This window comes from Actinomadura syzygii (assembly GCF_008085905.1).
GTDB classification, from domain to species: domain Bacteria; phylum Actinomycetota; class Actinomycetes; order Streptosporangiales; family Streptosporangiaceae; genus Spirillospora; species Spirillospora syzygii.
Genome location: NZ_VSFF01000010.1, coordinates 340,760 through 546,694, shown reverse-complemented (window position 1 = coordinate 546,694; position 205,935 = coordinate 340,760). Strand labels below are relative to the sequence as shown.

The 205,935-nt window shown below is 72.9% G+C and carries 188 protein-coding genes, 6 tRNA genes and 3 pseudogenes (1 of these 197 running past the window's edge); 136 read left to right on the top strand and 61 right to left on the bottom strand.

The annotated features are described in order from the left end of the window. Both FXF65_RS27915 and FXF65_RS27910 read right to left on the bottom strand, forming a co-directional pair. Positions 1 to 262, bottom strand: a 262-nt coding sequence (locus FXF65_RS27915; RefSeq protein WP_246199163.1) for an alpha-amylase family glycosyl hydrolase, incomplete at its 3' end; no start/stop codon positions are given. A 98-nt stretch (positions 263 to 360) separates the two neighbouring features. Beyond that, positions 361 to 2,367: an alpha-1,4-glucan--maltose-1-phosphate maltosyltransferase gene (locus FXF65_RS27910; RefSeq protein ID WP_148352973.1), complete on the bottom strand. Its 2,007-nt coding sequence runs from the start codon at positions 2,365 to 2,367 to the stop codon at positions 361 to 363. 152 nt (positions 2,368 to 2,519) lie between these two features. Between FXF65_RS27910 and glgP the strand changes: the two genes are divergently transcribed. Next, positions 2,520 to 5,114 carry an alpha-glucan family phosphorylase gene (gene glgP, locus FXF65_RS27905; protein ID WP_148352972.1) on the top strand — a complete coding sequence of 865 codons (2,595 nt, stop codon included), beginning with the start codon at positions 2,520 to 2,522 and terminating at the stop codon, positions 5,112 to 5,114. Positions 5,115 to 5,126: 12 nt separating this feature from the next. Here the strand turns inward: glgP and FXF65_RS27900 are convergent, their stop codons facing one another. From FXF65_RS27900 to FXF65_RS45485, 3 genes and pseudogenes are all read right to left on the bottom strand, one after another. Continuing rightward, entirely contained in the window at positions 5,127 to 5,918 is a 792-nt protein-coding gene (locus tag FXF65_RS27900; protein WP_148352971.1) for an SWIM zinc finger family protein, read from the bottom strand. Further along, positions 5,918 to 8,719, bottom strand: a pseudogene (locus tag FXF65_RS43975) (SNF2-related protein); the annotation flags it as partial. The pseudogene FXF65_RS43975 and the gene FXF65_RS27900, both read right to left, overlap by 1 nt. A gap of 165 nt (positions 8,720 to 8,884) precedes the next feature. After that, a pseudogene (locus FXF65_RS45485) lies at positions 8,885 to 9,304 on the bottom strand (SNF2 helicase-associated domain-containing protein); the annotation flags it as partial. Between the two features lie 1,141 nt (positions 9,305 to 10,445). Between FXF65_RS45485 and FXF65_RS27890 the strand changes: the two are divergent. Next, the gene (locus FXF65_RS27890; protein WP_148352970.1) at positions 10,446 to 11,228 is read left to right on the top strand and encodes an enoyl-CoA hydratase/isomerase family protein; all 783 of its coding nucleotides are present in this window, start codon (positions 10,446 to 10,448) and stop codon (positions 11,226 to 11,228) included. On the opposite strand, the gene FXF65_RS27885 is transcribed toward FXF65_RS27890, so the two are convergent. Beyond that, positions 11,215 to 11,577 (bottom strand): winged helix-turn-helix transcriptional regulator, encoded by a 363-nt coding sequence (locus FXF65_RS27885; RefSeq protein WP_148352969.1) that lies wholly within the window; start codon positions 11,575 to 11,577, stop codon positions 11,215 to 11,217. The genes FXF65_RS27890 and FXF65_RS27885 overlap by 14 nt on opposite strands. Positions 11,578 to 11,679: 102 nt before the next feature. Here FXF65_RS27885 and FXF65_RS27880 point away from each other — a divergent pair, with 102 nt between their 5' ends. The 8 genes from FXF65_RS27880 (at position 11,680) to FXF65_RS27845 (ending at position 20,607) form a co-directional block, all read left to right on the top strand. After that, positions 11,680 to 12,345 (top strand): NADPH-dependent F420 reductase, encoded by a 666-nt coding sequence (locus tag FXF65_RS27880; protein WP_148352968.1) that lies wholly within the window; start codon positions 11,680 to 11,682, stop codon positions 12,343 to 12,345. 65 nt (positions 12,346 to 12,410) lie between these two features. Further along, positions 12,411 to 13,178 carry an SDR family NAD(P)-dependent oxidoreductase gene (locus FXF65_RS27875; protein ID WP_148352967.1) on the top strand — a complete coding sequence of 256 codons (768 nt, stop codon included), beginning with the start codon at positions 12,411 to 12,413 and terminating at the stop codon, positions 13,176 to 13,178. A 211-nt stretch (positions 13,179 to 13,389) separates the two neighbouring features. Continuing rightward, positions 13,390 to 14,340: an acyl-ACP desaturase gene (locus FXF65_RS27870; protein WP_148352966.1), complete on the top strand. Its 951-nt coding sequence runs from the start codon at positions 13,390 to 13,392 to the stop codon at positions 14,338 to 14,340. An 89-nt stretch (positions 14,341 to 14,429) separates the two neighbouring features. Further along, entirely contained in the window at positions 14,430 to 15,236 is an 807-nt protein-coding gene (locus FXF65_RS27865) for a serine/threonine-protein kinase (RefSeq protein ID WP_148352965.1), read from the top strand. Between the two features lie 53 nt (positions 15,237 to 15,289). Beyond that, on the top strand, positions 15,290 to 17,281 hold the full coding sequence (locus tag FXF65_RS27860; RefSeq protein WP_148352964.1) for a serine/threonine-protein kinase: 1,992 nt from the start codon (positions 15,290 to 15,292) through the stop codon (positions 17,279 to 17,281). A 49-nt stretch (positions 17,282 to 17,330) separates the two neighbouring features. Continuing rightward, positions 17,331 to 18,662 (top strand): protein kinase family protein, encoded by a 1,332-nt coding sequence (locus FXF65_RS27855; protein WP_148352963.1) that lies wholly within the window; start codon positions 17,331 to 17,333, stop codon positions 18,660 to 18,662. A 191-nt stretch (positions 18,663 to 18,853) separates the two neighbouring features. Further along, the gene (locus FXF65_RS27850; RefSeq protein ID WP_148352962.1) at positions 18,854 to 19,633 is read left to right on the top strand and encodes an electron transfer flavoprotein subunit beta/FixA family protein; all 780 of its coding nucleotides are present in this window, start codon (positions 18,854 to 18,856) and stop codon (positions 19,631 to 19,633) included. A gap of 23 nt (positions 19,634 to 19,656) precedes the next feature. Continuing rightward, on the top strand, positions 19,657 to 20,607 hold the full coding sequence (locus tag FXF65_RS27845; protein ID WP_148352961.1) for an electron transfer flavoprotein subunit alpha/FixB family protein: 951 nt from the start codon (positions 19,657 to 19,659) through the stop codon (positions 20,605 to 20,607). Between the two features lie 20 nt (positions 20,608 to 20,627). Here FXF65_RS27845 and FXF65_RS27840 read toward each other — a convergent pair whose 3' ends face one another. The 3 genes from FXF65_RS27840 to FXF65_RS27830 form a co-directional block, all read right to left on the bottom strand. Then, positions 20,628 to 22,412 (bottom strand): serine/threonine-protein kinase, encoded by a 1,785-nt coding sequence (locus FXF65_RS27840; protein ID WP_148352960.1) that lies wholly within the window; start codon positions 22,410 to 22,412, stop codon positions 20,628 to 20,630. A 63-nt stretch (positions 22,413 to 22,475) separates the two neighbouring features. Further along, positions 22,476 to 23,681, bottom strand: a complete 1,206-nt coding sequence (locus tag FXF65_RS27835; protein WP_148352959.1) for an MFS transporter — start codon at positions 23,679 to 23,681, stop codon at positions 22,476 to 22,478. A 117-nt stretch (positions 23,682 to 23,798) separates the two neighbouring features. Further along, the gene (locus FXF65_RS27830; protein ID WP_148352958.1) at positions 23,799 to 24,332 is read right to left on the bottom strand and encodes a TetR/AcrR family transcriptional regulator; all 534 of its coding nucleotides are present in this window, start codon (positions 24,330 to 24,332) and stop codon (positions 23,799 to 23,801) included. A 137-nt stretch (positions 24,333 to 24,469) separates the two neighbouring features. On the opposite strand from FXF65_RS27830, the gene FXF65_RS27825 reads away from it, so the two are divergent. Next, on the top strand, positions 24,470 to 25,642 hold the full coding sequence (locus FXF65_RS27825; protein ID WP_148353029.1) for a cysteine desulfurase family protein: 1,173 nt from the start codon (positions 24,470 to 24,472) through the stop codon (positions 25,640 to 25,642). Between the two features lie 130 nt (positions 25,643 to 25,772). Beyond that, entirely contained in the window at positions 25,773 to 26,657 is an 885-nt protein-coding gene (locus FXF65_RS27820) for a DUF1206 domain-containing protein (protein WP_148352957.1), read from the top strand. On the opposite strand, the gene FXF65_RS27815 is transcribed toward FXF65_RS27820, so the two are convergent. Continuing rightward, on the bottom strand, positions 26,551 to 27,624 hold the full coding sequence (locus FXF65_RS27815; RefSeq protein ID WP_148352956.1) for a DUF695 domain-containing protein: 1,074 nt from the start codon (positions 27,622 to 27,624) through the stop codon (positions 26,551 to 26,553). The two genes, FXF65_RS27820 and FXF65_RS27815, sit on opposite strands and share 107 nt — an antisense overlap. A gap of 161 nt (positions 27,625 to 27,785) precedes the next feature. On the opposite strand from FXF65_RS27815, the gene mnmA reads away from it, so the two are divergent. From mnmA to FXF65_RS45480, 4 genes are all read left to right on the top strand, one after another. Next, a complete protein-coding gene (gene mnmA, locus FXF65_RS27810) occupies positions 27,786 to 28,862 on the top strand; it encodes a tRNA 2-thiouridine(34) synthase MnmA (protein ID WP_148352955.1) in 1,077 nt (358 codons plus the stop codon). Between the two features lie 95 nt (positions 28,863 to 28,957). Then, the gene (locus tag FXF65_RS27805) at positions 28,958 to 29,962 is read left to right on the top strand and encodes a methionine synthase (RefSeq protein WP_148352954.1); all 1,005 of its coding nucleotides are present in this window, start codon (positions 28,958 to 28,960) and stop codon (positions 29,960 to 29,962) included. A gap of 52 nt (positions 29,963 to 30,014) precedes the next feature. Further along, the gene (gene ligA / locus FXF65_RS27800) at positions 30,015 to 32,183 is read left to right on the top strand and encodes an NAD-dependent DNA ligase LigA (protein ID WP_148352953.1); all 2,169 of its coding nucleotides are present in this window, start codon (positions 30,015 to 30,017) and stop codon (positions 32,181 to 32,183) included. A gap of 259 nt (positions 32,184 to 32,442) precedes the next feature. Beyond that, the gene (locus FXF65_RS45480; RefSeq protein WP_246199139.1) at positions 32,443 to 34,650 is read left to right on the top strand and encodes a putative bifunctional diguanylate cyclase/phosphodiesterase; all 2,208 of its coding nucleotides are present in this window, start codon (positions 32,443 to 32,445) and stop codon (positions 34,648 to 34,650) included. A 24-nt stretch (positions 34,651 to 34,674) separates the two neighbouring features. On the opposite strand, the gene FXF65_RS27785 is transcribed toward FXF65_RS45480, so the two are convergent. Then, positions 34,675 to 34,920: a DUF6458 family protein gene (locus FXF65_RS27785; RefSeq protein WP_148352952.1), complete on the bottom strand. Its 246-nt coding sequence runs from the start codon at positions 34,918 to 34,920 to the stop codon at positions 34,675 to 34,677. Positions 34,921 to 35,084: 164 nt separating this feature from the next. Here FXF65_RS27785 and gatC point away from each other — a divergent pair, with 164 nt between their 5' ends. The 5 genes from gatC to gatB are packed head-to-tail and all read left to right on the top strand — an operon-like array spanning position 35,085 to position 40,156. Beyond that, entirely contained in the window at positions 35,085 to 35,384 is a 300-nt protein-coding gene (gatC, locus tag FXF65_RS27780) for an Asp-tRNA(Asn)/Glu-tRNA(Gln) amidotransferase subunit GatC (RefSeq protein WP_148352951.1), read from the top strand. 3 nt (positions 35,385 to 35,387) lie between these two features. Next, on the top strand, positions 35,388 to 36,869 hold the full coding sequence (gene gatA / locus FXF65_RS27775) for an Asp-tRNA(Asn)/Glu-tRNA(Gln) amidotransferase subunit GatA (protein ID WP_148352950.1): 1,482 nt from the start codon (positions 35,388 to 35,390) through the stop codon (positions 36,867 to 36,869). Positions 36,870 to 36,894: 25 nt separating this feature from the next. Beyond that, a complete protein-coding gene (locus tag FXF65_RS27770; protein WP_148352949.1) occupies positions 36,895 to 38,058 on the top strand; it encodes an AAA family ATPase in 1,164 nt (387 codons plus the stop codon). Further along, on the top strand, positions 38,055 to 38,657 hold the full coding sequence (locus FXF65_RS43965; protein WP_187412532.1) for a DUF4276 family protein: 603 nt from the start codon (positions 38,055 to 38,057) through the stop codon (positions 38,655 to 38,657). The genes FXF65_RS27770 and FXF65_RS43965 overlap by 4 nt, the downstream gene beginning before the upstream one ends. Positions 38,658 to 38,671: 14 nt before the next feature. Next, positions 38,672 to 40,156 carry an Asp-tRNA(Asn)/Glu-tRNA(Gln) amidotransferase subunit GatB gene (gene gatB / locus FXF65_RS27760; RefSeq protein ID WP_148352947.1) on the top strand — a complete coding sequence of 495 codons (1,485 nt, stop codon included), beginning with the start codon at positions 38,672 to 38,674 and terminating at the stop codon, positions 40,154 to 40,156. A gap of 32 nt (positions 40,157 to 40,188) precedes the next feature. Here gatB and FXF65_RS27755 read toward each other — a convergent pair whose 3' ends face one another. Beyond that, positions 40,189 to 41,289, bottom strand: coding sequence for a PQQ-dependent sugar dehydrogenase (locus FXF65_RS27755; protein ID WP_148352946.1), 1,101 nt, complete (start codon positions 41,287 to 41,289; stop codon positions 40,189 to 40,191). Between the two features lie 449 nt (positions 41,290 to 41,738). Between FXF65_RS27755 and FXF65_RS27750 the strand changes: the two genes are divergently transcribed. From FXF65_RS27750 to FXF65_RS27680, 15 genes are all read left to right on the top strand, one after another. Then, positions 41,739 to 44,618: a putative bifunctional diguanylate cyclase/phosphodiesterase gene (locus tag FXF65_RS27750; protein WP_148352945.1), complete on the top strand. Its 2,880-nt coding sequence runs from the start codon at positions 41,739 to 41,741 to the stop codon at positions 44,616 to 44,618. 246 nt (positions 44,619 to 44,864) lie between these two features. After that, on the top strand, positions 44,865 to 46,652 hold the full coding sequence (locus FXF65_RS27745) for an acetolactate synthase large subunit (RefSeq protein ID WP_281288951.1): 1,788 nt from the start codon (positions 44,865 to 44,867) through the stop codon (positions 46,650 to 46,652). Between the two features lie 5 nt (positions 46,653 to 46,657). Continuing rightward, a complete protein-coding gene (gene ilvN, locus FXF65_RS27740) occupies positions 46,658 to 47,182 on the top strand; it encodes an acetolactate synthase small subunit (RefSeq protein ID WP_148352943.1) in 525 nt (174 codons plus the stop codon). Positions 47,183 to 47,263: 81 nt separating this feature from the next. Beyond that, positions 47,264 to 48,247: a ketol-acid reductoisomerase gene (ilvC, locus tag FXF65_RS27735; RefSeq protein WP_148352942.1), complete on the top strand. Its 984-nt coding sequence runs from the start codon at positions 47,264 to 47,266 to the stop codon at positions 48,245 to 48,247. Between the two features lie 140 nt (positions 48,248 to 48,387). Then, complete coding sequence (locus FXF65_RS27730) at positions 48,388 to 48,993, top strand: PadR family transcriptional regulator (RefSeq protein ID WP_148352941.1); 606 nt, start codon at positions 48,388 to 48,390, stop codon at positions 48,991 to 48,993. Then, positions 48,990 to 49,706: an ABC transporter ATP-binding protein gene (locus tag FXF65_RS27725; protein ID WP_148352940.1), complete on the top strand. Its 717-nt coding sequence runs from the start codon at positions 48,990 to 48,992 to the stop codon at positions 49,704 to 49,706. The genes FXF65_RS27730 and FXF65_RS27725 overlap by 4 nt, the downstream gene beginning before the upstream one ends. Before the next feature lie 73 nt (positions 49,707 to 49,779). Beyond that, a complete protein-coding gene (locus FXF65_RS27720) occupies positions 49,780 to 51,771 on the top strand; it encodes an FtsX-like permease family protein (RefSeq protein WP_187412531.1) in 1,992 nt (663 codons plus the stop codon). A 101-nt stretch (positions 51,772 to 51,872) separates the two neighbouring features. Further along, positions 51,873 to 53,363 (top strand): DUF2079 domain-containing protein, encoded by a 1,491-nt coding sequence (locus FXF65_RS27715; RefSeq protein ID WP_148352938.1) that lies wholly within the window; start codon positions 51,873 to 51,875, stop codon positions 53,361 to 53,363. 330 nt (positions 53,364 to 53,693) lie between these two features. Beyond that, positions 53,694 to 54,362 (top strand): thymidylate synthase family protein, encoded by a 669-nt coding sequence (locus FXF65_RS27710; protein WP_148352937.1) that lies wholly within the window; start codon positions 53,694 to 53,696, stop codon positions 54,360 to 54,362. 168 nt (positions 54,363 to 54,530) lie between these two features. Beyond that, positions 54,531 to 56,120 (top strand): phosphoglycerate dehydrogenase, encoded by a 1,590-nt coding sequence (serA, locus tag FXF65_RS27705; RefSeq protein ID WP_148352936.1) that lies wholly within the window; start codon positions 54,531 to 54,533, stop codon positions 56,118 to 56,120. Between the two features lie 437 nt (positions 56,121 to 56,557). Continuing rightward, complete coding sequence (locus FXF65_RS27700) at positions 56,558 to 57,253, top strand: (2Fe-2S)-binding protein (protein WP_148352935.1); 696 nt, start codon at positions 56,558 to 56,560, stop codon at positions 57,251 to 57,253. A 43-nt stretch (positions 57,254 to 57,296) separates the two neighbouring features. Beyond that, the gene (locus FXF65_RS27695; RefSeq protein WP_148352934.1) at positions 57,297 to 58,346 is read left to right on the top strand and encodes a 3-isopropylmalate dehydrogenase; all 1,050 of its coding nucleotides are present in this window, start codon (positions 57,297 to 57,299) and stop codon (positions 58,344 to 58,346) included. A 178-nt stretch (positions 58,347 to 58,524) separates the two neighbouring features. Then, entirely contained in the window at positions 58,525 to 59,628 is a 1,104-nt protein-coding gene (locus FXF65_RS27690) for a branched-chain amino acid aminotransferase (protein WP_148352933.1), read from the top strand. 265 nt (positions 59,629 to 59,893) lie between these two features. Then, positions 59,894 to 61,486: a citramalate synthase gene (cimA, locus tag FXF65_RS27685; protein ID WP_148352932.1), complete on the top strand. Its 1,593-nt coding sequence runs from the start codon at positions 59,894 to 59,896 to the stop codon at positions 61,484 to 61,486. A gap of 81 nt (positions 61,487 to 61,567) precedes the next feature. Then, positions 61,568 to 61,852: a GNAT family N-acetyltransferase gene (locus tag FXF65_RS27680; RefSeq protein WP_148352931.1), complete on the top strand. Its 285-nt coding sequence runs from the start codon at positions 61,568 to 61,570 to the stop codon at positions 61,850 to 61,852. A gap of 91 nt (positions 61,853 to 61,943) precedes the next feature. Here FXF65_RS27680 and FXF65_RS27675 read toward each other — a convergent pair whose 3' ends face one another. Together FXF65_RS27675 and FXF65_RS27670 are read right to left on the bottom strand one after the other, a co-directional pair. Next, positions 61,944 to 62,345 (bottom strand): DUF6292 family protein, encoded by a 402-nt coding sequence (locus FXF65_RS27675; RefSeq protein WP_148352930.1) that lies wholly within the window; start codon positions 62,343 to 62,345, stop codon positions 61,944 to 61,946. A 51-nt stretch (positions 62,346 to 62,396) separates the two neighbouring features. Continuing rightward, the gene (locus tag FXF65_RS27670; protein ID WP_148352929.1) at positions 62,397 to 63,227 is read right to left on the bottom strand and encodes a GntR family transcriptional regulator; all 831 of its coding nucleotides are present in this window, start codon (positions 63,225 to 63,227) and stop codon (positions 62,397 to 62,399) included. 220 nt (positions 63,228 to 63,447) lie between these two features. Here FXF65_RS27670 and FXF65_RS27665 point away from each other — a divergent pair, with 220 nt between their 5' ends. The 9 genes from FXF65_RS27665 to FXF65_RS27625 all read left to right on the top strand — a co-directional run bounded on the left by FXF65_RS27665 (position 63,448) and on the right by FXF65_RS27625 (position 68,484). Next, on the top strand, positions 63,448 to 63,675 hold the full coding sequence (locus FXF65_RS27665; RefSeq protein ID WP_148352928.1) for a hypothetical protein: 228 nt from the start codon (positions 63,448 to 63,450) through the stop codon (positions 63,673 to 63,675). A gap of 198 nt (positions 63,676 to 63,873) precedes the next feature. Continuing rightward, complete coding sequence (locus FXF65_RS27660) at positions 63,874 to 64,245, top strand: tetratricopeptide repeat protein (protein WP_148352927.1); 372 nt, start codon at positions 63,874 to 63,876, stop codon at positions 64,243 to 64,245. A 94-nt stretch (positions 64,246 to 64,339) separates the two neighbouring features. Continuing rightward, positions 64,340 to 65,635 carry a cellulose binding domain-containing protein gene (locus tag FXF65_RS27655; protein ID WP_148352926.1) on the top strand — a complete coding sequence of 432 codons (1,296 nt, stop codon included), beginning with the start codon at positions 64,340 to 64,342 and terminating at the stop codon, positions 65,633 to 65,635. 75 nt (positions 65,636 to 65,710) lie between these two features. Continuing rightward, complete coding sequence (locus tag FXF65_RS27650; protein WP_148352925.1) at positions 65,711 to 66,478, top strand: fumarylacetoacetate hydrolase family protein; 768 nt, start codon at positions 65,711 to 65,713, stop codon at positions 66,476 to 66,478. A 36-nt stretch (positions 66,479 to 66,514) separates the two neighbouring features. After that, positions 66,515 to 67,150 (top strand): DUF2461 domain-containing protein, encoded by a 636-nt coding sequence (locus FXF65_RS27645; protein WP_148352924.1) that lies wholly within the window; start codon positions 66,515 to 66,517, stop codon positions 67,148 to 67,150. Positions 67,151 to 67,333: 183 nt separating this feature from the next. After that, positions 67,334 to 67,405, top strand: a tRNA-Gln gene (locus FXF65_RS27640). A gap of 25 nt (positions 67,406 to 67,430) precedes the next feature. Continuing rightward, positions 67,431 to 67,503, top strand: a tRNA-Glu gene (locus FXF65_RS27635). 89 nt (positions 67,504 to 67,592) lie between these two features. Continuing rightward, positions 67,593 to 67,665: transfer RNA gene (locus tag FXF65_RS27630), tRNA-Glu, on the top strand. 27 nt (positions 67,666 to 67,692) lie between these two features. Continuing rightward, the gene (locus FXF65_RS27625) at positions 67,693 to 68,484 is read left to right on the top strand and encodes a DUF1963 domain-containing protein (protein ID WP_222868755.1); all 792 of its coding nucleotides are present in this window, start codon (positions 67,693 to 67,695) and stop codon (positions 68,482 to 68,484) included. Here the strand turns inward: FXF65_RS27625 and FXF65_RS27620 are convergent. Further along, complete coding sequence (locus tag FXF65_RS27620) at positions 68,481 to 68,891, bottom strand: VOC family protein (protein WP_148352923.1); 411 nt, start codon at positions 68,889 to 68,891, stop codon at positions 68,481 to 68,483. The genes FXF65_RS27625 and FXF65_RS27620 overlap by 4 nt on opposite strands. Positions 68,892 to 69,010: 119 nt before the next feature. On the opposite strand from FXF65_RS27620, the pseudogene FXF65_RS45475 reads away from it, so the two are divergent. Then, positions 69,011 to 69,517 (top strand): annotated as a pseudogene (locus FXF65_RS45475) (phosphatase PAP2 family protein); the annotation flags it as partial. Positions 69,518 to 69,527: 10 nt separating this feature from the next. On the opposite strand, the gene FXF65_RS27610 reads toward FXF65_RS45475, so the two are convergent. The 3 genes from FXF65_RS27610 to FXF65_RS27600 form a co-directional block, all read right to left on the bottom strand. Further along, positions 69,528 to 71,630 (bottom strand): MMPL family transporter, encoded by a 2,103-nt coding sequence (locus FXF65_RS27610; protein WP_148352921.1) that lies wholly within the window; start codon positions 71,628 to 71,630, stop codon positions 69,528 to 69,530. A gap of 139 nt (positions 71,631 to 71,769) precedes the next feature. Beyond that, positions 71,770 to 72,330, bottom strand: coding sequence for an ArsR/SmtB family transcription factor (locus tag FXF65_RS27605; protein ID WP_148352920.1), 561 nt, complete (start codon positions 72,328 to 72,330; stop codon positions 71,770 to 71,772). Positions 72,331 to 72,449: 119 nt separating this feature from the next. Further along, the gene (locus FXF65_RS27600) at positions 72,450 to 73,124 is read right to left on the bottom strand and encodes an ABC transporter ATP-binding protein (protein WP_246199138.1); all 675 of its coding nucleotides are present in this window, start codon (positions 73,122 to 73,124) and stop codon (positions 72,450 to 72,452) included. Between the two features lie 181 nt (positions 73,125 to 73,305). On the opposite strand from FXF65_RS27600, the gene FXF65_RS27595 reads away from it, so the two are divergent. From FXF65_RS27595 to FXF65_RS27555, 9 genes are all read left to right on the top strand, one after another. Then, positions 73,306 to 73,761 (top strand): XRE family transcriptional regulator, encoded by a 456-nt coding sequence (locus FXF65_RS27595; protein ID WP_187412530.1) that lies wholly within the window; start codon positions 73,306 to 73,308, stop codon positions 73,759 to 73,761. 119 nt (positions 73,762 to 73,880) lie between these two features. Then, positions 73,881 to 74,240 (top strand): NADH-quinone oxidoreductase subunit A, encoded by a 360-nt coding sequence (locus FXF65_RS27590; protein WP_148352917.1) that lies wholly within the window; start codon positions 73,881 to 73,883, stop codon positions 74,238 to 74,240. Further along, complete coding sequence (locus FXF65_RS27585) at positions 74,231 to 75,112, top strand: hypothetical protein (RefSeq protein WP_148352916.1); 882 nt, start codon at positions 74,231 to 74,233, stop codon at positions 75,110 to 75,112. The genes FXF65_RS27590 and FXF65_RS27585 overlap by 10 nt, the downstream gene beginning before the upstream one ends. After that, positions 75,105 to 75,971, top strand: a complete 867-nt coding sequence (locus FXF65_RS27580; RefSeq protein WP_148352915.1) for a complex I subunit 1 family protein — start codon at positions 75,105 to 75,107, stop codon at positions 75,969 to 75,971. The genes FXF65_RS27585 and FXF65_RS27580 overlap by 8 nt, the downstream gene beginning before the upstream one ends. Positions 75,972 to 75,980: 9 nt before the next feature. After that, the gene (locus FXF65_RS27575) at positions 75,981 to 76,487 is read left to right on the top strand and encodes an NADH-quinone oxidoreductase subunit J (protein ID WP_246199137.1); all 507 of its coding nucleotides are present in this window, start codon (positions 75,981 to 75,983) and stop codon (positions 76,485 to 76,487) included. Beyond that, entirely contained in the window at positions 76,477 to 76,782 is a 306-nt protein-coding gene (nuoK, locus tag FXF65_RS27570) for an NADH-quinone oxidoreductase subunit NuoK (RefSeq protein ID WP_148352914.1), read from the top strand. The genes FXF65_RS27575 and nuoK overlap by 11 nt, the downstream gene beginning before the upstream one ends. Before the next feature lie 52 nt (positions 76,783 to 76,834). After that, positions 76,835 to 78,424, top strand: coding sequence for a proton-conducting transporter transmembrane domain-containing protein (locus tag FXF65_RS27565; protein WP_246199136.1), 1,590 nt, complete (start codon positions 76,835 to 76,837; stop codon positions 78,422 to 78,424). A 4-nt stretch (positions 78,425 to 78,428) separates the two neighbouring features. Next, positions 78,429 to 79,916 carry a complex I subunit 4 family protein gene (locus FXF65_RS27560; protein ID WP_148352912.1) on the top strand — a complete coding sequence of 496 codons (1,488 nt, stop codon included), beginning with the start codon at positions 78,429 to 78,431 and terminating at the stop codon, positions 79,914 to 79,916. Positions 79,917 to 79,924: 8 nt separating this feature from the next. Beyond that, positions 79,925 to 81,292 carry an NADH-quinone oxidoreductase subunit N gene (locus FXF65_RS27555; protein WP_148352911.1) on the top strand — a complete coding sequence of 456 codons (1,368 nt, stop codon included), beginning with the start codon at positions 79,925 to 79,927 and terminating at the stop codon, positions 81,290 to 81,292. Between the two features lie 15 nt (positions 81,293 to 81,307). On the opposite strand, the gene FXF65_RS27550 is transcribed toward FXF65_RS27555, so the two are convergent. The 3 genes from FXF65_RS27550 to FXF65_RS27540 all read right to left on the bottom strand — a co-directional run bounded on the left by FXF65_RS27550 (position 81,308) and on the right by FXF65_RS27540 (position 83,547). Next, positions 81,308 to 82,168 carry an MHYT domain-containing protein gene (locus FXF65_RS27550; protein ID WP_148352910.1) on the bottom strand — a complete coding sequence of 287 codons (861 nt, stop codon included), beginning with the start codon at positions 82,166 to 82,168 and terminating at the stop codon, positions 81,308 to 81,310. A 156-nt stretch (positions 82,169 to 82,324) separates the two neighbouring features. Next, a complete protein-coding gene (locus FXF65_RS27545) occupies positions 82,325 to 82,723 on the bottom strand; it encodes an NUDIX hydrolase (RefSeq protein WP_148352909.1) in 399 nt (132 codons plus the stop codon). Positions 82,724 to 82,728: 5 nt separating this feature from the next. Then, positions 82,729 to 83,547: an SAM hydrolase/SAM-dependent halogenase family protein gene (locus tag FXF65_RS27540; protein WP_148352908.1), complete on the bottom strand. Its 819-nt coding sequence runs from the start codon at positions 83,545 to 83,547 to the stop codon at positions 82,729 to 82,731. A gap of 60 nt (positions 83,548 to 83,607) precedes the next feature. Between FXF65_RS27540 and FXF65_RS27535 the strand changes: the two genes are divergently transcribed. Further along, positions 83,608 to 84,522, top strand: coding sequence for a LysR family transcriptional regulator (locus FXF65_RS27535; protein WP_148352907.1), 915 nt, complete (start codon positions 83,608 to 83,610; stop codon positions 84,520 to 84,522). Positions 84,523 to 84,531: 9 nt separating this feature from the next. Here the strand turns inward: FXF65_RS27535 and FXF65_RS27530 are convergent, their stop codons facing one another. From FXF65_RS27530 to FXF65_RS27510, 5 genes are all read right to left on the bottom strand, one after another. Beyond that, on the bottom strand, positions 84,532 to 85,764 hold the full coding sequence (locus tag FXF65_RS27530) for an NAD(P)-binding domain-containing protein (protein ID WP_148352906.1): 1,233 nt from the start codon (positions 85,762 to 85,764) through the stop codon (positions 84,532 to 84,534). Between the two features lie 93 nt (positions 85,765 to 85,857). Beyond that, a complete protein-coding gene (locus FXF65_RS27525) occupies positions 85,858 to 86,166 on the bottom strand; it encodes a DUF202 domain-containing protein (RefSeq protein ID WP_148352905.1) in 309 nt (102 codons plus the stop codon). Further along, positions 86,163 to 86,606, bottom strand: a complete 444-nt coding sequence (locus FXF65_RS27520) for a YidH family protein (protein ID WP_246199135.1) — start codon at positions 86,604 to 86,606, stop codon at positions 86,163 to 86,165. Before FXF65_RS27520 ends, FXF65_RS27525 begins: the two co-directional genes overlap by 4 nt. A 92-nt stretch (positions 86,607 to 86,698) precedes the next feature. Then, complete coding sequence (locus FXF65_RS27515) at positions 86,699 to 87,328, bottom strand: MerR family transcriptional regulator (RefSeq protein WP_148352904.1); 630 nt, start codon at positions 87,326 to 87,328, stop codon at positions 86,699 to 86,701. A 121-nt stretch (positions 87,329 to 87,449) separates the two neighbouring features. Next, a complete protein-coding gene (locus FXF65_RS27510) occupies positions 87,450 to 88,169 on the bottom strand; it encodes an IclR family transcriptional regulator (RefSeq protein WP_148352903.1) in 720 nt (239 codons plus the stop codon). A gap of 128 nt (positions 88,170 to 88,297) precedes the next feature. Between FXF65_RS27510 and leuC the strand changes: the two genes are divergently transcribed. From leuC to FXF65_RS27490, 4 genes are all read left to right on the top strand, one after another. Further along, a complete protein-coding gene (leuC, locus tag FXF65_RS27505) occupies positions 88,298 to 89,695 on the top strand; it encodes a 3-isopropylmalate dehydratase large subunit (protein WP_148353025.1) in 1,398 nt (465 codons plus the stop codon). Between the two features lie 12 nt (positions 89,696 to 89,707). Continuing rightward, complete coding sequence (leuD, locus tag FXF65_RS27500; protein ID WP_148352902.1) at positions 89,708 to 90,295, top strand: 3-isopropylmalate dehydratase small subunit; 588 nt, start codon at positions 89,708 to 89,710, stop codon at positions 90,293 to 90,295. Between the two features lie 160 nt (positions 90,296 to 90,455). Beyond that, positions 90,456 to 90,689, top strand: coding sequence for an SCO5555 family protein (locus FXF65_RS27495; protein WP_148352901.1), 234 nt, complete (start codon positions 90,456 to 90,458; stop codon positions 90,687 to 90,689). Between the two features lie 158 nt (positions 90,690 to 90,847). Then, positions 90,848 to 91,126 (top strand): HU family DNA-binding protein, encoded by a 279-nt coding sequence (locus FXF65_RS27490; protein ID WP_026403810.1) that lies wholly within the window; start codon positions 90,848 to 90,850, stop codon positions 91,124 to 91,126. Between the two features lie 79 nt (positions 91,127 to 91,205). On the opposite strand, the gene FXF65_RS27485 is transcribed toward FXF65_RS27490, so the two are convergent. Together FXF65_RS27485 and cofC are read right to left on the bottom strand one after the other, a co-directional pair. Further along, positions 91,206 to 91,412, bottom strand: coding sequence for a hypothetical protein (locus FXF65_RS27485; protein ID WP_148352900.1), 207 nt, complete (start codon positions 91,410 to 91,412; stop codon positions 91,206 to 91,208). 10 nt (positions 91,413 to 91,422) lie between these two features. Beyond that, a complete protein-coding gene (cofC, locus tag FXF65_RS27480) occupies positions 91,423 to 92,085 on the bottom strand; it encodes a 2-phospho-L-lactate guanylyltransferase (RefSeq protein WP_148352899.1) in 663 nt (220 codons plus the stop codon). 88 nt (positions 92,086 to 92,173) lie between these two features. On the opposite strand from cofC, the gene FXF65_RS27475 reads away from it, so the two are divergent. The 3 genes from FXF65_RS27475 to FXF65_RS27465 all read left to right on the top strand — a co-directional run bounded on the left by FXF65_RS27475 (position 92,174) and on the right by FXF65_RS27465 (position 95,221). Then, a complete protein-coding gene (locus tag FXF65_RS27475) occupies positions 92,174 to 93,016 on the top strand; it encodes a lysophospholipid acyltransferase family protein (RefSeq protein ID WP_148352898.1) in 843 nt (280 codons plus the stop codon). A 17-nt stretch (positions 93,017 to 93,033) separates the two neighbouring features. Then, positions 93,034 to 94,023, top strand: coding sequence for an NAD(P)H-dependent glycerol-3-phosphate dehydrogenase (locus FXF65_RS27470; protein WP_148353024.1), 990 nt, complete (start codon positions 93,034 to 93,036; stop codon positions 94,021 to 94,023). Positions 94,024 to 94,099: 76 nt separating this feature from the next. After that, on the top strand, positions 94,100 to 95,221 hold the full coding sequence (locus FXF65_RS27465; protein WP_148352897.1) for a D-alanine--D-alanine ligase family protein: 1,122 nt from the start codon (positions 94,100 to 94,102) through the stop codon (positions 95,219 to 95,221). 6 nt (positions 95,222 to 95,227) lie between these two features. On the opposite strand, the gene FXF65_RS27460 is transcribed toward FXF65_RS27465, so the two are convergent. Together FXF65_RS27460 and FXF65_RS27455 are read right to left on the bottom strand one after the other, a co-directional pair. Next, complete coding sequence (locus tag FXF65_RS27460; protein WP_222868754.1) at positions 95,228 to 97,135, bottom strand: beta-propeller domain-containing protein; 1,908 nt, start codon at positions 97,133 to 97,135, stop codon at positions 95,228 to 95,230. A 74-nt stretch (positions 97,136 to 97,209) separates the two neighbouring features. Further along, positions 97,210 to 98,046 (bottom strand): NAD(P)-dependent oxidoreductase, encoded by an 837-nt coding sequence (locus FXF65_RS27455; protein ID WP_148352895.1) that lies wholly within the window; start codon positions 98,044 to 98,046, stop codon positions 97,210 to 97,212. Between the two features lie 346 nt (positions 98,047 to 98,392). Here FXF65_RS27455 and FXF65_RS27450 point away from each other — a divergent pair. The 3 genes from FXF65_RS27450 to FXF65_RS27440 all read left to right on the top strand — a co-directional run bounded on the left by FXF65_RS27450 (position 98,393) and on the right by FXF65_RS27440 (position 98,656). Further along, positions 98,393 to 98,466 (top strand) — tRNA-Leu (locus tag FXF65_RS27450). Between the two features lie 5 nt (positions 98,467 to 98,471). Next, a tRNA-Leu gene (locus tag FXF65_RS27445) sits at positions 98,472 to 98,544 on the top strand. 29 nt (positions 98,545 to 98,573) lie between these two features. Beyond that, positions 98,574 to 98,656 (top strand) — tRNA-Tyr (locus tag FXF65_RS27440). A 298-nt stretch (positions 98,657 to 98,954) separates the two neighbouring features. Here the strand turns inward: FXF65_RS27440 and FXF65_RS27435 are convergent. Together FXF65_RS27435 and FXF65_RS27430 are read right to left on the bottom strand one after the other, a co-directional pair. Continuing rightward, the gene (locus FXF65_RS27435; protein WP_342787556.1) at positions 98,955 to 99,443 is read right to left on the bottom strand and encodes a DUF3515 domain-containing protein; all 489 of its coding nucleotides are present in this window, start codon (positions 99,441 to 99,443) and stop codon (positions 98,955 to 98,957) included. After that, positions 99,430 to 99,663, bottom strand: a complete 234-nt coding sequence (locus tag FXF65_RS27430) for an Lrp/AsnC family transcriptional regulator (RefSeq protein ID WP_148352893.1) — start codon at positions 99,661 to 99,663, stop codon at positions 99,430 to 99,432. Before FXF65_RS27430 ends, FXF65_RS27435 begins: the two co-directional genes overlap by 14 nt. Before the next feature lie 131 nt (positions 99,664 to 99,794). Here FXF65_RS27430 and FXF65_RS27425 point away from each other — a divergent pair, with 131 nt between their 5' ends. The 3 genes from FXF65_RS27425 to thiD all read left to right on the top strand — a co-directional run bounded on the left by FXF65_RS27425 (position 99,795) and on the right by thiD (position 102,524). Then, the gene (locus tag FXF65_RS27425; protein WP_148352892.1) at positions 99,795 to 100,715 is read left to right on the top strand and encodes a thiamine-phosphate kinase; all 921 of its coding nucleotides are present in this window, start codon (positions 99,795 to 99,797) and stop codon (positions 100,713 to 100,715) included. A gap of 101 nt (positions 100,716 to 100,816) precedes the next feature. Next, positions 100,817 to 101,647: a cellulose binding domain-containing protein gene (locus FXF65_RS27420; protein ID WP_148352891.1), complete on the top strand. Its 831-nt coding sequence runs from the start codon at positions 100,817 to 100,819 to the stop codon at positions 101,645 to 101,647. Between the two features lie 49 nt (positions 101,648 to 101,696). After that, the gene (gene thiD, locus FXF65_RS27415; protein ID WP_148352890.1) at positions 101,697 to 102,524 is read left to right on the top strand and encodes a bifunctional hydroxymethylpyrimidine kinase/phosphomethylpyrimidine kinase; all 828 of its coding nucleotides are present in this window, start codon (positions 101,697 to 101,699) and stop codon (positions 102,522 to 102,524) included. 147 nt (positions 102,525 to 102,671) lie between these two features. Here the strand turns inward: thiD and rpmB are convergent, their stop codons facing one another. Further along, the gene (gene rpmB / locus FXF65_RS27410) at positions 102,672 to 102,866 is read right to left on the bottom strand and encodes a 50S ribosomal protein L28 (RefSeq protein WP_067883900.1); all 195 of its coding nucleotides are present in this window, start codon (positions 102,864 to 102,866) and stop codon (positions 102,672 to 102,674) included. 206 nt (positions 102,867 to 103,072) lie between these two features. Here rpmB and FXF65_RS27405 point away from each other — a divergent pair, with 206 nt between their 5' ends. The 3 genes from FXF65_RS27405 to FXF65_RS27395 all read left to right on the top strand — a co-directional run bounded on the left by FXF65_RS27405 (position 103,073) and on the right by FXF65_RS27395 (position 108,816). Then, entirely contained in the window at positions 103,073 to 104,647 is a 1,575-nt protein-coding gene (locus FXF65_RS27405) for a DAK2 domain-containing protein (protein WP_246199160.1), read from the top strand. A 45-nt stretch (positions 104,648 to 104,692) separates the two neighbouring features. Continuing rightward, positions 104,693 to 106,882: an ATP-dependent DNA helicase RecG gene (recG, locus tag FXF65_RS27400; RefSeq protein WP_148352888.1), complete on the top strand. Its 2,190-nt coding sequence runs from the start codon at positions 104,693 to 104,695 to the stop codon at positions 106,880 to 106,882. A gap of 161 nt (positions 106,883 to 107,043) precedes the next feature. Continuing rightward, on the top strand, positions 107,044 to 108,816 hold the full coding sequence (locus tag FXF65_RS27395) for a serine/threonine protein kinase (RefSeq protein WP_148352887.1): 1,773 nt from the start codon (positions 107,044 to 107,046) through the stop codon (positions 108,814 to 108,816). An 85-nt stretch (positions 108,817 to 108,901) separates the two neighbouring features. On the opposite strand, the gene FXF65_RS27390 is transcribed toward FXF65_RS27395, so the two are convergent. After that, the gene (locus tag FXF65_RS27390) at positions 108,902 to 109,675 is read right to left on the bottom strand and encodes a hypothetical protein (RefSeq protein WP_148352886.1); all 774 of its coding nucleotides are present in this window, start codon (positions 109,673 to 109,675) and stop codon (positions 108,902 to 108,904) included. Positions 109,676 to 109,890: 215 nt separating this feature from the next. On the opposite strand from FXF65_RS27390, the gene rsmD reads away from it, so the two are divergent. The 10 genes from rsmD (at position 109,891) to smc (ending at position 120,442) form a co-directional block, all read left to right on the top strand. After that, on the top strand, positions 109,891 to 110,457 hold the full coding sequence (rsmD, locus tag FXF65_RS27385) for a 16S rRNA (guanine(966)-N(2))-methyltransferase RsmD (RefSeq protein ID WP_148352885.1): 567 nt from the start codon (positions 109,891 to 109,893) through the stop codon (positions 110,455 to 110,457). Positions 110,458 to 110,487: 30 nt separating this feature from the next. Further along, positions 110,488 to 111,939, top strand: a complete 1,452-nt coding sequence (locus FXF65_RS27380; protein WP_148352884.1) for a penicillin-binding transpeptidase domain-containing protein — start codon at positions 110,488 to 110,490, stop codon at positions 111,937 to 111,939. A 95-nt stretch (positions 111,940 to 112,034) separates the two neighbouring features. After that, positions 112,035 to 112,514, top strand: coding sequence for a pantetheine-phosphate adenylyltransferase (coaD, locus tag FXF65_RS27375; RefSeq protein WP_148352883.1), 480 nt, complete (start codon positions 112,035 to 112,037; stop codon positions 112,512 to 112,514). Positions 112,515 to 112,627: 113 nt separating this feature from the next. Then, positions 112,628 to 113,272 (top strand): YceD family protein, encoded by a 645-nt coding sequence (locus FXF65_RS27370; RefSeq protein ID WP_148352882.1) that lies wholly within the window; start codon positions 112,628 to 112,630, stop codon positions 113,270 to 113,272. A gap of 1 nt (position 113,273) precedes the next feature. After that, a complete protein-coding gene (gene rpmF / locus FXF65_RS27365) occupies positions 113,274 to 113,453 on the top strand; it encodes a 50S ribosomal protein L32 (RefSeq protein WP_148352881.1) in 180 nt (59 codons plus the stop codon). Between the two features lie 345 nt (positions 113,454 to 113,798). Next, positions 113,799 to 114,581, top strand: a complete 783-nt coding sequence (gene rnc, locus FXF65_RS27360; RefSeq protein WP_246199157.1) for a ribonuclease III — start codon at positions 113,799 to 113,801, stop codon at positions 114,579 to 114,581. Continuing rightward, positions 114,574 to 115,497: a bifunctional DNA-formamidopyrimidine glycosylase/DNA-(apurinic or apyrimidinic site) lyase gene (gene mutM, locus FXF65_RS27355; protein WP_148352879.1), complete on the top strand. Its 924-nt coding sequence runs from the start codon at positions 114,574 to 114,576 to the stop codon at positions 115,495 to 115,497. Before rnc ends, mutM begins: the two co-directional genes overlap by 8 nt. 26 nt (positions 115,498 to 115,523) lie before the next feature. Next, positions 115,524 to 115,868 (top strand): acylphosphatase, encoded by a 345-nt coding sequence (locus FXF65_RS27350; RefSeq protein ID WP_246199134.1) that lies wholly within the window; start codon positions 115,524 to 115,526, stop codon positions 115,866 to 115,868. Between the two features lie 178 nt (positions 115,869 to 116,046). Then, positions 116,047 to 116,244 carry a hypothetical protein gene (locus FXF65_RS27345; protein ID WP_148352878.1) on the top strand — a complete coding sequence of 66 codons (198 nt, stop codon included), beginning with the start codon at positions 116,047 to 116,049 and terminating at the stop codon, positions 116,242 to 116,244. A gap of 535 nt (positions 116,245 to 116,779) precedes the next feature. Further along, positions 116,780 to 120,442 carry a chromosome segregation protein SMC gene (gene smc / locus FXF65_RS27340; protein ID WP_148352877.1) on the top strand — a complete coding sequence of 1,221 codons (3,663 nt, stop codon included), beginning with the start codon at positions 116,780 to 116,782 and terminating at the stop codon, positions 120,440 to 120,442. Positions 120,443 to 120,458: 16 nt separating this feature from the next. Here the strand turns inward: smc and FXF65_RS27335 are convergent, their stop codons facing one another. Beyond that, positions 120,459 to 121,673 (bottom strand): ricin-type beta-trefoil lectin domain protein, encoded by a 1,215-nt coding sequence (locus FXF65_RS27335; RefSeq protein ID WP_148352876.1) that lies wholly within the window; start codon positions 121,671 to 121,673, stop codon positions 120,459 to 120,461. A 103-nt stretch (positions 121,674 to 121,776) separates the two neighbouring features. On the opposite strand from FXF65_RS27335, the gene FXF65_RS27330 reads away from it, so the two are divergent. The 3 genes from FXF65_RS27330 to FXF65_RS27320 all read left to right on the top strand — a co-directional run bounded on the left by FXF65_RS27330 (position 121,777) and on the right by FXF65_RS27320 (position 124,832). Next, complete coding sequence (locus FXF65_RS27330) at positions 121,777 to 123,072, top strand: sensor histidine kinase (protein ID WP_148352875.1); 1,296 nt, start codon at positions 121,777 to 121,779, stop codon at positions 123,070 to 123,072. Continuing rightward, positions 123,072 to 123,755, top strand: a complete 684-nt coding sequence (locus tag FXF65_RS27325) for a response regulator transcription factor (RefSeq protein ID WP_148352874.1) — start codon at positions 123,072 to 123,074, stop codon at positions 123,753 to 123,755. Before FXF65_RS27330 ends, FXF65_RS27325 begins: the two co-directional genes overlap by 1 nt. Positions 123,756 to 123,914: 159 nt before the next feature. Continuing rightward, on the top strand, positions 123,915 to 124,832 hold the full coding sequence (locus FXF65_RS27320; RefSeq protein ID WP_187412529.1) for a glycoside hydrolase family 16 protein: 918 nt from the start codon (positions 123,915 to 123,917) through the stop codon (positions 124,830 to 124,832). Positions 124,833 to 124,880: 48 nt separating this feature from the next. On the opposite strand, the gene FXF65_RS27315 is transcribed toward FXF65_RS27320, so the two are convergent. Beyond that, positions 124,881 to 125,462, bottom strand: coding sequence for a hypothetical protein (locus tag FXF65_RS27315; protein ID WP_148352872.1), 582 nt, complete (start codon positions 125,460 to 125,462; stop codon positions 124,881 to 124,883). Positions 125,463 to 126,208: 746 nt separating this feature from the next. Between FXF65_RS27315 and FXF65_RS27310 the strand changes: the two genes are divergently transcribed. The 16 genes from FXF65_RS27310 to FXF65_RS27230 all read left to right on the top strand — a co-directional run bounded on the left by FXF65_RS27310 (position 126,209) and on the right by FXF65_RS27230 (position 142,095). Then, entirely contained in the window at positions 126,209 to 126,616 is a 408-nt protein-coding gene (locus FXF65_RS27310) for a globin domain-containing protein (protein ID WP_187412528.1), read from the top strand. Between the two features lie 8 nt (positions 126,617 to 126,624). Then, positions 126,625 to 127,872: a globin domain-containing protein gene (locus FXF65_RS43960; protein WP_187412527.1), complete on the top strand. Its 1,248-nt coding sequence runs from the start codon at positions 126,625 to 126,627 to the stop codon at positions 127,870 to 127,872. A gap of 5 nt (positions 127,873 to 127,877) precedes the next feature. Continuing rightward, positions 127,878 to 128,561: a DivIVA domain-containing protein gene (locus tag FXF65_RS27295; RefSeq protein WP_187412526.1), complete on the top strand. Its 684-nt coding sequence runs from the start codon at positions 127,878 to 127,880 to the stop codon at positions 128,559 to 128,561. A 114-nt stretch (positions 128,562 to 128,675) separates the two neighbouring features. Continuing rightward, positions 128,676 to 129,827, top strand: coding sequence for a signal recognition particle-docking protein FtsY (ftsY, locus tag FXF65_RS27290; protein ID WP_148352869.1), 1,152 nt, complete (start codon positions 128,676 to 128,678; stop codon positions 129,825 to 129,827). Between the two features lie 169 nt (positions 129,828 to 129,996). Then, the gene (locus tag FXF65_RS27285) at positions 129,997 to 131,352 is read left to right on the top strand and encodes an ammonium transporter (protein WP_148352868.1); all 1,356 of its coding nucleotides are present in this window, start codon (positions 129,997 to 129,999) and stop codon (positions 131,350 to 131,352) included. Continuing rightward, positions 131,349 to 131,687: a P-II family nitrogen regulator gene (locus tag FXF65_RS27280; protein ID WP_067883948.1), complete on the top strand. Its 339-nt coding sequence runs from the start codon at positions 131,349 to 131,351 to the stop codon at positions 131,685 to 131,687. The genes FXF65_RS27285 and FXF65_RS27280 overlap by 4 nt, the downstream gene beginning before the upstream one ends. Positions 131,688 to 131,799: 112 nt before the next feature. Continuing rightward, entirely contained in the window at positions 131,800 to 134,391 is a 2,592-nt protein-coding gene (locus tag FXF65_RS45470) for an HD domain-containing protein (protein WP_246199156.1), read from the top strand. A gap of 365 nt (positions 134,392 to 134,756) precedes the next feature. Beyond that, entirely contained in the window at positions 134,757 to 136,349 is a 1,593-nt protein-coding gene (ffh, locus tag FXF65_RS27270; RefSeq protein WP_148352867.1) for a signal recognition particle protein, read from the top strand. A gap of 312 nt (positions 136,350 to 136,661) precedes the next feature. Further along, positions 136,662 to 137,111: a 30S ribosomal protein S16 gene (gene rpsP / locus FXF65_RS27265; RefSeq protein ID WP_148352866.1), complete on the top strand. Its 450-nt coding sequence runs from the start codon at positions 136,662 to 136,664 to the stop codon at positions 137,109 to 137,111. 1 nt (position 137,112) lies between these two features. After that, positions 137,113 to 137,355: an RNA-binding protein gene (locus tag FXF65_RS27260; RefSeq protein WP_021598307.1), complete on the top strand. Its 243-nt coding sequence runs from the start codon at positions 137,113 to 137,115 to the stop codon at positions 137,353 to 137,355. An 11-nt stretch (positions 137,356 to 137,366) separates the two neighbouring features. After that, positions 137,367 to 137,879 (top strand): ribosome maturation factor RimM, encoded by a 513-nt coding sequence (gene rimM / locus FXF65_RS27255; protein WP_148352865.1) that lies wholly within the window; start codon positions 137,367 to 137,369, stop codon positions 137,877 to 137,879. Further along, a complete protein-coding gene (gene trmD, locus FXF65_RS46290; RefSeq protein WP_148352864.1) occupies positions 137,876 to 138,883 on the top strand; it encodes a tRNA (guanine(37)-N(1))-methyltransferase in 1,008 nt (335 codons plus the stop codon). The genes rimM and trmD overlap by 4 nt, the downstream gene beginning before the upstream one ends. Before the next feature lie 118 nt (positions 138,884 to 139,001). Further along, entirely contained in the window at positions 139,002 to 139,352 is a 351-nt protein-coding gene (gene rplS, locus FXF65_RS27245; RefSeq protein WP_067883960.1) for a 50S ribosomal protein L19, read from the top strand. Positions 139,353 to 139,520: 168 nt separating this feature from the next. Further along, the gene (gene lepB, locus FXF65_RS27240) at positions 139,521 to 140,411 is read left to right on the top strand and encodes a signal peptidase I (RefSeq protein ID WP_246199132.1); all 891 of its coding nucleotides are present in this window, start codon (positions 139,521 to 139,523) and stop codon (positions 140,409 to 140,411) included. Between the two features lie 647 nt (positions 140,412 to 141,058). Beyond that, positions 141,059 to 141,784 carry a ribonuclease HII gene (locus tag FXF65_RS27235; protein ID WP_148352862.1) on the top strand — a complete coding sequence of 242 codons (726 nt, stop codon included), beginning with the start codon at positions 141,059 to 141,061 and terminating at the stop codon, positions 141,782 to 141,784. Beyond that, positions 141,781 to 142,095, top strand: coding sequence for a DUF2469 domain-containing protein (locus FXF65_RS27230; protein ID WP_148352861.1), 315 nt, complete (start codon positions 141,781 to 141,783; stop codon positions 142,093 to 142,095). The genes FXF65_RS27235 and FXF65_RS27230 overlap by 4 nt, the downstream gene beginning before the upstream one ends. Before the next feature lie 64 nt (positions 142,096 to 142,159). On the opposite strand, the gene dprA is transcribed toward FXF65_RS27230, so the two are convergent. The 3 genes from dprA to FXF65_RS27215 are packed head-to-tail and all read right to left on the bottom strand — an operon-like array spanning position 142,160 to position 145,236. Further along, positions 142,160 to 143,332, bottom strand: a complete 1,173-nt coding sequence (dprA, locus tag FXF65_RS27225; protein ID WP_148352860.1) for a DNA-processing protein DprA — start codon at positions 143,330 to 143,332, stop codon at positions 142,160 to 142,162. Next, on the bottom strand, positions 143,329 to 144,882 hold the full coding sequence (locus FXF65_RS27220) for a YifB family Mg chelatase-like AAA ATPase (RefSeq protein ID WP_148352859.1): 1,554 nt from the start codon (positions 144,880 to 144,882) through the stop codon (positions 143,329 to 143,331). The genes dprA and FXF65_RS27220 overlap by 4 nt, the downstream gene beginning before the upstream one ends. Continuing rightward, a complete protein-coding gene (locus FXF65_RS27215; protein WP_148352858.1) occupies positions 144,883 to 145,236 on the bottom strand; it encodes a YraN family protein in 354 nt (117 codons plus the stop codon). Between the two features lie 153 nt (positions 145,237 to 145,389). Here FXF65_RS27215 and FXF65_RS27210 point away from each other — a divergent pair, with 153 nt between their 5' ends. Beyond that, the gene (locus FXF65_RS27210; protein ID WP_246199131.1) at positions 145,390 to 146,301 is read left to right on the top strand and encodes a tyrosine recombinase XerC; all 912 of its coding nucleotides are present in this window, start codon (positions 145,390 to 145,392) and stop codon (positions 146,299 to 146,301) included. 70 nt (positions 146,302 to 146,371) lie between these two features. Here FXF65_RS27210 and FXF65_RS27205 read toward each other — a convergent pair whose 3' ends face one another. After that, the gene (locus FXF65_RS27205) at positions 146,372 to 147,064 is read right to left on the bottom strand and encodes a M23 family metallopeptidase (RefSeq protein WP_148352856.1); all 693 of its coding nucleotides are present in this window, start codon (positions 147,062 to 147,064) and stop codon (positions 146,372 to 146,374) included. Between the two features lie 388 nt (positions 147,065 to 147,452). Between FXF65_RS27205 and rpsB the strand changes: the two genes are divergently transcribed. The 5 genes from rpsB (at position 147,453) to FXF65_RS27180 (ending at position 151,928) form a co-directional block, all read left to right on the top strand. Further along, positions 147,453 to 148,463 carry a 30S ribosomal protein S2 gene (gene rpsB, locus FXF65_RS27200; RefSeq protein WP_148352855.1) on the top strand — a complete coding sequence of 337 codons (1,011 nt, stop codon included), beginning with the start codon at positions 147,453 to 147,455 and terminating at the stop codon, positions 148,461 to 148,463. An 88-nt stretch (positions 148,464 to 148,551) separates the two neighbouring features. Beyond that, positions 148,552 to 149,388: a translation elongation factor Ts gene (tsf, locus tag FXF65_RS27195; protein WP_148352854.1), complete on the top strand. Its 837-nt coding sequence runs from the start codon at positions 148,552 to 148,554 to the stop codon at positions 149,386 to 149,388. Positions 149,389 to 149,535: 147 nt separating this feature from the next. After that, complete coding sequence (gene pyrH / locus FXF65_RS27190; RefSeq protein ID WP_246199154.1) at positions 149,536 to 150,234, top strand: UMP kinase; 699 nt, start codon at positions 149,536 to 149,538, stop codon at positions 150,232 to 150,234. A gap of 102 nt (positions 150,235 to 150,336) precedes the next feature. Then, a complete protein-coding gene (gene frr / locus FXF65_RS27185) occupies positions 150,337 to 150,894 on the top strand; it encodes a ribosome recycling factor (RefSeq protein ID WP_148352852.1) in 558 nt (185 codons plus the stop codon). After that, positions 150,894 to 151,928, top strand: a complete 1,035-nt coding sequence (locus tag FXF65_RS27180; RefSeq protein WP_246199130.1) for a phosphatidate cytidylyltransferase — start codon at positions 150,894 to 150,896, stop codon at positions 151,926 to 151,928. The genes frr and FXF65_RS27180 overlap by 1 nt, the downstream gene beginning before the upstream one ends. A gap of 48 nt (positions 151,929 to 151,976) precedes the next feature. Here the strand turns inward: FXF65_RS27180 and FXF65_RS27175 are convergent, their stop codons facing one another. Continuing rightward, positions 151,977 to 153,122 carry a suppressor of fused domain protein gene (locus FXF65_RS27175; RefSeq protein ID WP_148352851.1) on the bottom strand — a complete coding sequence of 382 codons (1,146 nt, stop codon included), beginning with the start codon at positions 153,120 to 153,122 and terminating at the stop codon, positions 151,977 to 151,979. Positions 153,123 to 153,236: 114 nt separating this feature from the next. Here FXF65_RS27175 and rlmN point away from each other — a divergent pair, with 114 nt between their 5' ends. The 3 genes from rlmN to FXF65_RS27160 all read left to right on the top strand — a co-directional run bounded on the left by rlmN (position 153,237) and on the right by FXF65_RS27160 (position 155,844). After that, a complete protein-coding gene (rlmN, locus tag FXF65_RS27170) occupies positions 153,237 to 154,382 on the top strand; it encodes a dual-specificity RNA methyltransferase RlmN (RefSeq protein ID WP_148352850.1) in 1,146 nt (381 codons plus the stop codon). Positions 154,383 to 154,446: 64 nt separating this feature from the next. Continuing rightward, a complete protein-coding gene (locus tag FXF65_RS27165; RefSeq protein WP_148352849.1) occupies positions 154,447 to 154,953 on the top strand; it encodes a DivIVA domain-containing protein in 507 nt (168 codons plus the stop codon). A 63-nt stretch (positions 154,954 to 155,016) separates the two neighbouring features. Next, a complete protein-coding gene (locus FXF65_RS27160; RefSeq protein ID WP_148352848.1) occupies positions 155,017 to 155,844 on the top strand; it encodes a DUF1963 domain-containing protein in 828 nt (275 codons plus the stop codon). A gap of 136 nt (positions 155,845 to 155,980) precedes the next feature. Here the strand turns inward: FXF65_RS27160 and FXF65_RS27155 are convergent, their stop codons facing one another. Then, entirely contained in the window at positions 155,981 to 156,619 is a 639-nt protein-coding gene (locus FXF65_RS27155) for a hypothetical protein (RefSeq protein ID WP_148352847.1), read from the bottom strand. Positions 156,620 to 156,666: 47 nt separating this feature from the next. After that, a complete protein-coding gene (locus FXF65_RS27150; RefSeq protein ID WP_246199129.1) occupies positions 156,667 to 157,404 on the bottom strand; it encodes an ABC transporter ATP-binding protein in 738 nt (245 codons plus the stop codon). A gap of 254 nt (positions 157,405 to 157,658) precedes the next feature. Between FXF65_RS27150 and FXF65_RS27145 the strand changes: the two genes are divergently transcribed. Next, the gene (locus FXF65_RS27145) at positions 157,659 to 158,090 is read left to right on the top strand and encodes an HIT family protein (protein ID WP_148352846.1); all 432 of its coding nucleotides are present in this window, start codon (positions 157,659 to 157,661) and stop codon (positions 158,088 to 158,090) included. Positions 158,091 to 158,096: 6 nt separating this feature from the next. Here FXF65_RS27145 and FXF65_RS27140 read toward each other — a convergent pair whose 3' ends face one another. Beyond that, positions 158,097 to 158,348, bottom strand: coding sequence for a type II toxin -antitoxin system TacA 1-like antitoxin (locus FXF65_RS27140; protein WP_148352845.1), 252 nt, complete (start codon positions 158,346 to 158,348; stop codon positions 158,097 to 158,099). 95 nt (positions 158,349 to 158,443) lie between these two features. After that, the gene (locus tag FXF65_RS27135) at positions 158,444 to 158,905 is read right to left on the bottom strand and encodes an Lrp/AsnC family transcriptional regulator (RefSeq protein WP_148352844.1); all 462 of its coding nucleotides are present in this window, start codon (positions 158,903 to 158,905) and stop codon (positions 158,444 to 158,446) included. 167 nt (positions 158,906 to 159,072) lie between these two features. Here FXF65_RS27135 and FXF65_RS27130 point away from each other — a divergent pair, with 167 nt between their 5' ends. From FXF65_RS27130 to FXF65_RS27120, 3 genes are all read left to right on the top strand, one after another. Continuing rightward, positions 159,073 to 160,506: a gamma-aminobutyraldehyde dehydrogenase gene (locus FXF65_RS27130; protein WP_148352843.1), complete on the top strand. Its 1,434-nt coding sequence runs from the start codon at positions 159,073 to 159,075 to the stop codon at positions 160,504 to 160,506. A gap of 310 nt (positions 160,507 to 160,816) precedes the next feature. Beyond that, positions 160,817 to 161,335: a PH domain-containing protein gene (locus tag FXF65_RS27125; RefSeq protein WP_342787551.1), complete on the top strand. Its 519-nt coding sequence runs from the start codon at positions 160,817 to 160,819 to the stop codon at positions 161,333 to 161,335. Next, positions 161,336 to 161,971 carry a hypothetical protein gene (locus FXF65_RS27120; RefSeq protein ID WP_148352842.1) on the top strand — a complete coding sequence of 212 codons (636 nt, stop codon included), beginning with the start codon at positions 161,336 to 161,338 and terminating at the stop codon, positions 161,969 to 161,971. On the opposite strand, the gene FXF65_RS27115 is transcribed toward FXF65_RS27120, so the two are convergent. The 8 genes from FXF65_RS27115 to FXF65_RS27080 form a co-directional block, all read right to left on the bottom strand. Beyond that, a complete protein-coding gene (locus FXF65_RS27115) occupies positions 161,932 to 163,131 on the bottom strand; it encodes a hypothetical protein (RefSeq protein WP_148352841.1) in 1,200 nt (399 codons plus the stop codon). The genes FXF65_RS27120 and FXF65_RS27115 overlap by 40 nt on opposite strands. Before the next feature lie 174 nt (positions 163,132 to 163,305). Next, positions 163,306 to 164,154: a glutamate ABC transporter substrate-binding protein gene (locus FXF65_RS27110; protein ID WP_148352840.1), complete on the bottom strand. Its 849-nt coding sequence runs from the start codon at positions 164,152 to 164,154 to the stop codon at positions 163,306 to 163,308. Next, positions 164,142 to 165,653, bottom strand: coding sequence for a hypothetical protein (locus FXF65_RS27105; protein ID WP_148352839.1), 1,512 nt, complete (start codon positions 165,651 to 165,653; stop codon positions 164,142 to 164,144). The genes FXF65_RS27110 and FXF65_RS27105 overlap by 13 nt, the downstream gene beginning before the upstream one ends. 82 nt (positions 165,654 to 165,735) lie before the next feature. Beyond that, on the bottom strand, positions 165,736 to 166,581 hold the full coding sequence (locus FXF65_RS27100) for an FHA domain-containing protein (protein ID WP_148352838.1): 846 nt from the start codon (positions 166,579 to 166,581) through the stop codon (positions 165,736 to 165,738). Positions 166,582 to 166,583: 2 nt separating this feature from the next. After that, positions 166,584 to 167,987 (bottom strand): vWA domain-containing protein, encoded by a 1,404-nt coding sequence (locus FXF65_RS27095; protein WP_148352837.1) that lies wholly within the window; start codon positions 167,985 to 167,987, stop codon positions 166,584 to 166,586. Further along, on the bottom strand, positions 167,984 to 169,255 hold the full coding sequence (locus FXF65_RS27090) for a PP2C family protein-serine/threonine phosphatase (protein WP_222868753.1): 1,272 nt from the start codon (positions 169,253 to 169,255) through the stop codon (positions 167,984 to 167,986). Before FXF65_RS27090 ends, FXF65_RS27095 begins: the two co-directional genes overlap by 4 nt. Beyond that, on the bottom strand, positions 169,252 to 171,468 hold the full coding sequence (locus FXF65_RS27085) for a serine/threonine-protein kinase (RefSeq protein ID WP_246199152.1): 2,217 nt from the start codon (positions 171,466 to 171,468) through the stop codon (positions 169,252 to 169,254). Before FXF65_RS27085 ends, FXF65_RS27090 begins: the two co-directional genes overlap by 4 nt. Positions 171,469 to 171,812: 344 nt before the next feature. Beyond that, positions 171,813 to 173,018: a coiled-coil domain-containing protein gene (locus tag FXF65_RS27080; RefSeq protein WP_148352835.1), complete on the bottom strand. Its 1,206-nt coding sequence runs from the start codon at positions 173,016 to 173,018 to the stop codon at positions 171,813 to 171,815. A gap of 222 nt (positions 173,019 to 173,240) precedes the next feature. On the opposite strand from FXF65_RS27080, the gene FXF65_RS27075 reads away from it, so the two are divergent. Then, complete coding sequence (locus FXF65_RS27075; protein ID WP_148352834.1) at positions 173,241 to 173,744, top strand: helix-turn-helix transcriptional regulator; 504 nt, start codon at positions 173,241 to 173,243, stop codon at positions 173,742 to 173,744. 277 nt (positions 173,745 to 174,021) lie between these two features. Here FXF65_RS27075 and FXF65_RS27070 read toward each other — a convergent pair whose 3' ends face one another. Beyond that, complete coding sequence (locus FXF65_RS27070; RefSeq protein ID WP_281288947.1) at positions 174,022 to 175,152, bottom strand: carboxylate-amine ligase; 1,131 nt, start codon at positions 175,150 to 175,152, stop codon at positions 174,022 to 174,024. A 116-nt stretch (positions 175,153 to 175,268) separates the two neighbouring features. On the opposite strand from FXF65_RS27070, the gene FXF65_RS27065 reads away from it, so the two are divergent. Next, complete coding sequence (locus tag FXF65_RS27065; protein ID WP_148352832.1) at positions 175,269 to 176,324, top strand: NAD(P)H-dependent amine dehydrogenase family protein; 1,056 nt, start codon at positions 175,269 to 175,271, stop codon at positions 176,322 to 176,324. Here FXF65_RS27065 and FXF65_RS27060 read toward each other — a convergent pair. Continuing rightward, positions 176,287 to 177,024, bottom strand: coding sequence for an alpha/beta hydrolase (locus FXF65_RS27060; protein ID WP_222868752.1), 738 nt, complete (start codon positions 177,022 to 177,024; stop codon positions 176,287 to 176,289). The two genes, FXF65_RS27065 and FXF65_RS27060, sit on opposite strands and share 38 nt — an antisense overlap. An 87-nt stretch (positions 177,025 to 177,111) precedes the next feature. Then, the gene (locus tag FXF65_RS27055) at positions 177,112 to 178,728 is read right to left on the bottom strand and encodes a PucR family transcriptional regulator (protein ID WP_148352830.1); all 1,617 of its coding nucleotides are present in this window, start codon (positions 178,726 to 178,728) and stop codon (positions 177,112 to 177,114) included. A gap of 145 nt (positions 178,729 to 178,873) precedes the next feature. Here FXF65_RS27055 and FXF65_RS27050 point away from each other — a divergent pair, with 145 nt between their 5' ends. The 4 genes from FXF65_RS27050 (at position 178,874) to FXF65_RS27035 (ending at position 184,191) form a co-directional block, all read left to right on the top strand. Further along, positions 178,874 to 180,181 carry an aspartate aminotransferase family protein gene (locus tag FXF65_RS27050; RefSeq protein ID WP_148352829.1) on the top strand — a complete coding sequence of 436 codons (1,308 nt, stop codon included), beginning with the start codon at positions 178,874 to 178,876 and terminating at the stop codon, positions 180,179 to 180,181. 54 nt (positions 180,182 to 180,235) lie between these two features. Further along, the gene (locus FXF65_RS27045) at positions 180,236 to 181,741 is read left to right on the top strand and encodes a CoA-acylating methylmalonate-semialdehyde dehydrogenase (protein ID WP_148352828.1); all 1,506 of its coding nucleotides are present in this window, start codon (positions 180,236 to 180,238) and stop codon (positions 181,739 to 181,741) included. 396 nt (positions 181,742 to 182,137) lie between these two features. Then, positions 182,138 to 182,497, top strand: a complete 360-nt coding sequence (locus FXF65_RS27040) for a hypothetical protein (RefSeq protein WP_148352827.1) — start codon at positions 182,138 to 182,140, stop codon at positions 182,495 to 182,497. A gap of 479 nt (positions 182,498 to 182,976) precedes the next feature. Further along, positions 182,977 to 184,191 (top strand): ABC transporter substrate-binding protein, encoded by a 1,215-nt coding sequence (locus FXF65_RS27035; protein ID WP_148352826.1) that lies wholly within the window; start codon positions 182,977 to 182,979, stop codon positions 184,189 to 184,191. A 64-nt stretch (positions 184,192 to 184,255) separates the two neighbouring features. On the opposite strand, the gene FXF65_RS27030 is transcribed toward FXF65_RS27035, so the two are convergent. After that, positions 184,256 to 184,654 carry a hypothetical protein gene (locus FXF65_RS27030; protein WP_148352825.1) on the bottom strand — a complete coding sequence of 133 codons (399 nt, stop codon included), beginning with the start codon at positions 184,652 to 184,654 and terminating at the stop codon, positions 184,256 to 184,258. A 263-nt stretch (positions 184,655 to 184,917) separates the two neighbouring features. Between FXF65_RS27030 and FXF65_RS27025 the strand changes: the two genes are divergently transcribed. The 10 genes from FXF65_RS27025 to FXF65_RS26980 all read left to right on the top strand — a co-directional run bounded on the left by FXF65_RS27025 (position 184,918) and on the right by FXF65_RS26980 (position 198,864). Next, the gene (locus tag FXF65_RS27025; RefSeq protein ID WP_148352824.1) at positions 184,918 to 186,015 is read left to right on the top strand and encodes a sensor histidine kinase; all 1,098 of its coding nucleotides are present in this window, start codon (positions 184,918 to 184,920) and stop codon (positions 186,013 to 186,015) included. A 52-nt stretch (positions 186,016 to 186,067) separates the two neighbouring features. Further along, positions 186,068 to 187,297: a 1-deoxy-D-xylulose-5-phosphate reductoisomerase gene (dxr, locus tag FXF65_RS27020; protein ID WP_148353016.1), complete on the top strand. Its 1,230-nt coding sequence runs from the start codon at positions 186,068 to 186,070 to the stop codon at positions 187,295 to 187,297. 42 nt (positions 187,298 to 187,339) lie between these two features. Beyond that, positions 187,340 to 188,539: a M50 family metallopeptidase gene (locus tag FXF65_RS27015; protein WP_148352823.1), complete on the top strand. Its 1,200-nt coding sequence runs from the start codon at positions 187,340 to 187,342 to the stop codon at positions 188,537 to 188,539. 114 nt (positions 188,540 to 188,653) lie between these two features. Beyond that, on the top strand, positions 188,654 to 189,847 hold the full coding sequence (gene ispG / locus FXF65_RS27010; RefSeq protein ID WP_378232284.1) for a flavodoxin-dependent (E)-4-hydroxy-3-methylbut-2-enyl-diphosphate synthase: 1,194 nt from the start codon (positions 188,654 to 188,656) through the stop codon (positions 189,845 to 189,847). Positions 189,848 to 190,205: 358 nt separating this feature from the next. Continuing rightward, the gene (locus FXF65_RS27005; protein ID WP_222868751.1) at positions 190,206 to 191,843 is read left to right on the top strand and encodes an alpha/beta fold hydrolase; all 1,638 of its coding nucleotides are present in this window, start codon (positions 190,206 to 190,208) and stop codon (positions 191,841 to 191,843) included. 320 nt (positions 191,844 to 192,163) lie between these two features. After that, a complete protein-coding gene (locus tag FXF65_RS27000; RefSeq protein ID WP_246199127.1) occupies positions 192,164 to 193,768 on the top strand; it encodes an alpha/beta hydrolase in 1,605 nt (534 codons plus the stop codon). 147 nt (positions 193,769 to 193,915) lie between these two features. Next, positions 193,916 to 195,505, top strand: a complete 1,590-nt coding sequence (locus tag FXF65_RS26995) for an alpha/beta hydrolase (RefSeq protein WP_148352821.1) — start codon at positions 193,916 to 193,918, stop codon at positions 195,503 to 195,505. A gap of 169 nt (positions 195,506 to 195,674) precedes the next feature. Continuing rightward, positions 195,675 to 196,517 (top strand): GNAT family N-acetyltransferase, encoded by an 843-nt coding sequence (locus FXF65_RS26990; protein ID WP_148353013.1) that lies wholly within the window; start codon positions 195,675 to 195,677, stop codon positions 196,515 to 196,517. Positions 196,518 to 196,640: 123 nt separating this feature from the next. Beyond that, a complete protein-coding gene (locus FXF65_RS26985; protein ID WP_148352820.1) occupies positions 196,641 to 197,699 on the top strand; it encodes a helix-turn-helix domain-containing protein in 1,059 nt (352 codons plus the stop codon). Positions 197,700 to 197,955: 256 nt separating this feature from the next. Further along, on the top strand, positions 197,956 to 198,864 hold the full coding sequence (locus FXF65_RS26980; protein ID WP_148352819.1) for a hypothetical protein: 909 nt from the start codon (positions 197,956 to 197,958) through the stop codon (positions 198,862 to 198,864). An 11-nt stretch (positions 198,865 to 198,875) separates the two neighbouring features. On the opposite strand, the gene FXF65_RS26975 is transcribed toward FXF65_RS26980, so the two are convergent. Both FXF65_RS26975 and FXF65_RS26970 read right to left on the bottom strand, forming a co-directional pair. Then, positions 198,876 to 199,286, bottom strand: a complete 411-nt coding sequence (locus FXF65_RS26975) for a DUF3037 domain-containing protein (RefSeq protein ID WP_148352818.1) — start codon at positions 199,284 to 199,286, stop codon at positions 198,876 to 198,878. Further along, positions 199,283 to 200,113, bottom strand: coding sequence for a HipA family kinase (locus FXF65_RS26970; protein WP_148352817.1), 831 nt, complete (start codon positions 200,111 to 200,113; stop codon positions 199,283 to 199,285). Before FXF65_RS26970 ends, FXF65_RS26975 begins: the two co-directional genes overlap by 4 nt. 45 nt (positions 200,114 to 200,158) lie before the next feature. Between FXF65_RS26970 and FXF65_RS26965 the strand changes: the two genes are divergently transcribed. From FXF65_RS26965 to FXF65_RS26955, 3 genes are all read left to right on the top strand, one after another. Continuing rightward, positions 200,159 to 200,827, top strand: a complete 669-nt coding sequence (locus FXF65_RS26965; protein WP_148352816.1) for a cyclase family protein — start codon at positions 200,159 to 200,161, stop codon at positions 200,825 to 200,827. 37 nt (positions 200,828 to 200,864) lie between these two features. After that, on the top strand, positions 200,865 to 201,620 hold the full coding sequence (locus FXF65_RS26960; protein ID WP_246199126.1) for a protein phosphatase 2C domain-containing protein: 756 nt from the start codon (positions 200,865 to 200,867) through the stop codon (positions 201,618 to 201,620). Positions 201,621 to 201,703: 83 nt separating this feature from the next. Then, positions 201,704 to 202,528, top strand: a complete 825-nt coding sequence (locus FXF65_RS26955) for an LLM class F420-dependent oxidoreductase (RefSeq protein ID WP_148352815.1) — start codon at positions 201,704 to 201,706, stop codon at positions 202,526 to 202,528. Between the two features lie 26 nt (positions 202,529 to 202,554). On the opposite strand, the gene FXF65_RS26950 is transcribed toward FXF65_RS26955, so the two are convergent. Next, positions 202,555 to 203,025, bottom strand: coding sequence for a DUF4870 domain-containing protein (locus tag FXF65_RS26950; RefSeq protein ID WP_187412523.1), 471 nt, complete (start codon positions 203,023 to 203,025; stop codon positions 202,555 to 202,557). A 182-nt stretch (positions 203,026 to 203,207) separates the two neighbouring features. On the opposite strand from FXF65_RS26950, the gene FXF65_RS26945 reads away from it, so the two are divergent. Next, complete coding sequence (locus FXF65_RS26945) at positions 203,208 to 203,843, top strand: PaaI family thioesterase (RefSeq protein ID WP_148352813.1); 636 nt, start codon at positions 203,208 to 203,210, stop codon at positions 203,841 to 203,843. A 16-nt stretch (positions 203,844 to 203,859) separates the two neighbouring features. Here FXF65_RS26945 and FXF65_RS26940 read toward each other — a convergent pair whose 3' ends face one another. Beyond that, complete coding sequence (locus tag FXF65_RS26940; RefSeq protein WP_148352812.1) at positions 203,860 to 204,372, bottom strand: hypothetical protein; 513 nt, start codon at positions 204,370 to 204,372, stop codon at positions 203,860 to 203,862. 27 nt (positions 204,373 to 204,399) lie between these two features. Between FXF65_RS26940 and FXF65_RS26935 the strand changes: the two genes are divergently transcribed. Both FXF65_RS26935 and FXF65_RS26930 read left to right on the top strand, forming a co-directional pair. Beyond that, positions 204,400 to 205,086: a response regulator transcription factor gene (locus tag FXF65_RS26935; protein ID WP_187412522.1), complete on the top strand. Its 687-nt coding sequence runs from the start codon at positions 204,400 to 204,402 to the stop codon at positions 205,084 to 205,086. After that, on the top strand, positions 205,083 to 205,935 hold the 5' portion of the coding sequence (locus FXF65_RS26930; RefSeq protein WP_148352811.1) for a sensor histidine kinase. The gene runs 497 nt beyond the window's last position; the window shows 853 of its 1,350 coding nt (coding positions 1–853); its start codon is at positions 205,083 to 205,085; its stop codon lies beyond the right edge, outside the window. The genes FXF65_RS26935 and FXF65_RS26930 overlap by 4 nt, the downstream gene beginning before the upstream one ends.

The window sequence follows — 205,935 nt, the reverse complement described above, 5'->3', positions numbered from 1 at the left end:
TCTGGGTGTAGCCGGAGATGTCGTAGCCGCCGTCTTTGAGGGGTGATTGGTAGATCGGCAGCAGCCATAGGCAGTCGATCCCGAGCCATTGCAGGTGGTCGAGTTTGTTGATCAGGCCGCGGAGGTCGCCGTAGCCGTCGCCGTTGGAATCGGCGAACCCTCGGACCGACACTTCGTAGAACACCGCCGTCTTGAACCAATGCGGATCGCGCGGTGTTTCCGGACTGAACGCGTCCGGGACTGGCTCGGATGTGGTTGGAATCGCGTCGGGGGGAATTTCGGTGATTGGATCGTCCCTTGGCACCGCGCCCGGCACGGGGTCGTCCGGCGCGGAAGCGGGCCGTGGCTCATAAGGACCGCTCAACTCTCACTTCTCCCGATCGTCAGGATGTGTGCGGGTTTGGTATGTGGGTCGAGGTGGACGTAGTTGGCGGCGGTCCAGGTGTAGACGGCGCCGTCGAGTTGGTCGGTGACGGTGTAGGGGTGGTGGGGGTCGTCGGGGAGTCCGAGGGCGGGCAGGTCGAGGTGGACGGTCGCTTCACGCGCTTGGTGCGGGTTGAGGTTGATCACGGTGAGGACGACGTCGTCCAGGTGCCGTTTGGAGAAGGCCAGCAACTCCGGCTGGTCCACATCGTGGAAATGCAGATTCCGGAGCTGCTGCAGCGCGGGGTGGGTGTTGCGCAGGGTGTTCAGCGTGGTGAGGAGGGGGGCGAGGGTGGTCGGGTCGTCCCAGTCGCGGGGGCGGTATTGGTATTTCTCTGAGTTGCGGTATTCCTCGCTGCCGGGGCGGACGGGGGTGTTCTCGCACAGTTCGTATCCGGTGTAGACGCCCCAGGAGGGGGAGAGGAGGGCGGCGAGGATGGCGCGGATCTGGAACGCGGCGCGTCCGCCGTGCTGCAGGTATTCCGAGAGGATGTCGGGGGTGTTGGTGAAGCAGTTGGGCCGCATGTACGCCGCTGCCGGGCCTGCCAGTTCTTGGAAGTATTCGCGGAGTTCTTGGGGGGAGTTGCGCCAGGTGAAGTAGGTGTAGGACTGGTGGAACCCGGTTTTGGCGAGGGTGTGCATCATGGCGGGGCGGGTGAAGGCTTCGGCGAGGAAGAGGACGTCGGGGTCGGTGGTGTGGATGTCGGCCAGGAGTCGTTCCCAGAACGCGACGGGTTTGGTGTGGGGGTTGTCGACGCGGAAGATCCGCACCCCGTGGTCCATCCAGTGGTGAATGATCCGGCGGACCTCGGTGTAGAGCCCGTCGGGGTCGTGGTCGAAGTTGAGCGGGTAGATGTCCTGGTACTTCTTGGGCGGGTTCTCGGCGTAGGCGATCGTGCCGTCGGCGCGGGTGGTGAACCATTCGGGATGCTCGACCACCCAGGGATGGTCGGGCGAGCACTGCAACGCCAGATCGAGCGCGATTTCCAGGCCGTGGGAGCCCGCGTATTCGACGAAGGCGTCGAAGTCTTCCAACGTGCCAAGGTCGGGGTGGATGGCGTCGTGCCCGCCCTCCGCGGAACCGATGGCCCAGGGGGAGCCGGGGTCGTAGGGGCCGGCGTCCAGGGTGTTGTTGGGGCCTTTGCGGTGGGTGGTGCCGATGGGGTGGATGGGTGGCAGGTAGACCACGTCGAAACCCATGTCGGCGACCGCGGGGAGGCGTTTCATCGCGGTGCGGAAGGTCCCGGAGATGGGGCCGCGCCGCCCCATCGGATCCACCGTCGCACCCTCCGAGCGGGGGAAGAACTCATACCAGGCGCTGAACAGGGCCCGTTGCCGGTGCACGGCCAGGGGGTACCAGTCGCTGACGGTCAACAGGTCACGCAACGGATGACGGGTCAGCACGTCGGCCACGTCCGGGTCGTCGATCGCGTCCATCCGGTCGGTGACCGGGACGGTCTCGTCCCCGAGCCGCCGGGCCAGCCGCTCCACGGTCGGGCGGTCCTTGCCCGGCACCGCCTCGGCCGCCCGCGCGTACAGCAGGGATCCTTCGGTGAGCATGAGTTCGACGTCCTGCCCACGCGGCACCTTGATCCGCGCGTCATGCCGCCAATGCGCGATCGGATCGCCCCACGCCTCCACCCGAAACGACCACGAACCCACCCCGGTCGGCGTCACCCGCCCCGCCCACCGGTCCAACCCCGGCGCCACCTCCGCCATCACCTCACCCGGCAACTCCTCACCCTCCGGCGTCCGCAGCACCACCGCCGCGCCCAACCGCTCGTGCCCCTCCCGGAACACCGTCGCCGACACCTCGACCGTCTCCCCGACCACCGCCTTCGCAGGCCACCGCCCACACCCCACCACCGGCGCCACATCAAGGATCGGAACGCGACCGAGACTCGGAATGCCGGTTCCGCTGGACGTCCCGGACTCGTCGTGCATAAGGCCTCCTCTACCCGTGCGGGAATTCCGAAACGTCCATGCCCGCGAACCGGCAGATACCTCCTCCAAACCCCCGATAACTGTGTGCGACGCGCCGTTCACGCAACCCCGGCTGTCGCGTCCGCGCCGGGCACCGCATAGCGTGACGTTGCGTGAAGGCAATCCGACGATTCACGGTCCGCACCGTCCTCCCGGAGCCGCTCCGGCAGTTGGAGGAGCTGGTCCTCAACCTGCGCTGGTCCTGGCACCACGAGACGCTTGACCTGTTCCGCGCGGTGGACCCGGCGCTGTGGAAGGCCGTCCACCACGACCCGGTGCGGCTGCTCGGCGAGGTCGCGCCGGACCGGCTCGCGCGGCTGGCGGACGACCGTCGGTTCCTGCGCCGGCTCCAGGACACCGCCGAGGACCTGCACGAATACCTGACGGCGCCGCGCTGGTACCAGGCCAGGCGGGACACGCCGACGTCCATCGCCTACTTCTCACCCGAGTACGGGATCACCGCCGCGCTGCCGCAGTACTCCGGCGGCCTCGGCATCCTCGCCGGCGACCATCTGAAGACCGCGAGCGACATGGGCGTCCCGATCATCGGGGTAGGACTTCTCTATCGCCACGGTTACTTCTCGCAGTCGCTGTCGCCGGACGGGTGGCAGCTTGAGCGCTACCCGCCGATCGACCCGAACGGCCTGCCGCTGACGCTGCTCCGCGAGGCGGACGGCACGCCCGTCCGGGTGGCGGTCGGGCTCCCGAAGGGCAAGGGCCTGCACGCGCAGGTGTGGGTCGCGCGGGTCGGGCGCGTCCCGCAACTGCTCCTCGACTCCGACGTCGAGGAGAACGACCGGTCGGCGCGGGACGTCACCGACCGCCTGTACGGGGGCGGCGGCGACCACCGGCTGCTGCAGGAGATGCTGCTCGGCATCGGCGGCGTCCGCGCGATCCGCGCGTACTGCCGCGTCACCGGGCATCCGGCGCCGGAGGTGTTCCACACCAACGAGGGGCACGCCGGGTTCCTCGGCCTGGAGCGCATCCGCGAACTGGCGGACGAGGACGGCCTGAGCTTCGACGAGGCGCTGGAGGCGGTCCGCGCGGGCACGGTGTTCACGACGCACACGCCCGTCCCGGCCGGGATCGACCGGTTCCCGCGCGACCTGATCGGCCGGTACTTCGGCGGCTCGAACGAGGAGGAGCGGGTCCCCGTGGACCGGATCCTCGCGCTCGGCGCGGAGGACTACCCGGGCGGCGACCGCACCGTGTTCAACATGGCCGTGATGGGGATGCGGCTGGCGCAGCGCGTCAACGGCGTCAGTGAACTGCACGGCCGGGTCAGCCGCGAGATGTTCGGCGGGCTGTGGGGCGGCTTCGACACCGACGAGGTCCCGGTCGGGTCGATCACGAACGGCGTGCACGCGGGCACGTGGGTGGCCCGGGAGATGCTGGAGCTGGCCGCGCGGGAGCTGCCGTCGCTCGTCGAGTCCGGGCAGGGCTGGGAGGAGGTGCGGACCCGACCCGGCACCGAGCTGTGGCGGATCCGCGGCGTGCTGCGCCGCCGGCTCGTGCTGGAGGCGCGGCGGCGGCTGCGCGAGTCGTGGCGGCAGCGCGGCGCGAGCGAGGCCGAGGTGGCGTGGACCGACGGCGCGCTCGACCCGGACGTGCTGACGATCGGGTTCGCGCGGCGCGTCCCGTCCTACAAGCGGCTGACGCTGATGATGACCGACCCGGACCGGCTCCGCGCCCTCCTGCTGGACGAGGAGCGGCCGGTGCAGATCGTCGTCGCGGGCAAGGCGCACCCGGCGGACGAGGGCGGCAAGCGGCTGATCCAGGAGATCGTCCGGTTCACCGGGCGGGAGGACGTCCGGCACCGGATCGTGTTCCTGCCCGACTACGACATGGCGCTCGGGCAGCTCATGGTCCAGGGCTGCGACGTGTGGATGAACAACCCGCTGCGCCCGCTGGAGGCGTGCGGCACGTCCGGGATGAAGTCGGCGCTGAACGGCGGGCTGAACCTGTCGATCCTGGACGGCTGGTGGGACGAGTGGTACGACGGCCAGGACGGCTGGGCGATCCCGTCCGCCGACGGCCTCGCGAGCCCCGACCGGCGGGACGAGCTGGAGGCCGCCGCCCTCTACGAGCTGATCGAGGACCACGTCGCCGTCACCTTCTACGACCGTGACGCGAGCGGCCTGCCGCGGCGCTGGCTGGAGATGGTGAAGCACACGATCGCGACGCTCGGCCCGAAGGTGCTCGCGTCCCGGATGCTGCGCGACTACGTCGACGAGCTGTACACCCCGGCCGCCGCGGCGGCGCGGGCCATGACCGCCGACAAGTTCGCGGGCGCCCGCGCGCTCTCGGCGTGGAAGCAGCGGGTCCGCCGGGCGTGGCCGGACGTCGCCGTCGAGCACGTCGAGTCGGACGGGGCGGAGAGCCCGCAGGTCGGCGCCCGCCTCACCGTCCGGGCCGTCGTCGCGCTCGGCGGCCTCGACCCGGACGATGTCGCCGTCGAGGTCGTGTACGGCCGCGTCGACGACTCCGACGCCCTCGTCGCGCCGTCCTACCTGGAACTCGCGGACGGAGAGCCCGCCGAGGACGGACGCCACCGCTACACGGGCGAGGTCCCGCTAGGCCGCAGCGGCGCGTTCGGCTACAGCGTCCGCGTGGTGCCGAGCCACCCGCTCCTGTCGGGCCGCGCCGAACTGGGCCTGGTCGCGCTACCCCCGGACCCGCCCGGCATGACGAACGGCAATCTGCGCTAGCCCCGCCGTCGGCTAGTCGGTTTCGGCGGGGTCTCCGGCCAGGGCCTCGTAGGCCGGGGCGAGGACCTCCGCCAAGCCGCGGCGGCGGATCTTCACCGGCGGGGGCGGGACGACCTGGAGGACCAGGCCCGGCGGGGCGGGAGGGACGGCCGGGCGGTCGCGCAGCCCGGCGAGCCCGGACGGCGGCGTCCAGAACCCGGCGGCGGTGAGCGGCTCGTCGGCCATGTCGAGCGGGTCGGGCTCCACGGCGGAGTCGCGGCGCAGCGACGAGAGGAGGCTCTCGCGGCCCCGCCCGTTCCACAGCAGGATCAGGAACGGGTCGTCGTCGAACTTCTCCGCCAGCAGGTACAGGACGGCGGCGGCGTGCTTGCACGGATCGCCCCAGTCGGGGCAGTCGCACATCAGGTGCAGGTCGGACGCCTCGCCGGGGAACAGCGACAGGCCCAGCTCGGCGAACACCCACTCGATCTCGGGCGGCATCTCCCCGGCGAGCAGCCGCGCCTTGAACACCGCGCGGGACGCCAGCTCCCGCTCCACCGCGCGCCAGCCGTCCGGCTCGATCGCGTCGATGCCGAGCGCCACCTCGTACGGGTCGGGCGCGGTGCCCCGCACCCGCGCCGTCACCTCGTAGGGGGAGACCTTGAGGTCGAACACGTTGCCCTTGCGCGCGTACGTCCGGCCGCGCTGGAGGCGCCCGGTGTCGGCGAACGACTCGACCAGGTCGATGAAGCGGCGCGACCACCACCGCGCGCCGATCGAGCCGCGTTTGGTGCGGGCCTTGAGGCTCTCCGGCTCCTCGGACATCAGCCGCTCACCGCGTCCGGTGACAGCCGCAGGACGTCGCGCAGCTCGGCGACCGACAGCTCGGTCAGCCAGTCCTCGCCGGTGCCGACGATCGAGTCGGCGAGGGCCTTCTTGCGCTCGATCATCTCGTCGACGCGCTCCTCCATCGTCCCGACGCAGATGAACTTGCGGACCTGGACGTTGCGGGTCTGCCCGATGCGGAACGCGCGGTCGGTCGCCTGGTCCTCGACGGCGGGGTTCCACCAGCGGTCGACGTGGACGACGTGGTTCGCGGCCGTCAGCGTCAGGCCCGTCCCGGCCGCCTTGAGCGACAGCAGGAAGATGGACGGTTCGGCGTCGCTCTGGAAGCGCTCGACGAGGTCGTCGCGCCCCTGCTTGGACGTCCCGCCGTGCAGCCACAGCACCGGGCGTTCGAGCCGCCCCGCGAGATACGGCTGGAGCATCGAGCCGAACTCGGCGTACTGCGTGAAGACGAGCGCCTTCTCGCCCTGCCCGAGCACCTCGGCGCAGATCTCCTCCAGCCGTTCGAGCTTGCCGGACCGGCCGGGCAGCCGCGAGCCGTCCTTGAGGAGCTGCGCCGGATGGTTGCAGACCTGCTTGAGCTTCGCCATCGTCGCGAGGACGAGCCCGCGCCGCTGCGTCTCGTCGGCCTCCGCGATCTGCTGGAGCATGTCGTCGACGGTCGCCTGGTAGAGCGACGCCTGCTCGGCGGTCAGGTTGCAGTAGACTTTGATCTCCTGCTTCTCGGGCAGGTCGGAGATGATCGAGGTGTCGGTCTTCAGGCGGCGCAGGACGAACGGCTGGGTGGCCCGTTTCAGCGCCAGCGCGGCCTGCTCGTCGCCGTCCCGCTCGATCGGGATCGCGAACCGCCGCCGGAACGCGGCGCGCGGCCCGAGCAGCCCCGGGTTCGCGAACTCCATGATCGACCACAGCTCGGTGAGGTGGTTCTCGACCGGGGTGCCGGTGAGCGCGATGCGGTTGCGCGCCGGGATGCTGCGGACCGCCCTGGCCTGGCGCGTCCCGCTGTTCTTGAGCGCCTGCGCCTCGTCGCAGACGACCCGCTCCCAGCCGATCTGCGCGAGGGACTCGGCGTCGCGGGTCGCCGTCCCGTAGGTGGTGAGGACGAGGTCGGCGCCCGCCGCGGCCTGGACCAGGTCGTCGCCGCGGTGCCGTCCCGTCCCGTGGTGGACGTACACGCGCAGCTTCGGCGTGAACCGCGCCGCCTCCCGCTGCCAGTTCCCCACCAGCGACATCGGGCCAATCAGCAGCGTGGGGCCGGGGCGCGCGCCACCCTCGCGCTCGGACGCCATCAGGGCCAGCGTCTGGGCGGTGTTGTGGCAGATGATGCCCTCGGCGACGTAGTTATGGTGCTCGGCGACCTCGAAGTCGTAGACGTATCCCTCGTAATCGATGTCCTCCACCGAGACGACCGTGGCGTAGTGGACCTCGCGAGACGCCCGCTCCGCGAGCCCGTCGCGGATCCGCTGGAGGCCGACGCGGTCGAGATCGTCGTAGGCCGCCAGGGTCTGCGCCGTCCACTTGCTGCCTTTGCGGGCCGCGTACTCGACTCGTGCGTCACCGGAGAGGACGCGGTCCATGCCGTGTATCGCCTCCCATGCCGTCTTATTCGACAGCTCCTGGGTTCCGTAGAAATAGACGGTTTTTACTCCGAAATGGCGCATCGGGAGGCCGGTGAGGTCGTGGGCCCGGTAGAGGAGGTCGCTGCCGGGTATTCCCTCTACATTGGTGTTGGGCGGGAGTGAGCAGATCTCGTCCAGCCGAGCCTGTTTGGCCGGATCGGCGATTCCGATGAGCTCATTGAACGAGCGCAGGCTGGAGCCGCCGATCACGCCGACCTGATAAGGACGCCGAACGCGTTTCCCGTTGGTGGCGTACTTCCATTTGGTGGACACGCGCAGCCAGACGCCGAACCGGCGCAGCATCGTGCTGAGTTGGCGGATGATCCAGACGGAGGCCGAACTGATCTCCACCATTCGGCTCGATGCCGGTACTGAGCATTCGGCCGCGAAGTAGTTTCGCAGGAAGATCCGGACGGTGTCGTCGTCGGCGGAGACGATCGTGTCGGGAATGCGTTTGTGCGCGGAGTTTCCGCCCCAGCGGTACCTGTGCTCCTCCAGGAGGGCGCGGTAGGGCATTCCGCTGAACCTCAGATAGGCAGCCCTCGAGCCGGCCGCCGGAATGATCTTCGATTCGTTCATCCGGAGGCCGAATCGCTCGGTGACGCGCAGCAGTCGCGCGCGGAGGTCGTGCAGCACGCCGACGTCCTTCTGCGTGATGACCACGCTCGACCAGCGTCCCTCGGACCCCTCCGCGATCTGCCACGCGAGCAGGACGGTCAGATCCGGGTCGACCGGAGCGCCCCTGTGGTGCAGTCGCGCCGGGACACAGACGCGGGTGCCCGGCCGCAGGTCCCTCGTCCAGTCATCGAGGCCGAGAAGGCGATGACGGCGCGTGACCACGATCTGGCTTCCGTCGTCCAGGGAGACCCTTCGCACTTTCTCCCGGATGTGCTGGCGGTACAGACGGTCGACGTCGGCGGGCGCGATTCGGCCGTCGGCGGTGATGGAGTTCACCGTCAGTGCCTTCGCTGGCTCGGACCATTCGCCTTCCCCATGCCACTGTGGGATCGTCGCGTAGCGCGCCCAGACGTCCTTCGCCTTGGTCAGGGCGCCGTTGACATAGACGAATTCGTCCTTGCCGATACATTTTCCCAAGCCCATCGAGTCGGCCAGGATCCCGCCCAGGCCGATCCCGTCGAGGAATTTCAGCCAGGCCAGGCCGCGCTCCTGGAACGGGCGGAGCACTCCGTTGAATCCCTCGGGGGTGCGCATCGGGACGAGCCGCCGGTCGGCCTCCCCGGACAGCAGGTCGCCGAGCGCGCCGCCCGCGTCGACGCTGGTCAGCGGGAGCGCGTCGTCGCCCGCGTGGACGACGGCGCGGACCGCCTCCGCCGCCGTCATGCGGCCGCGCCGCGGATGGCGCAGGAAGTCGAGGGCGGCTTCGAGTTGGTGCTCGTCCAGCTCGACCCACTGGCCGCGCAGCCGGACGAGCGGCGTCTTCAACCGGGCCAGCTCCGCGAGCTCCTCCTCGTCGATGCTCTCGTCGCCGATGGCGAGTTCCCAGCGGAAGTCGACCATGGCCTTCAGGTCGAACCCCGACGATGCCGCCGACCCGGACGACGCCTCGGGGTCGTCGTTCCGCGTCGTCAGCTTCATGCCGAGCTTCGCCTTGCCCGCCCACTGCGGCAGCAGCACGCCGAACCCGGCGGCGGCCAGCATCGGCGCCGCCTGCCGCAGGAAGCGGAACGCGCCCGCCGTGTCGAGCGGCAGCCCGGCGGGGGACGGGCCGTCCAGCGCCGGGGACATCTCGGGGAACAGCCGCAGCGCGCGGCCGAGGCCGGTGAGCAGCGTCTCCTCGGCGCGCGGGATCGAGGCGGCCTCGCCCTCCCACACGGTCGCGGCGGGCACGTAGAGGCTCGGGTCGTCGGTGCCCTGGAGCGCGAACTCGACGCGCCACGCGGTCTTCTCGCCGTCCTTCCCCTCGTCGCCCGGGCCGGGCTCGGCGAGCCGGAAGCACACCCGCAGCGGGCCGGACGGGCGGCGCGCGGCGGCGGCCCAGGCGTCCAGCTCGGCGATCAGGTCGTCCGGGTCGTCGCGCGGCTCGCGGGCGACCGCCGCGGACGGCCCGGTGAGCGCGGCGGCCCAGCGCTCGGCGAGCGGCAGCCGCTCGGGGACCTTGCCGCGCCGGGGCGCCAGCAGCGGATGCGGCACCACCCCGCGGACCGCCGTGTCGACCAGCCCGGACAGCGCCTCGCGCAGCACCTCGGCGGCGGGCCGCCCGCCGCCCGCCGCGCGGCAGGCGGCGGGCATCGCGCGGGCCAGCGCCCGGAAGCGGGCCGGTTCGTCCAGCACCGGACGCCAGCGGGCGACGAGGTCGCCGTCCTCGCGTAGCAGCGCGGGCAGCACCTGCCCCCGCTCCGTCAGCCGGACGGCCTCGCCCGCGACCAGGCACAGGAAGCGCAGGTCGCCCCCGGGGACCACGTCGGCGCTCTGCTCGGCGGCCTGGAGCAGCGCCATCGCGGGGAACGGCTCCAGTACGAGCGCCGGGACGCGCCACAGGCGCAGCTCGGGCTCGTCCGCCACCGGCTCGGGCCCCAGTTCGGCGGACGGCAGCGGATGCCCGCCCGACGTCGGCAGCGCCATCGCCAACTCGACCCTGATCGCGCCCCGGACGAACGGCTCATACGACGTCCCCGCGAAATCACGCGAAGCGAAGGGGTGGACATCGTCGGAGGGAAGCCCATAGGGCCCGGTGCGCTCGGCCCACAAGCAGAGCGCACCGCCATGCCAGGTGGCGTGGGCGACGAGCATGGTCACCGAAGCTACCAGCAGCCTCTGACGTTCCGTTTCGTGCCTCACGTCGCGGGGCCGACCGCCGTCACGGTGGCCTCGGAGCGTCGCGTTAGGCTCGTGGCGTTTGCCGCCGTTTCACTCCAGGAGGGTCGCCGTGGGCGAGTTCGTACGGGTCGAGGTCGAGGACGGGGTCGCGACGATCAGGCTCGACCGTCCGAAGATGAACGCCCTGAACGCCCAGATGCAGCTTGAGCTGATCGACGCGGCGCGCCAGGTCACGCAGGACGACGCGGTCGCCGCCGTCGTCCTGTACGGCGGGGAGAGGGTGTTCGCGGCGGGCGCGGACATCAAGGAGATGGCCCCGATGTCGTACGCGCAGATGTCCGCCGGGCACTCGCGCCTGCTGCAGGACTTCGCGAAGGCGCTCGCCGGGATCCCGAAGCCGGTCATCGCCGCGATCACCGGGTACGCGCTCGGCGGCGGCCTCGAAACGGCGCTGACCGCCGACTTCCGCGTCGCGGGCGAGAGCGCCAAGGTGGGGCAGCCGGAGATCCAGCTCGGCATCATCCCGGGCGCGGGCGGGACGCAGCGGCTGTCCCGGCTGATCGGCCCGTCGCGGGCCAAGGACCTGGTGTTCTCCGGACGGCACGTCGGCGCCGCCGAGGCCCTCGCGCTCGGGCTGGTCGACCGGGTCGTCCCGGACGACCAGGTCTACGCGGCGGCGAAGGAGTGGGCGGCGACGTTCGTCGGCGGCCCGGCGATCGCGCTGCGCGCCGCCAAGCAGGCCATCGACGCGGGCCTTGAGGTCGACCTGGAGACCGGCCTGGAGATCGAGCGGACGCAGTTCGCCGCCCTGTTCGCCACCGAGGACCAGGCCGCCGGGATGAAGAGCTTCATGGAGGAGGGCCCCGGCAAGGCGACGTTCACCGGCCGCTGACCTCGGCCGCGAGGTCCCGCGCGTCGAGGACGTCGTCGGCGTAGCGCTCGGTCCACCGGCCGAGCGCGGAGAGCGGGACGAGCAGGCCGCGCCCCGGCGCGGTCAGCGCGTACTCGACGCGCGGCGGCGCCTCGGCGTAGCGGCGGCGGGTGACGAGGCCGTCGTGTTCGAGGCGGCGGAGCGTCCCGGTCAGGACCTTGTGGCTGATGCCGCCGATCCGGGCGCGCAGCTCGCCCGGACGCAGCGGGCCGTCGCGCAGCGCCCACAGCACGACGCCCGTCCAGGTGCCGGACAGCAGGTCGAGCGCGAGCCGCGTCTGGCAGTCGGCGGTGAACTCCCTGTCGCCCATGGTCTCCCCCCGGCGCGATTGTGCCGCGTCCGATACGCACCGGACGGTGCGGAACGGACCGCCTAGCGTCCCGTCCGACGGTAGTCGAGACGGGAGGACGTCATGCGGATCGGTGTGCTGGGCGCGGGGAACATGGCGGAGGCGCTCGCCGCGCAGTGGGCGGGCAAGGGGCACGAGGTGCGGATCGGCGCGCGGACGCCCGCGAAGGCGGTCGCGCTGGCGAAGCGCGTCGGAGCCGGGGCGACCGGCGGCACGTTGCGGGAGGCGGGGGAGTTCGGCGACGTCGTGCTGCTGGCCGTGTGGCACGAGGGCGTCCCGGACGTCCTGCGGCAGGCCGGGCCGCTGGCCGGGCGCGTCCTGATCGACTGCACCAACCCGATGGAGCCGCCGTTCGAGCGGTTGAAGACCGACGGCGGGCCGTCCGCCGCGCGGCGGATCGCGGACGCGACCGGGGCGCGGGTCGTGAAGGCGTTCAACCTGTGCCACGAGAGCGTGTGGCGGATGACGCCGCCGGTGTTCGAAGGGCGTCCGCTCGGCGTGCCGCTGTGCGGGGACGACGCCGAGGCGCTCGCGGCCGTCCGGACCCTGGTGTCCGATCTCGGCTGCGTCCCCATGGACGGCGGCGGCCTGGACCGGGCGGGCCTGCTGGAGGCGGCCACCGCGTTGTTCGTCGGGCTGTGGGTCGCGGGCGAGGACCCGCGGGCCATGCTGCCGCCGCCGGAGCGGGCCGTGGGCGAGCCGGTGCGCACGTCCGACATGACCGCCTAAACCGTTATTCGATTCTTCGGCGAGCCGCGTGGCCGCGCCAACACGGGCCGCTAGCATCGGCCGCCATGCGGCACGCGTATCGCACGGCGCTCGTGACGGGGGCGTCCAGCGGGATCGGGGAGAGCTTCGCCCGCGTCCTCGCCGCCCGGGGCACCGACCTCGTGATCGTGGCGCGCCGGACCGGCCTCCTCGACGACCTGGCCCGCGAGCTGGTCGAGCGGTACCGGGTCGCGGTCGAGGTGCTCGCGGCCGACCTCACCGACCTCGCCCAGCGCGCCGAGGTGGAGGGACGGCTCCGCGCCGACCCCGTCGAACTGCTCGTCAACAACGCGGGCCACGGCGCGTTTGGACCGTTCGCGGAGACGCCGCTGAACGACCACCTCGCGCAGGTGGAGTTGAACGTGACGGCGCTGGTGCGGCTCACCCACGCGGCCCTTCCGGGAATGGTCGAGCGGCGCCGGGGCGGGGTGCTGAACGTCGCCTCGATGTCGGGCTTCGCGCCTTCGCCGGGGAGCGCGACGTACGGGGCGACGAAGGCGTACGTGGCGTCGTTCTCCGAGAGCCTGCACTCCGAGGTGGCGGGCAAGGGCGTGCACGTCACGGCGCTGTGCCCCGGCTTCACCCGGACGGAGGACGACGTCCCGTCCAACATCCTGTGGCTGCGGCGCGACGACGTGGCGCGGGCCGGGCTGGACGCCGTGTCCGCCGGACGCGCCCTCTGCATCCCCGGCGTGCAGTACAAGGCGGCGTTCCCCGCGTTGCGGCTCGTCCCGAGGCCGCTGCTCCGCGCGGCGGTGAACCGCGTGTGGCAGCAGGCCGCCGACACGCGGTGACGAAACGCACACCCTCTCCTTCGCCCGGGTCTACAAAACTCGGCGCTCCCTGATTGTCGCGGAGGCGACTTGACGCGGGTCGCGCGCACTGGCGACGATCGAACCTACGGTTGAGTAGGTTCGCGAGTATGGCCTGCTGGCAGCCCCTGACACGTGCCGCGCGCTCGGCGGCACCGTCCGGTACGTCCACGTCGTCCAGTGAAGGAAACGCATGTCCGTGACCCCCGAAGAGAAGCTCCAGACCGGCCTTCTGCTCGACCTCGAGCCGGTGGTCGAGAAGGAGCTGAACCGGCACCTGTCGATGACCAAGGAATGGTTTCCGCACCAGTACGTGCCGTGGAGCGAGGGCCGCGACTTCGACGGTCCGCTGGACGGCGAGCCCTGGTCGATCGAGCAGTCGAAGCTGAGCGTCGAGGCGCGCGAGTCGCTCATCGTCAACCTCCTCACCGAGGACAACCTCCCCGGCTACCACCGGGCGATCGCCACGGTCTTCGGCCGCGACGGCGCCTGGGGGACCTGGGTCAACCGGTGGACGGCCGAGGAGAACCGGCACGGCATCGCCCTGCGCGACTACCTGACCGTGACCCGCGCCGTCGACCCGGTCGCGCTGGAGCGTGCCCGCATGCACCACATGGAGGCGGGCTACGAGGCCGACCACGGCGACTCGTTCCTGCACGGCGCGGCGTACGTGTCGTTCCAGGAGCTCGCCACCCGCGTCTCGCACCGCAACACGGGACGGGCGTCCGGCGACCCGCTCTGCGAGCAGATGATGACCCGGATCGCGGCCGACGAGAACCTGCACATGATCTTCTACCGGAACCTGATGGCCGCCGCGCTGGAGGCCGAGCCGAACGCGACGATGCGGGCGATCACCGACGTCGTCACCGGGTTCCAGATGCCCGGCCACAGCATCGACGGCTTCATGCGCAAGTCGGTGATCATCGCCAACGCCGGGATCTACGACCTGCGGCTCCACCACGACGACGTGCTCGTCCCGGTGCTGCGCAAGTGGAACGTGTTCGACCGCGCCGACCTGTCCGGGGACGGGGCGAAGGCGCTGGAGGAGCTCGGCGAGTTCCTGGGCGGCCTCGACGCCGCCGCCACCAGGTTCGAGACGCGCCGCGAGGAGCGCCGCGCCCGCCAGGCGGCCCGCCGCGGCTGACCGGCCCGACTGACCGGCCCTGGCCGCCGGTTCGGCCGATGGTCCGTTTTGTCCGGAACGTCGGCCCGGTTTCCGGCGTCTAAGGATTCATGGGGACGCATCGGCGACTGGGCGGCTATCGGTTGCTGGACGAGATCGGACGGGGCAGCACCGCCGTGGTGCACCTCGCCATGGATCCCCGCGGCCGCGAGGTCGCGGTGAAGGAGCTGAGGCCGGAGTTCAGGGGAGAGCCGGAGGCGATCGCGCGGCTGGCGCGGGAGCTGTCCGCGCAGGGGCGGGTGCGCAGCAGCTACGTCGCGCGCCTGCTCGACGGCGAGGTCACCGCCGAACGGCCGTACGTGGTCATGCAGTACGTGCCCGGCTGCCCGCTGAACGACCTGATCTCGGCGTACGGGCCGCTGCGCCGCGACCGGCTGGCCCGGTTCGCGCGGCGGCTCGCGCTCGGGCTCGCCGACGTCCACGACGCGGGCGTGCTGCACCGCGACGTGGCGCCCGGCAACGTGATCGTGATGGGCGACCGGCCCACGCTGATCGACTTCGGCATCGCGCACGAGGCGGGCGCCGAGCAGCTCACCAAGCGCGGCATGGTCGTCGGGACGCCCGCCTACCTCGCCCCCGAGCTGATCGAGGGCGAGCGCGCCACCCCCGCCTCCGACGTGTTCTCCTGGGCCGCGACGGTCGCCTGCGCCGCGACCGGGCGGCCGCCTTTCGGACGGGGCTCGCTGCACGGCGTGTGCTTCCGCATCCTGCGCGGCCAGGCCGATCTCGACGGCGTCCCCGAACCGCTCGCGGGGCTGCTGCGGAGCGCGTTCCGGCGCGATCCGGCCCGGCGGCCGACGGCGCGCCGGCTCGCGGGCGCCCTGGCCGAGGGACGCGGCGGCGCGTCCGCCGCGTGACGGGCGGCGGTTCCGCGGGGACGCGATCCACGGAAGGTAGGGTTTTCGAAACGATGAGGGGAGCTGTCACGTCCGGGGACCGAATCGGCCACTACAGCGTGCTCCAGACCCTGGGGGAAGGGGGCATGGGCGTCGTCTACCTCGGCGCCGACCCCGAGGGGCGCAACGTGGCCATCAAGGTGCTGCGGCCCGCGGTCGCGGGGGACGCCACGGCGCGCCGCCGCCTCGCCCGCGAGGTCGACTCGATGCGCCGGGTGCACAGCCCGCACGTCGCGGAGATCCTCGACGCCGACGTGACCGCCGACCAGCCCTACATCGTCACCCAGTACGTGCCCGGCCGCACCCTTGAGGAGATCGTCGAGGAGGCCGGGCCGATCTACGGGCCGGGGCTCCAGCGGCTCGGCGTCGGGCTGGCGTCGGCGCTGTCGGCGATCCACGGGGCCGGGATCGTCCACCGCGACATGAAGCCCGGCAACGTGATGCTCGTGGACGGCGAGCCCGTCGTGATCGACTTCGGCATCGCGCAGGCCGCCGACGCGACCCGGCTCACCGCGACCGGCATGGTCATCGGCACCCCCGGCTACCTCGCCCCGGAGATCATCGAGGGCGAGGACGCGGGGCCGCCGTCCGACGTGCACGCCTGGGCCGGGACCGTCGCCTACGCCGCGACCGGCCGCCCGCCGTTCGGCTCCGGCACCTTCGAGTCGATCTTCTACAAGATCATGCAGGGCACGCCCGACCTGGAGGGCGTGCCGGACGCGATGCTGCCCGTGCTGCGCTCGGCGATGGCCCGGCATCCGGCGGAGCGCCCGACCGCGGTGAACCTGGTCCAGCTCACCCGGCGCATCCACATCGAAGCGACCATCACCGACCAGACCCGGATCGACCGCCACTACCCGGCGCCGTCCGCGACGTCCTCACCCAGCACGTCCCAGCCGACGTCCCAGCCGAGCGCGTCGCAGCCGGTCGACGAGACCGCGCCCGACCACTCGCGGCAGTTCTCCATGCCGCTGGCCGCGCCGCCGCCGTCGGAGGTCCGGGCGCGTCCGACCACGCCCGGGTCGACCGCGATCCCGGCCGCCGCGACGCCGCCGCCCGCGCCCGCGCCGCCACCGGCCCAGCCGAAGGACTTCGTCGGCCAGCTGCCGCCCGCCGCGCCGCCGCCCGTCCCGCCGCCGGGGCCCGCCCCGACCCGGGCGGGGGAGCGGTACCAGCAGCACGGCTACGCCCGGGTGAACCCCCCGCCGAACCCCTACGACCAGGGCGGATACCCGCCGCAGTACGGGCCGCCTCCGCATCAGCCGCCCCATCAGCCGCCGCCCCACCAGCCGCCGGGCGAGTTGCAGCGCGGCGGCCCCTACGACGCGCGGACGCAGGACGCGCAGCGCCGCGTCGAGGACCGCGCCCGCACCGAGCGCGACCGCCCGAAGCCCTACGGCTGGTACCGGGTGCTGAGCTTCCTCGTCCTGGTGGCGCTGCTCGGGTTCGCCCACCTCGCGCCGCTGTTCGCGGTCGGCGTCACCGTCGCGGGCGTGCTCGTCCTGCGGATGGCCGACAAGGCCGCCAAGGGCATGGAGGGACGGCAGACCCGGCGCGGCCCGCGCTCGGGCGACGCCGTCGCCGCCGCGTTCCGGACGCCGCTGCACCTGCCGGGCGCGCTGATGTCCACGCTGCTGTGGACGTCGCTGAGCTTCGCCGCCGGGCTGATCATGCTCGGTGTGCTGATCTTCGCGAGGTCGGAGATGACGGCCTCGACCGCCATCGCCTACTCCGCCATGGCGGTGATCGGGCTGCTCTGCCTCGCGCCGGGCAGCGGCGCGCCGCGGCGGCAGCTCGCCCGGATCTGGGGTGCGGTGTTCCCGCGCGCCGAGGTCGCGCTCGCGGGCGCGCTGATCCTCGGGGTCCTCGCGACCGTGCTGGTCGTCGTCGCGCAGAACCAGGCGCCCGACACGGCGCCGCTGGACGGCATGAGCCAGGACCTGGAGGGCCTGCGCTCCGACGTCCACGACTTCGTCTCCGACATCCCCGGCATCCCCGGCATGTGATCGGACGTCCCCGGCGGGGTGCGCCGGGGTCGGTAGGGTGGCGACACATATGAGCGGCGAGACGAGCCACCAGGCGCACATCGGCCCCTACCGCCTGCTGTCCCCGCTGGGCGGCGACGCGGGGGCCGTCCACCGGGCGGCCGGGCCGGACGGGCGCGACGTGGCGATCCGGCTGCTGCCGCCGGGCGCCGTCCCCGACATCGCCCGCATGCGCGAGGTGCTCAGCCCCTACGTGGTGGACGTCCTGGACGGCGACCCGGCCGCGTCCCCGCCCTATGTCGTGTCGCGGTTCGTCCCCGGACGGCCGCTCGCCGAGACCGTCGCCGAGCACGGGCCGATGTCGGGGGACGCGCTGCGCCGCCTGGCGTCCGGGCTGGCCAAGGCGCTCGCGGCCGTCCACCGGGCGGGGCTCGCGCACGGCGCGCTGGGCCCGGAGACCGTCCTCGTCGTGGACGGCGCGCCCGTCGTCGTCGACTTCGCGCTCGGCCCGGAAGGCGCGGGCGGCGCGGGCGGCGGTCCGGCCGGGGACGTCCGGGCCTGGGCCGCGACCGTGATCTTCGCCGCCACCGGGACGCCGGACGCGCCCGCCGCCGTCCTGCCCGAGGCGCTGCGCCCGCTCGTCGAGGCGGCCATGGCCGCCGATCCGGGCGCCCGCCCGTCGGCGGCCGGGCTGGTGGAGGCCGCGGCCGGGCTGGTCCTGCCCGGCGGCCCGGAGACCAGGACCCCGCCGCCCCTCGCGCCGCCGCCGCGCCGGGCGCCCTCACCCGTCCAGCCCTCGCCCGTCTCGCACTCGCCCGTCCCGCGCCCGCCGATCCCCGCTCCGGCCGGGCCCGCGCCGGAGTTGGCGGTGGCGCGCGGGTGGGCGCGGCTCCTCACGGCCCTGGTGATGGTCATCGCGGTCGCCGTCGTGGTGATGGCGCCGATCGCCGGGCTCGTGCTGTCGCTCTGCGCGGTGACGCTGCTCCGCGTCGCCGGGACGACGGCCCGCGGCTGGGCGTGGGCGTTCGGCCGGACGCTGCTGACCGTCCCGTACGCGGCGGCGGTCGCGGTCGCCGTGCCGCTCGGGCTGGTCGCGGCGACGGCGGTCGGCGGCGAGATCGACTCGCTCGCCGCGTGCGCGTTCGGGGCCGGGGCCGGCGCCGCCGTGCTGTGGACGGCGCCCGGCGTCAGCGCCCCGAAGCGGCAGCTGGAGCGGATGTTCCTGTCGGTCGCGCGGCGCCCCCGGCGGATCGCCGCGGCGGTCGCGGTCCTCGGCGCGCTGGCCTTGCTGGCGGCGCTCGGCGCGCTGACCCTCACGCCGAGCTTCTCGCCGATGTACGGCCTCCAGCGGTCCCTGGAGAGCACGATGGACCGGTTGCAGAACGCCGTGAACAGGTTCTGATTCGCGAGTACACTACTGACGGGTAACATTATTCCGACACGGCCGAATCAGGGACCCGGGTCCGAAGCCCGTTCGGGTGTTTGGCAGGCTGTGACTTCGAAAGCGCACGTCCGCGTCGGCCCGCCAGGGCCGCGCACCTCTGCCGCTGACCTCAGCGGCCAACTGAGTGCAGGGGAGGTCGGCCACCGGCCATGAACATCGTCGTCCTGGTGAAGCAGGTTCCCGATACGGAGAGCCCGCGCAAGCTGAAGTCCGATGACAGCACGCTCGACCGTGCCGCAGCGGACGGTGTCATCAACGAGCTCGATGAGTACGCCATCGAAGAGGGGCTGCGCATCAAGGAGGCCCACGGCGGCGAGGTGACCGTTCTGAGCATGGGCCCCGACAAGGCCGCCGACTCGATCCGCAAGTCCCTCGCCATGGGCGCCGACAAGGCCGTGCACCTCCTCGACGACGGTCTCGCGGGCTCCGACGCGCTGCAGACCTCGTACGCGATCCAGCAGGCGCTCGGCCGGACCGAGTTCGACCTCGTGATCCTCGGCTCGGAGTCCACCGACGCGCGCACCGGCGTGCTCGCCGCGATGCTCGCCGAGCGGCTCGGCGTCCCGCAGCTCTCGCTCGCCAACAAGGTCGAGATCGACGGGACGTCCATCAAGATCCAGCGGCAGACCGACTACGGGTTCGACCGTGTCGAGGCGACGCTGCCCGCGGTGGTCAGCGTGGTCGAGAAGATCAACGAGCCGCGCTACCCCTCGTTCAAGGGGATCATGGCGGCCAAGAAGAAGCCGGTCGAGACGCTCGGCCTGGGCGACGCCGGCATCGACGCGGGCCAGGTGGGCCTCGCGAACGCGGCCACCGAGGTGGTCGACTTCGCCGAGGCGCCGCCCCGCGCGAAGGGTCAGATCGTCACCGACGAGGGCGACGGCGGCGCGAAGATCGCCGAGTTCCTCGCGTCGAAGAAGTTCGTCTGACCGAGGAAGGGGATTAGCGAACAATGGCGGAGATTCTCGTCCTCGTCGACCATGTCGACGGTGAGGTCAAGAAGGTCACGCTCGAACTGCTGACGCTGGCGAACCGGCTCGGCGAGGCCGCCGCGGTGTGGGTCGGCCCCGGCTACGAGAACGCGAGGGACCGGCTCGGCGAGTACGGCGCGGGCAAGGTCTACGTGGCCGCCGACGAGGAGCTGACCTCGTACGTCGTCGCGCCCAAGGCCGCGCTGCTCGCGCAGCTCGTGAACGAGAGGTCCCCGGCGGCGGTGCTGGTGGCCGCGACCGCCGAGGGCAAGGAGATCGCCGGACGCCTCGCGGTGAAGACCGGCTCCGGCGTCCTCACCGACGTCGTGGACGTCACCGACGGCTTCGTCGCCGAGCACTCCATCTTCGGCGGCGGGATCATCGCGCACGCGAAGGTGAAGACCGGCACGCCGATCATCGCCGTGCGGCCGAACTCGGTCGCGCCGGAGCCGAACGCCGCCGCCCCCGCCGAGGAGCAGGTGACGGTGGCGCTGTCGGACGCCGACAAGGCCGCGAGGATCGTGGAGAAGGTCGTCCAGGAGAAGGGCGAGCGCCCGGACCTCACCGAGGCCGCGATCGTCGTCTCCGGCGGGCGCGGCGTCGGCGGCGCCGACAACTTCTCGATCATCGAGGCCCTGGCCGACTCGCTCGGCGGGGCGGTCGGCGCCTCCCGGGCCGCGACGGACGCGGGCTGGTACCCGCACTCGTTCCAGGTCGGGCAGACCGGCAAGACCGTGTCGCCGCAGCTCTACATCGCGGTCGGCATCTCCGGCGCCATCCAGCACCGGGCCGGCATGCAGACCTCGAAGACCATCGTCGCCATCAACAAGGACCCCGAGGCGCCGATCTTCGAGCTGGTCGACTTCGGGATCGTGGGCGACCTGTTCCAGGTCGCGCCGCAGCTCACCGAGGAGATCACCAAGCGCAGGTGAGGGCCCCGTCGCCCGTTCGCTCAGGAGCGGGCGGGCGACGGGTACGGCACGGCCGCGAGCAGCGTCGGCTTGAGCATCGTGCCGATCTCCGCGTACGGGACGACCACGTCCAGCAGCCCGCACGCCGAGGCGTAGCCGAGGATCGACCCGTAGAACGCCACGCGGACGCCCTGCGGCGTGAGAGCCATCGTGACGTCGCCCGTCTTGACGAACCTGGACGGGTCGTCGGTCCCCTCCGGCTGGATCGGCCCGCCCGTGGACGTCCGGTCGCTGTAGCAGTAGACGCCGTCCGGCAGGTGCGTCTTGACCTTGCCGTCCAGCGGCCTGAGGCCCTGGTCGGACGGGACGCGGAACAGGTCGAGCGGCCGGTAGGACGCGCCGGTCCGCAGGTCGACGGTCGCGGCCTGCGACTGGTCCCAGCCCGTCCCGCGCTCGCCGCGCAATTCCACGCCGTACCAGACGGACAGCAGCCGGTCGTTGCGCATCAGGATCCGCGGCGTCACGACGTCGGTGTACCCGCCCCGGCCGATGCCGTCCAGGCCCTTGCGGACCTTGGCCCAGCGCTGTTCGAGCGGCGCCCGCAGCGCCTGGTTGATCTTGCGGTTGAGCGCCGCGTCGCCGCCCGCGACCTGGACGACGCGGCCCTGCGCCTGGAACGTCTTCCCGTCGCCGATGTCCCGCTGGGGCTCGCTCAGCGCGGCGAGCCGCGTCACGATCGGCTTCGGGGCCTCGTCGGCGGTCGCGACGTAGACGGCCGCGCCGCCGCCCACGGCGAGGGCGGCGGCCCCGCCCGCGATCGCCACCGTCCCCTTCGCGCCCAGCGCGCCGAGCGCCCCGGCCCCGGCGCCGCCGCCGCTGCTCCCGGCCGCGCCCGCCGCCCCGGCGGCCCCCGCGGCCCCGGCCGCGCCGGACGCCGCGCCGCCGGAGCCGAGGCCGAGCGCGGTCAGCGGGAACAGCACCGACAGCGCGGCGGCGGCCCCGGCGAGCGTCCGGACGCCGCGTCCCTCCCAGTCCGCGCCGTACGCGCCGGAGGCGACCGACTCCAGCTCGGCGACGAACGCCGCCGCGCCGAGCGGACGCTCCCACGGGTTCTTCGCCATGCCCCGCTGGATCAGCGGGCGGAGCGGCTCGGGGACGTCCTCCACCGGGACCGGCGCGGTCAGGTGGCGGCCCATCAGCCCGGCCTGGTCCTCGGCGGCGTACGGGCGGCGCCCGGTCACGCACTCGAAGAACACGCAGGCCGCCGCGTACACGTCGGTGGACGGGGACGCGGGCTCGTCCCGCCACTGCTCGGGCGCCATGTAGACGGGCGTCCCGGAGCGACCGGCGGCGCCCGCGTCCACGGCGATCCCGAAGTCGATCAGCTTGCTCAGCCCGTCGCCCCGGACGATCACGTTCGCGGGCTTGTAGTCGCGGTGCACGATGCCGACGTCGTGCGCGGACGCCAGCCCCAGCAGCGACCCCTTGAGCAGGGTCAGCGCCGCCTCGGGCGGCAGCGGGCCGCGCTCGGCGAGCACCGCCTTGAGGGACGCGCCGTCCACCGCCTCCATGACGATGGCGGCGCCGTCAGCCGTCTCGACCAGCCCGAACATCTGCGCGACGAACGGGTTGCGCAGCCGCCGCAGCAGGTCCGCCTCGCGGCGGAACCGCTCGCGGAAGCCGGCGTCCCCGGCCACCGCGTCCGCCAGGTACTTGATCGCGGCCGGACGCCCGGTCGCGTCGTGCCGGGCCAGCACGACCCGGCCCTGCGCGCCCTCGCCGAGCACCCGCAGCTCGCTGTACCCCGGGACCTGCCACCCGCCCATGCACCGCCCCCATCACCGTGATCCAGAACGGGTTATACCGGATCAGAGCGGCGGTGCGGCGGGTTAGGCGGCGATGGGCTCGGGCCGGGCGTCGGTCGGCGGGGCCTCGGCGGGGACGGCGGCGACGTCGCCCGGCGCGCGCAGCGGGACGAACCGGGCGCCCGCCGCGATGAGCAGCGCGAGCACGACGACCGTCGCGACGCCGACCCGCAGCGACGTGGCGTCCGACAGGAAGCCGACGACGACCGGGCCGAGCAGCAGCCCGCCGTAGCCCATCGCGCCGACCTGCGCCACGGCCGCGGCCGGACGGTCCGGCGCGACGGCCCCGGCCAGCGAGATCGTCGTCGGGACGACCGTGCACACCACGAGGCCGGTGAAGAAGAACCCGGCGATGGCGACGGGCGCCGCCGGGGCCAGCACGACGACCGTCATCCCGGCGGCGGTGCCGAGGCCCGCGCCGATCAGCAGCCGCCGGGTGCCGACCCGCATCCGGACGCGGTCGCCCACGAGCCGTCCGATCAGCATCGCCAGCTCGAACATCGGGTAGCCGAACGCGGCGACGGCCTCGGTCGCGCCCATCTCGTCGTGCAGCAGCAGCCCGCTCCAGTCGGCGATCGAGCCCTCGGTCATGAACGCGATGAACCCGAGGACGCCGATCAGGTACACGGCGGGCGGCAGGCGGCGGGCGCGGCGGCCCGTCCCGGACGCGGCGGGCGCGGGCGGGTCCGGCAGGTAGGTGCGGCCGAGCGCGAGGCCCGCGGGCAGCGTCAGCACCGCGGCGGCGAGCACGGTCTCGGTGAACCCGAGCCCGGCCGCGGCGGTGGCGACGCCGAACAGCCCGCCGCTCATCGCGCCGACGCACCAGCCCGCGTGCATGCCGCTCATGATCGACCGCCGGTACGCGCGCTCGACCACGCTGCCCTGCGCGTTCATCGCGATGTCGGTGATCCCGAACGTCATGCCGAACAGCACGACGGCGGCGAGCAGCACGCCGTAGGACGGGGCGAGCGCCACCGCCGCGTAGGACACCCCGGTCAGCGGCAGCGCCACCCGCAGCGCGGCGCGGCTGCCCGCGCGGGCCAGCACGCCGCGCAGCGCCTGCATGGCGGCGATCGCGCCGAGCCCCCAGACGAGGACGACGATGCCGATCTCGCCCTCGTTCGTCCCGAACTTGGCGGCCAGCGCGGGCATGCGCGCCACCCACACTCCGGTCAGCAGCCCTGCCAGCGCGAAGGTCAGGAACGTCCCCGTACGGGCGCGGAACAGCATGGTTCACCTCTTTCTCGGCTCGGCGGGGCCGCGGCCCCAGACGTGGTGGAACGCTCCAGACAGGTGGGTCCGGAGCGTTCGGGTGGTTCTTCGGACGGGGCGCGGGCGCGCCCGGGATCACCGCTCCAGCAGGCCCAGGAGCCGACGTTTCAGCGCGTCGAGGCGCCCGGCGTCGTACAGCTCGGGCTGATGGCTCACGACTTCCCAGAGCCCCTCGGCCGCCAGCCGGACGATCATCGCCGCGTCCGGGTCGGGGTCGTCCGCCGGGTCGCGGCCGTGCCAGCGGCGCATGGCCTCGTTCAGCGGCTCGGCCTGCTCGGGGTCGGCGGCGGCGGCCGTGATCGCCGACCAGCGCCGGTGGGCGCGGGCCTCGCCGGTGAGGATCTCGAACGTGGCCTCGACGTAGGCGCGGGTGTAGGCGCTCGGCGCGCCGTCCCCGTAGGAGTCGATGTAGGACGCGATCAGCTCGTCGAACTCCTCGATCACCCGCGCGACCATGGCGCGGACGAGCGCCTCCTTGGTCGGGAAGTGGTAGAGCAGTCCGCCCTTGCTGACGCCCGCGCGGTCCGCGACCGCGGTGAGCGTCAGCGCCTGCGTCCCCTGCTCGGAGAGGACGGCCTCGGCGGCGTCGAGGAGAGCTTCGCGTTTCATGACCATTTCACTGTACCGGCTGGACGGTACACACGCTAACCCGGCCCCGCGCGGCGCTATTCCCGGATGTTCCCCCGCGCTCTCCCGGCCCGCCCGCGCGGGGGAACATCCGGGACGCGGCTACTGTTGTCGGCGTGGTGACCTACCTCGACCATGCGGCGACCACCCCGATGCTCCCCGAGGCCGTCGAGGCGATGACGGCGGAGCTGCGCGAGCTCGGGAACCCGTCCTCGCTGCACGCCGTCGGCCGCCGCGCCCGCCGGGTGGTGGAGGAGTCCCGCGAGATCATCGCGGAGGCGTTCGACGCCCGGCCGAGCGAGGTCGTGTTCACCTCCGGCGGCACCGAGGCCGACAACCTCGCCGTGAAGGGCGTGTTCTGGGCCCGCCGCGCCGCCGCCCCCGCCCGCACGCGGGTGCTGGTCAGCGCTGTCGAGCACCACGCCGTCCTGGACGCGGCGCACTGGCTCGCCGGCCAGGAGGGCGCCCGGGTCGACTGGATCCCGGTCGACGGCGCGGGCCGCGTCCGCCCCGAGGCGCTGCGCGAGGCGCTCGGCTCCGGCGACGACGTGGCGCTCGCCAGCGTGATGTGGGCCAACAACGAGGTCGGCACGGTCCAGCCGGTGCCGGAGCTGGCGGCGGTCGCGCGCGAGCGCGGCGTGCCGCTGCACACCGACGCCGTCCAGGCCGCCGGGACGCTGCCCGTCGCGTTCGCGACGAGCGGCGCGCAGGCGCTGACCGTCACCGGCCACAAGCTCGGCGGCCCGATCGGCGTCGGCGCGCTGCTGCTGGCGAAGCCGAAGGAGCCCGTCTTCCTCGACCCGGTGCCGCTGCTGCACGGCGGCGGGCAGGAGCGCGACGTCCGGTCCGGGACGCTCGACGCCCCCGCGATCGCCGGGTTCGCCGCCGCCGTCCAGGTCACCGCCGCCCGCCGCGACTCCGAGGCGCGCCGCCTCGCCGAGCTGCGCGACCGGCTGGTCGAGGCCGTCCGCGCGGCCGTGCCGGACGCGATCCTGAACGGCGACCCGGTCGACCGGCTGCCCGGCAACGCGCACTTCTCCTTCCCCGGCTGCGAGGGCGACGCGCTGCTCATGCTGCTGGACGCGCGCGGCATCGCCTGCTCCACCGGCTCCGCCTGCTCGGCCGGGGTCTCGCAGCCGAGCCACGTCCTGACCGCGATGGGCTCGGCCGCCGACCTCGCACGCGGATCGCTGCGGTTCACGCTCGGCCACACTTCCACCGAGGCCGACGTCAAGGCCCTCGCCGACGCCCTGCCCGCCGCGGTGGAACGCGCCCGCCGGGCCAGCTCGTAGCGACCTACCGGGGCAGCTCGTAGGTATCTGTCCAGGTTTGACCATCTCTTGGGCGGGGATCGAACGGCCCGTGGCGACGGATGTGAGCTCGGGACTAGAACAGGCGGCCGGACACCCGTGGTTTCACGGCATGTCCCGCGTGGGACTGGCGGCGAGGGCGTTCCTCTACCTGCTGATCGGCTGGCTGGCCCTCCAGGTCGCGTTCGGCGAGGGCGGACGGGAGGCCGACAAGAAGGGCGCGCTGGAGGCAGTCGCGGGCAAGCCGGGCGGACCGGTCCTCCTCTGGCTGATCGTGGCCGGGTTCGCCGCGCTCGCACTCTGGCAGTACGCGGAGGCGCTGTACGGGCGTCCCGTCCCGGACGGCGACAAGGCCACCAAGCGGGTGGCGTCGGCCGTGCGCGGCGTCGTCTACACGACCGGGTTCGTGACGGGCGTCGCGTTCCTGCTCGGGCACCACGGCTCGTCCAGCGACCAGCAGTCCAAGACGGCCACCGCGCGGCTGATGGCCGAGCCGGGCGGCCGCTGGGCCGTCCTCGCGGCGGGGGCCGGGTTCGTCGGATGGGGGATCGCCGTGATCGTCGGCGCGGTCCGCCGCTCGTTCCTGGACGAGCTGGAGACGGGCCGGATGGGTCCCGCCGTCCGGCGGATCGTCCAGCCCCTCGCGATCGTCGGCAACACGGCGCGCGGCCTCGTGACCGCCGCCGTCGGGGTCTTCCTGGCGCACGCGGCCCTCGCCTTCCAGCCGGACAAGGCCCAGGGCCTGGACGGCGCGCTCCGCGAGTTCGCGGGCACGCCCGCCGGACCGTGGGGCCTCGCCGCGGTCGCCCTGGGCGTCGTGACGTTCGGCCTGTACTCGCTCTGCGAGACCCGCTACCGGAAGGTCGACCCGACCCGCCCGGCGGGCGGCGTCAAGGCTGGTAAGGGGACAGCGCCTTCCAGCCTGGGTCGCTGGTGGAGGCGACTTTCGCCTTCCCTTCCGACCAGGTCGCGGCGAGCTGGTCGAGCTCGGAGATGACGCCCGAGTCGGGGTCGGCGTACAGGTGGAAGACCCGCAGGCCGTCGCCCGTCTCGTGGACGGCCAGCACCGCGCGGGCGCCGAGCTTCGCCAGCTTCTTCTCGAAGGCGCGCAGCGCGCCCGAGGACGGCTCGACCGGCAGCCGGTCGGGGTTGCTGTTGGCGTACGGGACGCTGATCGCCACGTGCAGGTCGCAGAGCGGGTAGTCCTGCCGGTGGAGCGGGAACCGGGCGCCGAGGCGGCTCGGGTGGCCGCGCGGGGTGCGGCCCTCGCCGGTCAGCCACGCGGGCTCGGCGAACGGCTCGGCGACCTGCTCGACCACGGCGGGCAGCATCGACGGCGGCAGCGCGTCGATCGGCGCCTCCGTCGCGATCGAGACCCGGCCGATCCAGCGGGCGACGTCGTCCTCGCCGAGGGCCCAGTGCAGGACGTTCACCGCGACCTGGATCTGCTGCTCCTCCGCGACGAACAGGAAGTCGGGATGGTAGGCGGTGACGTGCACGCGGGCCCGGTCGGCGTCGGCGCGCATGCCGAGCCGGACGTACTCCAGGTCGAACTCGTGGTCGCCGAGCAGGAGGTCCTGCGTGAGCATCTCGGGGTCGGCGTGCCGCGCCGGGTGGAAGACCCACCCGCCCGCCGCCGCCCCGGACGGCGCGGCCCGCGCCCACCGCTCGGTGACGCCGCGCAGCTCGGGGTCGCCGCCGCCGGTCACGGTGAGGATCGGCGCCGACTCGTCGCCGCCGATCTCCCACTGCAGGGCGGAGTGGATCCGGTGGACGCGGCGGGACAGCTCGGCGATCGCGTCCGCGGACAGCCCCTCGCCGGGCGTCTCCGGCTCGGGCCGGTCGGGTCCGGCGGCGAGGGACGCCTCGATCGTCGGGCGGGCCTGCGCCCACCACTCCCAGAACTCGCCGATCGCGGGCGGCGTGACGGCTGAGGTCTCGCGCGGTCGGCGGAAGATTCCCACCAGTCGTCTCTTCCTTGTCGTGGTCGAGCGCCGGCACGGCGCCCTCGGAAATCCCCCGAGGCCGTGCCCTTTCCGTAGACCCTACGCGAGCCGCCGCGCCGGTCGCGCGCGGGAAATACATGTCGGGCCGACGGCGGGCGGCGCGTACGCTCGAAGGCATTATGACTCTGCGCGTCCTTGCCGCCATGTCCGGCGGCGTCGACTCCGCCGTGGCCGCCGCCCGCGCCGCCGAGGCCGGGCACGACGTCACCGGCGTCCACATGGCCCTGTCCAGCAATCCGAAGTCGTACCGGACGGGCGCCCGCGGCTGCTGCACCCTGGAGGACTCCCGCGACGCCCGCCGCGCCGCCGACGTCATCGGCATCCCGTTCTACGTCTGGGACCTCGCCGAGCGCTTCCACGAGGACGTCGTCGAGGACTTCGTCAGCGAGTACGCGGCGGGCCGCACCCCGAACCCGTGCCTGCGCTGCAACGAGAAGATCAAGTTCGCCGCGCTGCTGGACCGCGCGATGGCGCTCGGGTTCGACGCGGTCTGCACCGGCCACTACGCCCGGCTTGCGGGCGGCGTCCTGCGCCGGGCCGTCGACCAGGGCAAGGACCAGTCCTACGTCCTCGCCGTGTGCACGCCCGAGCAGCTCGCGCACTCGCTGTTCCCGCTCGGCGACACGACGAAGGCCGACATCCGGCTGGAGGCAGAGCGGCGCGGGCTGCGGGTGGCCGACAAGCCCGACAGCCACGACATCTGCTTCATCGCGGACGGCGACACCCGCGGCTTCCTCGCGGAGCGGCTCGGCTCGGCGCGCGGGCCGATCGTCGACACCGACGGCAACGAGGTCGGCGAGCACGACGGCGCGTACGCCTACACGATCGGCCAGCGCAAGGGCCTGCGGCTCGGCACCCCCGCGCCGGACGGGCGGCCGCGCTACGTCCTCGACATCTCCCCGGTGACGAACACGGTCACCGTGGGGCCGCGCGAGGCGCTGGACGTCCGCGAGATCACCGGCGAGCGCCCGGTCTGGCTGAGCGAGCCGCGTGCCGGGGCGTTCGAGTGCCGCGTCCAGCTCCGCGCGCACGGCGAGGTGCACGCGGCCACGGCCGAGCAGGACGGCGACGTCCTGCGCGTCCGGCTGGCCGCGCCCGCGCGGGGCGTCGCGCCGGGGCAGGCCGCCGTGCTGTACGAGGGCGACCGGGTGCTCGCGTCCGCCACGATCGCGGCGGCGGCGCGCGTCCCCGCCTGAGAGGCCCGTCCGGCACGCGGCCGGGGCAGACACGCTGCGCGAGCTCGACGGGCTCGCCGCGCTGACGGGGTAGCGGCGTCGGTAGGGTTTCGGACGTGACGACGACCTACCCCTGGGAACCCGGGACGGCGACCGGGATCGGGTCGTACCCGGGCGACGATCCGGCCGAGGCGCTGCGGACCGTCCTCGGCGAGACGCCCGAGCTGCCGCACCTGCCCGAGCTGCCCGCGCGCGGCCCCGGCGCCGACCTCACCGGGCGGACCGCCGGGCTGCTCGTCGACATGCCCATCCACCTGGAGCCGTCCGGGTGGCGGTTCTCCGACCGGCCCGGACGCGACACGCTGCGCTCCCGCGACCACCTCGCCCGCGACCTGGACGTCCTGGAGGAGGTCGCGGGCGGGCACGACGGCCCGTTCAAGATCCAGGTGTGCGGGCCGTGGACGCTCGCCGCGACGATCGAGCTGCGGCACGGCGACCGGGCCCTGAAGGACCCGGGCGCCGTCCGCGACCTCGCCGCATCGCTCGCGGAGGGCGTCGCGGCGCACGTCGCGGACGTGCGGCGGCGGCTGCCCGCGGCGGAGATCCTCCTGCAACTGGACGAGCCGGGCCTGCCCGCCGCGCTCGCCGGGACGGTCCCGACCGCGAGCGGCTTCTCCCGGCTCCGCGCGGTCGAGGAGCCCGTCGCGCAGGAGACGCTCCGCACCGTGATCGACGCGGCGGACGCCTTCACGGTCGTGCACTGCTGCGCCGGGAACGTCCCGTACACGCTGCTGCGCGGCGCGGGCGCGAAGGCGATCTCCGTCGACCTGCGGCGCGTCCCGAAGCGCGACGACGACGCGGTGGGGGAGGCGATCGACGCGGGCACGGCCCTGTTCCTCGGCGCGGTGCCCGCGACCGACGCGATCCTGCCCTCGCTCCAGGCGACCGGGGAGCCGGTGCGGGAGCTGTGGCGGCGGTTCGGCTTCCCGGTCGCGCAACTCGCCCGGCAGGTCGTGATCACACCGGCGTGCGGGATGGCGGGGGCGTCCCCGCGGTACGTCCGGGAGGCCCTGAAACGGTGCCGCGACACGGCCCGGATGATCTACGAGGCGGCTGACTGACCCGGGGCGCGGCGAGGCTCGTATTGTCGGTGGCGACGGCGACAATAGGGGCATGACCATGAGTGACGCGGTTCCGAGCGAGGCCAGGCAGCGGCACCTGGAGCTGACCCGGGAGCTCGACGAGGCCAACTACCGCTACTACGTCCTCGACCGCCCGACGCTCAGCGACGCCGACTACGACCGGCTGATGCGGGACATCCGCGCGCTGGAGGAGCGGCATCCGGAGCTCGTCACGCCCGACTCGCCGACGCAGCGGGTCGGCGCGCCGATCGTCACCGACTTCGCGACCGTCCAGCACTTGGAGCGGATGCAGAGCCTCGACAACGCGATGACCGCCGACGAGCTGCTCGCCTGGGACGAGCGCGTCGTCAAGGAGGTCGGCGAGGTCGCCGGCTACCTGTGCGAGCTGAAGATCGACGGGCTGGCGATCGCGCTGACGTACGAGAAGGGGCGGCTGGTCCGCGGCGTGACCCGCGGCGACGGGCGCACCGGCGAGGACGTCACGAACAACGTCCGCACCATCGACGACGTCCCGCACCGGCTGGAGGGCGACGGCTGGCCCGACGTCCTGGAGGTGCGCGGCGAGGTGTTCCTGCCGGTCGAGGGCTTCGAGCAGGTGAACGCCGCGCAGGTGGAGGCGGGCCGGGAGCCGTTCGCCAACCCGCGCAACGCGGCGGCCGGGTCGCTGCGGCAGAAGGACCCGCGGATCACCGCGCACCGCCCGCTCGGCATGCTCGTCCACGGTTTCGGCGCGTGGCGCGGCGGGACGCAGCCCGAGAGCCAGTCCGGCGCGTACGAGCTGATGCGCGGCTGGGGGCTGCCGGTCAGCGACCGCTACAAGGTCGTCGGCGGGCTGGACGCCGTCCGCGAGTACATCGCCGAGTACGGCGAGGACCGGCACGGCACCGCGTACGAGATCGACGGCGTGGTCGTGAAGGTCGACCAGTTCGCGCTGCAGCGCAGGCTCGGGTCGACGAGCCGCGCGCCGCGCTGGGCGATCGCGTGGAAGTACCCGCCGGAGGAGGTCAACACCAAGCTGCTCGACATCAAGGTCGGCGTCGGCCGGACGGGCCGCATCACCCCCTACGGCGTGATGGAGCCGGTCAAGGTCGCCGGGTCGACCGTCGAGCGCGCCACGCTGCACAACGCGAGCGAGGTCAAGCGCAAGGGCGTGCTGATCGGCGACACGGTCGTGCTGCGCAAGGCGGGCGACGTGATCCCCGAGATCGTCGCGCCGGTGGCCGACCTGCGCGGCGGCTCCGAGCGCGAGTTCGAGATGCCCTCGCACTGCCCCGAGTGCGGCACCGAGCTGGCGTACGAGAAGGAGGGTGACGCCGACATCCGCTGCCCGAACGCGCGGTTCTGTCCGGGGCAGCTCCGCGAGCGGCTGTACTTCGTCGCGAGCCGCAACGCGCTCGACATCGAGGCGCTCGGCTACGTCGGCGCGACGGCGCTGACGCAGCCGCTGGAGCCGTCCGACCCGCCGGTGAAGAACGAGGGCGACCTGTTCCACCTGACCGTCGACCGGCTGCTCCCGATCATGAGCCCGGTCCTCGACATGCGGACCGGCACCCCGAAGACCGACCCGAAGACCGGCGAGCCGAAGGTCGTGTCGTTCTTCGCGAACAAGGAGGGCGAGCCGAAGAAGACCGTCGAGGTCCTCTTCGAGGAACTGGAGAAGGCGAAGGGGCAGCCGCTGTGGCGGGTGCTGGTCGCGCTGTCGATCCGGCACGTCGGGCCGTCCGCGGCGCGCGATCTCGCCCGCGAGATGCGCTCGATGGACGCGATCGCCGCCGCCACCGAGGAGGAGCTCGCCGCCGTCGACGGGGTCGGCCCGACGATCGCGAAGTCCATCAAGGACTGGTTCGAGGTCGACTGGCACCGCGAGATCGTCGACAAGTGGCGGGCCGCCGGGGTCCGGATGGAGGACGAGGGCGCCGCCGGCCCGCGCCCGCTGGAGGGCGTCAGCGTGGTGATCACCGGGTCGCTGGAGGGGTTCAGCCGCGACTCGGCGACGGAGGCGGTGCAGCGGCTCGGCGGCAAGGTGTCGGGCTCGGTCTCCAAGAAAACGGGCTTCGTGATCGTCGGCGACAGTCCAGGGTCGAAGTACGACAAAGCGGTCAAACTGGGTGTGCCGGTGCTGGCGGAGGAGGGGTTCCGCGTCCTGCTGTCCGATGGGCCGGATGCGGCCAAAGGTGTAACCCTGAGCGCCGACGGCTAACGCCGCGTGGTCGCGAGGGGTTTCACCAGGTTTGCGTTACTCAGGGGTACACTTCCACTACCGAACGGTGAGTGGTCGGCATGGAATGGGCATAACGCAACGTACCCAAACGGTTTCGCGAAGTTGAGCAAAGGTCGTACCCTCCCACTCATCACGACCTACACCTGAATCTCCGGACGTAACACCCGGGGGGCGTCCCCCGAGGTCGGGGACGCCCGGTGGCCGGGGGACGACCCCCCAATCCCCCCCCGAGGATGTGATGAAGGACCCGAACAACACGCGGAACACGGCGCCGCGCCGGGGCTCCCCGTTGTGGATCTACTTCGTCGTCGTCGTCCTGCTCGGCGTCGCCGTCTGCGCCACCGCGTTCTCCGGGGTGACCGGCCCCGACCTCGACGCGCTCGTCCGCTCGCCGGTGTTCTGGATCCTCGGCTGCTTCATCATCTTCGGCGAGCTGCGCCCGATCATCACCCCCGGGTCCACCGAGAACAACGGCGCGACCATGTCCACCACGTTCTCGTTCGCCGCGCTCCTGTACGCCGGGCTGCCGATCGCCGCCGGGCTGCAGGCCGTCGCCGTGGTCACCTGCGGCGTCTTCCGCGGCCGCAGCCCGCACCGCATCGCCTTCAACGCCGCGCAGTACACGCTCAGCCTGGGCGCGGCGCAGCTCGTCCTCGCGCTGTTCGGCGACCTCGCGACGCCCACCGACCGGTGGGTCCCGGACGGCGCAGACCTCCCCGCCGTCGCCCTCGCCGGAACCGTCTACTTCCTCTGCAACGACACCCTCGTCGGCTCCGCCGTCGCCCTGCACGAGCGGGTGTCGCTGGTCAAGGCCCTCCGCTGGGACCTCGGCTACCAGGTCCTCGTCCATCTCGCGCTGCTCGGGCTCGCGCCGCTGATGGTGATCGCCATGGATCGGTCCGCGGTGTTCGTGCCGCTGATCGTCCTGCCGTTCATCGCCGTGTACCTGAACGCGTCGGTGTCCGTCCGGCGCGAGCACCAGGCCCTGCACGACGGGCTGACCGGGCTCCCGAACCGCAAACTGCTGATCACGCGGACGGAGGAGGCGCTCGCCGAGGCGCGCACCGCCGAGAAGCGCGAGGTCGAGAAGCGCGAGGCGGAGCGGCGGGGCGCGGGCCGGCCGGGGAGACGCTGGAGACCCTGGGCGGGGGAGCGGGGCGCCGGGACCCGCGGGCCGCGCGGCCCGCGCGCCGGCCTCGCCGCCCGCCGCCGCAGGGCCGCCGACCCGCCAACGCACCGCGCCGGGCTGTTCCTCCTCGACCTCGACCGGTTCAAGGAGGTCAACGACACGCTCGGGCACCCCACCGGCGACCGGCTCCTCCAGCTCGTCGCCCACCGGCTGACGCACAGCGTCCGGCCCGGCGACCTCGTCGCGCGGCTCGGCGGCGACGAGTTCGCGGTGCTGCTGCCGTCCGTCCGGGACGAGGCCGCAGCCCGCGAGGTCGCCGCCCGGCTGCGCGCCGCGCTCAGCGAGCCCGTCCGGCTGGACGGCATGTCGTTCGACCTGGAGGCGAGCGTCGGCATCGCGCTGTTCCCCGACCACGCGCCCGACTTCGAGCTGCTGCTCCAGCGCGCCGACGTCGCGATGTACCACGCCAAGGAGACCCGCTCCGGCGTCGAGATCTACACCTCCGGCAAGGACCGCAACTCCCCGGCCCGGCTGAGCATGCTCGGCGACCTGCGCCGCGCCCTCGACCGCTCCGAGCTCGAACTCTTCTACCAGCCGAAGGTGTCCCTGCGGGACGGCCAGCTCGTCGGCATGGAGGCGCTGCTGCGCTGGCGGCACCCGGTGGACGGCGTCCTCGAACCCGCGGCGTTCCTGTCGGTCGCCGAGCAGACCTATCTGATGCGCTCGATCACCCACCACGTCGTCGACGCCGCGCTCACGCAGGCCGCCGCCTGGTGGCGGGAGGACCTCACCGTCCAGGTCGCGGTGAACGCGTCCGGCCGGGACCTGCTCGACACCGGCCTCACCGAGACGATCGAGGAGGGGCTGCTGGCCCGCGGGCTGCCCGCCGCCGCCCTCCAGCTGGAGATCACCGAGCGCATCCTGATGAACGAGCCCGCCTACGCGTCCGACACGGTCGGCGCGCTGGCCGAGCTGGGCATCCCGCTGAGCCTGGACGACTTCGGCACCGGTTACTCGTCGCTCGTGCGGCTGAACCGGCTCCCGGTCGAGGAGATCAAGATCGACTCCTCGTTCGTCGGGCGGCTCGCCGACTCGCCCGAGGACGCGGTCATCGTCCGCTCGATCGTCGACCTCGTCCGCACCCTCGGCCTGCGCTCGGTGGCCGAGGGCGTCGAGGACCCGGTCACCGCCCGGCTGCTCCGCGAGATGGGCTGCGACGCCGCGCAGGGCTGGCACTTCGGCCGCCCGATGGACGCCGAGACCGCCACCGACTGGCTCCGCCGCCACATGCAGCGGGCCCCCGAGCCCGCGGCCTGACCGGACGGTTCGGGATAGACCGGCTCAGTACGGACGGCGTTGGGTGTACTCGTCCTCGTAGTAGTACTCGTCGCGCGGCGGAGGCGGCCGGCGGACGACCGCGCGGCGCGCGGAGGCGATCCGGACGATGCCGACGACGAGCCCGATCAGGCCGCCGAGCATCAGGATCAGGCCGACCAGCCGGATGTCGACGCCGCTGAGGTCGACGTCGACCGCGTAGGCCAGGATCGCGCCGATGATGATGAGGGCGATGCTGCCGCCGATGGTCACGGCGACCCTCCTCTCGTCCCGGGGGGTGAACGAAGGGATGGTTCCCTCCACCAGGATCTGAAACGGCGCGCCGGACCGGGGGGCGGGTAAACCGGTCGGGCGGAACCGGGCGCGGCCAATAGGATGGCCGTCGAACCCAACTCATCCCAGGAACGGTTTCTCTCATGTCCGCCATCACCCGCGACGAGGTGTCGCATCTCGCCCGCCTGTCCAGGCTGGCGCTCGGCGACGACGAGCTCGACCACCTCGCCGCCCAGCTCGACCAGATCATCTCCGCGGTCGCGCGGGTGCAGGAGGTCGCCGCGCAGGACATCCCGCCCACCTCGCACGCGCTCCCGCTGACCAACGTCTACCGGACGGACGAGCTGCGACAGTGCCTCACCCCGCAGCAGGCCCTCGCCGGCGCGCCCGCCGCCGAGGAGCAGCGGTTCCGCGTCCCGCGGATCCTGGACGAGGAGGCGTGACGGGTGCTGGTCAAGAAGACCGCGGCGGAGCTCGGAGAGCTGCTCGCCGCCGGTGAGGTGTCGGCCGTCGAGGTCGCGCAAGCCCACCTGGACCGGATCGCCGAGGTGGACGGGCGGGTCAACGCCTTCCTCCACGTCGACCGCGAGACGACGCTCGCGCAGGCCCGCCGGGTCGACGAGCGCCGCGCGGCCGGGGAGGAGCTCGGCCCGCTGGCCGGCGTCCCCGTCGCGCACAAGGACGTGTTCACCACCGCCGACATGCCCACCACCGCCGGGTCCAAGATCCTGGAGGGGTGGCGCCCGCCCTACGACGCGACCGTGACCGCGCGGCTGCGCGCCGCCGGGCTGGTCATCCTCGGCAAGACGAACATGGACGAGTTCGCGATGGGCTCCTCCACGGAGAACAGCGCCTACTTCACCTCGCACAACCCGTGGGACCTGGAGCGCGTGCCGGGCGGGTCGTCCGGCGGGTCGTCGGCGGCGGTCGCGGCGTACGAGGCGCCGCTGTCCACCGGGACCGACACCGGCGGGTCGATCCGGCAGCCCGCCTCCGTCACCGGCATCGTCGGGATGAAGCCGACCTACGGCGGGTCGTCCCGCTACGGCGTGATCGCGTTCGCGTCGTCGCTGGACACGCCGGGGCCGTTCGCCCGGACCGTCCTCGACGCGGCGCTCCTGCACGAGGCGTTCAGCGGCCACGACCCGATGGACTCGACGTCCGTCGCCGAGGCCGTCCCGCCGGTCGTGGACGCCGCGCGCCGCGCCGACGTCAACGGGCTGCGGATCGGCGTCGTCAAGGAGTTCGCGGGCGAGGGCTACCAGCCCGGCGTGTCCGCGCGGTTCGACGAGGCGGTCGAGGTGCTGGAGTCGCTCGGCGCGAAGGTCGTCGAGGTCTCCTGTCCCAACTTCACGTACGCGCTGCCCGCGTACTACCTGATCGCGCCGTCGGAGTGCTCGTCCAACCTGGCCCGCTTCGACGCGATGCGGTACGGCCTGCGCGTCGGCGACGACGGCTCGCGCAGCGCCGAGGAGGTCATGGCGCTGACCCGCGCGGAGGGCTTCGGGCCCGAGGTGAAGCGGCGGATCATGCTCGGCACGTACGCGCTCTCTTCCGGCTACTACGACGCCTACTACGGCAAGGCGCAGCAGGTCCGCACGCTGATCAAGCGCGACTTCGAGTCCGCGTTCGAGCAGGTGGACGTGCTGGTCTCGCCGACCACGCCGACCACCGCGTTCCCGATCGGCGAGCGCGCCGACGACCCGGTCGCGATGTACCTGGCCGACCTCTGCACGATCCCGGCGAACCTGACCGGCAACGCCGCGATCTCCGTCCCGTGCGGCCTCGCGGACGGCCTCCCGGTCGGCCTGCAGATCATGGCGCCCGTCCTCGGCGACGACCGCGTCTACCGCGTCGGCGCCGCCGTAGAACGCGCCCTCGAAGACCGCTGGGGCGGCCCCCTGCTGGCGAAGGCTCCGGCCCTCTGAGCGACGAAGGAACGGCGGTACGTCAATGATCACCCGCGTCGAGATCGACGGCTTCAAGTCCTTCCTGGACTTCAAGCTCGACGTCCCGCCGTTCCTCGCCTTGGTCGGCCCCAACGCCAGCGGCAAGTCCAACCTCTACGACGCCATCGGCTACTGGCTGGACTCCAGGCTCTACCACTCTGACGCGATCCTGGCCGACCGCCGGGGAAGACCGGCGGAGCTCTTCCACATGGACGATGCCGGTCGCTCGGTGGAAGTGTTCACGGTCGAGATGTGCTGCTTGGTGAATTTGCCGGACGGTTTGGCCGGCATCAAAGCCCTCGCAGGTGCGCGGATGGAGGACGGTGTTCCTAAGCACCAGCTTTACGACACCAGAATCCTCGATCTGACAACCGATGGAGACTTGCCAGACGCAGTACGCACAAGGGAGTCCCGGCAGATACACGACTTCTTCCACGATGAGGATCGGTTCAACGTCGTGGCCAATTCCCTTGAGACCGAGTTGGTGCGGGTGCTGTCCTACCCTGGCGATCCGCGTGCGATGCGGTCCGTGGCGAGTCTGGCCGATCAGCGGCCGCTGCGATCCGACGGGGCCAACCTGGCCGCCGTGCTCGGGCGGATGGGGTCGTCCCCCGCGCTGGACGATCTGATGGTCGACCTCGCCGCCCTGGTGCCGGATGTGCGCGAGGTCAGGACCGAGCTGGACGAGAAGCGCCAGGAGTGGTCGTTCGAACTCGTCCTCGAAGGGCAGGGGAGCGTCCCCAGCACCCTTCTGTCGGACGGCACGCTGCGGATCCTCGGTCTTCTCGCCGCGCTGCACGATCCAGACCACGCCGGGGTCCTGTTGGTGGAGGAGATCGAGAACGGGCTTCATCCGGGTCGGCTCGCCGAGTTGCTGCGGCGGATCCAGGAGCGGGTGACGGACCTGAACGACCCGGCGTCGTTGGATCGTCCGCTGCGGCAGGTCATCATCACCAGCCATTCGCCCGTGGTGGTGTCCGAGCTGTACCGGTCGCGGCCCGAGGCGCTCGTCTTCATGGACACGGCGGTTCGCGTGGATCCGGACAAGGAGCGGGTGTCCCGCGTCACCGTCGCGAAATCCGTCCGCGACGGGGGAGAACCTGGAACATTCGTGTCGCCCCGGCAGGTTCGCAAGTACCTGGGGACCGTGCGGCAGGACGAGTTGTGAGCCGCCCGCTGGTCCCCGGGCTCGTTGCTGAGAACACCACCGACGAACGGTTCCTCGGGCCCGTTGTCTTCCGGCAGCTCAGGGCGTTGACGGAGCGGGGGACCCGGCACGTCGTGGACGTCGCCAAGACCGAGATCGGCGAATGCTGGACGATCAAGGACGCCGACCGGGTCTGCCGGGCGGTCCTCGAGCTGGCCGAGGACTGCCATCTGGTCTGCGTCCACAACGACCACAACGAACGCGGCAAGGCCGCGAAGGTCGTGGAGGTCCTGGGAGAGCGGGGCCTGACCACGCCCGTGATCCCGCTAGTGCCGGTGCGGGAGACGGAAGCGTGGCTGCTCGCCGACCGCGAGGTCTGGGCGGGGCTGCGGGGGAGCGACCCGTCGCACCTGCCCGTCCGTCCCAGGGACGTGGAGAAGATCCACGATCCCAAGCCGGTGCTGGACGCGGTTCGCCCGCGGCGCGGACGCCGCTCGCGGGCCGACTACTTCGATTACATAGGACAGAATGTCGACCTCGACGTGCTCGCACAGATCCCGGCGTACGCCGCCTGGGTGGCCGAGACGGAAGAGGCGTTGAAGGGACTGGGATTCCTGTGAGCGTGGAAACGTTGATGGACTACGACGAGGCGCTCGCGCGGTTCGAGCCGGTGCTCGGGATCGAGACGCACATCGAGCTGGGCACCGTGTCCAAGATGTTCTGCGGGTGCCCGACGGGGTTCGGGGCCGAGCCGAACACGCAGGTGTGCCCGGTGTGCCTCGGGCTGCCGGGGTCGCTGCCGGTCACCAACCGCGCCGCGATCGAGGGCATCATCAAGATCGGCCTCGCGCTGAACTGCGAGATCGTCGAGTGGTGCCGGTTCGCCCGGAAGAACTACTTCTATCCGGACATGCCGAAGAACTTCCAGATCTCCCAGTACGACGAGCCGCTCTGCGTCGACGGCCACCTGGAGGTCGAGGTCGACGGCGACACGTACCGGATCGAGATCGAGCGCGTCCACATGGAGGAGGACACCGGCAAGTCGCTGCACGTCGGCGGTGCCACCGGGCGCATCCACGGCGCCGAGTACTCGCTGGTCGACTACAACCGGGCGGGCATCCCGCTGGTCGAGATCGTGACGAAGCCGATCGTCGCGACCGGCGACAAGGCGCCGCTCGTGGCCCGCGCGTACGCGACGGAGCTGCGCGAGCTCGTCCGGTCCCTCGGGGTGTCGGACGTGCGCATGGAGCAGGGCTCGATGCGCTGCGACGTGAACGTCTCGCTGATGCCGCGCGGCGCGTCCGAGTGGGGCACGCGCTCGGAGACGAAGAACGTCAACTCGCTGCGGTCGGTGGAGCGGAGCGTCCGGTCGGAGATCGAGCGGCAGGCGGGCGTGCTGTCCGCCGGCGGCCGTGTCGTCCAGGAGACCCGGCACTTCCACGAGGACACCGGCCGCACGACGAGCGGGCGCAGCAAGGAGGAGGCGCAGGACTACCGCTACTTCCCCGAGCCCGACCTGGTGCCGATGGCGCCGGCCCGGGACTGGGTGGACGAGCTGCGCGCGTCCCTGCCGGAGCTTCCGGCCGCGCGTCGCCGCCGCATCCAGGAGGAGTGGGGGCTGTCCGACCTGGAGCTGCGGGACGTCGTCAACGCGGGCGCCGTCGATCTCATCGAGGCCACCGTCGCGCAGGGCACCGACGCCGGGGCCGCGCGCAAGTGGTGGATGAACGAGCTGTCCCGCCGCGCGACCGAGCAGGGCGTCGAGCTGGCCGACCTGCCGATCACGCCGGAGCAGGTCGCCCGCGTCCAGGCGATGATCACCGCGGGGGAGCTGAACGACAAGCTGGCCCGCAAGGTGTTCGAGGGCGTCCTCGCGGGCGAGGGCGGGCCGGACGAGGTCGTCGCCGCCCGCGGGCTCAAGGTCGTCAGCGACGAGGGCGAACTGGCGTCGGTCATCGACCAGGTGATCGCCGACAACGCGGCCGTGGCCGACAAGATCCGCGCGGGCAAGGTCGCCGCGGCGGGCGCGCTGGTCGGCGCGGTCATGAAGGCGACCCGCGGGCAGGCCGACGCCGGGCGCGCCCGCGAGCTGATCCTGGAGAAGCTCGGCGCGTCCTGAGTCGTTCGTCCGCTGACGCCGCTCGGGCGGCGTCAGCGGACGGGGACGCTGATGATGCGGTCGTCGTCCTTGGCGGGGTCGCCGCGTCCGTCCCTGTTGCTCGTGGTGATCCACAGCGTGCCGTCGGGCGCCGCGACGGCGGCGCGGAGGCGTCCGTACACGGCCTCGAAGTGCGCGGCGGGCCGTCCGGCCCTGCCGTTGTCGAGGGGCACCTGCCAGAGGCGCCGCCCGCCGAGCGCGGCGGCCCACAGCGACCCGTTCGCGTAGGCGAGGCCGGACGGCGACGCCTCGTCCGTCGACCAGGTCAGCAGCGGGTCGGTGAAGCCCTTGCGGCGGCCGACGCCCTCCACCTCGGGCCAGCCGTAGTTCTTGCCCTTCTCGATCCGGTTGATCTCGTCGAAGGTGTTCTGGCCGAACTCGGTGGCGTACATGCGGCCCTTGTCGTCCCAGGCGATGCCCTGGACGTTGCGGTGCCCGTACGTCCAGATGCGGTTGCCGAACGGGTTGCCGGGGGCGGGCTTCCCGTCGGGCGTGACGCGCAGGATCTTCCCGGCGAGGGAGTTCTTGTCCTGCGAGAGGGGGCCGTCGCCGGTCTCGCCCGTCGTGATGTAGAGCATCTTGTCTGGGCCGAACTGGAGCCGTCCGCCGTCGTGGTTGGGTCCCTTCGGGATGCCGGTGACGATCGGCTGCGGCGCGCCGAGGGACCCGTCGAGGGTGGCGCGGACGACACGGTTGTCGGACGCGGTGGTGAAGTACAGGTAGACGAGGTGGTCGGTGGCGTAGGACGGCGACACGGCGACGCCCAGCAGACCTCCCTCGCCTTCCGGCTGCACTCCTGGCACCTTCGCGATCTGCCGCCGTTGCCCGGACGGCGACACCCGCACCAGGTTCGCGGTGTCGCGCTCGGTGACCAGCGCGTCGCCGCCGGGCAGGAACGCGACGCCCCACGGCACCGCCAGCCCGGACGCGACGACGCGCGCCCCGCCCGGGCTCGCGGACGGGGACGTCGCCCCGGCCGTGGCGGGCGGCGGGGTGCTCGCCTCGCCGCCGCCGGAGCCGTCCGAGGAGCAGGCCGCCGCGGAGGCCGCGAGGAGCAGCGCGGCCGAGGCGAGGACGATCGTCTGCTGTCGCATGATCGTATGCTTGCGCACGGGGCGCCTCCGGAGGAAGCGCGGACCGTGCGCGTCTGGCGGTTCCGCCCGCCGGTATCGCCCCCGAAGGCGGTCACACAGGGTGATCTCCGGCAGGTCGGACCAGGAGGGACGATTCGGTTTCGGTCATCCCAAACCGTGATCCGACTAGGGCGTTCGTCGCCGGGAGGACGCCCAGCCTCAATCGCTCCGTGACCTACCGAACGTACATTGAGCGTCACGGTGATCCCGTAGTGCAGCAACGTCGCTGATCTCCGGCGGGCGAGACGGACGCGCTCGCAGGCCGGCCCGCGCACTCCGCGCGGGGCACGATTCATGGCCTCCCGCCCGTTATCCGGGCGGGACGAGTGGTGAAGACCCACATCTCCCCTGGCGCGGCGCTGCGCCTCCAGGGACCGACGCTCCATCGGGGCGGGAAGGAACACGGCGCGATGAGCGGCGACCACACCAGGCGGATACCGCCGCGTGCGCTGCCCGTCGCCGTGGCCGCCATCGCCGGCGCGCTGTACGCCACCGGCTCGCTGCTCGGCTGGGGCGGCCGCGCGTTCATCGCGTGGACCGAGGCCGCCGCCGCGGGCGCCGCCGCCGTGTCGCTGCTGCTGTCGGCCCGGCGACCGGCCGGACCGCCCGCCGACGCCGCGCCCGGCGGGCTCTGGCGGGCGTCCTGGCGCTGGTACGGGATCGCCGCCGCGGCCTGGTTCGCGGGCGCGCTCGGCAGCGCGCTGTCGGGCGCGGGCGACCCGGGCGGGCGCAGCGCGCTGTCGCTGTCCGTCCCCGATCTGTTCTACCTGGTGGCGCTGACGTCGCTGGTGGTCGGCCTGGTCGTGCCGATCAGGCTGCCCCGGGACGCGGGCGCCTGGCTCCGCTACGCCGCCGACACCTACGTCTGCGCGTGCGCGCTGTTCGTGCTCGGCTGGGTCGCGCTGTTCGGCAGGCTCTACCACCAGTCGGGGGAGTCGCCGTCGGAGTTCCTGCTCGAACTGCTGTACCCGCTGATCGACATCGTGTTCATCTGCGGGGCGCTGCCATTCGTCCTCGGCGCGGCGCGCGGCCGGCGGCGGCTCGCCTGGATGGGCTACGGCGCGCTGACGGCGGTCGCGGGCGCCGACATCGTGACGACGTTCGTCCGGCTGGACGGCGGCCGGGCGGCCGACGACCCGTCCGACATCCTGCGGCTCGCCGGGCTGCTGCTCCTGCTGCTCGTCCCGTGGACGGGCCCGGCCCCCGAACCCGACCTCCCGGTCGACGACATCCCCGCCGACGTCGCCGACTCCGGCGACGAGCCGGACGCCGCCGACCCGGCGGGCGAGCGGCGCGGCCGCATGATCGGCCCCGGCCTCGCCCCGGCCGCGGTCGCCGCCGCGGCCGGGCTGTTCATCGCGGGCCACTCGATCACCGGGGAGAACGGCCTCGAACCCGGCGTGTCGATCACCGCGGGCTCGGCCGCGCTGGTGCTGATCGCGCGGCTCGCCGGGCTGCTGCGGGAGAACGACCGGCTGCGCCGCGCGGTGGAGACCGGCGAGGAGCACTTCCGCGCGCTGACCGAGAGCATCGACGACGCGGTCCTCATCTGCGACCTCGACGCGACCGTCCGGTACGCCAGCGCGGGCGCCCTGCGCACCTACCACTACGCCCCCGACGAGCTGCTCGGCCGCCCGCTGAACGAGATCGTCCACCCGGAGGACCTGCCCCGCGTCCAGGACGTGTTCACCGAGTTCCTCGACGACCAGGCCGGGACGGCGGCGGGCCGCCTCGCCGACCCGCGCGACGCGCTGCGCGTCTCGTGCCGGGTCCGCGCCGCCGACGGGACGTGGCTGCCCACCGAGTCCACGGTCTCCTGGTTCACCGGCTCCGACGGCGGGCCCGCCCGCCTGCTGGTCACGACCCGCGACCTGAGCGAGCAGGCGGCGCTCCAGCGGCAGGTCGCGCACCTGACCTTCCACGACGGCCTGACCGGCCTGCCGAACCGGTCCTACTTCGAGGAGCGCACCCGCGAGGTGCTGTCGCGGCGCCCGTCCGCCGGCGCGGTCGCGGTCGTGTTCGTCGACCTGGACGGCTTCACCGCCGTGAACGACTCCGAGGGCCACGCGGCGGGCGACCAGGTGCTGTCGCAGGCGGCGCGGCGGCTGCGGGCGAACGTCCAGTCCGACGACACGGTGGCGCGCTGGGGCGGGGACGAGTTCGCGGTGCTCGTCCAGCTCCCGCCGGACGACCGTGAGACACGCGCCACTGTCGAGCTGGCCGGACGCCTCCTGCGGGTGCTTTCGGTCGACCCTTACCAGGTCGGCGACAAGCACATCGTGCTGACGGCGAGTGTCGGCATCGCGTTCGCCGGCGATGACGAGCGCCCGCCGGAGGGCGGCGGCTCGGACGCCGAGCGCCGCCTCCGCCGCACCGCCGCCGACCTGCTGCGCAACGGCGACCTCGCGATGGCCAGGGCGAAGGAGCTCGGCGGCGGGCGCGTCGAGGTGTACGCGCCGCACATGCACGCCGACGTCGTCCGGCGGCTCGAACTCGGCAGCGACCTGCAGCGGGCGCTCGCCGAGGAGCAGTTCGCGATCGAGTTCCAGCCGGTGGTGGAGCTCGCGACGTCCCGGGTGTGCGGGGTGGAGGCGCTGCTGCGCTGGTGGCGGGGGAGCGAGGCGGTGCCGCCGGAGGAGTTCATCGGCCCGGCGGAGGAGTCCGGCCTGATGATCCCGCTCGGCGGCTGGGTACTGCGCGAGGCGTGCCGGGAGGTCGCCCGCTGGCGCCGCGACTCCTGGGACATCGGCCTCTCGGTCAACTTCACCGGACGGCAGATCGCCGCGCCCCGGTTCGTCGAGTCGGTCGCGGCGGTGCTGGCGGAGACGGGCCTGCCGCCGCACGCGCTGACGCTGGAGGTGCGCGAGGAGGTCCTCGTCGAGGACGCGGGCCAGAACGTCGCGCGCCTGTCGGAGCTGCGCGAGCTGGGCGTCCGGCTCGCCATCGACGACTTCGGCACCGGGTACGCCTCGCTCGCCTACCTCGGGCAGCTCCCCGTCGACATCATCAAGATCGACCCGTCGTTCGTGGCGGGCCTCGGCTCGGACGAGACCCTGACCCTCCTCACCCGGACGATCGTCCGGCTCGGCAGCGACCTCGGGCTGACCGTGGTGGCGGAGGGCATCGAGCGGCCCGAGCAGCTCCAGGCGCTGCGCGACATGGGCTGCCCGCGCGGGCAGGGGTTCCTCGTGGCGCGGCCGATGGCGGCCGGGCGGGTGGAGTCCCTCGTCCGGACGAACCTGGAGGAGCACGGCAGGTCCGGCGACGTGCCGCTTCCGCTGCCGGGCTGACCGGCGGCGCGAGCGCCGGCCGGCGACCGAGGGCCGGTCACGGGCGTCTCAAATGGTGAGACAAAGTGTTCAATAATTTGACCGCGGGCCGGACATCGGCGAAAGTGGGGCCCGTGCAGAGCACCATCACCATTCTCGTAGTACTTGGTCGGCGCGCAGGCTGACCAAGCTCCTCGTCCTGCGCGCCTCCCCTCGACCGCCTACCGGCGGCGGGGGTTTTTTGTTGCCCGGCGAGCCAAGAGACACATCTCCCCAAGGGAAACCCAGATCATGACGACCGAACAGATGACGGGAGCCCAGGCGCTGGTCCGCGCACTGGAGAACGTCGGCGTCGACACCGTGTTCGGCATCCCGGGCGGCGCGATCCTCCCGGCCTACGACCCGATCTTCGACTCCGCGAAACTGCGGCACATCCTCGTCCGGCACGAGCAGGGCGCGGGGCACGCGGCCCAGGGCTACGCGATGGTGACCGGCAAGGTGGGCGTGTGCATGGCCACCAGCGGGCCGGGCGCGACGAACCTCGTCACGGCGATCTCCGACGCCTACATGGACTCGGTGCCGATCGTGGCGATCACCGGCCAGGTGGCCTCGTCCCTCATCGGGACGGACGGCTTCCAGGAGGCCGACATCGCCGGCATCACGATGCCGATCACGAAGCACAACTTCCTGGTGACGAAGGCCACGGACATCGCCCGGACGATCGCCGAGGCGTTCCACATCGCCGCGACCGGGCGTCCTGGACCGGTCCTCGTCGACATCGCCAAGGACGCCCTCCAGGCCACGGTCGAGTTCGAGTGGCCGGTCGCGCTGCAGCTGCCCGGCTACCGGCCCGTCACCCGGCCGCACTCCAAGCAGGTCAGGGAGGCGGCACGGCTGATCGTCGCGGCGGAGCGGCCGGTGCTGTACGTCGGCGGCGGGGTGCTGAAGGCGAACGCCTCCGCCGAGCTGAAGGTGCTGGCGGAGCTGACCGGCGCGCCGGTCGTCACCACGCTGATGGCGAAGGGCGCCCTGCCGGACAGCCACCCCCTGCACATGGGCATGCCGGGCATGCACGGCGCCGTCGGCGCGGTCGGCGCGCTGCAGCGCGCCGACCTGCTGGTCGCGCTCGGCGCCCGGTTCGACGACCGGGTCACCGGCAAGCTGGACGGCTTCGCCCCGAACGCCAAGGTCGTGCACGCCGACATCGACCCGGCGGAGATCTCCAAGAACCGGCACGCGGACGTCCCGATCGTCGGCGACGCCCGCGAGGTCCTCGCCGACCTGATCGTCGCCGTGCAGAAGGAGCACGAGGCCGGGCGCAAGGGCGACTACAGCGACTGGTGGCGGCAGCTCCAGGCGTGGCGCGACACGTACCCGCTCGGCTACGACACGCCGTCGGACGGCTCGCTGTCGCCGCAGTACGTGATCGAGCGGATCGGCCGCCTCGCGGGCCCGGACGCCTACTACGTCGCGGGCGTCGGCCAGCACCAGATGTGGGCCGCGCAGTTCATCAAGTACGAGCGGCCGGGCGCGTTCCTGAACTCGGGCGGCGCGGGCACGATGGGCTACGCCGTCCCGGCGGCGATGGGCGCGAAGGTCGGCGCGCCCGAGACGACGGTCTGGGCGATCGACGGCGACGGCTGCTTCCAGATGACCAACCAGGAGCTCGCCACCTGCGCGATCGAGGGCATCCCGGTCAAGATCGCCATCATCGACAACGGCAACCTCGGCATGGTCCGGCAGTGGCAGACGCTGTTCTACAACGCGCGCTACTCCAACACCGGGCTCCAGCCGCAGGCCGGGCACGCGGCCAAGCGGATCCCCGACTTCGTCAAGCTCGCCGAGGCGTACGGTTGTGTCGGCCTGCGCTGCGAGAAGGCCGAGGACGTCGACGAGGTCATCGCGAAGGCCATGGAGATCAACGACGCTCCGGTCGTGATCGACTTCGTCGTCCACAAGGACGCCATGGTCTGGCCGATGGTCGCGGCGGGCACCACCAACGACGACATCAAGATCGCGCGGGACATGGCGCCCGAGTGGGAGAACGGAGACTGACCCCGATGAGCCTGCACACCCTGTCGGTGCTCGTGGAGAACAAGCCCGGCATCCTGGCCCGGGTCGCGGCGCTGTTCTCCCGGCGCGGCTTCAACATCGAGTCGCTCGCGGTCGGCACCACCGAGCATCCGGACATCTCCCGGATGACGATCGTGGTGAACGTCGAGGAACTGCCGCTCGAACAGGTCACGAAGCAGCTGAACAAGCTGATCAACGTGCTGAAGATCGTCGAGCTGGACCGGACGGCGTCCGTCCAGCGGGAGCTGGTGCTGGTCAAGGTGCGCGCGGACGCCGAGACCCGGTCCCAGGTGCTGGAGACCGTCCAGCTCTTCCGGGCCAAGGTGGTGGACGTCGCGCCCGACGCCGTCACGATCGAGGCCACCGGCAACCGCGACAAGCTGGACGCGTTCATCAAGGTCCTGGAGCCCTTCGGCATCAAGGAGCTGGTGCAGTCGGGACTGGTGGCCATCGGCCGCGGCGCCCGGTCGATCACCGACCGCTCGCTGCGGGCCATCGAGCGCAGCGCGTGACTTCCGGCCGTCCCCGCCTCCCGGCGGGGGCGGCCTTCCATTCAGTGACAATCACGAAAGGCAACAAGCACTGTGGCTGAGATGTTCTACGACGACGCCGCCGACCTGAGCGTGATCCAGGGCCGGCACGTGGCGGTCATCGGTTACGGCAGCCAGGGGCACGCGCACGCGCTGTCGCTGCGCGACTCCGGCGTCGACGTGCGGGTCGGGCTCCGCGAGGGGTCGGCGAGCCGGGAGCTGGCCGAGGCCGAGGGGCTGCGCGTCGTCACCCCGGCGGAGGCCGCCGAGGAGGCCGACCTGATCATGCTTCTCGCCCCGGACCACCACCACCGGGAGATCTTCGAGAAGGACGTCAAGCCGGCGCTGGTCGAGGGCGACGCGCTCTTCTTCGGCCACGGGTTCAGCATCCGGTACGACCTCGTCCAGCCGCCGGAGGGCGTGGACGTGGCGATGGTCGCGCCGAAGGGCCCGGGGCACCTCGTGCGGCGGCAGTTCGTCGCCGGGCGCGGCGTGCCGGTGATCGTGGCGGTGGAGAAGGACGCGTCCGGCGGCGCCTGGCCGCTGGCCCTGTCCTACGCCAAGGCGATCGGCGGGCTCCGCGCGGGCGGCATCAGGACGACCTTCACCGAGGAGACCGAGACCGACCTGTTCGGCGAGCAGACGGTGCTGTGCGGCGGCGTCTCCGAGCTGATCAAGACCGGGTTCGAGGTGCTGACCGAGGCGGGCTACCAGCCCGAGGTCGCCTACTTCGAGGTGCTGCACGAGCTGAAGCTGATCATCGACCTGATCTACGAGGGCGGCATCTCGAAGATGTACTGGTCGGTGTCGGACAACGCCGAGTACGGCGGCTACTCCCGCGGCCCGCGCGTGATCACGCCGGAGACCAAGGCGGCGATGAAGAAGATCCTCGGCGAGATCCAGTCCGGGCAGTACGCCAAGGAGCTGGTGGACGAGTTCGAGGGCGGCCAGAAGGAGTTCGGCCGGTACCGCGAGGAGCTCGCCGAGCACCCGATCGAGAAGACGGGCGCGGAGCTGCGCCCGATGATGAGCTGGCTCAACGACTGAGCCCGTTCCTTCGCGGCATGCGTAGCGGCATGTCATCGCGGCGTGTCACCCCGGCGGGGTGACACGCCGCAGCCGTTCGCGGACACCGGGTGAACATTCGGTGTTGCCATGGGCATACGCGGTATGCATACTTGGTAGGCATGTCCATACGTCACGGCCTGCTGGCCCTGCTGTCGCAGGGCCCCCGCTACGGCTACCAGCTCCGCGCCGAGTTCGAGTCGTCCACCGGCGCGACCTGGCCCCTCAACATCGGGCAGGTGTACTCCACGCTGTCCAGGCTCGAACGCGACGACCTCGTCGCCCGCGTCGGCGCCGACGACGAGGGCCGCTTCGTCTACCGGATCACCCCGGCGGGGGAGGCGGAGGTCCGGCGCTGGTTCGGCACGCCGATCACCCGCACCGACCGGCCCCGCGACGAGCTCGCGATCAAGCTGGCGATGGCCGTGACGACGCCGGGCGTGGACGTCGCGCGGGTCGTCCAGGCCCAGCGCACCGCGACGCTGCGCGGCCTCCAGGAGCTCACCCGGCTGAAGATGGCGGCGCCCGCCGCGCCGGCCGAGCAGGGCGACCGCGCGTGGCGGCTCGTCCTGGAGTCGATGGTCTTCCAGGCGGAGGCCGAGGTGCGCTGGCTGGATCACTGCGAGGCGTTCATCGCGTCGGCCGGGCCGCCCGCGGTGAGCGCGCCCGCCCCCACGCCCGGCCCGGCCGACACCCCCGCGGAAACGGACGAGGAGGCGCGGCGATGAGCCTGCTCGCGCTCCGCGGGGTCTGCCGCGACCACGGCAGCGGCGCCGGCCTCGTGCACGCCCTCCGGAGCGTGACGCTGGACGTCGCGCCCGGCGAGTTCGTCGCCGTGATGGGGCCGTCCGGCTCCGGCAAGTCGACCCTGCTGACGCTCGCGGGCGGGCTCGACACCCCGTCGTCCGGGCAGGTCTTCGTGGCCGGCGCCGACCTCGGCGCGCTCGGCGCGGCCGGACGGTCCGCGCTGCGCCGCCGCAGCGTCGGCTACATCTTCCAGGACCTCAACCTCATCCCGAGCCTGACCGCCGCCGAGAACGTCATGCTGCCCCGCGAGCTGGACGGCGTCCGCGCCCGGCAGGCCCGCCGCGAGGCGGCGCACGCGCTCACCGAGGTCGGCGTCCAGGAGCTCGCCGACCGCTACCCGGACGAGATGTCCGGCGGCCAGCAGCAGCGCGTCGCGATCGCCCGCGCGCTCGTCGGCGACCGGCGGGTCGTCCTCGCCGACGAGCCGACCGGCGCGCTCGACAGCAACACCGGCGAGGACATCATGCGCGTCCTGCGCGGACGCTGCGACGCCGGCGCGTCCTGCCTGATGGTGACGCACGAGTCCCGGCACGCCGCCTGGGCCGACCGCGTCGTCTTCCTGCGCGACGGCCGGATCGTCGACACCACCCCCGCGGCCTCGGGCCCCGAGAGCCTGCTGCGGGAGGCGCCGTGACCGGAGCGAAGCGAGGATCATGGCGCGGACCCTCCGGGGGCCCGGGGGACGTCCCCCAGAAGGGCGGGACTCCGTGAGCGGGTATCTCTGCGCGCTGCGCATGGCGGCGCGGGACGCGGCGCGGTCCAAGGGGCGCACCGCGCTGGTGCTGGCGATGATCGGGTTCCCCACCACCCTGATCGTCATGCTGGCCGTCCTGATGCGGACGGCCGAGCCCACGCGGACGGTGGTCGCGGGCGAGGGCGAGCCCGTGTCGGAGGGCGCGGCCGTCGCCGAGACCGCCATCGGCGCGCTGGTCGTCACGATGATCGTGCTCCAGGTCGTGCTGCTGGCCGGGCCCTCGTTCGTCGTGGACGTCCGCCGCCGCCGCCGCGACCTCGCGCTCGTCGCCGCGGCGGGCGGGGAGGCCCGGCACCTGCGCGCCGTCGTCCTCGCGGGCGGTCTGGTCATCGGCGGGGTCGCCGCGCTCGGCGGGGCGGCGCTCGGGATCGCCGGCTCGGCGCTCGCGAAGCCGGTCATCGAGGCCGTGAACGACGACAAGCTCGGCCCGTTCCGGGTGCCGTGGGGACTCGTCGTCATCACGATGCTCGTCGCGGCGGGCAGCGGCGTCCTCGCCGCGCTGGTCCCCGCCCGGCAGGCCGCCCGGATGGACGTCGTGTCCGCCCTCGCCGGCCGCCGCGACCCGCCCGGCCGGGCCCGCCGCGGCCTGCCGCTGCTCGGCGGCCTGCTGGTCGTCGCCGGCATCGGGATCTCGCTGGTCGGCGTGCGGGTGATGCGCGAGTTCGGCGCGGCGCTCGGCGCGGCGGCGATCATCATCGGGCTGGTGATGGTCTGCCCGGCGGTCGTCGGGGCGTCGGGGCGCGTCGCGTCCAGGCTGCCGCTGCCGCTGCGCCTCGCCGTCCGGGACGCCGCCCGCAACCGCGCCCGCACCGCCCCGGCCGTCGCGGCGATCACCGCCGCCGTGGCCGCCGTCACCGCGCTGGCCATCGGGGGCGCCAGCGACTTCCGCCAGCGGGAGATCGAGTACCGCCCGGAACTGCCGATGGGGACGACCCTGGTCCGCATGCCGATGGAACGCGCGGACGAGGTCGGGCGGGCCGTCCGCGCCGACCTGGCCGGCGTGCCCGTCCAGACCCTGAAGGTCCTGCCGTACGAGGAGGGGTCCTGCGACCGCGCGGCCACCCCCGGGTGCCCCTCGGTGCTCGTCGCCGGCAAGGACGACGACGGCATGCGGGAGATCCTCCTGGACAACGTGGTCGGCGGGCCCCGCGAGGCGCGCCTGCTGCTCGGCCGCGACGACCCGGCCGTCAGCGCCGCGCTGACCGCGGGCAAGGTCGTCATGTTCCGGTCGCGGCCGCCCGCGAGCGGGACGACGACCATGCGCATCCAGTACCAGGACGGGCAGGGGAAGGGCCGCGTCATCAGGGACGTCCCGGCCGTCGCCGCCGCCGGGGAGCCGCACGTGCGGACGATCATCCCGCCCGCCGTCGCCGCGCGGACCGGGCTCCCGCTGCACACGGAGGCGTACGGCGTCGACCGCGCCGACCACCGGGTCACCAAGGCCGAGGAGTCGCGGCTGAAGACGACGATCTCCCGGTACACCCCGGAGTCCGAGCTGGTCTACGTCGAGCGGGGCTTCACCGAGTCCCTCGACGGCGTCCTGCTGCTGCTCGCGGGAGTCGCCGCCGCGCTGGTCCTCGGCGGCGCGCTGATCTCGACCGGGCTGGCCGCCGCCGACGCCAGGCCCGACCTCGCCACCCTCGCCGCGGTCGGCGCCCGGCCCCGGACCCGGCGGGTGCTGACGATGGCCCAGGCCGTGGTCGTCGCGGGGATCGGCTGCTGGCTCGGCATCGCGGGCGGGCTCGTGCCCGGCTTCGCCGTGACGCGCCCGCTCACCGAGGATCTCGAGGCGTCCGACGGGAGCGTGCCGGCGCACGGGGCGATCCTGGACGTGCCGTGGCTGCTGCTGATCGCCATCGGGGTCGTCGTCCCGCTCGTCGCGGCGCTCGCCGCCGGGATGTTCACCGCCGGCCGGCTGCCGATGACGCGCCGCGCGGCGGGGTAGTGACGGGCCGGTCCGGTCAGGGGGCGCGCCTCGCCGGACCGGCCGCGCCGGTCCACGTGCCGGTTCAGCCGCGCGCCGGAGGCGGTGGTAGCGTCCGGCGCGTGGCTGAGGCGGTGGCGGTGGGGGGACGCGCCGGCGTCGCGCCGACCGCGCGGCCGTCCCGGCGGCGGCGCGCCGCGCTCGCGGCGATGGTCGCGGGCGGCGCGGCGCTCTACGGCGCGTACTCGCTGCTGCGGCTGCGCGCGTTCCGGGCGGGCAGCTACGACCTCGTCATCTTCGACCAGGCGATCCGCTCCTACAGCCGGTTCGAGGCGCCGGTCTCGATGGTGAAGGGCGTCCACAACGGCTTCGGGCCCGGGTTCGCCGTCCTCGGCGACCACTTCTCGCCGATCCTCGCCCTGCTGGCCCCGCTGTACTGGATCCACGACGGCCCCGCGACGCTGCTGCTCGCGCAGGCGGTGCTGCTCGCGCTCGCGATCGTCCCGGTCTTCCGGTTCACCGAGCGCAGGCTCGGCGCGGCGGCGGCGTACTGCGCGGCCGGCGGCTACGCGCTGTCGTGGCCGGTCGCGGAGGCGCTCGCGTTCGACTTCCACGAGGTGGCGTTCGTCCCGCTGCTGTCGGCGCTGATGGTCGAGCGGCACGACGCCGGGCGGCGCGGCCAGGCCGCCTTGGCGGCGTGCGCCCTGCTCCTGGTCAAGGAGGACATGGGCCTGCTGCTCGTGGGCTTCGGCATGTTCCTCGCCACCCGCCGCGACTCCCGGGACGACCGCCGCGCGGGCCTCGCCTACGCCGTCGTCGGGCTCGTCGCGACCTGGATCTGCTCCCGCGTCGTCACCGCCGCGTTCGGCGGCGACAAGGACTACTACTGGGCCTACGGCTCCCTCGGCCCCGACCTGCCGCACGCCGCGGTGCACGCGCTGACGCATCCGTGGGACGTCGCCGCCGTCCTCGGCACCCCGCCGCAGAAGGTCCTGACGGTGGCGCTGGTCGTCCTGCCGCTGTTCCTGCTGCCGCTGGTCTCGCCGCTGACCCTGACGGTCCTGCCGCTGCTCGCCGAACGGATGCTGAACAGCCGTTTCAGCAACTGGTGGGAGCCGCACTACCACTACAACGCGTTCATCATCGCCGTGCTCGTCCTGGCGGCGGTGGACGGCGCGACCCGGTTGCGCGGCCGGATCCGGAGGGCGCGCGGGTGGCCGGCCGTCCTGCCGGGGGCCGCGATCCTGGCGGCGATGCTGGCCTGCGTCCCGTTCTTCACCTACCGGCATCTGGCCGACCCGGCGCTGTGGCGGCCGAACGAGCGGGCCCGCGCGGCGGCCGCCGCGGCGGCGCGGATCCCGGACGGCGCGCTGGTCGAGGCGGCGAACGGCGTCGGCCCCGCGCTCACGACCCGCGCCCGCGTCCTGCTGTGGGACGAGCGCTCCCGCGGCGCCCCGTGGGTCCTCGCCTACGTGGCACGGCAGGAGTTCCCCTTCGCGAGCGTGACCGACCAGCGCCGCCGGGTCGAGGAACTGGCCGCCGAGGGCTACCGCGAGGTGTTCCGCCGGGAGGGGTACGTCGTCCTGTACCGTCCCGGCCCCGATCCGTGGTAAGCCCTGATCATCCCTATTTTGGACGGATTGGCCAGTGACCGATCATCACGCCAGCCGTCAGAATGCGGGTGAAGGCACGATTTGAACAAAATCCTCTGTAGTTCTGGCGCACTTTGCCTGATACTTGAAGAAAGCCGTGACGGCCGCGGCCGACGCGGGACTCCCCGCGCTGAACCTCGTGTGACCGCCGCCGGAGCGGCAAAGGGGCGCGGCGCATGAGTGGTGTGATGCAGGTCGGGAACGACGGAGAGCCGAGAGCCGGCGGCACGGCGGAATTCGCCTCCCGCGCGGCGAACGCGCGGCCGGGCAATTGCCGCGGGCGAAATCCACATGACCGTGAAAACGGCCGGGAGCCGTGACGTGCCGGCGGCCGAGGAGAAGGACGTCCGGCGCTTCGAGACGTGCGGGCACGCCTGGATCGGCGTCCTGCGGCACGTCTGGGCGGCCGGAGAGGCCGGGCTCGAGGACGGCGGCCCCATCATCGAGGGCCCGCCGCTGCTGTTCGAGGTCGCCTCGCTCAGCTGGGAGGACCCGATCCTCTACGAGCACGGCGACCGGGCGCGGCTCGTCCGGCGGGCGCAGGAGCGCACCCGCCGCCCGGTCCGCGGGCGGTACTGGCCGCGGCTGCACGACCTCCAGGGCAACGACCAGATCCGCTGGGTCGTCGACCTGCTGCGCGCCCGCCCGTGGACGACCAGCGCGTGGATCTCGCTCACGGTCCCCGGCGAGCCGGCGGAGGGGCTGCCGTGCCTGACGGCGCTGTCCTTCCGCATCCGCGGCTACCGGCTGATCATGACGGCGATGTTCCGGTCGCAGGACGTCCACCGCGGGTACCTGACCTACATTCCGCTGCGCGACGTGCAGGTCCAGGTCGCCGACGCGCTGGGGCTGCCCGCCGGGCCGCTGCGCGTGTACGTGGACGTCCCGCACGTCCACGTCGCCGACGCGGAGCGGGTCGCGTCCGTGCTGGCGGCGGTGCCGGAGCCGAACGCGGCCTGACGGCGTCATGAGCCGGACGAACCACGACTTACCGGTGGGTGTCTCCCTGCCGCGAACCGCTCCACCCCACTGGAGATAGACTCGCGGAGGGGCGAGGGCACGACGAGGTGACCCGCGACTTCACCTGCACAGATCACATTCCATCCACATCCCGAAGGACTGTCTTCCTTGAGCATGCCCGTCGTCCTCGTCGCTGAAGAACTCTCCCCGGCCGGCATCGCCGTGCTGGAGGCCGACTTCGAGGTCCGCCACGTCGACGGCAGCGACAAAGCCCAGCTGCTGCCCGCCGTGGCCGACGTCGACGCGCTGATCGTCCGCAGCGCCACCAAGGTCACCGCCGAGGTGTTCCAGCACGCCTCGAAGCTGCGGGTCGTCGCCCGCGCGGGCGTCGGCCTCGACAACGTCGACGTGGAGGCCGCCACCAAGGCCGGCGTCATGGTCGTCAACGCGCCCACGTCCAACATCGTCACCGCCGCCGAGCACGCGATCGCGCTGCTGCTCGCCACCGCCCGGAACGTGCCGCAGGGGCACGGCGCGCTCAAGAAGGGCGAGTGGAAGCGGTCCAAGTACACCGGCGTCGAGCTGCAGGGCAAGACGGTCGGCGTGCTCGGCCTCGGGCGCATCGGCGTCCTCGTCGCGCAGCGCCTCGCCGCCTTCGACATGAACGTGATCGCCTACGACCCGTACGTGCAGGCGGCCCGCGCCGCGCAGCTCGGCGTGAAGCTCGTCACGCTCGACGAGCTGCTCGCCGACAGCGACTTCATCACCGTCCACCTGCCGAAGACGCCGGAGACGCTCGGCCTCATCGGCGACCGCGAGCTGCGCCTGGTCAAGCCCGAGGTGCGGATCGTCAACGCCGCCCGCGGCGGGATCGTCGACGAGGAGGCGCTCGACCTCGCGATCAAGGACGGCCGGGTCGCCGGCGCCGGCCTCGACGTGTTCACCTCCGAGCCGATGACCGAGAGCCCGCTGTTCCACCACGACAACGTCGTGGTCACCCCGCACCTCGGCGCCAGCACCCACGAGGCGCAGGAGAAGGCGGGCACGCAGGTCGCCCGGTCGGTGCGGCTCGCGCTGTCCGGCGAGTTCGTCCCGGACGCGGTCAACGTGCAGGGCGGCGCCGTCGCCGAGGACGTGAAGCCCGGCCTGCCGCTCACCGAGAAGCTCGGCCGCATCTTCACCGCGCTCGCGGGCGGCGTCCCCGTCCGGCTGGACGTCGTCGTCCGCGGCGAGATCGCCGAGCACGACGTCAAGGTGCTGGAGCTCGCCGCGCTCAAGGGCGTGTTCGTGGACGTGACCGAGGAGGCCGTGACGTTCGTCAACGCCCCGCTGCTGGCCCGCGACCGCGGCGTCGAGGTCACCCTCACCACCAGCGAGGACAGCCCCGACTGGCGCAACGTCGTGCAGGTCCGCGGGACGATGTCCGGCGGCGAGGTCGTGTCGGTGTCCGGCACGCTCACCGGCCCGAAGCACGCCGAGCGGCTCATCGAGATCAACGGCTACAACATGGAGCTCGTCCCGACCGAGCACATGGCGTTCTTCTCCTACGTCGACCGTCCCGGGATCGTCGGCGCGGTCGGCAACCTGCTCGGCGACGCGCAGGTCAACATCGCCGGGATGCAGGTCGGCCGGGACGCCAAGGGCGGCCGCGCGCTGATCGCGCTGACCGTCGACTCCGCGATCCCGCCGCAGCTCGTCGACGCGATCACCGCCGAGGTGGGCGCCGACATGGGCCGCCGCGTCGACCTCGACGGCTGAGCGGGACGCTTCCCCTCCGGGCCCGTGGCGGACGCTTGCCATCTCATATGGTGAGATTTTCCGCCACGGGTCGGGACAACCCCTCTTGACCAGAGGTAATCTCGCAGGTAGTCATGCGGCGCTTCGTAGTAATCCTTCGCTGCCGCAGCGGGGCCTGATCATCGGCAGGCCGGCACCCGCTGCGGAGGCTCTGCCTGGCCGTCAGTCCGATCCCTCTCGCCGGACCGTGCGAACCACGCCCTTCTCCGGCGGCCCCACCGGCCAGAAAACAGCGATCGGAGCGAACCATCATGAACGACACCCGTGACAACACCCCTGCCGACGACGCGCAGGAAGAGGCGGCCCGCGCCCTGCAGACCGCCCTGGACCGGCGCGACAACGGCGGCCGTTCCTGACCTGACCCGCCCTCGGAACCGGGCGGTGCGAGACTGGGGCGCATGCCTCCCGACGTCCCGCCCGACGAGGTGGCCGGGCTCCTGCGCGACACGGCCCGGCTCGGGCCCTACTTCGAGATCGGCACCGGCCCGGCCGGGGACGACGGATGGCGCCCGTTCCCCGGCGACGCCGCCCCGCTCGCCGCGCTGACCGCCGACCACGCCGAACGGCTCGGCGCCGGCGAGCGCAGGGTGGCGGCGTCGCTGCTGTTCCAGGGGCTCGCGGCGCGGCTGTGGTCGCCGGTCGTCGCGGCTGCGGCGCGGGGGATCGTCCCCGACCTGTCCGGCCTGCGGTGGCGCGGCGCGCCCGGCGAGCCGATCGCCTTCCGGCTCGCCGAGCCGCGCGGGCGCCGGGTCGGCGACGCCGCGCGGGCCGCCGACCTGATCTTCCCCATGGTCGTGGACGACCGGCTCCGGCCGCTGCGCGAGACGATGCTGACCTTCGTCTCCCTCGCCGACGGCCTGCTGTGGGGCAACGCCGCGTCCGCGCTCGCCGGGGGCCTGAACGTCGGCCCGCCCGACCCGGCGCGGCGCGCGATCGCCGCGGATCTGCTCGGCCGCCCGCCGCTCGCCGGGACGTGGGCGCCAGGCCCCGGCGGCTTCCGCCGGCGCAACTGCTGCCTGTACTACCGCGTGCCGGGCGGCGGGCTGTGCGGTGACTGCGGCCTGCGGGAACGAGACGACCGTTCCGAGACGTGAGACAAATGCCCAACCAATGAGACGTTTGCAGTAGAGTGCGCGCATGGCATCGCGCAGTGTTCGTCTGGCCGTGATCCCGGGTGACGGGATCGGCCCCGAGGTGGTCGCCGAGGGCCTCAAGGTCCTCGACGCCGTGTCCGGTGATCTCGCGTTCGAGCGGACGTCCTACGACCTCGGCGCCGCCCGCTGGCACCGCACCGGGGAGGTCCTGCCCGACTCGGTCCTCGCCGAGCTGCGCGAGCAGGACGTCATCCTGCTCGGCGCCGTCGGCGACCCGAGCGTCCCGAGCGGGACCCTCGAACGCGGCCTCCTCCTGCGCACCCGCTTCGAGCTCGACCACTACGTCAACCTGCGCCCGGTGAAGCTGTTCCCCGGCGTCGCGACCGCGCTCGCGGGCGTGACGGCCGACGACGTCGACATGGTCGTCGTCCGCGAGGGCACCGAGGGGCCGTACACGGGCGTCGGCGGCGTCCTGCGCAAGGGCACCCGGCACGAGGTCGCCACGCAGGAGAGCGTGAACACCGCGTTCGGCGTCGAGCGCGTCATCCGGTACGCCTTCGAGGTCGCGGCGTCGCGGCCGCGCCGGCACCTGACGCTCGTCCACAAGGACAACGTGCTCACCTTCGCGGGCGACCTCTACCAGCGCGTGCTGAAGCGCGTCGCCGAGGAGTACCCGCAGGTCACGACCGCCTACTCGCACGTCGACGCGGCGACGATGTTCTTCGTCAGCGATCCCGGCCGGTTCGATGTGATCGTCACCGACAACCTGTTCGGCGACATCATCACCGACCTCGGCGCGGCGATCGCCGGGGGCATCGGGCTCGCCGCGTCCGGCAACGTCAACCCCGACCGCACCGCCCCGTCGATGTTCGAGCCGGTGCACGGCAGTGCGCCCGACATCGCCGGGCAGGGCAAGGCCGACCCGACCGCCACGATCCTGTCCGTCGCCATGCTGCTCGACCACATCGGCGAGGGCGACGCCGCCCGCCGCGTCGAGCGGGCCGTCTCGGACGACCTCGCCGAGCGCGCCGCCTTCGGCGAGCGGTCCACGTCCCAGGTCGGCGACGCGATCGCGAAGCGAGTATCCGGCTAGGGGCACGCCTCTCTGGCCAGTACAGGGAACTCCGGGCGTGCCCGCGCGGCGCGCCCGGTTTTCGCGTGCGCCGCGTCCTCCCGGAGCAGTAGGTCTGGACGAAGTACGACAATAGGGACTAAGGAAGCCGCGGCGGCAAAGGGGCGGCCCCGGCGATCCGGCGAGAGGACGAACCGCGATGAGCGACACCCTGGACTTCGAGATCACCCGCACCGAGCGACCGGCGACCGCGGCGGACCGCGCGCGCGTCCTGGCCGATCCCGGCTTCGGACGGTACTTCACCGATCACATGATCACGATCCGGTACTCGCCGGAGCGGGGCTGGCACGACGCGAAGCTCGAACCGTACGGACCGCTGCCGATGGACCCGGCGAGCCAGGTGTTCCACTACGCCCAGGAGCTGTTCGAGGGGCTCAAGGCGTACAAGCAGCCGGACGGCTCGGTCGTCACGTTCCGCCCGTTCATGAACGCGGCCCGGATGAACCGGTCCGCCCGCCGGATGGCGATGCCGGAGATCCCCGAGCAGCTCTTCGTGGACGCCGTCGAGCTCCTCGTCCGCACCGACAAGGACTGGGTGCCCGACACGGAGGGCCACAGCCTCTACCTCCGCCCGTTCATGTTCGCCACGACCCGCGCGCTCGGCGTGAACAGCCCGGCGAGCGAGTTCCTGTTCATGGTCATCGCGTCCCCGTCCGGGCTGTACTACCCGCGCGGGATCAAGCCCGTCTCGGTCTGGCTGTCGCAGGACTACACCCGCGCCGCGCCGGGCGGCACCGGCGAGGCCAAGTTCGGCGGCAACTACGCGGCGTCGTTCGCCGGGCAGAAGCAGGCCGTCGCGGAGGGCTGCGACCAGGTCGTCTGGCTCGACGCGGTCGAGCACCGCTGGGTCGAGGAGGTGGGCTCGATGAACCTGATGTTCGTCTACGGGTCCGGCTCGCGGGTGCGGCTGCTCACCCCGGCGCTGACCGGGACGCTGCTCGCCGGCATCACCCGCGACTCCATGCTGAAGCTCGCCCCCGACCTCGGCATCCCCGCCGAGGAGGGCAAGATCAGCATCGAGGAGTGGGAGGCGGGCTGCCGGTCCGGCGAGATCACCGAGGTGTTCGGCTGCGGCACCGCCGCGATCATCAGCCCGGTCGGGTCGGTCAAGGGCGCCGACCGCGCCTGGACGATCGGCGACGGCGAGCCCGGCGAGGTCTCGATGCGGCTGCGCCAGGAACTGGTCGGCATCCAGTACGGCACGCGCCCCGACCCGTACGGCTGGGTCCACAAGATCGTCTGACTCGGACGGCCCTTCCGACCAGAGGTTTCGCGGTGTCGTCGGGCCCCGGCGGCAGGACCGCCGGGGCAGTGCCGTCTCGCCATCTGAGACAGATGTCCCAACTTTGCGCACCATGTGGCAGACTGGTGCGCGTCATGCGCCACAGCCTCGTGATTATCGGCAGGCGCGCCGGCAGCAGCTAACGGGACAGCGCCGGCGCGCAGACCTCTCACGTCCGTGAGGGGTCTTTTTTGTGTCCTGGCGCAGCCCCTTGGGGGTTACACCAATGCACGGCCCATCTACGCAAGGCGACGCATTCCACGTCTACGACACCACCCTGCGCGACGGTTCGCAGCAGGAGGGGCTCAACCTCTCCGTGCCCGACAAGCTCGCCATCGCGCGACACCTCGACGATCTCGGCGTGGGCTTCATCGAGGGCGGCTGGCCCGGCGCCAATCCGAAGGACACCGAGTTCTTCAGGCGGGCTCGAACAGAGCTCGACCTGAGGCACGCGCAGCTCACCGCGTTCGGCGCGACCCGCCGGGCCGGTGTACGGGCGGCCGACGACCCCCAGGTCGCCGCGCTGCGCGAATCCGGCGCGCCCGTCGTGACCCTCGTTGCGAAGAGTCACGACCGGCACGTCGAGCTGGCCCTCCGCACCACCCTGGAGGAGAACCTCGCGATGATCCGCGACACGGTCTCCCACCTGCGTGCGGAGGGCCAACGCGTCTTCCTGGACGCCGAGCACTTCTTCGACGGCTACAAGGCCAACCGCGCCTACGCGCTGGAGGCCGTCCGCGCCGCCGTCGAGGCGGGCGCCGACGTCGTCGCGCTCTGCGACACCAACGGCGGCATGCTCCCGGACGAGCTGGCCGACGTCGTCCACGAGGTGGCGTCCCTCGGCGTCCGCGTCGGGATCCACTGCCACGACGACTCCGGCTGCGCGGTGGCGAACTCGCTCGCCGCGGTGAAGGCGGGCGCCACCCACGTCCAGGGGTGCGCGAACGGGTACGGCGAGCGCAGCGGCAACGCCAACCTGTTCACGGTCGTCGGGAACCTCCAGCTCAAGCGCGGGATGAGCCTCGTCTCGGACGCGCAGCTCGCCGAGATGACCCGGATCGCGCACGCCGTGTCCGAGGTGACGAACGTCGCGCCCAGCTCGCAGCAGCCGTACGTCGGGCTGTCGGCGTTCGCGCACAAGGCGGGGCTGCACGCCTCCGCCGTCAAGGTCGACCCCGACCTGTACCAGCACATCGACCCGTCCCGCGTGGGCAACGACATGCGGATGCTGGTGTCGAGCATGGCGGGACGCGCGTCCGTCGAGCTGAAGGGGCGCGAGCTGGGCTACGACCTGTCCGGCGACAAGGCCAAGGCCGTCGTGGACAAGGTCAAGGAGCTGGAGTCCACCGGCTACACGTTCGAGGCCGCGGACGCCTCGTTCGAGCTGCTGCTGCGCGAGGAGCTGACCGGCGTCCGGCAGCGGCACTTCGAGGTCGAGTCGTGGCGGTCGATCGTGGAGCGCCGCCCGGACGGCTCCATGGTCAGCGAGGCGACCGTCAAGCTGCACGCCAAGGGCGAGCGGATCATCGCGACCGGCGAGGGCAACGGCCCGGTCAACGCGCTGGACAACGCGCTGCGCCTCGCGCTCGAGCGGCTCTACCCGGAGCTCGCGCGGCTGGAGCTCGTCGACTACAAGGTCCGCATCCTGGAGGGCTCGCACGGCACCGACGCCCGGACGCGCGTGCTCGTCGAGTCCGGGGACGGCGAGCGCGAGTGGGGCACGGTCGGCGTCGAGGACAACGTCATCGCCGCGTCCTGGCAGGCCCTGGAGGAGGCCGTCTCCTACTGCCTGCTCCGCGCGGGCCACGAGCCGGGCTGACCCTTCGCGCTGTGCTCGCCGCCGCCCCGCCGGGCCGACCCGGCGGGGAATGGGCGCGGGTCGCCGGGCATTATCGGGGGCATGAGCACCGAGATCACCGACAACGCCGAGCGGAAGCGCTACGAGATCAGGCTGGACGGCGAGCTGGCGGGCTTCGCCGACTACGAGCCCGCCGAGGGCGGCATGCTCGTCCTCACCCACACCGAGGTCGATCCCGCCTTCGAGGGCAAGGGCGTCGGCGGGACGCTGGCCCGCGGCGTCCTGGACGACCTGCGCGCCCAGAACCGGACGGTCCTTCCGCTCTGCCCGTTCATCAAGGGCTGGATCCAGCGCCACCCCGACTACCGCGACGTGGTGGCGCCGTAGCCGCCCTGGGCGCGCGGCCGCCGGGCCGGTCGTGGCCGCTCGTCTTCGGCCACGACCGGGGCATCAAGGCGGCTCGGTAGTCGCGTGCGGGTCAGTGGTCGCGCAGGGCGTCGAACAGCCCGTCGCGCGCGCCGGGCTCGCGGGTGACCTGCGGCAGGGCCGAGCCGGTCTCGACCAGCCGGGCGAGGACGGCCGGGGGCAGCAGCACGCCGCCGCCGAGCCGCCGTCCGTCCTTGAGGACGGTCCGCTCGCCCTGGCGGCCCGAGACGTAGAGGCCGAACGTGCAGCCGGTCCACTCGTCCCAGACGAGGGCCTTGCCGCCGGTGACGACGGTCGCGTCGACGGGGCCCTTGGGGTCGAGCCAGCTCCGGTCCACCTGGATGCCGCGGTCGCCGAGCGCCTCGACGACGGCGGTGATGTAGCCGTGCGCGGCGTCGACTTCGGGGTCCGGGTGGTGCGCGGGCGTGTGCGCGCGCATACGAGAAATGGACATCTCGGTCCTTTTACGGTTAATGGTGTCGTTGATGACGAAGACGGTGGTGCGTCAGGAACCGCGTTCCCACACCTCGACGGGCACCTCTCCGGCGATGAAGCGGATCCTATTGGTGCCCGGCTTGTAAATGGTGACGGTGAGGCGGAACGGCTCGCCGTGCTGGTCGTACGCGGTCCGCCGGTGCTCGATCACGGCGAGGCTGCCGCGGGAGAGCCCGAAGAACTTGAGCTCCTCCTCCGTCGGCTGCCTGGCGTCGAACACGTCCTCGTAGCCGGTCTGGACGTGGCCGCAGCTCTGCAGATAAGCGACGGTCCCCTCCTCGATGTCGGCCGACTTGAGGAGCGCCTGCGCCTGGATGGCCAGTTCCAGCTTGAAATACGAGTGCTGGAGCGAGTTCGGCTTGCCGTCGACGAACCGCTGCTGGGAGCGCCGGACGACCTGCGGTCTCGGCTCCCCGGGCGCGACCGGCGCGATGCCGAGCGCCCGCATCTGCGGCTCCTCGGCGTCCTCGACCTTGACCTCGGGTTTCGAGGAGTGGGCCGCGTGGTTCTGGCGCTCGGCCTCGGCCGTGAACGCCCTGCCCTCGCCGCCGCCGAAGCCGCGTCCGGGCGGGTTCTCCTCGCCCAGGTCGGTGTGGTTCAGCGTGATGACGAACGGCGCGGTCGGCTCGGCGACGAAGCTCCCCTTCTGGGGGACGGTCTCGACCAGACCCTGCTGGCGCAGCTCGTTGACGGCCTTCTTGATGGTGTTGGCCGAGACGTCCCAGTGCTCGACGAGTTCCTTCTCCGTCGGCAGTTGGGCGGCGGGCGGGAGGGTCCCGTCCTCGATCTGGGCACGGAGGTCCTGCGCGATCTCGACGTACTTGGGGATCCGGTCCGCCATCGCGACCTCTCATTGCAATCAGAGCGATTGGTTCCAACGATCGGGTTTTGCCCTACCTGATATGGGTTACACCTTTAGTGGGACCGAAGCCGAGAGAGCTGAACCAGACGGCTTGAACAGCCCGATGGTACCGGGCCGATCGTCGGAGTTTCCAGGAATCGGCTCAGATCAGCGGCCTGATCGGGTTCACCCTCTGCACCCCGCGGAGAGGAGCGTTGGAATGATCGGCGACCTGACCCTGTACCTGTGGATCCTCGGTCCCGCGGCACTGTTCCTGATCCTGTCCCTCTACGTCGTCCTGCTCGGCTACCGCACGAGGGGCCTGCAGTTCCGCAGCCGGATGCCCACGCCGACGTCGCCGGTCGGACGGCGGGGCGCGCTGGTCAACGTGGCGGTCCCGGCCGACCGCCCGCGCGGAACGCCGGCCGCCGATACGAGCAAGGTGTGAGGTCGCCCGGCAGGTCCGGCCGTCCGATGCGAACGGGTGTTCCTTCCGTTCGCATCGGCTCGGTCACGGAGGAATTTCGTCGAACACGCCGAAATCGGTGGCGGTTTTCGGGCAGAGCGTCCACTATGGGGGCGGAACAGCGCGTGTGAGGCATCCGCGCGCCCCCTTCTCAGCGCACCGACCCACCGGAGTGATCGTATGCTCGTCCGACCCTGGAGCCCCGCGGACCTCGGGCGTCCGACGGACGGCACGTGGGCGGACGTGGCCTTCGGACTGGGCGAGCTGTACGAGCACGAAGGCGACCTGGAGCAGGCCGCCGACTGGTACCGGCGGGCGGCCGAGTCCGGCCGCGCCGACGCGGCGCTGCGGCTCGGCGCCGTCCTCGGCCGGATGGCGGACGCCGGCCCCGCCGCCGACTCCGCCGAGGAACTGCTCGCCGAGGCGACCCGCTGGCTGAGCGGCGCCCACGACGCCACCACCCCGGACGCCATCGAGCTGATCACCGACATGCTCAACCGGCAGCTCCGGCGGGCGGCGCGCCGCGGCCTGGAGCCGGCCCACGCGGGCTGACCCGGCCCGGCGCGCCTGCCCGGTTTGTTATGAACCGATTCGCGCCCTTCGTCGTCGGACTCCATGAGATCGACGACGTTGGAAGGTGGGCGAGTTGAGCGGCGAGGAGCCCGGGTACGTCCCCCCGGACCACAAGACGACCGCCGAGTTCCGCGCCCCGCGCGGGCGCGCGGAGCCCGCGGACACCGTGCCCGATCCTGAGACGACCATCGTCGACGAGCCCGCGGACGACCTGGCAGAGCCGGTCGATCCGGCCGCGACGCTCCAGGACGTCCCGCAGGACGACCTACCGGGCGTCACCTTCCAGGACGCCCCGCGGGACGACGCGCCAGACGCCACCTTCCAGGACGTCCCGGTCGACGACCTCGAAGACGACGTCGAGGACGATCCCCAGGACGATGTCGAGGACCTGGCGGACGCGACCGTCATGGACGTCCCGGACGACGACGGCGCGTCCGTGACCGTCTCGGACATTCCCGTCCGGCCGAAGGCCGTGCGGTTCGAGGTGCCCGCGCCCGCGCAACCCGAAGAAGCCGGGGAAGCCGCCGAGGCCGTCGAAGCTCCCGAGGCTTCCGTCGTCGAGCAGGCGGCGATGCGGGAGCAGGCCCCGCCGCCCGCCGCCGCCGGGGCGGTCGTCGGGGAGGCGCCCTGGACGGAGCAGTTCGGCGCCGGGGCCGAGGCGACTCATCCCGGCGCGGGCACCCCCGTGTACACGCCGCCCCCACCGCCCCAGCCCGCGACGTCGCCCGTGCCGCCGGGCCCGCCGCCGTCCGGGACGTCCCGGACGCGGCGTCCGCTGCTGGCATTCGCGGTGATCGGAGTGGTTCTGGCGCTCGCCGCCGCCGCTGCCGTCGTGCTCCTGTTCGTTCGCGGATCGGACTCGAAGGGCAAGGCCGAGACACCCGCGGCACCGGCGGTGTCCACGTCGCAGACCCCCGGGGGCGGCGCGGCCCCGACGACGTCCGGCGAGCCGTCGCCGGGCGGGGCGCCCGCCACGCCGCAGCCTTCCGGGACGCCGCTGGAGGGGCAGCCCGCGTCACCGGCGCCGCCCGCCACGACCGCGCCGATCGGCCCGGTCGTGGACGGCGACGGCATCACCTACCAGCTCGTCCAGCGGGACGAGGGCTACTTCGAGGGCCGGATGGTCATCACCAACCGCACGGACAAGCCCATGAAGGCGTGGCGGCTGACGTTCCGCACCCCCGGCGCGGACGTGAAGAACATCTGGGGCGCGCGGCTCGTGCACGGCGGCGCGACCGTGGAGATCAGGAACCTGGACGGCGCGCCCGCGATCCCGCCGGGCGGCACCTGGGACGTCCAGTTCGGCGCGGCGGGCGCGACGGCCGCGCCGAAGGGCTGCAAGCTGAACGGGAAGGCGTGCGGCTTCTGACCCGCGGCCGGTGCGGGCCGGCGCCGTCCCGGGCGCATCCCGGGCGTGTCCGGGGCAACGACTAGGCTCTCGACCATGCGTATCGCCAGGTTCGCCACCGACGAGGTCATGTCCTTCGGCGTGGTGGAGGAGAACACCGTCGCGGCCATCGCGGCCCACCCGTTCGGTGACTTGACGTTCACCGGGGTGCGGCTGCCGCTCGCCGACGTCCGGCTGCTCGCGCCGATCCTGCCCAGCAAGGTCATCGCGATCGGGAAGAACTACGCGGACCACGTCCGCGAGATGGGCCACGCGGCGCCGCCCGCCGAGCCGGTCGTGTTCGCCAAGCCGTCCACCGCCGTGATCGGGCCGGGGGAGGCGGTCGCGTACCCGCAGAAGCTGTCCGAGCGGGTCGACTACGAGGGCGAGCTGGCGGTCGTCATCGGCCGGATGTGCCGCGAGGTGCCCGCGTCCCGCGCCGCCGACGTGATCCTCGGCTACACGTGCGCGAACGACGTCACGGCCCGCGACCTCCAGGCGAAGGACGGCCAGTGGACGCGCGCCAAGGGCTTCGACACGTTCTGCCCGCTCGGCCCGTGGATCGAGACGGAGGTCGACCCCGCCGACCTGGCGATCACGACGTCCGTGAACGGCGAGGTCAAGCAGGACGCCCGCACGTCCCTGCTGCTGCACGACGTCCCGGCGCTGGTCGAGTACGTCAGCCAGGTCATGACGCTGCTGCCCGGCGACGTGATCCTCACCGGCACCCCGGCCGGAGTCGGCCCGCTGGAGATCGGCGACGAGGTGACCGTCACGATCGAGAACGTCGGCAGCCTCACCAACCGCGTCATCGCCCGCGACTGACGACCGAGCCCGCGACCGACGACCGGGAGGGACGCCATGGCGTTCAGCGGCATCACCGACGAGGCGTTCGCGTTCTACGAAGGGCTCCAGGCCGACAACACCAAGTCCTACTGGACGGCCCACAAGGACGCCTACGAACGCCACGTGCGCGAGCCCCTCATGGAGCTGTGCGCCGAGCTTGAGGACGAGTTCGGCGCGGTCAAGCTCTTCCGCCCGTACCGGGACGTCCGCTTCAGCAAGGACAAGACGCCCTACAAGACGCACCAGGGCGGGCACACGAACGGGGGCTTCTACCTCCAGATCGACGCCGACGGGCTGATGGTCGCGGGCGGCATGTACGCGCCGAGCCCCGACCAGCTCCGCGCCTACCGCGAGGCCGCCGGGTCCGAGACGTTCGGCGGCGAGCTCCAGGCGATCGTGGACGACCTGCGCTCCGCCGGCATGGAGATCGCGGGCGACCGGCTCAAGACCCGTCCGCGCGGCACCCCCGAGGACCACCCCCGGCTCGACCTGCTGCGGCACCGCTCGCTCTACGCCCGCGAGGGGTGGCCCGCCGACCCGTGGATGGCGACGCCGGAAGCGGTGGCGCGGGTCCGCGAGTCGTGGCGGCGGCTGCGCCCGCTGGTCGAGTGGGGACGGCGGCACATCGGCCCGCCCGACTTCACCCGCTGACCTCACCCGCCGACTTCGCCCGCCGACTTCGCCCGCCGACGCCGTCCCGGCCGCCGCGCGGGCACCCGGTCCGGGACGGCGGGACGCGGACGCGAGAACCGTTTTGGTCGCGGTCCCGGCGTCCTGTAAGCTCATCGAGGCGCGAGCGACCCGCTGGAAACGGCGAGGTCGTCCGTACCTCCCTGGGGTATGGTGTAATCGGCAGCACGAGTGATTCTGGTTCACTTAGTCTAGGTTCGAGTCCTGGTACCCCAGCTGCGTCCGCTCACCACGGACACACGCCCCCGTCGTCTAGTGGCCTAGGACGCCGCCCTCTCAAGGCGGTAACGGCGGTTCGAATCCGCTCGGGGGTACGCCCGGAAATCGGGTCGAGGCGGAGAACGTCCGTCCAGTAAAGTGGTGGAAGCCGGAGCGGGAGACCGCGAAGGCGCACACAAGTCCTGCCCCCGTCGTCTAGTGGCCTAGGACGCCGCCCTCTCAAGGCGGTAACGGCGGTTCGAATCCGCTCGGGGGTACCTCTGGCCCCGCATTAGGGTGCCCGCATGAAGATCGAAATGGTGGAGAGGCTCTCCCCGTTCCGCGCCGCGGCCCTCACTCGCGGCATTCCGTCCGCCGATGTCGAGCGGTGGATTCATACCGCCCGGCCGTGCGCGACATTGACCCGGCACGGCGACGGACCGGTCGTCGGCACTCTCGGCGGACCATTACTGCTGCCCACCGACGCACCCGACCCCTGGTATCCGCTCGTCGCCGCCATCGACCTCGCCGCACTGCCCGCCGACGCGACGGATCTGCCGCTCCCACCCGACGGACAACTGCTCCTGTTCGCCTATCCCGACACGGAGACCGACGGCGAGGCCGTGTACGTCCCCGCTGGTACGGCCGTCGAGGAACGGAAAGGAAATCCCTACTTCGAGGCCGAGGCGTACGCCGACGTCACGGCGGCCTTTCCACGAGGCCCGCTGCATTTGGCCGTCGATGTATCGCTTCCGTATCACTGCTGGGTTGAGATCCCCGACCATCCCTACGTCGAGCCCCTCCCCGGGCATCCTCATTCCGAGGAACTGCGCGACACGTGGCTGGACACGGCCGACGAGATCGCCGGACGGGGCGCGTTGCAGATCGGCGGATACGCCTCGGACGAGTGCAGCGACATCGACCCCGTCCTCCCGGCGGACGAATCGCGCCAGGCGGACGACTGGGTACTGCTCGCCGACTGGTACACCGACATCAAGGGCCGGGAGGGCGCGACCGTCCACTGGGCCATCCGCCGGGCCGATCTCGCCGCCCGCCGCTTCGACCAGACCGACGTCACCGTCTTCTGGAATCCCTAGCCGAAGACGGCTCCTGGCGCCGGGCCGAGCAGATCCCAGCGATTCCCGGCGATGTCGAGGAAGACGGCGACCCGGCCATAGGGCTCGGTGCGCGGCGCGGTGACGAATTCGACGCCCGCCGCCGTCATGCGTTGGTGGGCGGCCTCGAAATCGTCCACGTCAAGGAAGAAGCCGACGCGTCCGGCGACCTGGGCGCCGATGGCGGCGGCCTGCCGGTCGCCGTCCGCGCGTGCCAGCAGGATCCCGGTCTCGGCGCCCGGCGGCCGGACGACGACCCACCGCTTCGGACGCCCGTCGTTGGTCAGCGAGGGCGAATCCTCGACCAGTTCGAATTCCAGGGCGCCGGTGAAGAAGTCGATGGCGCTGTCGTAGTCGTCCACGACGATCGTGACCAGGCCGAGCCGCATCTCCGAACCCCTTCGTCCGCCGGAGGCCCATTCTCGTTCACGCCCCGCCCGGTGAACGCCGTCGAGCGGGGAATGGTCCGGCCGTGGGGTGGAGGTCGTACGGCTCGCTCGCCGCGGTGATGGTGCTGGTCACGCTGGACGTCGTGGTCGACGGCCCGCTGCGGCAGCTCGACCATGCCGTCCATGAGTTCTGCGACGCGCATGTGCGGGGCCGCGCGCTGGAGTTCGTGCGCGGCGTCAGCAAGCTCGGCCAGCGCGGGTATCTGGTGCGCGTCATCGTCCCGCTGTCGGTGGTGGCGGCCGTGCGCAGACGATCGCTGCGGTATCCGGCGTTCGCCGTCCTGATCGCGTACGCGCTGTCGCTGACGCAGACGGGGTTGAAGTCGGTCGTCCCGCGCTCGTTCCCGTTCGGGGACGTGGACGTCATCGGCCGGTACGGCGACGCGTATCCGTCCGGGCACACGCTCAACGGGTTCGTGCTGGTGTGGGTCATCCTCGAACTGCTGGCCGCCGCGCTGCCCGCGGTGGACGGCGTCCTCCCGGCGCGCCGCCGCCGCGGCGCCGCCCTGGCGGCGGGCGTCGTCACGGCGGCGGCGCTCACGGTGTCGGACCAGCACTGGCTGACCGACGTGCTGTTCAGCCTCGCGCTCGGTCCCGTCCTGCTGGCGTGGCTGGTGGCGGCGGCCCCGTTCGAGCGTCGCCGCCTTCTTCCGGCTCCGCTGCGGAGCGCCGCGCGGGCCACCAGAACCGAGGCCCCGCGTCCAGGGCCAGAGCGGGGACGATGACCGAGCGGACGAAGAACGTGTCCAGCAGCACGCCCAGCGACACGAGCACCCCGATCTGCACCATCATCGTGATCGGCATGACCCCGAGGACGCCGAACGTCGCGGCGAGGACGAGCCCCGCGCTGGAGATCACCCCGCCGGTGACGCCGAGGCCGCGCAGCACCCCGGCGCGGTGCCCGTGCCGCGCCGCCTCCTCCCGGATCCGGGACACGAGGAACAGGTTGTAGTCCACGCCCAGCGCGACCATGAACAGGAACCCCATCAGGGCGACCTGCGCGTCCAGGGCGGGGAAGCCGAACACGTGCCGGAACAGCAGCCACGCCGCGCCGAGCGCCGCGAAGTACGACGCGACGACCGTGCCGACGACCAGCAGCGGCGCGACCAGGGCGCGGAGCAGCGCGATGAGCACGACGAGCACCACGCCGAGGACCAGCGGGATGACGACGCGCCGGTCGTGCGCCTGCGCGTCCGCGAGGTCCAGCTTGCCGGCGGTGCTTGAGCCGAAAGCCGCGTTCGGGACGTCCGCGCGGAGCCTCCGGACGGCGTCCGCGGCGGCGGCGCTGTCCGGCGGGGCGTCGAGGACGACGTCGAACCTGGTGAGGCGTCCGTCCGAGGACGGGCGCGGGTTCTCCACGCGCGCCACGCCGGGGGAGTTGCGGATCGCGTCCGCCGCGCGGGCGTCGCCGGTGACGGCCTGGAGCGGACGGCCCTGCCCGCCCGGATAGTGCTCGGTGAGCAGGCGTTCTCCGATGGTGGAGCTCGGGGTGTCGGTGAGGAAGTGGGCCCGGTCGAGTCCGGTGTCGATGCCGAGCGTCCCGGCGGCGAGCGCGCCGAGGACGGCCATCCCGCCCACCCAGACGAGCCGCGGGCGCGCCGCGACGCGCCGTCCGATCCGGTCCCACGGGCCGCGGCCGGACGGGACGTCGCCGTACCGGGGGATCCGTGGCCAGAAGATCCACCGTCCGAGGATCACGAGGAGGGCGGGCAGCAGTGTCATCACGACGACGAGCCCGCCGAGCACGCCGATGGCGCCGATCGGGCCGAGCGCGTAGTTGAAGCCCATGTCGGCGGCGAGCAGGCACAGCAGGCCGAGCGACACGGTCGCGGCGGACGCGGCGACCGGCGCGGCGGCCCGCCGCAGCGCGACCGCCATGGCCTTGTGCCGGTCCGGGTGGCGGCGCAGCTCCTCGCGGTAGCGGGCGAGGAGCAGCAGGGCGTAGTCGGTCGAGATCCCGAAGACGAGCGCGTTGAGGATCGCGGACATCCCGTCCGCCACGTACAGCCCGGCGTGCTTTCCGAGCAGGTAGACGACCGCGTTCGTGACCTGGAGCGCGATCGCCGCGTTCACGACCGGCAGCAGCCACAGGACCGGGCTGCGGTAGGTGACGAGCAGCACCGCCGTGACGAGCAGGATCGTGATGATGAGCAGCGCCTTGTCGACGTGCTCGAACGCGTCGCCGACGTCGAGCGCGCCCCCGGCCGGGCCGGTGAGGCGGACCTCCAGGCCGTCCGGCACGGCGCGGCGGGACTGGTCGCGGACCTTCTCAGCCCGGTCGGAGAGGGAGTCGTCGTCGGCCAGCGGGATGGCCAACATCAGCGCCCTTCCGTCGCCGGACGGGCGGGGCGGCGCGATCGTCCCGGCGGCGACGGGCGCGAGGGCGCGGCGGTCGGCCTCCGCCTTCGCGCGGTCGGCGGCCGTGACGCCGGAGGCGCGGACGTAGACGACGATCCCCGGCGCGAGCTCACCGCCCGGGAAGCGTGCCGCCAGCTTCTCGACCTCGGTCGACTGCGCGCCGCGCGGCAGCTCGGCGGACGACTTGCCCTCGACGACGTCCGGGAGCCTGCCCGCGGCCGGGACGGCCAGCACGGTGATCACGACCCAGAGCAGCAGCACCGCCCATTTCAGCGGCCGCCGGCGTGAACTGGGCGATGGTCGTTTGCGTGAGAGCAGCATGAGGTGCTCTCCTTTCGTTCGGGGGTTCGGTGTCGCGTGCGAACACGCCGGATTCGGCGTGGTGATGCGGGACCTCCGCCCGTCCGGGCCGCCGAGGGCCAACTCGGCGGCCCGGACCTTCCGGGCTCGGTCCCGGGACCTACACCTCGGGGAACGCCAGGAACCTGGCGTGGAGGGTGCGCGCGTCCGGCGGCGGGTCGTCGTCGGCGCGCTTGTAGCGGTAGAGGAGCGCGATGTACTCCTCGAAGAAGGGACGCACCTCGTCCGGCGTCAGCGTGACCGTGGCGAACGAGAACAGCAGGGCGTCCGCCCACGGGCCGAGGTCGTCGCGGGCGCTCTGGAAGCGGTCGAGCGCCTCCAGCTCGTTCGCGAACTCCAGCCGGGTCAGCTCGTCCACGGCGGCGCGCATCTCCGGCGTCTGCTCGCCGTACCGGGGGAGCCTGCGGTCGCCGGGCACGGCCCGCCACCAGCGCTCCCGGCCGCGCGCGAGCTCCGGGACCTCCTCGACGAGGCCGTGCCTGGCGAGCTGGCGCAGGTGGTAGCTCGTCGCGCCGGTGCTCTGCCCGAGCTCGCGGGCGAGCGTCGTGGCCGACACGGGCCCGCGCCGCGTCAGCTCGGCGATCCGCTTGCGCAGCGGGTGGGCGAGCAGCCGCACCCGCCGCGGATCGGTGATCGTCTCGGGCGGCGGTCGTTCCTTCATGCCCCGGACGCTAGAAGTTGCAAAGAGCCTTTGCAACGGTTCTTGGCAAAGTTCACCGCGGAGGGTGAGGGCCTGCGACCTGAGGGGGAGGGGCGGCCTGCCCCTCAGGTCGAGTCCGCTCAGCGGGACAGGACGCGGCCGTCGCTCAAGGTGATCACGTCGTCGGCGCGGTCGGCGGCGGACGGGTCGTGGGTGACCATGACGATCGTCTGACCCATCTCGTCCACGGCGCGGCGCAGCAGGGCGAGGACCCCGGCGCCGGAGCGGGAGTCGAGGTTGCCGGTCGGCTCGTCCGCGAAGATCAGCTCGGGGCGTCCGGCGAGGGCGCGGGCGCAGGCCACCCGCTGCCGCTGCCCGCCGGACAGCTCGGCCGGGCGGTGCCCGAGCCGGTCCCGGAGCCCGACCGCGTCGATCACCTCGTCCAGCCAGGCGGGGTCGGGCGAGCGTCCGGCGATGTCGGCGGGGAGCGTGATGTTCTCCAGCGCCGTCAGCGTCGGGACGAGGTTGAACGACTGGAACACGAAGCCCACCCGGTCGCGGCGGAGCCGGGTGAGGGCCCGGTCGCCGAGCGCCGTGATGTCGGTGCCGCCGATGTAGGCGCGGCCGGAGTCGGCGGCGTCCAGGCCCGCCATGACGTGCATCAGCGTCGACTTGCCGGAGCCCGAGGCTCCCATCACGGCGACGAAGCGCTCGCGGGGGATGGCGACGGTCACGGCGTCCAGCGCGGTGACGCGGGCGTCGCCCGTCCCGTAGGTCTTGCGCACATCCTCGGCGCGCGCGGCGAACTCGGTCACGTCCGTGCCCCTCTCATTCGACGTAGCCGATTGCAGCGGACGGGGCGGTGCGCGCGGCAGCGCACAACGGCGGGGGCCGCCGCCGAAGGTCGCGAGCGGGCCACGACTTTCGGAGGGGGCGCGCTTCGGTTGGCTGAGCACGGCATATGTGGTCAACTAAAATCACTCAGAGAGGGGCATGATGCGGGAGCGCTTGCACGAGGTGTCTCCGGGGGCGTCGCTCGCGGAGAAGGTCGAATGGCTGATCCAGAACCTGTGGCCGGCGGACGCGGAGCCGCCGCGCAACAACGTGGACGCGGCCGCCGCCGTCGCGCGCGCCACCGGGGAGGAGATCTCGTCCACCACCGTGTGGAAGCTGCGCACCGGACGGCAGGAGAACCCGCAGCTCAAGACCCTCACCGCGCTCGCCACCTTCTTCGGCGTGCCGATCGGGTTCTTCGGCTTCCCGAGCGAGGCCGAGCCGATCGGGGAGGACCTCACCCTCAAGGCGATCCGCCGGGACGTCGAGAGCGGCGTCATCCGCCCCGAGGTGCTGCGCGCCTTCGTCGACCTGTCGCCGGAGGCCCGCTGGGTCGTGGACGAGATGATCCTCGCCGCCGCCGCGGCCGACCGGCGGCGGACCCGCCTGGACGGCTAGCCGGGCGACCGGCTGGGCGACCGGCTGGGCGGCTGGCTGGGCGGTCGGCCCGCAGGTTTCCGGGGTGCCTGATCAGGTAGAGGACGGGTGGAACTGGTGACCCGTACCCCGGAGGGGCAATGGCGCCGTACGCGGTCGTCCTCTCGGTCGTGGGGCTGGTGGCGGCGCTGGTCGCCGCCGTCTACGCCGTCTCGTACGTCCTGACGCCGCCGGGGGCGGAGGCCGGGCTGCACCTGTCCGGGCCGTACCTGTCCGGGCGGCGCCCGGCCGAGCACGCCGTGTCGCGGTACCACGTGCGGTGGTACGCGGTGTCGATGGTCTTCCTGGCCTTCGACATGGAGATGGTCTTCATGTACCCGTGGGCGCTCGTCGTCGCGTCCGTGGGAGTGAAGGCCGTCGTCGAGATGTTCCTCTTCCTCGGGCTGATCATGGTCGGGGTCCTGTACGCGTGGCGCGAGGGGGCGCTGCGGTGGGCCTGAGAGGGTTCGCGCGGGGGTTCGCGGCGCCGCGCCCGTTCGTCGTCTCGGCGGCGGACGGGACGTCCGACCGGCTCGCGGTGGAGGCTGAGCTGCGGCGGCGCGGCTGGCGCCCGGCCCTCTCACCGGCGCAGACGGGGACGCTCGTGGTGTGCGGCACGCCGGGGGCGGCGCTGGCGGAGGCCATCGAGACCGTGTGGCGGGACATGCCCGAGCCGCGCGTCCGAGCGTCCGCCGACCTCGAAGGCGTCGAGGGCGGGGCGGCGCGGGCTCCGCTGGAGTTGGACGACGTCCCCATGGCCGACCGTGCCGACGACCGCGACGGGCTCCGGCTGGACGTCCTGCACGTGCCGCTCGGCCCCGTCCTCGCGGACTGGCCCGCCGGGTTGCGCGTCGACCTGACGTTGCAGGGCGACGTCGTCCAGGACGCGGCGGCCACGGCGGTCGACACGGCGGACGGCTCGTTCTGGCAGGGGCGCCCGGCCGCGTCCCGGCTCGACGGCCTCGCCCGGCTGCTGCGCGTCGCGGGCTGGGACGCGGCGGCCGAGCGGGCGGCGGTGCTGCGCGACGAAACGCTGTCGGGCGCGGTCCCGGACCGGGCGCTCGCGCGGCGTTTCGTCCCGTTCGCGCGCAGGGTCGGACGTTCGCGCCTGCTGCGCTGGATGACGCGGGACGTCGGCGGTGTCCGCGCCGCGCTCGACGGCCTTCTGCGCGACATCGGGGCGGCGCTCGAAGGACGGGACGTCCCGCCGCGCCCGCCGTGGCGCGCGGCGCTCGACGCGCTGCCCGCCCTGCTCACCGGGACGGAACTGGGCGAGGCGCGCCTGATCGTGGCGAGCCTCGATCCCGACCTCGGGACGGCCGCCGATGGTTGAGGTGCTCGTCCTCGGCGCGCTGGCGGTGGCGGCGGCGACGCTGAGCGGGACGCTCGCCGGGCGTCCCGCCGCCGCGCCGTTCCGGGAGGCCGCGCGGCTGCTGACCTTGCAGCGCCGCCGGACCGTCCGGGCGGACGTCCTGCTGACCAGGATCGGCGTGGTCTCGCTGCCGATGGCGGCGGCGCTCGCCGCCCTGGTCGTCCCGTTCGGCGGGCGCGTCGCGCTGTCGACGTCGGTCGGCGTCGTCTGGTTCAACGCGATGGAGGTCGTGGCCTGGGCGTCGGTGTGGCTGGTCGGGTGGGGCGTCAACTCGGCGTACGCGCTGGTCGGCGGGTACCGGTTCGTCGCGCAGGGCCTGGCCTACGAGCTGCCGCACATGTTCGCCCTGATCACGGCGTCGCTCGCCGCGCACTCGCTCGACCTGCGCGTGATCGGCGGCGCGCAGCACGGCCTCTGGTACGCGGTGTGGATGCCGGTCGCGTTCGCCGTCTACCTGGTGTCCACGCTGGCGATGACGTTCTGGGGGCCGTTCGGGCATCCGCTCGGCGCGGACCTCGCCGGGGGCGCGGCGCTGGAACTGTCCGGCCCCGACCTCCTCGTCTTCCTCGCCGGACGGTACGGGCTGCTGGCCGTGTCGGCGGGCGTCGCCGTCCCGCTGTTCCTCGGCGGGGGCGCCGGGCCGCTGCTGCCGGGCTGGTCGTGGTCGCTGGTGAAGACGTGCGCCGTCCTGTCCCTGCTGGTGTGGACGCGGCACCGCCTGCCCGTCCTGCGCATGGACAGGTTCATGACGGCGGCGTGGACGGTGCTCATCCCCGCCACGCTGCTGCAGATGCTCGTCGTCGGGATCGTCGTCGTCTGAGGGGAGGGGGTGCGGGTGGAGGCCGTCGCGTTCTGGGTGCTCGCCGTGGCCGCGGTCGGGACGGGCGTCGCCGTGTTCGTCGTCGACTCGATGGCGCGGGCGACGTTCGCGCTGCTCGCGTCCTTCCTGTGTGCGGGAGGCGAGCTGCTGCTCGTCGGGCTGCGCTACCTCGGCGTCCTGGTGGTCCTGATGATGATCATGGAGATGCTGGTGATGGCCGTCTTCATGGTCATGTACATGATGAACCCGGCCGGGCTGATGCCGATGTCGATGACGCACAACCGGCGCGGCGCGCTCGCCGTCGCGGGCGGCGCGTTCGCGGCGCTCGCGGCCGGGATCCTCCTCGTCCCGTGGCCGGAGCGGCGGGGCCGTCCGCCGCGCGACCCGACGGTGGCGCTCGGCGACGCGGTGATGGGGTCGTCCATGCTGGTCATGATGGTGATCGGCGTCGCCATCCTGGCCACCATGATCGCGACCGTGGTGCTGGCGACGCACCGGGGACGCTATGACGCTTGAGACGTTCCTGCTCCTCGCCGCCGCGCTGTTCTGCGTCGGGCTGTACGGCGCGCTGTCCCAGCAGTCGATCGTGATGCTGATGATGGGCATCGAGCTGATGGTCAACGGCGTGGTGGTCGCGGCGGCCGGGTTCTGGCACTGGGTGTCGCCGGGTTCGGCGGACGGGCAGGTGCTCGTCCTCGTGGCGATCACCGTGATGGCGCTGGAGATGGCGATGGGCTTCGCCGTCGTCACCGCGCTGTTCCGGGCCCGCGACGTCGACATGACCGACGATGCGGGAGACCTGCGCGGATGAGCGAAGCGAACCGGGGGGTGCGGGGGGTCGTCCCCCCGCAGGGAGCACGCGGATGATGTTGCCGGGGTGGCCGGGCGGGCTCGCGGTGGACGGGTTGTCCGCCGTCCTGCTGGTGACCCTGGCGGTCGTGCTGGCGGCCGTCCTCGCCTACTCGGCGCGCGAGGGGTACGGGCCGCGGTTCTTCGTCCTGATGCTGCTGTTCGCGGCGGCGATGGCCGTCACGGTCACCGCGTCCGACCTGCTGCTGTTGCTGATGGGCTGGGAGGTCATGGGCGCGATGTCGTACGCGCTCATCGGCTACGCCTGGCCGGACGCGGGCCGGGTCCGGGCGGCGGACACCGCGTTCCTCACCACCCGCGCCGCCGACCTCGGCCTCTACGCGGCGGCGGGCTTCGCGGTCGCCGGGGCGCACTCGCTCGGGCTGGACGCGCTCGCGCACGCGGAGGCCCCCTGGCGGGACCTGATCGCGGCCGGGGTCGTGGTGTCCGCGCTGGGGAAGTCGGCGCAGTTGCCGTTCTCGTTCTGGCTGTCGAAGGCGATGGCGGGCCCGAGCCCGGTGTCGGCGCTGCTGCACTCGGCGACGATGGTCGTCGCGGGCGCGTACCTGCTGATGCGCCTCCACCCCCTGCTGGACGCGACCGGCTGGGCGAGCACGCTCGTCTCCTGGGCGGGCGCGCTGACCGCGTTGCTGATGGGCGCGGTCGCGCTCGCGCAGCGGGACCTCAAGCAGCTCCTCGCGGCGTCCACCTGCGCGCAGATCGGGTTCATGGTGCTCGCGGCGGGCGCCGGGACGGTCGGCGGCGGCACGGCCCACCTGGTCGCCCACGCGGCGGTGAAGAGCCTGCTGTTCCTGTGCGCCGGGGTGTGGCTGACCAGGGACGGAAGCCACCGTCTCGTGGACGTCGCGTTCGGCGCGGGCGCGCTGGCGCTGGCGGGCGTCCCGCCGCTGTCGCTGTGGGTGACCAAGGACGAGGTGCTCGCGGGCGTCGGAGACCCGGCGCTGCTCGTTGTGGCGTTCGCGGCGTCGGTGCTCTCGGCCGCCTACGCCGGGAAGGCGTTGTTGCGCGTGTTGCGTCCTGCCGGGTCTTCGCCGGTGGGGCTGTCGCAGCGGGTTCCGTTGGCGGGGCTGGCGGTCGCGGCCTGCGGGCTCGGCGTGCTCGGGCTGCCGGGCGTCGCGGGGGAGTGGCGGCGGCTGCTCGGCGCGACCGACGACGTCACGCCCGACGTCTGGATGCTCGTCCTGTCCGGGGTGCTCGCCGTGGTCACCGTGGGCGCGGTCGTGCTGGCGCGGCGGGTGCCGGAGCCGGGATGGGCGCTCGACTGGCTGCTGCTGGAACGGGCGGCGACGGCGGGCGTGGTCCGCCCGGTGTTCGCGCTCGCGCGGGCGCTGGACCGGTTCGACGACCGGGTCGTGGACGGCGCCGTCCGCGGCGTCGCCCGCGCCGGGCGCGGGACGGCCGCGCTCGCCGGACGCCGCGTCGAGATCCGCGTCGACGGCGTCGTAAGCCTGACCGCTCGCGCCGCCCGGTGGCTCGCCGCGCTGGCCAGGCGTCCGCAGACCGGGCAGCTCCACCTGTACTACGCGCAGGCCGCCGTGGTGCTCGCGGTGCTCGTCGCCGTCGCCGTCCTGGCCGCCGGGTGACGCCGTGCTGACACTGGTGATCTTCCTGCCGCTCGCGGTCGCGGTCGTGCTCCCGGCCGTCCCGCGCCGCGCCGTGCCCTGGACGTGGACCGCCGCCGCCCTCGCCGAGGTCGCCCTCGTCGCCGCGATGTGGGCCGTCCACGGGACGGGCGGCGGCGTCTCGTTCGAGACGGACGCGCGGTGGATCCCCTCCGTCCGGGCCGGATACCACGTCGGCGTGGACGGGCTCTCGCTCCCGCTCCTCGCGCTGACCGCCGTCCTGTTCGCGGCGTGCGCGGTGTACTCGCTGCGGCAGACGCGCCGCGTGCGGGAGTTCGCCGGGCTGTTCCTCTTCCTGGAGACGGTGTGCCTCGGCCTGTTCGCCGCGCTCGACCTGCTGCTGTTCTTCGTGTTCTTCGACCTGTCGATCGTCGGCATGTACTTCGTGATCCTGCTGTGGGGGCACGGCGATCCGGCGCGGTCGGCGCTGAAGTTCTTCCTCTACACGTTCCTCGGGTCGCTCGTCCTGCTGCTGGGGTTCATCGGCCTCTACCTCGGCGCGGACCCGCACACGTTCGACATGGTGGACCTGACCCGGACGCCGCCGCTGTCCGGGTCGCCGGGCCTCGCCGGGCTGACGCTGCTCGCCGTCGGGATCGGGCTCGGGATCAAGACGCCGGTCGTCCCGTTCCACACCTGGCTGCCGCCCGCGCACACCGACGCGCCCGCCGCCGGGTCCGCGATCCTCGCGGGCGTCATGCTGAAGATGGGCGCGTACGGGCTCGTCCGCATCGCGATGCCGATGCTGCCGGACGCCTGGCGCCGCTACGCCCTCGTGATCCTCATCGTCGGGCTGGTCAGCGTGCTGTACGGGGCGCTGGTCGCGCTCGCGCAGGACAACGTGAAGCGGCTCGTGGCGTACTCGTCCGTGAACCACATGGGGTACATCGTCCTGGCTCTCGGCGCGGCCGGGTACGCGGCGGGCGGTACGGACGCGCGGCGGCTCGCCGTGACCGGCGCGGTGACGCAGATGGTCGGCCACGGCCTCGTCACCGGGGCGCTGTTCCTGCTCTGCGGTGTGCTGCGCGACCGGGCCGGAAGCTACGACATCGGACGGTTCGGCGGTGTCGCACGGGGCGCGCCCGTGTTCGCGGGCCTGCTCGCCGTCGCGTCGTTCGCCGCGTTGGGCCTGCCGGGCCTCTCCGGGTTCATCGCCGAGTTCCAGATCTTCGCCGGGACGATCGGCGCGGGCGCGGTCGCCACCGCCGTGACCGGCGCGCTCGCCGTGACCGGCATCCTGATCACGGCGGCGCTGTTCCTGCGCGTCCTGCACAAGGTCGTGCTCGGCCCGCCCGGCGAGCTGACGCCGCTGGTCACCGACGTGCGGCGGCCCGAACTGGCGGCGCTCGTCCCGCTGCTCGCGCTGTCGCTGCTGATCGGCGTCGCGCCGCGGGCGCTGCTCGACACGATCGAGCCGCTGTCGGCGGCCGTCGTCGCGCTGGTCGGCCGCTGATGCCCGCCATGAACGAGAACCCGGCCGATCTCGCGCCCGAGTTGTGCGTGTTGCTCGCCGCCGTGCTCGGCCTGGTCAACGGCCTGTTCCTGCCTCGGACGAAGCAGTGGCGCGTCGCCGTGGTCTGCGCCATCGGGCTCGTGTTCGGGCTGGCCGCCGCCGGGGTCGCGGCGTCGCGACCCGACCTGATGGCGTTCGGGTCGTTCGCCGTCGACCCGGTCACCCACGTCACGCGGATCGCCGTCCTGGGCTCGACGCTGCTCGTCGTCGTGCTCGCCGCCGGGGAGGTGCGCGACCACCCGCGTGAGAGCGAGCACTACGCGCTGATCCTGCTGTCGGCGCTCGGCGCGATGGTGCTGGGCGCGACGTCCGACCTGCTGGTGCTCGTCGGCGCGTACCTGCTGGCGAGCATCCCCGCGTACGCGCTCGCCGGGTTCGGCAAGGACGCGCCCGGCACCGAGGCCGCGCTGAAGTACTACCTGATGGGCGCGTTCCTCGGCGTCGTGATGCTCGCCGGAGTGACGCTGCTCTACGGGGTCGGGCGCGGCACCGCCTACGACACGCTGCGCGCCGGGCTGGCCGACGCCCCGCCCGCCGCGATGGCCGCCGGTGTCGTCGCGCTGCTCGCCGGGCTGCTGTTCAAGGCGGGCGCCGTTCCCGGGCACTTCTGGGTCCCGGACGTGACCGAGGGCGCGCCGCCCGCCATCGCGGCCTATGTCACCACCGTCCCGAAGATCGGTGCGTTCGCGGCGCTGTTCCGGTTCGGCGCGGAGACGGCGCCCGGCGGCTGGGCGCCGCTCGTCGCCGTGGTGGCCGCCGCCACGATGACGCTCGGGAACCTCGCCGCCTTCGGGCAGGACAACGTCCGGCGGTTGCTCGCGTACTCGACCGTCAGCCAGGCGGGGTACCTGCTCGTCCCCGTCGCCATGGCGGGACGCGCCGACCTCGCCCGTCCGGCCGTGCTGTTCTACGTCGCGGCGTACGCGGTGACGAACGTGGGCGCGTTCGCCGTCGTCCTCGCCTGCGGCCGGGACGACCTCGCCGGGTACACCGGGCTGCTGCGCAGGTCCCCGGCGGCCGGGCTGTCGCTGATCGTCTGCCTGCTCGGCCTCGTCGGGACGCCGCCCACCGCCGTCTTCGTCGGGAAGGTGCTGATGTTCGGCGCCGCGCTGGAGGGCGGCTACGCCTGGCTCGCGGCCGTCGCCGCCGTCAACACGGTCGCGAGCGTCTTCTACTACCTGCGGTGGATCGTCCCGCTGTTCGGACGGTCGGACGGCCGCCCGCCGCCGTCCCGGGCCCCGCTGGCGGTCGCGGTCGCGGCCGCCGCCGTCTCGCTGGTGCTCGGCGTCGGCAGCGGGATCGCGCTCGCCGCGTGAAGGACGGCCTCGCGGTCAGCCGTCGAACCATTCGGCGGGGGAGCGGGTCCGCGACGGTTCCGTCGGCGGCATCGGCGGGTAGGGCGGGTAAGGCGGCCGGATCTCCCGCCGCGCCTGGATGCGTTCCCGCAACTCGGCCTCGATGCGCATCTCGTCCTCGCTCGGCGCCATCGCGACGATCGCCAGCAGGACGATCGACACGACGCCGATCGCGCCGATGAGCGGCACGAGGAAGTCGGTCGCGGTCGCGCCGGTCGGGGGCGCCATGTCGTGGTGCATGGTGACGCGCATCGCCGCCATGCCCGTGTAGTGCATGCCGGTCACCGCGACGCCCATGATCAGCGCGGCCCCGGCGGTCGCCCACGCGCCCCGCACGCGCAGCGCGAACAGGAGCGCCGCCGACGCCGCCACCACCGCGATCGCCACCGAGGCCGCCACGAGTCCAGGCTGGTAGCCGATGTGGCCCGGCATGTTCATCGCCGCCATGCCGAGGTAGTGCATGCTCGCCACGCCGATCCCCATGACGACGCCGCCCGTGACGATGGCGCCGCGCCCGGCCTCGCGAAAGCCCACGAGGAACAGCCCGGCCGCCACCACCACGACGGCGATCACGCAGCTCAGGATGGTGCGCGGAACGTCGTAGCGGATCTCGGCGCCTCCCACGCTGAAGCCGAGCATGGCGATGAAGTGCATCACCCAGATCCCGGTCCAGCCGATCGCCAGCGCCGCGAGGGCCAGCCACGCGGCGCGGGCGCGTCCGGCCGAGACCCGCGCGCGTGCCGTGCACAGCAGCCCGAGCAGCGAGCCGATGACGGACATGAGATAGGCCAGGACCGGCGTCAGCACCCCGTAGGAGAAATGGTCAACCTCCGCCATCGGATCCCCCGGCTTCTCACGCGACGCGGTCGAGGGGATCATAGCCGGATAACCTGCACAAACGTCGATTCAGTGCCGGATGCGGCCATTTCTGGCAAGTCGGTCGTCCGTTTCAAGGGTTCGCGCGTCGGGTTCACCGTTGAAACGGAGGAAGGCTCAGGTGAGGAGGCCGTTCCGGTGCGCCAGGTCCAGGGCCGCCTGGGCGGCGGGGGCCAGGAGGCGGCGTTCGGCGGGGGCGACGTAGACGTACTCGTCCACCTCGCCCGCCGCGGCGATCGAGCCCTGGTAGGACGCCGTGAAGCAGGCCATCCGCACGTGCTCGAAGTCGGGCTGGTCGTGCGCGGGGGCGCGGACCACGCCCAGCTCGCGGAACGACGCCTCGTCCAGTTCGAGGGCGAGTTCCTCGCGGACCTCGCGGGACAGGGCCGTCCAGTCGTCCTCGCCCCGCTCCCGCTTGCCGCCGGGGAGGTAGAGGAGGTCGCGGCCCCGGGAGCGGACGGCGAGCATCCGGCCGTCCGACACCTGGACCCAGGCGACCACGTCGAGATCGGTCATAGCGGTCAGTCTGCTACACGCAGGGTCAGCGTCCCGGCGACGCGGAAGGCGCCCGCCGCCGAGCCCTGGTTGACGGCCAGGCCGAGCCAGCCGGACGAGTCCACCCACACCAGCGGCTCGCCGATCGCGACGCTGCCGAACGTCGCCACGAACGGGACGCGGGCGGAGTGCTCCCGTCCGTCCGGATCGGTCCAGGTCAGGGCAAGGACGGCGCCGTGCGGCAGGGGGCCGAACGCGGCGGCGAGGTGGTCCGGCCCCGCGCCGAGGACGAGGCTGCCGTAGCGGTCGGTGTACAGGACGGGCGCCGCCAACTCGCCGTCCCGCACCGACGGAGGCGGGACGTCCAGCGGCAGCGGCTCGACCGGCGCGCCGAGGGCGGCGACGTCCACGCCGGTGGCGAGGTGCGCGGCCGCGGGGGCGAAGACGTCCCGCCCGTGGAAGGACGCGGACACCTCCGGCAGCCGGTACGCCGGTTCCGCAAGGACGTGCGCCCGCACGATCCCGCCGAGCGCCTCCGCCGCCGGGACCAGCAGGCCGTTGTCGGGGCCGACCAGCACGTCCCCGCGCCCCGTCTCGATCGCGACCGGGCGGCGCGGCGTGCCGACGCCCGGGTCGACGATCCCGGTGTGCACGCCGACCGGCAGGTACGGGAGCGCCTGCCGCAGCAGCATCGCGCCCTCCCGGACGTCGAACGGCGTGATCTCGTCGGTCAGCACCAGCACGGTCGCCGCCGGGGCGATCCGGTGGACGACGCCCGCGCAGATCCCCGTGTAAGCGGCGCCGAAGTCGGTGGCCAGGCTGACGAAAGCGCGGCGGTCGGGCATGCGGCGACCCTATCCGGCGGCGCGTCCTGGACTCCGGCCAGGCCGCCGTATCCTGCGGGGATGCGCGCAGAGGCCCTCGACCCCGTCCTGCTGCGGACGTTCGTCGCCGTCGCCGACCTCGGCTCGTTCACCGCCGCCGCGGCCGCCGGCGGCTACACCCAGTCGGCCGTCTCCCGGCAGATCGCGGCGCTGGAGGACGTGTGCGGCGTGGAGCTGTTCGCGCGCGGCGCCCGCGGCGTCCGCCCGACCCCGGCCGGGGAGCACCTCCTCCCGCACGCGCGCGGCCTGCTCGACCGGCTCGCCGACACCGCCCGCGCGCTGGAGGGGCTGCGCCGCCTCGACACCGGCACGCTGCGGCTCGGCGCGTTTCCCACCGCCAACGCCGCGCTGGTGCCGCGCGCCCTCGCCCGGTTCCGGGAGCGGCACCCGGGCGTCCGGCCGCTGCTGCGGGAGGGGACGACCGAGCGCCTGCTGCCGATGTTGGAGGCGGGCGACCTCGACCTCGCCGTCGTCAGCACGCACACGCTGCCGTCGATCCCCGCCGGGGACCTCGTCGAGCTGCTGGACGACGCGCTGCTCGTCGCGCTGCCGAGCGGGCACCGGCTCGCCGGGCGCGACCGCGTTCCGCTCCGCGAGCTGGCCGACGAGCCGTGGATCGTCGCCGACCAGCCCGACGCGGTCGCCGCGCTCCGCGCCCGCTGCGAGGCGGCCGGGTTCGTCCCGCAGACGCCGCTGCGGGTCGCCGAGTGGGTGTCCAAGCTGGGCCTGGTCGCGGCGGGGTTCGGGGTGACGCTGGTGCCCGCGCTCGCGGCCGCCGCGATGTCCAGGGACGACGTCGCGCTGCGTCCGCTCGCGTCCGCCGCGCCCGCCCGCCGCACCGTGTACGCGGCGATCGGGCGGCACGCCCGCAGGTCGCCGCCCGTCACCGCGTTCCTCGCCGTCCTCCGCGACGTGGCCGAAGACCTGGGCCGCTAGGGAGGGCCGCTAGGGGAGGGCGGCGACGATCTCCACCTCCAGCAGCGCGTCCGGGTGGAACAGGCGCGACACCTCGACGGTCGTGCTCGTCGGCGGCGGGCCGGTGAAGCACCGGGCGCGGACGGCCCCGTACTCGGCGAGCCGGTCCATGTCGGTGACGAACGTCCGGATGTTGACGACGTCGGCGAAGCCCGCGCCGTGCGCGGCGAGGATCCGCTCCAGCAGCGACATGACCACCTCGGATTGGCGGGTCATGTCGCCCGGCGCGTCGACCTTGCCGCTCTCGTCCAGGGCGATCTGCCCCGACACGTAGAGCATCGAGCCCGGCGTCACGTGGGCGGTGTGCGAGTAAGCGGGGTTCGGCGGAGCGGGGACGGTCGCGGGGTTGTCGAACGTGACGCGCATCGGCGCGGTCCTCCTGACGTGGTCGGGGAGTGCGGTGAGGTCGTGGCCGCCGAGCCCGGCGGCGAGCGCGGCGTCCACCCGGTCCCTGACGGCGGGCAGCACACCGCCCAGGTCGGCGCCGTCCAGGGCGAGGGTGAGGTCCTTGGCCGCGAGGGCGACCGTGAAGCGGGGCGGGGCGCCCGGGACCGCGTCGCGCAGCCGCGCCGCCTGCGGGCTGATCCGGGCGAGCGCGTCCAGCGCCGCGCCGGTGTCGACGCCGCGCCGGTCGGCGGCGGCGAGGACCTCGCCGAGCACGGCGAAGTTCCCGACGAGGACGCCGTTCACCACCAGCTTCAGCGCCGCGCCCGCGCCCGGCGGGCCGACGTGCCGGACGCGGCCGAGCGGCTCCAGCGCGGCGGCGCAGCGGGCGAGGTCGGCGTCCAGCCCGCCCGCGAGGATCGCCAGCTCGCCGGTCTCCGCCTGCGGGACGCTCCCCGACACGGGCGCGTCGACGAGGCCGACCCCGTCCGGCAGCCGGGAGCGGACGCGCGCGACGGCGTCCGGCCCGATCGTCGACATGTCGACGACCACCGCGCCGGGCGCCAGCGCCCCGGCCGCGCCTTCCGGGCCGAAGAGCACGTCCTCGACGGCGGCGGCGTCGGTGAGCATCGTGATCACCACGTCGCGTCCGGCGGCGGCGGCGCGCGGCGTCCCGTGGACGGCGGCGCCGGCCCCCGAGAGCGGCGCGGCCCTCGCGGGCGTGCGGTTCCAGACAGACAGGTCGTGACCGGCGGCGAGGAGCCGTCCGGCCATGGGGGCGCCCATGCGCCCGAGTCCGAGAAAGGCGATTCGTGTCATGGCGCGACCGACGCTATGCGTCCAGCGGCCATGTCACCAGCGAAGACTCCGCACGGCAGGCATGCGCACGACGCATACCTCAGTCCACATGCCTCAGTGCAGCGCGAGAAGCACCGCGACGACCCCGAGCAGCACCGTCAGCCCGGTCGCGAACAGCACCGACCCGGGGTCGGCCGCGCCCTCGCCCGCCGAGACGCCGTGCCGACGGGCGTGCAGCTTCGCCCTGGCGCGCCGGATCTGCAGGGCCGCGCCGCCGCAGACGACGGCGCCCGCCGCGGCCGCGCCCGCCGACGTCGGCGCGAGCCGCACGCACAGGAAACCGGCGACGATCAGCGCCAGCGTCGTGCGGGACCAGGCCAGCGCGGTCCGCTCCGGCTGCGCGCCCGGGTCGCCGACCTTCATCGGGTCAGCAGGACGGCGATCAGCAGGGCGAGCGCCGTGCCCGCCACCCCGTAGGCCATCACGGGGGCGAGCACGGGCAGCGGCAGCGTCTCGGCGCGGCGCAGCGCCCGCTCGGTGCGCAGCCAGCGGCGGAACGCGAGCACCGCGACCAGCGCCCCGGCCGTGCTGAAGCCGACCGCGAGGACCGCCCGCAGCGGCGTCTCGATCAGGCTCTCGGCGAGCGCTATTCCGATCCCGCCCGCGATCAGCGCGAGCGCGGTCCGGATCCAGGCCAGAAAAGTGCGCTCGTTGGCGAGCGAGAAGCGGGGGTCCGGGTCCTCGCCCTCGGCGAGCAGGCGGTCGGTCCACCGGTCGCCGGAGGTCTCCGGACGCTGCGCGGCGGTCACCGGCATATCACTCTGCGGAATCTCGGCGGCGTGGTCGAATGCTGTCTCATGCATTCAATATTAGGCGGTCACCGCAAATGCTCAATTGCCGGGATATGAATGGTCAATTCCGATCTATCATCCCGGAATTGGGGGGACGTCCCAGGTCAGGCCGGACCGAAACGCCGCGCGGAGGCGTCTTCCTGGGCGAGCCTGTGCAATGCCGTCAGCACCTGCTCGTAGAGGACGGTCGACACCAGCAGGGAATGGACGGCGCGGGCGCGGGGCGTCCCGTCCGCGACCCGGCCGATCTCGTGCTCGGCGACCTCGCTCGCGGCGTTCACGTACGGGCGCAGGTCGCGCAGCGTGATCGGGAAGCCGAGCCGGCGCAGCGCGACGAAGGTGTGCGCGAGCAGGTCGCGGGCCGGGGCGCGCTCGCCGACGTGCCAGCCGAGCTCGCGGACGAGGGCGTCCACGTCCTCGCGGGCGGCGCGCCAGTGCGGGTCGTGCGGGGCGGCGACGTGCGGGCCGATCGCGTGCTGGGTGATGGCGAACAGCTCGTGCAGGCTGGTCCCGTCGTCCTCGATGGCGGCGATGATCTGCTGGATCGCCGACACCGGCAGCTCGCCGACGTCGCGCAGCGCGCTGATCAGCCGCAGCCGCTCCAGATGCCGGCGGTCGTACTCGGACCGCGTCGCGCTCACCGCCGAGCCCTTCGGGAGGAGGCCCTCCCGGATGTAGAACTTGATCGTCTGCACCGTGAGGCCGCTCCGATCGCTGAGCTCGGAGATCTGCACCGCCGCACCCCCTTTGCCGGAGGTCAACGCTATCGGCACCTGCTGTGCCGATACCTGGGCTTTCGCTCGGGCGTCCGACTTGCGTGGAACGTCGGCAACCGGGGGAATTCGCGACCGGCCGTCAGGAGGAGGTGCGGCGCATCCCCTCGGAGATCCGCTCGGCGGCGGCCGCGACGGGCGCGGCGTGCAGCCGGCCGGGCGAGCGGGTCAGCCGTTCGAGCGGCCCGGACACCGAGACGGCGGCGACCACCCGGCCGCCCGCGCCGCGGATCGGGGCGGACACCGACCCGACGCCCTGCTCGCGCTCGCCGACGCTCTGCGCCCACCCCCGGCGGCGGACGGACGCGAGCGTCGCCGCCTCGAACTTCGCGCCGCGCAGCCCCCGGTGCAGCCGGTCGGGCTCCTCCCAGGCGAGCAGGATCTGCGCGGCGGACCCGGCGGTCATCGGCAGGGCCGCGCCGACCGGGATCGTGTCGCGCAGCCCGCTGGTGCGCTCCGCCGCGGCGACGCAGACCCGGACGTCCCCCTGCCGGCGGAACAGCGAGGCGCTCTCCCCGGTGGCGTCGCGGAGCTGGGCGAGGACGGGCTGGGCGATGGCGAGCAGCCGGTCCTCCCCGGCGGCGACGGCGAGCTCGGCGAGCCGGGGGCCGAGGATGAACCGGCCTTGGGTGTCCCGGTGGACGAGCCGGTGGTGCTCCAGCGCGACGGCCAGCCGGTGGGCGGTCGGACGGGCCAGCCCGGTCGTCTGGACGAGCTGCGCGAGCGACGCGGGCCCGGCTTCCAGCGCGTTCAGCACGAGAACGGCTTTGTCCAGTACGCCGACTCCGCTAGAGTTGTCCATGTCTTGATATTGCCGTCTCGTAATTTGAGATGCAAGTCGGGCAGACCGGAACCGCGGGCCGCACCGGAGCGCCCCGCGCGACGCAGCGGGCGACGAAGCACGCGACGATCAAGGACGAGGTGGGAGCGATGGGCCGGACACTGGCCGAGAAGGTGTACGACGCGCACGTCGTACGGCGAGCCGAGGGTGAGCCCGACCTCCTCTACATCGACCTTCACCTGGTCCACGAGGTCACGAGCCCGCAGGCGTTCGACGGGCTGCGGATGGCGGGCCGCCCGGTGCGCCGCCCCGACCTCACGATCGCCACCGAGGACCACAACGTCCCGACCACGGACCTGCTCAAGCCGATCGCCGACCCGGTGTCGCGCACGCAGGTCGAGACGCTGCGCAAGAACTGCTCGGACTTCGGCGTCCGGCTGCACCCGATGGGCGACGACGGGCAGGGCATCGTCCACGTCATCGGGCCGCAGCTCGGGCTGACCCAGCCGGGCATGACGGTCGTGTGCGGCGACTCGCACACGTCCACGCACGGCGCGTTCGGCGCGCTCGCGTTCGGCATCGGCACGAGTGAGGTCGAACACGTCCTCGCGACGCAGACGCTGCCGCAGATCAAGCCGAAGACCATGGCCGTCACGGTGGACGGCGCGCTGCCGGACGGCGTCACCGCCAAGGACCTCATCCTCGCGATCATCGCCGAGATCGGCACCGGCGGCGGGCAGGGGCACATCGTCGAGTACCGGGGCGAGGCCGTCCGGTCGCTGTCGATGGAGGGCCGCATGACGGTCTGCAACATGTCCATCGAGGCCGGGGCCCGCGCCGGGATGATCGCCCCGGACGAGACGACCTTCGAGTACCTCAAGGGCCGTCCGCACGCCCCGCGGGGCGCCGACTGGGACGCCGCCGTCGAGTACTGGACGTCCCTGCGCACCGACGACGACGCCGTCTTCGACAAGGAGGTCGTGATCGACGCGGCCGAGCTGACGCCGTTCGTCACCTGGGGCACCAACCCGGGCCAGGGCCTGCCGCTCGGCGACTCCGTGCCCGACCCGGCGTCGTTCGACGACCCGGTGCAGCGCCAGTCCGCCGAGCGGGCCCTGGAGTACATGGGCCTCAGCGCCGGGACGCCGCTGCGCGACATCGCCGTCGACACCGTCTTCGTCGGCTCCTGCACCAACGGCCGCATCGAGGACCTGCGCGCCGTCGCGGGGGTGCTGGAGGGCCGCAGGGTCGCCGACGGCGTCCGCATGCTGGTCGTCCCCGGCTCCATGCGGGTCAAGAAGCAGGCCGAGGAGGAGGGCCTGGACGCGGTCATCTCCGCGTCCGGCGCCGAATGGCGGGAGGCGGGCTGCTCGATGTGCCTCGCGATGAACCCGGACAAGCTGACCCCGGGTGAGCGCAGCGCCTCCACGTCCAACCGCAACTTCGAGGGACGGCAGGGCCCCGGCGGGCGCACCCACCTGGTGTCCCCGGCCGTCGCCGCCGCGACCGCCGTCACCGGCCGCCTGACCGCTCCCGCCGACCTGTAGAGGACACGAGCCATGGAAGCCTTCACCACCTACAGCGGGCGCGCGGTGCCGCTGCGCCGCAGCAACGTCGACACCGACCAGATCATCCCGGCCGTCTGGCTCAAGCAGGTCAGCCGCACCGGGTTCGACAAGGGCCTCTTCTCCGCCTGGCGGGAGGACCCGGAGTTCGTCCTGAACCAGCCCCAGTACGAGGGCGCGGGCGTTCTGGTGGCCGGGCCCGACTTCGGGACGGGCTCGTCGCGTGAGCACGCCGTCTGGGCGCTCCAGCAGTACGGGTTCCGCGTCGTGATCGCGCCGCGCTTCGGCGACATCTTCCGCAACAACTCCACGAAGATGGGGCTGCTGCCGGTCGTCCTCACCGGCGAGCAGGTCGAGGAGCTCCAAACCGCCGTCGAGAAGGACCCGGCGCTGGAGGTCACGGTCGACCTGGAGAAGCGCGAGGTCCGCTGGGACGGCCGCACCGCCGCCTTCGAGATCGACGACTACACCCGCTGGCGCCTCCTGGAGGGCCTGGACGACATCGGCCTCACCCTCCGCCACGCCGACGCGATCAACGACTACGAGGCCGGGCGCACCCCCTGGCTTCCCGTCACGCTGTAGCGCTCCGGCGCCCTCGCGGGCGCAGCGCGTTTCGCCTGGCCCGCCGTCCTCCGCGACGGCGGGCCGGACCCCTTTTCGCCCCCTGGTGGACGACCGGCGATGTCGAACGGGGAGAATTCCCTTAGTGCGAACACACCGTCCGACCGTTTGGGGGGATGAATTGAGCACGGTCCCACGGACCGAGCCGCAGTGGGACGACCCGGCCCTGACCGAGCTCGCGCGGCGGCTGCGCGACGCTCACCGGGCCGTGGCGCCGCTGCCGCCGGACGACCGGCGGCGGCTCATCCGCCATCTCCTGGCGATCACCGATCTGGCGAAACGCGACCCCGAACTGGCCTCACGGAGGCTGGAGACGTTCCTCGCCGATTTCCACGAGGCCCCCGACGTCGGTTAGCGTGCGCAGTGGCCGGATCCGGTCCGGTCACCCGGCGAGACGGGGGCGAGGCCGACAAAAACGCCAGCGACACGCCAACTCGTGCGTGCAGGTGATTGTGTCCATGCTGAGGGTCCCTTAGTTTCGTTCGGGCAAGGGGGGAACTAGAGGAGTAACCCATGAACAAGCGTGAGCTGGTCGACGCCATCTCTGACCGGCTGGGCAGCAAGAAGGCCGCAGCCGAGGCCGTCGACGCCATCCTGGAGGCGATCCAGACCGCCGTCGCCAAGGGCGACAAGGTCGCCATCACGGGGTTCGGTTCGTTCGAGAAGGCCGACCGGCCTGCCCGTACGGCCCGCAATCCCGCAACGGGCAAGACCATCGAGGTTCCCGCGACGTCCGTGCCGAAGTTCAAGGCGGGCGCCGACTTCAAGAACCTGGTGGCCGGCAAGAAGTAGCCCGGCAAGAAGTAGCTCGCCGCGCCAGCGCCCGGGCCCGTGCTGACGGGACCCGGGCGCTGTCGCGTCTCCGGGGCGCTCAGCGGGGCGGCAGCGGGAACGTCGACAGCGTGACGACCGCGATCCGGTCGCCGTCGACCGCGAGGTTCACCCGCTGCCCGAACCGCAGCCGCAGCAGCCCGCCCGCCGCGAACGCGGCCGCGTCGAAGGGCAGCTCCGTCCCGTCGTCGAGCAGCACGCTGCCCGACCGGGTGTCCGCGTCGAACGCCTTCACCGTCGCCTGCATGAGCCGAATGCTAGGCCAGCGCGGGCAGCCGCGCCGCGACGGCGGACGTGCGCGGCCCCGCGCCGAGGGCGAGCGCGGCGCGGAGGTCGTCGAGGGTGTCGACGTCCTGCCGGACGGTGTCGGTCCCCGGCAGGACGATCTCGCGGGCCCCGCGGGCGCGGTGCGCGGCGCGCGAGTCGGCGCCGAAGGCGGGCGCGAACGGGACGCCGGGACGCGCCGTGTACAGGGTCGTCCCCGTTCCGGCCGCGTCCGGGACGAACGCCTCCGGCGCCTCTGCGGCCGCGTCCAGCACCCGGGCGAGTTCAAGAGGGCGCAAAGCGGGCAGGTCGGCGGAGAGCGCTCCGACGCCCGCGCCGGGGGCCAGTTCGCGGCCCCGGCCGGCGCCGTGCACGAGGGCCGGGTTCAGCCCGGCGTCCGGGACGTCCGGCACGACGCGGGCGCCGAGCGCGGCGAGGTCCGCGGCGGGAAGGGGGTCGTCGGTGACGACGATCACGGTGCGGACCCGGTCGCAGCGCAGCGCCGCCGCGACCGTGTCGGTCGCCACGGCGAGCGCGAGCGGCTCGCGGAGCGGCCCCGCCGCACCGGACATGCGGGTCTTCGCCCTGGCCAGCACCTTGACCGGCACCACGAGCGACCAACGGAGATCAAGCGCGCTGCGCGCTGCGGTAGACATGGCAACTCGACACTATGCGCACGTAACCGCGACACTTGAGGACACCCCGCGTTCGCCGCGGGGTGTGGGGAGTGAACGAGGAGGGGGCATGAGCCACGGATATTCGCCCGCCTGGCGCGGGCTCACGGTCGGCATCCTGCGCCCGCTGCTGTTCGGCCTGCTGAAGCGCGACTGGCGGGGCCGGGAGAACGTGCCCGGGGAGGGCGGCGTCATCATCGCCGCCAACCACATCTCCGAGTCCGATCCGCTGGCGCTCGCCCACTTCGTGTACGAGTCCGGCCGCTTCCCCGTGTTCCTGGCCAAGTCCACGCTGTTCGACACGATGGTCGTCAAGAGCATGCTGCGCGGCACGGGGCAGATCCCCGTCCACCGCGACAGCGACGACCCGGCGCACGCCCTCAAGGACGCCGAGCAGGCCCTGCGGGACGGCGAGTGCCTCGTGTTCTACCCGGAAGGCACCTGCACCCGTGACCCCGAGCTGTGGCCGATGACCGGGCAGACGGGTGTGGCGCGGATGGCGCTGTCCACGGGCGCGAAGGTCGTCCCGGTGGCGAGCTGGGGCGCGCACGAGCTGCTGCCCTACAAGAAGGGCGAGCAGACGGGCCTGGCCGCGACCCTCAAGAAGGGCCTCCACCCGTTCCCCCGCAAGACGATGAAGGTCGTCGCCGGGCCGCCCGTCGACCTGTCGCGGTACGCCGGACGGCCGCTCACCCGCGAGACGCTCCGCGCCGCCACCGACGAGGTCATGGCCGCGATCACCGCCCTGCTCGCCGGGATCCGCGGCGAGCAGCCGCCGAAGGAGCGCTACGACCACCACCGCGTCCTGGAGGAGCGGCGTCGCGCGGCGGCCGAGGCGTTCAAGCCCGCCGTGCCCGAGCAGGCCGCCCCCGGCCGGGAGACCGCCGCCGAGCGGAAGGCGGACGGCTCGTGACGTTCCGCACGGCCGTGATGGGGGCCGGGTCCTGGGGGACGACGTTCACCAAGCTGCTCAGCGACGCGGGCGGCGAGGTCGTGCTGTGGGGCCGCCGCCCGGAGATCGTCCAGGCGGTGAACGAGCGGCACGAGAACCCCGACTACCTGCCCGACGTGACGCTGCCGGAGGCCGTCCGGGCGACGCTCGACCCGGCGGAGGCGCTGCGCGGCGCCGACTTCGTCGCGCTGGCCGTCCCGGCGCAGACGCTCCGGCACAACCTCGCCGCGTGGGTGCCGCTGCTGCCGCCGGACGCGGTGCTCGTCAGCCTGATGAAGGGCGTCGAACTCGGCACGGCGCGGCGGATGTCGGAGGTGATCCGGGAGGTCGCCGACGTCCCCGAGGATCGGGTCGCGCTGTTCAGCGGGCCGAACCTGGCGCGCGAGATCGCGACCGGCGAGCCGGGCGCGGCCGTCGCGGGCTGCGCGGACGAGACCGTCGCCCAGCGCCTCCAGGCCGCGACGATGACGCCGTACTTCCGCGTGTACACGTCCACGGACGTGGTCGGCTGCGAGCTCGGCGGCGCGGTGAAGAACATCGTCGCGCTGTGCGTCGGGATGGCGGCCGGGCTCGGGTTCGGCGCGAGCACGCAGGCGGTGCTGATGACCCGCGGGCTCGCCGAGATCGCCCGGCTGGGCGCGGCGCTCGGCGCGGACGAGCACACCTTCGCGGGCCTCGCCGGGATGGGCGACCTCGTCGGCACGTGCATGTCGCCGCTGTCGCGCAACCGGACGTTCGGCGTGAACCTCGGGCGCGGCATGACGCTGGACGAGGTCGTCGCCGTCACCAGGCAGACGGCGGAGGGCGTGAAGTCGTCCGAGCCGGTGCTGGAGCTCGCCCGCAAGCACAACGTGGAGATGCCGATCACGGAGGCGGTCACCGCCGTCCTGCACCACGGCATGCCCATCAAGGAGGCGGCGATCTCGCTGATCTCGCGCTCCCCGAAGCCCGAGCGGTACGGGGTATGACCCGCGCCGGCGGGGCGCGAGCGCGGGCGGCCCGCTCATGGCCGCCGCGGACTGATCACCGATAGGGTCGGGCCTCATGTCCCAGGTTTCAAAGACGCGCGTGGCCGTCGTCTTCGGCGGACGCAGCTCCGAGCACGCGATCTCCTGCGTCACCGCGGGGGCCGTCATGGCCGCCATCGACCGGGACCGGTACGAGGTGGTGCCGATCGGCATCGCCCGCGACGGCCGCTGGGTCCTCGCGCCCGCCGACCTGCGGCTCGCCATCGAGGACGGGCGGCTGCCCGAGGTGACGGGCTCCGGCGGCGTCCTCGCGCTGCCGTTCGACCCGGACAGCCGCGGCCTGATCGTCGTCGAGCAGGGCAAGGTCCCGCAGACGCTCGGCGACGTGGACGTCGTGCTGCCGCTGCTGCACGGCCCCTACGGCGAGGACGGCACCATCCAGGGCCTCCTCGACCTCGCGGGCGTCCGGTACGTCGGCGCCGGGGTGCTGGCGAGCGCGGTCGGCATGGACAAGGGGTTCATGAAGCTCGTCTGGCAGGCGCGCGGCCTGCCCGTCGGCCCGTACGTCCTGGTCGGCGACCGGGAGTGGCGGCGCGAGCGCAAGCGCAAGATCGACGAGATCAAGGAGCTGGGGCTCGCGGACGGCCGCGCGGTGTTCGTCAAGCCGGCCCGCGCCGGGTCGAGCATGGGCATCAGCCGCGTCACCGACGAGGCCGACCTCGAGGCCGCGGTCGACGCGGCTCGCGAGCACGACCCGAAGGTCGTCGTGGAGGCGGCGGTCGAGGGACGCGAGATCGAGTGCGGCGTCCTCCAGGGCCTGGACGACGGCCCGGCCGAGGCCAGCCTGCCCGCCGAGGTGCTGATGGCGGGCGGCCACGACTTCTACGACTTCGAGACCAAGTACCTCGACGGCGCGACCAGCATGGCGATCCCGCCCGACCTGCCGCCCGCCGCGATCGAGGAGGTCCGCCGGATCGCCGTGCAGGCGTTCGACGCGCTCGACTGCGAGGGCCTCGCCCGGGTCGACTTCTTCCACACGCCGGACGGCGGCTGGGTCCTCAACGAGATCAACACGATGCCGGGCTTCACCCCGGCGTCGGCGTTCCCGCAGATGTGGGCGGCGACCGGGCTCGACTACCCGGCGCTCGTCGACCGGCTCATCCAGACCGCGCTGGGCCGCTCCACCGGCCTCCGCTGATCCTCTTCATCGGAACGGCAGCCACGCGGCGTTCTTGAGCGTGGCGGCGTCGGTGGCGCGGGCGCCGTCGTCGGAGAACGTCCAGAGGGTGTTCCCGACGACGAGCGAGCGCTTCACGCCGTTGCCGAACCGCTCGCCGTCCGGGTGGCGGACCGCCCCCGCCCTGGTGATGGACGTCCCGCCGATCTTGAGGACGAGGGCCTCGCTCGTCCCGCCGCCGGGGTTCATCACCGGGATGACGGTGAGGCCGGACTGCGGCCAGTACAGGAACGCGTGCGGCTCGAACTCGGCCTGGGACGACTCGTCCGGCAGCCGGTAGGAGGCGACCTTGCGAGGTTGCGCGCCGGACACGTCGAACAGCGAGACCTGGAGCCCGAGTGTGCGGCCGGATGCGTCCGCGTCCCGGCCGACGCCGAGCAGCCGCCCGTCCGCCAGCGGGTGCAGGTACGCGGAGTATCCGGTGATCTTCAGCTCGCCGCCGAGCCGGGGCCGCCTCGGGTCCTTCAGGTCGAGCGTGTAGAGCGGGTCGACCTGGCGGAACGTCACGACGTAGGCGGTCGTTCCGAGGAACCGGACGGAGTAGATCCGCTCGCCCTTGCCGAGCCCGCCGACGCGGCCGATCTCGTCGAGTCGTGCGCCGTGCTGCGCGAGGACGTACACCGCGCTCTCGGATTTGCGCTCCCGCGTGTCGATCTGGCTGGTGGTCGTCGCCAGGCGCAGGTTCCCGTCCAGTTCGGACAGCGAGTACTGGTTGAGCAGGAAGCCCTTCACCGAGCCGGACGCGACGTAGCGGGGGCGTTCCGTCCCGGCGACGTCGAACTTGTAGATGTCGGTGCGCGGCTCGGGGGCGCGAGGGGGCGAGTTCCACGTGTACGGGGTCGGGGGAGTGCCGGTGACGTAGAGGCTCTTCCCGTTGCCGTAGACGGTCGTCCCGTCGGCGGCGACGGCGATGGCCTTCGGGTCGCCGAGTCCCTTCGCCAGGTCGAACGTCAGCACTGACAGCAGCGACGACCCCGCGTACGAGGACGGGCGGCTCACCTGGTCGCACGGGCTCCGGTACGTCGCGGCGCGGCCGCCGCCGTCGTCCGTCCGGAAGGACGGCAGCCAGGCGTCGAGCGGTGCTTTCAGCACGGCGGCGCGGTTCGCCTCGATCGCCTGCTTCTCGCCCTTGCCTCCGTTCCCGCCGGGGAACTGGATCCGCGGCGTGGACCGCATCACGACCCGCACCGTCGAGCCGGTCTGCCGCGCGTCGACGTAGCCGGCTTCGGTGGTCATCGTCCCGATGACCTTCGGGGCGGCGGACAGGTCGACGAGCGTAAGCCGCGTGGTCGGCACGGGGGTCGGCGTCGGCAGGTCGTCGAACCCGCCGGGCCCGGGGAGGGGACGCCGCTCCATCGGGAGCATGGCCGTCTGCTGGGTCGTCACGAGCGCGCGGTCGCCGCTGAGCAGGAGCTGCGCGTCGCCGCCGCGGAAGGCGCCGCCGGAGCCGGGGAGGTCCATGGTGTGCGCGACCCTGCGGGTCGCCGGGTCGATGACGCGCAGCTCGCCGCCGGTCACGGTCACGATGCGGCGGCCGTCGGTCTTGACGAGGTCGGGCTCGTCCGCGCCCGGCTCGTGCGAGTTGGTGGTGGAGTGCTGCGGCGTGCCCGGCGGCGGCGCCGCGTTCGGGACGCCCGGCTGCGCCGCCGCCGGCCCCTTGCGCAGCGCGGTGTCGCCCTCGAGCGGCATCATGCCGGGGCCGCCCAGCCCGTACGGGCCGACCTGGTCGGCCGTCGCGCGGCGCAGGCCGTCGAGGAGGGCGTCGCAGCCGTCGTAGGCGACGAGCCGGACCTCCGGCCCCGGCGGGGCGGGGCGGGGCGCGTCGCCGGGGGAGCCGCCGCATCCGGCCGTCCCGGCCAGGGCGAGCGCTGTCACGGACGATGCGAGTGTGCGTCCACGCATTGACCTTGGACGCTAACAAGCCCGCCTAGGTTCCCCTTTAGTTGGATTTAGTCGGACGCATCCGGCAGGCCGAGTTCGGGGGACAGCTTCTCCCGGGCGAGGCGGGTGAGCGGGAGGTCGACGTCCAGTTCGTCCGCCAGCTCCAGGGCGAGGGCCAGGTCCTTCTCGCCGAGGTCGCGGACGTGCCGCAGCGTGTCGTAGAGGTCGTCGTCCGGCTTGAGCGGCGCGGTCGTGTCGCGGAGCATGAGCATGCCGGGCCCGCCGGTGATCGCGTCCGTGTGCCGGACCACCCGCCCGAGTTCGCGCAGCGGCACCCCCGCCGCCTCGGCCAGCCGCTGCGCCTCCGCGGCGGCCGTGTACGCGACGTAGTGCAGCAGGTTCCGGGCGAGCTTCGCGCGGGTGCCCGCGCCGACCGGGCCCATGCGCAGGACGAGGTCCGCCCACGTCCCGAACGGCTCGCGGCAGCGGTCGAACGCCTCCTGCGTCCCGCCGACCATGACCGCGAGGGTGCCCGCGCCGGCTCCGGCGGAGCCGCCGCTGACCGGCGCGTCCACGACGTGGATGTCGTACCGGAGGGCGCGTTCGGCGAGGTCCTCGGCCGTTTCCGCGCGGATCGTCGAGTGGATCGCGAGGACCGTTCCAGGCTGCGCGCTCGCCAGCACCTCCTCGCCGACCTCGCGCACCTGCGCGTCGTCCCGCACCATGACGGACACGAGTTCGGCGTGCGCGGCGACGTCCGCGACGCTCCGCGCCGCCCGCGCGCCCACCCCCACGAGCGGCGTCATCGCCTCCGGGCGGGCGTCATAGACGACGAGGCCCCGCCCGGCGAGGCGCGCCGCCATCGGCGCGCCCATCTGCCCCAGCCCGATGAACCCCACTGCCATGAACCGACCGCCTCTCCTCCGCCGACGCCGCCGACACCGCCGCCATCCTCTCCTGGCCGATTCCGACCGCCATACCGCCCCCTGACTTCGACCACCCGGCTCCGCGCGACCGCTCCCGCGAAGGGTCGAATAATTGCGTTGCGGCCATTCGCGCGGCGATGGCATCGTGGACGACGTCAGCCCGAAACACGAGGCTCCGAGAGGAGGACCGGCCATGGCTCTGGAGCAGTATCGACTTCGACTGCCCTCGGCGTCGCACGCCCGCCCCGGCCGGTATCCCGCCTCCTAGAGGCCCTTCCCGGCCGAGTCGCCGCGAGTGACGCCGCCTCACGCGAATTGCTTTCACGCGGCTCTACTCCAATTGGCAGAGAGGCCACTCTCAGGAAGTGGTTGTTCCGGGTTCGAATCCCGGGGGCCGTACGCAAGCCTCCGTAGTCCAATGGCAGAGACAGCGGCATGAGGTGCCGTGTGGTGTGGGTTCGAATCCCTCCGGAGGTACTGGCGCGGGTCCCGGGGGCCTCGCGCACGGGGCGGCGCCGACGTCGGAGAGTCGGGCTTGGCTGTAAACCAAGTGCCACGCGCTGAGTGGGTTCGACTCCCACCCGCCCCACCGGCTTGCCGCCCGGCTCCCCCCGAACTAACGTCCGGACACGTGTCCAGGAACGAGTCCCCGGTGGTCGAGGCGACGCGGCGCCGCCTCACCGAGACGGCGCCCTCCGCGAGCGCGTGACCGCCGTCCTGCGGGAGATCGCGCTGCCGGTGTCGGACGAGCCCGAACTCGCCGCCGCCTGCACCGGCGCTCGTCCACGCGGGGATGGGCTACCCGTCCTACGGGCGCATGGCCGACCGGCTCGCCGAGATGGCGGAGCTGATCCTGCCCGACGCCGCCGGATGACCGCTCGGGACGCTCAGATCTGGCCCTCGGGCTTCTGCGGGATCGTCGCCTTGATCGACGGGCCGAGCTCGATCAGCGCGTCCCCGGCCGGGTTGTACTTGGGCGGTACCGTCACCTCGACGTACGCCTGCCGCGCGACCGCGGTGAACGTCACCGGACGGTCGGCCGGCTGCCCGAACCAGTCGATGCCGTTGATCGTCACGAGCTGGGACTCGGGGCGGAGCGCGGCCGGCCGCGGCACCCCGCAGCGCAGCGCGATCGCGGGGGAGCCCCAGGCGGCGGTCAGCGGCGAGTCGGGGGAGGCGTCGCGGCGCTCCAGGCCGCGCACCTTCTCGGGGAGCCGGAGGCCCTCGCACAGCCGCCGCGTCGCCGCGTCCGGCCCCGGGACGGGCACCCGCACGGCGCCCTCGCCGCACGCCGCGGCCAGCAGCGCCAGCACGCCGAGCACGGCCACCGCCCGCGCCCCGCGAAGCCGCGGGGGCGACGCCTCAGATATGGACAATCGGGCAGGTGAGGGTGCGCGTGATGCCTTCGACCGACTGGATCTGCGCGACGACGAGCTTGCCCAGCTCGTCCACATTCCGCGCCTCCGCTCGGACGATCACGTCATAGGGGCCCGTGACGTCCTCCGCCAGCGTGACGCCCGTCATGCCGGAGATGTGGCCGGCCACCTCGGCCGCCTTGCCGACTTCAGTCTGGATGAGGATGTAGGCCTGCACCATCACGTCCTCCCCGGGCGGAGAATCTACGTCGGACGGTTCACCGTATCGTGTTACGCGCCGCGGCGGGCGGTGGGGGGCGCGCGGGCCGGACGGCCGCGTCCGGCACGCGTGGAACAGGGGGAATCGGCGAGATGGGGACGATCGGTGACCTGGGGGAGTTCGCGCTGATCGCCAGGCTGACCCGGCGGCTCCCGCAGGGCCCGGCCGTCCGGCTCGGGCCGGGCGACGACGCGGCCGTGATCTCCGCGCCGGACGGGCGTGTCGTCGCCACCACGGACGTCCTCGTCGAGGGCCGCCACTTCCGCCGCGACTGGTCCGGGCCCTACGACATCGGCCGCAAGGCCGCCGCGCAGAACCTCGCCGACGTCGTCGCGATGGGCGCCCGCCCGACCGCGCTGCTCGTCGGGTTCGCCGCGCCGTCCGCGACGGACGCCGAATGGGCGGAGCGGCTCTACGACGGGCTCGCGCACGAGTGCCGGGCGGCCGGGGCGTCGGTCGCGGGCGGGGACGTCGTCGCCGCGCCGGAGGTCACCCTCGCCGTCACCGCGCTCGGCGACCTCGGCGGCGCGCCGCCGCTCACCCGCGCCGGGGCGCGGCCGGGCGACGCCGTGGCCGTGCGCGGCCGGCTCGGGTTCGCCGCGGCCGGCCTCGCGCTGCTCGCCGCCGGCCGCGACGGCCCCGCCGAGCTGACCGAGGCGCACCGGCGGCCGCGCCCCCCGTACGCGGCGGGGGCGGAGGCGCGGGCGGCCGGGGCGACCGCGCTGCTGGACGTGAGCGACGGGCTCGTCCAGGACCTCGGGCACATCGCGGCGGCGAGCGGCGTCCGGGTCGACCTCGACTCGGCGGCGGTGCCCGTCCCGGCGGTCCTCGGGCCGGACGGGCTCCGGCTCGCCCTCACCGGCGGCGAGGACCACGCCTTCGCCGGGACGTTCCCCGCCGGAGCCGCCCTGCCGCCCTCCTGGACGCGGATCGGGACCGTCACCGAAGGGACAGGTGTCCGTGTGGACGGGCGCGAGCCACCACCCGGCGCATGGGATCATTTCCCGACGTGAGAGGCCCCGCGCGGCGGGCGTCCTTACGTGCGTGTTGACGTGTCTTGTAGGCATGGTTGGTGAGGGTTTGGTATACATCCGTGTGATCGAAGAGGGATGGGATGGGACGACACACCAAGCTCGGTCAACCGGATGACGAGCCCGCACCGGACGCCCGCACGTCCCAGGGCTCGTACTACGGGGCTCCGCCCGCACCGCCCTTCGACGCATACTCAGGCCCGACCGACGACCGGCTCTACGTGTCGCCGCACGAGACCACCTCGACGGGCCCCGCTCCCGGATACCCGGACGACCCGCCGTACGACTACGGGTTCGAGCCGCTCCCGGGGGACTACCAGGGGGGTCCACCCCCCGACTTCGGCGAGCCGTGGGCCGAGACGCCCGAGCCGTCCGAGAAGCCGGGCGGGCGGGGGCGGCTCAAGCTCCTCTCGGTGCTGCCCGTCCCGATGCTGCCGATCGTCGCGCTCGTCATCGCGGTCGGGATCGTCGCCTACGCGCTGAGCACGCAGCAGATCTCCCTCAACTTCGCGGGCGGCGCCCCCGCGCACGACTCGCAGCCCGACCCGCGCGACAACCAGGTCTCCCAGCGCGGGCCCGGCGAGCGCGCCAGCCGCGGCGCGGCCCGCCCGGACGGGCTCGTCGTCGCGTTCCGGGTCGCGTCCCGCAAGCCCGGCGGGTTCACCTTCACCGCGACGATCGCCAACAAGGGCCCGCAGCCGGTCGCCAAGTGGGCGCTCGCCTTCAAGATCGACAGCGCCTCGGTCACGGCGGTGAGCGGGGCGACCGTCGTCCGGACGGGGCAGGTCCCGTTCGTCCGCGGCCGCGCGGCGATCGCGCCCGGCGCCAGCGTGCGGATCGTCTTCGCCGCGAAGGGGACGCCCGCGAAGCCGTCGACCTGCGTCATGAACAGCAACCCCTGCTCCCTGGTCTGAGCCCGCCCGGCTAGGGCCTGGGCCGCCATGACGCCATAAGCTGGACGCCATGACGCCCACCCCGTCCGCTTTGCCCGTTCCGCCGGTCCAGGCGCCCCCGCTCGTGCTCACGATCGCGGGGTCGGACTCGGGCGGTGGCGCCGGAATCCAGGCCGACCTGAAGACCATGCTCGCCCTGGGCGTCCACGGGATGAGCGTCGTCGCGGCCGTCACCGCGCAGAACTCGCTCGGCGTCCAGGGGTACTGGGAACTGCCGCCGGAGGCGGTGCGCGCGCAGCTCGACTCCGTCCTGTCCGACATCGGGGTGCACGCGATCAAGACGGGGATGCTCGCGTCCAGCGGCCTGGTCGAGATCGTCGCGGAGGCGCTGGCGGCGTCGGACGCGCCCGCCGTCGTCGACCCGGTCGGGGTGTCCAAGCACGGCGACTCGCTGCTCGCGCCGGACGCGGTGCACGCCGTCCGCTCGGCGCTGATCCCGGCCGCGACCGTCGTCACGCCCAACCTCTACGAGGTGGAGCAGCTCACCGGCGTCAAGGTCGTGGACGAGTCGGGGCTGCGCGAGGCGGCCGAGGCGGTCAAGGCGCTGGGCCCCCGCTGGGTGCTGATCAAGGGCGGGCACCTGCCGGGCGAGCCCGCCGACCTGCTGTTCGACGGGGAGCGCGAGCACCGCTTCACCGCGCCCCGGCACGACAACCGGCACACGCACGGGACGGGCTGCACGCTCGCCTCGGCGATCGCGTCCCGGCTGGCGCTCGGCGACGACGTCCCGGCGGCGGTGGCGGCGGCGAAGGAGTACGTGACCGGCGCCATCGCGGCGGGCTTCCCCCTCGGCGCGGGCATCGGCCCGGTGGACCACGCCTGGCACTGGCGCCCCTGACCGGCCGCTCCCGCCCGGATGGCCGACCGCCCGGGTGCGGCTGACCGTCCGCGCCTGACCGGGCGCGTGCTCATTCAGGACATGCAAAAGCCAGTCCATCGGCGGATCCGATGGACTGGCTTGAAAGCCTGGTGGCTGGGGCGGACCTCAGACGGTCGGCTTGACGACCTTGCCGGCCTTGATGCAGGACGTGCAGGCGTTGATCCGCTTGGTGGCGCCGTTCACGACGGCGCGCACGCGCTGGATGTTGGGGTTCCAGCGGCGCGGGGTGCGGCGGTGCGAGTGGGAGACGCGCATGCCGAAACCGGGTCCCTTGCCGCAGACGTCGCAGACGGAAGCCACGGGAAACTCCAAGTGGTGTCGATGCTCTGACGGAGCGCCGCCCCGGCGGCCGCAGGCGGGCGAACCGGGCATCATGGGTGCTCACTGACGAGCGCCCCGGACGAGGCGCATGGATCAGAGTAGCCGACGGCGCGTCGGGTAGGCGAATCGGCCGCCGCCACGAGCACGGCCGGAGCGGCGGCGGGAGGGGGCGGGCGTTGGGCGAGGTGCTCGACGGCGCGGCGGTGCGCCGGTGGTGCGGGCTCGCGGCGGACGCGCTCGGCCGCGTCCGGACGGAGATCGACGCGCTGAACGTGTTCCCCGTCCCGGACGGCGACACCGGCACCAACCTGCACCTGACCGTCCGCGCGGCGGCGGACGCGCTGGACGCGCTCCCGCCCGGCGCGGGCGCCCCGGACACGTGGCGGGCGCTGGCGCGGGGCGCGCTGCTCGGCGCGCGGGGCAACTCCGGGGTGATCCTCAGCCAGGTGTTCCGCGGGCTCGCCGACGTCCTCGGCCCGCTGGACGCGCCGCCCGGCGGCGCCGCGCTCTCAGCGGCGCTGGCGCACGCGTCCGCGCTGGCCAGGGGCGCGGTCGAGCATCCCGTCGAGGGCACGGTCCTGAGCGTGCTCGCCGCGTCGGCGTCCGCGGGCGCGTCCGCCGGAGCCGATCTCGCGGGCGTCTCCCGCGCCGCCGCGGGCGGCGCCCGCCGCGCGCTGCGCGCCACGACCGGTCAGCTCGACGTCCTCGCCCGCGCGGGCGTCGTGGACGCGGGCGCCGCCGGGCTCTGCGTCGTCCTCGACGCCCTCGCGGCCGTGCTCACCGACGAGTACCCGGAGCGCTACGAGGTCCCGGCCCGCGCGCCCGGCGCGAGAGCCCCGGCGCCCGCCGCGCCGTCCGGGCCCGGCTACGAGGTCATGTACCTGCTGGACGCGCCCGACGACGCCGTCCATCCGCTGCGCGAACGGCTCGACGCCCTCGGCGACTCCCTCGTCGTGGTCGGCGGGGACGGCCTGTGGAACGTCCACGTCCATGTGGACGACGCCGGAGCCGCCGTCGAGGCGGGGCTCGACGCGGGCCGTCCGCACCGGATCCGCGTCACGTACCTGCACGCCGCACCCGGCGAGCTGCACGCGCCGTGCACCGGCCGCGCGGTCGTCGCGGTGACCGCCGCCGACGGCCTCGCCGCGCTGTTCGAGGAGAGCGGCGCGCGGGTCGTCCGGCGCCCGCCGGGTACCGCGCCGCCGCTCGCGGTGCTGGCCGAGGCGATCCTCGCGGCGGGCGACGAGGTGGCCGTCCTGCCGGACGGGCCGGAGGTCCTCGCCCTGGCCGAGGCCGCCGCCGAGCGCGCCCGGGACGCGGGGGCGCGGATCGAGGTGGTGCCCGCGAAGGCGTCCGTCCAGGCGCTGGCGGCGCTCGCGGTGCACGACCCGCTGCGCCGCTTCGGCGAGGACGTGATCGAGATGACCCGCGCGGCGGGCGCGACCCGCTTCGGCCGCCTGGAGGTCGCCGCGCGGGAGGCGGTGACGAGCGTCGGGCTGTGCCGGCGGGGCGACGTCCTCGGGCTGATCGAGGGCGACGTCGCGACGATCGGCGCGGACGTCGCGGAGGTGGCCCGGCGCGTCCTCGACCGGATGCTGTCCGGCGGCGGGGAACTGGTCACGCTGATCACCGGGCGGGACGCGCCGCCCGGCCTCGCCGCCGTCCTCGAAGAGCATCTGCGCGCCGTCCATCCCGACGTGGAGGCGGGGGTCTACGACGGCGGCCAGGAGAAATACCCGCTCCTCGTCGGCGTGGAATAGGGCGTCGAGTGATACGCGCCGCCGCTTTGGGCTAGAAAAGACTGCGTGGCGAACCTCGACGAGCCGTTGCGCGACGTCCTCGGCGACAAGACGGCCAAGGCCCTGGACAAGGGCCTCGACCTGCGCACCGTCGGCGACCTCCTGCACCACTACCCGCGCCGTTACGCGCACCGCGGCGAGCTGACCCAGCTCAGCGGCCTGGAGGACGGTGAGCACGTCACCGTCATGGCGGAGGTCGTGAAGGTGCAGGGCCGCAGCCTCAACCGCAGCCCCGGCTACGTCCTGGAGATCACCGTCACGGACGGGACGGGCGAGCTCAAGCTGAGCTTCTTCGGCCGCAAGGGGTCCTACCGCCCGGAGAAGGACCTGTCGCCCGGCACCCGCGGCCTGTTCGCCGGGAAGATCAGCACCTACCGGCCGCGCAGCGGGCGCCCGGTGCGCCAGCTCGCCCACCCGCAGTACAAGGTCGTCCACGAGACGACCGCCGAGGAGGCCGCGCAGGAGTGGGCGGACGAGATCATCCCGATCTACCCGTCCACGAAGACGCTCCCGATCGAGACGATCGGGACGTCCGTCGGCATGGTCCTCGACCAGCTGACCCTGCCCGCCGACCCGATGCCCGGCGCGCTGCTGCGCCGCCGCACCCTGATCGGCCTGCGCGAGGCGTACGAGGGCATCCACCGCCCGCGAAGTTGGGACGAGCTCGGCCGCGCCAAGGCCCGCCTCAAATGGGACGAGGCGTTCGTCGTCCAGGTCGCGCTCGCCCAGCGCCGCCTCGCCGCCGCCGCGCTCCCGGCCACCCCGCGCCCCCCGTCCTTCGGCGGACTCCTGGCCGAGTTCGACGCCCGCCTCCCGTTCGAGCTGACCAAGGGCCAGCGCCAGGTGGGCGACGAGATCGCCGCCGACCTGGCCGTCGAACACCCCATGCACCGCCTCCTCCAAGGCGACGTGGGCGCCGGTAAGACCGTGGTCGCGTTGCGGGCGATGCTCCAGGTCGTGGACGGCGGCGGGCAGGCGGCGCTGCTCGCGCCGACCGAGGTGCTCGCGCAGCAGCACTACCGGTCGATCACCGGCATGCTCGGCGACCTCGCCGAGGCCGGGCAGATCGGCGGCGCCGAGAACGCGACGCGGGTCGCGCTGCTCACCGGGTCGCTGGGCGCGAAGGCGCGCAAGGCCGCCCTGCTGGACGCGGCGTCCGGCGCGGCGGGCATCGTCGTCGGCACGCACGCGCTGCTGCAGGAGACCGTCCAGTTCGCCGACCTCGGCCTCGTCGTCGTGGACGAGCAGCACCGCTTCGGCGTCGAGCAGCGGGACGCGCTGCGCGAGAAGACCGGCGGCGGGCGGCCGCACGTCCTCGTCATGACGGCGACGCCGATCCCGCGCACGGTGGCGATGACGGTGTTCGGCGACCTGGAGACGTCCGTCCTCGGGCAGCTCCCGGCGGGCCGGTCGGAGATCCAGACGCACGTGGTGCCGCCGGAGAAGCCCGCGTTCCTCGCCCGCACCTGGGAGCGCATCAAGGAGGAGGCCGCGCAGGGCCGCCAGATCTACATCGTCTGCCCGCGCATCGGCGAGCAGGAGGGCGACGAGGGCGACGCCGTCGCGGCGGACGAGGAGGGCCGCCGCTCCCCGCTCGGGATCATGGAGGTGCTGCCGAAGCTGGAGGAGCTGCTCGACGGGCTGCGGATCGGCGTCCTGCATGGCAAGCTGCATCCCGACGAGAAGGACTCGGTGATGCGCCGCTTCACCGACCGCGACCTGGACGTCCTGCTCGCCACCACGGTCATCGAGGTCGGCGTGGACGTCCCGAACGCCACCGTCATGGTCATCATGGACGCCGACCGGTTCGGCGTCTCCCAGCTCCACCAGCTCCGCGGCCGGGTGGGACGCGGCACCCTCCCCGGGCTGTGCCTCCTCGTCACCGACGCCGAGCCCGGCGGCAAGTCGCGCGAGCGGCTCGCGGCGGTCGCGTCCACGACGGACGGCTTCGCCCTGTCCCGGCTCGACCTGGAGCAGCGTCGCGAGGGGGACGTGCTCGGCGCGGCGCAGGCGGGCCGCACGTCCAGCCTCCGCCTGCTCACCCTCCAGAAGGACGAGGACGTCATCCGCGACGCCCGCGACGAGGCGACCGCGCTGGTCGAGTCCGATCCCGACCTCGCGGACCATCCGGGCCTGGCGACCGTCCTCGCGTCCCTCCTGGACGAGGAGCGCGCCGACTTCCTCGAAAAGACCTGACGCTGAAAAGACCTGACGCTGAAAAGACCTGGCGTCCGACGCCGAAGTGACGCGTGCGGAAGGTTCTCTGGGGCGTTCCCCCCGTTGGATACTGAGAACACACGGTTGGTCACAGACGTCTGACATGTAGCGCGGGTTCGCATGCGACGGAGGAGCTCCCAATGACGGCGGTCGGCCCCCTGCTGCCCAACGACCCGGCCAGGCTGGGGCGGTACGAGCTGGTCGGACGGATCGGCGAGGGCGGGCAGAGCATCGTCTTCCTGGGACGCCACGAGGACGACGGCCGCCGCGCGGCGGTGAAGCTGCTGCGCGACAGGTTCGTCCGCGACCCGGAGTGGCGGGCGCGGTTCGAGCGCGAGCTGGCGATGATCGGACGGGTCGCGGGGTTCTGCACGGCGCAGGTCGTGGACGCCGACATCTCCGGCGACCTGCCGTACGTCGTCAGCGAGTACGTGCCGGGACCGTCGCTGAGCGGCCTCGTCAACGACGAGGGCCCGCGCACCGGGACGAACCTCGACCGCCTCGCGATCGGCACGGTGACGGCGCTCGCGGCGATCCACCGGGCGGGCATCCTGCACCGCGACTTCAAGCCGTCCAACGTGCTGATGGGGCCGGACGGCCCGCGCGTCATCGACTTCGGCATCGCGCGGGTGCTCGGCACGGCGGCGAAGAAGGGCAGCGGGGTGGTCGGGACGCCGTCCTACATGGCGCCCGAGCAGGTCACCAACACCGACCTCGGGACGGGCGTCGACCTGTTCACGTGGGCGGCGACGATGCTGTTCGCGGCGACCGGGCGGCACCCGTTCGGCAACGACACGATCTCCGCCGTGTTCCACCGGATCCTGAACTACGAGCCCGACCTGTCGGCGCTGCCGGACTCGCTGCGCGGCGTCGTCGCGTCGTGCCTGGCGAAGGACCCGGCGCGGCGGCCGGAGGCGCAGCACGTGCTGCTGCGGCTGATCAGCGGCGACGTCCCGGACGACCTGCCGGTCCAGGACACGCTCAGCACGGGCGCCCATCTCGCCGGGGACCCGCGCACGCCGCCGAACCCGCCGACCGTGGGCCGTCCCGGCTCGCTGATGGGGACGGACTCGGGCGGCACGGTCCCGCCGTACCAGCCGCCGACCGGCCCGCCGCCGCGCGGGCGGCGGGGCCTCGGGTTCGCCGCCGCCGGGGTCGCGCTGCTGGTCGCGGCGGCCGTCGGCGCGACGGCGTGGGCGCTGCTGTCGGACGGCTCGGGGGAGAAGCCCGCGACGGCCGACACCGGCCCGGCCGCGCCGCCCGCCGCGGCGGCGGAGGCGGTCGCCCCGGCCGCGCACGCGATCAAGGCGGTGCTGAGCCTCGACCACGCGACGCTCGACCGGGACGTCGCGGCGGCGCACCGCGCGTCCACGCCCCGGTACGGGACGGAGTACGACCGCCAGCTCGCGACCCGCGACTACCGCGAGCAGTTGAAGGAGAAGAAGGGCTCGGTCGCGACGGAGGTCGTCGACTCGGCGGTGGTGACGGCGGCGCCGGGCAGGGTGACCGTCCTCGCGTACGTGAAGCGGACGGTCCGCGCCGAGAACGCCGACCCGATCCGCCTCCAGGACCCGATGCGCGCGACGATGGTCAAGCAGGGGGCGGGCTGGCTGCTGGACAGCCTGTTCTCGCTGAAGGCGGGCTCGTCCCGCGCCGACACGGCGGGCGCGCAGTGGCCGGGGACGGCGGCGCACGGCGTGCTGGACGCGGTGACCCGCGACCCGTCCGTCGCGGCGGGCACGCCGGTGGAGATCGGCCTCCGCGCGGGCGGCCCGGCCGACCGGGTGACGGCGCTGGTGACGCTCGGCGTCTGCAAGGGCGGCTGCACGGACGCCGACCGGGTCGCCTTCCGGCGGCTCGGGCTCCAGCGCGCGGGCGGCGGCTGGAAGGTCGTCAGCTCGGAATCCCTCTAGACGCCGAATCCCTCTGGACGCCGGGGCCCTCAGACGCCGAGAGGGCGCCTCCCCGGCGGAGAGGCGCCCTTCTCAGGAGGACCGGTCAGGACTCGCGGACGGCGCGCCGCCGCGTCGCGGCGACCGCCGCGCCGCCCGCCGCGACGGCGGCGATGCCGAGCGCCAGCAGCGGCAGCGAGTCGGCGCCGGTGAACGGCAGCCCCTTCGGCGGGGTGATCTCGGCGGCCACGGCGCCCGCGCCCATCCCCGGGGTGGACGGCAGCTCGGGGAGCAGCGGCGAGGACGGCGGTCCGGGCGACGCGGGCGTGCCCGGCGGGGGAGTGTCCGGCGGGGTCGGCGGCGACGGCGGGACGGGGGGAGTCGGCGGGGTGGGCGGCGTCGGGGCGGCGCAGCCGCCGACGCAGGCGTGCACCGACAGGTTCGCCTTCAGCGGCGTCGCGCTCCCCGGGGACAGCGACGCGCCCGCCCCGGCGCCCACGTTCAGGAGCTGCGGGTTTCCGGCGGCGAGCGTCCGCTGCCCGCCGCCCACCGGGGTCGACGCACCGGCGTCGGCGCGCGCGCCCGCCCGCACGCCGCTGGGCCCGGCCGACGCCCGCGTCTTGAGCCGGACGTCCGCGCCGACCACCGGCGTGTTCACCCCGACGCCGAGGTAGAGCCCCGCGGTCGTGGTGTGCGTCCGCTTGTCGTGCTTCACCGGCGCGTCCAGACGGAGGCCGAGAAGCGGCGCCGAGGTCGTCGAGGGGTGCGCGGTCCGCTTGGCGAGGGGCTGGGAGGTCTCGGCGTGCGACACGCCGCTCATGGCCGCGATGCCGAGAACCGCCGCCCCCGCCGTCACCGCCAGTCTCCTACCGTTATGCACAGAGTTCTCCTGAGGGGTTGGGTTGCACAACCTGCGAGCACGTTTACACGTCCCGTAGTCGTTGTGAACAGCGATCGGGCCATTTGGGCGCAGGTTCACAAGAGACCGGCGTCCAAGTTGTGGATCTTTTGGGAAAACGCCCGTTATCGGGGGTGCGGGGGCGTCCGTTCCGGGTCTCGGACGCGGCGCCGCCGCGCCGCCCCGATACTGGGGGGATGACCAGGGTCATCGCGGGCAGCGCGGGCGGACGGCGGCTCGACGTCCCGCCGGGACGCGACACCAGGCCGACCAGCGACCGCGCCAGGGAAGGGCTGTTCGGCACCGTCCTCGCCCTCCTCGGACCGCTGGACGGCCTGCGCGTCGCCGACCTGTACGCGGGGTCCGGCGCGGTCGGGCTCGAGTGCCTCTCCAGGGGCGCGGCGCACGCCCTGCTCGTCGAGTCGCATCCGCGCGCGATGGCGGTGATCAGGCGGAACGCGGCGGCGCTCGGGCTGCCGGGCGCCGCCCCCTGCGCGGACAAGGTGGAGCGCCTGGTGAGGCGCCCGCCGCACGAGCCGTACGACCTGGTCTTCGCCGACCCTCCCTACGCGCTCGCGGACGAGGCCGTCACCGCCCTCCTGGAAGACCTTCGCGACAACGCCTGGACCGCGCCGGACGCGTTGGTCGTCGTGGAACGCGCGGCCCGCGGCCGATCGTTGTCATGGCCGGACGGATACGAAGCCGAACGGGAGCGGCGTTACGGAGAGGCGGTGTTCTGGTACGGGCGCGCGATCGGCCGTTGAGGAAGGCGGCTTCCGGGTAGGTGCCCCGCCATGAGGCCCGGCATCGACCGTGCCGTTGGGCGTACCTGGATCGTCGCGCTCGTGATGGCCGGCGCGCTCATGGCCAACATCACCTACGTGCAGGGGTTCGAGGCGCAGGACCTCCGCGACGACCCCCTCAACGCCCGCCAGTTCGAGGACCGCTTCAAGATCGACCGCGGCCCGATCGTCGCGGACGGCGAGCGCCTCGCCTGGTCGGACAAGGTCGGCGGCGACCGCTACCAGCGCCGCTACAAGGACGGCCCGGTGTTCGCGCCCGTCACCGGCTACTTCTCCGTGTTCGCCCAGACGGGCCTTGAGGACGCCGAGAACCACTTCCTGGACGGAACCGACGCCCGCCTCGCCACGACCGACCTCGTCGACCGGCTCATCGGCAAGCACGTCCCCGGCGGGACGGTCGAGTCCACCGTCGACGTGAAGGCGCAGCGGGCGGCCTACGACGCGCTGAGCGGCGCGGGCGCCCGGCGCGCGGCGGCGGTCGTGCTCGACGCGAGGACGGGCGCGATCAAGGTCATGGCCTCGACGCCGTCCTACGACCCGGACGAGGTGTCCACGCTCGACCGGCAGAAGGCCGTCAAGGCGTTCGACCGGCTCGGCGACCAGCCGCTGAAGCCGCTGCTCAACAAGGCGGCGAACGAGCTGTTCCCGCCCGGCTCCACGTTCAAGACCATCGTCGCGGCGTCCGCGCTGCGGGCGGGAGCGAGCGAGAACACGCAGGTCAGGGCCGGACGCAGCTACAAGCCGCCGCGCGCCGGGCAGGCGATCGCCAACGACGCGGGCGACATCGGCGGGTCCTGCGACCTGCCCCGGATCCCGCTCGCCGAGGCGTACGCGCAGTCGTGCAACACCACGTTCGCCTTCATGGGCGCGGAGAAGCCCGGCAACGACGGCGTCCGCGAGGCGGCGTCCCGGTTCGGGTTCGGCGACCGGATCGGGTACGCGCCCGGCCTGCGCGGCGTCGCCAGCTCGTTCCCCGAGACCGGCGAGCCGTCGCTCAGCGCGCTCGGCTCCATCGGGCAGGGCAGCACGGTCGCGTCGCCGCTGCAGATGGCGCTGGTCGCGGCCGGGATCCTCAACGACGGCGTCGTGATGAAGCCGCGCCTGGTCGACAGGCTGCGCGCCGCGAACGGCCGGACGGTCGAGAAGTTCTCGCCCGGCGAGCTGTCCGAGGCGATGAGCGCCGACCAGGCGAGGCAGATGCGCGACATGATGCGGGCCGTCGTCGAGCGCGGCACCGGGAAGTCGCTCAAGAAGACGTCGGTCCTCGGCGGCAAGACCGGGACCGCCGACATCGAGGGCGCGTCCTACAACGACCGCTGGTTCATCGGGTTCGGCCCGCGCTCGGACCCGAAGTACGCCGTCGCGGTGCTGACCGAGGCGCCCGGGTACGGCATCGAGTCGGGGCCGATCGCCGCCGAGATCATCGACGCGCTCGGCCGGTGAGGGGAGCGACCCGAGGGCCCGGGTGGCAGCGGGCCGAACGCGATTTGGTACGTTCGCGCCGCAGGTCAGAAACCGGGACCGAAGGGGTTCGCGCCGTGCGCCGTGTCGTCTGTCCGGGATCGTTCGACCCCGTCACCAACGGCCATCTCGACATCATCAGCCGCGCCTCCCGCCTCTATGACGAGGTGGTCGTCGCCGTGCTGATCAACAAGAACAAGAAGAGCCTGTTCACCGTGGACGAGCGCGCCGACATGATCGCCGAGGTCACGGAGGAGTACGGCAACATCAAGGTCGACAAGTTCTACGGCCTCACCGTCGACTACTGCCGCGAGCAGAACATCCCGGTGATCGTCCGTGGGCTGCGGGCCGTCAGCGACTACGAGTACGAGCTCCAGATGGCCCAGATGAACCACCGCATCGCGGGCGTGGAGACGCTCTTCATGGCGACGAACCCCGAGTACGCGTTCCTGTCGTCGAGCCTGATGAAAGAGGTCGTGAAGTTCGGGGGGGACATCTCCGGGCTCGTCCCGGACGTCGTCCACGAGCGGCTCGTGAAGCGCCTCCAGGAGGACTGACCCGGCGCGGCCGCGCGGCGGTCCCCGCCCCTGGTCGGACGGCCGCGAGTTGGGACCTCGCCCGGGTCTTCGGTACCCTGGGACATCGGCCATCAGTCACGGCCGTCATTCTCATGCCGCACGAAAGCAGGAATCCGCTGACACGCCTCGACCCCAACGCCCCTCTCGTGCTCGACACCCGAGCTCTGGGCAGGCAACCCGGGTCGTCGCGGGAGGAGAACCTGTCCGTTCCGGCACCGGAGGATTTCGGCGTCGAGATGGTGGGCGTCCCGGCGGGCGCCGCGATCGAGCTGGACATCCGGTTCGAGGCGGTTCTCGAAGGGGTGCTCGTCACCGGCACCGCGACGGTCCCCCTTGAGGGGGAGTGCGCGCGCTGCCTCGACCCGATCGCCTCGACCTTCGAGGCGGACTTCCAGGAGCTCTTCGTCTACGACGACACCCGCTCAGGCGGGAACGCCGGAGACGACGAACTCCGCCTCGAGGGCGACCTGATCGACCTCGAACCCGTCCTGCGGGACGCGGTGGTCCTCGCGCTGCCGCTGTCCCCGCTGTGCCGGGACGACTGCCCGGGCCTCTGCCCGGACTGCGGTGCACGGCTGGCCGACCAGCCGGACCACCGCCACGACGACGCCGTCGACCCCCGGTGGGCGGCGCTGCAGGGCCTCGAGGGCGACACGCCCGCGGGGTCCGACCGGGGGAACGGGAGCAACGGCTCCCGCGGAACAGCCGACCGACGAGAACGAAGGCAGGAGGGCTGACGTGGCCGTCCCGAAGCGGAAGAAGTCGCGCAGCAACACGCGGCACCGGCGCTCGCAGTGGAAGGCATCGGCGCCGACGCTGGTCGAGTGCCCGACGTGCCGCGACCAGAAGCTGCCGCACACCGCGTGCGCGACGTGCGGAACCTACGACCGGCGGCAGGTCATCGCCCCGTCGTCCTGAGTCTTCTCGCATCCGGGGGTGGATCCGCGCACGGCGCGGCCGCCCCCGATGCGGCAGGACGGGCACCCGACCACCCCGGCGCGACGTCGGCGTGGTGACCGGCGCGGGAACGAGCAGCGGTCCACCGCGGCTCACAGCGCCCGGAGCCGTGGTGCACGCCGGGATCAGCCGACCGGCGCGCACCTCGTCTTCGCGGACAACCCCTCCCCGCCGTGCGTCCTCGCCGTCCCGGCCCGACGGCCGCGCGCCGCAGACGCGCGTCCGCGCACTGCGCGGCGCAGCCCGTGAGGAGGGCTTGTGAGCGGCAAGAAGAACGACCCGGCGCCGGAACGTGCCGAACTGACCATGGCACTCGGCGTGGAAGTGGGCGCCGACCTGCTCGAACGGGCGCTGACGCACCGTTCGTACGCCTACGAGAACGGCGGCCTGCCCACCAACGAGCGCCTGGAGTTCCTCGGCGACTCGGTGCTCGGGCTCGTCGTCACCGACACCCTGTTCCGCGGCCATCCCGACCTGCCCGAGGGGCAGCTCGCCAAGCTGCGCGCCGCCGTCGTCAACATGCGGGCGCTCGCGGGCGTCGCGCGCGGCCTCGGCGTCGGCGCGCACATCCGGCTCGGCCGCGGCGAGGAGGGCACCGGCGGGCGCGACAAGGCGTCCATACTCGCCGACACGCTGGAGGCGCTGATCGGCGCCGTCTACCTCGACCGGGGGCTGGACGAGGCGTCCGCCCTCGTCCACCGGCTGTTCGACGCGCTGATCACCCGGTCGGCGAGCCTCGGCGCCGGGCTCGACTGGAAGACCTCGCTGCAGGAGCTCACCGCCGTCGAGGAGCTCGGCGTCCCCGAGTACCACGTCGCCGAGAGCGGCCCCGACCACCAGAAGACGTTCCGCGCGTCGGTGCGGGTCGGCGGGCAGGCCTACGGGTCCGGCGAGGGGCGCAGCAAGAAGGAGGCCGAGCAGCACGCCGCCGAGGCCGCCTGGAACGAGATCCGCGCGCTCGTCGTGCGGCGGGAGGCGGCGCAGGACGGCGCGGCCCCCGCGGCGGCGCCGGTCGACGGCCGCGAGCCCGCGGGCCAGGAGCAGGCGGGCCAGGAGCAGGCCGGGCAGGCGGCCCAGGCCGGTGCCTGAGCTGCCCGAGGTCGAGGTCGTCCGGCGCGGCCTCGAACGCTGGACGGCCGGCCGCGCGATCGCGTCCGCCGAGGTGCTGCACCCGCGCGCGGTGCGCCGCCACGAGGCCGGGCCCGCCGACTTCGCGGGCCGGCTCGCCGGGCGCACCGTGCTGACCCCGCGCCGCCGCGGCAAGTACATGTGGCTGCCGCTCCGCGCCGACGACGGCGCTGCCGGCGGGTCCGCCGACGGTGAACCCGGTGAGGCGCTGCTCGCCCATCTCGGGATGAGCGGGCAGCTCCTCGTCGGCGAGCCGGACCGCGAGCGCGAGAAGCACCTGCGGGTCCGGGTCGAGTTCGGCGACGGCGGCCACGACCTGCGCTTCGTCGACCAGCGGACGTTCGGGCACCTGATGGTCGCCGACCTCGTCCCGGACGCGGTCGGCGGCCCGGACGGCCCGGGGCTCGTCCCGGAGCCGATCGCGCACATCGCCGCCGACCCGCTGGAGAAGGGCTTCGACCCGGACGCGTTCTACGGCGCCCTGCGCCGCCGCAAGACCGGGATCAAGCGGGCCCTGCTCGACCAATCGTTGATCAGCGGCGTCGGCAACATCTACGCCGACGAGGCCCTGTGGCGCGCCAGGCTGCACTGGGCGCGCCCGACCGAGACGATGTCCCGGGCGGAGGCGGCGCGCGTTCTGGCGGCCGCTCAGGACGTCATGGGCGCGGCCCTCGCGGTCGGCGGCACGTCCTTCGACAGCCTCTACGTGAACGTGAACGGCGAGAGCGGCTACTTCGAGCGCTCCCTCGACGCCTACGGGCGGCGGGACGAGCCGTGCCGCCGCTGCGGGACGCCGATCCGCCGCGACGAGTTCATGAACCGCTCGTCCTACAGCTGCCCGACGTGCCAGCCCCGGCCCCGGCGGGCACGGTACTAGGCACGGCGTGGACGGACGGTGAACCGATGAGCGGACCGGGGGACCCCATGGACGCGGACAGTGACGGCGGCGACGAGATCGTGCGGCTCACCGCCTGGGTGCGCGGCCGCGTGCAGGGCGTCGGGTTCCGCTGGTGGGTGCGGGCGCGGGCGCTGGAACTCGGCCTCGCGGGCAGCGCCACCAACCTGTCCGACGGGCGCGTCGAGGTCGTCGCGGAGGGGCCGCGGGAGCGGTGCCGCCGCCTCCTCGACCTGCTGACCGGGGACGACTCCGGAGGCGACGCGCTGACGGCCCGGCCAGGGAAGGTCACCGGTGTCGCCGAGCGCTGGAGCGGGGCTCGCGGCGAGGCCGCGGGTTTCGTGGAGCGCTGACCGGGTAGGGAGTTCTGGTTTATACCTGCTAAACTAGTAGAGGAAGGTTGTTACCGGCCTGTGATGTGCGTCTTGACCAGGACAGCGGCCGGTGCGACTCTAGACGATACGCGCACCGACTTCGATTGATTCTCGTGCGCGATCCCTGCTGGTTACTCAGCGTGGAGGACCCTTAGTCATGGCGAAGGCTCTACTCGGCCACGTCGGCGGTCCCGACCCCCGGATGGTCGCGGAGATGCGGCGCCTGCAGCGGCGCGTACGTGACCTGGAGGCCGAGCTCGTACGGCTCCAGGCGGAGAACGACGCGCTTGCGACGGCGGCGGACGACGATGTGATGTCGCTCGCGGTAAAGGACCGTGAACCGGCGCTGACCTGATCGGCGCCTGAAATCCCAGTGTGAACAGGGACGCCGCGACGTGGCGTCCCTTTGTTTTGTCGAGGGGGGCGACCCCCCTGACCCCCCGCGCGACGCAGGCGATCCTCACGACGCCGTGGCGGCTTCTTGTGCCTGTCGCGGTTTGTGAGGCGTCGCTGCGGTCGCCTGCGTCGGCGGCTCGCGCGGCCTCCGGCGCTGGGGCGCCTCCGGCCGCGCGAGCCGTGGGCCCCGGTTCGGGGCTCCGTTCACGACGGGCGTTGTGGCTGGTTCCTCGGATCGGCGTTGTTGCTGGTCGGGGGCCTTTGAATGGCTCCAAGTGGGGACGGTCGCCATTTCTGTGCACCGGGTCCTGAGGGGCGCTCGGCGGGTCATGATTTGGGCAAGGTTCGGGCCGCGTTTGGTTTATGGCGCTCTGGTGTTTTTGTGCCGTTCTGGGGCTCGGGCGTGACCTTGCTTGGGCTGCGTGACGGTCCCCGCGGGGCATCGGCCGGTATCGTGCGTCGGACGGTGTCGAGGAGGAGGGGGCTGCTAGCGCGTGTATCTGAAGAACCTGACGTTGCGCGGCTTCAAGTCCTTCGCGTCCTCCACGACGCTGAAGTTCGAGCCGGGGATCACCGCGGTCGTCGGGCCCAACGGGTCGGGCAAGTCCAACGTGGTCGACGCGCTGGCCTGGGTGATGGGCGAGCAGGGCGCCAAGTCGCTGCGCGGCGGGAAGATGGAGGACGTCATCTTCGCCGGCACCGCCAGCCGGGCGCCGCTCGGCCGCGCCGAGGTCGTGCTGACGATCGACAACGCCGACGGCGCGCTGCCGATCGACTACACCGAGGTCACGATCAGCCGGCTGATGTTCCGGTCCGGGTCCAGCGAGTACGCCATCAACGGCGACCCGTGCCGGCTGCTCGACATCCAGGAGCTGCTGTCGGACTCCGGCATCGGCCGCGAGATGCACGTGATCATCGGGCAGGGGCAGCTCGACCGCGTCCTGCACGCGGGGCCCGAGGGACGGCGCGCGGTGATCGAGGAGGCGGCGGGCGTCCTCAAGCACCGCAAGCGCAAGGAGAAGGCGCTCCGCAAGCTCGACGCCATGCAGGGCAACCTGACCCGCGTCCAGGACCTCACGGGCGAGCTGCGGCGGCAGCTCAAGCCGCTCGGCAAGCAGGCCGAGATCGCGCGCCGTGCCGCCGTCATCCAGGCCGACCTGCGGGACGCGCGGCTCAGGCTGCTGGCCGACGACCTCATCACGCTGCGGACGAAGCTCGAACAGGAGGCCGCCGACGAGGCCGCGATCCGGGAGCGCCGCACCGAGACGGAGCGGGCGCTCGCCGGGGCGCAGGAGCGCGAGGGCGTCCTGGAGGCCGAGGAGGCCGCCGACGCGCCGAGGCTCGCCCAGGTGCAGGACACCTGGTTCCGGCTGTCCGCGCTCAAGGAGCGGCTGCGGGGCGTCGCCGACCTCGCGGAGGAGCGGCACCGCAACGCCGCCGAGGCGCGCGAGGACGAGCGGCGCGGCCGCGACCCCGAGGACATGGAGCGCGAGGCCGCCGAGATCCGCGAGCAGGAGGACATGCTCCGCGCCGCGCTCGACGAGGCCCAGGACGCCCTGACCGGCGCGGTCGACCAGCGGACGGCCGCCGAGGACGCGCTCGCCGCCGAGGAGCGCAGGCTGCAGGCCGCCGCCCGCGCCGCCGCCGACCGGCGCGAGGAGCTGGCGCGGCTGCGCGGCCGCGTCGAGGCGCTGCGCAGCAAGGCGCAGGCCGGGCGGTCCGAGATCGGACGGCTCGCCGACGCCCGCGAGGAGGCCGAGCAGCGGGCCGGGACCGCGCAGGCCGAGTTCGAGGCGTTCGAGGCCGACGTCGTCGAGGACCCGGCGCTCGCCGCCGAGCACGAGGCCGCGCAGGAGGCGCTCGCCACCGCCAAGGACGCCGCCGAGGCCGCGCGGGCGGCCGTCGACGGCCCGCGCCGCGCGCTCAAGGAGGCCCGCGCGGCGGTCGGCGCGGCCCGTTCCGCCGACCAGGCCGCGCAGAAGAAGGTCACCGCGCTCCAGGCGCGGATCGAGGCGCTGAACCTCACGCTCGCCAGTGCCGCGGACGGCGGCGAGGCGCTGTTGTCGGCGGGCTCCGACGGCTCGCTTGAGGGCGTGATCGGCACCGTTGCCTCGCTGTTGAACGTCCGGGCCGGATACGAGACCGCCGTTGCGGCTGCGTTGGGGAACGCGGCCGAGGCCATCGCCGTCGGGTCGCTCGGGACGGCTGAGGCCGCCTTGGCGCTGCTGCGGTCACGGGACGCGGGACGTGCCGGGTTGCTGGTCGGGGGAGGGCCCGTCGCGGACGGGCGGCGGATTCCGGGTGTCGACTACGCGGTCGACGCGGTGAATGTCCCGGAAGTCGTGCGTCCTGCGGTTCAGCATCTCTTGGGCGATGTGGCCGTGGTGGAGGATCTGTCCGCCGCGGCCGCTCTCGTCCGGCGGGAGCCGTCATTGCGGGCCGTCACGCGGGACGGTGAACTCGTCGGGGCGCACTGGGCCCAGGGCGGGGCCTCCGGTGGCGCGCAGGGCCTGCTGCAGATGCGCGCGACGCTCGACGAGGCCACCGAGGATCTCGCCGCGGCCGAGACCTCCGCCCTGGCGGCCGGGGACGAGCTGACCGGCGCGCTGGAGCGCGAGCAGTCCGGGCAGGCGGCGGTGGAGGCCGCCGAGGTCGCCGCGACCGAGGCGCAGGCGGGCGTCAACGCGACGCAGTCCGAGCTCGACCGCGTCCGCGCCCGGCTGCGCGAGTTCGACGCGCAGGCCGCGCAGGAGGCCAAGCGCGCCGCCCGCCTGGAGGCCGACGCCCGCGCCGCGCGGGGCGAGGCGGAGCGGCTGACCAAGTCGCTCGACGCGGCCAACGAGTCCCTGGAGCGCGACACCGAGGCGGCCGAGGAGCTGGCCCTGCGGCTCGCCGAGTCGGAGGAGGCCGCGGAGGTCGCCGACGAGGCCGGGCACGACACCGAGGCCCGCGACGAGCTGAACGCCCGCTGCCAGGAGCTCCGCGGCGTCGAGATGGAGGCGCGGCTCTCCGTCCGCACGGCGGAGGAGCGCGTCCAGGCGATCGCGGGACGCGCCGACGCCCTCGAACGCGGCGCGCACCGCGAGCGGGAGGAGCGGTCGCGGGCCGCCGAGCGCCGGGCCCGCCGCGAACGGCAGGCCCGCGTCGCGAAGGCCGTCCTGCGCGGCGCGCGGACCGCCCTGGAGCGCATCGACCTGTCCCTCGCCGCGGCCGTCCGCCGCAGGGAGACCGCCGAGCAGGGGAAGGCCGCCCGCGAGGCGGAGCTGAAGGTCGTCCGGACGCAGGTTCGCGAGCTGTCCGGCACCCTCGAACGGCTGGTCAACGTCGTGCACGGCAACGAGGTCGCGCGGGCCGAGCAGCGGCTCCGGCTGGAGCAGTACGAACAGCGGGCCCTGGAGGAGTTCGGCCTTGAGGTCGAGTCGCTCGTCTCCGAGTACGGGCCCGACCAGCCCGTCCCGCCCGACCCGGACAAGGGCGAGGACGCGCTGCCCGCCCCGTACGACAGGACGGTGCAGGAGAAGCGCGCGAAGACCGCCGAGCGTCAGCTCAACCAGCTCGGCAAGGTCAACCCGCTGGCCCTGGAGGAGTTCGCGGCGCTGGAGGAGCGGCACGCGTTCCTCACGTCCCAGCTCGAAGACCTGAAGAAGACCCAGCGGGAGCTGCTCGGCCTCGTCAAGGAGGTGGACGAGCGCGTCCAGCAGGTGTTCGCCGCCGCCTACGACGACACCGCGCGCGAGTTCGAGCGGATCTTCGCCCGGCTGTTCCCCGGCGGCGAGGGCAGCCTGTCGCTGACCGAGCCCGGCGACATGCTCGCCACCGGCGTCGAGGTCGCCGCCCGCCCGCCCGGCAAGAAGGTCAAGCGGCTGTCGCTGCTGTCCGGCGGCGAGCGGTCGCTCGTCGCGATCGCGTTCCTCGTCGCCGTGTTCAAGGCGCGGCCGTCGCCGTTCTACGTCCTGGACGAGGTCGAGGCCGCGCTCGACGACACCAACACGCAGCGGCTCATCACCGTGTTCGAGGAGCTGCGCGAGTCGTCCCAGCTCATCGTGATCACGCACCAGAAGCGGACCATGGAGGGCGCCGACGCGCTCTACGGCGTCAGCATGCGCGGCGACGGCGTCACCCAGGTCGTCAGCCAGCGGCTCCGCGACCACGTCTGACCCCGGGCGGGGCCGGTCAGGACGCGGGCGGCTCGGTGACGGGCGTGAGCAGGTACCCGCGGACCCCGGTCCTGCCGCACTCGGCGTGGACGGCCTGCAGCCCGCCCGTCTCCCGGACGTCGACGCCCACGCACATGCCCTCCGCGCGCGTCGCCTCCGGGACGATGTCGAACACGCGCCCCGCCTTCACCTGCCTGGTGGACGGCGTCAGCCCGAACCGCTGGAGCGGGTCGTCGCCGCACGCCGCCATGTGGAGCGGGGAGCCCTTCTCGCGGGAGTCGAGGGTCGTGCACCAGAGCTTCGAGGCCGGGGTCCACGCCTGGAGCCGGAACGTCCCCTCCGCGCCCGTCGCCTTGACGAGCTTGATCCGCTGGAGGTTGTCGTCGTCGGTGCACTTGTCCTGCGCGAGCTGCGGCTTCAACCGGTCGTCCGGCATGACCGAGAGGCAGTTGCCGGTCCGCTCGTCGTCGGTCACCGGCGTGATCGTGTACCAGCCGGGCGTGGGCGGCGCCGCCTTCGGGCTCGGCTGGACCGTCGCCTTCGACGGCGCGGCCGGGTGCCCGGTCCCGCCGTCGCCGCCGAGCAGCTCCGGCAGGGTCGACGCCACCACCGCGATCGTGATGATCGCCGGGGCCGCCACCAGCAGCGACACGCGCCGGTGCGGGGCGGGGACGCGCCGGGACGTCCGGCGGTGCCGGGGCGCCGACGGCGACGTCCTGGCGTGCCGTCCCGACCCGTTCTCCCTCGGCTTCTCGGCGGGCCTGTCCGCCGCTTCGTCCTTCGCTGTCTCCACCGCCTTCGTCTCCACCGCCTTCTCCACTGCGGGCTGGGGTCCCATGTTCAACGCGGGCCGTCCGGCGACGCGCCGGTCGCCGTCCACCGTCCTCGTGACCGTGCCTCCGCTGCCCGTGCCTCCAGTGCCCGCGGGCCCGCTGACCGGGGGTTTCGCGGGCGCACAGAGGCGGTCGTGGACGCGCAGCCAGCGGTCCCGCTCCTCCGGCACAAGGCCGCATGTGGTCACAAATGCGGACAGCAGCACACGGTCCGGCAGCGTCCCACCGTCGAGCATTCCCGCGGCCCCGTCCGGAACGGCGACCCCGGCCGCGCGCAGCCGCTCGTCGATCTCGGAAAGCGGCAGGCCGGACCACTGTCGAAGGCGGCCGAGCAGCGCGAGGAGATCGGCGGGAACGCGGGCCTCCTCCGGCTGTGGCACCGCCCTCGGGACCGCCAACGGTGTCCTTCCGTGAACGGGAACGCGAGTATTAGTGGGCATCGTAGCGATCTCCTGTCCCCTAGTGGCTAATGTTCGTTATGCGGTCTTCAGCAAGATCAAGATGAATGGCGTCACGAGGGTCGGCGCCCGTCAGATGGAGGGGTTCGCGATGCCGGACTCCGGTGTTCAGCTCCCGCCCGGGCTCCGGCGTTCCGTCGAGACCAGGGTCGGCACCACGTTCGTCCTGCTCATGCAGCTCCGCGTGCTCGTCGTCGGGGTGACGATCCTGATGGACGGGCAGGTCCGCGGCGACCGGTGGGCGCTCGGCGTGCTGGTCCTCGCGGTCGTGGTGTCGGGGGTCGCCCTCGCGGGGTGGGAGAAGGTCGTCCTGCGGCTGTTCGAGCAGCCCGCCCTGCTGGCCTTCGACGTGCTCCTCGGCTACGCCGTGCTGCGCGTCGGCGGGATCTTCGGACCGTACTTCCTCGTCACCGTCGTGACCGCCGGCCTCGCCGGGCTGCTCTACCGGTGGCAGGTGACCGCGCTGCTGTGCGCGCAGCAGACCGTCCTGTACTACACGGCGCTCTACCGGAACGCCCCGGACGACGACCACCGCGTCGCGATGCCGCTGCTCGTCGTGCTGCCCGTGTTCTACGGCGTCGCCGCGCTGGTCGGGACGGTCCTGCGCCGCCTGTTCGACGAGCACGCCGCGGCCGAGGAGCGGCGCTGGCGGATGGAGGCCCTCGCGATGGCGGCCGAGGAGCGCACCCGGCTCGCCAGGGAGATGCACGACTCGCTGACCGCGACGCTCTCCGGGATCGCATTGTCGGCGACCGGCCTGCCCGCCTGGCTCCGCAAGTCGCCGGACCGGGCCGCCGAGGAGGCGGCGCGGATCGCCACCGCCGCGCAGGTCGCCACCCGGGAGGCCCGCTCGCTGATCGCCGAGCTGCGCGACGAGTCGGGCGGAACGCCGCTCGCGCAGGCCGTCCGGGAGCTGGCGGACGAGTGGCAGGCCCGCACCGGCGTCCCGGTCGGCGTGGACGCCGCGCCGGGCGCCGACCTCCCGCCGCCCGCGCGGCGCGAGCTGGTGACGATCGTCCGGGAGGCGCTGGAGAACGTCCGGCGGCACGCGGACGCGTCCCGCGTCGAGATCGTCACGCGCACCGTCGCGGACGGGGTGGAGGCGCGCGTCCGCGACGACGGCCGGGGGCTGCCCCGGCGCCCCGACGACCCCGGCTGGCTGGACGCGCTCGCCCGCGGCGGACACTACGGCCTCGTCGGCATGCACGAGCGGGCCGGACGCGCGGGCGGCCGGCTCGCGGTCGCCTCCGTCCCGGGCGGCGGCACCGAGATCACGGTGCTGGTCCCGGCGGCGGGCGCGGACGCCGAACCCGCCGGCGCCGAGCTGGGGAGCGGCTGATGGGCGACCCGCTGTCCCCGGACGCGCGCTACCGCGTCCTCGTCGTGGACGACAACCCGTTCATCCGCGCCGGGCTGACCTCCGCGCTGGAGGCGACCGACGACATCGAGGTGGTGGGAGAGGCCGGGGACGGCCGCACCGCCGAGGAGATGGCGTGGCGGCTGACGCCCGACGTCGTCCTGCTGGACGTGCGGATGCCCCGGGTGGACGGCGTCAGCGCCGCCGCCGCGCTCAGCAAGATCAGCCGGGTCATCATGCTGACCCAGGTGGACGACCCCGACGTGGTGCTGTCGGCCGTCCGCAACGGGGCCGTCGGGTACCTCGTGCACAACACCTTCACCGTGGACGAGCTGGCCGCCGCCATCCGCGACACCGTTCGGCACCGGGCCCACCCCCTCTCGCACGCGGCCAGCGCCGCCCTCATCGACGCCGCGCGGACCGACCGTCCCGCGGCGCCCGCCGCCGATCCGGCGGAGCGGCGCGCCCGGTACGGGCTCTCCGCCCGCGAGGCGGAGGTGATGGAACTGATCGTGCGCGGTCTTGCGAATCAGGACATCGCGGCCAAGCTATTTCTCACCGAGAAAACCGTCAAGAACTACATCAACCGCATATATGCGAAACTGGGCGCGCCGAACCGGGCCACCGCCATCGTGACCTGGATCGGGCTGCCGCCCGGCGGCTGAACTGCGCGTACGCGATTGGGGTCCGCGGCCGCCGCGGCTAGGGCCCTAGGGCCCTAACGGCGTTCCGCGCCCCCGCCATAACCTTCCGGACGAATGGAAAACACGTCGGACGGTGCCTTTTCTCCGGGCCTCCGTCTCATTTCGTCCCGGAGGTGCACCGTGATTTTTCCGCCGCGCAACAGAATGGCCGCGGTCGGCGGCGGGATCGTGGCCGCCGGCTGCTCGTTCGCGCTCGCCGTCCCGTCCTCGTCGGCGCCGGGCCCGGACCCGTCCCGCGCGATCGCGCTCGGCGCGCTGGAGCGCTCCGCCCCGGCCGTCTCGTACACGAAGCCTGGTCCCAAGGGCCAGGAGGACGCCGTCGCCGTGAAGGGGAAGAAGAAGCCGGTTCCGACCACGGCGGCGAAGCGCTACGGGTGGGGGCGCCCGATCGCCGCCGACGGGTTCCGCACGCTCGACCGGCGCGCGTGGGAGGTCTACACGGGGCCGGGCAACAACGGAAAGGGACGCCGCCTCGCCCGCGCCGTGACCGTGAAGGGCGGCGTCCTGCGAATCACCGGGACGCGCAACGGCGACACCGGCGGCCTCGCCTGGATGCGCGGCGCGCAGAAGGAGGGCCGCTGGGAGGCGCGGGTCAAGGTGAGCCGGGGCTGCGCCTGCTACAACGCGAACCTGCTGCTGTGGCCGGTCAACGGCGGCGGCGGGACGGACCCGCGCGGCGGCGGCGGCGAGATCGACTGGATGGAGACCTACGGCGACCGCGGCCTGCGCGAGGGCACGAACTTCTTCCTGCACTACGGCCCCGAGGACAACCACCAGCGAAAGGACGCGCACGTCCGCGTCGACCTGCGGAAGTGGCACGTCTTCGCGGTGGAGTGGAACTCGCGGGGCGTGACCGGGTTCATGGACGGGCGGAAGACGTTCCACACGTCCGACCGCGCGGCGCTGCCGCCGGGGAAGATGGGGCAGGCCGTCCAGCTCGACTGGTTCCCCGGGCTCACCAAGCGGACGAAGCCCGGCGTCAGCCGGACGGCGCCCGTGACGCTGTCGGTCGACTGGATCGCGATGTACCGGCCGTGAGCCCGCGGGCCCGAAGGCTCACGGGGCTCACGGGGCGGCTCGCGGGGCTCACTTCACGATCTGCCAGAGCTGGTTCTCGCGGCGGAGGATGAACTTGTCCTGGAGGGTGCTCGCCACCATGGAGCCGCTCGTCCAGTGCAGGGCGGAGAAGGGGATGACCGCCTCCTCGCCCACGATCCGGCCGCCCTTCACCGTGACGGTGCGGAGGGCCTCGCGCTCCGCCGGGCGGACGAGGTGCGGCGTGTTGCGCACCCCGCGTTCGCAGTTGCCCTTGAGCGCGTCGCTGCGGACGAACTTCTCTCCCGGGGCGACGTAGCGGCAGACCGCCGGGTCCCCGGCCGCCTGCCCGCGCAGGAACGCCTGGAGCGCCTGCCGCGCGCCCTTGATCCCGGGCTGCATCGCCGGGTCGGTGGAGCGCTCGACCGGCTTCGGCGAGGTCTCCGCGCCGGTGGGCGCGGCGGACGAGGGGGTGGGCGACGCGGCGGACGAGGCGCCCGCCTCGGCGCCCTTGGACCCGCCGGAATCGCCGCCGCCGCAGCCGGCCAGGGTGGCGAGGAATGCCAGCGCGAGCGCCGTCCCGGCGAGTCCCTGCCGGCCGCGGCCGGCAGGGGCGGTGAATCGTCGGGTCATGGTGCCTCCATGAACGCGGGGTGTCCGGACAATGTCCGGTGCCGCCTTTCACCATGATCAGGCGGCCAGCCGAAGATTAACGGCTTTCCCGGTGGATGACCAGAGGTAAGAACACGGGGCAGATCGGCCCGGACACGCTTCGTCCCGCCGCCCGCCGGACCGCCGAGGCAGGGCCCCCTATTCCCGGAAACAGGGCCCTAGGGCCCTAGGCCGGTGAATTGCGCGCCCGTAGCGTCTGCGGACGACGGCACGACCAGCGGGAAGGGAATTCCACGTGAATGGGAGCGCGGAACGCGCGGCCTCGCCCCGCGCGGGCCGCGCCGTCCGCCGCCGCTTCCGGCGGCGGCCGCGCGCGGGCTCCGCGGGCGTCCCACCCCGCGCGACGCCCGGATCCGGCGCCCCGCCCGGGGGCGGGCGCCGGTCCGACGGTCCGGGGAATTTCGCCGAAGGTGATATGGGACACGTTTTCCGGAACGGTCCCGACGCCCCGCGTTCCGCATTTCGGACTCGTCCTGGCCCTGTCTCCGTTTATTTCCAGCCGCCAATGGCGGATTGCGTCCCGTGTATTTCCCCCGGTTATCGGTTGATCGCCGGGACGGCCGTGCACCGACCGTGACAACACGGCGACGCTGGCGGGCTTGTGCGCCCCGGAGCCATCCACTACGCATGTGCACCGTGGTTCTCCCGCTCCCGCCACCACACCGGACACCCCGCCCGGTGCGGAGGACCATCGAGAGGTGATGCCCATGGACCCGCGGAAACTCAAAGACAATTTCGCCCTGGTGGGCGCGAACGGCGTGGACGTCGCCGAATTCTTCTACGCCGACCTTTTCGCGCGGGCGCCGCAGCTCAGATCGCTGTTCCCGGCCGGGATGGGCCGCCAGCACGAGGTGCTGCTCGGCGCGCTGTCCCAGATCGTCTCGTCCGTCGACGACCCCGACACGCTCGTCCCGTTCCTGCGGGACCTCGGCGAGCGGCACGTCGGCTTCGGCGTCACCGCCGAGCACTACGCGCCGGTCGGCGCGAGCCTGCTCGCCACCCTCGCCTACTTCAGCGGCCCCGGCTGGGACGCCGAGCTCGAACGCGACTGGACGACCGCCTACGGCCTCGTCGCCGGGGTCATGACGGAGGCGGCCGCCGAGCAGGCCGTCTGAAATCCGCCGTGGACGCCCAGCGCCTCAAGGACAGCTTCGCGCGCGTCGCGGAGCAGGGCGACGCCGTCGCCCTCTTCTTCTACTCCGACCTGTTCGTGCGCAACCCGCACCTGCGGGACATGTTCCCCATCGGGATGAGCCACCAGCGCGACAAGCTGCTGCGCGCCCTCGGGAGCATCGTCGCCCAGGTCGACGACCTGCCCACGCTCGTCCCGTTCCTCCAGCAGCTCGGCCGCGACCACCGCCGGTTCGGGATCATCGCCGAGCACTACCCGCACGTCGGCGCCAGCCTCGTCGCCACCCTGCGGTACTTCTCCGGGACGTCCTGGTCGGAGGACGTCGAGAGCGACTGGAACGCCGCCTACGGCCTGGTCGCCAAGGTCATGCTCGAAGCCGCCGACGAGGACTCGCTGAGCAGCCCCGCCTGGTGGAACGGCCAGGTCGTCGCGGTCGAACGGCGCCGGTTCGACATCGCCGTCCTGCGCGTCATGCCGGACCGGCCGCTGCCCTACCTGCCGGGCCAGTCGGTCGCGCTGGAGGTGCCGTCCCGGCTGCGGCACTGGCGGTACTACTCGATGGCGAACGCGCCGCGTCCCGACCAGACCATGGACTTCCACGTCCGGCTGGTGGACGGCGGCCCGGTGAGCCCCGTCCTGGTGCGCGGGACGGAGAACGGCGACCGCGTCCGGATGGGCGCGCCCGTCGGCACCCTCACCCTCGACGAGGAGTCCGGACGCGACATCCTGCTCGTCGCGGGCAGCACCGGCCTCGCGCCGCTGAAGGCGATCCTGGAGCAGATCGCCCGCCGTCCCGCCCCGCCGCGCGTCCACCTGTTCTTCGGCGCCCGCACCCGCGACGGCCTCTACGACCTGGAGGACCTGGCCAAGATGGCGGGCCGGTTCCCCTGGCTCAGGGTCGTCCCCGCCGTGTCGGACGAGTCGGGCGGGCACGGTTTCTCGACCGTCCTCCAGTCCGGGCCGCCGCCGGGAGCACCGCCGGCGTCGGGATCATGGTTCGACGCCCCCGGCCCGCCGCCGGGCGTCTCACCGTCGGGCGTGTCGCCGTCGGGCGGGGACGACGGCGTGGAGCACGGGAACCTGTCGGACGTCGTGGCGCGGCAGGGTCCGTGGGACGGCCACGACGCCTACGTGTGCGGGCCGGGCGCGATGGTCGGGCACACGGTCGAGCAGCTCGCGCGGCTCGGCGTCCCCAGGGACCGCATCCGGCTGGAAACCTTCGCAGACGCACAGAGGTGAGCGCGATGAACTCCCCGAACCTTCCCGTGGTCTCCGAGGGAGCACGGCTGACCCCGGGCGAGCTCCACTCCGTGGTGTTCGCCCGGGCGGCGCTCGGCCGCCGCGGCTACGACGAGGAGCAGGTCCGCAACTTCCTCGCCTACGTCGAGCGGGAGCTCGTCCAGATCTTCAACGACCAGGCGGTGCTCGCCGACGAGGTGAACCGGCTGCGCGCCCAGGCCGCCAAGGGGACCCGCGGCGTGATGGCGCCAGAGGACGCGCACTTCCAGGCCGTCCGGATCCTGTCGCAGGCGCAGCAGACCGCCGACCTGTACGTGGCGGACGCCGAGCGTTACACCCGCGAGCTCGCCCACGAGGCGCGGCTGCAACGGGAGGCGATCCTGTCCGACGCGAAGGGGCGCGCCGAGCAGATGCTGGAGGACGCGCACCGCAAGGCCGTCGCCGTCGCGGAGGCGGCCGTCCGGCACGCCGGGCAGCAGTCGCCGCCGCCCGGAGCGGCCCGCGCCGGGGGCATGCCGGACGGCGCCGGGGGGATGCCCGACGACGAGCGCCTCGCCCTCCAGCGCGAGGTCGCCTACCTGCGCACCTACAGCGACGTCTACCGCAGCCACCTGCGCAGCTACCTGGAGGCCCTGCTGCGCAACGTCGCCGAGTGGGAGGCGTCCGAGCAGTCGTCCCTGCCCCGCTGACCAGGCATGACGGTCGTCCCCGTCCGCTGACGGGGGGATGGCGATTTCGCGCGGCGCGCCCCTGGGGGCAGACTGTGCCGCCGGGCGGACACCTTCTGTAAAACTGGGGGCGCTATGGAATATGTGATCGTCATCGCCGCGCTGGCGGCCGTCGCGCTGATCGCGGGCGGCGTCTGGCTGCTCGGGCCCCGCCGCACCCGGCCGCGCCCGCCCGTCGAGCGTCCCCCCGCGGGGGAGCGGACCGGCGGCGCCACCGCCGTCGACGAGGCGGAGGCGGGCGCGACCGTCGCCGAGCGGCCGCCCGCGGAGGCCCCGCCGCCCGTAGTCGAGCTAGAGAGGCCGCCGCCCGGCGCGGGGCGGCTCGTCCGGCTGCGCGCGCGGCTCGCGCGCTCCCAGAACACGTTCGGCAAGACCCTCCTCGGCCTGCTGTCCCGCGACACGCTGGACGACGACGCCTGGGAGGAGATCGAGGACACCCTGATCACCGCCGACATGGGCACGACCGTCGCCCGGCAGGTCACCGACGACCTGCGCACGCGGGTCCAGGTCCTCGGGACGCGCAGCCCCGAGGAGGTGCGCGCGATGCTCAAGGACGAGCTGGTCAAGCAGATCGGCCCCGACCTCGACCGCGCGCTCCGCACCGAGGCGCCGGGAGAGCGTCCGGCCGTGATGATGGTCGTCGGCGTCAACGGCACCGGCAAGACCACCACGTGCGGCAAGCTCGGCCGCGTCCTCGTCGGGGACGGCAAGACCGTCGTGCTCGGCGCCGCCGACACCTTCCGCGCCGCCGCCGCCGACCAGTTGGAGACCTGGGGGACGCGGGTCGGGGCGCAGGTCGTCCGGCGCGGCGAGGGCGCCGACCCGGCGAGCGTCGCGTTCGACGCCGTCAAGCAGGGCATCGAGTCCAAGGTCGACGTGGTCATCGTCGACACCGCGGGCCGCCTGCACACCAAGACCGGCCTGATGGACGAGCTCGGCAAGGTCAAGCGCGTCGTGGAGAAGCAGGCCACGGTCGACGAGGTGCTCCTCGTCCTGGACGCGACGACCGGGCAGAACGGCATGCAGCAGGCCCGGGTGTTCGCCGAGGTCGTCAACATCACCGGCGTCGTCCTGACCAAGCTGGACGGCACCGCGAAGGGCGGCATCGTCGTCCAGGTGCAGCGGGAGCTGGGCGTCCCGGTCAAGCTGGTCGGCCTCGGCGAGGGCCCGGACGACCTGGCCCCGTTCGAGCCCGAGGCGTTCGTGGACGCGATCCTGGGCGACTGAAATCCCGCCGATTATTCGGTAAGTCTGGTTTGCGAGGTTTCGGAAACACCGGTGAAACACACCGGTACGGGGTTTCACATCGCTGAAACACCCGGGTCCTCCGGGTGAAACCGCCGCGTCCGAATCTCTGAGCAGTCGTGTTCTCCGCCGAGGAGGGGCTGTATCGGAGATGAAGATCGATAGCGGTAGTACCGCCTGGATGCTGACGAGCAGCGCGCTCGTCCTGCTGATGACGCCCGGGCTGGCCTTCTTCTACGGGGGCATGAGCCGGGCGAAGAGCGTCCTCAACATGATGATGATGAGCTTCGTCAGCATCGCCGTCGTGGGAATGGCGTGGGTCGTCTACGGCTACTCCCTCGCCTTCGGCGACGGCGGCCCGGTCGGCTCGTTCGTCGGCGGGTTCGGCGACCTGGGGCTCGTCGGCCTGGAGAAGGCGGCGACGGCCGGCGACGGGACCGGGGTCCCGCAGCTCGTCTTCGCCGCCTTCCAGGCGACGTTCGCGATCATCACGGTCGCGCTCATCAGCGGCGCCGTCGCCGACCGCGCCAAGTTCGGCGCCTGGGTCGTGTTCTCCCTGGCCTGGGTGACGCTCGTCTACTTCCCGATCGCGCACTGGGTCTGGTGGACGGACGGCAAGGGCGGATCCGGCTGGCTGTTCGACCTCGGCGCCCTGGACTTCGCGGGCGGGACGGTCGTCCACATCAACGCGGGCATCGCGGCGCTGGCACTGGTCCTCGTCCTCGGCCGCCGCAACGGCTGGCCGAGGGAGCCGATGCGGCCGCACAACCTGCCGTTCGTCCTGCTCGGCGCCGGGCTGCTCTGGTTCGGATGGTTCGGGTTCAACGCCGGGTCGGCACTGTCGTCCGGCGCGACCGCGGCCGTCGCGTTCGTCAACACGCTCGCCGCGGCCTGCGCCGCCGCGGTCGCCTGGATCGTCGTCGAGAAGCTGCGGGACGGCGCGTCCACCACGCTCGGGATCGCGTCCGGCATCGTCGCCGGGCTCGTCGCGATCACCCCGGCCTGCGCGTTCGTGACGCCGCTCGGCGCGCTCGCCGTCGGGCTCGTCGCGGGCGCGGTCTGCGCGTTCGCCGTCAGCCTCAAGTACAAGCTGGGCTACGACGACGCGCTCGACGTGGTCGGCGTCCACATGGTCGGCGGGATCGTCGGCGCCCTGCTCATCGGCCTCCTCGCGACCACCGCAGTCAACGACGCGGGCGCCGACGGGCTCCTCGCGGGCGGCGGGTTCGGGCTGCTCGGCAAGCAGGCGGTCGCCGTCCTCGCGACCCTCGCCTACTCGTTCATCGTCACGTTCGTCATCGCGAAGGTCATCGACCTGGTCATGGGCTTCCGGATCAGCGTGGACGACGAGACGGCGGGCATCGACGGGACGGTGCACGCGGAGACGGCCTACGACTTCGGCTCCATCCGCGCGGGCATCGGCTCGGGCTCCGGGCCCGGCGCGACCGCCGCGCCGCACGTTCGGGCCACGGAGACCGCTGCGAAGAAGGTCGAGGCGAAGAAATGAAGCTCATCACGGCGGTCATCAAGCCGTTCAAGCTGGACGAGGTCAAGAAGGCCCTGGAGGCGTTCGGCGTCAGGGGCATGACGGTCAGCGAGGCCAGCGGCTACGGCCGCCAGAAGGGCCACACCGAGGTCTACCGGGGCGCCGAGTACCAGGTCGACCTGGTGCCGAAGCTCAGGATCGAGGTCCTGGTCGAGGCGGCGGACGCCGACGACATCATCGACGTGATCGTCAAAGCCGCCCGCACCGACAAGATCGGCGACGGCAAGGTCTGGGCCGTCCCGGTCGACTCGGTGGTCCGAGTCCGCACCGGCGAAACCGGCCCAGAGGCCCTCTAATGCCCACCCATCGCCACCCAGCCCCACCCACGGAATGCCCCCGACCCCGCCCCAAGCCGAGCCGGCGGCGGATCGTCCGGTGACGGATCGTCCGGTGACGGAGAACTCGGCCATGGGCCGCTCGGTCACGGCTCGCGCCGCCCTCGCGGCGGCGCGGGCCGTGCGCACCGCCGAACTGGACCGCTGGCTCGCCACCCTCCTCCCGGACGGCGCCGGGAGGAGGGTGGCGGGGAGCGGCGCGGTGTCCACCGCGGTGGACACCGCGGAGGGCCTCGCGGGGTGCCTCGCGGGGGACGTCGCGCTCGCCGCGGTCGGCAGCCACGCCCGCCGCGAGCTGACCCCCGGCGGGGACCTCGACCTGGTCCTCCTGCACCGCGACGTCCCCGGCGTGGCCGAGGTCGCGGAGCGGATCTGGTACCCGATCTGGGACTCGGGTCTCCGGCTCGACCATTCCGTCCGCACCGTCGGCGAGGCGCGAACCGTCGCCCGCCACGACCTCAAGGCCGCCCTCGGCCTCCTGTCGGCGCGCCACATCGCGGGCACTCCAGCGATCGTGGACGAACTGCGCGCCGCCGTCCTCGCCGACTGGCGGGCGGACGCCCCCGTCCGGCTGGCCGAGCTGTCCGCACTTAGCCGTGAACGATGGGAGGCACATGGCGAGCTGGCCTTCCTGCAAGAGCCCGACCTGAAGGAGGCGCACGGCGGGCTGCGGGACGTCCACGCCATGAACGCGGTCGCTGCCTCGTGGGTCGCGTCCGTGCCCGGCTCCCGCGTCCGAGCCGCGCACGACCTCCTCCTGGACGTCCGTCACGCCCTGCACGAAACCACCGCCCGATCGTCGGACCGCCTCGTCCTCCAAGAGCAGGACTCAGTCGCCCACGCCCTGGCCCTGCCAGACGCCAACGCCCTCCAACGATCCATCTCCGAAGCCGCCCGCACGATCGCCTACACGAGCACCCACCTATGGCGTCGCGTAGACCGCTACACCCGCACCCACCACAAACCCGCCCGCCACCCCACCAACGCCGCCCACCCCCTCACCGCACTGGACCGCGACTCCGTCGGGGATGAAAGGCAGCCTGCTGACGTCGACCGCAGTCCTGCGGAGGGCGAAGGCCGCGCCGCTGGGGAGGGGCATCGGCCCGTTGGGGAAGAGCATTCTTCCGCCGGGGAGGAGCGTCGTTCCGTTGGGCGGGTGCGTCGTGTTGTTTGGGGTGGACGCCGCCTTGGCGAGGGTGGCGGGCGTTTCAGCGGGGTCGAGCGGCGGCCCGTGGGGGACGGCGCCGTCGAACATGACGGTGAGGTCGCCCTCGCTCGCGGTGCCGACCTGAGCGACCCGGCGCTCGTCCTCCGCGTCGCGGCGGCCGCCGCCCAAGCTGGATTGCCGCTCGCGCCCGCGACCGTCGCCCGGCTCGCCGAGGACGCCGTCCTGCCCGGCCCGCCGTGGCCGGACGGGGCGCGCGACGCCCTCGTGTCCCTGCTCGGGGCGGGTCCGGCGGCCATCGGCGTGTGGGAGGCGCTCGACCAGGCGGGGCTGATCGTCCGCCTGCTGCCGGAGTGGGAACACGTCCGGAACCGTCCGCAGCGCAACCCCGTCCACCGTTTCACCGTCGACCGTCACCTGGTCGAGACGGCCGCGGGCGCCGCCGCGCTCACCCGCGAGGTCGCCCGTCCCGACCTCCTCCTCGTGGGCGCGCTCCTGCACGACATCGGGAAGGGCCGACCCGGTGACCACTCGACCAGCGGCGCGGTCATCGCCCGCGACATCGCCGCGCAACTCGGGTTCCCGGACGACGACGCCCGCGTGCTGGAGACCGTCGTCCGCCACCACCTGCTCCTCCCCGAGACCGCGACCCGCCGCGACCTCGACGACCCGATGACCGTCCGCGCGGTGGCCGAGGCGCTCTCCGGCGTGCCCGGCCGCGAGCGCGAGACCCTGGACCTCCTCGCCGCCCTCGCCGTCGCCGACGGCACCGCCACCGGCCCCGCCGCCTGGGGCGCGTGGAAAGCCGGACTGGTCGCCGAACTGGCCCGCCGCGCCGCCGCGGCCCTATCCGGCGGGACGCCGCCCGCCCCCGCCTTGGACCCCGCCCACCTGGCACTGGCCCGCCACGACGGCGCCGCCGTCCGCGTCATCGGCTCCCGCGTCACCATCGCCGCGCCGGACCGTCCCGGCCTCCTCTGGCGCGCCGCCGGCGTCCTCGCCCTCCACCGCCTGGCGGTGAAGACGGCCCGCACGATCTCCTCCACCCCGGGCGAAGACCGGGCGGACGGGACGGCCGTGCTCGACTTCACCGCCGTGCCCGAGTTCGGAACGCCGCCGGACCCGGCCGCTCTGGAGGCCGACCTGCGCCGCATGCTCGCGGACCGCCTCGACGTCGCCGACCGCCTGGAGCGCCGCGCCCGCTCGGCACGGCCGCCCCGTCCTGGGATGACCGTCCCACCGCCCCGCGTGGTGATCCTGGACGACGCTTCCCGCACCGCCACCGTCGTCGAAGTCCGCGCCCACGACCGCCCGGGACTGCTGTGGCGGATCGGCCGGACGCTCGGCGCCTGCGGCCTCCAGGTCCGCGCCGCACAGGTCGACACGCTCGGCGCGGAGGCCGTCGACGTCTTCTACGTGGTCGACGACACCGGCCGCCCCTTGGACGCCCCGGCCGCCCTCGCCACCCTCCGCTCCCGCATCCTGGCCACCCTCCACTGACCCACCCACTCTGACCCCAGGCCCCGAACGCACCCGACGTGACGGCCAGGCTCGAACCAACGGCCAGCCTCGGAGCGAGAACCCGGCTCAGAGTGACGACCCGGTCTGAACTGAGGGGCAGGTCCGAAGTGCGGGGCAGGCTCGAAGTGAGAGGCCGGGGCGTGGCCGGGTAGGGCGGGCGGAGGAGGCGGGCGGGCGGCTGGACACGGTCGGCCGTGCGAGCTCGCCGGGGGTCCTCGGGGAACGTGGGCGGGCGGGTCGGGCGGGCCCCTTGGCGAACGGGCTTCGTCGGACGGGCAGGATGCGGCCGGTGACCCGATACGCTGATAAGCGATCCCAGAAGCTTTCAAGGACGGTCCAGACACGTGTTCGAGACGCTCTCCGACCGGTTGACGACGGTCTTCTCCTCGCTGCGCAGCAAGGGCAGGCTCTCCGAGGCCGACATCAACGCCACGGCCCGCGAGATCCGTGTCGCGCTGCTTGAGGCCGACGTCGCGCTGCCCGTCGTCAAGGACTTCATCGCTCAGATCAAGGAGCGGGCGGCGGGCGCGGAGGTCTCGCAGGCGCTGAACCCGGCGCAGCAGGTCGTCAAGATCGTCAACGAGGAGCTCATCAACATCCTCGGCGGCGAGACGCGCCGGATCCGGCTGGCGAAGAACCCGCCCACCGTGATCATGCTCGCCGGTCTCCAGGGCGCCGGTAAGACGACCCTGGCGGGCAAGCTGGCCCGCTGGCTGAAGCAGGAGGGGCACGCGCCGCTGCTCGTGGCCGCCGACCTGCAGCGTCCGAACGCCGTCCAGCAGCTCCAGGTCGTCGGCGAGCGGGCCGGGGTGCCGGTGTTCGCGCCCGAGCCGGGCAGCGGCGTCGGCGACCCGGTGGAGGTGTCGCGCCGGTCCATCGACCAGGCCAAGCACGCCCAGCACGACGTCGTCGTCATCGACACGGCGGGCCGCCTCGGCGTCGACACCGAGATGATGCAGCAGGCCATCGACATCCGGGACGCCGTCAAGCCCGACGACGTGCTGTTCGTCGTCGACGCCATGGTCGGCCAGGACGCCGTCAACACCGCGCAGGCGTTCATGGACGGCGTCGGCTTCGACGGCGTCGTCCTCACCAAGCTCGACGGCGACGCGCGCGGCGGCGCGGCCCTGTCGGTCCGGCACGTCACCGGGCGTCCGATCATGTTCGCCTCGACGGGCGAGAAGCTCGAGGACTTCAGCGTCTTCCACCCGGACCGCATGGCGGGCCGGATCCTCGACATGGGCGACATCCTCACCCTGATCGAGCAGGCCGAGCAGGCGTTCGACGCCGAGCAGGCCGAGAAGATGTCGAGCAAGTTCGCCTCGGGCGAGGACTTCACGCTCGAGGACTTCCTCGAGCAGATGATGATGATCCGCAAGCTCGGCCCGATCGGGAACCTGCTCGGGATGATGCCCGGCATGGGCCAGGTCCGCGACCAGATCAGCCAGATCGACGACCGCGACCTGGACCGCATCGCCGCGATCATCCGCTCGATGACCCCGCAGGAGCGCAGCCAGCCGAAGATTCTCAACGGCTCCCGGCGGGCCCGCATCGCCGCCGGTTCCGGCGTCAGCGTCGGCGAGGTCAGCAGCCTCGTCACCCGCTTCTTCGACGCGCAGAAGATGATGCGCCAGATGGCGGGCGGCATGGGCATCCCCGGCATGCCGGGCGGACGCCGGAAGGCCACGAAGGCGGCGAAGGCCGCCAAGAACAAGAAGGGCAAGCAGCGCAGCGGCGACCCGCGCAAGCGCGCCGCCGGCAAGCCCCGTCAGGACGAGCAGCCCGCCGCGGACGGCGCCCCCCAGGGCCTCCCGCCCGGCCTCGGCGGCGCTCCCGGCGGCACGCCGGGCGCGCTCCCGCCGGGATTGGGCGGTCAGCTTCCCCCCGGCTTCCAGATGCCCGATCTGGGCAAGCTCCAGGGCCGCAAGAAGAAGTAGCCACACCGGCATCGACGGAATGTCGGGCGCACAGGTATCCCGATCCGCGTGTGTCACAGCACGTGGCGGGGCGGCCTTGGCGTTCGGACGAATGCCGGTGCCGTAAAGAGCCCGGCCCGCGGTGTCGACACAGGAGCGCGCGATTGCGCTTTTGGTGTCATCGTCTGGCAGAATGGCACGCTGGAAACCCGGAGTCGCCAGGCGCCCTCTCTCGTCCTGCGCGGCCGGAGTCCATGGGCGGCCGTGAGCCGGTGTTCCCCACCTGGCACGGGCCCGCCCACCCTGTAAAGAAGTCTGGAGTACACCACACCCGTGGCAGTCAAGATCAAGCTGAAGCGTCTGGGGAAGATCCGGAACCCGCAGTACCGGGTCGTCGTCGCCGACGCCCGCACCAAGCGTGACGGGCGGGCGATCGAGGAGATCGGGCTCTACCACCCCAAGGAAGACCCGTCCCTCATCAAGATCGACTCTGAGCGGGCGCAGTACTGGCTCGGCGTCGGCGCGCAGCCGACCGAGCCCGTGCTCAACCTGCTGAAGATCACCGGCGACTGGCAGAAGTTCAAGGGCGAGCCGGGCGCCGAGGGCACCCTTAGGGTCGCCGAGCCCAAGGCCGACAAGAAGGCCGCGTTCGAGGCCGCGGTCAAGGAGTCGCTGGGCGAGGACGAGGCGGCCGCCACCGCGACCCGGAGCAAGAAGAAGGCCGAGCCGAAGAAGTCCGAGGCGAAGGCCGCCGAGAACACCGAAGCTAAGAGCGAGGGCTGACGTGCTCGAAGAAGCGCTCGAGCACCTGGTCCGCGGGATCGTGGAGAACCCGGACGACGTCCGGGTCCGCGCCCGCCGGATCAGGGGCGGCCGGGTCCTTGAGGTGCGCGTGCACCCCGAGGACCTCGGAAAGGTCATCGGCCGAAGCGGTCGCACCGCCAAGGCCCTCCGCACCGTGATCAGCGCCCTTTCCGGGGGCCGGTACGTGCGAGTCGACCTCCTCGACGTCAACGAGGTCCGCTGAGTGGCGTCCCGATGAGCGAACCGCTCGTGGTGGGACGGATCGGACGGCCGCACGGAATCCGCGGTGAGATCACCGTCGACGTCCGCACGGACGAACCGGAGTCCCGGTTCGCCGTCGGCACGGAGATCCGCACCGACCCGGCGGCCGCCGGCCCCCTCACCGTCGAGCGTGTCCGCTGGCATTCGGGACGCCTGCTCCTGCGCTTCGCCGGGATCGGCGACCGGGACGCCGCGGAGGGCCTCCGCGGCATCTGGCTGGTCGTCGACCCCGGCGACATCCCTCCGTCCGCCGACCCGGACGACTTCCACGACCGGGAGTTGATCGGCCTCGCGGTCGTCACCGCGGACGGCGCGGATGTCGGCCACGTCGCCGATGTCCTCCATCACGGCCAGGACCTCCTCGTCGTGACCGGACCGGCCGGGGAGACGCTGGTCCCGTTCGTGACCGCGATCGTCCCCGAGGTGGACGTCCCCGGGGGGCGGCTCGTGATCGACCCGCCCCCCGGACTGCTCGACCGCCCATGAGACTCGACATCGTCACGATCTTCCCCGAGTACTTCGCCGCCCTCGACATCTCCCTCATCGGGAAGGCGCGGCGGACGGGACTGCTGGACGTCCACGTCCACGACCTCCGCGACTGGACCCACGACCGGCACCGCACCGTCGACGACACCCCCTACGGCGGCGGCCCCGGCATGGTCATGAAGCCGGACCCCTGGGGCGAGGCCCTCGACGCCATCGCCCCTCCCGCGGCACCACCCGCCCAAGATCAACCTCCCTCCGGAACAGAGCCCTCCGGGCCGTCCGCCTCAGACGACCGCCCAGAGCCGCCCTCAGAGCCGGTCCCGCCGTCACCGGACGGCCCGGCGCCCCCCACTTCCGGGCCGCCCGAAATGTCCACATCTTCCGATTTGCAGTCGCCTGGGCTCTCCGCGAGGTCCGTCGCGCGGACGCCGGGAGCCTCCGCGTCTTCCGCAGCCGTCCCGCGGCTGGTCATCCCGACTCCGAGCGGACGGCCGTTCACCCAGGCGCTGGCCGCCGAGTACGCGGCCGAACCGTGGCTGCTGTTCGCCTGCGGACGCTACGAGGGCATCGACTCGCGCGTCGCCGAGGAGGCCCGCACCCGCATGCCCGTGGACGAGGTCAGCCTCGGCGACTTCGTGCTCGCCGGGGGAGAGGTCGCCGTCCTGGTCATGGTCGAGGCGGTCGGACGCCTCCTGCCCGGCGTACTCGGCAACGCCGACTCGATCGCCGACGACTCCTTCGCCCCCGGCGCCATGGAGTCGCTGCTGGAGGGCCCCGTGTACACGAAGCCCCCGGTCTGGCGCGAACGGCCCGTCCCGGACGTCCTCCTGTCGGGGCACCACGGCGCGATCGCCCGCTGGCGGCGGGACGAGGCGCTCCGCCGCACCGCGCGGCACCGTCCGGAGCTGCTCGCGCGCCTCGCCCCAGAAACCCTCGACGAGCGGGATCGGGACGTCCTCCGTGCTGCCGGTTTTCCGGTTGACGGCGAACGTATGGCAGACTAAAGCGTCCGTGCGTCGAGACCGCACGGCACCCCAGGACCACTTTCCGCGGCGCGACGCCCCCACGCCAGACCTTCCGGGGCCTCTCGACGCCCGCGTTCGACCATGAGGAACCGCTGCGATGCACACCCTGATCCAGGAGATCGAGAAGGCCGCGATGCGCACCGACGTCCCGGACTTCCGTCCGGGCGACACCCTGAAGGTGCATGTGCGCGTCACCGAAGGCAACCGGAGCCGAATCCAGGTCTTCCAGGGCGTGGTGATCCGTCGCCAGGGCGGCGGCGCCCGCGAGACCTTCACCGTCCGCAAGGTGAGCTACAGCGTCGGCGTCGAGCGGACCTTCCCGCTCAACAGCCCGTCCATCGACAAGATCGAGGTCGTGACGCGCGGCGACGTCCGCCGCGCCAAGCTGTACTACCTGCGGAACCTGCGCGGCAAGGCCGCGCGCATCAAGGAGAAGCGCGACCACTGAGCCGATGAGCGACGACGCCCCGGGAACCCGAGACGGTGACCGGGGCGTTGCCCGTTTCGGACGGAGATGGTCGGCCCGGACGGCCGCGACACGCCCGCGGGCGGCGTCCCGCGTGCCACGCGCCGCTAGGCTTTCGCTCTGATGACTGACGAGGACGATCGGAGAGACGTGCGATCCGAAGCCGAGGGCGCGGTGCCCGAAGAGAAGGAGCCCGTGGACTCGAGCGAGGACGCGGCCGACGACTCCGAAGACGACGCCAAGGGTAAGAAGAAGAAGCGGCAGGGCTCGTTCTGGAAAGAGCTCCCCGTCCTCATCGTCGTCGCCGTCGTGCTCGCCCTCGTCATCAAGGCGTTCGCGGTCCAGGCGTTCTACATCCCGTCCGGCTCGATGGAGAACACCCTCCAGGTCGGCGACCGCGTCCTCGTCAACAAGATCGTCTACCACACCCGCGACATCGCCCGCGGTGACGTGATCGTCTTCAACGGCCTCGACTCCTGGGACCCGGAGGTCCAGGTCAAGGAGCCCGGCAACCCCGTCTCCAAGGCGCTGCGCGCCGTCGGCACCGCCTTCGGCGTCGCGCCCAACGAGAAGGACTACATCAAGCGCGTCATCGGCATCCCCGGCGACCACATCAAGTGCTGCGACGCCCAGGGCCGCGTCACCGTCAACGGCGTCCCGCTGGACGAGAACTCCTACCTCTACACCGACCCGATCACGCACGAGCGGAACAAGCCGTCGAACGACCCCTTCGACGTCACCGTGAAGCCGGGTCAGCTGTGGGTCATGGGTGACCACCGCGAACTCTCCTTCGACTCCCGCTCCCACCGCGGCGACCCGGGCGGCGGCACCATCCCGATCGACCGCGTGATCGGCCGCGCCTTCGTCATCGTCTGGCCGCTCGACCGCATGGGCAACCTCCCGATCCCGGACACGTTCAAGCAGAAGGCCCTCGAAAAGTCCTCCGCCGCGGCCCTTCCCGCCACGCCGTACGCCCTCGGCGTCATCGGCACCCTGCCCCTCGCCTACCTCCTGCGTCGCCGCCGCCTGAGAGACTCCTGACGGCGACGACCGCGACGCACACCGCGCGGCCGACCGCCCGACAGCACCGCACCCACCCGCAACGCCGTGGACCGACAGCCCACAACCCAAAGTCGACCGCCAGCCGCCGCCCCGCCAGCCAGGCTCGCTGATCACCCACGCCCCAAAGCGCCTGACCAGCAGCCGCGTGCAGCGCTTGGCCGACCGGACGGTGTGGGCTCGCTGCGCCGGGGTGTTGATCAGCAGCTGCATGTAGCGCTTGGTCGGCTCGGTGATTGTGGCGAACGGGCCTGAGGCGTCGTGTGACGGTCTTTCGCAGGCGCGAGCTCAAGCGGGCGGTGATGGTGCCCCAGAAGGGGTCTTTTCTGGCTGCGGCATGCGGCGCGAGGTCGGGCCGGAGGGTCCGGGTGGAGCTTTGGTTAAGCGCGATGCGCAATACGTGGTCGGGTGGGTGGTGTTGCTGCGCCGGAGCGGCGCGTTGGTTGGCTGTGGCGCGTAACGCCCCGCCGGTTCGGTGATTTGGGCAGGTCAGGGCAGGGGGCGTTCTGGTGTCGTCGGTCAATGTCATTTCTCCGAGCAGGTGCCTGGGACGGAGGTGATCAGGGCCATGGCGGGAAGGATGCGGATCGGCGAGCGGCGGCCGGGGACGGGGACGTACGCTGCGGAGCATGAAGGGTCGCCCACTTCGTTTCACGCCGCGTCGTGACGCGGGGCTGCACGCGTACGAGCGTGTTCTGGAGCACGCCGGGTTCAGCCCGGTGGCGGGTGTCGACGAGGCGGGGCGGGGGGCGTGCGCCGGGCCGATGGTCGTCGGCGCGGTGATCCTTCAGGGCGGGCGGGGCAGGATCGACGGCCTCACCGATTCCAAGATGCTCACACCCGCTCGCCGCGAGGAGCTCTACGACGAGATCACCAGGCGCGCCTACGCCTGGAGCGCCGTCGTCATCCCGTGCCACGACATCGACCGGATCGGCCTTCACCGCTGCAATATCGCGGGAATGCGGCGGGCGCTGGCCGCCCTGGACAAGCGGCCCGCCTACGTCCTCAGCGACGGCTTCCCCGTTCCGGGCCTGGACGTCCCAGGGCTTCCGATGATCAAGGGTGACCAGGTCGCGGCGTGCGTCGCGGCGGCGTCCATCGTCGCGAAGGTCACCCGAGACCGGATCATGGTCGAACTCCACGAGCGGTATCCCGAGTACGGCTTCGACCTTCACAAGGGGTACGTCACCCGCGCGCACGGCAAGGCGCTCTCGGTGCACGGACCCTGTCCGGAGCATCGGTTCTCCTACGTCAACGTTGGGCGTGCCTTGCGTAACAATGGAGAGGTGGCCTTGGAGGAGGAGACCGAAGGAGAGGTCCCCGGCGAGGGCCGGACGGAAGGGGCACGAGCGTGAGCGCCGAGGATCTCGAAAAGTACGAGACCGAGATGGAGCTGCAGCTCTATCGCGAGTACCGCGACGTGCTCGGGCTCTTCGGCTACGTCGTCGAGACCGAGCGCCGGTTCTACCTGACCAATTCCGTGGACCTTCAGGTGCGCAGTGTCGAGAACGGCGAGGTCTACTTCGAGGTCACGATGCAGGACGCCTGGGTCTGGGACATGTACCGCCCCGCCCGCTTCGTCAAGAACGTGCGTGTCGTCACCTTCAAGGACGTCAACGTCGAAGAACTCGCCAAAAGCGAGTTCGAACTCCCGTCCGACCAATAGGCCGACTCCCGCCTAGACGTGGGCGGCGATCGTGAGCGGCGTCCTGCCTCCGTGTTTGGACGGTTCATTCCGGGGGCCTTCGGGGGATGGGCGTGGCGGGGCCGGGGGACTTTGCCGATTTCGCCAACCGCCATCCAGCGGGAGCGCGTTCTATGAAGCCCGCGGCGGCCAGCAGGCCCAGCTTGGCGTTGACGGTCGGCAGATCGATCCCAGCCTTGACGGCGAGCTGGGCGGGACCGACCGCCCCTCGGGACGGGAACGCTTCGAGTACGGACCGGGTGACCGGCTCCAAACGGTCGCGAGGGAAGACCGGGGTGTGCGGGGGAGGGGCGAGGTCGGTGCCGAGGCGTCCGACCGTTTCGATGATCTCCTCGGTGCGGGTGATGACGGTGGCGTTCTCCTCGCGTAGGAGCCGGTGGCAGCCGACCGACGTCCGGCTGGTGATCGGGCCCGGCACGGCCATCACCATGCGGCCGAGCTTGGCGGCCCAGGCGGCCGTGTTGAGAGCGCCGCTGCGGGCCTCCGCCTCGACGACGAGCGTCCCGCGCGAAAGGGCGGCGATCACCCGATTGCGGATCAGGAAGCGGAGCCGGTGCGGGTGGGTGCCGGGCGGCGACTCGCTGACCAGCAGGGACCTCCGGGCCATCTCGGCGAAGAGCCCCTCGTTGGACGCCGGATAAGGCACGTCGACGCCGTTCGCGAAGACCGCGACGGTGCGCCCGTCGGCGGCGAGGGCGCCCCGGTGGGCGGCCGCGTCGATCCCGAGCGCGCCGCCGGAGATGACCGTCCAGCCCTCGTCGGCGAGTTCGGAGGCGAAGTCGGAGGCGGCGCGCATGCCGTAGGGGGACGCGGCGCGGGAGCCGACGACGGCGACCGAGCGCAGGCAGTTGTAGCGCAGGTCGCCGGGGCCGCGCAGCCACAGGGCGTAGGGGCGGCCGCTGCCGAGGTCGTCGAGGGTCGTCGGCCATTCGGGCTCGCCCGGGCAGATGAGGCGTCCATGGAAGCGGGCGCAGACGGCCATGTCCTGGTCGGGTTCGGCGGCGATCAGCCGGATCCGCCAATGTGCCAGGCGATCGATCTCCTTGGGGCCGGCGGGCACGCCGTCGGGGAGCCGTCCGGTGCGGATCGCTTCGAGGGCCTGCTCCGGGCCGGACTCGTCGATGATCCGGTTGAGGAAGGCGTCGCCGGGTTCGGCGACGGCGGTCAGGGTGGCGCGGGCGGTGCGCTCGTCGCTCACTGGCGCACCGCCGACCAGAGGGCGAGCGCGCCGCCGACGTCGTCCGGGCCGGGCTCGTCGTGGCCCGCCAGGTCGGCGAGCGTCCAGGCGACGCGCAGGACGCGGTCGAGCCCGCGGGCGGTCAGCGCGCCACGCTGGAGTGCTTGGTCGGGGCCCTGCATCGCCTCCGACGACGGGGTGAAGCGGCGGCGCAGCTCCGGCCCGGGGATCTCGGAGTTGGATCTCCATGGGGTGCCCGCCAGGCGGCTGAGCGTCCGTTCCCTGGCGAGCAGGACGCGTTCGGCCACCACCTTGCTGGATTCGGCGAACTCCAGGTCGTAGCGGAGTTCGGCGCGGCTGGCCGGGGTCAGCTCCAGCTTGAGGTCGATGCGGTCGAGCAGCGGCCCGGACACACGGGACGCGTACTTGCGGCGCGCGCCGGGGGCGCACGAGCAGTCGATCTGCTTGGCGGCGGCGCACGGGCAGGGGTTCGCCGCCAGGACGAGCGTGAACCGCGCGGGGAACCGCGCCATGCCCTCGATCCGGCTGATCCTCACCTCGCCCTCTTCGAGCGGCTGGCGCAGCGCGTCGAGCGTTCCGGCCAAGAACTCAGGAGCCTCATCTAGAAACAAGATCCCCCGGTGGGCCAGGGACACCGCTCCGGGCTGGAGGACGCGCCCCGATCCGCCGCCGACCAGCGACGCCCGGGACGCCGAGTGGTGCGGTGCGTAGAACGGCGGCTGGACGATCAGCGGCTGACCCGGCCGGAGCGTGCCCGCGACGGAGTGGATCGCCGTGACCTCCAGCGCGACGTCGGGCTCCAGGGGCGGCATCAGCGTCGGCAGGCGTTCCGCGAGCATGGTCTTCCCGCACCCGGGAGGCCCGGCGAAGAAGAGATGATGCCCTCCCGCGGCACTGATCTCCAGGGCGCGCCGTGCCTCCGCCTGCCCGCGGACGTCGGCCAGGTCCAGGTCGGGCGGGATGTCGTGCCGTCGCACCGAGTATCCGTCGGCGGGGGAGGGCGGCCCCTCGTCCTGGTCCTCTTCGATGGGCGGCGGCTGGTCGCGCAGGAGGCAGAGGAGAGCGCGCAGCGTCCTCGCCGAGACGACCTTCATGTCCGGGACGAGTTCTGCCTCGGCCGCGTTCGCCTGCGGGACGACCACCGTCCGGCAGCCGTTGTTCGCCGCCGCTAGCACGGCGGGCAGGACGCCCTGGATCGGACGAAGCCGGCCGTCCAGACCGAGTTCGCCGATCAGCACAAGGTCGGCGCAGGCGCGTGCCGGGACGGCCTCCGCCGCCGCGAGCAACGCGATCGCGATGGCGAGATCGAAGGTCGATCCTTTCTTCGGCACGCTCGCTGGAAACAGCGACACCGTGACATGCCTGTTAGGCCAGTCTTCACCGGAGTTGAAGATGGCGGCCCGGACGCGGTCGCGGGCCTCGCTGAGCGCGGTGTCCGGGAGGCCGACCAGGTGGAGGCCGGGCACGCCGCTGGTGATGGCCGCCTCGACGTCCACGACGAGGCCGTCCACCCCGACGAGCGACACCGAGCGGGTCTTCGCGAGCGTCATTCAGCACACCTCCCTCAGGTGGTCGATGGAGAAGCCGGTCCCCTTGGAGACCAGGCCGAGGACGTCGACCCGCACGTTCGCGGACCCGACGCCGTGCGCGGCGGCCCACCGCCAGGCCAGCCGCCGCAACCGGGCGGCCTTGTCCGCCGTGATCGCTTCGAGGGGGTCGCCGAAGCGGGTGGAACCGCGGGTCTTCACCTCGCAGACGACGTGCCGGCGCCCGTCGTGGGCGACGATGTCGAGCTCGCCATCCGGGCACCGCCAGTTGCGGTCGAGAATCGTCCAGCCGAGTTCGAGCAGGTAGTCGGTGGCGGCGTCCTCGCCGCGCCTGCCGAGGCTGATGTGGGCTTTCATGGCCTCACCTCCGGACTTCGACGATGCCGCGCGGTGACGATGCGTGACAGAGGGAGCGCGAATTGTGGATAACCTCGGGAACATTCGCGACGATCACCGCGAAACGGCGGCGGGTCCTTGCTTCGGCCGGGTGTCTGGCGCAGCGTGACGCCTGTGACCCTTGCGCTGGAGGAAGCCGTCTCCGACTTCGGGCGCCATCTGCGCGCGGAGCGCGACGTCTCACCGCACACGCTGCGCGCCTACCTCGGCGATCTGAACGACCTGGTCGGCTATGCCGCTGACACCGGCGTGACGGAACCGGGGGAGTTGGACGTCTCGCTCCTGCGCGCCTGGCTCGCCCGCCAGCACGCGCTCGGCCGCTCGCGCGCCACCCTGGCCCGCAGGACGGCGGCCGTCCGCGCCTTCACCCGCCACCTGCACCGGCGAGGTCTGCTCGACGACGATCCAGGGCTACTGCTCGGCACTCCCAAGCGGCAACGGGACCTGCCCATCGCACTCACCCAGGAAGAGGCGGCGCGTCTCCTCGACACGATGGACGCCCAGGGACCTCTCGGACTCCGTGATCTGGCCGTCCTGGAACTGCTTTACGGAACGGGCGTTCGGGTCAGCGAACTGTGCGGTCTGGACATCGACGACCTGGACACCGGCCGACGCACGGTCCGAGTCCTGGGCAAGGGCGGACGTGAGCGGACCGTCCCGGTGGGAGAACCGGCCGTCCGCGCCGTCCAGGACTGGCTTCGGGCCGGACGCCCCGCCCTCTCGACCGAAGGCAGTGGCCCCGCCCTGTTCCTGGGCGTGCGCGGCGGACGCCTGCACCCGACCAGCGCGCGCCGGATCGTCCACGACCGGATCAACGAGGTCGGGGAAGTCCCCGACCTGAGCCCACATGGCCTGCGCCACAGCGCCGCCACCCATCTGCTCGAAGGCGGGGCGGACCTGAGGAGCGTCCAGGAGATCCTCGGTCACGCCTCATTGCAGACGACCCAGATCTACACCCACGTGGCGCCCGAACGCCTCAAACACGTCCATCGGCAGGCCCACCCCCGCGGAGCCCAACCCGACTGACCGCGCCCAACCGGCATGCGGGCGAGGCCGTGCCGTCCCGCATCCGGGGGGCGGGACGGCAGTTGGCGGGTCAGCGGGCGCGGCGGAGGCGGCGTTCCCGGGACAGGTTGATCACGCCCGGCGGCGGACGGTGCCTGCGGTGCAGCCGGAACCGGAGCCCGGTACGGCGCCAGACGAACGCCAGGGCGAGGGTCAGCAACACCCCGGTCAGCGCGCCGCCCGTCGCCGTGGTGGCGTCCCGCAGCACCAGGTCGGGCTGGTGCGACGGCTCCGGGGCGGGAGCAGGCGACGCCGTGGACTTCGGCCAGTAGGGCAGCAGGCGCACCTGCCGCTGGACCAGGCTCAGCGGATCCAGATAGAGCGAACCCCGCAGCAGCCCCCAGTGCAGGCACGGCACCCGGCAGTGCGGCACACCGCTCTCCAGGACCCCGATCCGCGTACCCGCCGTCACCTGTCGTCCCACCCCGATACTGGCGCGGACCGGCAGATACGTGGTCCGAAGCACGCCGTGATCGATCGCGACCACGCCCCGTCCCGCCAGACGCCGGGCGTAGGAGACGCGCCCCGCCCCGGCGGCGTAGACGGGCTGCCCTGGCCGCGCCGCCAGGTCGACGCCCCGGTGGCCGGGCCCCCACGGCGAGGCGGGTGGCGCGAAGGCCCGGACGACCTGCGGCGCGGGCGGCCCGAGCGGCCATCGCCACACCGCCGGACCGGGCGCCCCGAGGGCGATCGTGCAGGTGAGGAGCAATGTCAATAACGTCATGCATCGCAGCCTGCCGCCCAGCCCGACGCGCCGACAGGGGCTCCGTCAACTGTGGATAACCTCGGCCGCCGTTCATTCCCGGACACCCCCGCGCCCTGATAATCTGTAGCAGTGTCCGAGAGGGCACCGGCCAGGGCCAGGCCGTCGACGATCCGTCCGCAGGGGGGAGAGACGAGAAGCCGCGGTGAGCGGCGAGGTCACAGACCCGGAAACGGGTCACAGCCGCCTGGGGATGTCCCGGCGGCTGATTTCACGCGCCCGCATGCCACCGCTGACATGGGTGGGGCGCCGTCCCCAGGTCCGTCGCCGCGGCGACGGTGGGACGGCACCCGGGCGCAGGAGACAACCAAATGCGGCCCGGCAGGGCCAGAGAAGGAGAACACGGGCAATGGCACCCGTCGTCACCATGCGGCAGCTCCTTGAGAGCGGCGTCCACTTCGGCCACCAGACCCGCCGCTGGAACCCGAAGATGAAGCGCTTCATCCTCACCGAGCGCAACGGCATCTACATCATCGACCTCCAGCAGTCCCTGTCCTACATCGACCGCGCCTTCGAGTTCGTCAAGGCCACGGTCGCCCACGGCGGGACGATCCTGTTCGTCGGCACGAAGAAGCAGGCCCAGGAGTCCATCGCCGAGCAGGCGACCCGGGTCGGCATGCCCTACGTCAACCAGCGCTGGCTGGGCGGCATGCTCACGAACTTCTCCACCGTCCACAAGCGGCTCACCCGGCTCAAGGAGCTGGAGGAGATCAACTACGACGACGTGGCCGGTTCGGGCATGACCAAGAAGGAGCTCCTCGGGCTCCGCCGCGAGAAGGACAAGCTGGAGCGCACCCTCGGCGGTATCCGCGACATGGCGAAGGTTCCGAGCGCCATCTGGATCGTGGACACCAAGAAGGAGCACATCGCGGTCAACGAGGCAAAGAAGCTCGGTATCCCGGTCGTCGCGATCCTGGACACCAACTGCGACCCGGACGAGGTCGACTACCCGGTCCCGGGCAACGACGACGCCATCCGCAGCGTCAGCCTGCTGACCCGCGTCGTCGCCGACTCCGTCGCGGACGGCCTCATCGCGCGCGCGGGCGCCGCGCCCGGCGCGGACGAGAAGCCGGCCGAGGGCGCCGCCACCGCGGTCTCCGACGAGCCGCTGCCCGAGTGGGAGCGGGACCTGCTGAAGCCGTCCGAGGAGGGCGCCGAGGCCCCGGCGGAGGCCGCCGCCACCGAGGCCGCCGCGACCACCGAGGAGGCCCCGGCCCAGGACGCTCCCGCCGAGGACGCTCCGGCGCAGGAGGCCAAGGCTGAGGACGCGCCGGCTGAGGAGGCCAAGGCCGAGGACGCCAAGGCTGAGGAGACCCCGGCCGAGGAAGCGCCGAAGCCCGCCGAGGCCGAGCAGGCTTGATCCCGCGGTCCCGGCCCGTCCGGCGCGGACGGGCCGGGGACCGTCGCGGGTCCCACGACCAACGACGACGAGAGAAGCGAAGAGAGCAATGGCTAACTTCACCGCCGCCGACGTCAAGCGGCTGCGCGACCTGACCGGCTCCGGAATGATGGCCGTGAAGAACGCCCTCACCGAGGCGGACGGCGACTTCGAGAAGGCCACCGAGCTGCTGCGTCTCAAGGGCGCCAAGGACGTCGGCAAGCGCGCCGAGCGCACCGCCGCCAACGGCCTGGTCGCCGAGTACTTCGCGAACTCCGGCGACGGGGCGCTCCTGGAGCTGAACTGCGAGACCGACTTCGTCGCCAAGAACGAGCAGTTCATCCAGCTGGCGAACCGCCTCGTCGAGTTCGCCGCGGGCAGCGGCGCCGCCGACGCGCCGGGCCTGCTGGGCGCCGAGATCGAGCCGGGCAAGACCGTCCAGGCCCTGATCGAGGAGAACAGCGCCAAGATCGGCGAGAAGCTGGAACTGCGCCGCTACGCCCACTTCCAGGGCGCCTACGTGGCCAGCTACCTGCACAAGTCCGACCCGTCCCTGCCGCCGACCACCGGCGTGCTGGTCGAGCTGGACAAGGAGAACCCCGAGGTCGCCAAGGACGTCGCCCAGCAGGTCGCGGCGATGGCCCCCAAGTACCTCACCCGCGAGGAGATCCCCGCCGAGGCGGTCGAGAAGGAGCGGGCGCTCGCCGAGCAGCTCACCCGGGACGAGGGCAAGCCCGAGCAGGCCATCCCGAAGATCGTCGAGGGCCGGGTCAACGCCTACTTCCGCGACTTCGTCCTCCTGGAGCAGGCGTTCGTGAAGGACAACAAGAAGACGATCGCGAAGGTCCTGGACGAGGCCGGGGTCAAGGTCGTCCGCTTCGCCCGGTTCAAGGTCGGGCAGGCGTAAGGGCACTCTGGAGACAGAGGTACCCGAAGGACAGCGCGAGACTACGAGGAGGCCGCCGACGTGCCGGACAAGACGACCACTAGCGCGGCGGCGGCCTCGTCGCCCGCACCCGGGCAGCACGCGCCGCGTGCCGGATGGAAGCGGGTCCTGCTGAAACTGTCCGGCGAGGCGTTCGCCGGACGCGACCCGCTGGGGATCGACCCGGAGGTCGTCCAGCATGTGGCGGAGGCCATCTCCGAGGCCGTGCGGGACGGCGTCCAGGTCGCGGTCGTCTGCGGCGGCGGCAACATGTTCCGCGGGGCGGTCATGGCCGAGCGCGGCATGGACCGCGGCCGCGCCGACTATATGGGCATGATCGGGACCGTCATCAACTCCCTCGCCCTCCAGGACTTCCTGGAGAAGCTCGGGCTCGACACCCGCGTGCAGACCGCGATCACCATGAGCCAGGTGGCCGAGCCGTACATTCCGCGGCGCGCCATCCGGCACCTGGAGAAGGGGCGCGTCGTCATCTTCGGCGCGGGTCTCGGTCAGCCGTTCTTCTCCACCGACACCACCGCCGCCCAGCGCGCGCTGGAGATCGGGGCGGAGGCCGTCCTGAAGGCCACCCAAGTGGACGGTGTCTACGATGCCGATCCGCGAAAGAATCCTGACGCGGTCAAGTTCGACCGTTTGGATTACGGTGAAGTTCTACAGCGGGGCCTGAAGGTCATGGACGCCACGGCCATCAGCCTCTGCATGGACAACGCGCTCCCCATCGTGGTCTTCGACCTCATGGGGCAGGGCAACATCGTCCGGGCCGTCCGGGGTGAGAAGATCGGCACGCTGGTCAGCCCGGAGGAGGGCTGACCGGCAGCCCTCCAGCCGCAGCGCGCGTCGCGGCTCCGGACGCGGAGCCGGACGCGGTGCGGGACCGTCCGACCAGGCCGACCAGATGACACGGGAGTCACAGTGATCGACGAGACCCTCCTCGAAGCAGAGGAGAAGATGGAGAAGGCGGTCGCGGTCGCCAAGGAGGACTTCCAGGCCATCCGCACCGGACGGGTCACCCCCGCGATGTTCAACAAGATCACCGCGGAGTACTACGGGACGCCGACGCCGATCAACCAGCTCGCGTCGTTCACTCTGCCGGAGCCCCGGATGGTCATCGTCCAGGTCTTCGACAAGTCGTCCATGCAGGCCGTGGAGAAGGCGATCCGCGACAGCGACCTGGGCGTGAACCCCACCAACGACGGCAACGTCATCCGCGTCGTCTTCCCCGAGCTGTCGGAGGAGCGGCGCAAGGAGTTCATCAAGGTCGCGGGCCACAAGGCCGAGGACAGCCGGGTCTCCATCCGCAACATCCGCCGCCGTGCCAAGGACACGCTCGACAAGCTCGCCAAGGACGGCGAGGCGGGAGAGGACGACGTCCGGCGTGCGGAGAAGGAGCTCGACGACGCCACGCACCGCTACGTGGCGCAGATCGACGAGCTCCTTGAGCACAAGAAGGCAGAACTGCTCGAAGTTTGATGGGACTCGACGACGCCGGGGAGCCCTCCCGCTCCCCGGATGAGCCGGAGGCCGACATGGCCGGGCGGACGCCGGACACGTCCACCGGGGACACCTCGTCCTCCGGCCCCACCCCCTCCACGGGCGCGCATGCGTATGCGGGCCCTTCCGACAATGGGGCGTCCCCCGAGGCGGCGTCCGGTGACGAGACGTCTCCTGGTGAGGCGCCTGGCGGCAAGCGCGAAGGCAAAGCGGGCCGTAATCTCCCGCTCGCCATCACTGTCGGCCTCGGGCTCGGCGCCCTTGTCCTGATCTCTCTCTACACGGTCAAGGAGATCTTCCTGGCCGTGATGGTCGTGTTCCTGTTCGTCGGCATGCGGGAACTGACCGAGGCGTTCAAGAGCCGCGACATCCGCGTCCCGTTCATACCGGTCGCGACGGGCATGGTCGGCACGCCTGTCGTGACCTATGTGTGGGGGCCGACCGCCACGGTGGCGGCGTTGTCCCTCACGGTGCTCGCGTTGTTGATGACGAGGATGACCGAAGGCGCCGACGGGTACGTGCGCGACGTCGCCGCGGGGGCGCTCGTCGCCGGTTACCTGGTCCTCATGGGCGGCACCGTGGCGCTCCTGCTCCGCCCGGACGACGGCGACCACCGGATCGTCATCTTCATCGCCATCACCGTCGCCAGCGACACGGGCGGGTACTTCGCGGGATCGTTCCTGGGGAAGCACAAGCTGGCGCCCACGATCAGCCCCAAGAAGACCTGGGAAGGCGTGACGGGCTCGGCCCTCACCTGCATGGTCGTCGGAGGCTGGCTGGTCTGGTGGCTGATGGACGGCGGCCACGTCTGGCAGGGCGTCCTGATCGGCCTCGCCGCCGTGGTGACCGCGACCGCGGGCGACCTCGTCGAGTCGATGATCAAACGGGATCTCGGCATCAAGGATCTGGGAACGATCCTGCCCGGCCACGGCGGGGTCATGGACCGCCTGGACTCGCTGGTCGCGACCGCACCCGTCGTGTGGCTTCTCTTGGAGTTGTTCGTCCCCGCCTAGGCCCGCTTCGCTTGGAAGGGCTCCTAGGCGGGGGCTAGGGCGTGCGCGTCAGGAGACGACCCAGGAACGGCCCTGCTGGGCGAGGCGACGGACGAGCGCGTCCGAGCCGTCGCTCTTGGCGAAGCGGTGTTCCTCACCGGTGATGGGCACGAGCCACAGCCATCGGACGGGGTCCTCGTTCTGCGTCAATCCGGTCAGGTCAGGGAAGTCGGGGCCAGGGAGACGGCTCGGATCGTCCAGGAGAAGGACGCCTTCCCAGGCCGACTCACCGTTCCGCAAGGGGAACGTGCGTGCCTCGTGGTACCACTTGACGACGTCCCCGGGGGCGAACCACGTCACCGAACGCCATGGGTACTGGGCCAGCCACGGGAAGATGCTGCCCGCGCGTTGACTGGGCAGGGTGCTCGCCACGGCGAGTTCGATCCGTCCAAAGGGTGCGACGTCGTCCTCGTACAGCTCGACCGTGGGCATTCGTTGACGGCACATCCCGACCGTGCTGAGTACGGTGAATTCCCGGTCGCCTCTTGCCGGACGTTCCGAGACCCCTACGGTCGGGGCCATGTTCGTACGGCCGCCGCCCAGTTGGCGTCCGACATCGTGCCAGTAGTGGCCACCTGGGCCGAGCCTCTGCAGAAGGTGGCCGAGCACAGACTGCTGGAACTCGGCCCAGGAACCGTCCGCGCGGCACATCTTCCAGTGCTCGCGGGCCCGGTCGATGCGTGGTCCGAAATCCTCGATCTCTTCTTCCAGGGGGAAGGCGAACGGGCTCTGCCGGACGACGTCGCGGGCGTATCCGGGGATACCGCGCCCCATGTCGGACCAACCGGGGATCACGAACAGCGGATCGCCCGCCTCCAGGACGGCGACGCCGTCACCCTCTACGAACCACACGACCTCAAGGGCTTCGACGTCCAGTTCCTTGCGTCCCGCCGGGTGGCGTACGTGGGATTCCGGCATGAGGGGCGCGCGGCCCGCGTCCAGACGGAATTGGTCCAGGTCCGGTGGCGCCTTGCGGTGGTTGGCGACCCATACCGCCCCGACCACCGAGTCCCGCGCGTCTTTCAGGAAGGCCGCCGTAACGTCGCCGTCGGTCTCGACGGTGAGCCGCCGGCTGCCGTACGGGCTGGCCGCGGTGTGGAGGACCGCGGCCGTGGATCCCCGGGACGGGGACGCACCCCTGCGCAATACCGACATGATCGAGACCTTAGTCGCAGACAAGGTCATCTGCAGCGATGTCGTGTCGCGGGCGAGGAGGCGTGTCCGCAGGCGGACGACGCACACCCATGTGTTTGCCACACTGGAGGGACCATGGCTGCCACCCGATCCGCCCCCGCAGACCCCGCGCCGAAGAAGACCCCGGCGAAGCTCGTGTTCGCCGCGCCCAGGCGCGGCAAGCCGCCGAGGCATCTCGCCGACCTCACCGCGGCGGAACGCCGCGATGCGGTGACCGAGCTGGGTGAGAAGCCGTTCCGGGCCGATCAGCTGTCCCGGCACTATTTCGCGCGTCTCGTGGACGATCCGGCTCAGATGACGGACCTTCCCGCAGCCGTCCGTGAACGTCTCGTGTCCGAGTTGCTGCCCTCGCTGCTGACGCCGGTACGGGAATTGACGTGTGACGGTGGGACGACCCTCAAGTCGGTCTGGAAGGCGTTCGACGGCGTCCTGTTCGAGTCGGTGCTGATGCGGTATCCGGACAGGGCGACGATGTGCGTCTCATCCCAGGCGGGGTGCGGCATGAACTGCCCCTTCTGCGCGACCGGTCAGGCTGGGCTCACTCGCAACCTTTCCACGGCGGAGATAGTGGAACAGGTCACCGCGGGCGCGCGCGCTCTGGCTCGTGGCCGTATCCCTGGCGGAACGGGTCGTGTCTCCAACGTCGTCTTCATGGGCATGGGCGAGCCGCTCGCCAACTACAAGGCGGTGCTAGGCGCGGTACGGCGCATCACTGACCCTGCACCGGCCGGGTTGGGTATCTCTCAGCGCGCGGTGACTGTTTCTACGGTCGGGCTCGTCCCGGCTATCGAAAAGCTCGCCGCAGAGGACATGTCCGTACGGCTGGCAGTGTCCCTGCACGCGCCCGATGACGAACTGCGCGACGAACTCGTCCCCATCAACAACCGGTGGAAGGTCTCTGAGGTACTGGACGCGGCCTGGGCCTACGCGGACCGTAGCGGACGCCGTGTCTCGATCGAATACGCCCTCATCAAGGACGTCAACGATCAGGCATGGCGGGCCGATCTTCTCGGAAGGCTCTTGCGCGGGAATCTCGTACACGTCAACCTGATTCCGTTGAATCCGACGCCGGGTTCCAAGTGGACCGCTTCAAGGCCGTCGGACGAGCGCGAGTTCGTCCGCCGCCTGGAGGCCCACGGGGTCCCGGTCACGGTGCGCGACACTCGGGGCAGGGAGATCGACGGGGCCTGCGGCCAGTTGGCCGCGGCGACGAAGGACTGAGCGCGCGCGGGCGTGTCCCTGCCGTCCCGCGGGCGCCGGGGATACGGCTGAGGAGCGGTGCGCGGTGCGACCCAGTGCGCGGCTGCCCGTGGTCCTGCGGGGGTACGACCGGGACCAGGTGGACGGCCTGCTGAAACGGATCTCGCAGGCGTTGAACGGCGGTCCGCCCATGGACGCGGACGAGATTCGGGTGACGCGGTTCGACGTCGTCCTGCGCGGCTACGAGCCCCGCGCCGTGGACGAACTGGTGCGCGAGTGCATCAGGGAGCTTGAGGCCAGGGGGCCGATCGCAGACCGTCCCGCCCGCCCGCGCGCCAACCCGAGCTGGCTGATCAACTGGATCCAGAACGCCCGGTTCTCGGGCGCCGGCATGCGCTCCGGCTACGACGTCCGGGACGTCGACGCATTCCTGGACCGCGTGATCGCCGGGCTGCGCGGCGCCGCCCCGCCGGTCAGCGCCCGCGACATCCGGGAGAGCGCGTTCCGCGTCGTCCGCCTCGGACCCGGCTACGACGAGCAGGAAGTGGACCGCTTCCTGGTACAGCTCGCGAGCGCCCTCGAAGGGCGCTGACGAAGTTATCCACAATTTCGGCGGAGGGTGTGCGGGCGGCGCGGGCCGCGTCACGCTACGTGCATGGATGATTTCGCGGCACAGTTCCGGCGGCTCCGCTCCCTCCTCGCGGCCTTCCTGCTCCCCGAGTTCACGGCCGCTCTGGTCCCGCTGATCAGGCCCGCGCTGAGGCTGGGCGCGGGCGGCGGGGCACCCGTCCACCTCGGCGGCGCCCCGCTCCTCCCGCATGGTGTGCCCTGGCCACGCTGGAACGGCCGTCCGCTCGACTTCCTCGGTGCGATCGACTTCGCCGAACTCGCCGGGTTCGGTGACATCCGGGGTCTTCCGACGTCCGGCCGGGCCGCGTTCTACTACGCGACCGCTACGCCCCGTCCCTGGGGCGACGAGGCGGCGCAGCGCGACGGTTGGCGCGTCCTGAGCGGGGACCTCAGGCCCGCCACGCCGCCCTCTGACGCACTGACCTTCCGCAGGACGCACCTGTATGCCGCCCCGTTCCTGTCGCTGCCCTCACCGCAGGAGTTGCCCATGCGGCGCCTGGAGGCCGCGTGCCGGGGTTTCCTGCCGGTCTACGAGCAGTTGCATGCCGCGTGGTCCCAGTACGCCTGGCCGGACGGCATGCCCGCACATCAGTTAGGCGGCTGGCCGACGCTCGTCCAGCGCCCGCTCGGCCCGGACTGCCTGTACGCCTCCACGGGGCGTGCGCTGGACTCGCCCCAACCTCCGCCTCTGTCACCCGATGAGGAAGGCGCCGTGGACGACTGGCGTCTGCTGCTCCAACTCGACTCCGACCAACGCCTGGGCTGGTACTGGGGCGACCCGGGCCGCGTCTACTTCAGCGCCCGTCCCAACGTCCCCTTGGAGGAGTCCTGGCTGAGCCTCCAGGCCACGTGAAGCACGGCCCGGTTGCCCGAAGGGGCTGTTCCCGAGGGCCCTGTTATGCGGCGACGGGTCTGTTACGCGACGGGCCTCTCGCGAGGGCCCTGTTGCCCGGCGGCCCTGCGGAACTGGTGCTAGGGGTGCTGGGAGGTCAGGAACGGCGGCGGGCTGCGGTGATGTAGGCGGCTCCTACCAGCGCGGACCAGATGCCCAGGTGCAGAGCGATCTCTGGGAAACGCGAGGTGAAGTCCTTGGCCCCGTCGTGGGCGGCGCGGAGCCAACCGATCAGCGGGACGGAGAGCCAGGAGAGACGTCCGAGGCCCAGAAGGATCGTGGCGGTGAGCGCGCTGAGGAGGGCCAGCAGGGAAACGCCGGGGTCGGGGATCAGGGCTCGGCTCGTCCATGCGCCGATGAGCGTGCCGGGAATGGCGACGAGGAGGTTGAGCGCACAACCCGCGAGGATCGCCGATCCGGGCGACTCAACTTGGATCGCCTGGAAGAGAGGGATGACCAATGCGACAGCCCCTAGGGAGAGGTTCACGCCGTAGGCCGAAAGCAGTCCCGCCACTGTCGGGGTTGAGGGACGGCGGGCGGCGAGGGCGGTCAGCGCGCGCTGCTCGTCCGGCTGGGTGTCGAGGAGGGCGCGGGCCGCCCAGGCCCACACGGGGAACATGAACGCCGCCACGTCCCCGAAGGTGCCGATTGCGAGATCGGAGGCGTTCGGTCCGGCGGGCCCCTGGATGAGGACGAGCACCACGACGAGCGCTACGACGATCAACGGATGCAGCACCCGAAGGGAACGGACATAGCCCGCCACCTGGAATCTGACAAGCGCCGTCACTGCCCTGGCCTTCGCACTCGGTAGCCGTCCGCGCGCAGCTTGGTCTCCACGGTGTCGGCCTGATCGGCTGGGACTTCGACTTCCAGGACGGTCCAATCCGTCTTGACGGACGAGAAGGAAGTCACCTTTCCGTCGGCCACGCGGAGCTGGTCGATCTCCGGAAGAGCCTCGATGCAGCGCTGGTGGTCGCTGACGACCACCGTGGTGCCGCCCGTCGCGATCTCGGAGATCAGGGCGGGCAGGAGGTCGCGGGTGGCCGCGTCCAGACCGGCGAACGGCTCGTCCAGGATGAGCAGTCCCGGGTCGTCCAGGAGGGCTTGTGCGAGGCCGACCTTCTGCGCGCTGCCCTTCGACAGCTCGGGTAGCCGCACGCCGAGGAGGTGATCAAGGCCCAGCCGCTCCACCCATGTCCCAACGGATTCTGCCGGGACTCGGCGTATCGCGGCCATGTGGTCGAGGTAGCTCCGGACGGTGAACGGCTGGTTCACCGGAAAGCGTTCGGGCGCATATCCCACGCGCTTGGGCCGGTCGCTGACGACACCCTTACCCGGGGTGCGCAAACCGGCGATCACCCGGAGCAGAGTCGACTTCCCGGCGCCATTGCGCCCGGTCACCTCTGTCACGCCGCCGGGAGGGAACGACAGCGTCACGTCCCTGAATACCCAGGGATCCTTCCGGCGATATCGAAACGCGACACCTTCCAACCGCATGAAACCCGAACCGTAGCTCTCCACAAGTAAGCCCACCGTTAACCAGCGACCCCACCCGACCGCCCACCCCCGGTGCCGCGCCCGTGCGCCGGGCTGGCGCGCGGCTTCCGTGCCATCCCGTGCCTCTGCTCGTGCGTGCGCTGCCCGTGCGGTGCGCCCCTGCGGTGCGTCTGTGTGTGGGGTGTGTCGCCTGGTGGGGGTTGGTTGGGGTGGTGGTTGTTGGTGGGGCTGGTTGAGGGTTGTGGCGAGTTTTAGTTGGGTTGGGGGTGGAGGTTTGGATGGGTGATCAGGGGTGTTTGTTCTGCGAGATCGTCAAGGGGGAGAGGAGTGCGCATGTTGTGATGGAGCGGCCGGAGGCGGTGGCGTTTCTTGATTCGCGGCCCTTGTTCAAGGGGCACGCCTTGCTGGTGCCGCGGGTGCATTACGAGACGCTCACCGATCTGCCCGCGGAGCTGCTCGGTCCGTTCTTCGGGTATGCGCAGCTGCTCGCGGGGGCGATGGAGTCGGTGCTCGGGGCGGCCGGGTCGTTCGTGGCGATGAACAATCGGGTGAGTCAGAGCGTCCCGCATCTGCATGTGCATGTGGTGCCGCGCAACCGGAAGGACGGGCTGCGCGGGTTCTTCTGGCCGCGGCAGAAGTACGAGTCGGACGGTGAGGCGGCCGAGTACGCCGGGCGCCTAGGCGAGGCGCTCGGTGTGGACGGCGGGTAGGGCGGGTCAGGTCAGGGCGAGTAGGACGGCCGTGAATGGGCCCGAGGGGTCCGTGTCGGCGGAGAGGTGGGCGTCTTGGGCCGCCGCCTCGTACAGGTCGCGTTCGGCCCGGTCCAGGGCCGTGGAGAGGACGTAGTCGGTGACCGTCCAGCCGATCAGCTCCGCGGCCCTGCGGATCACGAGAAGCTGCTCCGCGGACGGCCGGAGGGCGAGGTCGGCGTGGGCGGCGGGAAGGTCCTGGCGAACCGACTCAGACATGGCCGGTCTCCTTCCTTGCGGCATCTCAACGTACGCCGCGAGGTGTGGACTGGACATCCCCACTGAGGACGAGAATTGCGCACCGCTGGTAGGAGTCAGCGAGTACCCCATGAGTATGTCTGTTTGCGCAATTTCAAATAGACGAAGCTCTCCGTGGAGACGACGCCGGGCACGGTCCGGATACGGGCGAGGAGTTCGAGGAGGCGCTCGTCGTCCTCGCAGACGAGTTCGAGGAGGATGTCGAATGATCCCGCGGTGATGACGACGTAGTCGATCTCGTCGATGTCCGCGAGTTGGTCGGCGGCCTTCTCCAGGTCGCCCTCGCATTTCACGCCGATCATCATCTGCCGGTGGAACCCGAGCATGAGCGGGTCGGTGACGCCGACGATCTGCATGACTCCGGTGTCGAGGAGCTTCTGCACGCGCTGCCGGACGGCGGCCTCGGAGAGTCCGACGGCCTTGCCGATGGCGGCGTAGGAGCGGCGGCCGTCCTGCTGGAGCTGCTCGATGATCTGCTTGGCGGTGTCGTCGAGCTGGACGCGGGCTGCGCGTTCCATCGGTGGTCTCCCGAATTTGCGGCATCGAGGGTATGGGGCATCCAAGTCAAGTGAATCAGTCATGAAAGCTGACCATTGCCACGGAATCACTTGTATTGGGAGGAAGCCTCTGTAAGGGTCGGGCCAACAGGACACAACGGGCGACGGAGCCCAGGAGGGACCTGAGGATGAGCGGCGAGCGGCTGCGTAACTTTATCGGCGGCGAGTACATCGACGCCAAGGACGGCCGAACGATGGAGGTGATCGACCCGAGCACCGGCGAGGCGTACGCGGAGGCCCCCGCGTCCGGCCCCGGCGACGTCGACGCCGCCTTCCGCGCGGCCGCCGAGGCGTTCCCCGCCTGGCGGGACGCGACGCCGGGCGAGCGGAGCCTCGCGATGCTGCGGTTCGCCGACGCCGTCGAGAGACGCGCCGGGGACCTCGTCTCCGCGGAGAGCCGCGACACGGGCAAGCCGCTCCAGTTGACCATGGACGAGGAAGTGCCCCCCATGGTGGACAACCTCCGGTTCTTCGCGGGCGCGTCGCGGGTCCTGGAAGGCAAGGCGACCGCCGAGTACATGGCGGACCACACGTCCTCCATCAGGCGGGAGCCGATCGGGGTGTGCGCCCAGGTGACGCCCTGGAACTACCCCATGATGATGGCGGTCTGGAAGATCGGGCCCGCGCTGGCGACGGGCAACACGGTCGTGCTCAAGCCGTCCGAGACGACCCCGGCGAGCACGCTGCTGCTCGCGGAGATCGCGGCCGAGTTCCTGCCGCCCGGCGTGTTCAACGTCATCTGCGGCGACCGGGACGCGGGACGCGCTCTGGTCGAGCACCCGACGCCGCAGATGGTGTCGATCACCGGGAGCGTCCGGGCGGGGATGGAGGTCGCCGCGTCGGCCGCCAAGGACCTCAAGCGGGTGCACCTGGAGCTCGGCGGCAAGGCGCCGGTGGTCGTGTTCGACGACGCGGACGTCGCGTCCGCCGCGGCGGGCATCGCCGAGGCCGGGTACTTCAACGCGGGCCAGGACTGCACGGCCGCCACGCGCGTCCTCGTCGCCGACCGGCTGCACGACGACTTCACCGAAGCCCTCACCGAGGCCGCCAAGGGGACGACGGTCGGCCCGCCCAGCGACACGGACGCCTACTACGGCCCGGTCAACAACGCCAACCAGCTCGACCGCGTGCAGGGGTTCATCGACCGCGTCCCGGGGCACGCGCGCGTCCTGGCCGGGGGCGAGCGCGTCGGCGACCGCGGGTACTTCTTCGCGCCGACCGTCGTCGGCGGCCTCCGCCAGGACGACGAGATGATCCAGGACGAGGTGTTCGGCCCGGTCATCACCGTCCAGAGCTTCACGGACGAAGCGCAAGCCGTCGAGTGGGCGAACGGTGTCAAGTACGGCCTGGCCGCCAGCGTCTGGACGCAGAACCACGGCCGCGCCATGCGCATGACCAAGGCCCTGGACTTCGGCGCGGTGTGGGTCAACACCCACATCCCGATGGTGTCGGAGATGCCGCACGGCGGCTTCAAGCACTCCGGCTACGGCAAGGACATGTCGATGTACGGAATCGAGGACTACACCCGCGTCAAGCACGTCATGCACTACATCGGCGGCTGACCCACCTCCCGACCCCCAGGCCCAGTGGACGGTCTTCGAGTCGTGCCCAGGTTGTTCCGGCGAGCACGAGGTTCAGCCACGAAGGGCGCGGTCGACACGTGCAGTCGTTTCTGCGCGTTCTTCGGGACGGCCCGCGATCGCACGCTCGCCTGCGCGGCGGGCCGCCTCCGGACTCGGCGTCGGCGCACCCTGATTCGACGCGCAGCCGAATGGGCGGCGGACGTTATGGGGAGGCAACTGGTTGATCACTGCATCGGCAGGGTCGGGTCGGCTACCGTTGAACCACCCGGATCATGACGAGGACGCCGCCGTGAACCTGCAGGACATGATGGTGCAACACGACAGTTCGTCGCGCACCGTCGACAAGTACCTGATGTCCCACGAGGGACGTGTCATCGCCGTCCGTCGCCACCCCGCCGTCCTGCTGCTGCCGGTCGGGATCGTCGTCGCCGGGCTCGTCGCCTGCGGCGCGGTCAGCGCGGTCAGCGGCATCATCTGGATCTGGTGGGTGTGGCTGGTCACCATCGCATACCTGGTCTGGAAGGTCATCGCCTGGTCGATCGAGTTCTTCCTGGTCACCGAGCATCGCGTCATGGTGGTCATGGGCGTGCTCAACCGGACGGTCGCGATGATGCCCGTCGCGAAAGTGACGGATATCGCGCTGAACCGCTCCGTCGGCGGCCGGATTATGGGGTACGGGGAATTCGTGATGGAATCCGCCGGGCAGAAGCAGGCGCTCCGCAACGTCGGCTTCATGCCGTACCCGGAGCAGCTCTACCTCGAGGTCTCATCGGTCATCTTCGGCACCATCGACGAGTCCCCCGACTAGATGGACGCGGACGGCAACGGCGGCCGCCCCGCCGGGCAGGGTGGGGCGCGCGGGCCGGAAGGCGAGTTCGCGCACGACGTCACGGGCCGCCCAGTCTGGCGGCTCCTGCTTCGCGGCCTCGGCGTGTACCTGCCGGGCTGGGAGATGCCCGCGGGCGCGCTCCGCGTCCGGGACGGGACGCCGTCCCCGGGCTTCGGCCCGCCCGCCTACCTGAACGGCGACGCCGGGTTCGGCGTCCAGATCCCCGACCGCCGCAAGGGCCTGGAGCCCGACCGGGAGATCTACGTCCGCGGCCAGGAGAACCCGAGCTTCGGCATCGTCGTCGCGGGCCCGGCCGCCGCGATCGGGAGCCGCGTCGTCGACGCCGACACGCTGATGCGGTTCGCGCGGCGGCTGACGTTCGAGGAGCTGTTCGAACCCGGCGACCCCGACTCGGTCCCGTACGCGGTCCGCGGGGCGCGAGCGGTGGAGAACGCCGTGTTCCTCGACCGCGCCGCCGGGATCGGGCTGTGCGCCGAGGTCGACCCGGTCACCCGCGCGCTGACGTGCCCGCTGTACGTGCGGATGGGGAGCCCGTCCCAGCGGACGGTGCGCGCCTACGGGGCGGCGGCCCAGCCGGTGAGGTCCCACAGCTGATGTGACGGGAGCCGCCGCAGCCGGACGGTCGCGGCGGCCGGGTCCCAGAACACCTCGTCGCTCTCCAGCTCCAGCGACTGCGCGGCGGTCAGCACGGCGCACAGCAGCTCGTCCCGCGTCCGGACGGCCATCAGCGGCCCGATCTGCGCCACCGCGCCCGAGCACTCGGACAGCGTCCGCAGCAGCGCCTTCAAAGCGGCCTCGTCCTCCGGCGGCCGGGACGGCTCCACGCCCGCCGGGACGCCCGGCTCCACCCGCGCGAGTCCGCGCCGCGCGTTCCCGCCGCTCGCGCTCCCGTTGTGCGGCAGGTCGGCGCCGGTCGAGATGAGCAGCGCGCTGAACGCGCCCGCGAGGTCGTCGGCGGCCTGCCCGCCGAGGAAGTAGCGGCGGCGCTCCGGCGCGCCCGGCGCGGAGCCGTTCGGGCCCTCCGCCGTGCGGAACCGGACGTTCAGCCTGCTCGCCCGCACGCACCGCTCGTACATCTCGCCGAGGATGTCGTCGAGCTGCTCGTCGCGCGTCCACAGCCGCCCGGTCGCGGTCACCGACTCGCCGTCCGAGTGGGGGCGGCCGGTCAGCGCGGCGGTGACGGTGTCGTCCAGCTCGCCCTCGGTGTACTGGAGGAGTTCGGCGACGACGTCCTCGACGTCCTCCAGGGTGCGGGTCAGGGTGCGCTGCAGCTCCAGGATCTCGGTGCCGCCGCGCTCCAGCTCGGCGAGCCGGTCGAGCGCGGTGTCGACCTTGCCCTCGACCTCGTCCGAGCCCGCGCGGGTGACGGCCCGCACCGACGTCTCCACCTCGGTGAGCTTGCGGCGGAGGGCGGCGAGCGTGATCCGCTGCTGCTCCAGGTCGCGGAGCCGCCCGGCCTGCGTGCGCAGGAAGTCGTCCGCCTGGTGGACGAGCCCCGCCAGTTCCTCCACCTGACCGGTGTTCTGCCGGAGCCGGGTGTCGAGCGCGGGGAGGACGTCCTGCTTCACCCGGCCGAGCTCGGCGGTGAGCTGTTCCCCGACCGTGACGAGGACGTTGTTCTGCTTCGTGACCTGCTCGTTCAGTGCGTCGATTCGCCGCGTGAAAGCGTTCGCCTGATCCCGGCTCTGCTTTCCCGCGTAGAGTTCGAGCGCCCCGACGACGACGCACATCACCACCAGGATGACCGTCGTCATGGCACTCCTCGGACGTGACGGTGGTTACCGGAACGGGTTTTGAACGCGACCATAACTTACGATCACGCGCGCCGACCGGCACTTACGTAACCGACTGATCTCAGTGACCGATCGGTGGCACCGGCCCTTCCCGCGCCATTCCGTGACCGTCTTTGTGCAGTGGGTGATCGCCGTTCACACGCATCCCTCGAATTGCGGGACGGTGGTTGTGAACGCCAACCCGACGGGCGCGAACCATTTGCGGAGCAGACGCTGCGCGGTACCGTCCTGGTACATCTCCGTGATGGCCTTGTTGACCGCCTCGCAGCCGCCGACGTCGCCGCGCCGGACGCCGACGCCGTACGGCTCGTCGGTGAACGGCGCGTTGACGATCCTGAGTTTCGGTCCGCTGCCGGCCGCCTTCGCGGCGAGCCCGCCGAGGATCAGGTCGTCGGTCGACACCGCGTCCAGCCGTCCGGACGTCAGGGCGTCGAGGCAGCCGGTGTAGCCGTCCGCCTCGACGGGCAGCGCGGCGACGCCCAGCTCGTCGTGGACGCGCGGGAACGACACCGACCCCGGCACCCGGCAGAGCCGCCGCCCCCGCAGGTCGTGGACGTCGCGGATCGTCCGGGCGTCGGAGTCGCGGACGAGCACGTCCTGGTGCGCGACGTAGTACGGCCCCGCGAACGCGACCTTCACCTTGCGCTCGGGCGTCACGGAGTAGCTGGCGACGACGAGGTCGACGTCCCCGTTCTGGATCATCGTCTCGCGGGTCGCGGACGTGACGCGCTTGAATGTCACGTTCCCGCCGGGCACGCCGAGCCGCCGCGCGATGTCCTTCCCGACGTCGACGTCGAAGCCCCGGTAGGAGCCGTCGGCGGTGCGCTCGCCGAGGCCCGGCTGGTCGGCGTTGACGCCGATGACGAGCCGGTCCCGGCTCCGCAGGGAGTTCTCGTCGGCGTCGGCGATCCCGCAGGCCGTCGCCCCGGCGAGCAGCGCCGCCGCGAGGACGCCCGCCGTCGGCCGCCGCCTCACTTCGACCACCGGTACTCCGCGAGCCGGGGACGCACCCCGACGAACACCAGCGCGGCGATGACGACGCCCGCGATGGGCAGCACGGCGTACCAGCCGCTCGTCCCGTCGTCGCCGTCCTTCACGGCCTCGTCGAACGCCGTCTGGTGGACGCGCGCCAGCGCCTGCAGCGACCGGTCGTACTCGGTGAAGTCGGCGGCGGACGCGGAGCGCCCCGCGACGGCCTGCTCGCGCTGCCCGCCGTGCACGAGCACCCTCATCTGGCTGTCGTTCGCCTGCACCTTCTGGTAGTCCTTCAACGCCTTGCCCAGCGCGTCGGCGAGCTGCGCCCGCCGCTTGTCGGACTCGGTGGGACGGTTGGCCTCGGTGCCGAGGAAGCCCAGGAACTTCGCGCGTCCGGGCTCGAACGCCAGGTTGCTCTGCACGGCCTGGTTGTACTCGGTCAGGTTCCCCGCCTTCAGATACAGGACGGTCTGCGACTTGCTCAGGTAGACCTGCTCGTAGGCGTCCGCGCGTCCCGGGTCGAGCAGGAAGCGGGTCTCGTCGGCGGCGGCGCTGTTGCTGATGGCGCGCGTCCGGGACAGCGCCAGGATCGAGTCGAAGCCCTCCTCCTTGGCCTTGCGGAGGTGGCCCGCCTGCCCGGAGAGCATCGTCGCGCCCGCCAAGAGCAGGGCGAGCGTGCCGAGCGTCGCGAGCGCCAGCGGCACGTTCAGCAGCCTGCGGAAGCGCCGGGCCAGGTAGAGCTGGAAGCCGAGGAGGACGGCGAGCAGCGCCACCCCGGTGACCATGATCCAGGTGCGGCCCGCGAGGACCGCGGAGCGCTTGTCCTCGTAGGTGTGCCGGACGAGCGTCCCGTTGTCGAGCGTCAGGTTGTACGCCTTCGGCAGCACGTCCAGCTTCATCAGGTCGGTCGCCTGCCGGTACAGGTCGATGACCTTGTCGGACGGCGGCCCGGACGCGTGCTGGGACTGCTCGTCGAGCAGCAGCGCCCGCCCGGCGAGGTACTCGTAGCGGCCGAGGGCGTCCAGCACGTCGCGGGCGGTGTTGTCCTCGGTCGTCTCGTCGGCGAGCTTCGCCGCCTTGAGGAGCGCGGTGCCCGCCTTCTGCCGGTTCTCGTCGTAGCGGGCGAGGGCCTGGGTGCGCCCGTCGCCCGCCGCGCCGCCGATCAGCAGTGCGTTGGCGAGCTGCGCGTCCATGTCGGTGAGCTGGAAGTACAGGTCGCCGGTCGCGACGACCTGTGGGCCCGCGTCCTGGCCGATCACCCGGACGCCCTCGCGCGCGTTCGCGATCGCCCACCACGACACCGCCAGCATCGCGACGAGCAGCACGGCCGCGAGCGCGGTCAGCGCCCGGACGCGGCCCGCGACGGTGTGCGGCAGCAGCCGCGCGACGCCGGTCGGCGGCGGCTCGGGCGTCCGCCAGGGCCGCGCCGCGCCGCGCCGCCGCGCGGGCGGCCGCCCGGGGGCGGGAGCGGGCCGTCCCGCCGGTGGAGCGTGCTGCACAGCCGTCATGTCGCCCTGCCTATCTGGGGGACGCCTACCTGAGGGACGCCTACCTGGGGGACGAGGCGCGGTGACCGGAGCGAAGCGCGGATCATGGTGCCTCTCGGATGAGCGTGATGGTGGTCCAGGCGCCGACGTGGATGCGGTCGCCGTCGGAGACCGGGACCTCCACGTTGGTGGGGATGGGCTCGGTGGACCCGTTCACGCAGGTCCCGTTCCTGGAGCCGGGGTCGACCAGCGACCACGTGCCGTCCGGCCGCGCCAGCAGGACGGCGTGGACGTGCGAGATGCCGGGGTCCTCGGGGGGCTCGCGCAGGTCGATCTCGGGCGGGGTCGGCTGCGCCGAGCCGCGCCGCCCGATCCGGACCTGCGGCCCGGCGAGCGGGATCCACCGCTCCGGCGCGTACGGCGGGAACGCGAGGGTCGCCGAGTCGGGGCCCTCCTCCGCCATGACCGCGTCGAAGTAGTCGCGGTCGGCGCTCACGACCGCCGTCCACGCGGTCGCCGTCCCGCCCGCCGTCCTGCCCGCCGTCCCGGTCGCGGGGGCGGCGGGCGGCGGGGACGGGACGGGCTGCGGCTCCGGCGTCGGGGGCCGCGGGTCGGACGGCCCCCGGTCCGGCAGCCCGCTCGGCCGCGCCGGTGGAGCCGGGGTGGTGGGCAGGACGGTCTGGGCGGTCGCGCCCGCCGGGGCGGTGCGCGGCGTGGGCACGCCGCCGCCGGTCGCGAAGTCGTAGCCGCACGCCTCGCAGAACCGGTCGGAGCCGGGCGTCCCGCAGTCGGGGCAGGGCGTCCCGGCCGCCGGGGCGCCGGGCACGGGCTGGGCGCCGGTCGCGCCCCCTCCGGACGGGGTGGAGGGGGCGGACGAGGCGATGCGCTCGCCGCAGACGTCGCAGAAGTCCGTCGCCTGCGAGGCGTGTCCGCTGGGGCAGTGCGGCATGCTCAGCCCTCGTCCGGACGGCCGCCCGAGGGGTCGCCTCTGCGCGTCCCCAGGGAGTCGGTTCCTCGTCGGGTGGTCACCGTCTCGTCCTTGCGGGGCGGGACGGTCTCGTCCCGCCGGGTGCGGACGGTCTTGCTGGAGCGGGTGTCGAGCTCCATCTCGTGGGCCTTGTCGACGTTGCGCTTCAACCGGACGGTGCCGGTCGCGGTGTCGACCACGTCCACCACCCGGCGCAGCATCGAGGTGATCTCCTCGTTGCCCGCCTCGTCGGCGAGGACGACGGCCCGGCCGAGGCGCGCGGTCGCGGTGTCGACGTCGCCGTCCTTGCGCGCCTGGAGGCCCTCTTGGATGGCGGCGGCCAACTCGGCCTGGCCGGTGTAGTGCGCGACCCGCGCGTTGATCCGGGTGGACGCGGCCTCGTCGTCCGTCCTCTGGACCAGGACGTTCCCGGTGGCGAGGACCTGCGCCTCCTCACCGGGCGCGCCGGGGACGACGAGTTTCACCCACGCGGCGCGCAGTTCCTTGCCGACCTCGCCCGGTGGCACCTCCACGCTGATGTGGTAGTCGCGTGACTCGGCGCCCCACGCGCCGAGCGGGTAGTCACCGGCCTGCGGCGCCGACTCGACGCGCCGCGCGGTCAGGTCCTCCACCGTCGGCATGACCTGCTTGACGAACCTCAGCCGCGCCGTCTGCGGCGTCCACACGCGGAGGGCGACGTCGGCGACGGACTTGCCCATCGCCGCCTCCGTCATCGCCTGGAAGTCGGCGACGAGCCCGGCCGGGTCGGCGACGATGTCCACGCTGCCGAGCAGCGCGGACGCGACCTTGCGCAGCTCCGCGACCTCCCAGTCGGTGCCGACGCCGCGGCAGTCGCAGACGAACCGGCCGTTGCAGCGGAACAGGACGGCGTCGAGCTCCTCGGCCGTCTCGTGCTGGTTCTTGCCGTCGGTCAGCAGGATCGCGTGCCGGATCCCGCCCTGGACGTCGCCGAAGATCTGGTCGGCGAGCCGCAGCCACGACCCGATCGCCGTGCCGCCGGACGCCTTCAGCCTGCTCAGCGCGGCCTTGGCCTGCTCCCTTGTCTGCGGGTTCGCCGCGACGAGCCCCGGTTGCGCGGGGAACACCATCGACGCGGTGTTGGACCCGGAGATCACCGCGAACTCGACGCCGTCGCGCAGCGTGTCGATCGCGACCTTGGCCGCCGAGATCGCGGCGGTCAGCTTCGTGTTCGGATAGGACATCGAGCCCGAGGTGTCGATGATGATGACCTCGGACGCCCGGGTGGACGCGGGCGCGACCGCCCCGCCGGACGCCTCGACGGACACGATGGCGTGCACCTCGCGGCCGCCCTCGGGCAGGAACTTGTTCTGGTCGATCGTGACGGTGAACTGCGGCTGCTCGCTCATCGGGACTGCTCCGTGCTCTGCGGGATGCTCGGGTGGACGCGGCTCTGCGGGACGGCGGGCGGCGGCAGCGGGATCACGGCGACCGTGATGTTGTCCCGGCCGCCCGCGTCCAGGGCGTGGCGGACCAGCGTCCGCGCGACGGCGAGGGGGTCGGCCGCCGGATCGTGCCCCGGATCGGGCCCGCCCGCGGCGGCCTCCGCTCCGTCGGGACCGGCGGCCAGCAGCGCGGCGATGTCGCCCGCCGCCGGGAAGTAGTTCCACAGGCCGTCGCTGCACACCAGCAGGGTCCCCGGACGGGACGGCCGGAACGTCGCCACGTGCGGGTTGACCTGCCCGGCGTCCGCGCCCATCCAGGCGGTGATGACGTGCGCGTTCGGATGCGCCTCCGCCTCCGCCTCGGTCAGCGAGCCCTGCGCCACCATGAACGCGGCCCAGGAGTCGTCGTCGGTGAGGCGGCGGGACGGGCCGAGCTCCGCCATGTCGCCGGTGCTCACCTCCGCCGCGTCCAGCGACGCCCCCTCGGCGGCGGGGTCGTCCACGCTGCCGTCGGCGGCGAGCCAGTAGGCGCGGCTGTCGCCCACCCACCCGACGGTGACGGCCGGGCCGCGCGTCACCGCGGACACGTACGTGCACGACGGCGCCTCCGCCGGGGAGGTGGACAGCGCCGCGACGGCCGCGGCGGCGGCGAGCGCGGCGGCGCGGGTGGCGTCCTCCGGGTCGTCCCCGGCGTCGAGGCGCGCGACGAGCTCCGCCGCGCCCGTGTCGGCGGCGGCGCGGGACGCGTCGTCCGGACGCTGCGACGACCCGACCCCGTCGGACACCACGGCCGCGATCCCGGCGGAGTGCGCGGCGATGGCGATCGCGTCCTCGTTGCGGCTGTAGCGGCGGCCGCGGTCGCTCGCGCCCGCCGCGACCACGGGGCTCGTCCCGTTCCCGCCGGGCGCCGGGAGTTCGATCTCGACGTGGTCGCGTTCGGCGGGCTGGCGCAGGCCGCACGCCTCGCAGTAGCCGTCCGCGTCGATCGTCGCCGCGCCGCAGCCCGCGCAGGGCCGCGCGGACGCCCGGCGGCGCGCGGACGGCGTGCTCTGCACCACCGTCGCGTCGACCCGCTCGGGCTCGGCCGGGGCGGGCTCGGCGGGGGGAGCGGGCGGGGACTCGGCGAGCCGGTGCCCGCACTCCTCGCAGAAGATCTCGTCGGCGAACACGATCTCGCCGCACGACGGGCAGGTCAGCTCCGCGGCCTTCGCGCCGCCCGGGTCGCCGGTCACAGCAGCGTCCTCGGGCGGACGGCGTTCGCGGAGTCGACGAGGCGGCGGGCCTCGTCCCGGTCGCGAGTGCGGCGGGCCAGCTCGCGGTACGTCGTCTCCAACCGGCGGCGCAGCGGGGTCTCGGCGAGCGGCGCGCCGAGCAGGGCGCCGCCGCGCGCCCCGTCCGCCGCCGCCGCGCGTGACGGCCCGTCCCCGGCGTGCACGAGCCAGTCGAGCGCGGCCTCCAGCACCTCGGCGGCCAGCCGGTCGCGGCGGTCGGCGTCCAGGTCGAGCGCGCCGAGCCGGGCGCCCGCGGCGACCAGCTCCGCCGCCGTGAGCGTGCCGGGGTTCCGGCCCCTGACCGCCGTCGCGACGGCCGCCACCTGCGCGGGCACGTACCGGATCGAGATCTTCGGCACCGAGTCGAGCGCGGCGACCGCCGCGCCCTGGTCGCCCGCCGCGAGGTGCACCCTGGCGAGCCCGAACGCGGCGTTGATGTAGCTCTGGTCGGTGCGCCACACCGTGTCGTACAGCCGGACGGCGTCCTGCGGCGACGTCCGCTCGCGGCAGTGGGCGAGCGCCAGCTTCGGCGCGGCCTCGCCCGGCAGCAGCCCGTACAGCCGGTCGAAGCGCGGCTCGGCCTCGGCCGTCCGGCCCTGGGCGAGGAGCCCGACCGCGCGGTACCAGTCGATCCGCCAGTCGCCCGGACGCTCGATCGCCAGCTCGTCGAGCAGCGCGTCCGCCTCCGCGGCGGCGCCCAGCTCGATCTTGGCGCGGGCGAGCGCGAACCTGACCTCGGCGGTGCGGTCCGGGGCGCGCTGCGCCGCCTCGGCGGCCTGCGCGGGCTCCAGCGCGCCGAGCCCGGAGACGAACGCGGCGGCGGGGTCGGCGCCGTCCACCAGCGGGACGGGCAGCGCCGCCGCGGCGACCGGCGGCGGGACGGGCGGCAGCGCCGCCCCGTCGGTCTCGCCGCCCGCCGTCCGGGTCGCGAACCGCTCCGGGCCGAACAGCACGGACGGGGCCGGGCGCGGCGTGCCGTCCTCGGCGGCGAGCACCTCCCGCAGCACGCCGGTGAGCTGCTCGGACATCTCGGCGGCGTCCTGGAACCGGGCCGCCGGGTCGTCGTGCGTCGCGCGGCGCAGGAACCGGTCGAACGACTCGAACCGCCGCAGGACCGGGATCTCGGAGCGGGCCGGGAGCGCGTACGTGTACGTGCGGGTGAAGCCGCGGAACGGGAAGCTCAGCACGGCCAGCGCCCGCCCGACCGTGTACAGGTCGGACGACACCGAGGGGCCGTCGTCGGCGATCTCCGGCGCCTGGTAGCCGACCGTGCCGTAGATGGCGCCGTCCGGGTCGTCCAGCCGCCGGACGCCGCCGAGGTCGATCAGCCGGAGCTGCTCCTCGGACTGGATCACGTTGTCCGGCTTGAAGTCGCAGTAGACGAGGCCCTGCGCGTGCAGGTACTCGAACGCGCGGAGCACCTCCAGCCCGTAGGCGATGGCCTGCGCGAGCGGCAGGTGCTTCTCGCCCTGCGGCTGCGGCTGCCGGAGCAGGATGTCCTTGAGCGACTGGCCGCCGACGTACTCCATGACGATGTAGCCGTCGCCGTCGTGCTGGACGAAGTTGTAGATCTTGACGATGTTCGGGTGCTCGACCTCCGCGAGGAACGCCCGCTCCGCCGCCGCGGCCGCCATCGCGTCGGCGTCGCCGCTGTCCAGCAGGCCCTTGAGCACCACCCACCGGTCGCTGACGTTGTGGTCCTTGGCGAGGTAGATCCAGCCGAGGCCGCCGTGGGCGAGGCAGCCGAGCACGCCGTACTGCCCGCCGACCATGTCGCCGGTGCGGAGCTTCGGGGTGAACGAGAACTTGGTGCCGCACTTCGGGCAGAAGCCGTCGGTGCGGCCCGGGCGTCCCGCGCGTCCCCGGCCGACCGGCTCGTCGCAGTTGCTGCAGAACCGCTTGCCCTCCGCGACCTGCGGGTCGCTCATCACGGCGGTGGACGGGTCGCGGTACGGCACGCGCGGCACCTCGACCAGGCCCGCGCCGAGCAGCCCGCGGCTGCCGGACGAGCGCGACGACCCGGTGCGGGAACTGCCGGTGCGGGAGCTGCCCGTCCGCGTGCTGCCCATCGTCCCGTGGCCGCCGGACGAGCCCCGGCTCCCGGACGCGCCCGCGCGGGACGTGAGGGCCGTGTGCGCGGGCGGCGAGCCGCAGACGTCGCAGTAGCCGTCCATGATCGTGCCGGTGCAGCCCGCCAGCCGGCACGCGTCGTCCGGGACCCGGACGGGCGGCCGCGGCGCGGGGACGCTCGGCACCGGCGGAGTCGCCTGCGGGGCCGCGACGGCGGCCGGGGCCACGGGCGGGGCCACGGGCGGGGCCACGGGCGGGGCGGCGGCCGGGGGGTTGCCGCACACGTCGCAGTAGCCGTCCACGATCGTGCCGGTGCAGCCGGGCTGCGCGCACGCCCCCGGCGGCGGCGACGCCGGTCGGGGCGGTGGGCTGGGTGAGGCTGCCACGCCGCATAGGACGCAATATCCGCCTTCGACGGTTCCGCCGCAGCCCGGCTCGGCGCACTGGCTCATCGTTCCGCTCCCTTCGCCCGCGCGTTGATGGCCTGCTGGTACCCCGACAGCGTCACGGTCGCCTTGCGGAGATCGCAGGGGGAGGTCCACAACAGCTCGCGGGCCTGCTCGTAGATCCGGGCGAGCTCGGCGTCCTCGGCATGGCCGAGGCGCGCCGCCTTCACCCGGTAGGACTCCAGCCGGCCGCGCAGCTCCTCGCGCCGGTCCAGCAGTCCGCGGATCACGCCGGTCGTCTCGCGGGCGCGCTCCAACGCGTCCCGCGCGGCGCGGTCCAGGTCGGCGACCCGGACCGCGAGGTCGTTCCAGCCGCCGCCCCGGGCCGGCCGGCCCACCGCGGCGAGCCGGTCCGCCAGCGCGGCGGACAGCTCCGGCGGGTCGGGCAGCACCGGGGAGGCGATCTTGGCGAGCACCTCGTCGCGGGCGCGGCGGGCGTCGGCCTCCGTCCCGCGCAGCTCCGCGACGACGGCGGCGATTCCGCGCAACCGGTCGGCGAACCCGTCGCGCAGCCGCTCCGCCTCCGCGAGGCCGCGGCGCACCTCGGCGAGCCCGGCGCGGACCGCGTCCAGCCGGGCGGTGTCGGCGCGGCCGTCGCGGGCCAGCGCCATCGGGTCGTTCCGGACGACCGCGGCGACCGAGGCGAGGTCGGCGCGCAGCCGGTCGAGGTCGGGCTCGGCGCCGCCGAGGGACTCCAGCAGCTCGTCCGCCGCCCGCCGCTCGGCCTCCACCTCGGCGAGCCGCGACAGCAGCGCCGACCAGACCGCGTCGAGCGCCGCGACCGACCGCGCGACCTCCTCGTACATCGGCGTCATCCGCTCGACCGCCGACCGCAGCGTCAACCGCTCCCCGGACGGGACGGACAGCAGCGTCCGCCGCTCCAGCGGCACCTCCTCGGCGGGCAGCTCCACCGAGGGGCCCGCCAGCATCCAGGTGAGCTCGGCGAGCTGCGCCTGGCCCGGCTTGGCATGGCGGGCGCGCAGCTCCTCGGCGTCGCGGAGCACCTGGCCGTACACGTCGAACAGGCCCCACAGGGACGTCATCCCGGCGCGCACCTCGGACTGCACGCGCCGTGTTGCGCCCTCCAGCACCGCGCCCTCCAGCAACTGGTACCCGTGGTGGGCCTCCAGTTCGAGCAGCGCACCGCTGATGCGCTCCCGCTCGTCGCGGAGGCGCGCCAGCGTCCGGTCCGCCTCGTCTCGGCTCATCGGGGGCCGGCTCGGCCGCGCGTCACTCAACGCCGGTCCACGGTCGGCCCATGTGCGCCCCCCGATTCCCCCAAATAGAGCACGTTTCGGTGCCCAAGTTTTCACCATCCGCGGTCGGCTTCTCAAGCCGAGGGCCGATCATCGTCGCGGCCGCGCCGAACGGCTCGATTCGGGCGCGCCCGGGGGCTTCGGAATGTCAGTGCTCGAACGTATGATCGAACCATGGCGAACGTTGCGACGCACCCCCAGACCGCGACCACCGCGCCGACCGCGCCGATCCCGCTCACCGCGGCGGAGATCGCCGCCCTCGCGCTGTCGCTCGCGCACCTCGGCGCCGGCCCGCAGGCCGTCACCGCGCGCCGGGCCCTGCACACCCTCCTCGACGCCGCCCCGCACGACGACGTGGTCACCACCACGCTCGCCACCCTCACCACGCCCCTCGACACCGCCACCTCCGACCGCGCCAGGGTGATCGCCGCCGCGATCACCGAGCACCGCGTCGTCCGGCTCTGCTACGGCGACGCCGGCGCCAACGTCACGATCCGCGAGGTCGAACCGGTCACCTGCCTCGTCCACCGCGACCACTGGTACCTCGTCGGCTGGTGCCGCATGCGCCGCGGCATCCGCGCCTTCCGCTTCGACCGGATCCTCGCCGTCGAATCCACCGGCCTCCTGGCCCGTCCCCGCAGGGCAGAGCGCTACCTGCCGTTCCAGAGAAGGGGCTGAGCTGTGTTTCCCCAGGGGGGCGACCCCCTGGAACCCCCGCCGCTCGGCGGGTCGTGCGGCCTCCGGCGCTGGGGCGCCTCCGGCCGCACGACCCGTGCCCCGGCTCAGGTCCCGTCCAGGACGAGTTCTGATCTGGACGAAGTCCCGTTCGGGGGAGTGGCCCGTCCATGGCGGGGGCGTCTACGGGGTCCCGTTCATAGGGGGACTAAGTGGTTTATCGGGTCTACGCCCACGATCTCTGCATCTGGGGGGAAGGGCCAGGTCGTGCCAGTGGAGGTCAGGCGGTCACTGTGTGGTCGGCGGCGGTGGCCACTACCGCGGTGATGTCGCCGGTGCGGGCGTAGGCGGCTCGTTGGATGCGGGCGCCGTTGCCGCGGTCCAGGACGTCGCGCAGGAGGGCGCTCACGGCTTCGAGGTCGCCTGCGCTGTCGAGGGCGGGGGCCGTGTGGTCGAGGAGGGCGGCCACGACCTCGCGGGCGGGAGCGGCGCGGCGGGTCGCCGGGTGGACGAGGTCGTCCCGCAGGCCGGAGCGTCCGGCGCGCCACATCGCGAGGCGCATCAGGTCGGCGCGGACCGGGTCCGGCGGCACGCCGTTCCGCCAGGCCGTCGCCGCCGTCTCGACCAGGGCGCGGACGAGCGCCGCCATCAGCACGGCGTGGTCGGCGTCCAGGCACACGTCCGGGACGCGGATCTCCACCGTCGGGTAGCGCCGGGACAGCCGCGCGTCGAAGTAGATCATGCCCTCGTCGATGATCGCGCCGGTGGCGAGCAGGCCCTCGACGGTCGCCCGGTACGCCTTCGCGGAGCCGAACAGCTCGGTCGGGCCGCTGGACGGCCAGCGCCCCCAGACCTGGTGCCGCCAGCTGTCGTAGCCGGTGTCCGCGCCCTGCCAGAACGGCGAGTTGGCGCTGAGGGCGAGCAGCGGCGGCAGCCACGGGCGGATCCGGTCCAGGACGGCGACGCCCTCGTCCGGCGACTCGACGCCCACGTGGACGTGGCAGCCGCAGGTGAGCTTCTCGTCCATGGCGGGGCCGTAGGCGTCCGCCATCCGCGCGTAGCGCTGCGACGGGGTGAGCGACGGCCGGACGGCGACCGGGGACGTCGCGAGCGCCGCGACCGCGACCCCGACGCCCGCCGCCGACTGCGCCGCGGCCAGCCGCGCCGACCGGACGTGCTCCGACAGCTCGGCCAGCGACGAGCAGACCGGGGTGGCCGTCTCCAACTGCTCGCGCTGCAGCTCCGTCTCCAGCGCCCTCGACCGCCGCCCCCCGGTGAGGAACAGCTCGTCGTGCCGCCGGGCGTACCGGATCACGGACCCGGACACCGACTGCGGGACGCCGGTCTCCGGATCGACGAGGAGTAGCTCCTCCTCCACCCCGAAAGTCCGGCAATGCGTGTGATGTTCCACCAGATGGTTGTGCCCTGCGGTGCACGGGTCTACTTCCCCGGAGAGGGTCCTCATGTGGCGAACGCCCTGCTTACAATGCGCGCGCTCGAACTAACGCTTGGTTGAAAAGTGGTGATATGTCGTACCTCGTAGGCCACTGGGCCGCCGGACGTCTCGGCAGGCGGGCGCTGCGCGCCATCATCGAGCACCCGGACCTCGAACTCGCGGGCGTCGTCGTCGACGGCCCGCGCGAGGCCGGGCTGGACGCCGCCGCCCTGGCCGGGACCGGCCGTCCCACGGGCGTGCTCGCCACCGAGGACCCGGCCGCCCTGCTCGCCCGCCGCCCGCACGCGGTCTGCCACACCGCGGCCGCCGACGCGCGGCGTCCCGGACGGGTGGCCGACGACCTGTGCCGCGTCCTGGAGTCGGGCGCGAGCGTGGTGTCGGCGGCGCTGCCCCCGCTGGTGCATCCGCCGTCCGCCGACCGGGCGCTCGTCCGGCGGCTCCGGGCGGCCTGCGCGACGGGTGGGTCGGCCTTCCTCACCGCAGCGCCCGGTCCGGTGGTCGACATGCTTCCGCTGCTGCTCAGCGGGGCGTCCCAGCGGGTCGAGGCCGTCACGATCACCGAGATCGCGTGCCACGGCCGCCGGGACGACCCGGCCCTGCGCGAATTCGGCTTCGGCGGGCCGATCGGACACCGTCCGCCCGCGCTGCGGCCGGGCGCGCCGGGGCTGGCGTGGGGGCCGGTCGTCCGGCTGATCGCCGATCAGCTCGCCGTCCCGCTGGACGATCTCGCCGAGGACTACGAGCTCTGCCCGGCCCCCGAGGCGTTCGACGGCCCCTCCGGACGGATCGAGAAGGGCACGGTCGCGGGCGTCCGGTCCCGGGTGTCGGGGCTGTGCCGCGGACGTCCCGTGATCACCGTCGAGCACGTCGCCCGGCTGCGCGAGGACATCGCCCCGCACTGGCCCGCGCCGCCCTTCGGCGAGCCCGGCGGCCACCGGGTGGAGATCGCGGGCGAGCCGCCCTGGCGGCTGGACCTCGCGAGCCCGGCCGTACCGGACGCGCTCGCCACCGCGTCGCGCCTGGTCAACGCCATTCCGGCGGTCGCGGACGCGGCGCCGGGCCTGCACACGCCGCTGACCCTGCCCGCGGTCACCGGGCGTCGACTGGTCCGTCCAGCCAGGAGTTGAGCAGCGCCCCGGTCTCGGCGAGGCGGTCGACGTACAGCATGTGCCCCGACTCGATCTCGCTGATCGTGAGGCCGGGGCCGAGCGTGGCGCGGCAGTCCACGACGAACTCCGGGCGGACCAGGTCGGACTGCGTCGCGATCACCAGATGGGCGGGGACGTCCACCGGCGGCGGCACGTGCGGCCGGGCCATCTCCGAGTACGCGCCCACGATCGCGGCGGGCTCGAAGCGCCAGCGCAGCCGCCCGTCCGGAAGGGGTTCGAGGTGGGCCTCGACCTCCTCGTCCAGGAGGCCGGGGGACGCCTTCGGCCAGCGGGCCGCGCGGAACGCCCGCGCCTCGGCGGCGTCCGCGAACGACACCGGGGCGAGGTACCCGCGCGCCTCCCGCCCCGCGAACGCCGGGTCGAGCCCGATCGCCGGGTCCAGCAGGACGAGCCGCCGCACCCGCTCGGGGGCCGTCCGCGCCAGGTGCAGCGCGATCATCCCGCCGAAGGAGTGGCCGACGACGTCCGCCCGCTCGACGCCCTCCACGTCCAGCATGGCGAGGACGTCCGCGACGTGCCGGTCGGCGGTCCACGGCGGCTCGTACGGCGACCGGCCGTGTCCGCGCAGGTCGGGCGCGATGACGCGGCGGCCCGCGAGGTGGCCCTCGGCCGTCCGCCGCCACCGCGCGCCGTGTCCCGTGACCCCGTGCAGCAGCACGACCGGCGCTCCCGCCGAATCCCCATACCGATGCACAAACAATGCCGCGTCCGTCATGGAGTGAAGCGTAACGACCTGCCCTCCGCCTCAGGAGCGTTCCCAGCGCACCGAGCTGAGCGCCAGGAGGGCGACGTGGAACGAGACGCACGACTCCACGTCGTCGAGGTCGGCGTCGAGGACGCGTTCGATGCGCCGCAGCCGCTCGTAGAACGCCGGGCGGGACAGGTGCGCCTGCTGCGCGGCGACCGCCTTGTTGCGTCCCGATTCGAGGTAGAGCTCCAGGATGCGGGTCAGGTCGCTGCCGCGCTGGGCGTCGTACTCCAGCAGCGGGCCGAGCTCGCGCTCCACGAACGTCTGCACGCGGGCGTCGTCGCGCAGCAGGTGCAGCAGGCCCCGCAGCCGCAGGTCGGGCAGCCGGTAGAAGAGCCGCCCGCCGGACCCGCGGGCGGCGACGTCGGCGACCTGCTCGGCCTCCAGGAACGAGCGGCGCACGTCGCGGATCGTCTCCACGACCGAGCCCGCCGCCATGACCGTCTCGCCGGACTGCTCGCGGATCCGCGTCGCGACCGCGTCGAGCGCCGTCTCCACGTCGGCGCGGGCGGGCAGCGAGGCGAGGACGCCGACGCGGGCGTGCGGGCCGCCCTCGTCCAGGACGCCGACGAGGGCGGCGAGCCGGGCGTCCTTGCAGGCGGCGGCGGCCGTCTCGGCGAGCGCGGCGAGCTCCCCGACCGGCGGCGGCGGGGTGCTCGGACCGCGGTGCCGCAGCACCACGCCGAGCAGCCGGCGGCCGGACAGCGGGACGCCGAGCGCGCGGGCCCGCGCGGCGGCCTCCTGAGGGTCGGAGTAGGCGTGCGCGAGGATGCGGGCGATGATCGTCCCGTGCGCCTGCCGCTCGACGCTCTCGGCGTGCCGGTCGAGCAGCCGGCCGAGCGCGAGGGTGGTCGCGGCCCGCTCGATCAGCACGGTCTCGCGGGCGGACGGCGGCGCGCCGAGATCGATGATCAGGCGGCCCCAGTCCTCGCCGCGCGCGCCGACCATGGTCACGAGCCAGCCGGACGTCGCGTCGAACCCGGTGCGGCGGCCCGGCCGGACGGCCCGCGACCGCGTCTCCCACGCCGACAGCAGCTCCGAGGGGTCGGCGCCCGCCGCGTCCGCGGCGAGCACCTGGTGGGCGAGGTTCTCCAGCACGACGGGACGCCCGCCGAGCGTGGCGACCTGCCGGACGACCTCGTCCGTGGACGCGCCCTCCACCGAGAGCTGGGTGAAGATCTCGTGCAGCCGCTCGGACGCGCGCAGCTCGGCGAACTGGTCCTGGACGATCCGCGCGTGCACCGACTCGGTGATGTCGACGAAGGCGGGCTCGTGCGCGAGGACGATCACCGGGAGCCGGTGGTCCTCGGCGGCGGAGATCAGCGCGGGCGGCAGCACGCTGGCGTACCGCCGTCCCAGCTCGATCATCAGGCCGCTGACCCCGACCTCGGCCAGCTCGGTGATGTAGGCGCGCAGCCGGTCCGGCTCGTCCGGCAGGGCGATCCCGGTGGTGAGCACCAGCTCGCCGCCGTGCAGCAGGTGGGCGATGTCGGTGACCTCGGCGACGTGCACCCAGCGGACGCGGTTGCCGGTCCGGTCGCCGCCCGCGACGACGTGCGGCTGGCCGCGGCGTACCGCGTCGAGCTGGAGGACGTCGTCGAGGGTGGGCAGCATCACCTGGGATGATATCCGGACAAGACGTCAACGGCGCTGATCGGGCGGCCCCCCGCGTCGCGTGCCAGCAGAGCGTTAACGGGACGCCCGGGGTCCTGACACTCTGCGGGTTTCCGCGGCGTCCGGGAAGAACAAGACTTGGGACATGTCGGAACACGCGAATCTGCTCCGGCGCCACCGGGCGGTCATGCCGTCCTGGATGGCGCTCAACTACCAGGACCCCATCGAGATCGTCGGCGGCAAGGGCAACCGCGTGACCGACGCCGAGGGGAAGGGCTACCTCGACTTCTTCACCGGCATCCTGACCAACATGCTCGGGTACGACGTGCCCGAGGTGCGGGAGGCGGTGGAGCGGCAGCTCGCCACCGGCGTCGTCCACACGTCGACGGCCTACCTGCTGCGCGGGCAGGTCGAGCTGGCCGAGAAGATCGCCCGCCTGTCGGGCATCCCGGACGCGAAGGTGTTCTTCACCAACTCCGGGACCGAGGCCAACGAGACGGCCCTGCTCCTCGCCGCGTACGCGCGGCGCAGCGACCAGGTCCTCGCGATGCGGCAGAGCTACCACGGCCGGTCGTTCGGCGCGGTCGGCGTCACGGGCAACCGGGCGTGGACGAACCTGTCGTACTCGCCGCTGAACGCGCACTTCCTGCACGGCGCCGACCGGCACCTCCCGCAGTTCGCCGGGATGACCGACGAGCAGTACGTCGACGCCTGCGTGCAGGACCTGCGGCACGTCCTCGCGACCGCGACCGGCGGGGACGTCGCCGCGCTGATCGCCGAGCCGATCCAGGGCGTCGGCGGGTTCACGATGGCGCCGGACGGCCTGTTCGCCGCGTACAAGAGCGTCCTCGACGAGTTCGGCATCCTGTTCGTATCGGACGAGGTCCAGACCGGCTGGGGACGGACGGGCCAGGGCTTCTGGGGCATCGACAACCACGGCGTGACCCCGGACATGATGACCTTCGCCAAGGGCCTCGGGAACGGCTTCGCGGTCGGCGGCGTCGTCGCCCGCGGCGACCTGATGGACGGCCTGCACGCGATCGGGCTCTCCACGTTCGGCGGCAACCCGATCTCGATGGCCGCGGCGAACGCGACGCTCGACTACGTCCTCGACCACGACCTCCAGGCGAACGCCGCGAAACAGGGCGCGACGATCATCGGCGGGCTGGCGTCGGCGGCCGGGCGGTTCCCGGTCGTCAAGGAGGTCCGGGGCAAGGGCCTGATGTTCGCGGTCGAGCTGGCCGACCCGGCGACCGGCGAGCCGAGCCCGCCGCTCGCCGCCGCGCTGATGGAGGCCGCCCGCGAGCGGGGCCTGCTGGTCGGCAAGGGCGGCCTGTACGGCAACGTGGTGCGGATGGCGCCGCCGATGACCTTGACCGAAGCCGAGGCCGCCGAGGGCCTCGGGATTCTGATCGCCTCGCTGGAGGCGGTCAACGAGCAAGCCACTTCGTAAAGGAAGCGGACTGGGGGTGTGGGGGACGTCCCCCCACAAGGAGGAAGCGGAAGCATGAGTGAGAGCAAGCACGTCACCCACTGGATCGGCGGGAAGCCGTGGGACGGGGAGGCGGCGCGGCGGGGCGACATCTACGAGCCCGCGTCCGGCCGCGTCGCCGGGACGGTCGACTTCGCCGCCCAGGACGACGTGGACGCGGCCGTCGCCGCCGCGAAGGCCGCGTTCCCGGGCTGGCGCGACACGTCGCTGTCCAAGCGCGCGCGGATCCTGTTCCGGTTCCGCGAGCTGATGGAGGAGCACCGGGACGAGCTGGCGCGGCTGATCTCGTCCGAGCACGGCAAGGTCGTCTCGGACGCGGCGGGCGAGGTGGCGCGCGGCCTTGAGGTCGTCGAGTTCGCCTGCGGCATCCCGCACCTGCTCAAGGGCGGGTTCTCGGAGAACGTGTCGACCCGGGTGGACGCCTACTCGATCCTCCAGCCGGTCGGGGTCGCGGCCGGGATCACGCCGTTCAACTTCCCGGCGATGGTGCCGATGTGGATGTTCCCGGTGGCGATCGCGTGCGGGAACACGTTCGTCCTGAAGCCGTCGGAGAAGGACCCGTCGGCGTCGGTGCGGCTCGCCGAGCTGTGGTCGGAGGCGGGGCTGCCGGACGGCGTGTTCAACGTCCTGCACGGCGACAAGGCGGCGGTGGACGGCCTGCTCCACCACCCGGACGTCAAGGCGGTCAGCTTCGTCGGCTCCACCCCGATCGCCCGGTACATCTACGAGACGGCGGCGGGGAACGGCAAGCGGGTGCAGGCCCTCGGCGGCGCGAAGAACCACATGCTCGTGCTGCCGGACGCCGACCTCGACCTCGCCGCGGACGCCGCCGTGTCCGCCGGGTTCGGCTCGGCGGGGGAGCGGTGCATGGCGATCTCCGTCGTCGTCGCCGTCGACCCGGTCGGGGACGAGCTGATGGCCAAGATCCGCGAGCGGGTCGCCAAGCTCAAGGTCGGTCCCGGCGACGACGCCGAGTCGGAGATGGGCCCGCTGGTGACGCGGGCGCACCGCGACAAGGTGGAGTCCTACCTGGACGGGAGCGCCGCCCAGGGCGCGACGCTCGCGATCGACGGACGCGACCCGGACGTGCTCGGCGGCGCGGGCGACGGCTTCTGGCTCGGCCCGAGCGTCCTCGACCACGTCACCCCGGAGATGGACGCCTACAAGGACGAGATCTTCGGCCCGGTGCTGTCGGTCGTGCGGTCCGGCTCGTACGCGGAGGCCATGGAGCTGATCTCGGCCAACCCGTACGGCAACGGCACCGCGATCTTCACCAACGACGGCGGGGCGGCGCGCCGCTTCCAGAACGAGGTGGAGGTCGGGATGGTGGGCGTCAACGTGCCGATCCCGGTCCCGATGGCTTACTACTCCTTCGGCGGCTGGAAGGACTCACTCTTCGGTGACAGCCACGCGCACGGGATGGAGGGCGTCCACTTCTACACGCGGACGAAGGCCGTCACGGCGCGTTGGCTCGACCCGAGCCACGGGGGAGTGAACCTCGGCTTCCCGACCAGCGGCTGAGTCGGATCGCGCGCAAAGTGATCGCGCATGTGCGGCCGGTCGCCATGACCGGCCGTACATGCGTCCCGCTAGATAACGGTTAAACATCACCACAAGCGACAAAGCACACCAAAGTGCGCTAGCCGGGGTCGCGCGGCGTGAATACCGTCCGCCGCACGGTGAGAACGCGCAGGTCGCTCCGCATGGGACTTTCCCACCTCCGGCGACTTTCGTCGTAGATTTTCGTCGGCCGTCGGCGGGCGAATAATGCCAACAACCATTGACGCGCTCTGTGTCGGGCGACACAATCTGACTGTCTCCATTAATTGGGACCAAATTAAATGTCAGGTCCGCCGTCAGAAACGCCGACTCCGGAGCCGCGGGGCCGGTGGGCGGGACGTGCAGGAGAGCCGCGCTATGACCGGAGTCGACCACCAGGCAGAGGTGGACGCGCTCGGAAGGCGATTTCCGGGCTGGACCATTTGGTTCGGCCCGTTCACCGGCCGCTGGTGGGCGCTCCCTCCGAAGGACCGTGACGTCGGCGACTTCCTCGAAGCCGACACGCCGCAGCGGCTCATCGCACGGATCGAGGTGGTCAAAGACTCGGCATCGAGACGACCCGCGGTTCGGCACGGCCGTTCGCGGCCGTCCCGCGACCCCCGCGACTCCCGGCCCGACGTGCGACGTCCCTCTAACCTCCGCCGTCTTGAGGGCGTCACACCGTCGCCGTTGGGCCGGGTGCCGGCGATCGCGTGGCCAGGCAGCACTGCAAGGTGATCCGCTGTTCCCCAACCTCGCCACGTCCGCCGGTGCCGCCGCGGCCCCGGGAAGGGCGGCAGCCCGCGCCATATCCCTCTCCAGCAACCTCCGTTATGGCGCGGACGCCAGCACCCGCCGTTCCCCCGGGGCCGTGGCGGTCTTTTCTCCGCCCGGCCCGGCCGAAACGCCCGGTCGAAACGGCCGTCCGGGAAACCGACCCCGGAATCGCGGGCATAATCGGTGGCCGAAGGGAAAGGCCGACCTTACCTCCGCGATATTAAACGACCTGAGACCAAGTCGTGACCCTTGCCGGGCAATGGCCGTTTTCCGGCGCGGCGGCGGCCGAATCCCCGATGGCCGGCGATAAACGCGCCCGCCGTCGCGAGGGCTGAGGCGAATGGCGGCCCGGCCGGGCGCCGGACCCGCGCCGCGGGGTGCGCGCCGCTCCGCCGTCCCCGAGACGCTACGCTGCCGCTTGGCGCCGAGCGGGGAGCGAGATGCGGTTCAAGGCCACGACACGGGTCAAGGCGGGGGCGGCCGTCGCGGTCGCCGTCGCGGTGGCCCTCGCGCTCGCCGCCGCGGGCCTCGGCGGCAGTGAAGGCGACGACGAGCCGGTCGGCGTCGCCAAGGCCGCGAGCACCCTCGGGCCCGGCGAGGGCATGCTGAACCTCCTCGCGCTGCCCGGCTCCATCGAGAGCGGCGGCACCGACCCGCGCGTCGACTGGGTCACCCCGTTCCAGGAGCGCACCGGCTGCAAGGTCGGGCTGAAGGCCGTCAAGACCCCCGAGGAGATGGCCGGCCTCATGCGCGACGCCGACCGCCGGTACGACGGCGTCGCCGCCCCGCCCGAGGTCGCCGGACGCCTCGTCGCCGAGAACCAGGTCGCCCCGGTCAACACCGACCTCGTCGACGGCTACAAGAAGCTGGAGCCGAAGCTGCGCGGCCTGCTGCGGCGGAACGGCAAGACCTACGGCGTCCCGTACGTGTGGAGCGCCAACCTGCTGATGTACGACACGCGGGCCGTCCCGCCGCCGAGCGGCTGGTCCGCGCTGTTCGACCCGGCCCAGGCGCGCCGCTACTCCGGCAGGATCGTCATGCGCGACAGCCCGCTCGCCATCGCCGAGGCGGCGCTCTACCTCAAGGGCCGCGACCGCAAGCTCAAGATCCGCGACCCGTACTCGCTGACGCCCGCGCAGCTCGCCGCGGCGGGCCGCGTCCTGACCAGGCAGCGCCCGCACGTCGAGGAGTACTGGGAGCGGCCCGCCGACGCCGTCAGCGCGTTCGCGGGCGGCCGGGCCGTGCTCGGGCAGGCGGGGCCGTACCAGGTGGACGTCCTGAACCGCGCGTCGCGTCCCGTCCAGGGGGTGCTGCCGTCCGAGGGCGTGACCGGCTGGATGGACGCCTGGATGATCGGCGCCCGCGTCCAGCACCCGAACTGCATGTACCAGTGGCTCCAGTGGACGGCGTCGCCCGACGTCCAGCAGCAGGTGGCTGAGTGGACCGGCGTGGCGCCCGCCAACCCGCAGGCGTGCTCGGGCGACCGGCTCAAGCCCGGCTTCTGCGCCGCCTACCACGTCGGCGACCGCGACTACCTGGAGAAGATCGTCTTCGCGCACGCGCCCACCAAGGCGTGCGACGCCAAGGCCAAGAAGAACGACTGCACCGACTACGCCGAGTGGACGAGGACGTGGATCGAGTCCACGAAGCTCTAGCGCGCTGACGCGGACGCCGGAGAGGGTCTCTCCGGCGCGCCCGGCCGCCCCCAGCCGGGCGCGCCTATCGGGTGGTCCCGGACTTCCCCCCGAACGCCCGGGTCACCCTTCTCCCTGGAGAGACCTCCACGGCGGCGGCGTCGTCCCAGACGGCGTCCCGCGGCGCGGTGTCCCGCAGTACGGTGTCCGTCCGGGCGGCGGGCGCCGTCGCCCTTGCCGGCGGCCGCTCTCCGGCGGGCCGTCCGACGCTCGTGACCGCTTCCCTCGGGCGCCGCGCGCGGCGGGGCGCCGGCGGGGCGGGCGCGCACTCCTCGCACGCGAAGACGCCGGTCGAGTCCGGCAGCCGGCCGACGCGGACGCGCGGCCGGGGCCATTTCCGGCGGCAGACGACGCACGCTTCCCCGAAGCGCTGGGCCGTGCTCAGCCCGCGCGGGTCCATCGTCGGCTCGTCCGTCTGCCCCATGTCCCCATCCCCCTGGCGGGAGTCGACGTCACGTGACTTCCTTTATAGGGCGGTGCGGGTGTTGTCATTGTTACCGTGTGTGAAAAGGGTGGCAAAGGCTTACGTGTCGGGCGGCCGTCCTCGACCGTCCGCGCTACGCGCCCGCGCGCGCGGCCTCCGCCCCCCGATGGCCCCGTTGACCAGGGCGTACGCAAACCACCGCGATACGCTCCGCCGTCGGGCCCTTTGCCTTTTCTTTGACTGATATTGCGTACAAAGGAGGCATGTCGGTCCGGAACGGCGGGACGCGCGTCCGGCCGCGCGGACCCGATACCGCGCCAGGTTCCGCGCCCGGTTCAGCGCGGGCGCGCGTGACACCGCGGGCGCTCGCCGCGACCGCGCCCCCGCTGGCGGGCGCGGTGATCGTGGCGGCCGGCGCGCTCTACCTGCTCGCCGACGTCCGCCGCACCGGCGTCCTGCTCACCGTGACGGCCCTGCTGTGCGCCGTCGCGGCCGGGCTCGCGGTGTGGGGCGTCCGGCGCGCGGTCGGGCGGGCGCTCGGGCCGGTGGAGCGGCTCGACGCCGACCTCGACCGGCTGCGCGGCGCCGACCTCGCCCGCCGGGTCGCGGTGCCGGCCAGCGGGGACGAGGTCGAGCGCCTCGCCGGCCGGGTCAACTGCCTGCTCGGCCGGCTGGAGAACGAGGCGCTGGAGCGGCGCGCGTTCATCGCCGACGCCTCGCACGAGATCCGCACGCCCCTCGCCGGGCTGCGGACCCGCATCGAGCTCGCCCTCGCCGTCCCGGACGACGCCGAGCTCGTCGACACCCTGCGCGGCGCGCTCGGCGACGTGGACCGGCTGCACCAGATCGTCGACGACCTCCTCGTCCTCGCCCGGCTGGACTCCGGGGAGCGCGCGCCCCGCGAGCGCCTCGACCTCGGCGCGCTGGTCGAGGACGAGACCCGCCGCCGCGCGCCGCCCGTCCCGCTGTCGGTGCGGGCCGAGCCGGGCGTGCTCGTGGACGCGAACCGGGCGCGGCTCTGCCGCGTCCTGCTGAACCTGCTGGCCAACGCCGAGCGGCACGCCGCCACGAGGATCGAGGTCGAGGTGCGGGCCGAGCCGGGGGAGGCGGTCGCGGAGGTGCGCGACGACGGCCCCGGCATCCCGCCCGCCGACCGCGACCGGGTGTTCGAGCGCTTCTCCCGGCTGGACGCCGCGCGCAGCCGCGCGGCCGGCGGCAGCGGCCTCGGCCTCGCGATCGCGCGGGAGGTCGCCGTCGCGCACGGCGGCCGCCTCTACGCCGGGGACGCCGCGCGGGGCGCCCGGCTCGTCCTGAGGCTGCCGCTGGTCCGACCCGGCCTCGACGGGGATCAGGCCGGATGAGTCGCGGCGGGGACGCGCCCCGCGCGCGGCGATGTCCGACAATGGTCCGGTGATGTCTCCCTCAAGCCCCGACGGGGCGGTCCGCGAGCTGGTCGTCCTCGGCTCCACCGGTTCGATCGGCACGCAGGCGCTGGACGTCGTCCGCCGCAACCCCGGCAGGTTCCGGGTGACCGGCCTCGCGGCGGGCGGCGGACGGGTCGCCCTGCTCGCCGAGCAGGCGCTGGAGTTTCGGCCCGAGGTCGTCGCCGTCGCCAAGGCGTCCGCCGCGCAGGAGCTCCAGCTCGCCTTCTACACCGAGGCCAAGCGGCGCGGGTACGCGTCCGGCGACTTCGCCATCCCGAAGATCGTCGCGGGCCCGGACGCGGTGGCCGAGACCGCCGCCTGGCCCTGCGACGTGGTGCTGAACGGGGTGACGGGGGCGCTCGGGCTCGCCTCCACGCTCGCCGCGCTGGACGCCGGCCGCACGCTCGCGCTCGCCAACAAGGAGTCGCTGATCGTCGGCGGGCCGCTGGTCAAGGAGCGGGCGCGGCCGGGGCAGATCGTCCCGGTCGACTCCGAGCACTCGGCGCTCGCGCAGTGCCTGCGCGGCGGGAGCCCGGACGAGGTGCGGCGGCTCGTCCTCACCGCGAGCGGCGGACCGTTCCGCGGCCGCGGCCGCGCCGAGCTGGCGGACGTCACGCCCGAGCAGGCGATGAACCACCCCACCTGGGACATGGGCCCGGTCATCACGATCAACTCCGCGACCCTGGTCAACAAGGGGCTGGAGGTCATCGAGGCGCACCTGCTGTTCGACGTCCCGATGGACCGGATCGAGGTCATGGTGCACCCGCAGTCGATGATCCACTCGATGGTGGAGTTCACCGACGGGTCCACGCTGGCGCAGGCGAGCCCGCCCGACATGCGGCTGCCGATCGCGCTCGGCGTCGACTGGCCGCACCGCGTCCCGGACGCCGCGCCCGGCGTCGACTGGACGCGGGCGCACACCTGGGAGCTGTTCCCGCTCGACGACGAGGCGTTCCCCGCCGTCGCGCTCGCCCGCCGGGCCGGTGAGCTGGGACGGACGTTCCCCGCCGTTTACAACGCCGCCAATGAGGAATGTGTGGACGCGTTCCGCGCCGGCCGTCTCCCGTTCCTCGGGATCGTCGACACGATCGCGCGCGTGATGGACGAGCACGAACGCGAGCACGGTCGGGACCGGTCCGGGGAGCCGACGCTGGACGGCGTCCTCGCGGCCGACGGGTGGGCCCGCGGCAGGGCCAGGGAACTGGCCGGAACCGACTGAAACACCGGGGGTCCGCCTCCGGACGACGCCAAGGGGACCCGGATGGCCTTCTTCCTCGGCGCGGCGGCGTTCGTCGTCGCGCTCCTGGTGTCGGTGATGCTGCACGAGGGCGGGCACCTGCTCACCGCGAAGCGGTTCGGGATGAAGGCCACGCAGTACTTCGTCGGGTTCGGCCCGACGCTGTGGTCGACGCGCCGGGGCGAGACCGAGTACGGCGTCAAGGCGATCCCGCTCGGCGGGTTCGTCAAGATCGTGGGCTACACGCCGCTGGAGGAGGTCGAGCCGCGGGACCGTCCCCGCGCGTTCTACCGGCAGCCCGCCGGGCGCCGCGCGGTCGTGATCGGGGCGGGCGTCGTCGCCAACTTCGTGTTCGCGTTCCTCCTGCTCATGGTCATGGCGATGACGATCGGCGTGCGCGACCCCGGCACCGTGACGAGCACCGTGGACGAGGTGACCCGGTGCGTGCCCTCCGGGCTGCGGGCCGAGTGCGCGGCGGGGCGCCCGCCGTCCCCGGCCGCGCGGGCGGGGCTGCGGGCGGGGGACCGCGTCGTGTCGTTCAACGGGACGCCCGTCTCCGACTGGCACGACCTCACCAAGGCGATCAGCGGGGCGAAGCCGGGGCAGACGGTGCCGGTCGTCGTGCGGCGGCCGGGCGAGGCGCGCCCGGTGACGCTGCCCGTCACGCTCGCGGACGTGGACGGCGCGGCGTTCGTCGGCATGTCCGCGAAGGTCGTCGGCGCGGGCTACGACCGGACCGGCCCGATCGGCGCCGCCGTGTTCGCCGGCCGCGGCATCGGCCGCACCGTCGCGGGCATCGGGGAAGTCGCGGCGGACCTGCCGTCCGCGATCCCGAAGCTGTTCTCGCCGGAGCGGGAGAGCACGCCCGGCGGGCAGGTCGGCAGCGTGGTCGGCGCGACGGACGTGTCCGGCCAGATCTTCGCGTCCGAGACGTCGGCCCGCGACAAGGCCGCCCTGTATCTGTCGCTGGTCGTCTCGGTGAACATCTTCCTCGGGGCGCTGAACGTGCTGCCCCTGCTGCCGCTGGACGGCGGCCATCTCGCGGTCGTCGGATACGAGCGGGCGCGGGCGGCGGTGAACCGGGTCCGCGGCCGTCCGGACCCGGGCACGGTCGACATGACCAGGCTGCTGCCGTTGACGTATCTCGCGGTGCTGTTGCTCGTGGGCCTCGGGGTGCTGCTGATCCTCGCCGATCTCGTCAATCCGCTCCACGTACCGGAATGACACAAAATGTTGACCTAGAGTAGTTGAATGCTCACGTGGCCGGGCGCGGGGCGCCGTCTCCCCGGCCACGGAGGACGCTTAGGCTTGTACGGGGCCCTGAGTAAGAGGAGAGGGATGAGCGTTTCACTGGGAATGCCGAACATCCGCGGCGAGAGCGATGGTCAGGGGGCGCCGGGGCTCTCCACTCCCCGCCGCGGCTCCCGGCAGATCATGGTCGGGAACGTGCCGGTCGGGGGCGACGCGCCGGTGTCGGTGCAGTCGATGACGACGACGCTGACCGCCGACGTGAACGCCACGCTGCAGCAGATCGCGGAGCTGACCGCCGCGGGCTGCCAGATCGTGCGGGTCGCGGTGCCGTCCCAGGACGACGCCGACGCGCTCCCCGCGATCGCCCGCAAGTCGCCGATCCCCGTGATCGCCGACATCCACTTCCAGCCCAAGTACGTGTTCGCGGCGATCGACGCGGGGTGCGCCGCCGTCCGGGTGAACCCGGGCAACATCAAGAAGTTCGACGACAAGATCGGCGAGATCGCCCGCGCCGCGACCGACGCCGGGGTCCCGATCCGGATCGGGGTGAACGCCGGGTCGCTCGACAAGCGGCTGCTGGAGAAGCACGGCAAGGCCACGCCGGAGGCGCTGGTGGAGTCGGCGCTCTGGGAGTGCTCGCTGTTCGAGGAGCACGGCTTCCGCGACATCAAGATCTCGGTCAAGCACAACGACCCGGTCGTGATGATCGACGCCTACCGGCGGCTCGCGGCGGCGTGCGACTACCCGCTGCACCTCGGCGTGACCGAGGCGGGCCCCGCCTTCCAGGGGACGATCAAGTCCGCGGTCGCGTTCGGCGCGCTGCTCGCCGAGGGCATCGGCGACACGATCCGGGTGTCCCTTTCGGCGCCTCCCGTCGAGGAGGTCAAGGTCGGCACCGCGATCCTGGAGTCGCTCGGGCTGCGGCAGCGCGGGCTGGAGATCGTGTCGTGCCCGTCCTGCGGGCGCGCCCAGGTCGACGTCTACACGCTGGCCGAGCGCGTCACCGCCGGGCTGAAGGACTTCCCCGTCCCGCTGCGCGTCGCGGTGATGGGCTGCGTCGTGAACGGGCCGGGCGAGGCGCGCGAGGCCGACCTCGGCGTCGCGTCCGGGAACGGCAAGGGGCAGATCTTCGTGAAGGGGCAGGTCGTCAAGACCGTCCCGGAGGCGCAGATCGTGGAGACCCTGATCGAGGAGGCCATGCGCATCGCCGACGAGATGGGCGTCGAGATCGGCGAGGACGGCGTCGTCTCCGGACCGGGCGCCGAGGTGGTCGTGAGCTGACCAGGTGGTCGTGAGCTGACCGGGTGGTCGTGAGCTGACCGGCGACCGCCGCGCGAGCGGCTGAGGGCCGGCACGAGAACTGGTACGAGGGCTCCGGGTGAACGTCACCCCGGGGCCCTTTTCGGTGTGCCCGGATCATCTGTTCCGGGCCGCTGAATATACGCGCCGCGCGACTCTGGATCCGGAACGTCCGCGCTGATCACGAAGTTCCGCTGATCTTGTCACGATTCCGCATCCACTCATGGGGGGCCCTGTCGGGCCCCGAGCGCAGGACGCCACAATCTTCACTCATTTACCCGTATGTCTGACTCAATCGGAGTCGGCACGTTTAGGGGGATTTGTGAAGAGGATCGTTGTCATGGCCGCGGTGGCCGGGCTCGGTCTCACCGGGCTGGGCGCCACAAGCGCGCAGGCCGCGGGCCCCTCCACCGGATCGGCCGGAGGCTTCGAACCCGCCGCCGCGAAGTGGCACGCCTGTCCGGCGGACTTCGTCCAGCAGGTGCACGACCTGTACGACGTGATCTATCCGGTCTCGAAGATCGTGCAGTGCGCCGAGCTGTCGGTGCCGCTGGACTACGCCAAGCCGAGCGGCAAGAAGATCACGCTCCAGCTCACCCGGACGCCGCACACCGGCAAGGGCAAGGCCAAGGGCGACATCGTGGTCAACCCCGGCGGTCCGGGCGGCGGCGGCGCGCTCTTCGGGCCTCGGGTGTTCGCGCAGAACTCCGCCGCCATGCGCGACGCGTACAACGTCATCGGGTTCGACCCGCGCGGCGTCGGCATGAGCGTTCCGGCGCTCACCTGCGACAAGAACTACTCGAACGCGCCGCGGCCGGACTACGGCACCGGCGACCGCGCGTCCGTCCGCACCTGGCTGAAGCTGACCAAGGGCTACGCCGAGAACTGCGCCAAGAACGACAAGATCGGGCTGCTGAACCACATCAAGACCATCGACTCGGTCAACGACGTCGAGTCGATCCGTCGTGCGCTCGGCAACGACAAGCTCGACTACTACGGCGCGTCCTACGGCACCTACCTCGGCTCGGCGTACGCCACGGTGTACCCGAAGAAGGTCGACAAGATGGTGCTGGACGGCAACGTCGGCCCGTCGGACGCCTGGTACGACGCGAACCTCAACCAGGACATCCAGTTCGACAAGAACTTCGAGTACTACCTCGGCTGGGTCGCCAAGTACGACTCGGTGTACCACCTCGGCAAGAAGCAGAGCGACGTCCGCGCCTTCTTCTACGGCCTGCGCAAGGCGCTCACGAAGAAGCCGCTTCTCTACACCGACCCCGACAGCGGCCAGACCCTCGCCGTCGGGCCGGACGAGCTGACCGACGTGATCCTGAACGCGGGCTACCGGCGCAGCCAGGCCGTCTGGCACGGGTACGCGTCCGGGCTCTCGGCGCTCGCCAAGGGCGACGTCGCGACGTTCGCGCAGACCTTCGGTGCCCCGACCACCGGTGGCTCTGACGACAACAGCAACGCCGTCTACCTCGCCGTGCAGTGCACGGACGTCCAGTGGCCGCTGAGCTGGAAGAAGTGGCAGCGGGACAACGACCGCATCCAGCGCAAGCACCCGTTCGAGACCTGGGCCAACGCCTGGTTCAACGCGCCGTGCCTGTTCTGGGGCGCCAAGGCCGGCAAGCCGGTCGACATCGGGCACACCCGTGACCTGCCGAACAACATCCTGATGTTCCAGTCGACCGAGGACGCCGCCACGCCGTACGCGGGCGCCCTCGACATGCAGCGCCGCCTCAAGGGGTCGCGCCTCGTCGTCCAGGACGGCGACCGCACGCACTGCATCGTGCACCGCGGCTCGGCGGCGGTGGACGCCTACTTCGACGCCTACTTCCTGCGCGGCGAGCGCCCGAGCGCGCGGACGGTCCACGTCCCGCAGCTCGGCGACCCGACCCCGCCGGCGGCGGCGAACGCGAAGAGCCTCACGGGCGCCGGTGCGGCCGCCCGGATCGAGGCGGACGTCATCCGCTGACGTCCCCCGCGGGACGTGAGACACGGAAACGAGTAGGTCACGGAACCGAGTGACACGGCACCGCGCCGGTCCACGGGCCGACGCCCCGCACCCGCCCGCCGCGCACACGCGGCGGGCGGGTCGCGCCGGGGGCGAACGCCCGGCCACGTCACGAAGTTCCGCTGATCTTGTCACGATTCCGCATCCACTCCTTCCCGGCACTGCCGTCACAACCGGCTGGACCGTCACAATCTCCACGCAATCCGCATCCGCTATGCATCGGCGTGGCTCTCCCTCCGGCCCTCCGACCGGGGCCCGAGCCGCCGATCTGAGGGGGTCAGGTGAAAAGGATTCTTCTCGTCACGGCCGCGGCGGCCGTCGCGGCGGGCGGCACCGGAGCCGCCGTCGCCGCGAACGCCGACACCGGCCGGGCCGGCGCCGCGCCGGTCGCGGCCACCGGGATCGACTGGGGCAAGTGCGAGGTCAGCGGGCCGAACGACCCGATGAACCAGGCGCAGTGCGCCCAGGTCGCGGTCCCCCTCGACTACTCCCGCCCCGGCGGCCGCAAGATCTCCATCGCGGTGTCGCGGTTCAGGCACACCGACGACAAGAACTACAAGGGCGTCCTGTTCGTGAACCCGGGCGGCCCCGGCGGGTCCGGCCTGCCGTACGCGCCCGCGCTCGCCCGCTGGATCGCCGGGACCGGGCACGCCGACGTCGCCGCCAAGTACGACATCATCGGCTTCGACCCCCGCGGCGTCGGCTCCAGCAAGCCCGCGCTGACCTGCGACCCGAACTTCTTCAACCCGGTCAGGCCGGACTACGTCCCCTCCTCGAAGAAGGAGGAGGCCGCCTGGATCGCCAAGTCGGCGAAGTACGCCAAGGACTGCGCCACCAAGTTCGGCTGGCTGCTGCCGCACATGCGCACCACCGACGCCGCGCGCGACATCGACACGATCCGCGCCGCCCTCGGCCAGCCGAAGATCAGCTGGTACGGCTTCTCCTACGGGACGTACTTCGGCGCCACCTACGCCACGCTCTTCCCCAAGCGCGTCGACCGGATGGTCCTGGACGGCAACGTCAACCCCAGGACGGTCTGGTACGACTCCCAGCTCGAACAGGACAAGGCGTTCGAGAAGAACATGAAGTCCTGGTGGGCGTGGATCGCCAAGTGGGACTCGCTGTACCACCTCGGCAAGACCGAGAAGGCGGTCGAGGCCAAGTACTACGCGACGCGCGCCGCGGCGAAGAAGGCCCCCATCGCCGGGAAGATCGGCCCGGACGAGCTGGACGACATCGTCCTGACCGCCGGCTACAACACCGGCTACTACATCCCGTTCGCCCAGGCGCTGTCGGCGTGGGTCAACGGCAACGACGCCTCGGGTCTCCTCGACTGGCTCAACACCGGCGGGGAGGACAACGACTTCGCCGTGTACAACGCCGTCCAGGCGGCGGACGCCAAGTGGCCGCGCAGCTGGAGCAAGTGGCACAACGACGCCGCGAAGCTCTACAAGCAGGGCTACCGGTTCAACACCTGGAGCAACGTCTGGTACAACGCGCCCATCGCGTTCTGGCCGTTCAACGGCGGTCCGAAGTTCAAGCTGCAGGGCAGCAAGAGCCTGCCGGGGATGCTGCTCGTCCAGTCCACGCAGGACGCGGCGACGCCGGTCGTCGGCGGACTTGAGATGCACAAGGTGTTCCCGTCCTCGCGCCTGGTGTTCGAGCTCGGCGGCAAGACGCACGCCAACACGCTGAACGGCAACGCCTGCCTGGACGACAAGGTCGCCGCCTACCTCGACACGGGTGCGCTGCCGCGCAGCCACCGAGGGCCGGACGCCTACTGCAAGGCCGTCCCGGAGCTGAACGACCCGGACCCGACGGCCATGCAGGCGAAGGCCGCCGGAGCCCGCGCGGGCAAGGACCTCCCGGTCGGACGACGCCCGTAGCACGCGAACCGTGACCGCGGCGTGCCCGCCCGTCCCGCGGAGCGGGCGGGCACGCCGCGCGATCGTGTGACACGTCCCGGTTCGGACGGGAATCGCGTGATCCCGGGGATGCACTGGTCAGACGCCGTCCCCCGGTAGAAAGCGGGTGTGCTGAACGACGCTGGGAAGAGGGCCGCCGCCGGGACGGCCGCCGCCGCGATCACGTTCGGAGCCGCGGCCCTCGGGGCGCCGGCCACCGCCGCGCCCCGTTCCGCCCCTGAGCCGCGGCCGACCGGACCGGCATGGCGGGCGTGCCCCGCCAAGGATCCGGTCGAGGGCGGACGCCTCAAGGGCCTCCAGTGCGCGTCGGTGCGGGTCCCGCTCGACTACGCGCGGCCGCGCGGCGAGCAGATCACGCTCGAACTGACCCGCGCGCGGCACACAGCGTCGCGCTCCCAGGGAGTCGTCCTGCTGAACAGGGGCGGACCGGGCGCGCACGGACGCGACCTCCCCGGCTTCTTCAAGTCCGCGGTCCCGAAGGGCGTCGCCGCGTCCTACGACTGGATCGGTTTCGACCCGCGTGGTGTCGGGGCAAGCGCACCGTCCCTGATCTGCGACCCGTCCTACCAGGACCCTGGTCGCGCCCGTCCCGACACCATTCCCGCTGACGCCGCCGCCGAGCGGGCCTGGACGGAGCGTGCCAAGGCGTTCGCGAACGACTGCGCCCGCAAGTACGGCAGGATCCTCCCGCACATGGGCACGGCGAACTGGGCGCGCGACATGGACGAGATCCGCCAGGCCCTCGGCCAGGAGAGGCTCAACTACTTCGGCTACTCCTACGGCAGCTACCTGGGCGCGGTGTACGCGACGATGTTCCCCGGACGGGTCCGCCGCATGGTGCTCGACAGCGTCGTCCGTCCGAGCGGGGTCTGGTACCAGGACAACCTCGACCAGAACGTCGCGTTCGAGAAGCGGATCCGCGCCTACTTCACCTGGATCGCCCGCCACGACAAGGTCTACCGGCTGGGCGCGACGGAGCCTCGGGTCGCCGCCGCGTACGCGAAGGCGCGGCAGGCGCTCGGGAACGACCCCGTCGACGGGAAGATCGGCCCGTCCGAACTGGACGACGTGTTCCTCGCCGACGGCTACGGCGACTACGGCTGGGACGCGCACGCCAGGGCGCTGTCGGCCTTCGTCGTCCGGCACGACGCCGGGCCGCTGCGCAAGGCGTGGCAGCCGCCGGGCAAGCTCGACCAGAACAACTACGCGGTCTACAACGCCGTCCAGTGCCGGGACGCGGCCTGGCCGCGCGACTGGGGCCGCTGGCACGCCGACAGCGCCCGCCTCTACCGGGAGGGCTACCGCTTCGAGACCTGGAGCAACACCTGGTACAACGCGCCCTGCGCGTTCTGGCCGGGGACCGGCGGCCCGCCGCCCCGCGTGGCCGGGACCGCGGCGCTGCCGCCGCTCCTGCTCGTCCAGGCAACCGAGGACGCGGCCACCCCGTACCCGGGCGCGCTCGAAACGCACCGCGCGTTCCCGTCGTCGCGGCTGATCGCGCAGGTCGGCGGGCGCAACCACGGCGTCTCGCTGTCCGGCGACAAGTGCGTCGACGGCGCGGTCGCCGCCTACCTCGCCGACGGCCGCCTCCCCGCGAGCAAGCCGGGACCGGACGCGAGTTGCGCCGCCCCGTCCGAACCCGAGCCCGCCAAGGACAAGCGGCCGGACAGGGCCGAGCACACCGCCGCCCAGCGCTGAGCGGGGGCGCGGGGGTCTCCTCAGGGGTAGGAGACCGCGGCCGGACGGCGCCGTCTCCGGGGCCACGGGGGTGCGCGGACCGCCGACGACATAGGCTTGGCCACGTGGAGCTTTCAGTGGTGAGGGCCCAGCGGGGGCCGTTCCCGTCCCGGAGCCGGTAGCCGTGCGCATGCTGGGCTCGCTGCCGGTCCGCGTCCTGGACGACCGGCACCGCGCGGAGGCCCTCGCGATCCTCGACGCCGACCCGGTCTCCAACGTGTTCGTCGGGTCGCGCGTCCACGCGGCGGGGCTCGACCCGCGCCGGCTCGGCGCCCAGATGTGGGGCTACCTGCGCGACGGGCGGCTCACCTCGCTGTGCTACTCCGGCGCGAACCTCATCCCGGTCGCCGCGGGCCCTGAGGCGGTCCGTGCGTTCGCGGAGCGGGCCAGGGCCCAGGGGAGGCGGTGCTCGTCCGTCGTGGGGCCCGTGGGGGCCGTGGGGGACCTCTGGGAGATCCTCGCGCCGTACTGGGGGCCGCCGCGGGCGGTGCGGGCCGCTCAGCCGGTCATGGCGACGTCCGACGTTCCGGACGTGGCGCCCGACCCGTCCGTCCGCCGCGTCCGGATGGACGAGTTCGACATCGTGTACCCGGCGTGCGTGTCCATGTTCACCGAGGAGGTCGGCGTCTCGCCCAACACCGGCGACGGCGGCGTCCTCTACCGGGCCCGCGTCGCCGAGCTGATCCGCGACGGCCGCGCCTTCGCCCGCATCGAGGACGGCCGCGTCACCTTCAAGGCGGAGATCGGCGCCGTCACCCCCCGCGCCTGCCAGGTGCAGGGCGTGTGGGTGCCGCCGGACCTCCGCGGGCAGGGCCGGTCGGTGTCCGGAATGGCGGCGGTGGTCGGGGAGGCGCTGCGCGGAATCGCACCGACGGTGTCGCTCTACGTCAACGACTACAACACGCGGGCACGCGCCGCGTACCGGCGTGTCGGGTTCACCGAGCTCGACTCGTTCATGTCGATTCTTTTCTGACGTCGGCATTCTTTGCATACATGCCGCGTTCCACGTCGTCTGTCTGATTCAACTGACTTGTCATTGCCTGCCTGGTCTATCCGAATCCCGGAATCGATCTTCGCGGACGGGTACCATCCGGCCGTGGAGTTTGCCGGGGCATTACGCCAGGCCATTCAGGCCAGCGGGCTGACCCTGGAACGGATCCGCCACCGGCTCGGCAGGCGCGGTCTGGCCGTCAGCGTGGCCACGCTCAGCTACTGGCAGCGTGGTCGTAGCAGGCCGCGCTCGCGCGCAGTGGTCGTCGCGCTGGAGGAGATCCTCCAGGTGCCGCCGGGTACGCTGACCGAATTGCTGGACGATCCAGCGCCCACCGCGCCGCAGGTGCGCGGGGGCCTCGCGGCGGGTCCGCCGGGGACGGGGGAGCGCAACCGCCCGGCGCGCGATCTGTGGCCCGACCCCGAGCGGTACGCCGACCTCGTCGGCCAGCTCGACCGGTCGGGCGACCACCGCCTCGAACGCCTCAGCATCCATGACGTCTTCCGGCTCAACGAGGTCCGGCGCTCGTGGACGCTGTCGGTGCGCACCGTGCTGCGCGCGGCCGGCGACGACATCGACCGGGTGGTGTGCGTCCACCAGATCGCGGGCGCGCGGCAGCCGGGGAACACCGGCGACGGCCATCCCGCGGGCTTCTCCGAGGACGGCGCGGGCCCGGTGGGGACGTCCGGCGCGTCCGGCGTGACGGCGAGCGGCGTGCTGGCCGCCGCCGACCCGGCGGCCGCAACCGGTCAGGCGGCGGGCGGCGCCGCGACGGCCAGCGCCACGGCTGGGCTGTCGGAGGTGCGGTACTGCCGTCCGGGACGGGTCCGCGCCGAGGGCGGGATGGTCGCGTTCGAGCTGGTCTTCGACCGCGTCCTGTCCGCTGGGGACACGGCCGTCGTCGAGTACGAGATCGGCCCCGTCGAGGAGCCCGCCTACGACAGCTACGACCGTCGCTTCGCCCATCCCGTGCACGACTACGTGGCGATCATCCAGTTTGAGGGCGAGCGGCTCCCGGCCCGCTGCTACGGCTACACCGCGGAGAGCTCCGAGGCTCCCCGGCAGCGGCTCGGCGAGCTGTGGATCGGGACGTCGGGCAGCGCGAACATCGCGGTCGGGGCCGTCCGGCGCGGCATCGTCGGCATCGAATGGGAATGGCATTGACGCAATGGCATGGGAAGGAGGAATGGCGGACCGAAAGTCCGGTTCGCGGGCATACCGCGGGCCGCGCGGGTAGGATGCGTCGCCAGGCACGATCCGGGGTTCCGGTGCTCGCGACGCGGTCGCCGGGACTCACGGTTGTAGCAAGTTGCCTGTTGGCATCCAGCCACGGGGGACTTACAGTGAGCGCTGAAGTTCCAATTGCAGTAGTCAAGGCCGTTGTGCGGGGGCCGGCCGGAGCGGATCCGGAGGCCGAAAAATGCAGAGTGTCGCAGAGGACGATCTCCTACAGGTCCTTCAGTACGGTCCCTTCAACGTCGCCCTGCACGCGGCGATCCAGGCACGCGGGCTGAGTCTCGACTCGCTGCGCCGGAGGCTGGAGGAACAGGGCATCGCGGTCAGCCTGTCCACGCTGAGCTACTGGCAGCGCGGCCGGACGCGGCCGGAGCGCGCCGACTCGATGCGCGCCGTGCGGGGCCTGGAGGTCATCCTCGAACTGCCGCGTCATTCATTGCTGACGCTGCTGAAGCCCACGGCAGAACGCTCCACCGGGCCATGGCTGCCGGTGGAGGAACTGTGCCCGGAGCCGGGCGTCCGCGACCTGCTGAACGAGATCGGCGATCGCGGCGAGCGGCAGCTCACCGGGCTCAGCATGCACGACCAGTACCTCATCGGCCGCCGCCGGGAGCTGCACGAGGTCCGCGTCCGCGCGGTCTTCCAGGCGCAGCAGCGCGGCGTCGACCGGTGGATCGCCGTGTACCACCATCCGCAGGGCGTGCTGCCGTCCTCGCGCACCGTGCGCGGGTGCCGGTTCGGGCGCGTCCGGATGGACGAGGCCACCGGCCTCATCGCCGCCGAGCTGCTGTTCGACCGGTCGCTCGGCCGCGGCGAGACCTACCTGCTGGAGTACGGGTTCGGGTTCGACGAGACGGGCCCGCCGATCAACGAGGAGGGCCGCGGGTTCCGCGCGCCCCAGCACGAGTACCTCATCGAGGTGCGGTTCCATCCGTCGGCGCTGCCCGCCCGGTGCTACCGGACGTGGCGTCCCGACGGCCACACCGCGCTCAAGGACTCCGCGGACCTGCGGCTGTCCAGCTACCACAGCGTCCACTTCATCGAGTTCGGGATGGCCGCGGGCTACCACGGCATCCGCTGGGAGTGGACGTAATCCGCCCCGTGCTACTTGACCAGGAGGTCGAGTAGCCGGTCCAGCTCGGCGGCCGGGTCGTCGGCGAGCCCGGCGTGCACCGGCCCCGGCTGGACGATCGTGCTCCGCGGCGCGGTCAGCCACCGGAACCGCGCGCCCGGCGGCTCCTCGGCGGCCTGCCCGGCGCGCTCGCCGCCGCAGCAGACCGCGTCCACGCCCTTGAGCGCGGCCCGCACGCCCTCCATGTCGAGCGTGGGGTCGAGGGCGAGCAGGCGCCGCTCGTCCAGGTGGACGCGGCAGCCGAGGTAGTCGAGGGCCCGGCAGTACACGACCACGCCGACGTTCATCACTTCGCCGCGCTCGACGCGCGGCACGACCCGCAGCACGGCGTACTCGAACACGGTGGGCTGGTCGGCCGTCCTGATGTTGGTCCCGGGGCTCATGGCGCGCCGCCGCCGAGCCAGTCCGGCCGGTTCCGGCCGCGCGGCGCGGACGTCCCGGACGCCCGCCCGGCGACGTCGAGGTCCGGCAGCCAGTCGCGCGGCTTCCCGGCGCGGGGCAGCAGGACGTCGACGTAGGCGTCGCGCAGCGCCTGCGGGTCGGCGAAGCCGGGCTCGCCCTCCAGCCACAGGTCGGGGACCAGGGCGGCGACCTCGCGCAGCAGGCCCTCGGTGAGCTTCGGCGCGAGCTCGGCCTCGGCGGCCTCCAGCCGGGTCGCGTACGGGGTGAGGACGTGGTCGTCCAGGTCGTAGGGGCCGGAGAACAGGCGGGCCGCGTTCGTCCAGGCGTGGTGGAAGATCAGGCTCGCGCCGTGGTCGATCAGCCACACGTCGCCGTGCCAGACCAGCATGTTCGGGTTGCGCCAGCTGCGGTCGACGTTGCCGATGAAGGCGTCCAGCCACAGCACCCGGGACGCGAAGTCGGGGTCGGGGCTCCAGCCGAGCGGGTCGAACCCGAGCGACCCGGGCAGGAAGTCGACGCCGAGGTTCCAGCCGGGGCTTGCCTTGAGTAGGTCCTGCACGTCGGGATCGGGCTCGTGCCGCCCGATGGCGGGGTCGAGGTCGATGAGCACCTGGTCGGGGACCCGGAAGCCGAGCCGGCGCGCCAGCTCACCGGCGACGACCTCGGCGATCAGCGCCTTGCGGCCCTGCCCGGCGCCGTGGAACTTCATGACATAGGTCCCGAGATCGTCGGCCTCGACGACGCCCGGCAGCGACCCGCCCTCACGCAACGGCGTGACGTAGCGGATGGCTGTCACATGTGGCAACACGTCGCAACGCTACCGGGTTCGCGGCGGGCCGGGATAATCGGCGGCATGGGCGTTGAGCTGCTCGACCTGTCCGTGCCGATCACGACGGGCATGCCCGTGTACCCGGGCGACCCGGAGGTGGCGGCCGTCCCGGCGCTGACCGTCGCGGACGCGGGCGTGAACGTGCTCCGGCTGCACATGGGCTCGCAGACCGGCACGCACGTGGACGCGCCGTTCCACATCGACGACGCGCTGCCCCGCCTGGACGAGCTGCCCCTGTCCCGCTTCACCGGCCCGGTCGCCGTCATGGACGCGCGCGGTCTCCCGCCCCGCGCGCCCATCGGCCCCGACCTGCTCCCGGACGGGCTCGCGCCCGGCGTCGTCCTGCTCATCGCGACGGGCTGGTCCGAGCACTGGGGGAGCGAGGACTACCTGGCCCACCCGTTCCCGGCGCCCGAGACGGCGGAGGCGGTCGTCGCCGCCGGGGTGCGGACGGTCGGCGTCGACGCGCTCAGCGTCGACCGCACCCCGCCGCCCGGCGCGGACGGCTTCTCCCTCGCGGCGCACCGCGTCCTCTGCGGCGCAGGAGCGGTGATCGCCGAGAACCTCACCGGGCTCGACCGCGTCCTCGCCGCGCGGGACGCGGGCCGCGCGGTCGAGGTGTCGCTGTTCCCGATCGCGCTCGCGGGCGCGGACGGCGCTCCGGTCCGCGCCGTGGCGCGCGTCGGCGAGTGACCGATACTGGATTCGGGCGAACGGAGGGACGGGTGCCGTGAGGGTCTCGTGGGCGACCGACATGGGCAGCGCCGAACGCGGCAACGAGGACTTCGTGGCCGCGGCCGCCGCGGCCGCCGGGGCCGTCGTGGTCCTCGACGGGTGCGGGCTGCCGCTCGGCGCCGACCTCGGCTGCGCGCACGGCACGGCCTGGTACGCGCGCTCGCTCGGCGCGCGGCTGCTCGCCCGGCTGCTGGACGGCCTAGGCCCGGCCGCGAGCGCGCCGGTCGGCCCGCCGGAGGGCGCGCACCGGCCCCGCGAGCGCCCGCTGGTGGCGCGGCTCGCCGGGGCGATCGAGGACGTCGCCGCCGCGCACCGGGCGACCTGCGACCTGCGCCTCGCCACGACGCCCGCGGCGACCGTGGTCGCGGTGCGGCGGCGCGGCGAGCTGGTCGACTACCTGGTGCTGGCCGACTCCACGCTGATCCTGGACGGGCGCGGCGGCCTCCGTCCGATCACCGGCGGGCCGTACTACGCGGCGGCCGACCCGGCGGTGGCGGACGAGGCGCTCACCGGGACCGTCCCGGCGGCCGAGCTGAGCCGCGTCCTGCTGCTGACCGACGGCGCCACCCGGCTCGCCGACATGTTCGGCGTCACCGACTGGAAGGGCCTCGCCGACCTCGCCTCGGGCCCCGCCGGGCCCGCCGGGCTGATCGAGCGGACGCGCGCGGTCGAGCGGACCGACCCGAGGTCCGTCCGCTGGCCGCGCGGCAAGGTCCACGACGACGCGACGGTCGCGGTCTGCGCCTTCTGACCGGGCGACCCGCCCCAACCGAGCGGCTGCTTGGTTCGGTAGGGTGGGCGGCCGGGCGTCCGCCGGCGGGAGGAGGCCGCGGGATGCGGCTCGGGATCACGATGTTCGCGACCGACCGGACCATGCCGCCGCACGAGTTGGCCCGCGCGGCGGAGGAGCGCGGGTTCGCGTCCGTCTACGTGCCGGAGCACACGCACATCCCGGTGTCCCGCGAGACGCCGCCGCCGACCGGCGACGCGGCCCTGCCCGCCGAGTACGCGCGGACGCTCGACCCCCTCGTCGCGCTGGCCGCCGCGGCGGCCGTGACGGAGCGGATCACGCTCGGCACGGGCGTCCTGCTCCCCGCGCAGCGCGACCCGATCGTCACGGCCAAGGCCGTCGCCACCCTCGACCGGCTCGCGGGCGGACGGGTCGCGCTCGGCGTCGGCTTCGGCTGGAACGCCGAGGAGGGCGCGGACCACGGCGTCCCCTGGAAGCGGCGGCGGGCGATGGCGCGCGAGCACGTCCTCGCCATGCGCGCCCTGTGGACGGACGACGAGGCGTCCTTCGAAGGCGAGTTCGTGGACTTCGGCCCGTGCTGGTCGTGGCCGAAGCCGTCCCGGCGGGTGCCGGTGCTGCTCGGCGGCGCGTCCGGGCCGACGCTGTTCGCGCACGTCGCCGAGTACGGCGACGGGTGGCTGCCGATCGGCGGGGCGGGCGTCCGCGAGGCGCTGCCCGACCTGCGCCGGGCCTGCGCGGAGGCCGGGCGCGACATGGTGCCGGTCGTCCCGTTCGGCACGAGCCCGACCCCGGAGAAGCTCGACTACTTCGCGTCCCTCGGGATCGAGGAGGTGGTGCTGCGCGCGCCCGGCGCGGGACGCGACGCCGTCCTGCCCCTGCTGGACGAGTACGCCCGCGCCTACCTGTAGCCCGCGCGCCCGCCCCGCGGTCTCGGCTAGCGGATCATCCGGAAGCAGAAGAACGTCGGGAAGCGGACGTACTCCCCCTTCCCGGCCTTCACCGCGCCGATGATGGCGAACACGAACTGCCCGATCAGCGACTCCAGGTAGGGGACGGCGAGCGCGACGAGGAACCAGGGCGACAGCACGATCGCGGGCGCCGCGCAGAGCGCCGCGACGGCGAGCAGGTGGATCAGCAGGGTGATCTCGTAGTTCAGCGCCTGCGCCGCGTGGTACCTGGTGAACGGGGAGGTGTTCTTCTTCACGCAGTAGATGATCAGCGGCGCGAGGAACCCGATCACCGCCACTCCGACATAGGAGAAGATCGCCCAGGTCGTCTCCTCGCCCTGCCCGTGCTGCGGCATGCCGTGCGGGACGCCGGGCGGCCCGTACCCCCAGCGCGGGTCGTACTGCCCGCCCGGCGGCTGACCGGGCGGCGGTCCGTACGGGGGAGGCTGGTCGGTCACTGCGCGTTCCCTCTGGTCCAGGGGCGGTCGGGGAGTCATGCAGAACCTATCCAAATCAGGGCGGGCCGGGCATGTGGCCGTCCTCTTGATCGACCCCGGCGTTCGGACCGGTCCGCCGCACATCTTAGAATCGCGTTCGACTCATCGGGGGACGTAGGGGGCGTCCCGCACGGGAGGGGTGCATGAACGCGATGCCGGACGAACGGCCCAGGCTCGACGCGGAAGAGGCCGCGACGCTGGCCGGGCTCGCCGCGCGCGTCCGCGAGCTGACCGAGGCCGCCGTGCTCACCGGCGTGGACGCCGCCGAGGCGGCCGCCGTCGCGGACGAGGTCGCCGCCCTCACCGCGCGCCTCGGCGCGGAGCGCCGCGAGTTCCCGCCGTTCGCCGCGTCCCCGGACGGCGTCCGCATGGACCGGCAGCTCGCCAACCCCGTCACCGGACCGCTGAACCCGCTCGCGCCGCCGATCGAGCTGGAGGTCACCTCGGACGGCATCGTCCGGGGCGAGTTCACGCTCGGCCCCGTCTACGAGGGGCCGCCGTCGTACGTGCACGGCGGCGTGTCCGCGATGGTGCTCGACCAGGTCCTCGGGATGGCGGCGGCCGCGACCGGGACGCCCGGCATGACCGCGACCCTGGAGCTGCGCTACCGGCGTCCGACCCCGCTCGGCGTCCCGCTGCTCGCCGAGGCGAAGGCGAGCCGCGTGGAGGGCCGCAAGGTGTTCGCGTCCGGGACGATCGCCGCCCCGGACGGCCGCGTCACCGTCGAGGCCACCGCCCTGTTCGTCATGCCGCAGCGCTTCGTCACGTCCCAGTACTGAGACCGCCGACGGCGCGTCAGTACTCGTAGACCTTGACGGTCGGGTCATGCTCGTACCAGGACGCGACCACCGATGACGTGTGCTTGTCGTCGAGGAAGTCGACGCGGAGCCAGCCCCCGGTCTGCGTCACCCGCGTCTCGTAGCCCGGGTTGGGCGTCGCCGACACGAGCCGCACGCGGTCCTTCTCGAACGACATCGCGGCGCGCCCGCCACGGGTGGCGAAGCTGCGCACGTTGTCCGGCGGCTTCGGCGGCGGCGCCTTCTCCGACGGCCGGACCGTCGGCTTCGACGGGCGCGGCGCCACGTCCTCGCCGGTCACCGGGCCGGGCCGGGACGTCGGGGTCCCGACCGACGTCGGCCCCGGCGGGGTCGCCGGACTGGAGTGGATGACGGGCCCCGCGATCGGCGGCGGCGCCGACCGCTCCGACACCGCGCCGCGCACGACGTCGCGCACCCCGAGCCACGAGAGCGCGACCGCGAGCGCCGTCACCCCCGCCCACGGGGCAACATACGACATCGCGCGACGCATGGGCACATGGTGGCATACGGTTCCGCCATGGCGAGTGTTCTGGTGGTCGAGGACGACGCGAACGTCCGGACCGCCCTGATCAGGGAACTGAGCGCCCGGTCGCACGTCGTCCGCAGCGTCGGCACCGCGATGGACGCGCTGCGCGAGGTCACGCAGTCGCCGCCCGACGTCGTCGTCCTCGACCTCGGACTGCCCGACCTCGACGGCGCGGAGGTGCTGAAGATGCTCCGCGGCATCTCCGACGTGCCGGTCATCATCGCGACCGCCCGCGACGACGAGCCCGAGATCGTCCGGCTGCTGAACGCGGGCGCCGACGACTACCTCATCAAGCCGTTCTCCATCGAGCACCTGAGCGCGCGGCTCGCCGCCGTGCTGCGCCGGTCGGCGCGGTCCGGGCCGACCGCCGAGCTGAGCGTCGGCGGGCTGCACATCGACCTCGACCGGCGGGAGGCGACGCTCGACGGCGCGCCGCTCGAACTGACCCGCCGCGAGTTCGACCTGCTGGCCTACCTCGCCGCCCGGCCGGGCCGCGTCGTCGCGCGCCGCGAGCTGCTCGCCGAGGTGTGGCGGCAGGCGTACGGCGACGACCAGACCATCGACGTCCACCTGTCCTGGCTGCGCCGCAAGCTGGGCGAGACCGCCGCGGCGCCCCGCTACCTGCACACGGTGCGCGGCGTCGGGGTCCGCCTCGCCGAGCCCGACCCGCGGCCATGAGGCGGACGCTCGTCCTCGTGTCGCTGGCCGTGACCTCGATGGTCGCGCTGGCGTTCCTCATCCCGCTCGCGCTGACCGTCCGGGAGATCGCCCGGGACCGCGCGCTCACCACCGCCGAGCGGCAGGCGAGCGCGCTCGGCCCCGTCCTCGTCGTCACCGAGGACCCGCCCGCCCTCGAACGCGCCGTCGCCAGCACGCAGGCGGGCTCCGCCGGGCGGATGACCGTGCACATGCCGGACGGCGGCGTCGTCCCGCGCGACGCCCGCGGCGACGGCTCCGCCGACCCCGAGCAGATCGCCGAGGCAGGACGCCGCGGCCGCTCCTACACAGCCCGCGTCGGCGGCGGCTACGCGCTCCTCCAACCCGTGTCGCTGGACGCCGGGCGCACCGCCGTCGTCGAGGTGTACCTGCCCGACGACGACCTCTCCCGCGGCGTGTGGAAGGCGTGGCTCGTGATGACGACGGTCGCCGCCGCGCTCGTCGCCGGGTCCGTCGCCGTCGCCGACCGGCTCGGCAACCGCATGATCCGCTCCACCCGGCGGCTGGCGGAGGCGGCGGGCGCGTTCGGGGACGGTGAGCTGTCCGTCCGCATCGAGCCGGACGGCCCGCCCGAGCTGGTCGAGGCGGGGCTCGCGTTCAACGCGATGGCGGACCACGTCGTCCAGCTGCTGGCCGCCGAGCGGGAGATGGCCGCCGACCTCTCGCACCGGCTGCGCACCCCGCTCGCCGCGCTGCGTCTCAATGCCGAGGCGCTCGGCGACGGCCCGGTCGCCGAGCAGACCCGCGAGGCCGTCGACCGCATCGAGCGCGAGGTCGACCAGATCATCCGGACCGTCCGGCGGCCGACCG

Bases quoted from the DNA above. Each gene is read 5' to 3' on its own strand.
- FXF65_RS27645 (WP_148352924.1), top strand. From the start codon at position 66,515: ATGGCGTTCAGCGGCATCACCGACGAGGCGTTCGCGTTCTACGAAGGG.
- FXF65_RS27625 (WP_222868755.1), top strand. From the start codon at position 67,693: ATGAAGATCGAAATGGTGGAGAGGCTCTCCCCGTTCCGCGCCGCGGCC.
- FXF65_RS26955 (WP_148352815.1), top strand. From the start codon at position 201,704: ATGCGGCTCGGGATCACGATGTTCGCGACCGACCGGACCATGCCGCCG.
- FXF65_RS27695 (WP_148352934.1), top strand. From the start codon at position 57,297: ATGGCATCGCGCAGTGTTCGTCTGGCCGTGATCCCGGGTGACGGGATC.
- FXF65_RS27880 (WP_148352968.1), top strand. From the start codon at position 11,680: ATGCGGATCGGTGTGCTGGGCGCGGGGAACATGGCGGAGGCGCTCGCC.
- gatB (WP_148352947.1), top strand. From the start codon at position 38,672: ATGGACTACGACGAGGCGCTCGCGCGGTTCGAGCCGGTGCTCGGGATC.
- FXF65_RS27425 (WP_148352892.1), top strand. From the start codon at position 99,795: ATGGGGACGATCGGTGACCTGGGGGAGTTCGCGCTGATCGCCAGGCTG.
- cimA (WP_148352932.1), top strand. From the start codon at position 59,894: ATGCACGGCCCATCTACGCAAGGCGACGCATTCCACGTCTACGACACC.
- FXF65_RS26980 (WP_148352819.1), top strand. From the start codon at position 197,956: ATGCAGAGTGTCGCAGAGGACGATCTCCTACAGGTCCTTCAGTACGGT.
- FXF65_RS27135 (WP_148352844.1), bottom strand. From the start codon at position 158,905: ATGGAACGCGCAGCCCGCGTCCAGCTCGACGACACCGCCAAGCAGATC.
- FXF65_RS26990 (WP_148353013.1), top strand. From the start codon at position 195,675: ATGCTGGGCTCGCTGCCGGTCCGCGTCCTGGACGACCGGCACCGCGCG.
- ilvN (WP_148352943.1), top strand. From the start codon at position 46,658: ATGAGCCTGCACACCCTGTCGGTGCTCGTGGAGAACAAGCCCGGCATC.
- FXF65_RS27105 (WP_148352839.1), bottom strand. From the start codon at position 165,653: ATGACGGCTGTGCAGCACGCTCCACCGGCGGGACGGCCCGCTCCCGCC.
- FXF65_RS27085 (WP_246199152.1), bottom strand. From the start codon at position 171,468: ATGGACGGCTACTGCGACGTCTGCGGCTCGCCGCCCGCGCACACGGCC.
- FXF65_RS27325 (WP_148352874.1), top strand. From the start codon at position 123,072: ATGGGCGACCCGCTGTCCCCGGACGCGCGCTACCGCGTCCTCGTCGTG.
- FXF65_RS27900 (WP_148352971.1), bottom strand. From the start codon at position 5,918: ATGTCCGAGGAGCCGGAGAGCCTCAAGGCCCGCACCAAACGCGGCTCG.
- ispG (WP_378232284.1), top strand. From the start codon at position 188,654: ATGAGCGTTTCACTGGGAATGCCGAACATCCGCGGCGAGAGCGATGGT.
- FXF65_RS27485 (WP_148352900.1), bottom strand. From the start codon at position 91,412: ATGCAGGCGACGGTGAAGGCGTTCGACGCGGACACCCGGTCGGGCAGC.
- nuoK (WP_148352914.1), top strand. From the start codon at position 76,477: ATGACGCTTGAGACGTTCCTGCTCCTCGCCGCCGCGCTGTTCTGCGTC.
- FXF65_RS27545 (WP_148352909.1), bottom strand. From the start codon at position 82,723: ATGACCGATCTCGACGTGGTCGCCTGGGTCCAGGTGTCGGACGGCCGG.
- FXF65_RS27015 (WP_148352823.1), top strand. From the start codon at position 187,340: ATGGCCTTCTTCCTCGGCGCGGCGGCGTTCGTCGTCGCGCTCCTGGTG.
- FXF65_RS27280 (WP_067883948.1), top strand. From the start codon at position 131,349: ATGAAGCTCATCACGGCGGTCATCAAGCCGTTCAAGCTGGACGAGGTC.
- FXF65_RS27465 (WP_148352897.1), top strand. From the start codon at position 94,100: ATGTCCCAGGTTTCAAAGACGCGCGTGGCCGTCGTCTTCGGCGGACGC.
- rnc (WP_246199157.1), top strand. From the start codon at position 113,799: ATGGCACTCGGCGTGGAAGTGGGCGCCGACCTGCTCGAACGGGCGCTG.
- FXF65_RS27550 (WP_148352910.1), bottom strand. From the start codon at position 82,168: ATGGCGGAGGTTGACCATTTCTCCTACGGGGTGCTGACGCCGGTCCTG.
- FXF65_RS27455 (WP_148352895.1), bottom strand. From the start codon at position 98,046: ATGGCAGTGGGGTTCATCGGGCTGGGGCAGATGGGCGCGCCGATGGCG.
- FXF65_RS27285 (WP_148352868.1), top strand. From the start codon at position 129,997: ATGAAGATCGATAGCGGTAGTACCGCCTGGATGCTGACGAGCAGCGCG.
- FXF65_RS27520 (WP_246199135.1), bottom strand. From the start codon at position 86,606: ATGCATGAGACAGCATTCGACCACGCCGCCGAGATTCCGCAGAGTGAT.
- FXF65_RS26975 (WP_148352818.1), bottom strand. From the start codon at position 199,286: ATGAGCCCCGGGACCAACATCAGGACGGCCGACCAGCCCACCGTGTTC.
- rpsB (WP_148352855.1), top strand. From the start codon at position 147,453: ATGGCACCCGTCGTCACCATGCGGCAGCTCCTTGAGAGCGGCGTCCAC.
- FXF65_RS27555 (WP_148352911.1), top strand. From the start codon at position 79,925: ATGAACGAGAACCCGGCCGATCTCGCGCCCGAGTTGTGCGTGTTGCTC.
- FXF65_RS27840 (WP_148352960.1), bottom strand. From the start codon at position 22,412: ATGGGCGGGTGGCAGGTCCCGGGGTACAGCGAGCTGCGGGTGCTCGGC.
- FXF65_RS27675 (WP_148352930.1), bottom strand. From the start codon at position 62,345: ATGTCCATTTCTCGTATGCGCGCGCACACGCCCGCGCACCACCCGGAC.
- FXF65_RS27680 (WP_148352931.1), top strand. From the start codon at position 61,568: ATGAGCACCGAGATCACCGACAACGCCGAGCGGAAGCGCTACGAGATC.
- cofC (WP_148352899.1), bottom strand. From the start codon at position 92,085: ATGTCTACCGCAGCGCGCAGCGCGCTTGATCTCCGTTGGTCGCTCGTG.
- FXF65_RS27045 (WP_148352828.1), top strand. From the start codon at position 180,236: ATGAGTGAGAGCAAGCACGTCACCCACTGGATCGGCGGGAAGCCGTGG.
- FXF65_RS27145 (WP_148352846.1), top strand. From the start codon at position 157,659: ATGGGTGATCAGGGGTGTTTGTTCTGCGAGATCGTCAAGGGGGAGAGG.
- FXF65_RS27235 (WP_148352862.1), top strand. From the start codon at position 141,059: ATGAAGGGTCGCCCACTTCGTTTCACGCCGCGTCGTGACGCGGGGCTG.
- FXF65_RS27700 (WP_148352935.1), top strand. From the start codon at position 56,558: ATGCCTCCCGACGTCCCGCCCGACGAGGTGGCCGGGCTCCTGCGCGAC.
- ilvC (WP_148352942.1), top strand. From the start codon at position 47,264: ATGTTCTACGACGACGCCGCCGACCTGAGCGTGATCCAGGGCCGGCAC.
- FXF65_RS27370 (WP_148352882.1), top strand. From the start codon at position 112,628: ATGCCGCACGAAAGCAGGAATCCGCTGACACGCCTCGACCCCAACGCC.
- FXF65_RS27205 (WP_148352856.1), bottom strand. From the start codon at position 147,064: ATGACGTTATTGACATTGCTCCTCACCTGCACGATCGCCCTCGGGGCG.
- FXF65_RS27835 (WP_148352959.1), bottom strand. From the start codon at position 23,681: ATGCTGTTCCGCGCCCGTACGGGGACGTTCCTGACCTTCGCGCTGGCA.
- ligA (WP_148352953.1), top strand. From the start codon at position 30,015: ATGACCATGAGTGACGCGGTTCCGAGCGAGGCCAGGCAGCGGCACCTG.
- FXF65_RS27380 (WP_148352884.1), top strand. From the start codon at position 110,488: ATGAGGCCCGGCATCGACCGTGCCGTTGGGCGTACCTGGATCGTCGCG.
- FXF65_RS27650 (WP_148352925.1), top strand. From the start codon at position 65,711: ATGCGTATCGCCAGGTTCGCCACCGACGAGGTCATGTCCTTCGGCGTG.
- rlmN (WP_148352850.1), top strand. From the start codon at position 153,237: ATGGCTGCCACCCGATCCGCCCCCGCAGACCCCGCGCCGAAGAAGACC.
- FXF65_RS27030 (WP_148352825.1), bottom strand. From the start codon at position 184,654: ATGGGGCAGACGGACGAGCCGACGATGGACCCGCGCGGGCTGAGCACG.
- FXF65_RS27215 (WP_148352858.1), bottom strand. From the start codon at position 145,236: ATGAAAGCCCACATCAGCCTCGGCAGGCGCGGCGAGGACGCCGCCACC.
- FXF65_RS27875 (WP_148352967.1), top strand. From the start codon at position 12,411: ATGCGGCACGCGTATCGCACGGCGCTCGTGACGGGGGCGTCCAGCGGG.
- FXF65_RS27475 (WP_148352898.1), top strand. From the start codon at position 92,174: ATGAGCCACGGATATTCGCCCGCCTGGCGCGGGCTCACGGTCGGCATC.
- FXF65_RS27620 (WP_148352923.1), bottom strand. From the start codon at position 68,891: ATGCGGCTCGGCCTGGTCACGATCGTCGTGGACGACTACGACAGCGCC.
- FXF65_RS27830 (WP_148352958.1), bottom strand. From the start codon at position 24,332: ATGAAACGCGAAGCTCTCCTCGACGCCGCCGAGGCCGTCCTCTCCGAG.
- FXF65_RS27160 (WP_148352848.1), top strand. From the start codon at position 155,017: ATGGATGATTTCGCGGCACAGTTCCGGCGGCTCCGCTCCCTCCTCGCG.
- FXF65_RS27310 (WP_187412528.1), top strand. From the start codon at position 126,209: ATGGACCCGCGGAAACTCAAAGACAATTTCGCCCTGGTGGGCGCGAAC.
- FXF65_RS27120 (WP_148352842.1), top strand. From the start codon at position 161,336: ATGGACGCGGACGGCAACGGCGGCCGCCCCGCCGGGCAGGGTGGGGCG.
- FXF65_RS27470 (WP_148353024.1), top strand. From the start codon at position 93,034: ATGGGGGCCGGGTCCTGGGGGACGACGTTCACCAAGCTGCTCAGCGAC.
- FXF65_RS27605 (WP_148352920.1), bottom strand. From the start codon at position 72,330: ATGAAGGAACGACCGCCGCCCGAGACGATCACCGATCCGCGGCGGGTG.
- FXF65_RS27710 (WP_148352937.1), top strand. From the start codon at position 53,694: ATGACCGTGAAAACGGCCGGGAGCCGTGACGTGCCGGCGGCCGAGGAG.
- FXF65_RS27845 (WP_148352961.1), top strand. From the start codon at position 19,657: ATGGCGGAGATTCTCGTCCTCGTCGACCATGTCGACGGTGAGGTCAAG.
- rplS (WP_067883960.1), top strand. From the start codon at position 139,002: ATGCACACCCTGATCCAGGAGATCGAGAAGGCCGCGATGCGCACCGAC.
- rsmD (WP_148352885.1), top strand. From the start codon at position 109,891: ATGACCAGGGTCATCGCGGGCAGCGCGGGCGGACGGCGGCTCGACGTC.
- trmD (WP_148352864.1), top strand. From the start codon at position 137,876: ATGAGACTCGACATCGTCACGATCTTCCCCGAGTACTTCGCCGCCCTC.
- FXF65_RS27535 (WP_148352907.1), top strand. From the start codon at position 83,608: ATGCGCGCAGAGGCCCTCGACCCCGTCCTGCTGCGGACGTTCGTCGCC.
- rimM (WP_148352865.1), top strand. From the start codon at position 137,367: ATGAGCGAACCGCTCGTGGTGGGACGGATCGGACGGCCGCACGGAATC.
- FXF65_RS27725 (WP_148352940.1), top strand. From the start codon at position 48,990: ATGAGCCTGCTCGCGCTCCGCGGGGTCTGCCGCGACCACGGCAGCGGC.
- FXF65_RS27885 (WP_148352969.1), bottom strand. From the start codon at position 11,577: ATGGGCGACAGGGAGTTCACCGCCGACTGCCAGACGCGGCTCGCGCTC.
- FXF65_RS27690 (WP_148352933.1), top strand. From the start codon at position 58,525: ATGAGCGACACCCTGGACTTCGAGATCACCCGCACCGAGCGACCGGCG.
- FXF65_RS27750 (WP_148352945.1), top strand. From the start codon at position 41,739: ATGAGCGGCGACCACACCAGGCGGATACCGCCGCGTGCGCTGCCCGTC.
- gatC (WP_148352951.1), top strand. From the start codon at position 35,085: ATGTCCGCCATCACCCGCGACGAGGTGTCGCATCTCGCCCGCCTGTCC.
- FXF65_RS27140 (WP_148352845.1), bottom strand. From the start codon at position 158,348: ATGTCTGAGTCGGTTCGCCAGGACCTTCCCGCCGCCCACGCCGACCTC.
- FXF65_RS27670 (WP_148352929.1), bottom strand. From the start codon at position 63,227: ATGGCGGACCGGATCCCCAAGTACGTCGAGATCGCGCAGGACCTCCGT.
- FXF65_RS45480 (WP_246199139.1), top strand. From the start codon at position 32,443: ATGAAGGACCCGAACAACACGCGGAACACGGCGCCGCGCCGGGGCTCC.
- FXF65_RS27770 (WP_148352949.1), top strand. From the start codon at position 36,895: ATGATCACCCGCGTCGAGATCGACGGCTTCAAGTCCTTCCTGGACTTC.
- FXF65_RS27080 (WP_148352835.1), bottom strand. From the start codon at position 173,018: ATGAGCCGAGACGAGGCGGACCGGACGCTGGCGCGCCTCCGCGACGAG.
- leuC (WP_148353025.1), top strand. From the start codon at position 88,298: ATGGGCCGGACACTGGCCGAGAAGGTGTACGACGCGCACGTCGTACGG.
- FXF65_RS27115 (WP_148352841.1), bottom strand. From the start codon at position 163,131: ATGACGACGGTCATCCTGGTGGTGATGTGCGTCGTCGTCGGGGCGCTC.
- tsf (WP_148352854.1), top strand. From the start codon at position 148,552: ATGGCTAACTTCACCGCCGCCGACGTCAAGCGGCTGCGCGACCTGACC.
- FXF65_RS27660 (WP_148352927.1), top strand. From the start codon at position 63,874: ATGCTCGTCCGACCCTGGAGCCCCGCGGACCTCGGGCGTCCGACGGAC.
- FXF65_RS27490 (WP_026403810.1), top strand. From the start codon at position 90,848: ATGAACAAGCGTGAGCTGGTCGACGCCATCTCTGACCGGCTGGGCAGC.
- FXF65_RS26965 (WP_148352816.1), top strand. From the start codon at position 200,159: ATGGGCGTTGAGCTGCTCGACCTGTCCGTGCCGATCACGACGGGCATG.
- FXF65_RS27350 (WP_246199134.1), top strand. From the start codon at position 115,524: ATGAGCGGACCGGGGGACCCCATGGACGCGGACAGTGACGGCGGCGAC.
- FXF65_RS27175 (WP_148352851.1), bottom strand. From the start codon at position 153,122: ATGTCGGTATTGCGCAGGGGTGCGTCCCCGTCCCGGGGATCCACGGCC.
- FXF65_RS27065 (WP_148352832.1), top strand. From the start codon at position 175,269: ATGTCGTACCTCGTAGGCCACTGGGCCGCCGGACGTCTCGGCAGGCGG.
- FXF65_RS27595 (WP_187412530.1), top strand. From the start codon at position 73,306: ATGCGGGAGCGCTTGCACGAGGTGTCTCCGGGGGCGTCGCTCGCGGAG.
- FXF65_RS27315 (WP_148352872.1), bottom strand. From the start codon at position 125,462: ATGACCCGACGATTCACCGCCCCTGCCGGCCGCGGCCGGCAGGGACTC.
- FXF65_RS27100 (WP_148352838.1), bottom strand. From the start codon at position 166,581: ATGCCGCACTGCCCCAGCGGACACGCCTCGCAGGCGACGGACTTCTGC.
- FXF65_RS27345 (WP_148352878.1), top strand. From the start codon at position 116,047: ATGGCGAAGGCTCTACTCGGCCACGTCGGCGGTCCCGACCCCCGGATG.
- FXF65_RS27430 (WP_148352893.1), bottom strand. From the start codon at position 99,663: ATGGTGCAGGCCTACATCCTCATCCAGACTGAAGTCGGCAAGGCGGCC.
- FXF65_RS27860 (WP_148352964.1), top strand. From the start codon at position 15,290: ATGAGGGGAGCTGTCACGTCCGGGGACCGAATCGGCCACTACAGCGTG.
- ftsY (WP_148352869.1), top strand. From the start codon at position 128,676: ATGGAATATGTGATCGTCATCGCCGCGCTGGCGGCCGTCGCGCTGATC.
- FXF65_RS27665 (WP_148352928.1), top strand. From the start codon at position 63,448: ATGATCGGCGACCTGACCCTGTACCTGTGGATCCTCGGTCCCGCGGCA.
- FXF65_RS27025 (WP_148352824.1), top strand. From the start codon at position 184,918: ATGTCGGTCCGGAACGGCGGGACGCGCGTCCGGCCGCGCGGACCCGAT.
- FXF65_RS27130 (WP_148352843.1), top strand. From the start codon at position 159,073: ATGAGCGGCGAGCGGCTGCGTAACTTTATCGGCGGCGAGTACATCGAC.
- FXF65_RS27850 (WP_148352962.1), top strand. From the start codon at position 18,854: ATGAACATCGTCGTCCTGGTGAAGCAGGTTCCCGATACGGAGAGCCCG.
- FXF65_RS27050 (WP_148352829.1), top strand. From the start codon at position 178,874: ATGTCGGAACACGCGAATCTGCTCCGGCGCCACCGGGCGGTCATGCCG.
- FXF65_RS27420 (WP_148352891.1), top strand. From the start codon at position 100,817: ATGGGACGACACACCAAGCTCGGTCAACCGGATGACGAGCCCGCACCG.
- FXF65_RS27855 (WP_148352963.1), top strand. From the start codon at position 17,331: ATGAGCGGCGAGACGAGCCACCAGGCGCACATCGGCCCCTACCGCCTG.
- dxr (WP_148353016.1), top strand. From the start codon at position 186,068: ATGTCTCCCTCAAGCCCCGACGGGGCGGTCCGCGAGCTGGTCGTCCTC.
- FXF65_RS27540 (WP_148352908.1), bottom strand. From the start codon at position 83,547: ATGCCCGACCGCCGCGCTTTCGTCAGCCTGGCCACCGACTTCGGCGCC.
- FXF65_RS27610 (WP_148352921.1), bottom strand. From the start codon at position 71,630: ATGCTGCTCTCACGCAAACGACCATCGCCCAGTTCACGCCGGCGGCCG.
- FXF65_RS27295 (WP_187412526.1), top strand. From the start codon at position 127,878: ATGAACTCCCCGAACCTTCCCGTGGTCTCCGAGGGAGCACGGCTGACC.
- FXF65_RS27565 (WP_246199136.1), top strand. From the start codon at position 76,835: ATGATGTTGCCGGGGTGGCCGGGCGGGCTCGCGGTGGACGGGTTGTCC.
- FXF65_RS27220 (WP_148352859.1), bottom strand. From the start codon at position 144,882: ATGACGCTCGCGAAGACCCGCTCGGTGTCGCTCGTCGGGGTGGACGGC.
- mnmA (WP_148352955.1), top strand. From the start codon at position 27,786: ATGACTCTGCGCGTCCTTGCCGCCATGTCCGGCGGCGTCGACTCCGCC.
- FXF65_RS27910 (WP_148352973.1), bottom strand. From the start codon at position 2,367: ATGCACGACGAGTCCGGGACGTCCAGCGGAACCGGCATTCCGAGTCTC.
- FXF65_RS27530 (WP_148352906.1), bottom strand. From the start codon at position 85,764: ATGACACGAATCGCCTTTCTCGGACTCGGGCGCATGGGCGCCCCCATG.
- FXF65_RS27075 (WP_148352834.1), top strand. From the start codon at position 173,241: ATGGCGAACGTTGCGACGCACCCCCAGACCGCGACCACCGCGCCGACC.
- FXF65_RS27590 (WP_148352917.1), top strand. From the start codon at position 73,881: ATGGCGCCGTACGCGGTCGTCCTCTCGGTCGTGGGGCTGGTGGCGGCG.
- thiD (WP_148352890.1), top strand. From the start codon at position 101,697: ATGACGCCCACCCCGTCCGCTTTGCCCGTTCCGCCGGTCCAGGCGCCC.
- FXF65_RS27865 (WP_148352965.1), top strand. From the start codon at position 14,430: ATGGGGACGCATCGGCGACTGGGCGGCTATCGGTTGCTGGACGAGATC.
- FXF65_RS26945 (WP_148352813.1), top strand. From the start codon at position 203,208: ATGAACGCGATGCCGGACGAACGGCCCAGGCTCGACGCGGAAGAGGCC.
- FXF65_RS26935 (WP_187412522.1), top strand. From the start codon at position 204,400: ATGGCGAGTGTTCTGGTGGTCGAGGACGACGCGAACGTCCGGACCGCC.
- FXF65_RS27870 (WP_148352966.1), top strand. From the start codon at position 13,390: ATGTCCGTGACCCCCGAAGAGAAGCTCCAGACCGGCCTTCTGCTCGAC.
- FXF65_RS27755 (WP_148352946.1), bottom strand. From the start codon at position 41,289: ATGCGACAGCAGACGATCGTCCTCGCCTCGGCCGCGCTGCTCCTCGCG.
- FXF65_RS27395 (WP_148352887.1), top strand. From the start codon at position 107,044: ATGACGGCGGTCGGCCCCCTGCTGCCCAACGACCCGGCCAGGCTGGGG.
- FXF65_RS27035 (WP_148352826.1), top strand. From the start codon at position 182,977: ATGCGGTTCAAGGCCACGACACGGGTCAAGGCGGGGGCGGCCGTCGCG.
- leuD (WP_148352902.1), top strand. From the start codon at position 89,708: ATGGAAGCCTTCACCACCTACAGCGGGCGCGCGGTGCCGCTGCGCCGC.
- FXF65_RS27180 (WP_246199130.1), top strand. From the start codon at position 150,894: ATGGGACTCGACGACGCCGGGGAGCCCTCCCGCTCCCCGGATGAGCCG.
- FXF65_RS27525 (WP_148352905.1), bottom strand. From the start codon at position 86,166: ATGAAGGTCGGCGACCCGGGCGCGCAGCCGGAGCGGACCGCGCTGGCC.
- FXF65_RS45470 (WP_246199156.1), top strand. From the start codon at position 131,800: ATGGGCCGCTCGGTCACGGCTCGCGCCGCCCTCGCGGCGGCGCGGGCC.
- FXF65_RS27330 (WP_148352875.1), top strand. From the start codon at position 121,777: ATGAATGGCGTCACGAGGGTCGGCGCCCGTCAGATGGAGGGGTTCGCG.
- FXF65_RS27040 (WP_148352827.1), top strand. From the start codon at position 182,138: ATGACCGGAGTCGACCACCAGGCAGAGGTGGACGCGCTCGGAAGGCGA.
- FXF65_RS27095 (WP_148352837.1), bottom strand. From the start codon at position 167,987: ATGAGCGAGCAGCCGCAGTTCACCGTCACGATCGACCAGAACAAGTTC.
- FXF65_RS27820 (WP_148352957.1), top strand. From the start codon at position 25,773: ATGTCCCGCGTGGGACTGGCGGCGAGGGCGTTCCTCTACCTGCTGATC.
- FXF65_RS27510 (WP_148352903.1), bottom strand. From the start codon at position 88,169: ATGGACAACTCTAGCGGAGTCGGCGTACTGGACAAAGCCGTTCTCGTG.
- FXF65_RS27005 (WP_222868751.1), top strand. From the start codon at position 190,206: ATGGCCGCGGTGGCCGGGCTCGGTCTCACCGGGCTGGGCGCCACAAGC.
- FXF65_RS27580 (WP_148352915.1), top strand. From the start codon at position 75,105: ATGGTTGAGGTGCTCGTCCTCGGCGCGCTGGCGGTGGCGGCGGCGACG.
- FXF65_RS27055 (WP_148352830.1), bottom strand. From the start codon at position 178,728: ATGCTGCCCACCCTCGACGACGTCCTCCAGCTCGACGCGGTACGCCGC.
- FXF65_RS27730 (WP_148352941.1), top strand. From the start codon at position 48,388: ATGTCCATACGTCACGGCCTGCTGGCCCTGCTGTCGCAGGGCCCCCGC.
- FXF65_RS26940 (WP_148352812.1), bottom strand. From the start codon at position 204,372: ATGCGTCGCGCGATGTCGTATGTTGCCCCGTGGGCGGGGGTGACGGCG.